General features: G+C 33.3%; 215 protein-coding genes, 18 pseudogenes, 1 riboswitch and 1 other annotated feature (1 of these 235 cut by a window edge). Of the genes and pseudogenes, 198 read left to right on the top strand and 35 right to left on the bottom strand.

Annotated elements, in window-relative coordinates:
- The 21 genes from mraY (at position 1) to recD2 (ending at position 20948) form a co-directional block, all read left to right on the top strand.
- Positions 1-960 (top strand): phospho-N-acetylmuramoyl-pentapeptide-transferase, encoded by a 960-nt coding sequence (gene mraY / locus H1A07_RS05795; RefSeq protein ID WP_057719422.1) that lies wholly within the window; start codon positions 1-3, stop codon positions 958-960.
- A 7-nt stretch (positions 961-967) separates the two neighbouring features.
- On the top strand, positions 968-2350 hold the full coding sequence (gene murD, locus H1A07_RS05790) for a UDP-N-acetylmuramoyl-L-alanine--D-glutamate ligase (RefSeq protein WP_210144670.1): 1383 nt from the start codon (positions 968-970) through the stop codon (positions 2348-2350).
- Position 2351: 1 nt separating this feature from the next.
- A complete protein-coding gene (gene murG, locus H1A07_RS05785; protein WP_210144669.1) occupies positions 2352-3467 on the top strand; it encodes an undecaprenyldiphospho-muramoylpentapeptide beta-N-acetylglucosaminyltransferase in 1116 nt (371 codons plus the stop codon).
- Positions 3468-3485: 18 nt separating this feature from the next.
- On the top strand, positions 3486-4334 hold the full coding sequence (locus H1A07_RS05780) for a cell division protein FtsQ/DivIB (protein ID WP_057719419.1): 849 nt from the start codon (positions 3486-3488) through the stop codon (positions 4332-4334).
- A 64-nt stretch (positions 4335-4398) separates the two neighbouring features.
- Complete coding sequence (ftsA, locus tag H1A07_RS05775) at positions 4399-5772, top strand: cell division protein FtsA (protein WP_210144668.1); 1374 nt, start codon at positions 4399-4401, stop codon at positions 5770-5772.
- A gap of 19 nt (positions 5773-5791) precedes the next feature.
- A complete protein-coding gene (ftsZ, locus tag H1A07_RS05770; RefSeq protein ID WP_057719417.1) occupies positions 5792-7165 on the top strand; it encodes a cell division protein FtsZ in 1374 nt (457 codons plus the stop codon).
- An 18-nt stretch (positions 7166-7183) separates the two neighbouring features.
- Positions 7184-7618 carry a cell division protein SepF gene (locus H1A07_RS05765; protein ID WP_057719416.1) on the top strand — a complete coding sequence of 145 codons (435 nt, stop codon included), beginning with the start codon at positions 7184-7186 and terminating at the stop codon, positions 7616-7618.
- Positions 7618-7914 carry a YggT family protein gene (locus H1A07_RS05760; RefSeq protein WP_057719415.1) on the top strand — a complete coding sequence of 99 codons (297 nt, stop codon included), beginning with the start codon at positions 7618-7620 and terminating at the stop codon, positions 7912-7914. Before H1A07_RS05765 ends, H1A07_RS05760 begins: the two co-directional genes overlap by 1 nt.
- Position 7915: 1 nt before the next feature.
- Positions 7916-8713, top strand: a complete 798-nt coding sequence (locus tag H1A07_RS05755) for a YlmH family RNA-binding protein (protein ID WP_210144667.1) — start codon at positions 7916-7918, stop codon at positions 8711-8713.
- Between the two features lie 4 nt (positions 8714-8717).
- Positions 8718-9509, top strand: a complete 792-nt coding sequence (locus H1A07_RS05750; RefSeq protein ID WP_210144666.1) for a DivIVA domain-containing protein — start codon at positions 8718-8720, stop codon at positions 9507-9509.
- Positions 9510-9733: 224 nt separating this feature from the next.
- The gene (gene ileS, locus H1A07_RS05745; protein ID WP_210144665.1) at positions 9734-12535 is read left to right on the top strand and encodes an isoleucine--tRNA ligase; all 2802 of its coding nucleotides are present in this window, start codon (positions 9734-9736) and stop codon (positions 12533-12535) included.
- Complete coding sequence (locus H1A07_RS05740; RefSeq protein WP_057719411.1) at positions 12535-12744, top strand: cold-shock protein; 210 nt, start codon at positions 12535-12537, stop codon at positions 12742-12744. Before ileS ends, H1A07_RS05740 begins: the two co-directional genes overlap by 1 nt.
- Positions 12745-12757: 13 nt before the next feature.
- Positions 12758-13321: an NUDIX hydrolase gene (locus H1A07_RS05735; protein WP_057719410.1), complete on the top strand. Its 564-nt coding sequence runs from the start codon at positions 12758-12760 to the stop codon at positions 13319-13321.
- A complete protein-coding gene (locus H1A07_RS05730; protein WP_210144664.1) occupies positions 13314-13595 on the top strand; it encodes a hypothetical protein in 282 nt (93 codons plus the stop codon). The genes H1A07_RS05735 and H1A07_RS05730 overlap by 8 nt, the downstream gene beginning before the upstream one ends.
- Positions 13596-13617: 22 nt before the next feature.
- Positions 13618-14319: a 5'-methylthioadenosine/adenosylhomocysteine nucleosidase gene (locus H1A07_RS05725; protein WP_210144663.1), complete on the top strand. Its 702-nt coding sequence runs from the start codon at positions 13618-13620 to the stop codon at positions 14317-14319.
- Positions 14320-14415: 96 nt separating this feature from the next.
- Positions 14416-15570 carry a cysteine desulfurase family protein gene (locus H1A07_RS05720; RefSeq protein ID WP_210144662.1) on the top strand — a complete coding sequence of 385 codons (1155 nt, stop codon included), beginning with the start codon at positions 14416-14418 and terminating at the stop codon, positions 15568-15570.
- A gap of 115 nt (positions 15571-15685) precedes the next feature.
- Positions 15686-16021, top strand: a complete 336-nt coding sequence (locus H1A07_RS05715) for a DUF1831 domain-containing protein (RefSeq protein ID WP_210144661.1) — start codon at positions 15686-15688, stop codon at positions 16019-16021.
- Between the two features lie 15 nt (positions 16022-16036).
- Positions 16037-17164, top strand: coding sequence for a tRNA 2-thiouridine(34) synthase MnmA (mnmA, locus tag H1A07_RS05710; protein ID WP_057719405.1), 1128 nt, complete (start codon positions 16037-16039; stop codon positions 17162-17164).
- 103 nt (positions 17165-17267) lie between these two features.
- Positions 17268-17927, top strand: a complete 660-nt coding sequence (locus H1A07_RS05705) for a histidine phosphatase family protein (RefSeq protein ID WP_057719404.1) — start codon at positions 17268-17270, stop codon at positions 17925-17927.
- A 2-nt stretch (positions 17928-17929) separates the two neighbouring features.
- Entirely contained in the window at positions 17930-18574 is a 645-nt protein-coding gene (locus tag H1A07_RS05700) for a tetratricopeptide repeat protein (protein ID WP_057719403.1), read from the top strand.
- Complete coding sequence (gene recD2 / locus H1A07_RS05695) at positions 18561-20948, top strand: SF1B family DNA helicase RecD2 (protein WP_210144660.1); 2388 nt, start codon at positions 18561-18563, stop codon at positions 20946-20948. Before H1A07_RS05700 ends, recD2 begins: the two co-directional genes overlap by 14 nt.
- A gap of 143 nt (positions 20949-21091) precedes the next feature.
- Here the strand turns inward: recD2 and H1A07_RS05690 are convergent.
- The 5 genes and pseudogenes from H1A07_RS05690 to def all read right to left on the bottom strand — a co-directional run.
- Positions 21092-21451, bottom strand: a pseudogene (locus tag H1A07_RS05690) (diacylglycerol/lipid kinase family protein); the annotation flags it as partial.
- Positions 21432-21542, bottom strand: coding sequence for an acylglycerol kinase family protein (locus tag H1A07_RS10260; RefSeq protein WP_244974099.1), 111 nt, complete (start codon positions 21540-21542; stop codon positions 21432-21434). The gene H1A07_RS10260 and the pseudogene H1A07_RS05690, both read right to left, overlap by 20 nt.
- 45 nt (positions 21543-21587) lie before the next feature.
- Complete coding sequence (rnjA, locus tag H1A07_RS05685) at positions 21588-23267, bottom strand: ribonuclease J1 (protein WP_057719401.1); 1680 nt, start codon at positions 23265-23267, stop codon at positions 21588-21590.
- 5 nt (positions 23268-23272) lie between these two features.
- Positions 23273-23500, bottom strand: a complete 228-nt coding sequence (locus tag H1A07_RS05680) for a DNA-dependent RNA polymerase subunit epsilon (protein WP_003647122.1) — start codon at positions 23498-23500, stop codon at positions 23273-23275.
- A 189-nt stretch (positions 23501-23689) separates the two neighbouring features.
- Entirely contained in the window at positions 23690-24244 is a 555-nt protein-coding gene (gene def, locus H1A07_RS05675; RefSeq protein WP_057719400.1) for a peptide deformylase, read from the bottom strand.
- A 245-nt stretch (positions 24245-24489) separates the two neighbouring features.
- On the opposite strand from def, the gene typA reads away from it, so the two are divergent.
- From typA to holA, 9 genes are all read left to right on the top strand, one after another.
- Positions 24490-26346 (top strand): translational GTPase TypA, encoded by a 1857-nt coding sequence (gene typA, locus H1A07_RS05670; protein WP_057719399.1) that lies wholly within the window; start codon positions 24490-24492, stop codon positions 26344-26346.
- A gap of 112 nt (positions 26347-26458) precedes the next feature.
- Complete coding sequence (locus H1A07_RS05665) at positions 26459-27643, top strand: FtsW/RodA/SpoVE family cell cycle protein (RefSeq protein WP_094498482.1); 1185 nt, start codon at positions 26459-26461, stop codon at positions 27641-27643.
- Positions 27640-27975: a YlbG family protein gene (locus tag H1A07_RS05660; RefSeq protein WP_057719397.1), complete on the top strand. Its 336-nt coding sequence runs from the start codon at positions 27640-27642 to the stop codon at positions 27973-27975. The genes H1A07_RS05665 and H1A07_RS05660 overlap by 4 nt, the downstream gene beginning before the upstream one ends.
- Positions 27972-28520: a 16S rRNA (guanine(966)-N(2))-methyltransferase RsmD gene (gene rsmD / locus H1A07_RS05655; RefSeq protein WP_210144659.1), complete on the top strand. Its 549-nt coding sequence runs from the start codon at positions 27972-27974 to the stop codon at positions 28518-28520. The genes H1A07_RS05660 and rsmD overlap by 4 nt, the downstream gene beginning before the upstream one ends.
- 1 nt (position 28521) lies before the next feature.
- The gene (gene coaD / locus H1A07_RS05650; protein WP_210144658.1) at positions 28522-29019 is read left to right on the top strand and encodes a pantetheine-phosphate adenylyltransferase; all 498 of its coding nucleotides are present in this window, start codon (positions 28522-28524) and stop codon (positions 29017-29019) included.
- Entirely contained in the window at positions 29006-30019 is a 1014-nt protein-coding gene (locus tag H1A07_RS05645; RefSeq protein WP_210144657.1) for a SepM family pheromone-processing serine protease, read from the top strand. Before coaD ends, H1A07_RS05645 begins: the two co-directional genes overlap by 14 nt.
- Before the next feature lie 56 nt (positions 30020-30075).
- Complete coding sequence (locus tag H1A07_RS05640; RefSeq protein WP_210144656.1) at positions 30076-30768, top strand: helix-hairpin-helix domain-containing protein; 693 nt, start codon at positions 30076-30078, stop codon at positions 30766-30768.
- Positions 30722-33007, top strand: coding sequence for a DNA internalization-related competence protein ComEC/Rec2 (locus H1A07_RS05635; RefSeq protein WP_210144655.1), 2286 nt, complete (start codon positions 30722-30724; stop codon positions 33005-33007). Before H1A07_RS05640 ends, H1A07_RS05635 begins: the two co-directional genes overlap by 47 nt.
- A complete protein-coding gene (gene holA / locus H1A07_RS05630; RefSeq protein ID WP_210144654.1) occupies positions 33004-33993 on the top strand; it encodes a DNA polymerase III subunit delta in 990 nt (329 codons plus the stop codon). Before H1A07_RS05635 ends, holA begins: the two co-directional genes overlap by 4 nt.
- A 69-nt stretch (positions 33994-34062) precedes the next feature.
- On the opposite strand, the gene rpsT is transcribed toward holA, so the two are convergent.
- The gene (gene rpsT, locus H1A07_RS05625; protein WP_011161866.1) at positions 34063-34320 is read right to left on the bottom strand and encodes a 30S ribosomal protein S20; all 258 of its coding nucleotides are present in this window, start codon (positions 34318-34320) and stop codon (positions 34063-34065) included.
- A 194-nt stretch (positions 34321-34514) separates the two neighbouring features.
- Between rpsT and rpsO the strand changes: the two genes are divergently transcribed.
- The 30 genes from rpsO (at position 34515) to H1A07_RS05475 (ending at position 63559) form a co-directional block, all read left to right on the top strand.
- Positions 34515-34784 carry a 30S ribosomal protein S15 gene (gene rpsO, locus H1A07_RS05620; RefSeq protein WP_004894315.1) on the top strand — a complete coding sequence of 90 codons (270 nt, stop codon included), beginning with the start codon at positions 34515-34517 and terminating at the stop codon, positions 34782-34784.
- Between the two features lie 164 nt (positions 34785-34948).
- Positions 34949-36733 (top strand): ribonuclease J, encoded by a 1785-nt coding sequence (locus H1A07_RS05615; protein ID WP_210144653.1) that lies wholly within the window; start codon positions 34949-34951, stop codon positions 36731-36733.
- Positions 36733-37590 (top strand): hypothetical protein, encoded by an 858-nt coding sequence (locus tag H1A07_RS05610; protein ID WP_210144652.1) that lies wholly within the window; start codon positions 36733-36735, stop codon positions 37588-37590. Before H1A07_RS05615 ends, H1A07_RS05610 begins: the two co-directional genes overlap by 1 nt.
- A 177-nt stretch (positions 37591-37767) precedes the next feature.
- Complete coding sequence (tuf, locus tag H1A07_RS05605; RefSeq protein ID WP_057719388.1) at positions 37768-38958, top strand: elongation factor Tu; 1191 nt, start codon at positions 37768-37770, stop codon at positions 38956-38958.
- 158 nt (positions 38959-39116) lie between these two features.
- Entirely contained in the window at positions 39117-40466 is a 1350-nt protein-coding gene (gene tig / locus H1A07_RS05600; protein ID WP_210144651.1) for a trigger factor, read from the top strand.
- A 146-nt stretch (positions 40467-40612) separates the two neighbouring features.
- Positions 40613-41878 (top strand): ATP-dependent Clp protease ATP-binding subunit ClpX, encoded by a 1266-nt coding sequence (gene clpX / locus H1A07_RS05595; protein WP_210144650.1) that lies wholly within the window; start codon positions 40613-40615, stop codon positions 41876-41878.
- Entirely contained in the window at positions 41878-42462 is a 585-nt protein-coding gene (yihA, locus tag H1A07_RS05590) for a ribosome biogenesis GTP-binding protein YihA/YsxC (RefSeq protein WP_210144649.1), read from the top strand. Before clpX ends, yihA begins: the two co-directional genes overlap by 1 nt.
- Positions 42463-42673: 211 nt before the next feature.
- Positions 42674-43150 carry a low molecular weight protein-tyrosine-phosphatase gene (locus H1A07_RS05585; protein ID WP_057719384.1) on the top strand — a complete coding sequence of 159 codons (477 nt, stop codon included), beginning with the start codon at positions 42674-42676 and terminating at the stop codon, positions 43148-43150.
- Positions 43150-43665 (top strand): SA1002 family membrane protein, encoded by a 516-nt coding sequence (locus H1A07_RS05580; RefSeq protein WP_094496464.1) that lies wholly within the window; start codon positions 43150-43152, stop codon positions 43663-43665. Before H1A07_RS05585 ends, H1A07_RS05580 begins: the two co-directional genes overlap by 1 nt.
- Before the next feature lie 122 nt (positions 43666-43787).
- The gene (locus tag H1A07_RS05575; protein WP_164477441.1) at positions 43788-43958 is read left to right on the top strand and encodes a hypothetical protein; all 171 of its coding nucleotides are present in this window, start codon (positions 43788-43790) and stop codon (positions 43956-43958) included.
- An 18-nt stretch (positions 43959-43976) separates the two neighbouring features.
- The gene (locus H1A07_RS05570; RefSeq protein WP_210144648.1) at positions 43977-44627 is read left to right on the top strand and encodes a DsbA family oxidoreductase; all 651 of its coding nucleotides are present in this window, start codon (positions 43977-43979) and stop codon (positions 44625-44627) included.
- 141 nt (positions 44628-44768) lie between these two features.
- Positions 44769-45302, top strand: a complete 534-nt coding sequence (locus H1A07_RS05565; protein WP_210144647.1) for a DUF4767 domain-containing protein — start codon at positions 44769-44771, stop codon at positions 45300-45302.
- A 95-nt stretch (positions 45303-45397) separates the two neighbouring features.
- Positions 45398-46666, top strand: coding sequence for a hypothetical protein (locus H1A07_RS05560; RefSeq protein ID WP_210144646.1), 1269 nt, complete (start codon positions 45398-45400; stop codon positions 46664-46666).
- 66 nt (positions 46667-46732) lie between these two features.
- Positions 46733-47398: a DsbA family oxidoreductase gene (locus H1A07_RS05555; protein WP_210144645.1), complete on the top strand. Its 666-nt coding sequence runs from the start codon at positions 46733-46735 to the stop codon at positions 47396-47398.
- Between the two features lie 118 nt (positions 47399-47516).
- On the top strand, positions 47517-48371 hold the full coding sequence (locus H1A07_RS05550) for a hypothetical protein (RefSeq protein ID WP_210144644.1): 855 nt from the start codon (positions 47517-47519) through the stop codon (positions 48369-48371).
- 210 nt (positions 48372-48581) lie between these two features.
- Positions 48582-49064, top strand: a complete 483-nt coding sequence (locus H1A07_RS05545) for a sigma-70 family RNA polymerase sigma factor (RefSeq protein ID WP_210144643.1) — start codon at positions 48582-48584, stop codon at positions 49062-49064.
- Between the two features lie 229 nt (positions 49065-49293).
- The gene (locus H1A07_RS05540; RefSeq protein ID WP_210144642.1) at positions 49294-50298 is read left to right on the top strand and encodes an LCP family protein; all 1005 of its coding nucleotides are present in this window, start codon (positions 49294-49296) and stop codon (positions 50296-50298) included.
- Positions 50299-50304: 6 nt separating this feature from the next.
- A complete protein-coding gene (locus H1A07_RS05535) occupies positions 50305-51168 on the top strand; it encodes a YveK family protein (protein WP_210144641.1) in 864 nt (287 codons plus the stop codon).
- Positions 51169-51178: 10 nt separating this feature from the next.
- A complete protein-coding gene (locus tag H1A07_RS05530; protein ID WP_210144640.1) occupies positions 51179-51940 on the top strand; it encodes a CpsD/CapB family tyrosine-protein kinase in 762 nt (253 codons plus the stop codon).
- Between the two features lie 5 nt (positions 51941-51945).
- A complete protein-coding gene (locus tag H1A07_RS05525; RefSeq protein ID WP_210144639.1) occupies positions 51946-52716 on the top strand; it encodes a tyrosine-protein phosphatase in 771 nt (256 codons plus the stop codon).
- 27 nt (positions 52717-52743) lie between these two features.
- Positions 52744-53403 carry a sugar transferase gene (locus H1A07_RS05520; RefSeq protein ID WP_210144638.1) on the top strand — a complete coding sequence of 220 codons (660 nt, stop codon included), beginning with the start codon at positions 52744-52746 and terminating at the stop codon, positions 53401-53403.
- Between the two features lie 10 nt (positions 53404-53413).
- Positions 53414-54190: a DUF4422 domain-containing protein gene (locus tag H1A07_RS05515; protein ID WP_210144637.1), complete on the top strand. Its 777-nt coding sequence runs from the start codon at positions 53414-53416 to the stop codon at positions 54188-54190.
- A gap of 26 nt (positions 54191-54216) precedes the next feature.
- A complete protein-coding gene (locus tag H1A07_RS05510) occupies positions 54217-55317 on the top strand; it encodes a glycosyltransferase family 1 protein (protein ID WP_210144636.1) in 1101 nt (366 codons plus the stop codon).
- On the top strand, positions 55314-56435 hold the full coding sequence (locus H1A07_RS05505) for a glycosyltransferase (RefSeq protein ID WP_210144635.1): 1122 nt from the start codon (positions 55314-55316) through the stop codon (positions 56433-56435). The genes H1A07_RS05510 and H1A07_RS05505 overlap by 4 nt, the downstream gene beginning before the upstream one ends.
- Before the next feature lie 6 nt (positions 56436-56441).
- Positions 56442-57536, top strand: a complete 1095-nt coding sequence (locus tag H1A07_RS05500; RefSeq protein WP_210144633.1) for a glycosyltransferase — start codon at positions 56442-56444, stop codon at positions 57534-57536.
- Positions 57537-57553: 17 nt separating this feature from the next.
- Positions 57554-58462, top strand: coding sequence for a glycosyltransferase family 2 protein (locus H1A07_RS05495; protein WP_210144631.1), 909 nt, complete (start codon positions 57554-57556; stop codon positions 58460-58462).
- Positions 58462-59754 carry an O-antigen polymerase gene (locus H1A07_RS05490; protein ID WP_210144629.1) on the top strand — a complete coding sequence of 431 codons (1293 nt, stop codon included), beginning with the start codon at positions 58462-58464 and terminating at the stop codon, positions 59752-59754. Before H1A07_RS05495 ends, H1A07_RS05490 begins: the two co-directional genes overlap by 1 nt.
- Positions 59751-60863: a UDP-galactopyranose mutase gene (glf, locus tag H1A07_RS05485; RefSeq protein ID WP_210144628.1), complete on the top strand. Its 1113-nt coding sequence runs from the start codon at positions 59751-59753 to the stop codon at positions 60861-60863. The genes H1A07_RS05490 and glf overlap by 4 nt, the downstream gene beginning before the upstream one ends.
- A 5-nt stretch (positions 60864-60868) precedes the next feature.
- Positions 60869-62302 carry a flippase gene (locus H1A07_RS05480; protein ID WP_210144626.1) on the top strand — a complete coding sequence of 478 codons (1434 nt, stop codon included), beginning with the start codon at positions 60869-60871 and terminating at the stop codon, positions 62300-62302.
- A 153-nt stretch (positions 62303-62455) separates the two neighbouring features.
- A complete protein-coding gene (locus tag H1A07_RS05475; RefSeq protein ID WP_210144624.1) occupies positions 62456-63559 on the top strand; it encodes a hypothetical protein in 1104 nt (367 codons plus the stop codon).
- Positions 63560-63815: 256 nt separating this feature from the next.
- Here the strand turns inward: H1A07_RS05475 and H1A07_RS05470 are convergent.
- Positions 63816-64494: pseudogene (locus H1A07_RS05470) on the bottom strand (transposase); the annotation flags it as partial.
- A 544-nt stretch (positions 64495-65038) separates the two neighbouring features.
- Here H1A07_RS05470 and H1A07_RS05465 point away from each other — a divergent pair.
- The 9 genes from H1A07_RS05465 (at position 65039) to H1A07_RS05425 (ending at position 75787) form a co-directional block, all read left to right on the top strand.
- Positions 65039-65818, top strand: a complete 780-nt coding sequence (locus H1A07_RS05465; protein WP_210144622.1) for a hypothetical protein — start codon at positions 65039-65041, stop codon at positions 65816-65818.
- 21 nt (positions 65819-65839) lie between these two features.
- On the top strand, positions 65840-66541 hold the full coding sequence (locus H1A07_RS05460; RefSeq protein WP_210144620.1) for a hypothetical protein: 702 nt from the start codon (positions 65840-65842) through the stop codon (positions 66539-66541).
- Between the two features lie 29 nt (positions 66542-66570).
- Positions 66571-66900 (top strand): hypothetical protein, encoded by a 330-nt coding sequence (locus tag H1A07_RS05455; protein WP_210144618.1) that lies wholly within the window; start codon positions 66571-66573, stop codon positions 66898-66900.
- Positions 66901-67120: 220 nt separating this feature from the next.
- Complete coding sequence (locus H1A07_RS05450) at positions 67121-67978, top strand: DNA/RNA non-specific endonuclease (protein ID WP_210144616.1); 858 nt, start codon at positions 67121-67123, stop codon at positions 67976-67978.
- 367 nt (positions 67979-68345) lie between these two features.
- Positions 68346-71363, top strand: coding sequence for an AAA domain-containing protein (locus H1A07_RS05445; RefSeq protein ID WP_210144614.1), 3018 nt, complete (start codon positions 68346-68348; stop codon positions 71361-71363).
- 687 nt (positions 71364-72050) lie between these two features.
- Complete coding sequence (locus H1A07_RS10390; RefSeq protein ID WP_210144613.1) at positions 72051-72197, top strand: transposase; 147 nt, start codon at positions 72051-72053, stop codon at positions 72195-72197.
- A gap of 596 nt (positions 72198-72793) precedes the next feature.
- A complete protein-coding gene (locus H1A07_RS05435) occupies positions 72794-73915 on the top strand; it encodes a hypothetical protein (protein WP_210144611.1) in 1122 nt (373 codons plus the stop codon).
- A 166-nt stretch (positions 73916-74081) separates the two neighbouring features.
- Positions 74082-74918, top strand: a complete 837-nt coding sequence (locus tag H1A07_RS05430; protein WP_210144609.1) for a HipA family kinase — start codon at positions 74082-74084, stop codon at positions 74916-74918.
- Positions 74919-74923: 5 nt separating this feature from the next.
- Complete coding sequence (locus H1A07_RS05425; RefSeq protein WP_210144608.1) at positions 74924-75787, top strand: DUF3037 domain-containing protein; 864 nt, start codon at positions 74924-74926, stop codon at positions 75785-75787.
- Between the two features lie 95 nt (positions 75788-75882).
- Here the strand turns inward: H1A07_RS05425 and H1A07_RS05420 are convergent.
- A pseudogene (locus tag H1A07_RS05420) lies at positions 75883-77139 on the bottom strand (ISL3 family transposase).
- 512 nt (positions 77140-77651) lie between these two features.
- On the opposite strand from H1A07_RS05420, the gene H1A07_RS05415 reads away from it, so the two are divergent.
- From H1A07_RS05415 to H1A07_RS05365, 11 genes are all read left to right on the top strand, one after another.
- On the top strand, positions 77652-78656 hold the full coding sequence (locus H1A07_RS05415) for a hypothetical protein (protein ID WP_210144606.1): 1005 nt from the start codon (positions 77652-77654) through the stop codon (positions 78654-78656).
- Positions 78657-79407: 751 nt separating this feature from the next.
- Complete coding sequence (locus H1A07_RS10600; protein ID WP_210144604.1) at positions 79408-81930, top strand: KAP family P-loop NTPase fold protein; 2523 nt, start codon at positions 79408-79410, stop codon at positions 81928-81930.
- Between the two features lie 51 nt (positions 81931-81981).
- The gene (locus H1A07_RS05405; protein WP_210144602.1) at positions 81982-83154 is read left to right on the top strand and encodes a MerR family transcriptional regulator; all 1173 of its coding nucleotides are present in this window, start codon (positions 81982-81984) and stop codon (positions 83152-83154) included.
- Positions 83155-83298: 144 nt separating this feature from the next.
- Complete coding sequence (gene rfbB / locus H1A07_RS05400) at positions 83299-84336, top strand: dTDP-glucose 4,6-dehydratase (RefSeq protein WP_210144600.1); 1038 nt, start codon at positions 83299-83301, stop codon at positions 84334-84336.
- A 6-nt stretch (positions 84337-84342) separates the two neighbouring features.
- A complete protein-coding gene (gene rfbA, locus H1A07_RS05395; RefSeq protein WP_210144598.1) occupies positions 84343-85227 on the top strand; it encodes a glucose-1-phosphate thymidylyltransferase RfbA in 885 nt (294 codons plus the stop codon).
- Positions 85228-85256: 29 nt separating this feature from the next.
- The gene (gene rfbC / locus H1A07_RS05390) at positions 85257-85865 is read left to right on the top strand and encodes a dTDP-4-dehydrorhamnose 3,5-epimerase (protein ID WP_210144596.1); all 609 of its coding nucleotides are present in this window, start codon (positions 85257-85259) and stop codon (positions 85863-85865) included.
- Between the two features lie 16 nt (positions 85866-85881).
- Complete coding sequence (gene rfbD / locus H1A07_RS05385) at positions 85882-86868, top strand: dTDP-4-dehydrorhamnose reductase (protein ID WP_210144594.1); 987 nt, start codon at positions 85882-85884, stop codon at positions 86866-86868.
- Between the two features lie 166 nt (positions 86869-87034).
- A complete protein-coding gene (locus H1A07_RS05380; RefSeq protein ID WP_210144592.1) occupies positions 87035-88774 on the top strand; it encodes an ATP-dependent nuclease in 1740 nt (579 codons plus the stop codon).
- Positions 88764-90359, top strand: a complete 1596-nt coding sequence (locus H1A07_RS05375; protein ID WP_210144590.1) for a UvrD-helicase domain-containing protein — start codon at positions 88764-88766, stop codon at positions 90357-90359. The genes H1A07_RS05380 and H1A07_RS05375 overlap by 11 nt, the downstream gene beginning before the upstream one ends.
- Positions 90346-90525, top strand: a complete 180-nt coding sequence (locus H1A07_RS05370) for a hypothetical protein (protein ID WP_210144588.1) — start codon at positions 90346-90348, stop codon at positions 90523-90525. Before H1A07_RS05375 ends, H1A07_RS05370 begins: the two co-directional genes overlap by 14 nt.
- Positions 90526-91060: 535 nt before the next feature.
- A complete protein-coding gene (locus H1A07_RS05365) occupies positions 91061-91318 on the top strand; it encodes a hypothetical protein (protein ID WP_210144586.1) in 258 nt (85 codons plus the stop codon).
- Between the two features lie 98 nt (positions 91319-91416).
- Here the strand turns inward: H1A07_RS05365 and H1A07_RS05360 are convergent, their stop codons facing one another.
- Both H1A07_RS05360 and H1A07_RS05355 read right to left on the bottom strand, forming a co-directional pair.
- Positions 91417-91647: a hypothetical protein gene (locus tag H1A07_RS05360; RefSeq protein ID WP_094502926.1), complete on the bottom strand. Its 231-nt coding sequence runs from the start codon at positions 91645-91647 to the stop codon at positions 91417-91419.
- 2 nt (positions 91648-91649) lie between these two features.
- Complete coding sequence (locus H1A07_RS05355) at positions 91650-91835, bottom strand: hypothetical protein (RefSeq protein WP_210144584.1); 186 nt, start codon at positions 91833-91835, stop codon at positions 91650-91652.
- A 436-nt stretch (positions 91836-92271) separates the two neighbouring features.
- On the opposite strand from H1A07_RS05355, the gene H1A07_RS05350 reads away from it, so the two are divergent.
- The 3 genes from H1A07_RS05350 to H1A07_RS05340 all read left to right on the top strand — a co-directional run bounded on the left by H1A07_RS05350 (position 92272) and on the right by H1A07_RS05340 (position 95370).
- On the top strand, positions 92272-92697 hold the full coding sequence (locus H1A07_RS05350) for an HIRAN domain-containing protein (protein ID WP_210144583.1): 426 nt from the start codon (positions 92272-92274) through the stop codon (positions 92695-92697).
- A gap of 213 nt (positions 92698-92910) precedes the next feature.
- Positions 92911-93828, top strand: coding sequence for a M48 family metallopeptidase (locus H1A07_RS05345; protein WP_210144581.1), 918 nt, complete (start codon positions 92911-92913; stop codon positions 93826-93828).
- 774 nt (positions 93829-94602) lie between these two features.
- Positions 94603-95370, top strand: coding sequence for a hypothetical protein (locus H1A07_RS05340; protein WP_210144579.1), 768 nt, complete (start codon positions 94603-94605; stop codon positions 95368-95370).
- 66 nt (positions 95371-95436) lie between these two features.
- Here the strand turns inward: H1A07_RS05340 and H1A07_RS05335 are convergent, their stop codons facing one another.
- A complete protein-coding gene (locus H1A07_RS05335) occupies positions 95437-96282 on the bottom strand; it encodes a hypothetical protein (protein WP_210144577.1) in 846 nt (281 codons plus the stop codon).
- 151 nt (positions 96283-96433) lie between these two features.
- Here H1A07_RS05335 and H1A07_RS05330 point away from each other — a divergent pair, with 151 nt between their 5' ends.
- Positions 96434-96874, top strand: coding sequence for an 8-oxo-dGTP diphosphatase (locus tag H1A07_RS05330; protein WP_210144576.1), 441 nt, complete (start codon positions 96434-96436; stop codon positions 96872-96874).
- Positions 96875-96905: 31 nt separating this feature from the next.
- Here the strand turns inward: H1A07_RS05330 and H1A07_RS05325 are convergent, their stop codons facing one another.
- Positions 96906-97565: a hypothetical protein gene (locus H1A07_RS05325; protein WP_210144574.1), complete on the bottom strand. Its 660-nt coding sequence runs from the start codon at positions 97563-97565 to the stop codon at positions 96906-96908.
- Positions 97566-97767: 202 nt separating this feature from the next.
- On the opposite strand from H1A07_RS05325, the gene H1A07_RS05320 reads away from it, so the two are divergent.
- The 3 genes from H1A07_RS05320 (at position 97768) to H1A07_RS05310 (ending at position 99707) form a co-directional block, all read left to right on the top strand.
- Positions 97768-98169: a hypothetical protein gene (locus tag H1A07_RS05320; protein ID WP_094498427.1), complete on the top strand. Its 402-nt coding sequence runs from the start codon at positions 97768-97770 to the stop codon at positions 98167-98169.
- An 87-nt stretch (positions 98170-98256) separates the two neighbouring features.
- Positions 98257-98637 carry a DUF1828 domain-containing protein gene (locus H1A07_RS05315; RefSeq protein WP_210144572.1) on the top strand — a complete coding sequence of 127 codons (381 nt, stop codon included), beginning with the start codon at positions 98257-98259 and terminating at the stop codon, positions 98635-98637.
- A gap of 221 nt (positions 98638-98858) precedes the next feature.
- Entirely contained in the window at positions 98859-99707 is an 849-nt protein-coding gene (locus tag H1A07_RS05310; RefSeq protein ID WP_210144570.1) for a Rib/alpha-like domain-containing protein, read from the top strand.
- A 46-nt stretch (positions 99708-99753) separates the two neighbouring features.
- On the opposite strand, the gene H1A07_RS10385 is transcribed toward H1A07_RS05310, so the two are convergent.
- On the bottom strand, positions 99754-99882 hold the full coding sequence (locus H1A07_RS10385) for an SPJ_0845 family protein (RefSeq protein WP_253938993.1): 129 nt from the start codon (positions 99880-99882) through the stop codon (positions 99754-99756).
- Between the two features lie 90 nt (positions 99883-99972).
- On the bottom strand, positions 99973-101325 hold the full coding sequence (locus tag H1A07_RS05305) for an APC family permease (protein WP_057719337.1): 1353 nt from the start codon (positions 101323-101325) through the stop codon (positions 99973-99975).
- A 268-nt stretch (positions 101326-101593) separates the two neighbouring features.
- Here H1A07_RS05305 and H1A07_RS10490 point away from each other — a divergent pair.
- Positions 101594-101967, top strand: a pseudogene (locus H1A07_RS10490) (Rossmann-fold NAD(P)-binding domain-containing protein).
- Between the two features lie 29 nt (positions 101968-101996).
- Here H1A07_RS10490 and H1A07_RS05295 read toward each other — a convergent pair.
- The 3 genes from H1A07_RS05295 to H1A07_RS05285 form a co-directional block, all read right to left on the bottom strand.
- Complete coding sequence (locus H1A07_RS05295; protein WP_210144568.1) at positions 101997-102794, bottom strand: site-specific integrase; 798 nt, start codon at positions 102792-102794, stop codon at positions 101997-101999.
- Between the two features lie 106 nt (positions 102795-102900).
- Positions 102901-103512 carry a DedA family protein gene (locus tag H1A07_RS05290; protein ID WP_210144566.1) on the bottom strand — a complete coding sequence of 204 codons (612 nt, stop codon included), beginning with the start codon at positions 103510-103512 and terminating at the stop codon, positions 102901-102903.
- Between the two features lie 8 nt (positions 103513-103520).
- Positions 103521-104447 (bottom strand): nucleoside hydrolase, encoded by a 927-nt coding sequence (locus tag H1A07_RS05285; protein ID WP_210144564.1) that lies wholly within the window; start codon positions 104445-104447, stop codon positions 103521-103523.
- 141 nt (positions 104448-104588) lie between these two features.
- Here H1A07_RS05285 and uvrC point away from each other — a divergent pair, with 141 nt between their 5' ends.
- The 8 genes from uvrC (at position 104589) to H1A07_RS05245 (ending at position 113749) form a co-directional block, all read left to right on the top strand.
- Positions 104589-106391: an excinuclease ABC subunit UvrC gene (gene uvrC / locus H1A07_RS05280; protein ID WP_210144562.1), complete on the top strand. Its 1803-nt coding sequence runs from the start codon at positions 104589-104591 to the stop codon at positions 106389-106391.
- Positions 106392-106495: 104 nt separating this feature from the next.
- On the top strand, positions 106496-107782 hold the full coding sequence (gene obgE, locus H1A07_RS05275; protein ID WP_210144561.1) for a GTPase ObgE: 1287 nt from the start codon (positions 106496-106498) through the stop codon (positions 107780-107782).
- A gap of 30 nt (positions 107783-107812) precedes the next feature.
- Entirely contained in the window at positions 107813-109738 is a 1926-nt protein-coding gene (locus tag H1A07_RS05270) for an acyltransferase family protein (RefSeq protein WP_210144559.1), read from the top strand.
- 13 nt (positions 109739-109751) lie between these two features.
- Positions 109752-110681 carry a ribonuclease Z gene (rnz, locus tag H1A07_RS05265; protein WP_057719330.1) on the top strand — a complete coding sequence of 310 codons (930 nt, stop codon included), beginning with the start codon at positions 109752-109754 and terminating at the stop codon, positions 110679-110681.
- 4 nt (positions 110682-110685) lie between these two features.
- Entirely contained in the window at positions 110686-111480 is a 795-nt protein-coding gene (locus H1A07_RS05260) for an SDR family NAD(P)-dependent oxidoreductase (protein WP_210144557.1), read from the top strand.
- A 9-nt stretch (positions 111481-111489) separates the two neighbouring features.
- A complete protein-coding gene (locus tag H1A07_RS05255; protein WP_094496711.1) occupies positions 111490-111816 on the top strand; it encodes a lipopolysaccharide assembly protein LapA domain-containing protein in 327 nt (108 codons plus the stop codon).
- 116 nt (positions 111817-111932) lie between these two features.
- Positions 111933-112124, top strand: coding sequence for a 50S ribosomal protein L32 (gene rpmF / locus H1A07_RS05250; protein ID WP_004894461.1), 192 nt, complete (start codon positions 111933-111935; stop codon positions 112122-112124).
- Positions 112125-112183: 59 nt separating this feature from the next.
- The gene (locus H1A07_RS05245; protein WP_094498417.1) at positions 112184-113749 is read left to right on the top strand and encodes a bifunctional metallophosphatase/5'-nucleotidase; all 1566 of its coding nucleotides are present in this window, start codon (positions 112184-112186) and stop codon (positions 113747-113749) included.
- A gap of 61 nt (positions 113750-113810) precedes the next feature.
- Here H1A07_RS05245 and H1A07_RS05240 read toward each other — a convergent pair whose 3' ends face one another.
- Positions 113811-114011 carry a YjzD family protein gene (locus H1A07_RS05240; protein ID WP_057719326.1) on the bottom strand — a complete coding sequence of 67 codons (201 nt, stop codon included), beginning with the start codon at positions 114009-114011 and terminating at the stop codon, positions 113811-113813.
- A gap of 102 nt (positions 114012-114113) precedes the next feature.
- On the opposite strand from H1A07_RS05240, the gene H1A07_RS05235 reads away from it, so the two are divergent.
- The 29 genes and pseudogenes from H1A07_RS05235 to H1A07_RS05100 all read left to right on the top strand — a co-directional run bounded on the left by H1A07_RS05235 (position 114114) and on the right by H1A07_RS05100 (position 142776).
- Complete coding sequence (locus H1A07_RS05235) at positions 114114-117230, top strand: DNA polymerase III subunit alpha (protein ID WP_210144555.1); 3117 nt, start codon at positions 114114-114116, stop codon at positions 117228-117230.
- A 173-nt stretch (positions 117231-117403) separates the two neighbouring features.
- Positions 117404-118363: a 6-phosphofructokinase gene (pfkA, locus tag H1A07_RS05230; protein WP_057719324.1), complete on the top strand. Its 960-nt coding sequence runs from the start codon at positions 117404-117406 to the stop codon at positions 118361-118363.
- 34 nt (positions 118364-118397) lie between these two features.
- Positions 118398-120167: a pyruvate kinase gene (gene pyk, locus H1A07_RS05225; RefSeq protein ID WP_057719323.1), complete on the top strand. Its 1770-nt coding sequence runs from the start codon at positions 118398-118400 to the stop codon at positions 120165-120167.
- Between the two features lie 112 nt (positions 120168-120279).
- Positions 120280-121173 carry a CvfB family protein gene (locus tag H1A07_RS05220; RefSeq protein WP_210144554.1) on the top strand — a complete coding sequence of 298 codons (894 nt, stop codon included), beginning with the start codon at positions 120280-120282 and terminating at the stop codon, positions 121171-121173.
- On the top strand, positions 121163-122053 hold the full coding sequence (xerD, locus tag H1A07_RS05215) for a site-specific tyrosine recombinase XerD (RefSeq protein ID WP_057719321.1): 891 nt from the start codon (positions 121163-121165) through the stop codon (positions 122051-122053). Before H1A07_RS05220 ends, xerD begins: the two co-directional genes overlap by 11 nt.
- 5 nt (positions 122054-122058) lie before the next feature.
- The gene (locus tag H1A07_RS05210) at positions 122059-122421 is read left to right on the top strand and encodes a reductase (RefSeq protein WP_210144552.1); all 363 of its coding nucleotides are present in this window, start codon (positions 122059-122061) and stop codon (positions 122419-122421) included.
- Positions 122414-123157 (top strand): segregation and condensation protein A, encoded by a 744-nt coding sequence (locus H1A07_RS05205; RefSeq protein WP_210144550.1) that lies wholly within the window; start codon positions 122414-122416, stop codon positions 123155-123157. Before H1A07_RS05210 ends, H1A07_RS05205 begins: the two co-directional genes overlap by 8 nt.
- Positions 123147-123737 (top strand): SMC-Scp complex subunit ScpB, encoded by a 591-nt coding sequence (gene scpB, locus H1A07_RS05200; protein ID WP_210144548.1) that lies wholly within the window; start codon positions 123147-123149, stop codon positions 123735-123737. Before H1A07_RS05205 ends, scpB begins: the two co-directional genes overlap by 11 nt.
- A gap of 2 nt (positions 123738-123739) precedes the next feature.
- On the top strand, positions 123740-124459 hold the full coding sequence (locus tag H1A07_RS05195; RefSeq protein WP_210144547.1) for a pseudouridine synthase: 720 nt from the start codon (positions 123740-123742) through the stop codon (positions 124457-124459).
- 60 nt (positions 124460-124519) lie between these two features.
- The gene (locus tag H1A07_RS05190) at positions 124520-125275 is read left to right on the top strand and encodes a LysM peptidoglycan-binding domain-containing protein (protein WP_210144545.1); all 756 of its coding nucleotides are present in this window, start codon (positions 124520-124522) and stop codon (positions 125273-125275) included.
- A gap of 70 nt (positions 125276-125345) precedes the next feature.
- A riboswitch (FMN riboswitch) is annotated at positions 125346-125457 on the top strand.
- An 80-nt stretch (positions 125458-125537) separates the two neighbouring features.
- Complete coding sequence (locus H1A07_RS05185) at positions 125538-126131, top strand: ECF transporter S component (RefSeq protein WP_210144543.1); 594 nt, start codon at positions 125538-125540, stop codon at positions 126129-126131.
- A 99-nt stretch (positions 126132-126230) separates the two neighbouring features.
- Positions 126231-126896, top strand: coding sequence for a (d)CMP kinase (cmk, locus tag H1A07_RS05180; protein ID WP_210144541.1), 666 nt, complete (start codon positions 126231-126233; stop codon positions 126894-126896).
- A 62-nt stretch (positions 126897-126958) separates the two neighbouring features.
- The gene (rpsA, locus tag H1A07_RS05175) at positions 126959-128161 is read left to right on the top strand and encodes a 30S ribosomal protein S1 (RefSeq protein WP_094496508.1); all 1203 of its coding nucleotides are present in this window, start codon (positions 126959-126961) and stop codon (positions 128159-128161) included.
- Between the two features lie 79 nt (positions 128162-128240).
- Positions 128241-129548: a ribosome biogenesis GTPase Der gene (gene der / locus H1A07_RS05170; RefSeq protein ID WP_210144540.1), complete on the top strand. Its 1308-nt coding sequence runs from the start codon at positions 128241-128243 to the stop codon at positions 129546-129548.
- A 163-nt stretch (positions 129549-129711) separates the two neighbouring features.
- Positions 129712-129987: an HU family DNA-binding protein gene (locus H1A07_RS05165; RefSeq protein WP_004894504.1), complete on the top strand. Its 276-nt coding sequence runs from the start codon at positions 129712-129714 to the stop codon at positions 129985-129987.
- 102 nt (positions 129988-130089) lie between these two features.
- Positions 130090-131352 carry a tetratricopeptide repeat protein gene (locus tag H1A07_RS05160; protein ID WP_210144538.1) on the top strand — a complete coding sequence of 421 codons (1263 nt, stop codon included), beginning with the start codon at positions 130090-130092 and terminating at the stop codon, positions 131350-131352.
- A 153-nt stretch (positions 131353-131505) separates the two neighbouring features.
- Positions 131506-135936 carry an Eco57I restriction-modification methylase domain-containing protein gene (locus H1A07_RS05155; protein WP_210144537.1) on the top strand — a complete coding sequence of 1477 codons (4431 nt, stop codon included), beginning with the start codon at positions 131506-131508 and terminating at the stop codon, positions 135934-135936.
- A 4-nt stretch (positions 135937-135940) separates the two neighbouring features.
- The gene (locus tag H1A07_RS05150) at positions 135941-137131 is read left to right on the top strand and encodes a HEPN domain-containing protein (RefSeq protein WP_210144535.1); all 1191 of its coding nucleotides are present in this window, start codon (positions 135941-135943) and stop codon (positions 137129-137131) included.
- A 35-nt stretch (positions 137132-137166) separates the two neighbouring features.
- Positions 137167-137850 carry a DNA methyltransferase family protein gene (locus H1A07_RS05145; protein WP_210144534.1) on the top strand — a complete coding sequence of 228 codons (684 nt, stop codon included), beginning with the start codon at positions 137167-137169 and terminating at the stop codon, positions 137848-137850.
- Positions 137851-137884: 34 nt separating this feature from the next.
- Complete coding sequence (locus tag H1A07_RS05140; protein WP_210144532.1) at positions 137885-138718, top strand: hypothetical protein; 834 nt, start codon at positions 137885-137887, stop codon at positions 138716-138718.
- Positions 138711-139607, top strand: coding sequence for a restriction endonuclease (locus tag H1A07_RS05135; RefSeq protein ID WP_244974096.1), 897 nt, complete (start codon positions 138711-138713; stop codon positions 139605-139607). Before H1A07_RS05140 ends, H1A07_RS05135 begins: the two co-directional genes overlap by 8 nt.
- A gap of 84 nt (positions 139608-139691) precedes the next feature.
- Positions 139692-140036: a hypothetical protein gene (locus tag H1A07_RS05130; RefSeq protein WP_210144528.1), complete on the top strand. Its 345-nt coding sequence runs from the start codon at positions 139692-139694 to the stop codon at positions 140034-140036.
- A 233-nt stretch (positions 140037-140269) separates the two neighbouring features.
- Positions 140270-140455, top strand: a complete 186-nt coding sequence (locus H1A07_RS05125) for a hypothetical protein (protein ID WP_244974095.1) — start codon at positions 140270-140272, stop codon at positions 140453-140455.
- Between the two features lie 251 nt (positions 140456-140706).
- A pseudogene (locus tag H1A07_RS10555) lies at positions 140707-140856 on the top strand (hypothetical protein); the annotation flags it as partial.
- Positions 140857-140859: 3 nt separating this feature from the next.
- Positions 140860-141057 (top strand): hypothetical protein, encoded by a 198-nt coding sequence (locus H1A07_RS10550; protein ID WP_244974094.1) that lies wholly within the window; start codon positions 140860-140862, stop codon positions 141055-141057.
- A pseudogene (locus H1A07_RS05115) lies at positions 141053-141458 on the top strand (restriction endonuclease); the annotation flags it as partial. The gene H1A07_RS10550 and the pseudogene H1A07_RS05115, both read left to right, overlap by 5 nt.
- Positions 141459-141484: 26 nt before the next feature.
- Positions 141485-141637 (top strand): hypothetical protein, encoded by a 153-nt coding sequence (locus H1A07_RS05110; RefSeq protein ID WP_210144526.1) that lies wholly within the window; start codon positions 141485-141487, stop codon positions 141635-141637.
- Between the two features lie 39 nt (positions 141638-141676).
- Positions 141677-142042: a hypothetical protein gene (locus H1A07_RS05105; protein ID WP_210144524.1), complete on the top strand. Its 366-nt coding sequence runs from the start codon at positions 141677-141679 to the stop codon at positions 142040-142042.
- A 26-nt stretch (positions 142043-142068) separates the two neighbouring features.
- Positions 142069-142776, top strand: a complete 708-nt coding sequence (locus tag H1A07_RS05100) for a sigma factor-like helix-turn-helix DNA-binding protein (RefSeq protein WP_094502984.1) — start codon at positions 142069-142071, stop codon at positions 142774-142776.
- A 255-nt stretch (positions 142777-143031) separates the two neighbouring features.
- Here H1A07_RS05100 and H1A07_RS10545 read toward each other — a convergent pair.
- A pseudogene (locus H1A07_RS10545) lies at positions 143032-144197 on the bottom strand (YitT family protein).
- Positions 144198-144301: 104 nt separating this feature from the next.
- Here H1A07_RS10545 and H1A07_RS05085 point away from each other — a divergent pair.
- Positions 144302-145498 carry a CCA tRNA nucleotidyltransferase gene (locus H1A07_RS05085; protein ID WP_210144522.1) on the top strand — a complete coding sequence of 399 codons (1197 nt, stop codon included), beginning with the start codon at positions 144302-144304 and terminating at the stop codon, positions 145496-145498.
- A gap of 40 nt (positions 145499-145538) precedes the next feature.
- On the opposite strand, the gene trhA is transcribed toward H1A07_RS05085, so the two are convergent.
- Positions 145539-146204 carry a PAQR family membrane homeostasis protein TrhA gene (trhA, locus tag H1A07_RS05080; protein WP_094496264.1) on the bottom strand — a complete coding sequence of 222 codons (666 nt, stop codon included), beginning with the start codon at positions 146202-146204 and terminating at the stop codon, positions 145539-145541.
- A 142-nt stretch (positions 146205-146346) separates the two neighbouring features.
- Here trhA and H1A07_RS05075 point away from each other — a divergent pair, with 142 nt between their 5' ends.
- The 16 genes from H1A07_RS05075 to H1A07_RS05000 all read left to right on the top strand — a co-directional run bounded on the left by H1A07_RS05075 (position 146347) and on the right by H1A07_RS05000 (position 162048).
- Complete coding sequence (locus H1A07_RS05075) at positions 146347-147204, top strand: DegV family protein (protein ID WP_210144521.1); 858 nt, start codon at positions 146347-146349, stop codon at positions 147202-147204.
- The gene (locus H1A07_RS05070; protein ID WP_094523323.1) at positions 147204-147431 is read left to right on the top strand and encodes a YozE family protein; all 228 of its coding nucleotides are present in this window, start codon (positions 147204-147206) and stop codon (positions 147429-147431) included. The genes H1A07_RS05075 and H1A07_RS05070 overlap by 1 nt, the downstream gene beginning before the upstream one ends.
- A gap of 7 nt (positions 147432-147438) precedes the next feature.
- The gene (locus H1A07_RS05065; RefSeq protein WP_210144520.1) at positions 147439-148890 is read left to right on the top strand and encodes a S41 family peptidase; all 1452 of its coding nucleotides are present in this window, start codon (positions 147439-147441) and stop codon (positions 148888-148890) included.
- A 1-nt stretch (position 148891) separates the two neighbouring features.
- Entirely contained in the window at positions 148892-149731 is an 840-nt protein-coding gene (gene ylqF / locus H1A07_RS05060; RefSeq protein ID WP_210144518.1) for a ribosome biogenesis GTPase YlqF, read from the top strand.
- Positions 149728-150480, top strand: a complete 753-nt coding sequence (locus tag H1A07_RS05055; RefSeq protein ID WP_094498389.1) for a ribonuclease HII — start codon at positions 149728-149730, stop codon at positions 150478-150480. The genes ylqF and H1A07_RS05055 overlap by 4 nt, the downstream gene beginning before the upstream one ends.
- A 52-nt stretch (positions 150481-150532) precedes the next feature.
- Positions 150533-151378: a DNA-processing protein DprA gene (gene dprA, locus H1A07_RS05050; protein WP_210144516.1), complete on the top strand. Its 846-nt coding sequence runs from the start codon at positions 150533-150535 to the stop codon at positions 151376-151378.
- 65 nt (positions 151379-151443) lie between these two features.
- Positions 151444-153525 (top strand): type I DNA topoisomerase, encoded by a 2082-nt coding sequence (topA, locus tag H1A07_RS05045; RefSeq protein WP_057719291.1) that lies wholly within the window; start codon positions 151444-151446, stop codon positions 153523-153525.
- Positions 153526-153622: 97 nt separating this feature from the next.
- A complete protein-coding gene (gene trmFO, locus H1A07_RS05040; protein ID WP_210144515.1) occupies positions 153623-154939 on the top strand; it encodes a methylenetetrahydrofolate--tRNA-(uracil(54)-C(5))-methyltransferase (FADH(2)-oxidizing) TrmFO in 1317 nt (438 codons plus the stop codon).
- Between the two features lie 2 nt (positions 154940-154941).
- Entirely contained in the window at positions 154942-155865 is a 924-nt protein-coding gene (gene xerC / locus H1A07_RS05035; protein ID WP_094498385.1) for a tyrosine recombinase XerC, read from the top strand.
- 4 nt (positions 155866-155869) lie between these two features.
- Positions 155870-156394 carry an ATP-dependent protease subunit HslV gene (gene hslV, locus H1A07_RS05030; protein WP_094498384.1) on the top strand — a complete coding sequence of 175 codons (525 nt, stop codon included), beginning with the start codon at positions 155870-155872 and terminating at the stop codon, positions 156392-156394.
- Between the two features lie 10 nt (positions 156395-156404).
- A complete protein-coding gene (gene hslU / locus H1A07_RS05025) occupies positions 156405-157799 on the top strand; it encodes an ATP-dependent protease ATPase subunit HslU (protein WP_210144513.1) in 1395 nt (464 codons plus the stop codon).
- Between the two features lie 27 nt (positions 157800-157826).
- Complete coding sequence (locus H1A07_RS05020; RefSeq protein WP_210144511.1) at positions 157827-158714, top strand: aldose 1-epimerase family protein; 888 nt, start codon at positions 157827-157829, stop codon at positions 158712-158714.
- Between the two features lie 60 nt (positions 158715-158774).
- On the top strand, positions 158775-159377 hold the full coding sequence (locus H1A07_RS05015) for a LysR substrate-binding domain-containing protein (RefSeq protein ID WP_210144509.1): 603 nt from the start codon (positions 158775-158777) through the stop codon (positions 159375-159377).
- A gap of 151 nt (positions 159378-159528) precedes the next feature.
- A complete protein-coding gene (locus H1A07_RS05010) occupies positions 159529-160092 on the top strand; it encodes a metal-dependent hydrolase (protein ID WP_094495927.1) in 564 nt (187 codons plus the stop codon).
- Positions 160093-160358: 266 nt separating this feature from the next.
- Positions 160359-160820, top strand: coding sequence for a hypothetical protein (locus H1A07_RS05005; RefSeq protein WP_210144507.1), 462 nt, complete (start codon positions 160359-160361; stop codon positions 160818-160820).
- 196 nt (positions 160821-161016) lie between these two features.
- Positions 161017-162048 carry a YeiH family protein gene (locus H1A07_RS05000; RefSeq protein ID WP_210144506.1) on the top strand — a complete coding sequence of 344 codons (1032 nt, stop codon included), beginning with the start codon at positions 161017-161019 and terminating at the stop codon, positions 162046-162048.
- 118 nt (positions 162049-162166) lie between these two features.
- On the opposite strand, the gene H1A07_RS04995 is transcribed toward H1A07_RS05000, so the two are convergent.
- The 4 genes from H1A07_RS04995 to H1A07_RS10225 all read right to left on the bottom strand — a co-directional run bounded on the left by H1A07_RS04995 (position 162167) and on the right by H1A07_RS10225 (position 164096).
- On the bottom strand, positions 162167-162580 hold the full coding sequence (locus tag H1A07_RS04995; protein WP_094502975.1) for a DUF3021 domain-containing protein: 414 nt from the start codon (positions 162578-162580) through the stop codon (positions 162167-162169).
- A gap of 1 nt (position 162581) precedes the next feature.
- Positions 162582-163019, bottom strand: a complete 438-nt coding sequence (locus tag H1A07_RS04990; protein ID WP_210144504.1) for a LytTR family DNA-binding domain-containing protein — start codon at positions 163017-163019, stop codon at positions 162582-162584.
- A gap of 208 nt (positions 163020-163227) precedes the next feature.
- Entirely contained in the window at positions 163228-163626 is a 399-nt protein-coding gene (locus tag H1A07_RS10230) for a transcriptional regulator (RefSeq protein ID WP_244974093.1), read from the bottom strand.
- 11 nt (positions 163627-163637) lie between these two features.
- Positions 163638-164096, bottom strand: a complete 459-nt coding sequence (locus tag H1A07_RS10225; protein WP_244974092.1) for a LysR family transcriptional regulator — start codon at positions 164094-164096, stop codon at positions 163638-163640.
- A gap of 120 nt (positions 164097-164216) precedes the next feature.
- On the opposite strand from H1A07_RS10225, the gene H1A07_RS04980 reads away from it, so the two are divergent.
- The 5 genes from H1A07_RS04980 (at position 164217) to abc-f (ending at position 169231) form a co-directional block, all read left to right on the top strand.
- Positions 164217-164753 (top strand): flavodoxin family protein, encoded by a 537-nt coding sequence (locus H1A07_RS04980; RefSeq protein ID WP_210144502.1) that lies wholly within the window; start codon positions 164217-164219, stop codon positions 164751-164753.
- Between the two features lie 12 nt (positions 164754-164765).
- Positions 164766-165806 (top strand): alcohol dehydrogenase catalytic domain-containing protein, encoded by a 1041-nt coding sequence (locus H1A07_RS04975; protein WP_210144501.1) that lies wholly within the window; start codon positions 164766-164768, stop codon positions 165804-165806.
- An 11-nt stretch (positions 165807-165817) separates the two neighbouring features.
- The gene (locus H1A07_RS04970; RefSeq protein WP_210144500.1) at positions 165818-166192 is read left to right on the top strand and encodes a DUF2255 family protein; all 375 of its coding nucleotides are present in this window, start codon (positions 165818-165820) and stop codon (positions 166190-166192) included.
- A gap of 4 nt (positions 166193-166196) precedes the next feature.
- The gene (locus tag H1A07_RS04965) at positions 166197-167048 is read left to right on the top strand and encodes an alpha/beta hydrolase (protein ID WP_210144498.1); all 852 of its coding nucleotides are present in this window, start codon (positions 166197-166199) and stop codon (positions 167046-167048) included.
- Between the two features lie 677 nt (positions 167049-167725).
- Positions 167726-169231, top strand: coding sequence for a ribosomal protection-like ABC-F family protein (abc-f, locus tag H1A07_RS04960; protein WP_210144496.1), 1506 nt, complete (start codon positions 167726-167728; stop codon positions 169229-169231).
- A gap of 80 nt (positions 169232-169311) precedes the next feature.
- Here the strand turns inward: abc-f and H1A07_RS04955 are convergent, their stop codons facing one another.
- Positions 169312-169770: a pyridoxamine 5'-phosphate oxidase family protein gene (locus H1A07_RS04955; protein WP_057719274.1), complete on the bottom strand. Its 459-nt coding sequence runs from the start codon at positions 169768-169770 to the stop codon at positions 169312-169314.
- Between the two features lie 83 nt (positions 169771-169853).
- On the opposite strand from H1A07_RS04955, the gene H1A07_RS04950 reads away from it, so the two are divergent.
- From H1A07_RS04950 to H1A07_RS04925, 6 genes are all read left to right on the top strand, one after another.
- Positions 169854-170303 (top strand): acetolactate decarboxylase, encoded by a 450-nt coding sequence (locus H1A07_RS04950; RefSeq protein WP_244974091.1) that lies wholly within the window; start codon positions 169854-169856, stop codon positions 170301-170303.
- A gap of 555 nt (positions 170304-170858) precedes the next feature.
- On the top strand, positions 170859-185462 hold the full coding sequence (locus tag H1A07_RS04945) for a DUF1542 domain-containing protein (protein ID WP_210144494.1): 14604 nt from the start codon (positions 170859-170861) through the stop codon (positions 185460-185462).
- A 186-nt stretch (positions 185463-185648) separates the two neighbouring features.
- Positions 185649-185801, top strand: coding sequence for a hypothetical protein (locus tag H1A07_RS04940; RefSeq protein ID WP_244974090.1), 153 nt, complete (start codon positions 185649-185651; stop codon positions 185799-185801).
- Positions 185798-185980: a transposase gene (tnpB, locus tag H1A07_RS04935; RefSeq protein WP_244974089.1), complete on the top strand. Its 183-nt coding sequence runs from the start codon at positions 185798-185800 to the stop codon at positions 185978-185980. The genes H1A07_RS04940 and tnpB overlap by 4 nt, the downstream gene beginning before the upstream one ends.
- Positions 185967-186482, top strand: coding sequence for an alpha-galactosidase (locus H1A07_RS04930; protein WP_244974088.1), 516 nt, complete (start codon positions 185967-185969; stop codon positions 186480-186482). Before tnpB ends, H1A07_RS04930 begins: the two co-directional genes overlap by 14 nt.
- Before the next feature lie 134 nt (positions 186483-186616).
- Complete coding sequence (locus H1A07_RS04925; protein WP_210144492.1) at positions 186617-187357, top strand: class I SAM-dependent DNA methyltransferase; 741 nt, start codon at positions 186617-186619, stop codon at positions 187355-187357.
- A 34-nt stretch (positions 187358-187391) separates the two neighbouring features.
- Here H1A07_RS04925 and H1A07_RS04920 read toward each other — a convergent pair whose 3' ends face one another.
- Entirely contained in the window at positions 187392-188441 is a 1050-nt protein-coding gene (locus H1A07_RS04920; protein ID WP_011161461.1) for an IS30-like element ISLjo1 family transposase, read from the bottom strand.
- 171 nt (positions 188442-188612) lie between these two features.
- Positions 188613-189071, bottom strand: coding sequence for a hypothetical protein (locus H1A07_RS04915; RefSeq protein ID WP_210144490.1), 459 nt, complete (start codon positions 189069-189071; stop codon positions 188613-188615).
- Positions 189072-189155: 84 nt separating this feature from the next.
- Here H1A07_RS04915 and H1A07_RS10220 point away from each other — a divergent pair, with 84 nt between their 5' ends.
- Both H1A07_RS10220 and H1A07_RS10215 read left to right on the top strand, forming a co-directional pair.
- Positions 189156-189611 carry a helix-turn-helix transcriptional regulator gene (locus H1A07_RS10220; protein ID WP_244974087.1) on the top strand — a complete coding sequence of 152 codons (456 nt, stop codon included), beginning with the start codon at positions 189156-189158 and terminating at the stop codon, positions 189609-189611.
- 6 nt (positions 189612-189617) lie between these two features.
- Complete coding sequence (locus H1A07_RS10215; RefSeq protein ID WP_244974086.1) at positions 189618-189848, top strand: WYL domain-containing protein; 231 nt, start codon at positions 189618-189620, stop codon at positions 189846-189848.
- Between the two features lie 342 nt (positions 189849-190190).
- On the opposite strand, the gene H1A07_RS04905 is transcribed toward H1A07_RS10215, so the two are convergent.
- A complete protein-coding gene (locus H1A07_RS04905) occupies positions 190191-190874 on the bottom strand; it encodes a TMEM175 family protein (protein ID WP_057719270.1) in 684 nt (227 codons plus the stop codon).
- 213 nt (positions 190875-191087) lie between these two features.
- On the opposite strand from H1A07_RS04905, the pseudogene H1A07_RS04900 reads away from it, so the two are divergent.
- From H1A07_RS04900 to H1A07_RS04855, 12 genes and pseudogenes are all read left to right on the top strand, one after another.
- A pseudogene (locus tag H1A07_RS04900) lies at positions 191088-191686 on the top strand (HAD family hydrolase).
- 30 nt (positions 191687-191716) lie between these two features.
- Complete coding sequence (locus H1A07_RS04895) at positions 191717-192340, top strand: NUDIX hydrolase N-terminal domain-containing protein (RefSeq protein WP_210144488.1); 624 nt, start codon at positions 191717-191719, stop codon at positions 192338-192340.
- A gap of 76 nt (positions 192341-192416) precedes the next feature.
- Positions 192417-193028 (top strand): annotated as a pseudogene (locus H1A07_RS04890) (NUDIX hydrolase N-terminal domain-containing protein).
- Between the two features lie 15 nt (positions 193029-193043).
- Complete coding sequence (locus tag H1A07_RS10210; RefSeq protein WP_094496907.1) at positions 193044-193184, top strand: helix-turn-helix domain-containing protein; 141 nt, start codon at positions 193044-193046, stop codon at positions 193182-193184.
- 21 nt (positions 193185-193205) lie between these two features.
- Positions 193206-193778, top strand: coding sequence for a LysR substrate-binding domain-containing protein (locus tag H1A07_RS10205; RefSeq protein WP_244974085.1), 573 nt, complete (start codon positions 193206-193208; stop codon positions 193776-193778).
- Positions 193775-193936 (top strand): hypothetical protein, encoded by a 162-nt coding sequence (locus H1A07_RS10200; RefSeq protein ID WP_244974084.1) that lies wholly within the window; start codon positions 193775-193777, stop codon positions 193934-193936. The genes H1A07_RS10205 and H1A07_RS10200 overlap by 4 nt, the downstream gene beginning before the upstream one ends.
- Positions 193937-193959: 23 nt before the next feature.
- Positions 193960-194655, top strand: a complete 696-nt coding sequence (locus tag H1A07_RS04880; RefSeq protein ID WP_210144486.1) for a response regulator transcription factor — start codon at positions 193960-193962, stop codon at positions 194653-194655.
- Positions 194648-195997: a sensor histidine kinase gene (locus tag H1A07_RS04875; RefSeq protein WP_210144484.1), complete on the top strand. Its 1350-nt coding sequence runs from the start codon at positions 194648-194650 to the stop codon at positions 195995-195997. Before H1A07_RS04880 ends, H1A07_RS04875 begins: the two co-directional genes overlap by 8 nt.
- A gap of 130 nt (positions 195998-196127) precedes the next feature.
- Positions 196128-196796 carry a PepSY domain-containing protein gene (locus H1A07_RS04870; RefSeq protein ID WP_210144482.1) on the top strand — a complete coding sequence of 223 codons (669 nt, stop codon included), beginning with the start codon at positions 196128-196130 and terminating at the stop codon, positions 196794-196796.
- A 173-nt stretch (positions 196797-196969) separates the two neighbouring features.
- Positions 196970-197563 (top strand): annotated as a pseudogene (locus tag H1A07_RS04865) (NAD(P)H-binding protein).
- A gap of 277 nt (positions 197564-197840) precedes the next feature.
- A pseudogene (locus H1A07_RS04860) lies at positions 197841-198873 on the top strand (zinc-binding dehydrogenase).
- 162 nt (positions 198874-199035) lie between these two features.
- The gene (locus tag H1A07_RS04855; protein WP_210144480.1) at positions 199036-199782 is read left to right on the top strand and encodes a DUF4097 family beta strand repeat-containing protein; all 747 of its coding nucleotides are present in this window, start codon (positions 199036-199038) and stop codon (positions 199780-199782) included.
- A 100-nt stretch (positions 199783-199882) separates the two neighbouring features.
- Here the strand turns inward: H1A07_RS04855 and H1A07_RS04850 are convergent, their stop codons facing one another.
- Positions 199883-200932: an IS30 family transposase gene (locus tag H1A07_RS04850; RefSeq protein WP_023599436.1), complete on the bottom strand. Its 1050-nt coding sequence runs from the start codon at positions 200930-200932 to the stop codon at positions 199883-199885.
- Positions 200933-201153: 221 nt separating this feature from the next.
- On the opposite strand from H1A07_RS04850, the gene H1A07_RS04845 reads away from it, so the two are divergent.
- The 9 genes and pseudogenes from H1A07_RS04845 (at position 201154) to H1A07_RS04805 (ending at position 208072) form a co-directional block, all read left to right on the top strand.
- Positions 201154-201516 carry a Fic family protein gene (locus H1A07_RS04845; RefSeq protein ID WP_210144478.1) on the top strand — a complete coding sequence of 121 codons (363 nt, stop codon included), beginning with the start codon at positions 201154-201156 and terminating at the stop codon, positions 201514-201516.
- A 58-nt stretch (positions 201517-201574) separates the two neighbouring features.
- Positions 201575-201820: a binding site (T-box leader), on the top strand.
- A gap of 60 nt (positions 201821-201880) precedes the next feature.
- Positions 201881-203257 carry a branched-chain amino acid transport system II carrier protein gene (gene brnQ, locus H1A07_RS04840; RefSeq protein ID WP_172972223.1) on the top strand — a complete coding sequence of 459 codons (1377 nt, stop codon included), beginning with the start codon at positions 201881-201883 and terminating at the stop codon, positions 203255-203257.
- A gap of 210 nt (positions 203258-203467) precedes the next feature.
- Positions 203468-203840, top strand: a pseudogene (locus tag H1A07_RS10480) (ABC transporter ATP-binding protein); the annotation flags it as partial.
- Positions 203829-204269, top strand: a pseudogene (locus H1A07_RS10475) (NAD(P)-dependent oxidoreductase); the annotation flags it as partial. The pseudogenes H1A07_RS10480 and H1A07_RS10475, both read left to right, overlap by 12 nt.
- Positions 204269-204833 (top strand): annotated as a pseudogene (locus tag H1A07_RS04825) (AAA family ATPase); the annotation flags it as partial. The pseudogenes H1A07_RS10475 and H1A07_RS04825, both read left to right, overlap by 1 nt.
- 40 nt (positions 204834-204873) lie before the next feature.
- Positions 204874-205146, top strand: a complete 273-nt coding sequence (locus tag H1A07_RS04820) for a hypothetical protein (RefSeq protein WP_210144476.1) — start codon at positions 204874-204876, stop codon at positions 205144-205146.
- Between the two features lie 152 nt (positions 205147-205298).
- Positions 205299-206486, top strand: a complete 1188-nt coding sequence (locus H1A07_RS04815) for an amidohydrolase (protein WP_210144474.1) — start codon at positions 205299-205301, stop codon at positions 206484-206486.
- 160 nt (positions 206487-206646) lie between these two features.
- Positions 206647-207456 carry a Fic family protein gene (locus tag H1A07_RS04810; RefSeq protein WP_210144472.1) on the top strand — a complete coding sequence of 270 codons (810 nt, stop codon included), beginning with the start codon at positions 206647-206649 and terminating at the stop codon, positions 207454-207456.
- Positions 207457-207619: 163 nt separating this feature from the next.
- Positions 207620-208072 (top strand): hypothetical protein, encoded by a 453-nt coding sequence (locus H1A07_RS04805; RefSeq protein ID WP_094498358.1) that lies wholly within the window; start codon positions 207620-207622, stop codon positions 208070-208072.
- Between the two features lie 67 nt (positions 208073-208139).
- Here H1A07_RS04805 and H1A07_RS04800 read toward each other — a convergent pair whose 3' ends face one another.
- Positions 208140-208472: a putative quinol monooxygenase gene (locus tag H1A07_RS04800; RefSeq protein ID WP_210144470.1), complete on the bottom strand. Its 333-nt coding sequence runs from the start codon at positions 208470-208472 to the stop codon at positions 208140-208142.
- Positions 208473-208610: 138 nt separating this feature from the next.
- A complete protein-coding gene (gene tpx / locus H1A07_RS04795) occupies positions 208611-209105 on the bottom strand; it encodes a thiol peroxidase (protein WP_210144468.1) in 495 nt (164 codons plus the stop codon).
- Positions 209106-209313: 208 nt separating this feature from the next.
- Between tpx and H1A07_RS04790 the strand changes: the two genes are divergently transcribed.
- The 7 genes and pseudogenes from H1A07_RS04790 to H1A07_RS04760 all read left to right on the top strand — a co-directional run bounded on the left by H1A07_RS04790 (position 209314) and on the right by H1A07_RS04760 (position 214338).
- Positions 209314-210165, top strand: coding sequence for an ABC transporter ATP-binding protein (locus tag H1A07_RS04790; RefSeq protein ID WP_094497264.1), 852 nt, complete (start codon positions 209314-209316; stop codon positions 210163-210165).
- Positions 210165-211019 carry an ABC transporter permease gene (locus H1A07_RS04785; RefSeq protein ID WP_210144466.1) on the top strand — a complete coding sequence of 285 codons (855 nt, stop codon included), beginning with the start codon at positions 210165-210167 and terminating at the stop codon, positions 211017-211019. The genes H1A07_RS04790 and H1A07_RS04785 overlap by 1 nt, the downstream gene beginning before the upstream one ends.
- Positions 211020-211022: 3 nt before the next feature.
- Positions 211023-211475, top strand: coding sequence for a LytTR family DNA-binding domain-containing protein (locus tag H1A07_RS04780; protein WP_094497268.1), 453 nt, complete (start codon positions 211023-211025; stop codon positions 211473-211475).
- Between the two features lies 1 nt (position 211476).
- A complete protein-coding gene (locus tag H1A07_RS04775) occupies positions 211477-211872 on the top strand; it encodes a DUF3021 domain-containing protein (protein ID WP_057719251.1) in 396 nt (131 codons plus the stop codon).
- A gap of 46 nt (positions 211873-211918) precedes the next feature.
- A complete protein-coding gene (locus H1A07_RS04770; RefSeq protein WP_210144464.1) occupies positions 211919-212650 on the top strand; it encodes a Fic family protein in 732 nt (243 codons plus the stop codon).
- Between the two features lie 110 nt (positions 212651-212760).
- Positions 212761-213026 (top strand): annotated as a pseudogene (locus tag H1A07_RS10190) (cupin domain-containing protein); the annotation flags it as partial.
- 262 nt (positions 213027-213288) lie between these two features.
- Positions 213289-214338, top strand: a complete 1050-nt coding sequence (locus tag H1A07_RS04760) for an IS30-like element ISLjo1 family transposase (RefSeq protein ID WP_023599651.1) — start codon at positions 213289-213291, stop codon at positions 214336-214338.
- A gap of 165 nt (positions 214339-214503) precedes the next feature.
- Here H1A07_RS04760 and uidA read toward each other — a convergent pair whose 3' ends face one another.
- A complete protein-coding gene (gene uidA / locus H1A07_RS04755) occupies positions 214504-216300 on the bottom strand; it encodes a beta-glucuronidase (protein WP_210144460.1) in 1797 nt (598 codons plus the stop codon).
- 506 nt (positions 216301-216806) lie between these two features.
- On the opposite strand from uidA, the gene H1A07_RS04750 reads away from it, so the two are divergent.
- Complete coding sequence (locus H1A07_RS04750; protein ID WP_210145513.1) at positions 216807-217061, top strand: hypothetical protein; 255 nt, start codon at positions 216807-216809, stop codon at positions 217059-217061.
- A 60-nt stretch (positions 217062-217121) separates the two neighbouring features.
- Positions 217122-217943: pseudogene (locus H1A07_RS04745) on the top strand (alpha/beta hydrolase).
- A 52-nt stretch (positions 217944-217995) separates the two neighbouring features.
- On the opposite strand, the gene H1A07_RS04740 reads toward H1A07_RS04745, so the two are convergent.
- Together H1A07_RS04740 and H1A07_RS04735 are read right to left on the bottom strand one after the other, a co-directional pair.
- Complete coding sequence (locus H1A07_RS04740) at positions 217996-218355, bottom strand: type II toxin-antitoxin system mRNA interferase toxin, RelE/StbE family (protein ID WP_210144458.1); 360 nt, start codon at positions 218353-218355, stop codon at positions 217996-217998.
- 2 nt (positions 218356-218357) lie between these two features.
- Complete coding sequence (locus tag H1A07_RS04735) at positions 218358-218648, bottom strand: type II toxin-antitoxin system Phd/YefM family antitoxin (protein ID WP_244974083.1); 291 nt, start codon at positions 218646-218648, stop codon at positions 218358-218360.
- 322 nt (positions 218649-218970) lie between these two features.
- On the opposite strand from H1A07_RS04735, the pseudogene H1A07_RS04730 reads away from it, so the two are divergent.
- The 13 genes and pseudogenes from H1A07_RS04730 to H1A07_RS04670 all read left to right on the top strand — a co-directional run.
- A pseudogene (locus H1A07_RS04730) lies at positions 218971-219093 on the top strand (ATPase); the annotation flags it as partial.
- Positions 219063-220093: pseudogene (locus tag H1A07_RS04725) on the top strand (LLM class flavin-dependent oxidoreductase). The pseudogenes H1A07_RS04730 and H1A07_RS04725, both read left to right, overlap by 31 nt.
- 91 nt (positions 220094-220184) lie before the next feature.
- Complete coding sequence (locus tag H1A07_RS04720; RefSeq protein ID WP_210144457.1) at positions 220185-220676, top strand: GNAT family N-acetyltransferase; 492 nt, start codon at positions 220185-220187, stop codon at positions 220674-220676.
- A gap of 1 nt (position 220677) precedes the next feature.
- Positions 220678-221334: an HI_0552 family protein gene (locus H1A07_RS04715; protein ID WP_210144455.1), complete on the top strand. Its 657-nt coding sequence runs from the start codon at positions 220678-220680 to the stop codon at positions 221332-221334.
- Positions 221335-221412: 78 nt separating this feature from the next.
- Positions 221413-222675 carry a replication-associated recombination protein A gene (locus H1A07_RS04710; RefSeq protein ID WP_210144453.1) on the top strand — a complete coding sequence of 421 codons (1263 nt, stop codon included), beginning with the start codon at positions 221413-221415 and terminating at the stop codon, positions 222673-222675.
- A gap of 54 nt (positions 222676-222729) precedes the next feature.
- Complete coding sequence (locus H1A07_RS04705; protein WP_210145496.1) at positions 222730-223641, top strand: amidohydrolase family protein; 912 nt, start codon at positions 222730-222732, stop codon at positions 223639-223641.
- Between the two features lie 15 nt (positions 223642-223656).
- Positions 223657-223887, top strand: coding sequence for a hypothetical protein (locus tag H1A07_RS04700; RefSeq protein WP_210144451.1), 231 nt, complete (start codon positions 223657-223659; stop codon positions 223885-223887).
- Between the two features lie 131 nt (positions 223888-224018).
- Positions 224019-224735 (top strand): Bax inhibitor-1/YccA family protein, encoded by a 717-nt coding sequence (locus H1A07_RS04695; RefSeq protein ID WP_210144449.1) that lies wholly within the window; start codon positions 224019-224021, stop codon positions 224733-224735.
- A gap of 296 nt (positions 224736-225031) precedes the next feature.
- Positions 225032-226141 (top strand): ABC transporter permease, encoded by a 1110-nt coding sequence (locus H1A07_RS04690; RefSeq protein ID WP_210144447.1) that lies wholly within the window; start codon positions 225032-225034, stop codon positions 226139-226141.
- Complete coding sequence (locus tag H1A07_RS04685) at positions 226138-227391, top strand: tellurium resistance protein TerC (RefSeq protein WP_210144445.1); 1254 nt, start codon at positions 226138-226140, stop codon at positions 227389-227391. The genes H1A07_RS04690 and H1A07_RS04685 overlap by 4 nt, the downstream gene beginning before the upstream one ends.
- A 6-nt stretch (positions 227392-227397) precedes the next feature.
- Positions 227398-228267: an ABC transporter ATP-binding protein gene (locus H1A07_RS04680; RefSeq protein ID WP_210144443.1), complete on the top strand. Its 870-nt coding sequence runs from the start codon at positions 227398-227400 to the stop codon at positions 228265-228267.
- Between the two features lie 117 nt (positions 228268-228384).
- Positions 228385-229260, top strand: a complete 876-nt coding sequence (locus H1A07_RS04675; RefSeq protein ID WP_061400597.1) for an aldo/keto reductase — start codon at positions 228385-228387, stop codon at positions 229258-229260.
- A 133-nt stretch (positions 229261-229393) separates the two neighbouring features.
- Entirely contained in the window at positions 229394-230008 is a 615-nt protein-coding gene (locus H1A07_RS04670) for a sugar O-acetyltransferase (protein WP_210144441.1), read from the top strand.
- 102 nt (positions 230009-230110) lie between these two features.
- Here H1A07_RS04670 and plsY read toward each other — a convergent pair whose 3' ends face one another.
- Positions 230111-230686, bottom strand: partial view of a glycerol-3-phosphate 1-O-acyltransferase PlsY gene (gene plsY, locus H1A07_RS04665; RefSeq protein ID WP_094498341.1) — the 3' portion only. Its footprint extends 81 nt past the window's final position; the window shows 576 of its 657 coding nt (coding positions 82-657); the start codon falls outside the window, past its right edge — the gene reads right to left on this strand; the stop codon is at positions 230111-230113.

Below are 230686 nucleotides of genomic sequence, written 5' to 3'. Positions count from 1 at the left end.
ATGCAGTTTTCTTTGATACCGTTTATAAGCAGTTTCGCTCTTACGGTTATCTTCTTACCGTTGTTTATTGGCTTCATGCGAATGAAGCATGAAGGACAAGTTATTAGAGATGAAGGTCCGAAATGGCATGAAAAAAAATCTGGAACACCAACAATGGGTGGAGTTGTTTTTATGCTTGCTGGTGTTATTTCAACTCTATGGGTATTAATTTGGCAAAAAGATTTGAATAAAACTGCTTGGATCTTAATAATCGCTTTCCTAGGTTATGGCATTATCGGCTTTTTGGATGATGGAATTAAGTTATATTTCAAACGTAATTTAGGTTTAAAGGCATGGCAAAAATTATTAGGTCAGATTATTATTGCAGCTTTGATTATTGCATTAGCTTTTAGTGATCACTTTGCATTTGAGTTATATATTCCTTTTGCAGGAATGGTGCGAAATTCATTCCTATTTAGTTTATTTGTGCTTTTCTGGTTGGTTGGCTTTTCTAACGCTGTGAACTTATCTGATGGTTTGGATGGTTTAGCAACTGGACTTTCTATCATTGCATACGCCACATATGCTTGGATAGCTTACCAAGAAAAAAATTGGGTTATTGTTGTGTTTACCTTAAGTGTAATAGGTGGACTGGTTGGTTTCTTTATCTTTAATCATAAGCCAGCTAAAATCTTCATGGGAGACGCGGGTTCGTTAGCTCTTGGTGGTGGATTAGCTACTGTATCAATTTTCCTTCATCGTCCATGGTCATTGCTTTTAATTGGTATTGTTTTCGTATTAGAGACTTTGAGTGTTATCTTGCAAGTTATTTCTTTCCAAACTACAGGGAAGAGAATTTTCAAGATGACACCAATTCATCATCACTTCGAAATGCTTGGTTGGTCCGAGTGGAAGGTTGACATTGTATTTTGGATTGTTGGTTTAATTGGAAGTATTGTTTATTTAATTATCTGGGGTTAATTTTAAAATGAAACAAATAAAAACATATGAAAATAAAAACATTTTGATTTTGGGATTAGGAAAAAGTGGTTTTTCAGTAGCTAAACTCCTTTTGAAGCTTGGCGCTAAGCTCACTTTAAATGATAAAAAGGATTTATCTAATGATGATCGAGCTGCTGAATTAGATAAATTAGGAGTTAGAGTTATTTCTGGTTATCATCCAGTTGAGATTTTTGATGAGGAAAAATTTGATTATCTTGTTAAAAACCCCGGCATACCCTATGAAAATCCAATGGTTGAAAAAGCATTGAAGATGAATATTCCAGTTATAACTGAACCTGAAATCGCACTTAACGTAAGTGAAGCACCATATGTTTGTGTTACTGGTTCAAATGGTAAGACGACCACTGTCATGCTTACCCAAAGAATTATGGATCATCACTTATCTAAAAATGGCGGTCATGCTTATGCAGTAGGTAATATTGGCGTTCCTATTTCAGAAGTAGTTGAAAGGGCTACAAAAAAAGATTTACTTGTAGTAGAAATGTCTAGTTTTCAATTACTTGGAGTAACAGATATTAAGCCCAAAGTAGCTGCAATTGTTGATATTTACAATAATGTACACCTTGACTATCACAAGACTTTTGATAACTATGTTGAAGCCAAACTTAGAATTACTCAATCTCAAGATCAAAATGATTATTTCATTGCTAACCTTGATCAAAAGGGCATTTTAGAAAAAGAATTAAAGAAAACAAAAGCAAAAGTTCAAACATTTTCAGAAGTAGATAAGACGGCCGATTATTTTATTGGTGATGAATATCTTGAAAGTAAAGACGATCATCAAATTATGAAAATCAGTGAGATTAAGATCCCAGGTATTCATAACCAACAAAATTGTTTAGTGGCAATTGCAATTTCTAAATTAATGGGTGCAGATGATAGTGATATTCAATATGCTTTAAGTACTTTTACTGGAGCTACTCATCGTTTGCAGTATGTAATGACTTATAATGACCGTAAAATCTACAACGATTCAAAATCCACTAACATTGAAGCTGCTACTGTGGCTATTCCTTCATTTAAAGAACCTGAGGTTTTAATTGCTGGTGGATTAGATCGTGGTTTTATGTTTGATTCACTTGTTCCATTGTTTAAAAAGCATGTAAAATCAATTGTGCTTTATGGTGAAACTAAATATCTTTTAGCAGATGCAGCTCGTAAGGCTCGTATTAAAGATATTGTAATTGTAAATACCTTACAAGAAGCTGTTCCGCGAGCATATGAATTGAGTGAGGCAGGGGATGTTATCTTGTTTTCACCAGCATGCGCTTCTTGGGATCAATTTAATACTTTTGAAGAACGTGGAGATTTTTTTGTAAAATTTATTAAGGAATTAAAGACTAAGTAAAATGAGAGTAATTTTTTCTGGTGGCGGAACTGGCGGCCACATTTATCCAATTATGGCGTTAATTGAGCGTTTGAAAGAACGTAAATTAGTTACAAATGATGAAATTCTATTTGTTGGAACAGATCGAGGATTAGAATCTAAAATTGTTCCAGCAGCTGGCGTACCATTTAAGACTTTAAAGATTAAGGGTTTTGACCGTAAACATCCTTTAAAGAATTTCGAAACAATTGAGCTTTTCATTAAGGCTACAAAAGAAGCAAAACAAATTATCAAGGATTTTAAACCTGATGTTGTAGTAGGAACTGGTGGCTATGTATCAGGTGCTATTGTTTATGAAGCAGCTAAGCTGCATATTCCAACTATTATTCATGAGTCTAATTCGGTTGTTGGATTAGCTAATAAATTCTTAGCACACTATGTTGATAAAATTTGTTATACCTTCGATGATGCGGCTAAGCAATTTTCAGAAAAGAAAAAATTAGTTAAAACTGGTAATCCTCGTTCACAACAAGTTTTAGACTTAAATAAAGAAAATGTTGATATTTCTAAAAAATGGGGACTAAATCCAAATATGCCTACTGTTTTGATTTTTGGCGGTTCTCGTGGGGCTCTAGCAATTAATCAAATTGTAGAAAAATCCCTTTCAGAATTAGAAACTAAGCCTTATCAAGTTATTTGGGCTACTGGTCAACTATATTACGGAAGCGTTAAGGAAAAATTAGCTGGTAAAGAAATTAACTCAAATATAAAGATTGTACCTTATATTGATAATATGCCAGGGTTGTTACCTCAAATGACATGTGTTGTAGCACGTTCTGGAGCAACCAGTTTAGCTGAATTTACTGCTCTTGGCGTTCCAGTAATTTTAATTCCTAGTCCAAATGTCACTCATAATCATCAAATGAAAAATGCCATGGATATGGAGAAAGCTGGAGCAGCCTTAGTTATTCCAGAAGATGATTTAAATCCAAATAATTTTGTCTCATCGATTGATCATATTTTGTTAGATACAAATTATGCAAAGAAAATGAGTGATGCATCTAAGAGATTAGGAGTTCCTGATGCATCAGATCAAGTGATTTCTGTAATGGAGAACTTAATTAAGAATAAAAAATAATGGAAGGAAGTGAGGCACATGGCTAAGAAAAAAATAACCAAAAAAGATCCTAAACAAGAGTTATCAGGCTGGATTGATTATAAAAATAAAACCAATAATAATGAAAAAAGAAGAGTCTCTGCCTCACTAACTAAATTACAAGCTGAAAGACGACATGCTTTACTGACTAGATTAGGATTTATAATCTTTTTTTCGCTTTGCTGTATTTTAGCTTTAGGATATTATGTTTCGCCTAAAGCAAATGTAGCAAGTGTACAAGTTAAAGGAGTGCCTGAATTAAATAGTAAACAACTAGTCAAAACAGCAGGTATTTCTCCAGAAAATAAAGTGGTATTCTGCTTATTAAAAGGAAAGAAATATACTGAGAAATTATCAGCTGCTTTTCCTGAGATTGAAAAGGTTCAGGTAGGTGTGCAAAAAACAAATCATTTGGTTTTAAATATCAAAGAACGACCAGTGATTGGGTATATTCATGAAGGTGAAGGTTACCGAAAGATATTAGCCACAGGGAAAGTAGGTAGCCAAGTTATTGCTAGCGACAAGATTGATAAAAGTAAGCCTTTATTTACAGGATATAATCAGAAGGTTTCTTTGAGCGAAGATATCAAGGTATATGCCAGTCTACCACAGCATATACGTGACCAAGTAAAAATGCTAAGTGGTGAAACACGGAGGCCGAGTCAAATTGTTTTAGTGATGAAAGATAACAATATTGTTATTGGAAATCTATCAACTATTAAGAGTAAGATACGATATTATGACAAAATAAAAAGTCAGCTAAAAGAACCATCAGTAATTGATTTTGAAATTGGTGCTTATAGTCGACCGCTAACACAAGCGGAAAAGGTTAAATTAGGACTAACTTGATATTAGTGAGAACTTAAACCATATGTTAAAATTTATTGTATAGTTATGTTTTGGGGGCATTACCTTGGATAAAACTGATTTACTAGTAGGCTTGGATATAGGAACAACAAGCGTTAAAGCAGTTGTCGCTGACACTGCGTCTAATGAAATGCAAATTATTGGTGCTGCAAATGGTCCCACAAAGGGGATGCGCCATGGAAAAATTGTTGATATTGATCAAACTGCTGATAGTATAAGTGCTGTTTTGAAGAAAGTAGCGCAAAAGACTAATTCTAAAATTTATCGAGTAGTCACTGGAATTCCCGTTGGTTTACTTCAGCTAGAAAATGCAGTTGGCTTAATTAACATTGAAGAGAATGGTCGAGAAGTTACAGATAACGATGTTAAGCGCGTTTTATTAACTGCAATCGATACTGCATTGAAGGATGGTCGAGAAGCTATTGCTTTCTTGCCTAACAAGTTCTTAATTGATGGAAAAACTGATGTAGACGATCCTAGAAAAATGATCGCTCATTCTCTTGAAGTACATGGGATTTTATTAACTGCTCCTAGTGCTGATTTACATAATATTCGTAAGGCGATCGAACGAGCTGGCTATCAAAATAATTTCTTTGTACCAATACCTTTGGCAATTGCGAGTGTAGCACTTGATGAAGGTGAGCGAACATTCGGTACGATTATTCTTGATTTAGGTGGAGGGTCGACTACTGCCACTGTAATTCATGAGAATAAAATCAAATATGCAACTATTGATTTAGAGGGCGGTATCGATATTACTAATGATATTTCGGTGGTTTTAAATACTTCGAAAAAGGAAGCTGAAAAAATTAAGTTACAGTTTGGATATGCAGATCCGTGCCTGACTTCAAGTGATAATCAATTTCCTGTTAATGTCGTAGGTGAAAATGGACCTAAGATGATTGACGAGGAGTACTTAAGTGAAATAATTAATGCTCGTCTTAATCAAACCTTTAGTCGTATCGGTAAAGGATTAAAATCACATGAGGCATTTAATTTGCCAGGTGGTGTTGTAATTACTGGTGGGACTAGCGCTTTGCAAGGAATTGATGATATTGTGAAGGAAGATTTTGGTGTTAAAGCTCGAATTTTCCAACCAGATCAGATGGGATTAAGAAATCCAATGTATGCAGCAGGTTACGGAGTAGTAAATTATGCCTATAATTTAGCTGATATTGATTACTTAGTTAATAGTGTTATTTATGAAAATCAGGTTACTTTGCCTGTTTCTAATCAATCTTCAGCACAAGAAAATATGAAATTTTTCAAAAGACGTGTAACTCCTAGTGAAATGGAGCAAAAAGAAGATTATAATAAGACTAGTGCTACATCAACGATCTCTACGTCTGAAGAGAATGATGATAAGAAGAATAATAATAAAAAAGGAATCAAGGAATTCTTTAAGAAGTTCTTTGATTAGTAATAAGGTGGTTTAGTAAATGGATTTTACTTTCGATTCTGATGACAACAAGAATGCAGTCATTAAAGTAATCGGTGTTGGTGGTGCCGGTGGTAATGCCGTTAATCGAATGATTGATGAAGGAGTACAAGGCGTTTCCTTTATTGCTGCTAATACTGATGTGCAAGCTCTTAATAGTAATAAAGCTGAAAACAAGATTCAACTTGGACCAAAACTTACTCGTGGATTAGGGGCAGGCTCTCATCCTGAAGTTGGTCAAAAGGCGGCTGAAGAGAGTCAACAAACAATTGAAGACTCATTAAAAGGCGCAGATATGATCTTTATCACTGCAGGAATGGGTGGTGGTACTGGTACTGGTGCTGCTCCTGTAATTGCTAAAATTGCTCGTGAAACTGGTGCATTAACCGTTGGAGTAGTTACTCGTCCTTTTACTTTTGAAGGTCCGAAACGTTCAAAGAATGCAGCAGAAGGAATTGCTCAATTAAAGCAATACGTTGATACTTTAGTTATTATTGCCAATAACCGTTTGTTAGAGATGGTTGATAAGAAGACTCCAATGATGGATGCCTTTAAGGAAGCTGATAATGTACTTCGTCAAGGTGTTCAAGGTATTTCTGATTTGATCACTTCAACTGACTATGTGAATCTTGACTTTGCGGACGTTAAGACAGTTATGGAAAATCAAGGCGCAGCTTTAATGGGAATTGGTCGTGCAAGTGGTGAAAATAGAACTGTTGAAGCTACAAAACTAGCTATTTCTTCCCCATTGCTTGAAGTATCAATTGATGGAGCAAAGCAAGTATTACTTAACATTACTGGTGGACCAGATTTAACTTTATTTGAAGCTCAAGATGCTTCTGATATTGTTTCAAAAGCTGCTGGTGACGGAGTAAACATTATCTTTGGTACATCAATTAATGCTAATTTAGGCGATGAAGTGGTTGTTACTGTTATTGCAACTGGAATTGATTCAAAGGCTGAAGAAGAAGCTTCAAGACAACCTATGCGTCGTCCAACACGTCAAGAAGTTACTACTCCTGAACCTGTTAAGAAAGAAGCAGATGTGGTAGCTAACGAACCCACTTCAGTCTCAGAATCTTCAGAAGTCGAGACTGAGGATAGTGCTGTAAAGGAATCTCCTGTACAACCAACTCCTGAAGTAAAATCAGAAAAGAAAGATTCTCAAGATACTTTACTTGACCCAACAAGCGTTTGGAAGCAAGATAGAAAAGAGAACAAGCGTCCACAGCCTGTAGAGAATGAAAAAAAAGATGACGACGAATTTGATTCATTTAATTCAGACGACTCCACTAGTATCTCTCAAATTGAAACTAGTGTAGATGATGAGTCAGATAATGATATTCCATTCTTCAAACATCGTCGTCAGGATTAGTATTTTGGAGGAAAAGTTATGGCTTTTGATAAATTAGGCAGATTTTTTGGTATTGCTGAAGATGATGAAATGAATGAAGCACCATATACTGAAGTAGATGAACAACAAGAAGAAGTTCCTCAGCCTCAAAAGAATGAAAGAAGAGCAAATGTTGTTTCTATTAATTCCGGTGTTGGCGCTACTAGTAAAATTGTTTTATATGAACCTCGTGTATATTCCGATGCAAAAGAAGTAGCTCAAAATCTTCTAAATAACAAAGCTGTTATTATTAATTTTGCTCGTATGGATGATGAACAAGCACGGAGAATTGTTGATTTCATTACTGGTACAGTGTATGCTTTAAACGGTGAAATTCAACGTGTAGGTGACAAAATTTTCTTAGCAACTCCACCAAAATTTGAAACTGACGGTAAAATTGCCGAATTAGTTGAAAAGAAAGATAAAATGGATTAATGATATTTTCAATTGTAGGCTGGATATTACGTATTATTTCTGATTTGCTGAATATCTATAGCTTTCTGATTGTAATTTATACTTTGCTAACTTGGATTCCAAGGTTGCTTGTAACTAAAGTGGGACAGATATTAAGGAAAATTGTTGAACCATATTTAGAAATATTTGAGCGTTTTATTCCGCCAATTGCGGGAATTTCTTTTGCCCCTGTGGTAGCCTTATTAGTAATTTATTTTGTAAATAATTATGTCCTTTATTGGATAGCAAATATAATTAGGTACGCATTTATTAGGTAAAATGGAAAAAAGACAAGCTAGTAGTTTTTATCAACATTTTGATGAAAGTGAAAGACCGACGGTAGATTATTTCGTCGGTCTTTTTAATCAGTTTTTATTTAAAAATGAATCTATCTTAACAGATTTCTTAAATCCTAGAGAACAATATATTTTTCAAGAAATTGTTGGTGGCTATGCGCAGTTGTACAGTTTTGGAGGATATCCTAATGCCGAGAAAAAGAGAATGTTGCTTTGTGATTGGGATAAGGGATACGAACAAGCTAATTTTAAGATCTCACTTTTAGAAGTTGAATATCCGAAAAAATGGTCAAAACTTACACATAGTCAGATTCTAGGTGTTTTGACACATTTAGGAATTGAATTAGATACTTTTGGTGATATTATCAATGATGAAAATGAAAATTGGCAATTTTTAGTTAAGGGTGAATTAGTCGATTACTTTATTGAACAGATTGATCGCGTTGGTAGAACAAAAATAAAATTGAAGGAATTACCTTTATCAAAAGTATTAGTTCAAGAAGATGATAGTACGGAAATGAGTGCTGTATCTATTTCACTTCGTTTAGATGCAATTGTGAGTTCAATTACCAATCTAAGTAGGAGTCAAGTTAAGAAAATTATTGAAGATGGAGAAGTTAAATTAAATTGGCATATTGTAGCGCAATCTAATATAATTGTTTCTGTACAGGATATGCTAAGTATTCGCCATTACGGTAGATATGAAATTCTCAATCTTACCACTACGAAGAAAGGTAAGAAACGACTTGAAATAAAGGTATGGCAAGCAAAGAAAAGGTGATAATATGACATTAACGCCAATGGATATCCATAACAAGGAGTTTTCAACAAAACTTCGGGGGTATGATTCCAAACAGGTAGATAGTTTTTTAGATCGAATTGTTGATGCATATGGGGATGCATTAGATCAAATTGTCGATTTAAAAAATGAAAATGTTGAATTAAAGAAAAAAGTAGAAAAATACGAAAAGGTTAAGGATTCAATTAATGAATCTCTAATTTCAGCACAAGAGAATGCTGAAGAAATTAAAAAGAGAACTAATAAAGAGTCTAAAGAAATTATTCAAAAGGCTAATCAAGATGCTGCTGAGATAATTCAAAAGGCTCAAGATAAAGGCGAAAATAAGAAAGCTGAACTTCAAAAGCAATATGATATTTTAAACAAAGATTATGATTTGCTTAAGGCTAAAGTTGAAGACTTCCGAGAAGCTATTCAAGGAATGCTCAAGGATCAAATAAAGGAATTGAGTGATTCTGATTGGCAATACTACTTAGATAAGTATTATGGTCGCTCACGTTTGTATCCAGCCGATGGTTCACAGCCTTTAGAAGATGAACCAATTCCTGATGGTCCGATGACTAATGAAGTACCAACTGAAGAAAATGATAAGCTATCTAATACAGAGGTTGACAATAATGCAATAAATGAAGTAAACTCTGTTCAAGAAACGGAAGATAATCCTGAGGTTTTAGCTGGAGATAGTCCCGTTAAAGAAAGCATGCAGGCTACAGAAGAAAATACTGAGCGGCGTGATGGACCAGTGATTATTTTCCCGGATGATTTAAAAGATAATTAAATTTAAGTCGACAGTACCAACAAGTAGACGATTTAGCGAGTTAGTGATGGTGAAAGACTAACAACTGTCAAAAGTTAATCAGCTGCCAATTGACTTAAACGTTTATCTGTACGATACACAGGAAACAAGTGGAATGGAATAGTTGTATTCTGTTCAATTTAGGTGGTACCACGATAAGCTTCGTCCTATTAGGATGAGGCTTTTTTATTAAGAAAGGATTTTTTATGAGAGTTAAAGATACATTAAATTTGGGCAAGACTAAATTTAAAATGCGCGGTAATCTTCCAGTGCGTGAAGCTCAATGGCAAAAAGAATGGGAAGAAAATAAATTATACGAACAAAGATTAAAGCTTAATGAGGGTAAACCTCATTTTGATCTTCATGATGGTCCTCCATTTGCTAATGGTAATATTCATATGGGGCATTCATTAAATAAGATCTCTAAGGACATCATTGTTCGTTTTAAGAATATGAATGGTTATTATGCTCCTTATGTTCCTGGTTGGGATACACACGGACTTCCTGTTGAACAACAATTAGCTAAAAAGGGTGTTGACCGTAAGACAATGGATCGTGCAAAGTATAGAGAGCTTTGCCGTCAATTTGCAGAAGAGCAAGTTCAAAAACAAATGGCCGACTTTAAGCGCTTGGGTGTAATGGCAGATTGGGATCACCCATACGTTACTTTACAACCTAAATTTGAAGCTGAAGAAATTAGAGTCTTTGGTGAAATGTTTAAAAAGGGTTACATTTATAAGGGTAAGAAACCAGTTTACTGGTCATGGTCTAGTGAATCAACTTTAGCAGAAGCCGAAGTTGAATATCACGACATTAAATCTCCAAGAATTTATGTTGCTTTCCCAATTAAAGATGGAAAAGGAATTTTAGATTCAGATACCTCATTAGTAATTTGGACTACTACTCCTTGGACTATTCCAAGTAACGTAGGTATTACTGTTAACCCTAAATTTGACTATTCAGTAGTTGAAGTTAATGGTAAAAAGTATGTAATCGGTAGTGACCGGTTGTCAGCTGTCGCAGAGGATTTGGGCTGGGAAGACTATAAAGTTCTTAAGACTCTTAAAGGTACTGATTTTGATCGTATGACTTATCTGCATCCTCTTTATGGTAAAAATGGCTTAGGTGAATATGGTCTAGTTATGAACGACACTTACGTAACTGATGATGATGGTACTGGTTTAGTTCATAACGCTACTGGTTTTGGTGAGGATGACTACAATGTTGGTCGTCGTTATGGAGTGCCAGTATTTAGTCCAATGGATGCTCAAGGTAGATTTACTAAAGAAGTTCCAGATCCAGAATTAGTTGGTATATTCTATGATGATGCTAATAAAGTAGTTGCTGAAAAGCTTGAAAAAGCAGGTGCACTCTTGAAGCTTGACTTCTTTACTCACTCATATCCACATGATTGGCGTACTAAGAAGCCAGTAATTTACCGTGCAACTACTCAATGGTTTGCTTCGATTGATAAGTTTAGAGATCAAATTTTAGCAGAAATTGAGAAAGCAGATTTCATTCCTTCATGGGGTAAAACTCGTCTTTACAACATGATTAGAGATCGTGGCGACTGGGTAATTTCTCGTCAACGTGCCTGGGGAGTACCACTTCCAATTTTCTATGCTGAAGATGATACGCCAATTGTTACTCCGGAAACGATTGAACATGTTGCTCAAATCTTTGAAAAAGAAGGATCTAATGCTTGGTATACTCATACTGCTGAAGAATTACTTCCTGAAGGCTTTAAGTCAGAACACTCACCAAACGGTAAATTTAGAAAAGAAACTGATATTCTAGATGTTTGGTTTGACTCTGGTTCTTCATGGGCTGGTGTTATGCAAGAACGTGATGGCCTAGGTTTCCCAGCTGATTTATATCTTGAAGGTAGTGATCAGTATCGTGGTTGGTTCAACTCAAGTTTAATTACTTCTGTTGCGGTTACTGGAAAAGCTCCTTATAAACAAGTTTTATCACAGGGATTTGTGTTAGATGATAAGGGACATAAAATGTCTAAGTCATTAGGTAATGTAATTTCACCTAATGATGTCATCAAGCAAATGGGTGCAGAGATTATTCGTTTATGGGTTGCTGGAGCAGATACTACTTCTGATGTAGCTGTTTCTCAAGATATTTTACGTCAATCTGCTGAAAGTTACCGTAAGATCAGAAATACTATGCGCTTTATGCTTGCTAATACTTCTGATTTTGATCCTAAACAAAATTCAATTGCTTATCCCGATATGTCTGGTGTAGATCAATACATGGAAATTAAGTTGAATCGCTTGATTAAAGAAGCAATTGAAGCATACAATAAATTTGATTTCACTAGTGTTTATAAGAAAGTATTCAGCTTCATTTCTAATGACTTATCTGCCTTCTATTTAGATTTTGCTAAGGATGTTCTTTATATTGATCCAGAAGACAGTGAAAGCCGTCGCTCAATGCAAACAGTAATTTATGATGTCTTGGTTAAGTTAACTAAGTTAATGACACCAATTCTTCCACATACTATGGAAGAAGTTTGGGGTTACCTAAAAGAACCAGAAGACTATGTTCAACTTGCCAATATGCCTGAAGTAGATCATTTTGCTAATGAAGAAGAAGTTTTGGCAAACTGGGGTGCTTTCATGAAAGTTCGTTCAGATGTTTTGAAGGCTCTTGAAGAAGCACGTAATGCTAAAGTAATTGGTAAGTCATTTGAAGCACATGTTACTCTTTACCCAACTGAAGAAACAAAAGCTTTGCTTGATAAATTAAATGCCAATATCAGACAAATCTTAATTGTTTCTGATTTGACAGTTAGTGATGATGAAGCACCTGAAAATGCTGAAAAACTACCAACTGCTTCAATCGTGGTAGAACATGCTGATGGAGAAGTTTGTCCAAGATGTCGTCGTACTACCACTGATGTTGGCAGTGACTCACGCTTCCCAGAATTATGTGCGCGTTGTGCCGCTATCGTTGCTGAAAACTTCCCTGAAGTAGAAAAAGAAGGCTTAGAGAAATAATGCGTAAAGGTACTGTAAAGCAATTTGATCCAAATTCTGCGTATGGATTTATTGAAGATGATCTAACTCACTCAGCTTACTTTGTTTTTTATAAGTCTATTAAAGAAGAAGGCTATAAAAAATTAAATGTAGGCCAAAGAGTTCATTATCAATTAGCACAAGGAAAAAAAGGTCTACAATGTATCAATGTTTATGTTGATCATGACTAAAAGGAGAAATTAAGTGAATCTAAGAGAAACTGAAATCTCAAATAAGCCTATTTTTGAAGGTAAGCTAATCGACTTAAATGTTGAAACAATAAGCTTACCCAATGGAAAAACAGCTACTCGTGAGATCGTTAAGCATCCTGATGCTAGTGCAGCAATTGCAATTAATAATGATAAAAAGATGCTGCTTGTAAAGCAATGGCGCGAACCTATTAAGCAATTAACTTTGGAAATTCCTGCGGGATTAATTGATGAAACAGATGCGTCTGCTCTTGATGCGATGAAAAGAGAGCTAAATGAAGAAGGCGGCTACAAGGCAGACTATTGGGAAAAGATAAGTGAATTTTATACTTCCGTTGGTTTTTGTGATGAGAAAATTCATTTATTCTATTGTGATACTTTGTCAAAGATTGAAAATAAACGTCCCCTTGACGAAGATGAATTTCTAACTCAAGAATGGTACAGTCTACCTGAATTGAAACAGTTAATTGCTTCAGGAGAAATTATGGATGCCAAAACTGTAATGGCAATTACATTTTGGGAAAATATGATTTTAACAGGAAACCAAAGTAATGACTGAGAAACGAGCAGATTATCGTAAAAAACAACAAAAAGAAAAATTAAAAAAGGTTTTTGATAGATTTAAACGTCAGAAAAAGATTGACCCGTCGATTGATACAGCTGATCAAAAAACAGAAACTCAAGATTCTCAAAAATTTGAATCAAGAGAAAATTTTTCTTTAAAAGAAGAGCGTGAAAGCAAAATCAATCGTTTAAAAAAACGATTGAATTATGCAATTTTAATTGTTGTTGTTTTTTTAATTATAGTTTTGTTCGCTTTATTTAAACTGTAGATTTGAGGTTTTGAGGTAAAGAATGAAAATTGCAATTATTGTCCCAATGTTTGAAGAAGCAGAATTTTACAAAAAGCACTTTAAGTCCGAAACTAAGGAAAGATTTGGCACAACCGAATTTGATCACTTTTCAGTAAATGGAAATGATATTTATCTTGGTTTAAGTGGAATTGGTAAGGTTAATGCAGCTATGAATTTGACTAGCTTGTTGACTAAAGAAAAAATTGATGTAATTTTTATGACTGGCTCTGCTGGTTCATTGCAAGAAGATGTAAAAAGAAAAGATCTAATTTTACCGGATAAATTTATGTATTATGATGCTCATAATACTAGTGCTGGTAATTATGTTGAAGGTCAAATTCCACAGGAGCCTGCGGGATATTTACTAAATAATGCATTTCGTAGTAAATTTGCATCGTATTTAAAAGAACATAATATTCCTTTTAAAGAAGGTTTAATTGTAACTGGTGATAGCTTTGTAGCTTCTGAAGCACAAAAAGATGATATCAAAAAGAACTTTTCTGATGCACTTGGAGTAGAAATGGAAGGTGCAGCCTTTGCGCAAGTTGCTAGACACTTTAATACTCCTTTAGTTGCGATTCGTGCTATTTCAGACAATGGTGATTCTAATGCTGACAATGACTTTGATAAATTTGTCAAAGAAGTTGGCGCTAAAGCAGCTACTGTAATTTCATCTTATCTTGAAGAAAAAGTTTTAGATTAAAAGTGAGGATAGACTAGGTTCAGATGAACTTAGTCTATTTTTTATGTTAGAATATAGTGGTCACTTCCAAAATGTAAGAAAGGTAAAAGATATAAGATGACTAGAAAAAATATATATTTAGATAATGCGGCTACTACTCCGATGGATCCCAAGGTTATTGAAACTATTAGTAGCGAAATGGCTAATGATTTTGGAAATGCTTCTAGTCAACATGTATTTGGACGTAAAGCACGCCAAGTAGTTGAGACAGCACGTCATGAATTAGCGGAGACAATTAATGCTCAAGATAAAGAAATAATTTTTACTAGTGGTGGTTCGGAAAGTAATAATACTGCTATTTTTGGAACAGCACGTGCTAGAAAAAATATTGGAAAGAAGATTATTACAACTAAGATTGAGCATCCCTCCGTTTTAAATCCAATGAAGCGATTAGCTAAAGAAGGCTATGAAATTGTATATCTTGATGTAGACAAGACTGGTCATATTAATTTAGATGACTTAAAGAAAGAATTAACACCGGATGCAATTTTAGTTTCAATTATGGCGGTCAATAATGAAGTGGGTTCTATTATGCCTCTAAAGGAAATTGGCGAATTAGTAAAAGACTCTAACGCTTATTTTCATGTTGATGATGTGCAAGGGTTTGGAAATATTGAAATCGATGTGAAAGAAATGAATATCGATTTACTGTCTACATCAGCTCACAAGGTTAATGGACCAAAATTTTTAGGTTTCCTTTATGAAAAAGATGGATTGAAAGTAAGTAATTTACTTTTAGGCGGAGAACAAGAAGTAAAGCGGCGTCCTGGAACTGAAAACGTACCAGGAATTGCTGGTTTCGGTGTAGCTGCCCATGAATTAAATGAGATAGATAAGAAGCAGCTTCAAGAAAAGTATCAAAAATTTCAAAAAATAATTTTAGATGCACTTGATCAAAAGCAAATTGATTATGAGGTAAATGGTTCTCTTGAAGGGAAAGTATCACATCATGTTTTGAACCTATGGTTAAAAGGTGTAAATACTTATTCTGCTTTGACTAATTTAGATTTAAATGGTTATGCAGTTTCTGGAGGATCCGCATGTACAGCTGGTTCTCTTACTCCTTCTCATGTTTTAGAAGCAATGTATGGGGAAGATTCTCCTCGGATTGCTGAATCAATTCGAGTTAGTTTTGGAAGATTTAATACGGAGAATGAAATTAAGAGCTTTGCCGAAAATTTAGTTAACATGTGTCAACGATTAAGTAAGTAATTAACAAGTTCTAACCGATTTTTGGCTAGGACTTGTTTTAATGTATAATGATAATGAAAATCATATACTTGACACTTACAAAAAATAAGATAATAATATTGAGAGTGATATTTTTATGGCAAATACAGTAATTATTAATGGCGATAATCGTAAGTTTACGATTAATTCAGAAATTAAACGTTATGCTTTAATTGATGCAGGATTTACGAAGACTAAAAGAGGAAATTTCATGTATAAGCATCCCTTATACAATGAATCTCCATATAATGCGACCTGTCAATTGAAGTTGACAATTAATGAAGAATTAGATCATTTAACAATGGTAGTCACTGATACCAATGGCCTGCAAAAGGTTAATATTTTTAAGAATAAACAATTAGCACCAATGGTTGAACTGCTTGACTTCATTTTAAAAGATCTTGAAGATCGTCAAATTATTGCGCCCTGCTAAAAGGAGAAAGATAAAATGGTAGATAACAGCAAAATTAGAGTCGTTGTTGGTATGAGTGGTGGAGTTGATTCTTCGGTTTCTGCACTTTTACTTAAACAACAAGGCTTTGATGTTGTCGGCGTCTTCATGAAAAATTGGGATGATACTGATGATGCCGGGGTTTGTACGGCAACTGAAGATTACGAAGATGTAAAAAAAGTTGCAGATGAAATCGGTATTCCATATTATTCTATTAACTTTGAAAAGGATTATTGGGAGCGTGTATTTCAGTATTTCTTAGATGAATACAAAAAGGGTAGAACTCCTAATCCCGATGTGATGTGTAATAAAGAAATAAAGTTTAAGTCTTTCTTAGATTTTGCAATGGATTTAGATGCAGATTATATTGCAATGGGTCACTATGCTGCTACAAAAGTTGATGAGAATGGAGTAGTCCATATGATGCGTCCAAAGGATGGTAATAAGGATCAAACTTATTTCTTAAGTCAACTTTCACAAGATCAATTAAAGAAAGTTATTTTTCCACTTGCTAACCTTACTAAGCCACAAGTACGTGAAATCGCAATTGCTGCTGGTCTTGCAACTGCTAAGAAGAAAGATTCAACAGGAATTTGTTTCATTGGTGAACGTAACTTTAGAAAATTCTTGAGTGAATTCTTGCCAGCTCAATCTGGTAAAATGGTAACCCCTGATGGCAAGGTTGTTGGTGAGCATGCAGGTTTAATGTATTATACTATCGGACAAAGATCTGGTCTTGGCTTAGGTTCAACTAAGGAATCAACTGATCCTTGGTTTGTAGTTGGAAAAGACCTAGAGAAAAATGAATTGATTGTTGAGCAAGGATACGACAGTAAGCTTTTGTATGCAACTAGCTTAGATGCCAGCGGCGTTTCCTTCTTTACCGGACAACCAGATCATGATGTTGATTTAAAGTGCACTGCTAAGTTTAGATATCGTCAACCTGATGTAGGTGTAACAATGCATTATCATGCAAAAGATAATACAGTTCATGTTGAGTTTGATGAGCCGGCACGTGCTGTTACTCCAGGTCAAGCTATTGTTTTCTATAACGGTGAAGAATGTCTTGGGGGAGCAACAATCGATCGTGCTTACCAAAATGAAAAGCAATTACAATTAGTGTAATTAACAAAGAAGTCTCTTTTAGGGACTTCTTTTTATTTTTAGAAACTGTTATTTTCTTTCTCGAAAACTTATAATAGTAATAAAAGTGGAGGAAAAACGAATTATGCAATTATATTTTGTAAGACATGGAAAAACAAAATGGAATTTAGAAGGACGTTATCAAGGTGGTAGTGGTAATTCACCACTTTTACCTGAAAGTTATGCAGACATTAAAAAATTGGCAAATTACCTAAAGGGAACAAACTTTAGAGCCTTTTATTCTAGTCCTTTGCAACGTGCCTTAACGACTGCTGTAATGCTTAGAAATGATATGGGAATTACTGTACCCATAATTGTTGATCAACGCTTAAAAGAGTTTAATTTGGGAGATCTGGAAGGAATGAAATTTGTTGATGCTGAGAGTCAATATCCAGACCAAATTAAGGCATTTCGTTACTTCCCAGATCGCTACGATCCATCGACTTTTCATGGTGAAGATTTTGAACACATGATAGAGCGTGGCAAGAAATTAATTGCTGATATTGTAAAAAGATATCCAAATAAAGATGATAAAGTTCTTTTAGTGAGTCATGGGGCTGCCTTATGTGCTCTAATTAGAACTTTAGAAGGTTATGACATTGCGGATATTAGAAAACGTGGTGGTTTAACTAATACAAGTCTTACGATTCTTGATACTGAAGATAAAGGTAAGACCTTTAATGAAATTGCATGGAATGAAACAAGCTACCTAGATCGAAAAATTACTAGTAGGGACACGATTTAAAAATGGATAAAAAAATAGCCAACTTATATGATGCTGGCGAAGTAGATAAGGCAATACATTTACTAGTCGAGCGTATAAATAGGGATCCGAAAGATATTGAAAACTATTTGCAACTTTCGACATATTTAATTGAGCAAAATGCTGCTGACCAAGCCTTAGAACTATTAGAAAAAGCACGCGGTCTTGTTAACCATCCTGAAGAACTGACATATAATATTGCTGTTTGCTATTATCTGCAAGGAGAATTTCAAAAATCTCTCGCTTTGCTTAATTCCATTAAAGATGATGAAGAAACGATGTATCAAAAAGCGTTGATTTTTATGAAGTTAGGACAATATCAAAAAGCTTTAGCTTATGCCCTAACTTTAAAAAATCAAGATGAGAGAACCTTAGAGTTACTTGGTGATATTTGGCTTAGTTTAGGAGATTTAAAAACTGCAAATCAAACTTATAGTCAAATTTTAAAAGATCAAAGAAATTCTAAGGTTAATTTTTTGCTAGGCTTAACTCTGTTTGATACTAATCCTAATGAAGCGGAAAAGTATTTTAAACTGTCTAAAAATCAAGATCCTAAGTATTTTGCGCAAGCCCAGAAGCAATATAATGCAGTTGCAAAACTAATTAGAGGTAAAAATGACAAAAACTAGTTTTACTGGACGAATAAATGGAATTGTTTTTGAAAATAATCAAGATCTTTTCAAGATTATTGACGTAGATTTGATCAGTAGATTAGCTGATTTTGACCGTGATAATATTCGTGTAACCGGGAATTTCGGTGATATTCAGATTGGCTCAACTTATAAATTTACTGGACAAATTGTTGTGCATGAAAAATTTGGTAAACAATTTCGTGTAAGTTCATATGAACCAGTTTTACCTCATGAAGAAGGAAGTTTAACTAAGTATTTAAGTTCCGATAAATTTCCAGGAATTGGTAAAAAAGCAGCTGAAAAAATTATTGATAGCTTAGGAACTGATGCGCTTGATTTGATTAAAGCTAATCCAACTGAAATTGAAACATTAGATTTAACTCAAAAACAAAAAGATAGTTTATTATCTGGAATTAATCAAATGGATTCTTTTTCAGAAATTGTTATCAAGCTGGCTAAATATGGAATTAATAAAAAAATTGCGGGTAATATCTACAAGGCCTATCATGGAGAATCTCTAAAAAAATTAGAAGATGATCCTTATCAAGCAGTTGGTGAAATTCGTGGATTCGGTTTTAAAACGGCTGATAATATTGGGCGTGCACTTAATATCGGAGCTAATGATCCAAGAAGAATTAGGGGTGCTATCTTAAGTGTATTGCAAACTGCTCTAAGTACTCTTGGAGATACTTACGTTCCCCTTGATGAGTTATTGACGCAAGCTTATGATTTAATTCAGGCTAGTTCTTATGATGATCTAGCAAATAGCGTTAATGAATTGCAGAGACAAGGGAAAGTTGTTGTTTCTGGTGATAAGGCTGCACTTCAAGGCATTTTTCAGACTGAACTTGATATTGCAAATGAATTAAAGCGTGTGGTCAAAAATCAAGTTGAAAAAGAAGTATTTAGCGATAAAGAAATTGATCATGCAATTTCTCACGCTGAAGATGAACTTGAGATTAAATACGATGAAACACAGAAGAATGCAATACGGAATGCTCTGAATAATCCACTTTCAATATTAACTGGTGGTCCCGGTACAGGTAAGACAACTATTATTAACGGAATTCTGATGTGCTTAAAAGAGCTTGCCGGTATTCCAAGCGGTGCTTTATATAGTGAAGATCCACCATTTTTATTAGCTGCTCCTACGGGTAGAGCGGCCAAAAGAATGAGTGAAATTACTGATATTTCAGCTAAAACTATTCACCGTTTATTAGGTTTAGGAATTGGAGAAAATGATGCAACTGATGTTAATGAACTAAATGGAGAAATACTAATCATTGATGAGATGTCAATGGTAGATATGTTTTTGTTTAAGCAATTATTATCAGGTATTAATTCGACTAAGCGTATTGTGTTTGTAGGAGATCAAGACCAACTTCCTTCAGTGGGTGCAGGTAACATATTTAGTGATTTAATCAAGTCCGATGCTTTTCCAACTACACGTTTGCAAGTTATTCATAGACAGGGAGAGGATTCATCTATTATTAAGCTAGCTCACGCAATTAATGAAGAAGCTGCTGAGCAAGTGATATTTGATAAGACTAAAAATTATTCTTTTATCCCTTGTCAGCCAAGCTTGGTGGGAGATGCGATTGATCAAATTGTTAATTTGGCAATTAAGCGTGGTTTTAAAAAGGATGATGTTCAAGTACTTGGAGCTATGTATAATGGTCAGGGCGGAATTACGCACTTAAATGATATTCTGCAAGATGTCATGAATCCAATGTCTTCAAAAACTAAAGTAATTGAAGCTCATAATGAGAGTTTTAGAATTGGAGATCGAATTTTACAATTACAAAATAATCCAGAAAAAGATATCTACAATGGTCAAATTGGTAAAATTATCGGTTTAAATCCTGATGATAAGGCAAAAATTCTGATTGCCGATTTTGATGGAAGAGAAATTGAATTTGGAGTTAAAGATCTAAACGATATTACACGTGCATATGCGATTACTATTCATAAATCACAAGGTTCTGAATTTCCACTAGTTATTTTGAACCTGACTATGCAAAATTATATGATGTTGAGACGTAATTTGCTTTATACAGCCATTACTCGTGCTGAAAAAAATCTTGTAATGGTAGGCGAGAAAAAAGCGTATATTATGGCTTTGCGTACACCAGGAAATGATCGAAAAACAGACTTAGCTTTCAAAATTAGGCATGAATTAGGTTTAAAAGAGGTTAAAACTGAAGTTAAAAGTGACGAAAGTACTTCACAACAAGTACTAGGGAATAATTCTGATAGACAAACAAAGGCTGAAGAACCTAAGGATTATATTTTAACGCCGGATCTAATTTATTCTGGAAAGATTGATCCGATGATTGGTATGGAAGACATAAAATTAAAATCTAGAAATTAATAAGTGTTTTGGAAAAAAGTCTATTTTAGTTAATTTTATACTTTTACTCAAAAGAAAAATCCTATTAAATCAAGGTTTATTAATACCAAGATTTAGTAGGATTTCTTAATTTCTGAATTTTTTTCAGACACTTATTATTTGTTTTATTGTAAAAGATTAAAGTTATCGACTTTAAATTTTAAATGAAATTTTCTTTTATTTAATTCTTCTCCATCAAGTTGACCGTATTCAGTTTTTTGAGTTTTCACTTCGATTTCAGAGGATTCAAAGTAGTGAAATTGTTTACTCTGCATATGCGATCCATCAATTAAGAGTTTAGAAAATAAGTAAAGAAATTTAATTAAATTATGCTTTTCAATAATGACGATATCTAAATGATGATTATGGATATCGGCAATTGGTAAAATTGGAATGCCATTACCAAAGTAGGGATGGTTAGTTGCAATTGGTACTAGTTGACTGGGATAGGTTGAAATCTGAATATTATAAGGTATCTTTTTTCTCTTGTAGAATAGATTCTAACTCTTTAAAAGCTACTTCACCTTTATTGCTCCCTGATTTTAAATTAACAAGTAGATAAACTTTTTTCATCATTTATTTAGCCTAACTTGTATAAAAATAAGCCCCGAAGGGCTTATTTTATTTCTTTTCAATTAGCATTGGCAGGATCATTGGTCTTCGTTCAGTCTTTGAATATAAGAAATCTTGAAGATTTTCAATGATTGCCTTTCTAATTTCATTTTCTTTTGGTTGTGGATCTTTTGCCATTTCTGTCTTAAGAATATGGTAAACGTGTTTTTGAGCTTGGCTAATCAGCTCTGTTGACTCACGCATATAAACGAATCCACGACTCAAAATATCTGGTCCTGCAAGAACGCGTTGGTGTTTGTAGTCTACAGTTGCTACAACTACAACTAAACCTTCTTCAGCCAAGATCTGACGATCGCGAACAACGATATTACCAACATCGTCGCTACCAGAAGTGTCAACAAAGACATCTGGTATATTAATGTGACCAGCAATTCTTGATGAGTCTTTAGTTAAAGCAAGTACGTCACCATTTTTTAGAACAAAAGTATGATCTTTAGGCATCCCAGTAGATTGGGCTGTTTCTGTATGAACAACTTGCATACGATATTCACCGTGAACTGGAATAAAATATTCTGGTTTAGTTAATTCAATCATCATCTTTTGTTCTTCTTGTCCAGCATGTCCAGAAGTGTGAACATTATGAATTTTACCATGAACAACATTAGCGCCAGCTTCAGTTAACTTATTAATTAAGTGGTTCACGCTAGTAGTGTTACCTGGAATTGGATTAGATGAAAAGATGACTGTATCTCCTGGTTGTAAGGAAATTTGACGGTGAGTACCATCTGCAATTCTTGACAGAGCAGCAAGTGGTTCACCTTGAGAACCAGTACATAAGATCATTGCCTTTTCAGGTGGAGTATGGTTAATTTCGTTAGCATCTACTAAAGTTCCTTCAGGAATATCTAGATAGCCAAGATCAATACCATTTTGAACACCATTTTCCATTGAACGACCAAAAATTGCTACTTTTCTACCGGTATCAACAGCAGCCTTAATGGCAGTTGATACACGGTAAAGGTTAGAAGCGAAGGTAGCAAAAATAATTCTACCTTTGATTCCAGTAATGATGTCGTGCAATGAATGAGCAACAAATCTTTCTGATTTTGTAAACGTAGGAACTTCTGCATTAGTAGAATCAGATAAGAGGGCTAAGACACCTTCTTTTCCTAGTTTAGCCATTTCCTGAAAGTCAGGAGCTGGTTGATTCATAACTGGAGTTAAGTCAAACTTGAAGTCCCCAGTGAAAAGAACAGCCCCTTCAGGAGTATGAACTGCAATTCCTAAGGTATCAGGAATTGAGTGAGTTGTCCTAAAGAAAGTAACTGATAATTTATCGAACTTTAAAACAGTATCTTCGTGTTCTTCATGAAGTTCACTAGAATTTAAAATACCGTGTTCATCAAGCTTTCCACGAATTAAAGCTAAAGCAAATGGAGTAGCATAGACTGGAATTTCCGGAATCTTCTTTAAAAGATAAGGAATTCCTCCAATATGGTCTTCGTGTCCGTGAGTGACTACTAATGCTTTAATTTTTTTTCTGTTCTTAACTAAATAAGAATAGTCTGAGATAACATAGTTAATTCCCATCATATCGTCTTCTGGGAATTTGATACCGCAGTCCATGATGATAATTTCATCTTGGTACTCAACGCAGTACATATTACGGCCGATTTCGCCTAGACCCCCTATAGCGTAAACGCCGACTTCGTTATTTTTTAATTTCAAGGTCGCTATTTATCCTCAGATTTAAAAGTTGTCAGCTTAAAATCTGGATTTTGCTTTTCGTAAGCAAGAGAGTTTCCAGTTAATTCTTGGATGAGTTCAATGTTGTAGGGGGTATTATCCTCAACCATAGTTCTTGCTGCAACTACGTTATCTGCTTCTAAAAAAAGAGTTTTTGTAGTTTCTCTTCTTGGATTAACGATCTGGTCTTTTTGGTATAAAACTTTGTAGATCATTTCTTATAATCTCCTTATATTTAAAACGTTCAAAAAAACTTCTACATGAAATCATGCAGAAATTCATAGCTATTAAAATTTTATCATAAACTTGCTTTGAAGTATACCAATTACCTCATATATAGGTACATAAAAAGACGATAGAACTATCTTAGATCTATCGTCTAATATAAAAAATAAAGATTTCTTTTAGGAAATCACAATAGTATCTTCTGCTAAACTAAAAGGATTTTCTTTGTTAATGCGGTCGTAGAATAAGTGACCATTTAAGTGGTCAATTTCGTGAGAAGCAACAATTGCTGGGTAGTCCTTTAAACGAATTGTTTTTTCTTCTCCATCTACTGTGTAGTAGCGAATCTTTAATTTATCAGGACGAGGAACATAACCTTCAATATCCTTATCTACACTAAGACAACCTTCACCTTCAGCAAGGCAAGCTTTTCTAACTGATTCAGAAAGAATTTTTGGATTAACAAAAACTTCTTTAAAGATGATCTCGCCTTTGTCATTTGGAACTAAAAGAGCGGCCATTTGAATACTTTTACCTACTTGAGGTGCAGCTAAACCAACACCGGCTCTTAATTGATGCTTTTCAGCAATCTTAGGATCTTGAGAATCGATTAAGTATTGCATCATTTCATCTGCTAATTTTTTATATTCATCAGATAATGGAAAAGTTAATGGCTTAGCAACTTGTCTTAAAACAGGATTGCCATCACGTGTAATATCATGCATTAAAATCAAAATTAAAATCTCCTTATTTCTTTATTTGCTATAAATATGATAACAATTGAAAGAAAAGACGGCAATGATCGAAGTTTTTGGTATAATATTTTTGTTAAAAAATAAACAGTTCACAGCTTGTACTTTCGTTGACGATATTATATTTTTAGAGTAGAATTGTAAAACGAAACTATAGAGATATAAAGCTTCAATAACTGCATTATTATTTTGCGTAAGAGAGCTGTGACTGGAGTCACAGTTTTTTTATGAAGTTCGGGGAGGAATTTCTTTTGCAAAGAAGAGACGATATTAGAAATATTGCCATTATCGCACACGTTGACCACGGTAAGACTACTTTGGTTAACCAATTGTTAAAACAATCAGATACATTACCAGAACACATGAATCTAGAAGACCGTGCAATGGACTCTAATGCTATCGAACGTGAACGTGGTATCACTATTTTATCTAAGAACACTGCTGTTAAGTATGGTGATACTACAATTAATATCTTGGATACGCCAGGACACGCCGACTTTGGTGGTGAAGTAGAACGTATCATGCACATGGTTGATGGATGTTTATTGCTTGTTGATGCTTACGAAGGTACTATGCCACAAACTCGTTTTGTGCTTAAGAAGGCTTTAGAAGCTGGTGTTAAGCCAATCGTAGTTATTAACAAGATTGACCGTCCAGGTGCTCGTCCAAAGGAAGTATTGGATGAAGTTCTTGAATTATTCATTGAATTAGGTGCTAGCGATGAACAACTTGATTTCCCAGTTGTTTACGCATCTGCTTTGAATGGTACTTCTTCATATGAATCAGACCCAGCTAAGCAAGAAGAAACAATGGATCCTATTTTTGATACTATTGTTAAGAACATTCCTGCTCCAGTGGATAATTCTGACGAACCATTACAATTCCAAATCACTATGCTTGATTGGGATGACTATGTAGGTCGTATTGGTGTAGGTCGTATTTACCGTGGAAAAGTTAAAGTTGGTGATAACATCACTGTTATGAAGCGTGATGGCTCAACTCAAAACTTCCGTGTTACTAAGTTATTTGGTTACTTTGGTTTGAAGCGTAATGAAATTCAAGAAGCAAAGGCCGGCGATATCATTGCTATTTCTGGTATTAATGATATTTACGTTGGTGAAACTATTGCTTCTGCTGATAAACCTGAGGCTTTACCACTTCTTAAGATTGATCCACCAACTCTTCAAATGGACTTCGTTGCAAACGATTCACCATTTGCTGGCCGTGAAGGTGATCAAGTTACACCTAAGAAACTTGAAGATCGTTTGATTCGTCAAACTCGTACTGATGTTTCTTTAAAGGTTGAACCAACTGATCAATTAAATGCCTGGACTGTTTCTGGTCGTGGTGAATTACACTTATCAATTTTGGTTGAAGAACTTCGTCGTGAAGGATTCGAATTACAACTTTCACGTCCTAAGGTTATCTACCGTGAAATTGATGGTCAAATGTGTGAACCATTTGAAGCAGTTCAAGTTGATACTCCAGATGCTTACGTAGGTTCAGTTATTGATTCACTTTCACAAAGAAAAGGTGAAATGAAGAACATGGAATCTACTGGTAATGGTCAAACTAGACTTGAATTCTTAGTACCATCACGTGGTTTGATTGGTTACAACAACGAATTTATGTCTCAAACTGCTGGTTACGGAATTATGAACCATACTTTTGATTCATACAAGCCTGTAGTTAAAAATTGGGAACCAGGTCGTCGTAATGGTGCTTTAGTTTCAATTAACCAAGGCCAATCAACTACTTACTCACTTCAATCAGTTGAACAACGTGGTGAATTATTCATCGGTGCTGGTGTTGAAGTTTATGAAGGTATGATTGTTGGTCAATCATCACGTGAACGTGATATTGCTGTTAACGTAACTAAGGGTAAGAACTTAACTAACACTCGTGCAGCTGGTAAAGATCACTCAGCTTCTATTAAAACTCCTAAGACTATGACTTTGGAAGAAGCTATCGAATTCTTGAACGATGATGAATACTGTGAAGTAACTCCAGAAAGTATTCGTTTACGTAAGAAGATTTTGAACACTAACGAAAGAAAAAAGGCAGATAAGAAGCGTAACAAATAGTTAGATTCTTATTTAATTTTTAAAAGTGGCTCAATTATTGAGCTACTTTTTTTGTTGGACAAAGGTAGTGATATAATAAAAAAGATTATTTAACTAAAGGGGCAGATATATCGTGCGACAGAAATTAAGATACTTAGACTATAGCATCTTGATCCCATATTTAGTTTTGTCAACTATTGGGATTATTATGGTCTATTCAGCAAGCTCGGATATTTTATTGGTGAATGGATTTTCACCGAGTGTATACATGAAAAGACAAATTATATATTTTCTTGCAGCATTTTTATTTTTTGGAATTCCATGTTTTGCATTAAAATTGAAGGTATTTAAAAATCGAAAATTTGTCTTATCTTACTTAGGTATTTCAGGTTTGATGTTGCTATTTTTAATTTTTCTTAAAATAGTTAGCCATGGAAAAGCTGCTGTTAATGGGGCAGTTGGATGGATTAATTTAGGGTTTATTAATATTCAGCCTGTTGAAGTAGCTAAATTATCTTTAGTTCTTTATTTGGCATTTGTTTTATCAAGAAGAGATGGAAAATTTGTTCCTGGACAAATTTGGCATAATTTATTTGGCCCAACTGTCATTTCTTTTATCATGATTGTAATGGTTATTTTAGAACCAGACTTTGGTGGGTCAGCTATTCTTTTCATGATTGTCTTTGTAATGTATAGCGTTTCAGGTATTCCAACTAAATTAGCAGTTTATTGGTTAATTGGATTATTTGCTGGAATTGTGTTATTAATGTTGTTTTTGCTAGTTTGGACTCCAGGCTTTATTAAAGATTCATATCAATTCCAGCGTTTACTTGCTTTTGTTCATCCCTTTAAGCTAGAAAAAACTGGCGGTGCACAGTTAGTAAACTCATATTATGCAATTCATAATGGGGGCTTATTTGGTGTCGGTCTAGGAAATAGTATGCAAAAAAGAGGCTACTTGCCAGAACCGTACACTGACTTTATTTTGTCAATCACTGCAGAAGAACTTGGTGTAATTGGTGCAATTGTGGTTATTACACTTCTTTTCTTTTTGATGTGGCGCATTATGGAAGTGGGAATTCATGCCGAATCTCAATTTAATGCCTTAGTTTGTTTTGGTGTAGTAACGATGATTTTTACTGAAACACTCTTTAATGTAGGAGCAGTTTTAGGATTATTGCCAATTACTGGGGTAACGCTACCGTTTATTTCTTATGGTGGGTCTTCTATGATTGTTCTGACTGCCGCTTTAGGACTAGTTTTGAATATTTCAGCCGCAGAGAAGAAAGCCTTAGTAGAAAGTAGGAGTGTACTTTGAGTCTAGTGTTTAAAGATGGATCAAGCAAAAAGATGACTGCACGCACGCAGATAATTGTCTGGCTTTATCAAATTAGTGATCAATATAAGTTACGTAGATTTGGTAATATTATTTATTTTTCACGTAAAAACAAGTATGTAATTCTATATGTAAGTTCCGAATATGCATCTAAAGTAATTACTGAACTAAAAAGCAAGAATTATGTGCAGGCTGTAGAAACATCTAAAACAGATGAACTTGACTTCTCAGCTGAACACGAAGAAGAAATGATGCGTGAATTAAAAGAAGAAGCAGAAAAATTACGAGAAGAAAACGAGGATTTACGGGTTTGAGAATTATTGCAGGAAAATATGCTAAACGTAATTTACATACATTGAAAAGAAATGCTACAAGACCAACAAGCGATAAAGTAAAAGGCTCTTTATTTAATTCTTTAGGACAGTTTTTTGATGGTGGCCAAGTACTGGATCTTTATGCAGGCAGTGGTGCTTTGGGAATTGAAGCAGTTTCTCGTGGCTACGATAACGCGGTTTTAGTAGACATTAGTGGACAGGCTTGCCAAATTATTAAGAAAAATGTTGAGCTAACTAAAGAGGAAGATCGTTTTAAAGTTCTAAAGTGCAGTGATAACCGTGCAATTAAGATTTTGCATGATGAGGGCAAAAAGTTTGATTTAATTTTTCTTGATCCACCTTATGCAAAACAAAAAATTGTTAAGATTATGACTAAGTTATTAAGTAATGATTTGCTTAGAGAAAATGCACTTATTGTTGCTGAAACAGATGAGCATGATGAATTACCAGAAGTTGATGGTTTTTCAATCATTAAAGATCATCAATTAGGGAGAACGAAGGTAAAGGTGTACAAGAGGAAGTAAAATGACGAAGGCGATTTTTCCTGGAAGTTTTGATCCGATAACCAATGGACATGTAGAAGTTATTGAAGCTGCTGCTAAGATGTTTGAAAAGTTGTATGTGGTAATTATGACTAATACTAGTAAGAATTATCTTTTCAATGAAAAAGAGCGGTTAGATTTAGCCAAGAAAGTTTTTGAAAATGATAATAATGTTGAAGTAATTGCTCGTCCAGCGGAATTAACTGTTGAAGTTGCACATGAGCTAAATGCAGGAGTAATTGTACGCGGGTTGCGAAATACAGTTGATTTTAATTATGAACGAGATATTGCGGGAATTAATAAAACTTTAGATCCAGATTTGAATACAGTTTTATTGTTTACGCGTCCAGAAGATAGTTTCATTTCCTCAAGTATGATTAAAGAAACAGTATTTTTCGGTGGAGATGTTTCTAAGCTGGTGCCAAAGCCAGTGGCAGCTGCTTTAGAAGAAAAATTGAGGAATAGAAATGAAGAAAAATAAAAAGATAAAGTTTTGGCTGCTAGGAATAGCAGCATTTTTAATAGCTATTGTTTTTTGTTTATGGCCAACGCAGTACTATATTGAGTCTCCTGGAGAGGCTTTTCAAATAAGTAAATATATCAAAAGTGATAGAAAGGCTAATCCCAACTTCTATTTAGTAACGGTTAGTGAACGACCGGCAGTGATGATTGATTATTTGACTAGTTTTTTCAGGTCAGCAGATACCCGTTACTCAAGAAATGAATTGATGGGGACTTCAACTAGCGCTGAATATAACAAAATGCAGCAATACTATATGGAAACTAGTCAAAATAATGCTATTTACTACGCTGCTAAAAAGGCTAATGTACCACACCGACAAGAATTTTTAGGCGTTTATGTGATGGAAATAATGAAGAATTCAACTTTTAAAAATAAATTGAAAGTTGGAGACATTTTAATTAGTGTAAACGATAAAAAATTTGCTTCTAGTCAAGAGTTAATTAAATACGTTTCAACGCTAAAAAAGAAAAACGTCAAAATAGAAGTTATCCGAGGAAATAAGCATTTGAGTTTTTCTGGAAAAACAGTTAAATTGGCCGGAACAGATCGCTATGGCATTGGTATTCAATTAGTGGATCATACGCGCGTAGTTACAAAACCAGAAGTTAAGATTAATTCTGGAGATATTGGCGGACCGTCTGCCGGGCTAATGTTTACTCTTGAATGCTATCAATTATTTACAAGAAAAAATCTTAGTCCTAATCAAAAGATTGCTGGGACTGGAACAATTGATAGTAATGGTAAAGTAGGTATGATTGGTGGAGTTGATAAAAAAGTAATTGCTGCTAGTCGGCAGGGAATGAAAGTGTTTTTTGCGCCAACTGATCGTCCATCAGGAGTTAAAAAGGGTGAGACAAATTATGCAGAAGCAGTCAGGACTGCTAAAAAAATTCATACTAGAATGAAGATTGTTCCTGTAGCTCGATTTGAAGATGCACTAAATTATTTAGAAAAATAAATTAAAAGCAGCAAAAAATGCTGCTTTTTTTCGTAATAAATAATGAGGTGATAAAAGTGGATTTTGAAAAACTTAAAGAATTCATAATTGAAAGGAAATTTTATGTAGTTGGAATTATTATTTTACTTTTTGTTGGAGGATATATCATGCAGAAAAATAATCAGCCTGTAGTGAATAACCAACAAGTTTTAAGTGAAAATAAAACGCAATCTACCTCTTTTCCTAAAAGTGATAGTAAGAGCATGCAGTCGAGTACAGGTTTCAAGGGCTCATCTAAGCAGGATACAGTGACGGTTGATATTACAGGGGCAGTTAAGCATAGTGGTGTGTATACCTTAAAAAATGGTGCACGCCTGAATGATTTGTTAAAGCTATGTGGTGGATTGACTGATAAAGCAGAAACGCGTGCAATTAATCGAGCAGCACTGTTGAAAGATCAAGATCAAATTTATGTTCCTCATATTGGAGAAAAGATAGAAGATATTCCTGCTACCAAGTCTGCAACTAGTAGTTCTTCTGATTCATCTAGTTCAAATTCGACTTCAAGCTCAAATACAGAACAGGTTCATCTGAATTCGGCAACCGTTCAAGACTTACAAAAGTTAAATGGCGTTGGTCGGAAAAAGGCAGAACAAATTATTGAGTATCGTGATCAAAATGGTGGTTTCAAACAAATTGAAGATCTGACCAAAGTAACAGGAATTGGTGAAAAGACTTTTGAAAAACTCAAAGATCAATTGGCGCTCTAGCTTTTATGCATCTAGTTTTTATTTGTTACTTAGTTTGGGATGCATTTCAGTTACATTTATAATTTTACAAACGACCACATTTTCTCAAGTAATCGTTGGAATAATATTTTTAAGCTTTTTCTTTCTATTGTTAATCTATAAGTTTTCTGAATATCGACCATTAATATTTCTATTTTTGGGACTAGTGGGAATTGTAAGTTTTGTTTATCAAAAACCTAAAGAATTAAATTTAGAAGGTCCAATTCAGATTTATAGTGATCAAATTCAAATTAAAGATAATTTCTTTTATGGTGAAGGAAAATTAGGTAGAAATAAGGTTTTAATTAGTGGAAGCATAGATAATTCTTTTGAAAAGAAACTGAACAAGTACCATACTTGCTACTTGGTGGACTATCGGGCAAAGGTAGAGCAAATTATGCCTGCAACTAATCCAGGTGAATTTGACTATCAAAAATATTGTCGGAGCAAAAAAATAAGAGAAAGAGTAAAACTTGAAAACTATCAAATTTATCCTAAAAAAATAACTATTTTTGATTACATTCATGTTTTGCGAAAAAATTTAATGAATTATTTTGAAAAGATGCCATCTTTAACGAAATTTTTTGCTAGTGAAATGGTTTTAGCGCAAAATCCTAGTCCTGATAATAAGGTTTTACTAAACAGTTATCGAGACTTAGGAATTATTCATTTGCTAAGTATTTCTGGATTACATGTAAGTCTTTATATTTTAGGGATTATGTGGCTTGGAACGATCTTAAAGCGAACTGAAGAAGAGGTAACAATCTTTTGTATTGCATTTTTAACTATTGAAATTTTATTGGCCAACTTTCAAGCGGGCTTTGTACGTGCTAGCTTAAGCTATTTTTGGAGTATTTTCTTTAAAAGAAAAAAGATGATGGTTAGTAGCGGAGATAAGTTAGGAATTGTTGTATTAACACATCTGCTCTTTAACCCTTTATTATTTCTAAATAGTGGGGCTATTTTAAGTTATTTGTTAGTATTTGGGTTAGAAATTACGCAGAATTTTAAAAATATTAAACAAAATTTAGCTCTTAATTTATTAATCACACCAATTTTGCTACATAGTTTTTATAGAATTAATATTTTAACAATTATCTATAACTTTTTAATTGTGCCCATTTTTAACTTTGTTTTATTGCCATTGACCTTTATTGTGATTTTTTTATTTTGGCTTTTACCAGCAATTGGTAAAGTAAGTGAACCAATTTTTAAAGTAGTAGCCGATATAACGAATTTTATTGCTGACAAACAATTAGGCTTAGTGACTTTTGGTCAAATAAATTGGTTTCAGACGATATTTTTGCTAGTGATAACTATAACTTTAATTATTTTGCCAAAAATTAAAATTAAGAAGTTAAAGTTGAAGTTTTTCTTAGTTGGGACCTATGTTAGTCTTTTTTGCTTAATTCATTTTCCGCTTAAAGGACAAGTCTCTTTTATTGATGTGGGGCAAGGAGATAGTATTTTAATTACTACACCTTTCAATAGAAAGACGTATTTAATTGATACGGGCGGAAAACTAAATTTTGGCAAAAGAAAAAGTCAACCACAGTTAAACAGAATTACTATTCCATATTTATATTCGCAAGGAATTAATCATTTAGATGGAGTTTTTCTAAGCCATCAGGATGCAGACCATATTGGTGATTTAAAAGCATTGCTGGATCAAATTCCAGTAGATAAGCTATATTTTGCAAAGGGATTAACTAAAAACCAATCTTTTATGAAGAGGATTAATAACCATGTAAATGATGTTCAACTAGTACCGTTGCTTGCAGGTGATGAGGTTAAAACAAAGAATATAAATTTTGAAGTGGTTTATCCTTTTGAGCCAGGGCTAGGTAAAAATGAAGATTCATTGTCTTTGACTTTTAAATTAGCTAATAAGCGCTGGCTTTTCACTGGAGATTTGGGAAGGGATGGAGAAAAAGAAATCCTTAGTCACTATAATCTTCATGTAGACTATTTTAAGTTAGGGCATCATGGTAGTAAGACATCGAGTGATCCAGAGTTTTTAAAACAACTGGATCCGCATCTTGTTTTTATATCTTCTGGAAGAAATAATCGTTTTGGTCATCCTCATCAAGAAACCTTAAAAACCTTGAAAGACTTAAGCATCCCATACTTAAATACACAAGATAGTGGTACAATTACTTGGACTTATTCACCATTTCAAAGTGAAGCAATTACGACTTTTTATAAAGGAAATGCAAAATGACATTAATATCTCTTTTTAAACAAACTAATCCTAAAAATGCCAACTTACTGATTCAAGGACCAGATTCTTTCTTTAATGATTATTTAGTTCGTGATTATCTTAATCAAAAAAAATTTGCTGACTTTGATCAAGTAATTGTCGACTGTCTTGAAGATGGTCTTGATGAATTAATGGCTACTTTGACAGAATCGTCGCTTTTTACAGCTCAAAAAATTGTCGTAGTTAAGAATCCTTTCTTTTTAATGGCTAAAGTTCCACAAAAATTTAAAAAGCAAATTGAAAAATTAACAAAAATAATTGAGCATTTGGGTGATTTAGAAGATATTGTGGTCTTTGTAGCTAACTATGAAAAAATTGATCGTCGAAAAAAGATCAGTAAATTTTTGCTTGAACATGTCAATGTAGTTGAAACTTCGCTCAAACCTTATGAAGTGAGTGGGGTAATTAAAGCAATTAGTAAAGAAGAAGGCTATCAAATTACAAATGTGGCTCTTCAAGTTTTGATGCAGAGAAGTGATCAAGTTCTTGATGTTTCTTTGAGTAATTACTTAAAGCTTAAAAATATAGTTGGTGAAGATAAAAAAATTACTGAAAGCCTGATTAATGAAAATATTGATCGATCTTTATCAGAAAATATCTTTGAAATCTTAACAGCTGCTTTTAATAAAAATTATCAAGAAGCAACTCAACGTTTAGAGGATCATTTAAGAGAAGGAGCAAATGCTATTCAGCTTCTGGCGATTTTTGAATCACAAATAGAGTTTTTAACTTGTGTTAAAGTATTGCAAAATAGACGCTGGAGTAAAGATCAAATTACCAAAGAGCTAAAAGTAAATCTATATCGAGTTAAATTAGCACTCGAAAATAAAGTTTCACTTGCTAAATTAACGACTTTGCTAAAACAAGCAATCGAGCTGGATTATGGCTACAAGAATGGAACTTACCACGGAGATGAGTTCTTAAAACTTTTCTTATTAAAAATTTAGACGACAAAAAAGCCCGGAGAAAAATCTCCGAGCTTTTATTTTGCCTAATATCAGGTGTCAAGTAAATAATTACTTGTTAGCAGCCTTCTTAGATAAGCGTGACTTATCACGGTTAGCTTTGTTCTTAGAAATAAGACCTTTAGAAGCAGCCTTATCTAAAGCACGTGCAGCTTTAACTTCTAAATCGAGGACATCTTTTGCGTCATTTTCAACAGCTTCGTTGAATTTTCTTACAGCAGTTCTCAATTTACTTAATTCAGCAGCGTTGCGCTTGTTAGCAGTAGCATTAGTCTTAACACGTTTAATTGCTGATTTAATTTGTGGCATCAAAATCACCTCGATAAAATAGATTTACTCGTTAATTATACTTAATACGAGCACTTGGTGCAAGGTAATTTGGACTTGCTTTTTTAAAAACTTCCATGTAATATTAATATTTGTTGGAACCATTGACGCTGTTTTCCCGCCGCCGACGGTTAACGTTGTTAATGGCAATTATTTAAAAGAGAGGTATTTTTCTAATGGCTATTTCAAAAGAAAAGAAAGATGAATTAATTAAAGAATACGCACGTCACGATGGCGATACTGGTTCTCCAGAAGTTCAAATTGCACTTTTAACTAGTGATATTAACAACTTGAACGACCACTTAAAGGCTAACAAGCAAGACCACCACTCATACGTTGGTTTGCTTAAAAAGATTGGTCACCGTCGTAACTTACTTCGTTACTTGAAGAACAAGGATATTCAACGTTACCGTGAATTAATTAACAAGTTAGGTTTACGTCGTTAATCTTAAAATTTATCAGCCTCAGCTACTCTTCGTCATGAAGGGTAGCTTTTTTTGTTTCTTTCAAATTCACACTATTATATGGTAAAATTAATTAGATTAACTTCGTTTTGATCATCAAGATCCATAAAATTAATTAAATTTAATAAATAGAAAGAAGCAAAAATATGTCACAAAAGATTAAGATAATGATCTTGGGTGGCGCACGTGAAAATGGTAAAAACATGTACGCTGTTCAAGTTGAAGATGAAATTTTTATTATGGATGCAGGTTTAAAGTATCCTGATTCATCTTTATTAGGAATTGATGTAGTTATCCCTGATTTACAATTTTTCCGTGACTACGGAGATAAGATTGCGGGTATCTTTTTAACTCACGGTCATGCAGATTCAATTGGTGCATTGCCATACATTTTGAGAGATTATGATATTCCAGTCTTTGGTTCAAAATTGACAATTGAATTAGCTAAGATTGCGGTTCAACGCGAAAATAGACATCGTAAGAATGATCTTTTTCATGTAATTGACGCTGATACTGAAATTGAATTTAAAAATGCAAATGTCTCTTTCTTTAAGACTACTCACTCAATTCCAGATTCTCTAGGTATTGATATCTCTACTAAAGAAGGCGAAATTGTCTATACTGGTGACTTTAAGTTTGATCCATCAGCTAAAAAGGGCTATCGAACTGACTTTATTCGCTTATCTGAGATTGCCCAAAAGGGCGTACTCGCACTTCTGAGTGATTCAACTAATGCTGAAGCAAATTTCCCAAATGATCGTCAAACTAATATTGAAAAATATATTTATAACATTTTTGAAAACTATGATGGTCGCATCATTGCTGCAGCAAAAGCATCAAATATCGTCCGTGTTCAAGAAATTTTCCAAGCAGCGGCTGCAACTGGAAGACATGTTTTCTTGACAGGTAGAGATGCTGGTAAAATTGTCTATACAGCAATGAAATTAGGTTACTTAAATGTGCCTAAGGGATTACTTGTTCACAGTAAGGACTTAAAGAAGATTCCTGATAATGAATTAGTAATTTTAGAAACTGGTCGTATGGGTGAACCACTTAAGTCCCTTCAAAAGATGGCAACTAACCGTCACCGAATGATTAAGATTAAGAATGGCGATTTAGTCTTCATTGCTACTACCCCTTCACATTCAGTTGAAACAATGGTAGCTCAAACTAGCGATATGATTTACCGTGCTGGTGGAACTGTTAAGGAACTTGGAAGAGACAGACACACTAGTGGTCACGCAACTGGTCGGGATTTACAATTGTTGGTCGATACGCTTAAACCTAAGTTTTTAATTCCTGTAATTGGTGAATATCGTTTACTGGAAATTCATAAAGATTTAGCTGTTGAAGCGGGTATGAATAAGAAGGATATCTTCTTACCACATAATGGGGATGCTTTTGCACTAGAAAAGGGACGTTTCTACCGTACAGATGCTGTACCAGGCGAAGATATTATGATTGATGGTTCAGGTGTAGGTGACGTTGGTAACATTGTTTTAAGAGATCGTGAAGTTTTATCTGATGATGGTGTCTTCATTGCCGCTGTAACTATTGATAGAAAGAAAAAGAAAATCATCTCTGAACCACGTGTTTCAACTAGAGGTTTTGTTTACATTAAGGCAAATCATGCTTTGATGAATGGTGCAGCTGATATAATTAAAGAGGCTGTAAACAACAACTTTGAACATAAGAAATTTGATTGGACTGAATTAAAGCAAGATGTTCGAAATGATGTTGAAAAATATCTTTATAAGCAAACTGGTCGTCGCCCAGTTGTTTTACCAGTTGTGATGGAAGTTAACCAAAATAGACATCGTGCAATGGCTAGAAGAAATAATCAAAACAACCAAGAAAACAACTCGGAAAAGCGTCCAAATAGAAGAAACTATCATAAAAAAGATTCAGAACAAAAGAAGGCAAAAGCTTAATGACACATGCGAGTCAAGATAATTTGCTTCTGTTAGCTGAAGAAGCAAAAGATCATAATGACTTGCCGCAAGCTAAGCAGTACTTGCTAGAAGCTTTGCGGTTAGGTCACGATTCAAATATTGTTTGTGAGTTATGTGAAATTTACTTAAGCCAAGAAAAGGGGGATCAGGCATATTCTTTGATTAAAGAGGAGCCTGACCTTTTTTCTAATAAAAGGGTATTTGACACTTATCTCAAAATTTTGGCTTTTCAGCATTATGCAATTGAAGCAAGCCAATTGGAATATTTATTAGATGAAAAATTACCACTGAAGATTGAACCAGTTAGTCAAATTAAGCAATTAGAAATAATGCGGAATTTTAAAAAATTAAAATATATTCAAGAAAGAGATTACTTACTCTTATATTGCTTAAGTACAGAAAATTTCATTAATTTAGCGAAGAGTATTTTGATAGATCCATCTCCTAATTTTGCCTTACGACTATCATTGTGTGAGGATTTAGTAAAACTAGGTTATAGCGAGAAAATTCAAGTTTATATTTTGGGAGAATTAAAGGACTTTATTCCTAAAGAAACAGACTTACTTGAAAAAAATCCTATTTATCGAGAAGTTTGTGTTAGTTTAGCTGATTATTTTAGACAGGATCCAAGTAAATTACCTTTAATGATTGGTGAAATGAATGTTTGTTTAGGGATGCTTTATCCGCGCTTAAGAGATTATATTAGAGATCCAGATCAATTTGCTCATGATTTTAGAAAATACCTTGAAAAAAAGGAAGGCGGAGCAAATCAGAAGCTTTTAAACAAGATATATGAATATTTGGCATATGAAAAAGCAACAAATTCTGATTTTTAATTCCGATATTGAGCAAAAAAGGTTTACATTTTCTGTGGATCTAGTATAATCAATAGAGGATATTTTCAAAGGGGTACGAGCTAGGCTTTTACCTTTGAAAGTAGTATAATAATCAACAGAGAATTATCCGTTACTTACTCAACGGACTTCTTGCAAATTTACAGGAGGGTCATATTAATGGCAGAAAAAGAACATTACGAAAGAACTAAGCCGCACGTTAACATTGGTACTATCGGCCACGTTGACCATGGTAAGACCACTTTAACTGCAGCTATTACTACTGTTTTGGCAGAAGACGGTTTAGCACAAGCTGAAGATTACTCACAAATCGATGCTGCTCCAGAAGAAAAGGAACGTGGTATTACTATTAATACCGCTCACGTAGAATACGAAACTAAGAATCGTCACTACGCTCACATGGATGCTCCAGGTCACGCTGACTACATCAAGAACATGATTACTGGTGCTGCACAAATGGATGGTGCTATCTTGGTTGTTGCTGCAACTGATGGTCCTATGCCACAAACTCGTGAACACATCTTACTTGCTCGTCAAGTTGGTGTTAAGTACATCGTTGTATTCTTAAACAAGGTTGACTTAGTTGACGATCCAGAATTGATTGACTTAGTTGAAATGGAAGTACGTGACTTGTTAAGTGAATACGATTACCCTGGTGACGATGTTCCTGTTATCCGTGGTTCAGCTTTGAAGGCACTTCAAGGTGACCCAGAACAACAAGACGTTATCAGAAAATTAATGGAAACTGTTGACGAATACATCCCAACTCCAGAACGTGATACTGACAAGCCATTCTTAATGCCAGTTGAAGACGTATTTACTATCACTGGTCGTGGTACTGTTGCTTCTGGTCGTATTGATCGTGGTACTGTTAAGGTCGGCGATGAAGTTGAAATCGTTGGTTTAACTGACAAGGTTGAAAAATCAACTGTTACTGGTTTGGAAATGTTCCACAAGACTCTTGATCTTGGTGAAGCCGGCGATAACGTTGGTGTATTGCTTCGTGGTATTGACCGTGACCAAGTTGAACGTGGTCAAGTTTTAGCTGCACCTGGCTCAATCCAAACCCACAAGAACTTCAAAGGTCAAGTTTATATCTTGAACAAAGATGAAGGTGGTCGTCACACTCCATTCTTCTCAGATTACCGTCCACAATTCTACTTCCACACTACTGATGTAACTGGTAAGATTGAATTACCAGAAGGTACTGAAATGGTTATGCCTGGTGATAACGTTGAATTCACTGTTGAATTGATCAAGCCAGTTGCCATTGAAAAGGGTACTAAATTTACTATCCGTGAAGGTGGTAAGACTGTTGGTGCTGGTCAAGTTACTGAAATTCTTGACTAATTCCAATCTATCTAAAAAAAGATGTATCTTCGGATGCATCTTTTTTTTATCCAAAATTTTAAAATCTTCTCCCTATATTTGTGTTTTATCAGCGTTTAGGGTAAGATAGTTAAGTGTGCAATAGCAAACCCAAATTTGACATCGGAGGTATTTAATTAATGTCTGTAAAATGGGAAAAGACCGGTAAAACATCCGGTGAATTAACTTTTGAAATCTCACAAGAAGAAGTAAAAAAAGGCTTGGATCAAGCTTTCAAGCGTATTAAGAAGAACTTACGTGTACCAGGTTTCCGTAAAGGCCACGTATCACGTGTTGTTTTCGATCAATTCTACGGTGAAGAAGCTCTTTATGAAGATGCTTTGAACATCGTTTTACCAGAAGCTTACACTGCTGCAGTTAAGGAAGCTGGTATTGATCCAGTTGGTCAACCACAAATTACTCCTGTTTCAATGGATAAGAACAAGTCTTGGGAAATGAAGGCTACTGTTTCTGTTAAGCCAGAAGTTAAGTTAGGTGACTACAAGGGTATCGAAGTTCCTAAGCAAAGCACTCGCGTTTTAGTTAAAGACGTAGACGCAGAATTAAACAAGCGCCGTGAACAAAATGCTGAATTAGTATTAAAGGACGGTAAGGCTGCTAAGGGCGATACTGTTACTATCGACTACACTGGTACTATTGATGGTAAGCCATTTGATGGTGGTAGTGCTCAAAACTACTCATTAGAATTAGGTTCAGGTACTTTTATTCCTGGTTTTGAAGATCAACTTATCGGTCACAAGGCTGGCGATGATGTAGATGTTGTTGTAACCTTCCCAGAAGATTACGGTGCAAAAGACTTAGCTGGTAAAGAAGCACACTTTGCTACTAAGATTCATGAAGTGAAATCTAAAGAATTACCTAAGTTAGATGACGAGTTTGCTAAAGACGTTGATGATTCAGTAGAATCACTTGATGAATTAAAAGATAAGATCAAGAAAGACTTGAAGAAGCACAAAGAAGACGACGCAAAGGACGCTATCCAAGATGCAGCAATCAAGGGTGCAGTTGAAAATGCAACTATTGATGAAATTCCTCAAGCAATGATCGATGAAGATGTTCAAAACCAATTGAACCAATACTTAGGCAACATGCAACGTCAAGGTATTGACCCACAAACTTACTTCAAGTTAACTGGTACAACTGAAGCTCAATTGCGTGAACAATTAGCTAAAGGTGCTGCAGAACGTGTTAAGACTAATCTTGTTTTGGAAGCAATCGTTGCAGAAGAAAAACTTGATGCAACTGCTGACGAAATCAAGCAAGAAATTAAGGACTTAGCACACGACTACAACATGGATGAAAAAGTTGTTCGTCGTAGCTTGAGTGATGATATGCTTAAGCATGATATTGCTATTAGAAAAGCTATTGATTTAGTAGCTGACAAGGCAAAGCAAGTTGCTAAGAAAGCTACTAAGAAATCAACTGCTAAGAAGTCAACCAAAGATGACGAAGAAAAGGCTGATAAATAATAGTTGATAACTAGTTTAAGAAAAGGGCGACTATGACAGTCGCTTTTTTCTTTACTATTAATTAATAAGACAATTTTCTTTACTCTGTCAAAGTGAACTGCTAAGCTTATTTTTGACATAAAGTAAGTGAAAAGGAGGATGGGCTCATGGCTAACGAAATTACTGAACAAGAAGAAGTAAAATGTTCTTTTTGTGGTAAACCACAGTCACAAGTTAAAAAAATTGTGGCTGGAAATGGAGTCTACATTTGTAATGAATGTATTGATCTTTCCAAGAAAATTATAGATGATGAATTAAAAGCAGATTCCATCAAAGGAACAAAAGACTTGCCTAAGCCAATGGAAATTAAAAAGCAATTGGACGAATACGTAATTGGCCAAGACCGGGCTAAAAAGGTTCTTTCAGTTGCCGTTTATAACCACTATAAGCGTATTAGTCAAATGGATATTGATAGTACTGGAACTGAGTTGCAAAAATCAAACATTGCTTTGATTGGACCAACTGGTTCAGGTAAGACTTATTTGGCTCAAACTTTGGCTAGAATTTTAAATGTTCCATTCGCTATTGCTGATGCTACTACATTAACTGAAGCTGGTTATGTTGGTGAAGATGTAGAAAACATCTTACTTAAGTTATTACAAAATGCTGACTATGACTTAGAGCGCGCACAACGAGGCATTATTTATATCGATGAAATTGATAAGATTTCTAAGAAAGCAGAAAATGTATCAATTACGCGTGATGTTTCTGGTGAAGGTGTTCAACAATCACTTCTTAAGATTTTAGAGGGTACTGTTGCTTCTGTTCCACCTCAGGGTGGACGTAAGCATCCGCAACAACAGATGATTAAGATTGATACTACTAATATTCTGTTTATCGTTGGTGGTGCTTTTGACGGCATTGAAAACATCGTTAAGAACCGTTTAGGTAAAAAGACAATTGGTTTTGGTGCCGAAAACGGACTGAACCAAGTAGATGCAGATGACTGGCAAAAGAATCTTACTACTGGTGACTTAGTTAAGTTTGGTTTGATTCCTGAATTTATTGGACGTATTCCAATTATCACGACTCTTGATAAGTTGAGTACTGATGATTTAATTAGAATCTTGACTGAACCAAAGAACGCTCTTGTAAAACAATACAAGAAATTACTTTCTCTTGACGATGTTGATCTTGAATTTACCGATGGTGCTCTTAAGGCGATTGCAGATATGGCAATTAGCCGTCATATGGGAGCACGTGGCTTACGTTCAATCGTTGAAAATTCATTGATGGACGTTATGTACCGCACACCTAGTGAAGATAACATTAAGAAAGTCGAAATCACTAAGGATGTAATTACTAAGCATGCTGAACCAAAGATCACTTATAAGGATGAAAAAGCTAAAGAGACGAGTGAGGCGACTAAATAATGAAAGTCGTAGATGCAGAGTTCGTAATTAGTGCTGTTTCTGAAAAACAATATCCTAAAGATGATTTGCCAGAATTTGCATTAGCTGGACGTTCAAATGTTGGAAAATCTAGCTTGATTAATACGATTGTTAACCGTCGTAAGCTTGCTCGTACATCGCAGCAACCAGGTAAAACTCAAACCCTTAATTTTTATAAGGTAAATAATGAACTATATCTAGTTGATGTTCCTGGCTATGGTTACGCTAAGGTTTCTAAGAGGCAGAGAGCTGCTTTTGGAGAAATGATTCAAGACTACCTTGAGACACGTGCAGATCTAGAGGGATTAGTCCTATTAGTTGATGCACGTCATAATCCGACTTCGGATGACATTAATATGTTTAATTATGCTCTTTATCTTGATGTGCCAATTTTAGTAGTTGCAACTAAGATGGATAAACTTAAAAAGATGGAAGCTAGTCAAATTAGGCAAAAGATTGGTAAGAGCTTAGACTTAACTCAAAAGAATGTTTCTTTCTTACCATTTTCTAGCGTTACTAAATTAAACGTTGATAAGTTTTGGGATTGGATTGAAGATAAGATGTAATTTAAAAAATTGCATAATTTACTGATTAAATCCGCTTAACTTTGCTATAATAAAATACGTTGAATTCATTGAATTAATGATATTTCAACAACCTTTGAAAAAGAGAAATACCGATTGGAGCTGATAAGCTTTAGTCGGTATTTTTTCTTGCTTAAATAAATGACTTAGCTTTAGAATTAAATTATATATTTTAAAGAAATAAGGGATAAAAATGACTAAGAAAATCTTATTTGTTTGCCATGGTAATATTTGTCGATCTCCAATGGCTGAATTTGTTACTAAAAAGATTGTTAAGAACCTTGGAAAAGAAAGCGAGTATGAAATTGCATCTGCAGCTACTACTGAGGATGCAATTATTGGCGGGATTGGACGAGATATTGACGTTCGTTCACAAAGAGTTATGAATGAACATGGAATTCCTTTTACTCATCGCCAGGCTAAAAAGATGGTTAAGAGCGACTACGCGAAATATGATTATATTGTGGGAATGGATGAAGAGAATTTCTTTGATATGAATCATATTTCGGCAGGAGACCCAGAGAGGAAAGAATACAAGTTGCTATCTTTTACTGGTTCAATGATGGATGTTGATGATCCATGGTATACTGGTGACTTTGAAGCTGCTTATCAAGACATTTGTCGTGGCTGTGAGGCTTTAATTAATAAGATTGAGAAGTCTGAAGCATAATGCAAGTTCTACCAATCTTCCTAATTGTTTTAGCCGTAGTTGTTACTGGCTATATCTTTACTTCTAAGAATCGCTTTTATTTTTTGAAAGCAATTATTCTCTTCTTGGTATTGTTAGTTTTAAGCACGATTAACTTTCTCATCTTCTTTGGAACTGCAGCTTTATTTATTAATAAAGTGCATGATATGAAGCTAGGTAACCTGTTCTTACTATTAGCTGCTCTAGTAGTCTTATCTGGTCTCTTCTTATATGAAGGGCTTAAGAAGGTTAACAAGTATCATCAGATTTCAGAAATAACTTTAACTCTGATTGAATACTGCATTCAGTGGTCTTTGATCTATGTAACTGTTTATCAATCAATCTTCAATAATATTGCGAAGATTCATACGATTACTAAAATGATAAAAACAGTTCACATTCTTAATCCAGATTTATTAGTAGTAATTATTTTACCTTCATTTATTTCAATTTGGATTGCAGTTGTTCTCTTGAAAAAGTATCAACATGATTTATAAAAGGTAGTCTTATAGATGGACTACCTTTTTATTATGCCAAGATCAAATTTTTGTCATTAGTGTCCTAAGCTCATACAATTAAGAATGAAAGCGGATGATATATTTGAAAGAAGGTTATAAATATGACAGTTCCAACATTTGATCGTGAAAGAGAAGAAATTATTAAAGATGTACGTGAAATGATCCATCGTGATCGTAACAATGGCTTCATTTTGGAAGAATTACAAAGTAAATATGGTAAAGATTTTTCTGATGCTGATTTGAGAGCTTTAATTAAAAAGGCTAGTGAATAGCAAGGAAGTAGGCATACAATGAGAATTAATTTTTGGATGGATTATGCATCTCCATTTTGTTATATTGCTTTTCATAGGTTAAATGAAGCGATAAAGACAGTAGGTATTGATCAAAATAAGTTAGAGTATAACTTTTGCACTTTTCAAATTGCTCCAACTGCTACTGAAAATCCACGCCTAACACGTGGGGAGATGTTAACGCAAAAATATGGTTTAACCAAACAGCAACTTTATGAAAGATTTCAAAATATTACTGAACAAGCTAGGGATGCAGGTTTAACTATTGATTATGCAGATACGCTTCCAATTAATACGATGAAGGCTTTGCGTTTAACTAAATGGTCTAATGATACGCAAGTAAACCAAAAAACAGCTAAGTTAATTGATGAGATTTTTGTAGCTTATTTTGTTGAAAGCCAAAATATCGCTAGTGATAATGTTTTATTAAAAATAGTCAACGACGCTGGATTGGATGCTTCATCTGCTAAAAAGATTCTTACTAGTGAAGAATATAGAGATGTAGTTATTGAAGATGAAAATAACTTAGCTAACCGAAATGTGGATGCTGTACCATACTTCGAAATTGGTCGTTATCATTATGAAGGTGTGCCTACGAAAGAAGATTTAATTGAAGCAATCAATAATTTGATATATCAGAAGGCAAACTAGCCTCTTAATACTAATTTTCTTTTATTTAAAGTGTAATTTTGCTCAAAAAGTGAAATTACACTTTTTTATGCGAGATTAAATTGCGCCGAAAGTGTAAATTTAATGGTAGGATAAGAATAAAAGAAAAGAGGAATTATACAAATGAAGAAGATATTACTAATTAGCGCGGTAGTGCTTAGCTTAGTAGGAGCTAGCGGCTGTTCTACCAATTCTGCTTCGACTAGCGATAATAGTACTAAGAGTTCTAAGACAGTGCAAAAGAAGCAGTGGAATAAGAAAAAAGACCAAAAACTTGCCCAAGAAATGAAAGACTACGGCAAAAAGAATAACCAAACCTATACTAAGTATGATGGTAAGACTAAACTTACTAATTCAGCTAACCGAATTTACCCAGATGCGTTTAAGAAAGATACTTTTAAGCTAAATGGTAAAAAGATTAGTATTGGTTGGAGTCCTCAAGGCGAACACCATTATGACTACGATGTCTTAGCTATTTATAACCATGACTTAACTAAAGATGGTCAACACAAGACTTTCCTATTTTGCTGGCACAAACAAAAGCCAATTGTCTTAGTCGATGAGGCTGGCAAAGGCAATGTAGTTGACTTACATGTAAGCAACGATAAGTCATTAAATGGTAGTTTTTCAAATATTATGTACGGCGAAAACATTTAACTTAAAGTCTGCTATGCTAGCAGACTTTTTGTCTATCGAGGGGAAGATCCGTATAATGGTAGCAAGTGAGATGATTTGAATAGGCAGGGATAGAAATGTTAAGTAAGAGAATGCGAGAATTACTGGATAAGGTATACGAGACACCAAATACTTTTGATGTAGCAATTATTGTACAAACGCCAGATTTTGAAGAAACTTATATTAGTGATAACTTACGGCGTTCTTATCAACCAGCTAGGGCTGAAGGTTTAATTTTTAGGTTAATTGCTAGCTTTGTACAACGGCTTGATTTAGACTATCAGGAATTTATTGATGTCTTAAAAGGCGATTTAGAAGATGAGTTGTTTAATGTAAAAGCAATGCGAAAAATAAAGCGTCCTCGTCATGATCTGCCTGAAGAAAAGTTAAGCAAAGCTGAGCAGCGAGTAGGAGAAATAGTAGATTTTGCTGAAGACTTAGTCAAAGAAGGCGCAATTGGGGATTACGTCTTAGTAGCTAACTATACGGATAAGTTAGGAGAGGTCTACTTTCAAGATAGTAGCGATCAGAATATGTCGACCTACCATGATATTCAAGTAATGCTGATGGAATATGCTAACCGTAATATTCTTAATCCTCAGGCAGTTTTAAAGGATTTAGAAAATAAAAAGCCGGATCCAGCTAAATTGCTTAATAAGGAAGCTTTTGAAGATCGAGCAATTAATGGCTTTAAAGTCGAAGACTTTTGGCAGGTTTATCGAGTTCCTTATCAGGGCGGCCAGTTTGAAATTCAGACTCCTGAAGGCGATCGCCTAGAGCAAGAGATAATTGGTTTTAGTAAAAAGTTGCAGCAGCTAGACTTAACCTATTACATTTTATTTATTAGGACTGAACGCTATATTTATGTGCTAACACCTTCATTTAAGACTGAAGATGACCTAGTTAATGCGTTACCCGGTTATTTAACAGGTTTAGAAGCTAATATGGATTTCACTGATGAAAAATTTAAAGAAATTAGCGATATGATGCTTGAAGAAAAGTCATACTTAAGTTTAGTTCATGGTGGCGACTCTGCATATGCAATTGATTTACCAGTTAAAAAGGAAATTACAGATGAGCAGGAAATACGGTTAGATATTCATGACATCTATAGTGAGCTTTTGACTTATCAAAAAATGAGATTAGTGCGTGATTTCTACTTATTTTCAAATATGAAAGATAATACTTTTACTGGTGGAAAGATGGAAAGCGAAGACTTAACGAATTATCTGTTGAATTTCGTTGAATTATTAGGTTACTTAACGCATATGTATCCTAATTTATCGTCGCAAAAGATTATTGACTTAGTAGCTACTAAGGATGAGTTAAAGCGCAAGCGAAAATAGTTGCTTTCTGTTCATAAAGTTCCTATTGTAGAGGTGAGAGTGTAATAACAGAAAGAAGAGTTGAAAATGAAAATTTCAATTTGGGGCGATTATGCATGTCCTTACTGCTACATTGGTGAAACTAACTTACAAAAAGCAATTAAAGAATTAGGCGTTCAGGATAAGATAGACTATGACTTAAATGCCTTTCAAATTGACTTAGATGCTCCTAAGTCAACTAAGCAAACTAATGCAGTCCTCTTAGCCTATGAGAAGGCAATTCCGTTAGCTAAAGCAAACGCAGCCTATGATCATGCTAAGGCAATGGGTAAGGCAGTTGGTTTAACAATTAATGAAGCAACTGCTTATAATACAAATACCATGGATGCTCACCGGATGGTTCAATGGGCTAAGGTAACTTATCACGATTCTAAGCTAATTGAAAATCTAGCTGATGATTTATTCTATGTTTACTTTACTGAAAATAAGGAGTTAGCAGACCATAAAGTATTATTAGATGTGGCAAAAAAGAATAAGTTAGATCCTAGCGAAGTTAAAAAGATTTTGGATTCAAATGCATATCAAGATGTAGTTATGCAAGAAGAAGCTGACTTAGAAAGTCGCGGCATTGAATCAGTACCTTACTTTATTATTAATGGTCAACAATTTGACGGTGTTCAAGATGTTTCAACCTTCAAAACTGTCATTGGAGCAGGTTTTGGGATGAAACCAGATGAATTTTTAAACTTTTAAAAGTTATTTAATTAGGCTTCTACACATTTTGTATAGGGGCCTTTTTTATATGCTTGTTTTTTGATATGATTATATTCCTTAATAAAATGTGTTATTTTATAGAAGAAAAGGAGTGAATATGAACAGAGAACTTAATAAGTTTAGCGTTAATCTGCCAGCAGGTAGGGACTTAAATACTTGGTCCAAAGAATTAGTTAAGACTAGAGTAACAGACTCAATCTGTACTTCTGCATTTAGACCATTTGTCCACGAGAATAATCTATATCAATTAAATGAAAATATGATTGCCTTATATGATTTTCATAAAAATCCGCTTGAAGGAAAATACCAGTCAGTTATCCTAGATAAAAAAGAGGGTATTATTTTATGTCAAAAAAATAGTCGACAATTAGTTAATTATTTTTTGAAGCATCGTTTAATTTTAGGAGCAGTATTGCAAAAGAAATTACAGAAAGAACTAGGCTTTTATTATCGCCATGCGATTTCTTTAGGAGAGATTGCCTATTTTTCGTTAAGAGCTCATTCAGAAAGACATACTTGCTGGATTGGCCTACATCATATGCAAACAGTACAACAAGTAGAAGATAAAGTAGTCTTCTCTCATCGAGATAATGGCTGCACTTATAATTTTGAATTCGATGATTATGCACCGAACCTATATAAGCGTTTAGCAGAGGCAATTACGCATAACCATGTTTTTGGTCAAATGTTAGTTAAATATGCGAATTCTCATGGCTTTCATTTGAAATTGTGTAAGTGCAGAAAGAAAACCTTAGTAGCAGATCAAGAATACTTTTATTTAACTAAGATTCAGAATGCCTTAAATTTAAAGGATCTTGCGGAAGCTGCAATTGAAGAATTTCATCGAAATTATGGTCGACAATGCGCTGAATTTTTTGACATTAAAGATTGGAAAATTCATGATCATAATTTGTTTTATCGACTGTCTAGAAGAATTAAATCAATTTTATAAACACGCTTGAAAAAGCGTGTTTTTTATTTACCAAAAAGGATAGCGATTAAAGACGAGTAAAAAGGAAAAGCCGAACAAATGTAAAAATAAAAAGTGCGTAGTAGCAAGCTTTTGAAGATACTAGGTCTTGGATTTGAGTAAGATTTTGCTTCTGATAATCTATTTTCTGCACAAGCGCTTGTGACATTTTGATTAAGGAATGATCACAATATGATTACAGAAAGAAATTTTATTAAAGCCTGGGAAAATCGGCGTTTAGTTGCTGGAGCAATTAAGGCAGCTGGGGTTAGGGCAGATTATCAAGATTATGCAGACTTATTGCAGGATGGGGTCTTGATTTATGCGGGGATGCTAGAAGAAAGTTCAGGAGAGGATATTGATAAGCTAGCCTTTAAGAAGATTCTTTGGCATACCTTAGATGAACTGAGAAAGATTCAACGCAGAAGCGAAAGAAATGAAGAGATAAATAATGGGACGGAATTAGGAACGACAGAAGTTGATTGGGATAACTTAGTAGTTTTGAAAGATGAAGTTAAGAAGTTAAAAGAGATTGAGCGGTTATTATTTTTTGAGCATTTATTGGGGCAGAGGGAGGTTACAGCTTTGGTTGAGCAGGCGGGATGCTCGCGTAGAACCTTGCAGCGAGTGAAGAAAGATTTACTTTTAAAATTAAGAAAAGCGCTAGAAAAATAAGCAAAATCGTCGAAAAAATAAATAACATTTAATGGGTTCATATTGACTTTATGGGGGGGGTGACAGTACACTTATATGCGTGAAGGTGGTTAGATTGCTATTTAGAGCATATTTTAATTCAATAAATGCGTTTTTTTATGCTAATTGTGAATTTTCTATTAATTTTCAAATATTTTTTGTATAATGATTTTTAGTGTTACTAAAAAACGAAAAATAAAAGAGGAATAAAATGGATCATAATAATAGTGATAATGAATTAAGACATCGCTCACATCATCACCGTCATCATCGACGTAAAAAGTTTTGGCGTATCTTTTGGATTGTATTAGGTGTCTTCTTTGTGGTAGATATCATTGCGGTTATTATCGCTTGGCACAATATCCATGTTGCCACTAACAATATGTATAATCCGATGAGTAACGAAATTAGTGATCGAAAGGTTAGCGACACCCTTAAAGACAAAAAGCCAATGAGCTTGCTTTTATTAGGAACAGATACAGGTGAATTTGGTCGTTCTTATAAGGGTAGAACTGATACCATCATGATGATGGTTATTAATCCTAAGACTAATAAGACTACAGTTGTTAGCTTGCCTCGAGACATGAAAGTTAACTTACCGGGCTATCCAGATTATTCACCAGCCAAGATTAATTCAGCTTATACTTATGGTGGTGTAGACGAAACTGTCAAAACGATCAAGAAGTACTTCAATATTCCAACTGACGCTTACGTAATGGTAAATATGGGAGGATTAGAGAAGGCAATTGATCAAGTTGGAGGAGTGACAGTTAAGTCACCATTAACCTTTGATTATGAAGGTTACCATTTTACTAAGGGTGTAACTTATCACATGAATGGGAAGAAAGCTTTGGCATTCAGTAGAATGAGATATGACGATCCTAAAGGAGATTATGGGCGTCAAGAGAGACAAAGACTTGTAATTATGGCATTACTAAAGAGTTCCATTTCTTATAAGACAGTCGTAAACCAAGCATTCTTGAATTCAATCTCTAAGCAAACTATGACTAATTTAAGTTTTGATAATATGGTTGCGTTAGCTCAGAACTATCGCCATGCTACGGATAATATCACAACTGATCATGCTCAGGGACAAGGCGACTGGGAAAATGGTGTTGCTTATGAGTCAGTTAGTCAAGCAGAATGTCAAAGAATTAGTAATAAGTTACGTGCTGCCTTAGGGCTTAAGCCGGAAACCTTAAAGACAGGAGAATAGGAAAAAGTGGAAAACAGTACAAAGACTGAAAATACAATCGATTTACGTAGATTATGGATGCTTCTTAGAGCACATATTTGGTCCATTATCTTATGGGTAATTGGATTAGGAGCGGTAGGATTTGTTTTAGCTGCTTTTGTAATTGAACCAAAGTATACTTCAACAACTCAAATTTTGGTTAATCAAAAGAGAAATACTACTGATGCTGGACAAGCTTTCAATGCTCAACAAGCAGATATACAATTAATCAATACTTATAAAGATATTGTTACTAGTCCAGTTATCTTAAAAGATGCTTCTAAATGGCTAAAGAACCCTACTGAAGTTGTAAAGGAAGCTAAGCCAGCTAAGTACCGTACTTTAGCTGATGGAACTAAGAAATTAGTTAAACCAGCTGAACCAGCAGTAGTTAGAAGAGCGGGACGGGGATATAACGTTAGTGCTAAAGAAATGCAAAAAGCAGTTTCTGTAACTACGCAACAACAATCCCAGGTTTTCACGATTAGTGCTAAGAGTAATGATCCAGAAAAGGCACAAGCCATCGCAAACGCAGTTGCTCAAACATTTAAGAATAAAATCAAGAATATTATGAATGTGAACAATGTTACTATTGTTTCTCCTGCTTCTGTTGGAACTAAGACATTCCCTAAGACGACTCTCTTTACTTTAGCTGGGGTTGTTCTAGGTTTAATTATTAGCGTTGCTTTAATTATTTTACGTGATTCATTTAATACTACCGTTAGAGATGATGATTACTTGACTAAAGAATTAGGGTTAACTAACTTAGGTCATGTATCTCACTTCCACTTGTCTAATAAGTTTAGTATTAATAATAATGACAATAATTCTGGTAAGAAGAAGCGCGTATAGGAGAGTATAAATGGGATTGTTTAATAGACGTAAAAAACGTGGTACTGATGAAACCATGCAATATGGTGCTAAGTTAATTACTGTAGCAAAACCACAAAATCCAGTAAGTGAGCAGTTTAGAACTGTTAAGACTAATATTGATTTTACAAGTGTTGATCATCAGATTAAGGCCTTAGCCTTTACTTCTGCCAATATTAGTGAAGGTAAGTCGACGGTGACAGTTAATACAGCTGTAACTATGGCTCAATCAGGGAAAAAAGTCTTATTAATTGATGCGGACTTACACAGACCTACACTACATCAAACCTTTAATATTTCTAACCGAGTAGGATTGACAACAATTTTAACTTCACATTCTAATGAAGTAGACATGGCAGATATTGTGAGAGAAGATATCATTCCGAATCTTTCAGTTATGTCTGCTGGTCCTATTCCACCTAACCCAGCACAATTATTGGGTTCTAATAGAATGCGGGCATTTTTAAACATGGTTAAAGAACATTATGATTTAGTTGTCTTAGACCTTGCTCCTGTTCTTGAAGTTTCTGATACTCAAATCCTTGCTAGCGAAATGGACGGGGTAGTATTAGTTGTTCGTCAAGGTGTTACTCAAAAGGCCGGTATTGAACGTGCAATTGAAATGCTTAACTTAACTAAGACGCACGTTTTAGGGTATGTAATGAATGACGTAAGAACTGGTCCAGATGGTTATGGATATGGCTACGGGTATGGTTATGGCTATGGTCAACAAAAAGATGGAGAATCGAAATAAGAAAAATGGTATTAGTTGATATTCACTCACATATATTGCCAGGTATTGATGATGGATCTCCTGATTTAGATTCATCGTTAGGATTAGCAGAGGCAGCAGTAACAGATGGAATTACTCATGCGTTAATGACGCCTCATACTTTAAATGGAAAATACCTAAATCATAAAAAGGACATTATTAAGGAAACTACTACGTTTCAATCTGAATTAAAGAAACATAATATTCCGTTAACAGTATTTCCGAGTCAAGAAGTTCGTCTAAATGGTAATTTACCTCAAGCTTTAGATGATGATGATATCTTGTTCTGTGATGAAGATGGCAGATATATGTTATTAGAATTTCCCAGTGAAGATGTACCAACTTATGCTAAGGATATGACTTTTAAGTTGTTAGGACGGGGGATTACCCCGATTATTGTTCATCCAGAAAGAAATTCGGGGATCTTAGCTCATCCAGAAAGATTACAAGAATTTATTGAACAAGGTTGTTTAACACAGATAACTGCTAGCTCGTATGTGGGAGTATTCGGTAAAGAAATTGAAAAGTTAGCTGATCGATTTGTGGAAGCTGGTCAAGTAGCTACCTTTGCTTCAGATGCCCATACATTGTCAAAACGTGAAAGTCGAATGCATGACGCTTATGAAAAGTTAGAAAAGACGCAAGGATTGGATGTTGCTAATAGCTTTAAGCAGAATGCAAGAAACATTATCAATTCTGATAATGTTAATTTAAATTGGAAACCTTTAAAGAAAAAGAAACGTTTCTGGTTATTTTAATTTTATTATTGGGGGATAGAGTTTTAAATGATGGCACAAGACGTTAAAAAAGTAGAACTAGATCCGTCAAAAGTTAATGGACGTTTAGTATATCATACTGTAAAACGTGGATTTGATATCTTAGCTAGCGGAGTTGCTTTGGTTTTATTATCACCATTATTTGGAGTTTTGACTGTAAAAATAAAAAAAGAAGATGGTGGCCCAGCATTTTATTCACAAACAAGAATCGGAAAAAATGGAAAACCATTTAAAATGTGGAAGTTTCGTTCAATGATTGTGAATGCCGATAAAATGGTAAAACAATTAGAAGAACAAAATGAAATTGACGGGGCAATGTTTAAGATCAAAGATGATCCTCGAGTAACTAAGATTGGTCATGTAATTAGAAAATATAGTCTTGATGAATTACCTCAGCTTTGGAATGTGTTAAAAGGCGATATGTCTTTAGTAGGTCCACGTCCACCTTTACCAATGGAGGTAGCTGATTATACTGATTATGATAAATTACGCCTGACTGTTACACCTGGTTGTACCGGTTTATGGCAAGTAACTAAGCGTAATGATGCAGACTTTGATGAAATGGTCGAATTAGACCTTGAATATATTAATAACAGTAGTTTATGGTTTGATTTTAAGATTTTACTAAAGACTGTCGGTGTTGTTGTTCATCCGAATAGTGCGTATTAATGGAGTTAGAATGAAGATAAAAATTTTAATTGCTGCTCATAAAAAATTTCCAATGCCAGCTGTTCCTGGATACTTACCAGTATTAGTAGGCGCCAAGAAAAATTATAAACCAGATATTCCTTATCAAAGAGATGATGAAGGAGATAATATATCGGAAAAAAATCCTAATTATAATGAGTTAACAGCTATTTATTGGGCTTGGAAAAATTTAAAAGATGTCGATGCTGTAGGCTTAGTTCACTATCGACGTCTTTTTTTCGATAAAAAACCATATAATTTAGAGAACGTTATAAATATTGAAAAGGTAGAACAACTCTTACAAAAATATGATGTACTTTTACCTAAAAAGAGAAATTACTATATTGAGACAAACTATTCTCATTACATTCATGCACATCATAAAGAACCTTTAGATAAAACACGCGAAATAATTGAAAAGTCATATCCAGCATATTTAACAGCTTTTGATAAAGTGATGAAAAGCCGAAAAGCACACATGTTTAATATGTTTATTATGAAAGCTGATGCATTTGATTCATACTGCAATTTTATGTTTGGGGTTCTAGAGAAGCTTGAAAATGAAATTGATATTTCAGATTATTCTGTTCAAGAAGCGAGAGTATTTGGATATATTTCAGAGCTTTTAATGGATGTTTGGTTATATACCACTAATGAAAGCTATAAAGAAATTCCATGGGGACAAATTGGCCCTAAACAATTAGTGAAAAAGGCTATTAGTTTTATCAATAGAAAATTTGGAATTGGTAAAAAACAAACTCATTTTTAGCATGATTTATACAGTAGGTGGAAAATTTGAAAAAAATTCTTCAAATTGGAATGACGTCTAACTATGGTGGAATTGAATCTTTTATTATGAATGTATATAGAAATATTGATCGTAATAAATTTCAATTTGATTTTGTAAACATGGAAACTGGTGGAAAAGCTCTAGCTTATTCGGACGAAATAAAAAGTCTAGGTGGAAAGATTTATAACATACCAGGAAGACGAGAAAATTTAAAAGCAAATAGAAATCAATTAAAGAAGATAATCGAAGAAAATAATTATGACTTTGTCCATAATAACGTTTTAACGTGGAGTTATTCTGATGGTATTACATTGCCATTAAAGTATTCTAACTCTAAAGTAATTGTGCATTCTCATAATTCATATATGAATCCAGGAATGTATGCACGCAGAGTTTTAAACTTTGTCAATAGAAGACTTAATTATAGAAATGATATAATCCGCCTTTCTTGTAGTGAGGGTGCTACTAGATGGCTATTTAGAAATCGGTCTGCGGTAGTAATTCCTAATGGGATTAAGACGAAAGACTATAGTTTTAACCCTCTAATTAGAGATGAATATAGAAGAAAGTTCAATGTAGAGAATGAAAACGTTTTTTTACATGTAGGAAGATTATCTCATCAAAAAAATCATGACTTTTTATTTAGATGGTTCAAAGAAATTCTAAAAAAAGATTCGAATTCAATTTTATTTTTGGTAGGAGATGGTGAACTAAGAGAAAAGCTACAGCAAAAAGCAAAAGAATTAGATATTTCATCACATGTTAAATTCTTAGGAATAAGAAATGACGTTAAAAATTTAATGTTTATGAGTGATGCATTTCTATTTCCATCGCATTATGAGGGGTTGGGAATTGTTCTTATTGAAGCTCAAGCAACGGGTTTACAATGTATAGCAAGTAATAATATTGAGCCAGAGGCAAAAGTAACTAGTCAAATTAAAATCATTGATATTACTGCTTCACCTGAGAAATATGTTGATTTAGCGTTAAAAAGTGTTGAAGAATCACGTGAATCTAACCGTATAAAGTCATATAAGGAAGTTCAAAAGGCTGGCTATGACATTAGTAATACTGTAGAAATATTAGAGGGGATTTATTCAAAGTGACCGCGAAGAAACTATTAATTGTTGGGGACTTTATTAGTGGAAGTGGCTTGACTCAGTTTATATTCAATATGTTTCCCCATTTTGATGTTAATAAATATAATATTCAATGTGTAGGATATGGAATTGATTCAAAACAAGAAACAAATAAAACATGTGATGACTTAGGGTGGCGATTAGAAAGGGTAGTACCTATAACAAAACGGCCATTGGCACATGTGAAATGGTGGAAAAACTTTCTAAAAAATAATGATTTTGACATTATATATTTTAATTATTCGTCTTCTTGGAATTATTTTCCTGTAAAATATGCAAAACGCTATACAAATGCACAAATAGTTTGTCATTCTCATAATGCATATTATAGTCATGTTTTTAAAAATAAAATTTTAATGTATTTTCTGAATGTAATGAATAATAGAGGGAAAAAAATTCTTAATAATATGACCGATGTGAAATTAGCTACTTCTAAAGATTCTGCATTATGGATGTTTAATACATTAAAAGATGTAACTGTTATAGATAATGGAATTGAATTAGATAATTTTAAATTTGATGCGAAAGCATGTAAAGAACTTAGAGCTGAATTAAATATATCTTTAAATGAAAGATTAATTGGATTTGCCGGTGTTTTACAAGAAAGAAAGAATCCTATTTTTGCTTTACAAGTTTTTTCAGAATATCTTAAGAGCAATCCTAATAGTACATTCTTAATGATCGGTAATGGCCCGATGAAGAGTGAAATTGTGAGAATAGCCGATGAATTAGGAATTAAGAAAAAAGTTAAATTTATAACTTACACTAATAGATTAAATAAATGGTATTCGGCCATGGACATACTTTTATTTCCAAGTTTATATGAAGGATTTGGTCTTGTTCCATTAGAGGCACAGGTAAGTGCTTTGCCTGTCCTTGCTTCTAGTAATGTAGCACCACAAGTGTTTGTAACACAAAATATTAAACGAATTACTGGGTATGACAAAGATAATTGGGTTAAGAAGTTAAGTACTATAAAGTTTAAAACAAATGAGGAAAGATCATCACTTGATTCGTCTTTAAATAAATTTGATGTGAAGAAACAAGCAAATCAAATATCTAGTTTGCTAGAAAGTGAAAAGTGATAATTAATGAAAGTTATGCATTTTACGGCTGGTTTTGTTAATGGTGGAGTAGAGCAAGTTTTATTAAATTATACTGGTAAGTTAAATAAAGATTATGATGTAAAGGAATCAATAGTTTATCTACATACTGCAGATTCAGCAAAAAAGAAAATGTCGGAACAATTAGGAAATAAAATGTATCAAATTCCGGCTCGAAGAGAAAGTCTGTGGGGAAATATAAAATCAACTTACCAACTTATAAAAAAAGAAAAACCTGACGTTGTACATAGTCATATGAGCCTGATGAATTTCTTTCCACTAACTATTGCAAAAATTTTGGGTGTTCCAGTTCGTGTGTCCCATTCTCATTTAGCCCTAAATGATAGTGATTCTGTTAAAGATAGGATCTATAAGAAATTAACTAGTTGGTCAGCCAACGAATTAGTAGCGTGTGGTGAAGAGGCTGGAAAATATCTCTACGGAAATCAAAAATTTAATATCTTGTTTAATGCAATTGATCAGAGTAAATATCAATTTAATCAATCTGCAAGAGAAGAAATAAGAAAAAAGTATCATATTCCAGAGAAATCATTTTTAATTGGAAACATTGGACGAGTGGTTGAACAAAAAAATCAAAAATTTCTTGTTGAAATATTTGATAAATTTTATGATGAGTATCCCGAGAGTTACTTAATGATTATTGGAAAGGGCGAGAAGAATCAGCCTGATGAACAAGAATTAGAAAAGTACATTAAATCAAAGAAAAGTGCCGCTCATATCATTAGAGTACGTGGTGTAAAAAGTACTGAAAAGTTTTATTCTGCATTTGATGTATTTGCTATGCCTTCTCTTTATGAAGGCTTGCCAGTAGTAGCAATAGAAGCTCAAGCATCTGGTATACCAACAATACTATCTAAAAACATAGATCCTTCAGTTATATATTCTGATAAAGTAAAACTTCTCTCAATAGATGAGGGAGTAAATCCATGGATTAATGAATTTCAATCTTGGAAAAAACAGGATTTTGATCGTAGTTTTAGAGGAAACGATAATTATAATATTAATGTTCAAAATAAAAAACTATATGACTGGTATTATTCATGGATAAACAAATATAAGTAAAGATGAGTAGGAGTAATATGAAAAATAAAAAAAGCGTTGATTGTGTAGTTGTAACCTTTAATAGATTAGATTTATTAAAGGAATGTGTTGAAGCCATTGAGAGTCAAACCTATCCAATAGAACATTTTTTTATTATAGATAATTGTTCTACTGATAATACTTGGGAATATTTACAATCTATTAAAAGTGAAAAAATAGTTCCTATACATCTAGAAAAAAATCTAGGAGGAGCTGGTGGTTTTAACGCCGGTTTAAAAACTTTTATTAATAAAAGTAACGCAGACTATGTTTGGATTATGGATGATGATACTATTCCAACCTCAACTGCTTTAGAAAAATTAATTGATAAATTAAATATTTCTTCTCATCTTGGATTTTTATGTAGTAATGTACGTTGGCAAGACAATAGTGTAGCTGTCATGAATATTCCAAGTCCAGATAAAGAATGGAATAAATATAGTGATCAAGGTGTAACGAAAGTTAAATCAGCATCTTTTGTATCCATTATGTTTCCTAGAAATGTAGTAAAAAAGGTAGGATATCCAATTACTGATTTCTTTATTTGGGGCGATGATGTTGAATATACTCTTAGAATTACGCATGATTATCATTTAGATGGATTTATGGTTAATGACTCTTTAGTAGAGCATAAAATAAAGCAAAATATTGCTACGGATTTAGTTAAAGAAGAGAGCTTGGGTCGTGTAAAACGTTACTATTTGGCACAGCGTAATACAATTTTTTATCTTAAGAAACATAGTACAAAAAAAGAAGTATTTAAAGCAATCGTACGTCAAGGTGTAAAGATACCAATTAAAGCTTTAATCAAGTCTAAAGACCATAGATTTTATAGAGCTTGGGTATCAGTAAAAGGTACAGCAGTGGGATTATTTTTTAATCCAAAAATAGAAAAGGTAGAAAAATAATGATATTTTTAACTTTATCGTTAGTATTATTAACTTTATTAGCCTACTATTTAAATAATCGATCATTAGTTTCACCATCAATTCTTTTTTGTGGTGGCATGACTATAGCATCTTTTATTGCTTGGATTAATCAAATAACTTGGAACCTTGAGTTAGATGTAAGAACATTCTTAGTTATTACTTTAGGTGCGGTAGAATTTATAATAGTAGGATATGTTATAAATTTTGTTTTCAACACTATATCTAGTGGGACTCGAACACAAAAAAAAGTTCCTTATAAAGTAATTCCAGAATTTGTTGATAAAAGGTTTACAAGTATTCTTTTTATACAATTAGTAATAATATGTTTAGCAATATTTACAATTAGGCGAGCTACAGGTATCTCAAATTTAATGAGTGCTATCAATTATATTAACTATGTTCAGAATGGATTCATAAAAGGACAAATAAATTTACCAGGTTATTTTGGGCTTATTCTTCTTTTTAATAGTTCAGCTGGAATGATGGCTGGATATGTTTTTCTAGAAAATATAATAGTAAAGCGAAAATTTAATTTAGTTTTGTTTTTTAATTTGCTTTTGGGTCTCGCAACTCCACTATTAACAGGAGCTCGAGGCGATAGTATTGTATTTTTAATTGCCTTGACTATTTTAGGATACTTTATAGTTAAAGAACAACATAACTGGAATTCATCAAATACGAAATATGTTGTCTTAGGTATTATAGGAGCAATTTTGTTTGTTTTTGTCTTTGAATGGTCCGCTAGCATAGTGGGAAGAAATATGGAGAATAGTAATCTAGGAGAATATATTTCTACCTATATGGGAGCAGAAATTGCTAATTTAAATGAATTTATAAAAAGTCGTTCATTTCCAATAAAGGGGGAAATTTTTGGACAACAGACTTTTGTAACAATTTTGCCAACTTTATCACGAGTATTTCGATTTGCTTTGCCAGATTATAAATTAGATATACCATTTCAAATTTTAAATGGTCATAATACTGGTAACGTAGCAACTATGTTTTATTCTTGGCTATATGATTTTGGATATATGGGAATAGGAATTCTAACTATTGTAGTTAGTGGTGTTGGGGAAGTATGTTATAAGTTTGCAAAGCAAAGCAATGGTTTTGGAATTATGAAATTAGTTTATAGTTATATAGGTGCCTTAATTGCTTTATCTTTCTTCTCTAATAGATTTTTTGAAAACCTAAATATAAATTTTTTGTATATGATAATCTCATGGATAATATTAAAATATATTTTATTTAGACGGGGGAAAAACGCATGAATTATTTAGTAGTTGGATCAGGCTTATTTGGAGCAGTATTTGCTCATGAAGCAGCAAAACGTGGTAATAAAGTTACTGTAATTGAACAAAGAGATCATTTAGCAGGCAATATTTATACTAAAGAAGTTGATGGCATTCAAGTTCATCAATATGGAGCACATATTTTCCATACATCAAATAAAGAAGTTTGGGAATATGTACAACAATTTGCTGAATTTAATCGCTATACCAACAGCCCTGTAGCAAATTATTATGGTAAGATGTACAATTTGCCATTTAATATGAATACTTTTAGTGAAATGTGGGGAGTAAGAACTCCACAAGAAGCTATGGATAAGATTAATGAGCAACGTCAAGAAATGGCTGGTAAAGAACCACAAAATCTTGAAGAACAAGCAATTTCCCTAATTGGGCGTGATATTTACGAAAAACTAATTAAGGGATATACAGAAAAGCAATGGGGCAGAAAAGCTACAGAATTGCCAGCATTTATTATTAAAAGACTTCCAGTTCGTTTAACTTATGATAATAATTACTTTAATGATGATTATCAGGGAATTCCTAAAGGTGGTTATACCCAAATAGTAGAAAAAATGCTTGATAATGAAAACATTGAAGTTAAGTTAAATACTGATTTCTTTGATAAAAAGGATGAGTATTTAAAGAATTTTGATAAGATTGTCTATACTGGCATGATTGATAAGTTCTTTGATTATAAGTTAGGCGAACTTGAATATCGTTCTCTTCGTTTTGAAACTGAAGAAAAAGATGTAGATAATTATCAAGGTAATGCAGTAATTAACTATACTGATGCAGAAACCCCTTATACTCGTGTAATTGAACACAAACATTTTGAGTTTGGTAAAGGTGATAAGGATAAAACAATTATCACACGTGAATATCCAGCTGATTGGAAACGTGGAGATGAACCATATTATCCAGTTAACAATGAAAGAAATAATACTTTGTATAAACAATACAGAGATTTAGCTGAAAAAGAAGATGACAAAGTTATTTTTGGTGGCCGTTTAGGTCAATACAAGTACTATAATATGGATCAAGTAATTGCAGCTGCTTTAGAATCTGTGGAAAATGAATTTGGTGAATAGTTTTTATGAAGGTCATTAAAAATTACCTTTACAATGTTGGATATCAAGTATTAGCAATAATTGTACCGCTAATCACATCAGCCTATGTCAGTCGTGTTTTGCGTCCAGAAGGTGTTGGTGCAAATTCTTTTACTAATTCCATAATTCAATATTTTATTTTATTTGCAAATATGGGAATTGGATATTATGGGAATAGACAAATTGCTTATGTTAGAGAAAATAAGGATCAAATGTCAAAAACTTTTTGGGAAATCCAAATAGTCAAGACAATTATGACTCTTTATGCTTTTGTAGCATTTGAAATTTTTATGATCTTTTATACTCGTCAGCCAGAGTATATGTGGGCTCAATCACTCAATTTGATTGCAATTGCTTTTGATATTTCATGGTTTTATGAAGGTATAGAAGATTTCAAAGTTACGGTTTTGAAAAATTCATTGGTAAAAGTGTTATCAATGATTGCCATTTTTATCTTCATAAAAGGACCTAATGACGTAACTCTGTATATCATTGTACTTGCATTATCAACATTAATTGGTAATTTAACATTGTGGCCAAATATAAGACGTGATCTTAATAAATTTTCCTTTAAGTTTTTAAATCCGTGGCAGCATTTTTTACCAATGGCAGAATTGTTCATTCCACAAATTGCGACACAAGTATATGTGCAACTTAACAAGACCATGTTAGGGGTCATGGCTAATGAAACGGCATCTGGGTATTACCAATATTCAGATAATTTAGTTAAGTTGATTTTGGCGTTGGTTACAGCAACGGGAACAGTTATGTTGCCACATGTTGCTAACGCAGTTGCGCATGGTGATATGAATAAAGTTAATCAGATGCTATATAAATCATTTGACTTTGTTTCTGCTGTTTCTTATCCCATGATGTTTGGATTAGCAGCTATTTCTTTGACTTTAGCGCCAAAATATTATGGTCCGGGATACGGACCAGTTGGACCAGCAATGATGATTGAATCTATTGTTATTTTAATCATTGCTTGGAGTAATGTATTAGGAGTCCAGTATTTATTGCCAACGCATCATCAAAAGCAATTTACTATTTCTGTTACTTTAGGAGCAATTGTAAATTTGATTTTAAATATTCCATTGATTAAAATATCGGGACTAACCGGTGCAATGTGGTCAACTGTTTTATCTGAAATATCAGTTACTGCATACCAAATGTGGGCAGTTCGCCATATGCTTAATTTTAAGGAATTATTTGCTGACTCTTGGAAATACCTCGCTGCCGGCTTAGTAATGTTTATCCCTGTTTTTTGGATGAATACTCATTTAAAGGATTCTTGGTTGATGATGGGCTTGGAAGTGTTAGTGGGAATAGTAATTTACGCTGGGGTATTATTTATACTACGTGCTAAGATACTTCAGGATGCCAAAGGGCTAATTGGGGATAGATTAAAAAATAATTTATAGTTGTATAAAAGAATCATGCAGCAAAAAGTTGTGTGGTTCTTTTTAGTTAAATAAGAGAAAATATAAATTGCTAGTGTATAAAGGATAGACAAAGGATTGAAAAAATAAAATTATGAAAATATTAAAAAACTAGGTTCTTCCATACTTATTGGAATGATATTAAATTTAATTGTATCTGACTGTTATAAGTATATTTTAAATGATAATTATAAAAAATATATAGAGACATTGTATATAAAGTATTGGCCATATGGAATATGGGGATGGATAATAGTGGGAATAATATTATTTTTCTTTATTGTCGAAACTATGCTTCAATTTAAAAAATATGAACCAAATAAAAAAAGCTTTTTAAACATATTGGGCAAAATAATATTAGACGAATTAATATTATTTGTGATACTTATAATTAAATGGAAAGATTCCTCTAATATATGGTGGATGTATTTAAATGTAGGATACTGGAGCACGATTGTTTTTTTACTATTAATGATTTTTTATAAAACAAATAATATTAAGAAAATTAGATGCAAGTCACACAGAAAAGAAAAAGTAATAAAAATTAGTATGATTAAAGATAAAATTATTTCTAATTTAAAAACGATTTGGAAAAAATATACTAATAAGATTGTATTGTTTGGGAAGAGAATTTCTATTTTTGTTGCTAATAATGAGTATATTTTAAAAAGATTGATGTATGCCTTAATAACTAGTTTAGTGGCAGCTATAGTTGTTTCATTATGGCATAGTATTAATTTTGATGATATCCAAAAATCTATTAATAATTTTTTGAGCTTAAATACTAAACTAAGTACTCGTGCAAGTCAAATGTCATCATTTGTCTTTGCATGTATTTTAGATTTTTTACCTCTAGTTCTTAGTACTATTATTTGGAGTAGAATTAAAAAACTAAAATATAAAAAAAGTTTATTAAGAGAATATGAATATAAGAAATATGGGGATATTAACATAAGAATCGAAAAAGCCTATTTTCAAATAATTAGTTTAATAATATGTTTTTTAGGGTTAACTTGTATTTTATTTTCTCTTTCAAGTTGGGGAAAGGCACGAGTGTTAACTCTTACAATGGTAGTTAAATTATGGTTTGTATTATTTGGAATAGCGATTTTCGGAATTTTCTTATTATCTCTACTATTCGATTGGCTAAAAAAAGATTCATATCAAAATAATAATTTACTGCGTACGACTATTTTTCTAGGTTTTGTTGCTACTATGATGGCTGCCTTTTTTAAGTAAAAAAGGCACATGATAATTTTTTTATATGATAATAACTATGAGAAATTTTTTTCTTCAGGAAATAGTAGAAAGAGATTATAAGGGATAAATATAAAAATTTGTGTTAGAATTTTTTTTTTCAAAATAAGAGTATGAGAATCTGTCTAAGATAGATCAATTTGTTAGTATTAACGTTATGTGTAAAGAAAATATGGTTAATTATTTATAGTAGCAAAAATTAAGTAAGAAAAGCATTTTTAAGTCATATCTAGATCATTTAAAGAGAAAGGCTGTTTGTCAAATCCTGTTGATGAATAGTTTGTAAAGAGAGGTAAGCAACTAGAAAATAGTTGTTTGGCTCTTTTTCTTTGACCAAATTTTCTTCCAGTCTAATTCTAATTAATAGATGTCTAAAATTATTGTATCCGTAGGCAGTACGCTCAATCTGCTTAATTTTGCGATTGACATCTTCAAGACAACCATTAGAGTAGTTGGAAGATATACCGCTTAAGACACCAGTATAATTATGCTTAAAGGTCAGTAATGTTTGATGCATCTTCTCGCCCTGAATTAAGTAAGTGAATAATCTGTTTTTCATCTTTATTTTGAATAGCAGCCATACAGTCCTGCCTAATCCAATATGTATTTTCGAGATCTTTATTGCAGTCTAAGTCGTCTAAGACAACATGTTTCTGAGTGAGATAGTCTTTAAAGTGCCAATCGTAGTAGAGAGTGGTCTTATTAAGCTTGTCATACAGCTTCCAAGGAGACTTTAAAAGCCTATATTCACGGCTTCTTTTATTAAATTGCTTCATGATTTGAACTCTGAAAATACTAAAAGATCTGTGAAACATTTAGCAAAAGTTCTCTCACAACTAGTGGATAATAGTCATAAGATCAATGGTCAATTTTTTCTCTTGCCCGAGCTTGGGCATGAATTTATAAAAATAATCAAGGTTAGAAGAAGGACAAAAGGACAAGAGGGCACACGATAAGGTCATTTATAATTCTTATTATCAAATTTTTTATTTAAATAATTAGAAAAGATGATGCTAGAAAAATATCAAGGGTAAATTTAATATAATCATCAAAAGAGGGTCTCCCGATTTCTTATGTAAATTATGATAATTAATTATTAACTTTATAGACCAATGATATAAAGTAGGAGAGATTTAATTTAGTAGTTAAAATATACTTTGAGTTTTGAAAATTTACGCATATACTAAATTTACTAAAAGATATTTTGGAATAAGAGAGAGACTATGCAGATTTAGAATTTTATATTGAATAATTTTAGAAGAGACATCTTCTAGTGTTTTTACTACTTTTATATTGAAATGAATTAGAAAGAATAAAGAGATATTAAAGTAAAAGAATATAAAAATCTATAAATGATAAAATAATTGGTTTAAAAAATGTAAAGGTGTGTTTAAGGAGGAAACTTGTATGTTCAGCAGGCTATTAGCACATATAGAAAATTTCTGGAGATCCAAGAGTAATATGATTACAACTAGTATAGCTTTAGTATTGACATTTGGTATAGTGAATTTAATATTAATAGGTGAATGGAAGTTCAACGCTAATATTATAAGTTCATTTTCGTTAATGACGATAATAATTTTAGTATTTTCTCTTAGTGTAATAGCTTTATCTGTGACATCTATTTTTAATCGTTTGCGTGTTCTTTCAAATGATTTTCCCTTAGAAATGCTACAAATAGTTAATGTTTTATTGATTATCATAGCTCTATCTTATGTAGTACTTGTTTTTAATTCTCCGTCTACTGTAATTAATAAACTCGCTAGGGAATTATTTTCGATAATTGGAATAAGTTTTACATTATTTAGTGTTTGGGTAGGTTTAATAAAAAAAGTACAATTATTAAATATTTTAATTGTTGGGAAAAATATTCAATATTGTAGTAATGAATATAAGTTAAATGGAGAAAAATGCTTTAAAGTGAGCGCACAATGTAAAGGTGATAATGAAGATATTATTGTATTTGCTGGATTCTGTTTAAAAAAAGACATTGATACAATTTATCAAAAAGAATCTGAATATAGAAAGCTAATATATAAGCCTTTTATTAATGATATAGATATAATTACTATGCCGGAAAAGATAGAACCCCATAAATTGAGTTCTTATATTGAAATATCAGTTAAATCAATACAAGACAAATGCAAGGAAGAAGGTATTACTTTAGAAGAGAACAAAGTTTACATATTGTATAAGGATTCAAAAGAAAATTACTTCGGAGCTGGAGTTATTTTAAATTAATAAAATGGAAGTAAGTATATAATGAATGTTATTAGTACGATTATAGCCGGAATAAGCTTAGTCTGGACAATATTTAATAGTGTAAATCAATCAAAATCATCCAAGAAAATTTTGGAGTATAAAAAAGAAGTAGATAAAAGTAATGTGACTTTAAAGAATATTGAACTAAAATATGAAAAGGCTCAAAATGTAATTAGCGAGATGGCAACTAAATGTATGGTATTACCATATTTAAATTTGGATATAAATAAAAGTAGAATTTACTTAATGGGAGAAACAGCTAATATTGAAGGTAAAGAATATCCACAATTTTTTATTAAGCTTAAATTTAAAAATGTTGGAACCGCAACAGCTGCTAATATAAATTTAATGCCCCTAAAAAAAGAACCAAATTTGAATGAATACATTGATACAGAATATAGTAGTAATTTTCATGTTGTTTATCAGTTTATGGAGCCCAATTCACTATTTGTGAACGATACAGCTTCATGTATAATAACTATCGATTTTGACAAGTATTCTAAAGATGTATCAAGAAAAAGATCTACTAAATACAACAATTCGATATCTTTTAAAGTTCGATACACTGATATTACAGGAAGAAAATATTACCAAGCCTACACTCTTGTGTATGATGTTGAAATACATAATGGAAAAATAAGTAATAAATATCCCCTTACTCAAAATTATACTGTTTATCCACCTAAGGAAATTAAAGATTAGAAAGGCTTTTTTGAAGGCATCGTATAAAAATGGATTACTTAGAATATAAAAAGATACCAAATGATTTAATTAAGGATTGGGAACGAGAAAAAATTAATTATTTGAGAAAGGGAGAGTTTGATGTATCAAGTGAGGAATATAAAAACAAATTACGTATAGATAGTGCTCTCCTATTATGGAACATTTTTGAGTCTCCGCCACTTCCAGATAATATTATCGTATATAGGATGGTACCAAAATTTGTTATAGAAAAAATTGTTTTAAGTAAAATTCCTTGGGAGGAAAAAGGCTTTATGAGCGTATCCCTTGCTCATCTATTAAGTATAGCGACATTTATAAAGAAGGCTTTGACATGCTGAAAATTTATGTTCCTAAGGGAACTCGGGTGTTATGTGCTGATATTCTCTCTAGTGGAGAAAACGAGTTGATTTTCACACCTAATTGTTTTTTTAAATATCTGCATCACACGTATAGAGATGAAGAAACGAAAAGTAATGTTTTTCTTTGTAAACTTATTCAATAAGAAAAATGGAAAGCATATAGGAAAATTTATTTTTTAACATAACTTAGGAAAGGTGTTTGAAAAGAAGATTTATGATACGAGAAGCTGATATCTATATTAGATTAGGTTTGAAAAATAAAGCTAATCTGCTAAGTTCGCTATCGATAAACGATAAATATAATCTTGAATGGAACAAATGTGGGATAAAATTAGATGATAGATTTGATCTAGAAAATAAAAAAATAATCAGGGGATATTTTTTTGACATTCATCCTTTAAAAAATATCAATCTTAAGAAAAAAATATTCCAAACATTTCATCAAATAAATCGTTTAAAAGTAAGAAAAGGGTGGTCTATAAGCTTACCTAATGGGATAGTAAATGTTCCCCCAAATAGCACAAAAGCCCAGTATAGTAATAAAGAATATTATTTAGATAATGGACATTTATTAGCATGTGAATTTATAGATTATATAACGGTAAAGAAAAAGACTAATTTTTTTAATCAATCATATAAAAATCCTGGAATATATAATATTATTCCGGAATTTGATACTACTAATCGATCTTATTGTAAAATTGATGGACAAGCTAGATTTGAAAAATATATTATTGATATCGTAAAAGATATATCTAATAGTGATTTGCGGTACGATGAAAAAGTATATTATGAGGCTGAGGCCATATATCATAGGCAAACAGATACTATTCCGATTGGTGTCAGGTTATTTGCTTGCACATATAAAATTTATGATAAAAAAAACATAGGTCAAATCAAGAAATTATTTCATGTATTTCTTCCCAATATTCATGTTGAAAAGGACGAAGCTAGTTTGCCATTTATAATAAGAAAGAAGCATCCCGAGTTTATTGAATTAAATAATAGAGAATTGTATCGAAAATTTTTTATGAGTACTTTTTATCAAGATAAATAAAATATTCTTGGAAAATGGCGGACTAATTATCCGAGAAGATAGTTGATTTACTATTTTTTTGTTTTAGACATAGAATCAAAATAATGTAAACGTCAAAAACTGAAGTATATTTAAAAAACGGCCTAGCCTTGATATGTGGGGTATCTGCTAGGCCGCTTTCATTTGCTTCTCTTTTGCTTTACATACTTTCTGAACGTAAAGCCGACAGTTTTTTATCTGTCGGAGTCTATTCATTTGGTAAATGACCCAGTTAGCTGTTTCAATTAAACTCAAAATTATAACGGCCGCTTATCATTGTTTTATTGAAACAGAGTTTATAATATTTATTGTTTAGGTATAAAGAAAATAGATAAACGGTAAAAAAGATATGAATACAAAAGAGAATATATTAAATTCATGGATTTTAATGGAACAATTATCTGAAGGAAATATAAACACTAAGCATAGCGACAAAAATGCAGCTAGGCGATTTGATCCAACAAAGTCTGTAGCACACGGCTATTATGAATATTTTCGTTGGATGATTAATCACAAATTTAAAGATAGTTTGACTAAGAAGAGCGCTAACCCAGGAATAATTTTTTATATCGATACTTTTAAATTTCAACAAGTTATAAACATAATCGTTAAAAAATATCATTTAAATAATTTACAAGATGAGGTTAATAATAGACAAACTAAGTTTGGATTTTCAATTGCGTTTGATAAAAATCTACATTTGCTACAAGATCAGATTTTTGTCACAATGAGTGACTATATACTTAATAAAAGAGAGCTAATTAATGATTCTGATAAATTCAAAAATTTTGAAAAGCAGATAAAAGATGATTTATATGAACTTTTTGACTTTCAAGAAGATAGTTTAAGAGAAAAAGACTTTGAATCTAAATTTAATGATACTTTTAATATGTTAGTAAATCGATATCAAATTAGTAAAGAAACTTGCTATTGGTTAATTGTTAAAAGAATTGATTCAGATGAAGTTAATTTACATTCATTTTTTATTGATGACTTGAATTGGGCCAAAAGAGAAAATTCTACGCATATTGATCGTTATTTGAATGGCTTAAATTCAGATCAAAGGATTAATCTTGATCCAACAGAAAATATTGCTGCCTTTGATAAAATTTTACAGCCAAAGAATTATCCTATGGGGCACTTCTTATCAAAATTTCCAGCATCTTTAATGCAACAAGTAGCAATTAATTTAGCTTTGAATGATAAGAACGATATTAGGACAGTTAATGGACCTCCAGGTACAGGAAAGACTACTATGTTAAAAGATATTTTTGCAGAATTACTGGTTAGGCAAGCAAAAGAGATTTGTGATCTTAATAAAAAGAATGTTTATTCACCTAGAGACAGTAAAATTGGGCAAACAAAACTACCGGATCAAATTGCTGATAAAAATATTGTTGTAGCTTCTTCTAATAATGCCGCTGTTAAGAATATTGTAGATGAATTCTCACAAATTCCTGATAAAGATAAATCCGATAAAGATGAAAAGGATAATTTTGAAGAAGTTGTTGAAGAGTTGATGAATATTCATTATTTTGATGATATTGCTAATGCTAATTTGAAAGAGCCAAAATATTGGGGGCTCTTTTCGCTTGAGGGTGGCCGTAAAGAAAATATGAATAATATCATCAATAAGATAAAGCAGATGATTGAATATTTGCAAGATGAAGATTTTAAATCGGATCCGGATGCTTATGACGATTTTATAAAGCAGTATAATTTAGTTAAAAATAAAAGAGATCAATTACAAGATTATGCAGATTCTTTAAGTAAATTGCAAAAATGGTCTGAAAAAGTTAAAGAATATCAGATAACGACTGAAGCAAATGGAGAAATTGTCTCTTCAAAACTAACTTCTGCTCTTCAGAAAATAACAAACGAGATTAACTGCAAGCAGGCAGAATATCAAGAAATACAGTCATCGCTCACAGTTATTAGATTAAGAGATCGATTATTTAATAAAGAAAAGATAATTGAGAACGAAAGAAAAAATGAAAGATTATCACAATTAAAACATGAGCTAGAAAAAGAAAATCTTAAAAAACAACGGTTAGAAAATGAAATAGCAAAATTACAAGAAGAGTCATATGATTATGTTCGGTTGCTAAATACTGAAAAGTTAAAGAAAATTACAGTTCCAAATTATCAACGTGATTTTTCAAATAGAGATGTTTATGATCAGTTTGAAGAAGAAGCTTATTGGTATAATTCAGATGATTTACGAAAAGAATCAAAATTATTTATTCTTGCACTACGAGTAAGGAAACAATTTCTTTATGAAAATAGTAAATCATTGAAAATGGCGGTATTTAATTGGGTTAATCAAGATAAAAAAGTAAAAGAAAATCAACAAGAATTAACTTTAGCCTCTTGGCAATGGATTAATTTTGCAATTCCAATCATTAGTACTACGTTTGCTAGTTTTCATCGAATGTTTAAAAATTTGTCTGCTGATTCTGTAGCTAATTTGTTTATTGATGAAGCTGGTCAAGCAGTTCCGCAAGCTGTAATAGGACCACTTCTTCGTAGTAAAAAAGTTATGGCACTAGGAGATCCCGCTCAAATTAAACCTGTTAATACTTTGGATTCAAAAGTAATTTCACTTATTGGCGATCGTATTTTTAAAGTAAGTGAAAAATATGTTTCTGAGGATGCCTCAGTTCAAACAATTATGGATCAAGCCAGTCAATACGGTTATTACACCGATAAAGAGCATGAGAATTGGATTGGCATTCCGCTTTGGGTAAATCGACGTTGTTTAAATCCTATGTTTAATATTTCTAATGCGCTTTCTTATAACAATAAAATGGTTTTGCCAAGTAATGTTAAGGGAAAAGAAGCTAACGGTGATAATTCCGAAAAGAAGCAAGGAAAAATTGGTGCAGGGAACTGGATTGATGTCGCAGGTGTATCGAAAGATAAATTTGTAGAAAAACAGGCGGAAGAATTAAAGAACTCAATTCAAAAAATCGTAAAAGGGACTGCTAATCCTTTTAAGATGGATGATATTTTTGTCATTACTCCTTTTAATAATGTTGCTTATCAATTAAGTAAGAAACTAAAAGATATTGGCTTCACTAAATATGAAAATGGCAAGCCATCAAATATTGGAACAGTTCACACTTTTCAAGGTAAAGAGAATAAAGTTGTTTTCCTTGTGTTAGGTGCTTCTGATAAAGAAAAGAGTGCTGCAAGTTGGGCAGTAAGTGAACCTAATATTATTAATGTGGCTGCTACTAGAGCAAAAATTTGGTTCTTTATTATTGGTGATAAAAAACTGTACCAATCCATTGGTTCAAAGACGATTAATAAGACAATTACGGCTATTGATAATTATAATCGAAAAATAGATTCAAAAAGTAAATGATTCTACAACTAAGATGGGTTGAAAATTGTTTAGGATATTGATTAATTACATTTAGAATATTTTGATTGTTATGTATTAAATTATTTAGATATGACTCAAGAGCTATATTCCCAATATCGTTACGTGAGATTTCACTCTAACAAAGATTATTTTATTGAACTATTGCGATTAATTAATATAGTTATATCGGCAATGCTCTTAATACAATCATTGTAAATATTGTGACTCTACACTTAAGTTGATTATTTGATTTCAGCTAAAGTTTTTTAGTTTCCGTGGTTACGATGTAATCATATAAGAGATTATGTTTAATAAGTGCAAACAATGTATGTATCAGTTTATGGACTGATACAATGGCGATCCTCTTCTAGTCTTGGCTATTTAAAAATCGTTTTTTCTTAATCATGGTATGACAAGAGTGCGTAGTAAGCGTCAAAAACTGAAGTATCTACCGATACTTGTCTTGTTAAGTTTGAGGAGGTAAATTCTATAAATGATAAACGTGATATTGTACCTTTAACAGATAAGCCAAGTTTCCAAAACGAAATAGACGTAATACTCTACTTTTAAATCTTAAAAATGTAGAACTGAATTTTTATTATTCTCTAAATTCTGAAATAATGACAAAAATCTTCGAGAAAGTCTTACCATGACTAATCTGTAGGATCTAGGCCAAGTATATATTGTTTGTGGAAAGTTTCTAAGCAAATACCTAGTGCAACGCTAGTTGGTTGCTGGACACATGTTAGAAGAAAGTTCAAAGAAGCAATGCCGCTTACTACTAAAGGCAAGTCTCTATTAAAAACGGTAAAAAGAACTGAAAACACTATTTGAAGAATTCGAATTCTTCGACTGGTGCAAGAAATAATTAATCAACTTTAATTAGTAGAATATAAACTTGATAAAGCGATTGCTTATTCACTTAATCATAAAGCTACGTTCAAGAATGTCTTGTTTGATGGGCAAGCCAGTTTTATCCAATAGTTATGTAGAACGAGTACTCAAAACGTTGTTGATTGGACGAAATAACAGGTTATTTTCATAAAGATTTGATGGACGCAAGCGTCATCTCTTATCCCAAACCTAATTGAAAACGTTAAAAGAAATGTTCTTGATCTAGAAAAATATATTAGATACTTACGGACCGCTTATAGAACTAAAAGACTCTGACAGGTCAAGAACGTTTATTAATTTACTGGCTATTAATAAAAGAAGTGTAGAGAGTATGTGAAAAATGAGAAAACGTACTGATTCAATACTATGTTTTATATATTGCTGAAGATTTCTTGTTTGAGCCTTTTGGTTGAACCTAATACATCGCTCTTATTTCGTTAGTGGTAAAATTTATTATATTAAAAGCAGTTTTATTTTTTAGTTGTTTACGGGACTTTTAGTTTAGAATAATGGATAAATTTGGAATAAAAGAAAAAATGAAAGATTGGTTTAATTGTAAAATTGAGCCGTTCACTGAATTACCAATTTATAATAAAAATCATCTAAATCATAAGATTAATAGTAAAAATTATTTTTGGTTCAGTATGAGTACTCTTCTTATTTATCCGCTAGTATTGGCGGGATTGTTGTGGGAAATTGCCGAACAAAAAAGTATATTTCAAATTTTAAAAAATCAATTAGGTTTGTGGATTAAAAATTCGAATATGGGAATGGTACACTATCTTCAATTATTTAAGATAATATATGGAAGCTGTATATTAATATATCTTATAGTGACTATATTGTGGATAGAAGTAATAATTGCGAGTGGGACAGATGTAAGTAAAGTCATTAAAATAATTTGTATAATTATATTATTTGCTAGTCTTATGATAACTTGGGGACAATTAAATTTTGTAAAAAGAGTTATTGATTTTGTCAGCCGTAATAATAATTTATATGGTTTAAACATAAGTGATAAAGATATATGGTGTATAGCGTATTTATTTAAACTAGGTAATTTAATTGAAATTCCCCTTTTATTTTGTATTAAGTTAATCTATAATTTTATATTTATTGTAACGTATTGGTTTGTTTGTTATAGGTTTAAAGTTACACTCTTATTTAGTATATTGGTAATAATTTTCGAATTAATTTCCTACGGGATTATTTGGATGATATCAGATGGATCCTTACAAAATATAAGGTCTTTACTGCCTTTTATGGGTTTAAGTTTTATAAGTATATTGATTGCAAACGAAGAGAAAATACTTTGGATTAGCTTTATTATTACTATTTATTGTTTTTATAATGCAATTAAAAATAATTTTGATAGGCTTCTGTTAACAAATAGCTTTATTCTTTTTATTGGAAATTTAATTTCTAATTTGTTTAAAGATAATGTATCTAATCAAACAGTGTGTTATCTCTTTTACTTATTTATGTCTATGAGCATAGCAATGTATATTTGTGAATGGTTTGTTTTGACAGTAAGAAAAATTAAATATTTAGGTGAAAAAGAAAAAAAGACTATTGAAAATGTAATAAAAAATTTGTTTGGAGGCTTGGCTGGTAGCAGTATAATGTTGATTATAATTATTTTAGAACATTTTCTATAAGTTGTAGGGTAATAGAACAAATGAAAAGGAGATTGTATATTCTTGTTCTGTAACTAGTTCAATATGTGATAAATTCAATTTTCCAAAAAGAATAATCTTAAGGTATGATATAATTAACTGTAATTTTAACTACTAATGATCTTTAACGGGAGGAGCCAGTAATGTTGTGCTAAAGGTTATTGATATTTATGAAATGATGAATATTGGTTCAACAAGACCTTTGCTTGTTATTTGTTCCGATAGTAAGCGTTATATTTTAAAGGGCATCAATGATTATACTTCAACTGGGAAGGTTTTATTTAATGAAGTCGTTGGAAATCGATTTGCAAATTTAATTAATTTGGAAACGCCACGTATGGCTATAGGTGAATTGTCTCAAAATGTAATAACTAATAGTCCTATCCCTAATTTAAAAGATTGTAATTTTCGAGGCGGAAAATGTTTTTTATCTGAATATAAGGAAGGGACGTCATTGCCTATATTTCCTCCAACATTAAAATATATTTCGAATATCGAAATGGTTCCTAAGCTTATCTTATTTGATGCAATTTTAATGAATTCTGATAGAGATAGTAATAGTGGAAATTGGTTTAGATTAAAGCACGAAAATAAATTAATTGCTATAGATCATAGTAATATATTTCGATTAGCTCAAATTTGGGATGAAACATCGTTAAAACATGATATGCAGCATCCACCGTTAATTATTGATGAAATCAAAAATGGACAAGATTATCATCTTTTACTCCACGAATATCAAAAACGAAGACAACAAAAAAATCAACATGCTAATTTGCATAATCATCCATTTTCTGCTGTTGAAAGAAGTATTAAAAAATTATCATCTAGAGATTTAGAACAATGTTTTGTTGGTATTCCACCTGAATGGGGTGTAACGGCTGAAGAAATAGAAATTGCAAAAGATTTTTTGTGTTTTCAAATCTCTCATGTAAGTGATATAATTCTGGAACTAGAGAAATATTTGATTAGAGATGGGAGGTAAAACAAATGAATTCAAAACTATATTTTTCAATTTTAAAGTATATTCCGAGTATAGTTAGAATGGAATCTATAAATGTTGGCATTGTGGTTCATTCTCCAGCACAACACTATTCTCAATTCTTTAAAACTAAAAATTTAAACCGTGTAAAAGCTTTTGATGATGAATATAATAAAGATTTTTTTAAAATGGTCATGGAATCATTGGAATATGAATTCAATTATGGAAAGTTATCAAATGAGTCTGTTTTAGATTTGAAGTTTAAAAATGATAAAAAGCGATTTAGTGATATATCACAAGATACTTTTTTAGAATATCATATCTCTTATCTCGTGAATGAATTCAAATTTACTCCTCCTCAATATATAGAAACAAATAAAAAAGAAATAGAGGAAGATATCGAAAATTTGAAAAATATGTATCTTTATTATGATAAACCTAAAGATAAAAGAATTAGTAGGGAGATAGTAAAGAGATTATTGGGTAAAAAGATAAGAACATATAAACTACGTTCTGTTCAAAGTAATCCAATATATAAAGATAATCTGGGGATGAAAATTAAATATGATTATAAAATTAATGATAATACTTTACTAAAGGCTATGACTTTTGATTATAAAAGAGTAAATGATTTAGAAAAGGAGTTAAAGGTTCTTTTGTATGATTTAACAGAAGTTACATATAATGATATAGCCAATATATTTTTAGTAAAAAATGATGGTATTAATGGAAAAGACTATATAGAGATATATGATAATTTCATTAAACAGATTAATAAAGTCAATAAAGAAAAAAAAAGTGAGATCTCTGTATTATCCTATTCAGAATTAGAGAATGCACTAAATAGAAGCGTAGTTTTTAATATAAAGTAATTATATAAATATTGAATTAAGTCCTTGTTTATGATAACATGAGCTATAGCTCATGATTTTAGATAATATTTTTGATGAATAATTTGTAAAGAGAGCTAAGCAACTAGAAAATAGTTGTTTGGCTCTTTTTCTTTTACAATATTTTCTTCAAGTCTAATTCTAATTAAAAGATGACTAAAATTTCTATAGCCATAAGCAGTCCGCTCAATTTGCTTAATCTTCCGATTGACACCTTCAAGACACCCATTAGAGTAGTTAGAAGATATACCGTTTAGGACACCGGTATAATTATGCTTAAAGGTCAGTAGTGTTTGATGCATCTGCTTGCCTACAGTGTGTTTTGAGTTAAGTAAGTGAATAATCTGTTTTTCATCTTTATTTTGAATAGCAGTCATAAAGTCCTGCATAATCCAATATGTATTTTCGAGATCTTTGTTGCACTCTAAGCCGTCTAAAACAACATGTTCCTGAGTGAGATAGTCTTTAAAGTGCCAATCGTAGTAGGGAGTAGTCTTATTAAGTTTGTCATATTTCATGAGATAAAGCTTCCAAGGAGACTTTAAAAGCTTATATTCATGGCTTTAAATTGCTTCATAATTTGAACACGCAAACTATTGAAAGATCTAGTAAGCATTTGAACCATATGAAAACGATCAATAACAATCTGAGCATTTGAAAATAATTCTCTAGCAACTAGTGGATAATAGCAGTTAAGATCCATGGTCACTGTCTTAACCATTGGGCGAGCCTTAGGGGTAAACTTGTAAAAATAGCGTAGAATATCAGGCTTAAAACGAGTTCTAAGAATTTGAACAACTTTGTGAGTATCACGATCTAGACAAATAAAGTGAAGCTTCTTGCATACACCTTTGAATTCATCAAAGGCTAAGTGTTCAGGCAGATGATCAAAATCATCATAGAACTTAGAAGAGCAGGATTCTAATACTCTTTGAACCGTGTTGACAGATACATTATGTTCTCTAGCAATGCTGATCATTGAGCGCTCTTTAGTAAGAGTAGACAATACTTATTAACAAGAGTAGATGAGGTCATTGATCTTTTAAAGCCGTTGTTACATAAGATGCGCTGCTTACTAATAACTGGATGGTTATATCAGTAGTGATAAAGCACACGTTAGAAGTGTAATGACCGCTATACTTAAGATTAGAAGAATGATAAAAGGGACAAGTCGCTTGAATAAGTTTAGCCACATAGACCTTATCGAATTTACCATTAATATTCTTTTTAGTAATATTAGGGGATTTAGTATCAAGTTGAAATTTAATACTCTCATAAAGAAAGGAACATAAGTAATCACCTTTATTCTTTAGAGGAGTATCAGAAGATTTAATGAAGTGAGGCTTACCCCCCCTCCTTTTTTGCACAAAAAAACTGTTGATAGAATAACACAGATATTCATCAACAGGAAAAAGCATATAGCCGATAAAAATTAAGATAGACATAAATTTACTTCGAAGTAAAAGACTTGTGTTATTGTTTTCTTATTTTATGGCGATAATTTATTGTTAATAATATCAGTATAATCAGTGGTAGAGGTATAATAACTGAAATTTAGAAGAATAGTAGAAAATAACTAGAAAGTACACGTAGATATATTTTGTATTTCTTATCGTTAATATATTTATATGAATAATCAGAAAAATTAGGGTCTTTAATATTAATTTAAATTTTAATACAATTATTAAGAGAATATAGAGATAATTAGCTTTAATTTTTAAAGTCAGTCGTATTGTGCTTTTGAATACAAGGAAGTATATGACCTTTCGGTATTAACAAATTTCGTCGACAGAACATCATAAATATTTATTAGCAGAAAAATATAATAGTCGAAAGTTAAGACGGAGTGATTAAAGGAATGAAAAATTTTATTAAAAAATCACCATTAATGGTACAGAAAAATGGGGATGTGTCATTAAATCAAGTTCAGTATAAGTGGGCATCTTTTGATTGCTTATGTATTTTCCCAATCGTTATGGCGTTTTTACTAATTCCTTTAGCCTATAATAAAAGCGCATGGACATTTTTAAAAAGTATTTTTTTTAAAAGTCTTGATAACGGTTTTGCATGGAAAGATTATCTTCCAATAGTATTTTCTCTATATTATTGTTGTATATTAATTCATATTATAATAACTGTGTTTTTTATAGAAAATATACATCTGAATATAGATTTAGTCAAAAAGATATTAACATTAATTTTACCTGTGTACTTAATTATAGGATGGGGAACCCCATTGTCGAATGATTTAATTGTAAATTTTAAAAAATTTTTTGGTTTTAGCATTAAAAGTAAACCAGCTTTTTTTATTTTAATTGTACTAATTTTGATTGTCAGTTACCTGTTTTCAGAATTTTTTGAATATATAAATATGCGAGCTGAAGGAAAATGGTATGTGACCAAGCCTTTGTGGTGGGGACTAGATTTTACAAATTGGAAATATTATTTAATATATGGAATTGTTACATTTAGTACATTAATAATTGAATATTTATATGATCAATTTTCTCCAATAGTAACAGTGCTATGCGCTTTCCTATTGCTAGGAGTAGCGATATTACTTGGATGGGAAAGAAAAGGGGTAAACAATTTAATAGCATGTGAGATGGCCGTTGTTACAGCTAATATGTCTGGTCATAAATTAATATATTTAGAAATGTATTTTTGTGTAATATTAGCATTATATTTTACAGAACAATTACAGATATGGATTAAAAGATTTATAAAAAAAACAACGGTGCAAGAGCAACAAAAGTATATGAATGATATCGGAAGACAAATTCTGTCTGGTTATGGAATTATAGGGATAATGATATTAGTTATAGTTACATTATTAAAACGTGGATTATGATATAAACAATACCTTATATTTAGTTTTTTAAGTCTTAATTAGTCTTGTGAGTTGATAAAACTAATTTCCTATTACCAAGTTCGTTAGATGTATATCCAGGATTTAGTATTTGGCAATAATTAGTGCCTATACTTTTGAAACTAGAAATAAGATTGTCCTACGGCTTAGATACTCTTCAAATAAATTTTTTCATAAAGTAGTACGAGTTTTTTATGATTTCTGCTGGTTTCTTATTGATGATTTTCTTTCTAATATCGTTCTAGAATGAACGTAAACATCTATTTTTTATACAAAGAATTGCTTTTAGTTATGTGATGCTTTGTTGATATTGAAGAAATTATATTGACTTAATATTAACTAGATTAGATTTAAACCTATATTTTCTCGGATAGTAATTGTAGAGAATTCTTTATTTTTCTAGTTTAGTCGTAACATTTGTAACGATGAAGCAAACCTGCGGGATGTAGCGGCCGTTATGTTGAGATTAGCAGAATGATAAGAATAGCGAGTAAATTTGGATACATAGGCCTTGTGGTATTTTCCATTAATATCACAGTGGGATGCAATATTTTCATGCTGAGATGATATAGGTAATCATTACCTTTATTATTCTTTAAAGTAGAATCATAAAATGTAATATGGCTCATATCCTGATAATAGATAGTACTTCAATTATGTCCTTAAAAAATAAAATCACTCGAATATATTAGCGAAATTTTAGACATGGTTTATATGATATTTAAGGAGAAACATGGGAAAAGGAAAAAGTATTTTTAGAGAGTTATTTACTGAATTACAACAAACAAATATTGTATACATATCTTTAATTTCCATATTTTTGCTGATAATAATTGATTACTTGAATCCAACAGGAAGAGTAACGGTAGAGTTATGGGTAAGTACCGTAGTCATTGGGATATTGATATTATTTTGGTTCGTAATAAATAATAAAATTCTGCTTTTGTTTAAAGTAAATAGCATAAATGCATTAGATGATATTGATCTGTATGTTGTTATAAGCGATCTAGGATATGGGGTATATCTCTTAATTACCAAACAATATTTCTCATGGAAGTTTGTAGTAGTGCTTCTTCTTGCTTTGTTTTCTTTATCGATAGGTATTTATAGAGTAATGTGTTTGCAACAAGTAGCTTTAAAGATACTTAAAAATGATGAGGAATGCCATTTAGTAGAATTGAGTGACTTATATAAAAATAATTTAAATGTAAGTTTGCCAATATTTGTTAAGGATAGAGCAGTAAAAGACGATTTGTTAGGAAGAGACAGTATAATTGCGCTCCTATATAAATCAATCTGTCAGAACTTTTCAAAACAAGATTCTTTCATTATCGGATTATCAGGTCCTTGGGGTTCAGGAAAAACTACTATTACAAATGTTGTTCGTAAACAGCTAGAAGAGCAAAATTCAGATATTAAGATAATTAAGGGACTCAATCCATGGATCTCCGGCTCAGAAGCAGTCTTATTAAATTCATTTTATGATGCACTGTTAAATGCTTTAGGGATTAATTACAGTTCGCGAAAAATCAGAAAACAAGTACAGGATGTTTCAAGATATGTGGTTGAAATTCCAACTGTAGGAAAGTCGTTGAGCAAAGTACTTGAGAATGATATTAATCAAGAAAACATAGAAAAATGGCAAGCTAATCTAAAAAATTTGATTTTAAGTAGTAATAAAAAATATGTCCTGTTTATTGATGATTTGGATAGAGCAACAAGCACACAAATTAGATTCCTTCTAAAAATGTTAGGATCTTTGTTTGATTTACCTAATTTGATATTTATATTGCTTTATGATAGGAATAGATTAGAAAAAATATTACAAGACGATAATAAATTAAATACTTCTTTTGCAGAAAAAGTAATTAATTTAGAATTACAGGTACCTAAAGTATCAGAAAATAGTGTACAAAAAATTTATAGAAGCTGTTTGATTAATTTAGCTAGAATATATAATGTTTCAGATAAAGAAATTAATAATTTAGATCTCGCTTTTCAGTTGATCATAAAGAGTATTGATAATCCTAGAGAATTTATACGTTTTTTGAATTCAATATGTTATATTGCCTTTTCTCCTGATATTAATTTAAATAGAAATGATTTATTATTGATTGAGTATATATCGTTTAAACAACCTGATTTATTTCAATTAATTAAAGAAAATCCAAAGTTATTTGTTTCGGAGAATAGTAGGTTAGATATTTCTGATGTATTTAATTCAAAACAATTGATAAGTAAAATATATGATCTTTATTCTAATGTTTTAAAAGATAAGTATTCAAGTTGGCTACCGATTTTAGAAATGTTATTTCCTTTTGTTAAACAATGTCAAATTGGAAATGGACATTTGCGGGTAAATAATAATTCTAATGAGGGTAGAATGAATAATAGAATTTACGATGGATATAATTTTGATTTGTATTTTTCGTTAAGAAAAGACTTTGTAGTAGGTAAAAACAAAAAAATAAAAGTTATTGTAGATAAATTAAAAGAAAAAACGAATAGAAAACAAATTGAAAATTTGGAAAAAGAAATATTTGAAGATAGTGAAGTAAATGTTTCTGAAAGTATTCGTTTATTTTCTATATATGAAAATGAATTTAATAGTAAAACAGGATTAGCTCTATGTAAAGTAATATTAGATAATATGGAGAAAGTGCCTGAGAATGTGGAAGCGTTTGGATTATCACCACGCAATATCGCAGCTTCAATATGTATTAGTTTATTAAGGGATACACCAAAAGAAAAAATTTCTAAATTATTGGAAAAATATCATAATAATTATGAATTAATTGATGTATTTGATGATTTACACACTTTTAGTAAAGACATTAAGAAAATACATAAAATTTCATATTCAATATGGAAAAGAATGTGTATAGATGCTATTAAAGATTCCATTAATTTGTATAATGATAAGTATTATAAACCAAGATTAATACGGAAATTATATGGAGGAATAGAAGGAGATAAAAAAGAAATAATCGCGAACTATCTTAAAGCTATAGCTAAAAAAGATAATATATATAGAATATTTTATGATTTTATAAGTATCTCCGGTAATGATAAAGGAATTGGATATATTTTTAAACAAAAAGATTATGAATTGTTAGAATCAGCACAATTGAAAAATAGTTTGCCGATTCCAGTAAACATAAGTCAAAAAGTGATTTACGATATTTACTCAAAAGGACCACGTAAAGGGTATGATTATAGGTATAAAGATATTGAGATAAATATTGAAGAATTATAGAAATACGATATATTAGATTGACTATTAGATATGGAAGAACAAAATTAAAAAATGTTACCATACTACACAAGTGGTGAATTTGCGAAGAAGGCGCATGTTTCAATTCGTACAATTCGCTATTATGATCAAAAAAATTTATTAAAGCCATCAACACACACGGCAAGTGGTGCAAGACGCTACACTGATGCTGATTTTGCAAAATTGCAGCAAATCCTCCTATTAAAGTATCTTGGATTTTCTTTAACAGATATTCGAGAAATGACTTTAGGATCAGGAGATAGACAACTTTTACTCGATTCTCTGCAGATCCAAAAAAGACTAGTGGAAGAACGTCTTAAAGAAATGCAAAATGTAGCTACTGCCATTGATTCAACTAGTAGCACTTTAAAGGCAGGGCAAGAAGTAGACTGGAGCAAGATGCTGGACTTAATTCATTTGACATCAATGAATCAGTCCTTAAGTACTCAATACCAAAATGCTTCTAATATTTCTGCGCGAATCAAACTTCACCGGGATTATTCTCTTAATAAAGAGGGATGGTTTCACTGGTTGTTTAAACAACTAGACTTAAAGGCGGGGATAAAGATTCTAGAACTAGGTGCGGGTAATGGTACTCTCTGGTCACAAAATTTAGATAGAATTCCAAAGGGCTTAACCATTGTTTTATCTGATATTTCTGAAGGTATCTTAGCTGATGCGAAGAATGAAATTGGGGACAGAACAGAATTTCAATATGCTGTTTTTGATGCACAAAAAACACCTTTTGCGGATAATACATTTGATTTGGTAATTGCTAACCATATGCTTTTCTACTGTGACAATATTCCTAAGACCTTGAAGGAAGTAAAGAGAGTAATGAAAAAGGGTGCTTCTTTTGCTTGTTCTACTTATTCTAAGAGGCATATGCATGAAATTACTGATTTAGTTCAAGAATTTAATCCAGAAATTGTTTTGTCTTCAACTAATTTGTATGATCGCTTTGGCTTAGACAATGGGGCAGAAATTTTATCTCATGATTTTACTGATGTTACTTGTCATAAGTATGAAGATGCAATTGAATTGTCTGAATCTACACCGGTGATTTCTTACATCTTATCTTGTCATGGCAATCAAAATTCGATTTTACTCGATCACTATAATGAATTTAAAAATTATGTTGATGATAAAATAAGTGATAGCTTCTACATTACTAAAGATGCAGGTTGCTTTATTTGTAAGAAATAAACTTACGATCAAGCACTATAAAGCAAAGTGTTTGGTCTTTTTTGTGCAGAATAAAAAAACGGCATTTTTTTATTTTATCCTCTTGAGGGTGACGTAACGTAATGTTATATGATAAGTAATAAATAAAGAAAGGCATATCTAATTATGAAAGTCATTGTTACTGGTGGTGCCGGTTTTATCGGTTCAAACTTCGTTTTTTACATGTTAAAGAAACATCTTGATTACGAAATTATCTGTTTGGATAGTTTAACTTATGCAGGTAACTTATCTAGTTTGAAGGATGTCATGGATAATCCTAACTTCAAGTTCGTTAAGTTAGACATTCGTGACCGTGAAGGTGTTTACAAGTTATTCGAAGAAGAAAAGCCTGATGTAGTAGTTAACTTTGCTGCTGAAAGTCACGTTGATCGTTCTATTGAAAATCCAGAAATTTTCTTAGAAACTAACATTATCGGTACTTCTGTCTTAATGGATGCTTGCCGTAAATACGGTATCAAGCGTTTCCACCAAGTTTCAACTGACGAAGTTTACGGTGATTTACCATTAGATCGTCCAGATCTTTTCTTCCACGAAGATACTCCACTTCATACTTCAAGCCCTTACTCATCAAGTAAGGCTAGTGCGGACTTGTTAGTTGGTGCATACGGCAGAACTTTCAACTTACCAGTAACCATCTCACGCTGCTCTAACAACTATGGTCCATATCAATTCCCAGAAAAATTGATTCCATTGATGATCCAAAGAGCATTAAACAATGAAAAATTACCAGTTTACGGTGATGGTAAGAACGTTCGTGACTGGCTCTATGTTGAAGATCACTGCAAGGCAATTGATCTTATCTTAGAAAATGGTAAGCCTGGTGAAGTTTACAACATTGGTGGTCACAACGAAATGGCTAACATTGATATTGTTAAACTTATCTGTGATTACTTAGACAAGCCATACTCATTAATTGAACACGTTACTGACCGTAAGGGTCATGACCGTCGTTACGCTATTGATCCAGAAAAGATTCACAACGAATTAGGTTGGCTTCCAGAAACTATGTTTAAAGATGGTATTAAGAAGACTATTCAATGGTACCTTGACAACAAAGACTGGTGGGAAAACATCATTTCTGGTGACTACCAAAACTATTACGACGAAATGTACGGTAAGAAGCAAGTTTTAGATAAGGACTAATTCAGCATGAAGGGAATTATTTTAGCAGGCGGTTCAGGTACTCGTTTATACCCATTGACTTTAGTAACTAGTAAGCAATTATTGCCAGTTTACGACAAACCAATGATTTATTACCCATTATCTACTTTAATGTTAGCTGGTATTAAAGATATTTTAGTTATTTCTACTCCAGCTGATACTCCACGTTTTAAGGAACTATTAGGTGATGGTTCACAATTTGGTGTTAACCTTTCTTACAAGGTTCAACCAAGTCCAGATGGTTTGGCTCAAGCATTTACATTAGGTGAAGATTTCATTAATGGTGAAGCATGTGCCATGGTTTTAGGTGATAACATTTTCTACGGTAATGGTTTTACTGATTTACTTAAGAATGCTGCAGAAGATGCTCAAAAGGGTAAGGCCACTGTTTTTGGTTACTACGTAAATGATCCAGAACGTTTTGGTGTTATTGGTTTTGATGAAAATGATAATGTTGTCTCTATCGAAGAAAAGCCAGAACAACCAAAGAGTAATTACGCTGTAACGGGACTTTACTTCTACCCAGCTGGGGTAAGTGAAAAGGCTGCTCAAGTTAAGCCAAGTGCACGTGGTGAAGTAGAAATTACTAGCTTAAACGATATGTACTTACAAGATGATAACTTAGGAGTACAACTTTTAGGTCGTGGTTATGCATGGCTTGATACTGGTACAATGCAAAGCTTAGTTGATGCTTCTAACTACGTTAAGATGATTGAAGAACGTCAAGGCGTTTCTGTTTCAGCTCCAGAAGAAATTGCATATGTTCATGGCTGGATTAATAAGGATCAATTACTTGAAGCAGCTAAGCACTATGGCAAGAGCCCATATGGTAAACACTTAAAGTCTGTTGCTGAAGGTAAAGTTCGTTACTAAAATTTTTAATTAAGAAAGAAGCTTTTTAAATGGGACAAATTAAAGTTGAAAAAAACGTTGGTGGAATTGAAGGTTTAGCAGTTATCACTCCAACTGTTCACGGTGATGACCGTGGTTACTTCATGGAAACTTTTAACCAAAGAGATATGATGGATGCTGGCTTCAGCATTAACTTCGTTCAAGATAACCAATCAAGCTCAACTAAGGGTGTACTTCGTGGTTTACACTTCCAAAAGAAATACCCACAAATTAAGTTGGTTCGTGCTGTTCGTGGTAGCGTATTTGATGTTGCTGTTGACCTTCGTAGCAATTCTAAGACTTACGGTAAGTGGTATGGTGTTGAATTAACTGCTGAAAACAAGAAACAATTCTTGATCCCACAAGGTTTTGCTCATGGTTTCCTTGTTTTAAGTGATGAAGCAGAATTCTGCTACAAGGTTAACGATTTCTGGCACCCAAACGATGAAGGTGGTATGGCTTGGAACGATCCTGAAATTGGTATCGAATGGCCACATCTTAAGGGTGATTACCCAGGCAGTCCAGATGCTAGTGGTTACACTCTTGATGATGGTACTAAGCTTACTTTATCTGACCGCGATCAAGAATGGAAAGGCTTAAAGGATACTTTTAAGTTTTAATTAGTGAGGTAAATTAATGAAAGTTTTTGTAACTGGCGTTAATGGTCAACTTGGTCATGACGTAATGAATGAACTTGCTAAACGTGGCTATGAAGGTGTTGGATCAGACCTAGCACCTGAATATGCTGGTGTAGCTGATGGCACAGCTGTAACTAAGGCTCCATACGTTTCTTTAGATATTACCGATGCAGCTGCAGTAGACAAAGTTATTTCTGAAGTAAAGCCAGATGTTATTGTTCACTGTGCTGCTTGGACTGCAGTTGACATGGCTGAAGATGATGACAAGGTAGCTGCTGTTCGTAAAGTTAACGTGGATGGAACTCAAAACATCGCTAATGTTACTAAAAAGCTAGATGCCCCAATGGTTTACTTATCAACTGACTATGTTTTCGATGGTCAAGGAACTACTCCGTGGGAACCTGACTTTAAGGGTTACCAGCCATTAAATGTTTACGGTGAAACTAAGCTTGGCGGAGAAGAAGCTGTTGCTAATACCTTGGACAAGTACTTCATCGTTCGTATTGCTTGGGTATTTGGTGTAAACGGTTCTAACTTCATTAAGACAATGCTTAAAGTTGGTTCAAACCATGATGAAGTTAAAGTGGTTAACGATCAAGTAGGTACACCAACTTATACTTTTGACTTAGCTCGTTTATTGGTAGACATGATTGAAACTGATAAGTACGGTTACTACCATGCAACTAACGCTGAGTTGCCTGAATCTGAAGGCGACCATGACGAAAATGGTACTAAGACTGGCTATATTTCTTGGTACGATTTCACTAAAGAAATCTACCGCCAAGCAGGCTACAAGACTAAGGTAACTCCTGTAACTACTGAAGAATATGGTTTATCAAAGGCTGTTCGTCCATTTAACTCTCGCTTAGACAAGAGTAAGTTAGAAGAAAACGGCTTTAAGCCACTTCCAACTTGGCCAGACGCTATCAGTCGCTACTTAGATATTTTAAAAGAGGATGGCTTCTTTGATGAGTTGGGGAAGTAAAGTTTTTAATTAAATAATACTGAATGAAAGATCAAGCAATTTTTGCTTGGTCTTTTTACTATGATTGTAAAGATTAACGAGAGTAGAAAAACTTCTATTTAACATTTCTAATACCTTTTATAAAGTGTAAAATGTATCTAATTAATTATGTAAAGGAATTGGCAGTATGCTCATATATAAAGTACGTATTAAAGGGTTTCGTAATTATAAAGATGTAGAGATATCTTTAAATAATAGTTCATTAATAATTGGCTCAAATAATGTTGGAAAAACTAATTTTATCTATGCATTACGATTATTATTTGATCGAAGTCTAAGTGAAAATGATTTGGATTTATTAGATAGTGATTTTAATGCATATTCACATTCAGATAAGGTAGAAATTACTGCATATTTAAGAGATATTAAGGAAGATTGCCTTTTAAGTGAATTTAAGGGCAATATAAGTGAAGGAAAATTAATTTTAAAATATATCAAAGAAAGAAATAAAGATTATATTTTGCAGGCTGGTTTTTCAGAGAGAACAATGCAAGAGTTACAATCCAGAAGCTATTTAAGAAGATTAAATATGCAATATGTAGATACAAATAGGAACTTATATAAATACTTAAGAAAAGAAAGACAAAATTTATTATTAAGTTCGCAGGAATTATTATCAGAAAACGAAAAAAATGACGATAAAACGAAAACAATAGAAATACAGAAGAACTTAGATAGTATAAATGATCAAATTAGTTCTTTAAATTACATCAAGAGAGCTCTTGAAAATGTAAATGACCAATTATCTTCTTTGTCAGTTGAAAACGAAGACCAGAGGGTTCAATTTGTTGCAGGCCATAATGACGCTGAAAAAATGCTCTCAGATGTTGCTTTATCATATTCAAGTGAGGAAGGCCCGCTCACATTAGGTGGAGATGGACGAAACAATCAAATTTATTTAGCTACGTGGATAGCTAAACAACAATTAAAAAAAGCCCCTGATCATGTAACGTTTTATGCGATTGAAGAACCAGAATCACATTTGCATCCTCATCAACAAAGAAAATTAGCTCAGTATTTGACTAGTAATTTAAATGGGCAAGTGATCGTAACGTCTCATTCTCCACAAATTGCAGAGATATTCAAGGCAAAAAATATTATAAGATTGTATTTTAAAAATAAGTATACTAAGGCTGCCTCTGGACCTAGTGATACAAATATTAAAGATTCTTTTGATGCATTTAATTATCGCCTTAATACAATGGCTGCTGAGGTATTTTTTTCGTATGGTGTTTTCCTCGTTGAGGGAGTTTCAGAAGTGATATTTTATAAAGCATTAGCAAAGGAAAATAATATTGATCTTAATAGATTAAATATTTCCATATTAGCTGTAGAAGGGGTAGGATTTAAACCTTACATCAATATATGTAAGGCTTTAAACATACCTTGGGTATTAAGGACAGATAATGACGTATTTAGAGATAACAAGCAACGCTGTTATTATGCCGGAATTAATCGAGTAATAGGCATCATTAGCGATTGTAAATTGAATTATACTGTACCATCAGAATGTGATAAGGAATGTAAAAAATGGAATAGTGAAACTGTACCAAGTGATATCCAACAGAATAATGAGAAAATGCGAGAATCGTTTAAAAAAGTAGGAATTTATATGTCAAAGGTAGATTTGGAGAACGATTTAGCTAATAGTAATTTAAATAAATCGTTGTATGAGAATTATGAGATTCATCCTGGAAATATAAGAAAATTGATTTCTAAGATGCAAAGAAGGAAAGGAGAAAATATGTTTAAGTTTATAGAAAGAGAGCATCAGAAGTTAAAGGTATTAAATAATGATGAATTAATTGAGCCAGTTTTCGATATTGTATGTAAAGTAAATAGGCAGGTGCAATTTGATGGAAAGTAGTGAGGAACAAAAAAGAATAATTCAAGATAAAAATAATATAGTTGTCACTGCAAGACCAGGTTCGGGTAAAACTTACACGATTGTTGAAAAAATACAACTAATTTTAGAGGAATTGTATAATTATCAGGGGATTATTGCAATATCTTTTACAAATAAAGCAAGTGAAGAGTTAAGAAAAAGATGCAGTAGTAGAGGATTATTACTGAATAAATCATTTTTTGGTACCATTGATAAGTTCTGTTTTTCTGAGATAATAGCGCCTTTTTGTAGCCATTTAAGTGACAGAACTCAAGAGCTTAAAATTAAAAAATACAAAAAAACTGACGGACTAGAAAATTTAGATAAGAAGAATGATGATGAAATAAGAAAGATTATAGAAGAATATCTGCGGCAAGATATTGTCTTTCTCGAATTGTTGGGTGAAACAGCACTGTATATACTCGAAAAAGTACCAGATGCTACCCGATACTTATGTGCAAAATACAAAGAAATATTTATAGATGAGTATCAAGATTGTGATAGGAGTCAGAATGCAATATTTTTATATCTTGTAGATCAAGGAATTAAAGGTATGGCAGTAGGTGATAGTCATCAAGCAATTTATGGGTTTACTAAAAAAAACTCTGTGTATTTAGAGCAATTGACAAAAGCTCCTAATTTTGTTCATTATAATCTTTCAAAAAATTTCAGATGTCATCCAAGTATATATCAATATGCGTTAAGTTTATACGGAAAAGCTGAAGGCGCACCTGAGGACGAAAAAAGAGTTTTTAGAGTAAAAGTTGATGGAAATGAAAAAAATATTGCTCAAAAAATCGAAAAGAATATCCCCAATATAAAACGTCAATATGATCTAAAGGCAACCAGTGGATTTGCTATTTTATGTCGAAATAACTCAACAGTTGATATATTAAATAAAAGTTTAACAATTCCGCATAAAATATATACGAAGACAAAATTAGATGCTGATAATTCAGACATAGCTCGCTTATTTTTGCAATTGATTAGAGGATATTTTGATGAAAATATATATGCACTTGATATTACTGAACATTATTTTTTAGAAAGAAATAAAAGTAATAAATACCGGAGTTTATTGAACACAACACAAAAATTATTTGCATGTCCAATTAACGAATTAACTGAAAACATCGCTTTGTTCTCTCAGATTGCTCAAATTATTTATCCAAATATAGATATTGAAGACATGTCAGAAACGTTAAGTAGACTTAAAGATGTACTTAATGATAAACATAATTATCAAAACTATATACCACCAAAAGAAGATGAAATTAGTGTAATGACCATTCATAAATCTAAAGGATTAGAATTTAACGTGATTTTTCAGATGGATATGTATGATTATATATTTCCTAAAGAGAGCTGGCAGCAGGGAGGATCACCAGAATCGTGGGAACAAGATTTAAACTTGCATTATGTAGCAATTACCAGAGCAAAAGTTGCATGTTACTTGATGGAAGGTTCACAAAGATATAATGGTAAAGGAATCCTAAAATTGGCTAAGCCATCTCCATTTTACGATCTACCAGGCGTAAAAAAGAGGAGATGTGATGTTGAGTGGTAATGGAGTATATATTGTAATTGCATTAGCAATTGACCCAAATAATAAACAATTGTTTAGAGAAGTATTTGATGAATTATCAGAGATTGTCACTGAAATATGTCTATTTTTTAGCATGATTTTATATTTTGAAACCCTGTATCTAGGATTAAAAGTTAATTTAAACTAGATATTTGTGGTCATACCTCTTGCAGATGCAGGGTTTAAAATCATTGCTTATAAACTATATTTAATGGATCAAGTTTAGAGGCCCTAGGAGTTAGGTTCTAAACTAAAGAAAAGTCTTGGTATAATTTTTATATCAAGACTTTTCTTTTTATACTGATTATAATTTGACAAATATTTGTTTGGGGTACGCAATTATTGTATAATGGTGAAATAATCATGTGAATAAATCATTTGATTATTACAACTTATTGCATTAAAGTTATTACAAAAAGATCAATCTCTTCGCTTAATGGATACGTCCTATCGCGAAGGTTTTTTTATCTAAAAAGTATTATAAAATAGACACTTCGCTTCGATATATTAGTTAACTATTTAATATCAACTCCAGAAGTGGAAAACATCCCTGTTTTTAATACAGGGATGTTTTTTGTATAGTGGGCTCTAAGTATAAGACCAATTTTATTAAATTTTTTATCCATAATTTAACTATTATTAATTAAAATTTCTGGTTTTAAAAGGACAATAGAGCAGAAAAAATGAGAAATCTAAGATTTAAAAAGGATGATTTTCTATTCATTAGAATAACATATCCTAGTTTATTTATTAAATTTAAGAATAGTTATGAAGAAAATGGAATTGTTAATGTTCCTATGCAAAATGAAACAGATTATGATTATTACTTTGATATAGGTGGGGATTACATAGCTAGCTCATTGAATGAAGCGGGGGAATTAAATGAGGACGGTCTAAGACTCGAGGCTGCGTGGGATTATGCAGACTGGTCGAAGGAGTAAATGGGTTCAGGTTTATTCAGATAAAAACATGGATGAAGAAGCGGTATAAAGAATGCCATATAATCTCGTGAAAGATTAAAAACTATAGAAATAGAATTTTAGCTCCAACCTTTTGATGCTATTGGAGGATATTTATTTAGTTGAATACATTGCTTAACTAATCTATACGCTTGGGTTTCATATGAGTTAGTAAATTTTTTCTTATTTTTTAATTTATAAGATAAATCAGCCTTATTGACGGTTATTTGTCCCTTATAATTATTATTACCATCTAAAAATTTATAGATAACTTCTTTATTTGAATTTGATACTAATATAATTGTTACCATACTTAGCCTTTATGTGGTTGAAAAAAATCATCTTCATATCTGCAATATGTTTTATCAGATAGGAATGCAGTTATGAAATCGGCATAGATTATTTTTTGCGTGTTATTTGCGCCTTTCTTCAATATTGGTACTGGTTTATCTTTAGGAAAAGTTAGCATATTATTTAACTCTTTAGGTATTGCTATCATATTGATCACCTCACACTATATTTTATCTATAATCCTACATTGAATGTACTTAAATTAATAATTATCCTAATAAACTTTAATATAAAACTGATCCCTTTAAGAGTACTGATATGAGAATTGGGCGGACTGGAAACATGCATAATTGATAATTTAAAGTGTTGTTCATATGAAATAGTAGGGCGTGGAATACTTTCTCTCTTTTAGATAGTTATGAGGTTAGCTAAGCTATGTATTTTCATCTTGTTGGATGAGCCATATTTTTGCTTACTCTATTGATCATGTAGAAAAGATAATAAGGGTAAAACCCAATGATATTATTAAAATCATAGAATTTAGGCATACCCTTTTTGTAGAATATAAGTATAGAAAAAATAAACAGTATTTCAAAGAACCGGCAAACTAAACCTAAAATTATTCAATAGAAAGAGTAAATGCAATGAGTATGTACAGGAATGATGATGTTTTAATTACAGATTTGATGGATCGAATTAGTAATTTAGAAAATCAAATAACTGAATTAAAAAAGATATACTATAAACAATCTGGAGAAAGTCATAGTACATTTCTATATGGATGTGAGGTACGTGGTTCGGACTATTTGCATTTGGAAGATAAGATAGTTCCTCGCTTAAAGGAAAATGATCCAGTTTTACTAATACGTGAAGCAGATAATAAATACGATAAGAATGCAATTTCTGTTACTACACCTTCTGGCCTGAAACTAGGCTATGTTCCACACGAACATAATTTGATATTTAGTCGCTTAATTGATGCAGGAAATCTTTTATTTGGTCGTGTAAAAACTTTTCATTGGGATGGTAAAAATTTAGAATTAGTAATTAAGGTTTATTTGGCAGGTTAATATTTGTAGATAAAAAGATAGTCCTTTTGTTCAGTGGACTATCTTTTTAATATGAATAATTATGAAGAATTGTTAATGTACTTAGTTGGGATTTTATTATTTCCTCATCTGCGGGAGTGTAGACTAAAAAACAAAATAATAAGAATAAATGAGTCTGTTAACTTGTTTTTAAAAGGGGTAAAATTATTTTGAATAGTACTTGGAGTGAATATAATGCTTTATAAACAAATTGAACAGAATAAACGAAATACTTGGATTATTTTAGGTCTATACACCTTGTTGATACTAATAATAAGTATTTTCCTTGGGGTGCTTTTTACAGTTTATGTTGGAGGAGCTTTCTTTATTATAGGTTTAATGTACATTGCACATGTATACTTTGATGCAACTCGCCATCTTATGAAAGTAACAAATGCTGTTGAAATTACTAAAGAAACAGAGCCCCAAATTTATGAATTAGTTGAAGAACTCTGTTTAGCAGGTGGTTTGCCAGTCCCAAAGTTATATATTACTCCTGATCAGGCGCCGAATGCTTTTGCTACCGGACGGGATCCACAACATGCAAGTTTAGCTTTAACGCAAGGACTATTGAATATGATGAATAAAAAAGAAGTTCAAGGTGTCATTGGCCATGAACTTTCTCATATTCGAAACTATGATACTCGTATTACAGTTTTAGCGAGTGCGCTAACCAGTTTAATTACAATGACTGGCGTAGGAATCGTTGTATTTGGATGGGGCGTATTAACTAGTGAGAATAAAGGTTTGTTAGGTCTTCTCATCAAATTTTTTGCCTTATTTTTGATTATTGTAGGTGGAATTATTTCTATTATTGGAATCCCTATAGCAAAGTTACTGTTTTTACTAGTATCACGTCAGAGAGAATATTTAGGGGATATTGGCTCAGTTGATTTGACACGTGAACCAAGCGGCTTAATTTCAGCTCTATCTAAACTTGAAAAGTTAGAAGAAGGGGAGGCTACTCCACAAATTGGCTCACAAGATTTAGCCCTACAACATTTGTATTTTAATCTTCCGAGTGCTCATAATTGGATTAGCCGTCTTTTCTCCGATCATCCACCTTTGGATAAAAGAATCGAGCGTTTAGAAAATAGTAATCAGATAAAATAGGATAAACACGACCGAATATCATGAGATGATATTCGGTTTTTTGTTGGGTTAAAATGTAAGTTAAGCACTCTATTTTTTGTTGATAGAAACTAATTAAAAATGATATTATTTGAATTAGATAATGGCATCATATCAAGGATCTTTTAGTGTATTCTCGACGTATGTGGAGGTGATCCTATGAACTCATATAGGAATCGTATGCATGAAGTGTATTCTCCACGTATGTGGAGGGGATCCTAAGAATGAAAGTCTCTCTATTGGTGCCGTTAAGTGTTCTCTACATATGTGGAGGTAACCTATAGATCCAGTGAATCAGATCATTAGTTACAGGGAAAATTTAGAGAGAAGAACAATGGCGCTATGCTAAAAAATCGATTTACGAGTCTACTATGAAAGTAGGAGATAGTTAGATGGGCGCGCATAGAAGTCAGATAGGTGCGGGTGCAAATTTCGCCTTGCTTGTCTTAAAGAAAACGATACTCAATTGAGTGTCGTTTTTATTTTGGTATTTTTTCTCGATGATAGGATTTAAATATTTAATAAAGATAATTCAAATTATCATTCCATAACTAAATACACTAACTCTACTTGTTATGAAATCAGGTTGTTTATACTTGTTTTACAGCGGCGAAATCATCACACAAAGAAGGTTTGTGGCTTATTCCCGAAGTGGGATAGTCCGTAATTTAAAAACTCAATTCGTTATATAATCTGCATAATTTTTTAACTAAAAATGCTAAAATTGTTGATGTATTCAAATAGGGAGGTTTTTTGATGAAAAAAAGATATCTTTTAGGAGCATTAAGCTTGGTACTTTTGGGATTGGGAACAAGTGCTTGCTCTAGTCAAACAAATAATAGTAGCAAACAAACAACTACTAGTAAGTCAAAGAAGTCTGTCGAAAAGACTGATGAAAATAGTAGTGAAAGTACAAGCAAACGATCTAGAAAAGATTTAAGTACAGGAACTAATCAAGCTAATAATAGCAATAGTAACGATGGAAAAGCTTATGGCGTAAATTTCCAAGATAGTAAGGGATACATAGCTATCGATAATGTAACCAACGTCACTGTTAAGGGTTCTGATGGCGGCGATCATTATGCTTTAGTACAGGGAACTTTCAGTAATAATGATAAAGAAAGCGTTGATCCAACCTCTTTCTTTAGTAACCACTTAAAAGTAATGGAGAAAGTTGGCAAAGCTACTCATGATCTTGTTTTGGTCACCACAGACATTGAAAATGAATTAACACCTTGGGGAAATCAGATTAAGGAAGGTCGTAAGAAGGTTGAGCCTAATATGACTGGTAATTTTGTTATAGTATATAAATTAGATCCTGCAAATGGAGCTAAAACTAATGCAACCCATTATGTATTCGACCCTTACGATTCTAAATTTGGTAAATCATTAACTGTAAAAGTTTATGAGTCTAAGACTATTAAGAAATCTAGCGATAATGCAGGCAGCAATTCACATTCTGACGAAAGTACAGACACAAATTCAAGTGCCGATACAAGCAGCGATGCTGATACAGATGACTAATTAAATATTAAAAAACTGAGAACTATGAGGGTATTTCATAATTCTCAGTTTTTTTATTAGGTAGTATTATTGTCCAAGTAGTTGCTGAAAATCGCTAACTAGTTTTTGAAAAGTTGCATTTAAATTCTGCATAAATTCATTTTGATTATTTTTCATTTGATCTAATAATGAATCGGCCTGATTTGGATTTTGTTTGATTTGGTCGATAGTAGACCCCAATTGATCAATTTGATTTTGTAAGGCTTGATTATTAGCAGCATTATTTTTCAATTGTTCATTTTCAGTTTTGATTTGGTTTAATTGGTTTTGTAATTCTTCTTTATTTTGATCCTGCTTATAAGTATTTATAGCACTTTGCAGCTCTTTATTTTGTTGCATTAATTGCTTGTTTTGTTCAGACAGATTATCTAATTTACTATTAGTATTATTGAGGGCATTACTTTGAGCTTGTTCATTTTGAACTGTATCATTATGCGCCTGACAAGCTGAAATACCAAAGATAATTGCAATTAGTAAAACAAGTACTCCAAGAACCATATATACTATCTTCATCTTGCTTTTCTTTTTAGGATTAGCAGTTTTATTAGAAGAAGAATTATATTGTAATGGTTTTGCTGGAGCTGGTTGGGGAGTAGGGGAAGAATCAACTACCTTATTTTTATCAGTTACCCAGGCTTGAATTTTCTTGGTCGCATATTCATTATTAGTACCAATTGCTGTGATAATTACTGGATATACTCCTGCTTCAGACCGGTTAACAGCCTTTTTATTTATGCTAAGATTATCATTTGAAATAAGATGGCCATTTTCTGTAACTGTAAGTTCCAATTGTGAGATTATTTCTTGATTGGTCAAATTTTGATTAAGAGGCCAGGTAATTGAGTTTACTCTGGTATTGATTTGTAGTGTCATATCTGAATTCCTTTGAAAAATTTTAGTCTATTTAGTTTAATTATACTAATAAAAATTACTTAGAGAAATTAATTAATAGCAGTAAAATAAAACTTAAGCAATTATAAACTATAGAAATAATATAATTAAAATTATGTAAAATGGAGAAGAAATGAAAAGATCAGAAGCTGTAACTTTAACTAATATGTGTATGATAAAAGATAAAGATAAAATTTTAGTTCTAAATAGAACGGATCCAGTTTGGCCCGGTTTAACTTTTCCAGGTGGCCACGTCGAATCTCATGAGGCTTTTCATGATTCAGTCGTTAGAGAAATAAAAGAAGAAACTGGATTAGAAATTGAAGATCCGTGTTTAGTTGGAGTAAAGCAATTTTTTGATCATAATGATGATCGCTATCTTGTATTTTTTTACGTAGCTACTAAGTTTACTGGTACATTAAAGGCTTCTGATGAAGGAGATTTAACTTGGATGACAAGGGAAGAAATAGAAAAAGCAAAATTAGCATATAACTTTGATCATGATTTACCAATCTTTTTCGATGAAAAGTTAAGTGAACATATCTTAGATGGAGATAGAGATCAGACTTATTAAAAAAAGACATCCGATTTGAATGTCTTTTCTATTAGTCTTGAATATTTTCAGTTGAGCTAGTTGATTCAGAGTCATTATTTTGACTAGCTGGCGTTTCACTTTCCTTGCTTGAACTTGAAGAAGATTCAGATGAAGCAGTAGAAGATGATGAAGTGTGTGAATTTTCAGAGTTTGAACTACTTGTAGCAGAACTTTGAGTACCTGTACTTGCGTTACTGTTAGTAGTCCAGCTGTTATCAAAGTAATAGTTAGGTTGAGGATTATAATAACTATAATTGCGACGTGGAACAGTATAGAAAGAAGTACCAAAGTTAGATTTTGGTAGGGTACTGCTTGCCTTATGTTCACTGCGTTGAATAGGTAAACTAGTACTTGATGAACTAGAACTTTGGTTTTCAGAACTAGATTGATTTTCTTTATTTTGGAGATTATCTAATTGATCATCCATCTTAGTGTCTTCATCTTTTTTCTGATCAGTTTTGTCTGCTTTTTCCTTTTTAGTGTCTTTATTTTTGGATTTCTCTTTTTTAACTTTTTTATGAGATTGCTTATGAGAAGACTGAATAATGGCATAGTCTGCTGCAGAAGATTTATGTTTTGGCTCAACCAAATTGTTACGACAACCCGCAAGTAATAAAAGACTACAACTTAAAGCACCAACGATTAACTTTTTCAAATTAACTTCCTCCATTTAAAGCTCCTTTTATTATAACTAAATTTTTTGATATAAAACAGTGAATTTAAGTAATAGATAAGCTATTAAGAAATTGATGTATTATTTTTGCTGTTTAGGAGCTTAAAGAACATATTTTTTCTAGAAAAGATATAATAGATATGTAGTGAATTAATTTGTTAAATTTATTTTTAAATAAAGATGCTGGAGGTCAGTTTCTATGTATGATCTTGAAGACGTTTTAATGAAATCTTTTAGAGAAGATAATGGCATTAGTTCGGCATTTTCAATTGAACCAGTTGATGATAATGAATATTGTGTTTCAACTAATGTTATTGATGGCTTGAACGATACTATTCACTTTTATTTAGTTGTTTATCCTAACGGAACCTATGCCTTGAATGATCACGTATTTACGGCACAAATGATTGATGATAATATCGGCAGTTTTGCAAGTATTGCCCGTGATGTGGCACGTTTAGCGAGCGAATTTGGTGTATTATTAGATGACCGCGGAGAACTAACACGTGACTATATCAATGCTCGTGACCTTAGAAATGAAGTAAACAACTTTACTCAATTATTAAATCGAGTAGTTGAATTTGCTCAAACCCATAGATAATTTAATTGACAGAGAAGAAGCTGAAATCAGAAGCTTCTTTTTTTTTGCCTAATTAAGTTATAATTTGAATAAAATAAGGAGAGAACTATGAAAAATTCTGAAATAGAGTTAATTGAGCAAAATGCTATGAATTGGTTAAAAGAAAATATTCATTTTATAAAAGCCGGCTCAGATGTTGAGGTAGCAACACCTTTAATTGGTGCATATGGGAACTTAGTATATTGTTGGATTGAAAAAGAAGACGATTATTACCGAATTACTGATGACGGGGGAACTTTATTTAAACTTGATCCTGGTCAAGAAAATATGGATTTACTTGAAGAAGCAATGGATATTGTAATTGGAGCTGGTTTTGAATTTGATGAAGAAAGTTTAGAGATTTACCAAGTGGTAGATCAAGATGATATCCCAGCTGCACTTAATGATCTGACTCAGTTACAGGTTGCTTTGACTTATTCAGCCGGCTGATAACTTTCCCATCATAATTAAGCTTTGAAGCATATGTTTTTTGTTTTTAAAATGCCTATGATATAAATAATGTGAAAGCGCTAATAACGCGTATTTCTTAAAATATTACAAAGAATGTAAAAAATGTCTTAATTTGTAACATTTTTGTAAAACTACGGTATAATAAAAGTAAATAAAACAGCAAGCTGAAGTATAGCTTACCTTGCTGAGGAAGCGTGATTATGATGAGAAAAATTAAAAAGAGAAGTATCATTACAAGTTTGGGTGCAGCTGCAATGTTGGCATCTTTGAGTGTAGGTGGAACTGCTTTTGCAGCAAGTACTACAAATACTGATAGTAGCACCGCAACCACTGATCAAGCCAAGACTTATCAAACTCAACTTGAAGAACATAAGAATTTACAAGCTTATACTAATCCATTAACTGTACGAGCTTTAACTACTACTAAGGGTGTTTTACCTGATGCAACAAGTGGCATTTCTAATTGGAGTCAGGTTCCAGCTGGAACAGTAGCTGCTTGGGATAATAAGCCTGAAGTTAATAAGGCCGGAACTAGTTACGGAACAGTTTATGTTACTTTCCCAGATGGTTCTAGATCAAGATTAGCAGTTTACGTAACAGTTAAAGATAGTGCAGCTAGTCAAAGTAGCGAGAAGACAAATACTACTTCTTCAAATAAAAACTCTTCAGCTGCGGTAGCATCAAAATCAATTGCTAAGAGCTCACAAGTAGAAAGTGAAGCTAAGACTTCTGCCAAAGACACTGATACTGAAAAGTCAACTACTGTAGATAATAAAGCTGATAAAGATCAAGCATCACAATCCAGTTCTAAATCTAACCAAGATGTAGTTGTAAAAGATCTAGGATCAACTACTGTTACTGAAAAAAATGTTAGTGTTGTAAGTAACTCAAAAGATAAGGACAAGAGTTCAAATCCAATTTCTGTTGCTACTCGCCTACCAGAAACTGTGGCTAAGGCTACTAATCCATTTGTAATAATTTGCGGTGCATTAATTGCAGCCGTAAGTGGTGCAGTAATTTGGAGTAAAAAATTAAAGAAGAGAAATTAATAGATAAAAAAAGAGGTCGAAAAACTGATTGTTTCGACCTCTTTTTTTATTTCTCTTTATTTTTTTCCTTATCTTTGCTATTTTGAGCTTTTTTCTTTTTAGGATCATCTGGCAAGATAGCAAATTTATCAAGCATTTTATCTAATTGATTATTTTTTTCAAAAGTTAAACCCATCTCTTTAGCTCCTTTGAATTAAGATAAGTGAATTATACCCCATAACTTTAACTAAAAAAAGTAAGCTGCATCTTATAAGCAGCTTACTTTTTAGTTTTTACGTCTTAATTTAGCTAAAAAGTCCTCATGTTCTTTTTCTAACTTTTCATCCTTATCAATAAAGAAGTAGCAGGCAGCTGCAATTACTGCAACAACTGCTCCTAAGAGTAAGGTCTTAGGAGTAAAGTTAGTAACCATATAGCAAGAAATAATTAAAGCGATAATTGGAATAGTATATTTTCCAGGTAGTGAAAATCCATGTGGTGGATATTCATTACTATGTTTAAATTTAATAACTGCTAGAATTGATGGTACATATTGAACAAAGGATGCTAAAACTGTACATGAAACAAGGAATAGGTAACTTTGAGTAGCTAAGGCTCCTGAAAGAACAGCAGTAAAAATAATACCAACCCAAGGCGCATCATGTTTATTTTTCTTACCAATCCATTTAGGAAGCATTCCGTGTTCGGTAGCAAGGGATGCAATAAGTGAAGGGGTATTAAATGAAGCACTAAAGGCAACTCCAAAGATTGAGATTAACATTCCGACAATCATAAAAGCAAACCCCCATTGGCCAACGCCAGTCTTTAGAGCACTAGCTAATGGATTAGAATAACTTCCTAGTTTTTGCCCACTTAAACCAATGGCAACTAAAAGCATCAAGCAGTCTAGAATTGTTACACTTGTCATTACTGCAATTAAAACCCGTGGAATATTCTTTTCTGGATTATTCATTTGCTTTGCAGCAATTGGAATAAAGGAAAAGCCAGTAAATAAGTAAAAAATTGGTGTGAAGGCATCTCCAAAATGTTTAAAGAATGGTCCAACACCGGTTAAAGCTGCATGTGGAATTACCGGAGTAAAGTGAGCTTTCTTAATAAAGAAGGCCCCCACAATAATGAAGACAAGTAATGTAATAATCTTAGCTGCAGCTGAAATGTTATTAACAACTTTTACCCAAGATCTACCAAAGAAATTAATAATTGAAAACAGTAAAATTAAGAAGATAACTCCACTAATGTAGACAGCATTGTTTTTAAAAATAGGTAGAAAACTCTTTAGAATGGTTAATAAAGCAACTACTTCAGCGGAAAGAGTTGTACATCCCAAAAACCAAGTAAAAATACCTAATTCATAACCCGAAAAACGTCCAAAAGCATTATACGAATAAAGCCAAGCGGCTCCGGATTGTGTGAAACGGCTGGATAGGTCAGCATAGCATAAAGCAATCATGCTGACAGTGATAGCAGTACAGAGAAGAACAAGAATAGCTGTTAGGTTCATGTAACGATAAATTACAGAAGGTAGCAGGAATGTCCCTGATCCAATGACTGCATTAATACCTAAAAAATAGATGGATATAAAGGAAAGTTTCTTAGGTACGGAACTTTTATTAGTCATATTTTTACCTCTCTATCTAATAATATTCTCCTTTATCTATTGTAATGCTTTTGAATAGTAAATCTATACTAAATATTCAAAAAAGATAATGAAATTAATCTCAAGTAGTTGATCTATTAATAACTAAGTAATACTATGAAATTGTAAATTAGAATAGCTAGGTAAGGAGAAAAGTATGACTGAGATTATTTAAATTTGCACTGTAGTCAAATAAATATGTGGAACTTTTCATTAAAATTATTGATTTTGTGATGCGAGAAAAATAAGAATGACAAAGATTGCTATTTTATGGGCCGCTGGTCAAATTGCTCAATTAGTTGAACCAATGCTATTTAAAGAAGACGGATGTAGAGTTGATGGAAGTCGAGAAGAAATAATCAAGGGGAGGAGGCCAGTAACTTTAATGAATTAAAACCAGTTTTAGCAGGTGTTGATCTAGTTTAGGCAAACTTAGCTGCGTCAAATGTTGAAGATCAAGCCAAAACTGTTGGTACTCAAACTCCATTTAAGGGAACCGAAGTATCCAGTTTGAGCGTAGCAGACTATATAGTTAATATAATTAAAAATCCCGAAGAGGATCTTAAGGCCAATGTTGGTTTAGATAAGCCCGGAACTGACGGAGATAAGCCAGCCTGGTATTAAATTTAATGAATAAGAAAAAAGAACGGTTTTTAAACCGTTCTTTTTGGTGTAAAAGGGGCAAGTTTAAGCTTATCTAGTTGATTGCGATAATAAGTCAAACTCTTACGATTACAGTGTAGGATTTCCATTAATTTCAAGTCAGAGAGGCTTGGGTCATTTACTTTATAGTAAATGTAAGAAAGGCGAAGTTTTCCTGGGGTAAGATCAAAATTTAAAATATCTTTATCTGGAGCAATTCTTCTAGTTAAAGAGGTTAGGGCAGAGATTTGTTTGCCTGTCTTTGTTTGAAAGATAAGAGGATTTTCTTCAGTATTAGTCAGGAGAATAGAGCAATAATGTGAATTTTTAATTCTTGAAATATTAGCCTTACTTAAATTAAGAAATTGTTTTGGATCAAAACCATGAGCAATTAAAATCAGAACCTTTTTGCAATCAAGACTAATTTCAGGCCAAGTTATAATTTCATTAAGCTGATCAAGCCAGTCAATGCAAATATGAGGGGTTCGATCAAAAGTATAGCCGTGTAAATCGGTAAAAAGATAATTTTTAATTAGTTGATGGTCATAGAGAAAAGAAAAATATTTCTTTAAATGGGTGACATACTTATTAATCGTACTAATTGTTTTATTTTGATCTTGTTCTAAGTGGTCAATAAAGGCGCGGATATCTTGAGAGGAGACATTACTAATTTTAGGTTCTGAATTTGAATTTTGTAAAAAATAGTTCCAAAAATAATAGATCGATTGATTAATTGAAGTAAGTGTTCGCGGTGCTAGATTTTGACTAGTGCACCATTGATTAAAATTCTTTTCGTAGGGAAACAACATTTTTATACCTCATTAACAAAAATGTAATTGTTACTTTAATATAGACATAATTATAACAAAAAAGGTTGGCGAACTTCCAGTCCGCCAACCAGTATACAGCAAAATTTTACTTCTTAATTCGAGTTTTGTACCACTTAATTCCAAAGTAAATAAATAGAATTAATAAAAGGGCAATAATTACGAGTGTGTAATCATCAAAGATTCTAACTACAACTTGCCAATTTTTTCCCATATAATGTCCTAAGCCAACTAATATACTATTCCAAACTAAACTACCTAAAGTAGTCAAGATGAGGAATTTAGTCCAGCCAACATGGGCAATACCTGCGGGAATTGAGATTAAACTTCTAACAACAGGGATACAACGCCCGTAAAAAATGGCGCCAATTCCATGTTTGTCGAACCAATCGATGGCTTTTTGAGCGTCGTCTTTTTTAAATCCTAAAAGTTTAAATAATTTAGTTTCAAGTAATTTTTCAAGTCGTGGTAGCGTTAGGTTACGACTTATTGAAAATAAAATAATCGCGCCAATGATTGATCCTAAAGTTGAAGCTAGGATAACCCCGATTAGAGTTAATTTAGTTCCACTAACTAAGAATCCTCCAAGGGTCAAAATCACCTCTGAAGGAATAGGTGGGAAAATATTTTCAACGGCAATTAAAAGAATAATGGCAATATAGCCGAAATTTTCGATAAAGTGTGTTAACCAAATTGTCATTTATATATTTATTGTCTTTCTAAAATTTTATCCATTTTTTTAAAGAATAAGTCTTTGTTTGCTTCAGTTACTTCTGTAAGTTCTTTTCCGTTAGGATTTTGGAACATTCTTCCGCTTGCTAATCCTGAAGTAATAACGTCTACCTTTACTTGACGTGTTTTTACAATTTCAGGATATAAGGCGGACATAGTTGTTAGAACGTCCCATAGATATAATTCTGCATTAGGAACAGAAATAATTAAGCTGTAGCCCAGGCCAACTAAGTCAATAGCAGGATATTTTCTCAAGCTTGCCCAATGTTGACGAAGTTCATCAGTTAAAGGTAATTCTTCAGTACTTTCTAAGCCAACCATTTGAATTTCAAGGTCTGAGTTTAAGACGCGTTTAACTGCATCGGGATCCCAAAAAGCATTCCATTCTTGAGTGCCGTCAGCGTCAACGCTGACTACGTTTCCATGTCCGTCTAGAGAACCACCCATCCAGTAGACTTTTTCAATTTTTGATTGAATTGAAGAATCTTCGTCTAATGCTCGTGCTAAGTCAGTTATTGGACCAGTCATGACTAAAGTAACTGGACCATCTGCTTTTTTGATTTTATCAATCATATCTAAATGAGCTGGGAGCGGAGCTTCAGGAGTTTTGATTTCTCCAGTTTCATTTAGGATTGGAAAATAATTGAATGAGTAAGGTGCCATCCGCCATTCTTTTGGAAATTGATGAATTGCACGTGAATTTGAACGAGCAACTTCTAATTTATCACCGCGTAAATTGAATTTATCGACCATTTTCCGACAAGCTTCTACTGAAGGATCAATATATCCATCACCATTAATGGCACTAATACCAATTAATTTGATGTCAGGTGCCTGCAATAGTAAAAGAAGTGAAACTAAATCATCAATGTTTCCATCGTGATTAAAATAAATATTTTTCATTTATTTGCGACCTTTCTTTTTGGTTTAATTCCTATTTTATAGGAAGATGAGCGATAACGTAAATAAAAAAAGACATCTTACTTGGTTTTAACAAGGAACGTGATAAAATACTATGGGAATTTTAATGGGAAGGAAAAATTAATGGCAACGGAATATATTGAAAATAAATTAAAGCTTTTGCCTGATAAACCAGGTTGCTACTTGATGAAAGATGTTAATGGCAATGTGATTTATGTAGGGAAATCTAAAAACTTAAAGAACCGCGTTCGTTCCTATTTTAAGAGTAAACAAGTGGATAGACGTGCCGAACTTGTGCGTGAAATACGTGATTTTGATATCATAACTGTTTCTTCTGATAAAGAGTCTTTTTTATTAGAGATTACATTAATAAAAAAATACCAGCCTTATTACAATGTACAACTAAAACAAGGAACAGGTTATCCTTACATTGAAATTACGAATGAACGTGATCCACAAACACGCTTGACGTCAATCGTTCATAAAGACAAAGGATATTATTTTGGGCCTTATCCAAATGTTTATGCGGCTCAAGCAACCTTGAAATTTATTCAAAAAGTTTGGCCACTGAGAAGATGTTCCGGACATCAAGGTCGACCTTGTCTTTATTATCATATGGGACAGTGCCTTGGAGCATGTTTTAAAGAGGTGCCTAAAAGTGCTTATGATGCACAAATTAGAAAAATAAAGCGTTTCTTGAATGGAGATATTTCTCAAGTTAAACAAGATTTAACTGAAAAAATGACAAAGGCGTCAATGGATCTTGAATTTGAACGCGCTGCTGAAATAAGAGATCAATTGAAATATATTGAACAAACAGTTGAAAAGCAAAAAATCATTTCTAATGATCATACCCAAAGAGATATCTTTAATTTCTACGTTGATAAGTCTTGGATTTCAATTCAGATTTTCTTTTTAAGACAGGCTAAATTATTGCGCCGTGAAACAAGATTGTTTCCTTTGATAGACACTAGGGATCCAGAAGATGCATTTGTTTCATTTATTGCTCAATTTTATGGGCAACGAAACCGTGTTTTACCTAAAGAAGTGTTAGTTCCGGCTGGAATTGATAATGAATCTTTGTCTGAAGTGTTAAAGGTTCCTGTGCGAACTCCTCAGCGTGGTCAAAAGCGTGCGCTTTTAGAAATGGCTCATGATAATGCCAAGCTAAAACTTGATGAAAAATTCCGTTTGCTTGAATTAGGAAATCGAAAGACTAAAGGAGCGCAAAAAGAAATTTTTGATGCTTTAGGGCTGCCATATGGACATCGAATCGAAAGTTTCGACCACTCGCATATTCAGGGGGCTGATCCAGTATCTGCACTAGTTGTATTTACTGATGGTGAACCGGATAAACATGAATATCGTAAGTATAAATTAAAGGGCGAAGTTGAACATCAAAATGCAGCTGACGAAGTTGGTAATACTCGTGAAGTAGTTAGAAGACGTTATAGTCGTCTTTTGAAAGAACACAAAAAAATGCCAGATTTGATTTTGATGGATGGTGGTCAAATTCAGGTTGATGCGTGTTTAGATGTTTTGAGAAATGAATTGAATGTGAATATTCCTGTCGCTGGAATGGTTAAGGATGATCATCACCGCACTAATCATTTGATTTTTGGAGACCCAACACAAGGCGAAGAATTAAAATTAATCCCGCTCAATCCTAAGTCTGAAGGCTTTTACTTGATGACTAGAATTCAAGATGAAGTTCACCGCTTTGCAATTACTTTTCATAGAAGAACGCATGCTAAAAATGCTCTTTCAAGTAAGTTGGATGAAATTAAGGGTATTGGACCAAAATCTCGTAATAAGTTACTGAGAAAGTTCGGATCCTTGAAGAAAATTAAAGAGGCATCGGTAGACGAATTAAGAGATGCAGGTCTAACTCTTCCTCAAGCACAAACTGTAAAATTGAGTTTATAAATTAACCACAAAAGACCTGATTTAATAGGGCTTGATATGGTATCATAGTTAAGAAACTTTAAGAATAAATTTAATGATAATTTGATAAATAAAGGAGGCAAATTATGTTTGTCGACCAAACAAAAATAGATGTACAGGCAGGAAAAGGTGGCGATGGAGCGGTTGCCTTTCGTCATGAAAAATACGTACCGCTTGGCGGACCAGCTGGTGGAGACGGTGGACGCGGCGGAAGTATTATCTTAGTTGCAGATTCCGGCTTAAGAACTTTAATGGATTTTCGTTTTAGACGTAAGTTTAAGGCAGATAATGGTGAAAATGGACGAATTAAATCTCAATACGGACGTGGGGCTAAGGACGTGCGTCTAAAAGTCCCAATGGGAACAACAGTCTATGACTTCAATACTGGTGAGCTTTTAGGTGACTTAGTTGAAAATGGTCAAGAATTAGTTGTAGCTCATGGTGGAAAAGGCGGTAGAGGAAATATTCACTTTGCGACTCCAACTAGAACTGCTCCTGAAATTGCTGAAAATGGTGAACCAGGAGAGTTTCGGACTTTGCGTTTAGAGTTAAAAGTTTTAGCAGATGTTGGTTTAGTAGGTTTCCCATCTGTAGGGAAATCAACTTTACTGTCTGTTGTAACTAAGGCTAAACCAAAGATTGCAGCTTATGAATTTACGACCTTAACTCCTAACTTGGGAATGGTTGTTCTTCCAGATGGACGGGATTTTTCAATGGCAGACTTGCCCGGTTTAATTGAGGGTGCATCTAAGGGTGTAGGACTCGGAATTCAATTTTTACGTCATGTTGAACGTACAAAAGTAATTTTACATCTGGTATCAATGGATCCAAATAATGGACGTGATGCATATGAAGATTACGAAACAATTCGGAAAGAATTAGCAGGTTATACTAAAGATTTAACTACTAAAAAAGAATTAATTATTGCTACTCAAATGGATATTCCAGGTAGTGAGGAAAAACTAGCCGAGTTCAAAAAGAAATTAGGAGATAAGACTGTATATCCTATTTCTAGTGTGACTCATAAAGGTGTTAGTGAATTGATGGGCAAAACGGCAGATCTTGTTGAAGAAGTTGCTCGTCAAGAAGCTGAAAAGCCAGCAGAAATCAAAGTTGCCGAAAAAGAATATATTTACAAAAAGCCTGAAGATGAAGGATTTAAAGTTGAACGAACAGGAGAGCATAGCTTTATTGTTACGGGCAATAAGTTAGAGCGTCTTGTTCAAAGAACTAACCTTGATCACACCGACGGTATAATGCTTCTTGCTCGTAAATTAAAGCGTTTGGGTGTAGACGAAGCCTTAAGAGAAAATGGCGCAGTAAATGGTGACGATATTACAATAGCTGACTTTACTTTTGAATTTGTTGATTAATAAAAGTTGAAGAAGTAGGGAGTAAGACTTTTGAAAAGAAAGAACCGCTTTATTACAGGGTATGCGGGCTTACGTGCTTTAGCCGTTATTGGAGTTATTTTGTATCACCTTAATCCAAATAGTTTTATGGGTGGATATTTAGGTGTACCAATATTTTTAGTGCTATCTGGATACTTAGTTACAGATCATATGTTTCATGCCTATGAAGAGCGGGGAAAGTATGACTTTAAGTCTTTCTATTTGAGGAGGATCAAAAAGTTATATCCTCAAATGATTGCACTTTTATGGGGATGTAGTGCATATATTCTGCTTTTCCAGCAAAACCTTTTAGCAAAATTAAATCAGATAGTGATTACTAATCTGTTGAATGTTTATAATTTTTGGCAGATAAAAAATGGACAGAGCTATTTTGAACGTTTTGCTTCAAATGAATCGCCATTTATTCATTTATGGACAATGTCAATTGAAGGACAATTCTATATTGTGTGGCCGTTGGTAATTTTCCTTTTAGTTAGATATGCTAAAAAGAAAAAAATCATTTTTTGGACAATTACTGCTTTGACATTAATTTCTGCTTTAGAAATGGCTATTTTATTTAAACCCGGTGTTGATACAAGTAGAATCTATTATGGAACAGATACTAGATTTTTCTCCTTAGGCTTGGGTGCAATGCTAGCTGTATTTTGGCCAACTTGGAAGTTAAACGAACATCTTGATAAGGGAGATAGACGTTTATTAAATATTATTGGTGGGGTAGCATTGATTGGTATCTTGTTGATGGTAACTAATCCTATCTTTAATCCACAAAAAGCTTTTGCTTATCGTGGTGGAATGTTCTTATTCTCTTTTGTTACGATGATTTTAGTTGGAGTAATTGCTCACCCTGGCAGTAGCTGGAATAGGTGGTTAACTAACCCAGTTTTTAATTGGATTGGTTCACGTTCATACGGAATTTACTTGTATCAGTTTCCAGTAATGATTTTCTTTGAAGATAAAGTTAAGGACATTGCTGATCATGTAGTGCTTTATCATACTATTGAAGTGATTTTGATTTTAATTATTGCTGAGCTAAGTTATCGTTTTATTGAAAAGCCATTTGGTCGAATTGACTGGGAGAAGGTGCATCAATTTTTAACTAAGGCTTTGAATTTTAAGGCTAAACATTATCAAGCTAAGGCCTTATTAGCTACGGGTATTATTGTTTTTATTTTGGGTAGTTTTGGTATCATAAAAGCTCCTACTGTAAAAGCGGAAAATCCAAATCACTCGGAATTAGCAACACAAATTAAATCTAATCGAAATCGGCAGTTAAAGAAGAATAAGAAATTAATCAAAGAAGCTCAATCTAGGAAGAAAGCTGCTCCAACTTCAAAATCGACACTATTAAAGCAAGCTAAACAATTGGCAGCCACTAAGCTAGTAAATAAGGATTTCGAAAAATATGGAATTTCTCAAGTAGACCTACAATTAGCGCAAAAGATTCAAGTGACTGCTATTGGAGATTCGGTAATGGCTGGTTCAAGTCAGAATATGCAAAAGCTAATGCCGCATTTAATTGTAGACGCTGCTGTATCACGGCAATTGGGTAATACTATTCCATTATTTGAACAGTATAAAAACAAGGGTGCCTTAAATGATAATGTTTTGATCGGATTAGGGACAAATGGCCCCTTTACTCCTAAGGAGCTTGATCAATTAATGAAAATTATTGGGCCGAAACGACACGTTTTCTGGATTAATGTTCATGTTCCGACACGTGATTGGCAAGATCAAGTCAATAATGAGCTAAATGCGGCAACGAAAAAATATCCAAATTTAACGATTATAAAATGGCATGAAGTTGCTGCTAGTCATCCCGATTGGTTCTACGATGATCATACACACCCAACTACGGAGGGATCTAAGTTTTATAGTGCCTATGTAACTAAAGAATTAGTTACTAAGGGAAAATATTAGAAATAGGGTTTTCATGGAAATACAATTTTTAGGAACAAGTGCAGGACAGCCTTCAAAAAGCAGAAATGTTTCTTGTACTGCACTTAAATTATTAGATGAATTAAATGAAATATGGCTTTTTGATGTAGGAGAAGCAACGCAACATCAAATTTTAGATACTAATATTAGGCCTAGAAAAGTAACACGAATTTTCATTTCACATACTCATGGTGACCATATTTTTGGGTTACCTGGTTTTCTTTCATCTCGATCTTTTCAAGGGGATGGGGGACCATTAACAATCTATGGACCTGCAGGTATTGAGCAATTTGTTCAGACTTCTTTAAGAGTTTCAAAAACTCATGTTTCTTACCCAATTAAATATGTAGTTTTAAAAGAAGATGGTCTAATTTTTGAAAATGATATTTTTGCAGTTTATACTGCTCGTCTTGACCACCGTGTACCTAGTTTTGGCTTTCGTGTAGTTGAAAAGCCACGTTCTGGTGAACTATTGATGGATAAGGTAGCAGAATATAACGTGCCAAATGGTCCACTTTTAGGTCAATTAAAAGCTGGTAAGATAATTACATTAAGCAATGGTCAAAAATTAGATGGACACGATTTTTTGGGTAAGGAACGTCCAGGTCGAATTGTTACAATTATTTATGACACGCGCCCAACGAAAAATATTGGAGAATTAGTAGAAAATGCAGATGTTTTAGTACATGAAGCGACATTTAGTGGCGAGGAAGAAAAGATGGCTCATCGCTATTTCCATTCTACTTGCGTTGATGCAGCTCGTGTGGCACGTGATCACAATGTAGGTCAGCTTTATTTAACACATATTTCTGCTCGCTATACTGGAAAAGCCGGGAGACAACTAGAACACGAAGCAAAAAAAATATTTAAGCATACTAAATTAGCGAATGATTTAGATAGTTTTGAAATTACGTTGAGGGGATAATAAGATGAGTAATTCATTAAGGGATAAGGTAGTAATAGTTACTGGTGCTTCAAGTGGTATTGGACGTTCAATCGTTTTGGAGAGTGCAAGCCGAGGTGCAACTGTTATTTTGATGGCACGTCATCAAGACAAGCTAGAAGAAATTGCGAATGAAGCACGTCAGTTGTCAGGAAATGATGCATTTGTTTTTCCGACTGATATGAGCAAAGCTGATCAAATTGATCGCGCCTTTAATGAAATTGTTAGTCATGTAGATCATATTGATTATCTAGTTAATGCTGCAGGTTTTGGAGTATTTAAAGAGTTTTTAGAAACTTCACCTCAAGTTGTAACTGAAATGTTCCAAACTAATGTCTTGGGACTAATGTACTTTACTCGGCTAATAGCGCGAGTAATGATTGATCAAAAAGAAGGACAAATTGTTAATTTTGGCTCAATTGCTGGTATTGTTCCAACTACTAAGACGGCAGCTTACAGTGCTACTAAGGCAGCAATTATTCAATTTTCAAATGTTTTACGTCTAGAATTAAAGCCGTTTAGCGTTAAGGTTATGACAGTAAATCCTGGTCCGGTTTACACAAATTTCTTTAATATTGCTGATGAGACTGGTTCTTATGTTAACAATGTTCAACGCTTTATGCTTGATCCAGATGATGTAGCTTGGCAGGTAGTACACTTCTTTGGCTCTAAACGTCGTGAACTCAATTTACCACTTAGTCTAGCTACTTTGGCTAAGTTTTATCAAATATTCCCAACTATTGGTGACTGGGCAAGTTTAAAATTTGCTAGCAGAAAGTAGGTATGAACAGTGAATAAACAACGAAATTTAGTAATTGGATTAATAATTGTTTTAGTACTTGTAATCTTTGCATGCTTAAATACTGAGCTTGTAGCAATTAATTTTGGTTTTTTCCAGCCTAAAATGCCCCTAATTATCGTTTTAGTAATTATGTTATTACTTGGTGCTTTAGTTTCACTTTTATTAGGAAGAGGAGAGAAATTTTCTCCAGATGTTAAAAAAGCACTAGCAAAACAGAAGAAAGAATTAGATAATAAGTATCGGAGTGAAATTGAATCAAGAGATAAGCAAATAGCTGAATTAAAAAAAGTTAACAATTCTGAAGCTACAAAATAAGATTGGACTTGATTTATCAGCTCTTAGATTGTATCATTGAAATACGTGAGTATTTAGTGAATTTGTTTATTTAAAGGTTCGCAAGTCTCAATTCTATAAAAAAGGAGATCTAACTAATGGCAGTTCCTGCAAGAAAAACTTCTAAGCAAAAGAAACGTTCACGTCGTGGTCATATTAAATTAACCACACCAGCAATGCATTATGATGCAACTACTGGTGAATACCGTTTAAGCCACCGCGTTTCACCAAAGGGCTTTTACAAAGGCCGTCAAGTTGCTAACGAAAACAAGCAACAAAATAACGATTAATTAAAGACACCGTGGGGTGTCTTTTTTTATATAATTTTTGATTAAAGGAATAAGTATTAATGAAACTAGTTATATTACACTCAAGTGATACGCATGGATTTTTAATGCCGACTGATTATCAAGATAAAGATAATTACGATGCTCCAATTTCTCTTAGCCGAGTAAGTAGTGTGGTTAAGAGCGAAAAAGAAAAATATGGTGCTGATAATGTTTTGGTAACAGATAGTGGTGATTGCTTACAAGGCTCTCCGTTAGCTAGCTATACGCAAAAGCTCCCTGAAAAAGAAGGATTGCGTAAGTTTACTGAAGCATATAACGAAGTTGGTTATGATGCACGTGCTTTAGGTAATCATGATTTTAATTATGGTTTAGATTATTTATCTTACTATGTTGATAATAATAAGGCCCCATTTATTAATGACAATGTTTTAGATGCTGAAACTAATGTACCTTTCTTTGGTAAGGAATATTCAATTATAGAAAAAGCTGGCTTAAAGATTGGTATTATGGGTATTACTACTCAATATATTTCTCATTGGGAATCAGAGGAGCATATTAAGGGATTAAAATTTGTTTCAGGTTATGATGTGCTTTCTAAATTAGCTAAGAAATTACGTCCTCAAGTAGATATTCTTTGTGCTATGTATCATGGTGGGTTTGAAAGTGATCCATTAACTGGAGAAGAAACTGAGCCTCATACAGGTGAGAATGAAGGATATAAGATTTTAACCCAGATTCCAGAGATTGATGTCTTTTTAACTGGGCATCAACACCGTCGCTTAAATTTAGTTACGCGTAATACTGCAATTGTTCAACCAGGTTATCGCGGAGAAGCAGTAGGTAAGGTAGTAATTGACTTTGATAAAGATGAGAATGGCAAAGTTAAAATTAATGATATGACTACTGAACTCATTGATAGTAAAGATTACGCTCCAGATCCTGCAATTGAAAAGATTGTAAAGAGTCTTGATGAAGAAACTCAAAAATGGTTAGATCAACCGATCGCTCATTTATCTGAACCTGCTCCAATTGAGGATACAATTAAGGGCAGAATTGAAGGAGCACCGTTTATTAATCTTATTCAACAAATGCAACTTTGGTTTACTGGAGCAGATATTTCAGCTACAGCAATTATGTCCGAATCGGCTCATGGATTTTCAAAGAACGTTACAATGAGAGAAGTTTTGCTTAACTATCCATATGCTAACCAACTTTGCATTGTTAACTTAACTGGAAAAGAGTTAAAAGAGATTATTGAATATTCAGCTGGATTTTTAGAAAAGGACGAGGATGGTAAAATTAAATTTATCGATCGTTGGATTACGCCTAAGCCAATGCTATATCATTTTGATCTTTTCTATCCTGTTAAATATGAAGCCGATCTTTCTAAACCAGTGGGACAAAGATTAACCAAGATGACTTTGAATGGTAAAGATCTTGAAGATGATAAAGTTTATAAATTGGCTGTAAACAATTATCGCGCCTTAGGTGGAGGATTCTATCCAGCTTATAGTATGGACAAGATTGAAAAGATTTTTGATCAAGATTATGTTCAAATGTTTAGCGAATATTTGACCCATGGAGATATCAAAGTAGATACAAATAAAAATTATAAATTTTACTAATATGACAAAAAAGCTGTTTCACTTAAGAAACAGCTTTTTATAATATTCAAATTTAGTTAAATTATAGTTTGTTATACTTACTTTTATCTTTGTAGCTTTTAGCAGTAATGGCGGGAATAATAATTGCGAATAGCAAGCCAAAGACTGCGCCAATAATCAAAGATTGCATTGGATTAAATTGCATCTGAGTTAAAGAGGCAGCAATAAAACCGATAATTTCGCAAAAAATGCATGACCAAATCATTGTAATAATGTAGCGCATAATCTCTCCTTCTTTCGCTAGGTATCTTAGCAAAAATAAGAGGTTTTCGCAAGCGAAGTTAATAGAATTTGCTATACTTAAACTATTAGAAAGGGTGAGCTTATGGGAGCAGTTAGTTTGCAAAATCTTAGCAGCTTTACTTTACTTGAAAGTCCAACTAAAGTTAAAAATTTAGCTGAAAATGCTAAGAAAAAAGGTTATTCTGCACTTGCCTTAACCGATATTAATATTACTTATGGCTTAGTAAATTTCTATAAAGCTGCTAACGAGGTTGGGATTAAGCCCTTATTAGGAATGCAGCTTAGGATTAATGGCTTAATTGATGAAGCCAATAAGTATGATTTGATTGTAATTGCAAAAGATGATCAAGGATATAAAAATATTTTACGTTTATCTAGCGCGGTCAATTTATTAACTGAAAATGGTGAAAAAGAAAATGTCTTAACACTAGAAGAGTTAAAAAAATATCTTGGACATCTAGTATTAATTACTCCAAGTAATTTACATAGCGAGTTGAAGATGATTCAGACTAATAATCCGAAGATGGGAGCAAATATAGTTCGAAAATTACTTGATTACTTACCAACTTCTTCTTCACTATATTTAGGTGTTTATGCGGCCCAAGAACAGGGTGAATATATAAGCTATATTCGATCCTTAGCAACACAATTTAACTTGTCGCTAACTGCTGTAGAAGATGGCGAGTATCTTAATCGTAATGAGCAATTTTTAAGACGAACTTTGCAGGCAATTAAAAGCAATGTTCATTTAGAAAATGTTGAACAGTTAGCAAAACAAGCTGGGTCACATTATTTAAAAACTAGCGAAGAACTGCAAGTTAATTATCGCAAATTTGACGTTGAAGATGCCTTAAAGAATGCGGAAAAAATTGGAGAAATTTGTAATGCTAAAATTACTTTCCAAGATCCGCAATTACCGAAGTTTAAGCAAAATAACTTTCCTACTTCAAAAGAATATTTACATTTTTTAGCGCAGGATGGTCTTGCTAAACGATTCAATAATCAAATTCCAGCAAAATATCAGGAAAGACTAGACTATGAGCTAAAAGTAATTAATGAAATGGGCTTTGATGATTATTTCCTCATTGTATGGGATGTAATGAATTTTGCTCATAGTGTCCATATTACAACTGGTCCTGGACGTGGATCAGCAGCGGGCTCGCTTGTGTCCTATGCTCTTAGAATTACAGAAGTTGATCCAATTGAATATAATTTGCTTTTTGAACGTTTCTTAAATCCGGCTCGTCAGCAAATGCCTGATATTGATTTGGATATTCCTGACAATCGACGGGATGAAGTAATCAAGTATATGTTTGAAAAGTATGGCATGAACCATGCAGCGCAAATTTTAACTTTTGGTACTTTAGCTGCAAAACAGGTTTTAAAAGATGTATGTCGCGTTTTTGGATTAAACAAGGTTGAAACATATCGCTGGCTAGATGCAATACCACGTTCTAAAGGTAAGATCACTTTGGATGAGGCTTATCGACAATCAAAGGAATTGCAGCTTTTAGTTAATACAAATGTTCTTAGCAAGATCTTATTTGCGACTGCAAAGCATTTAGAAAATTTACCAAGACATTATTCAATTCATGCTGCAGGACTTGTAATTACTGATGATTCATTAGCAGAAATTGTAGGATTGCAGGCTGGCCCTCTAGGAATTCCTGTAACTCAACAGACTAAGTTAAATGTTGAATCTTTGGGTTTATTGAAGATCGATTTTCTAGGCCTAAGAAATTTAACTATTTTAGGAAGTATCATAGCGGCTTTGAAAGCTGATGGAATTGAAATTGATCCTAACCAAATTCCATTAGACGATCAGGAAACGCTAGCCTTGTTTCAACGCGGAGAAACAGATGCTGTCTTTCAATTTGAGTCCGATGGTATCAAGCACGTTTTAGAACAACTACATCCAGATAGTTTTGAAGATATTGTGGCTGTGAATGCTTTATATCGTCCAGGCCCAATGAATAATATTGATCACTTTATTAACAGAAAACATGGGAAAGAAAGAGTTCAATATCCTGATCCTAGTTTGAAAAAGATTCTAGGTCCAACGTATGGAATTTTGGTTTATCAGGAACAGGTTATGCAAACTGCTCAGATCCTAGCCGGATTTTCTTTAGGAGAAGCTGATCTTTTAAGACGAGCAATGTCTAAAAAGAATGCAGATGTAATTCAAAAGGAACGTAATAAGTTTATTCAAGGTGCCATTAAGTTAGGCCGAAGGAAAGAAACAGCAGAACAAGTCTATAACTATATTGCTGAATTTGCTAATTATGGTTTTAATAGGTCTCATGCTGTAGCTTATAGCAAAATTGCTTTTTGGCTCGCTTACTTTAAAGTACATTATCCAGGAGCTTTTTATCTTGCTTTGTTAAACAGTAATCTTGGAAATCGTCATAAGATTGCAGAGTATTTAATGCAGGCACAAGAAGCGGGTATTAAAATATTGCCGCCAGATATTGAGAATAGTAAGGCTAATTTTTCTCTAGCAAATGGGAAAATTTTAGTTGGTTTAAGAGCAGTTCGAGGGCTAAGGAGCGATTTATTAAAACAAATTTTAGCAATTAAACGTCCAATTAAGTCAATGACTGATTTTTTATGGAAAATTGATAATAAATTATTGAGTACAGACGCCATTGGGAATTTAATTAAGGCAGGAGCTTTTGATCGTCTATCTCCTAACAGAAATGAACTTTTGACAATTAATAAGGATTTAGTTGAAAGCGTAAAAATGGCAGGATCTAACTTATCTCTATTTGAGACGCTTGAGCCAAAAGTTGCAGAGCAAAAGCAACCTACTACTGCTGAAAAGTCGGCAATGGAAGTTGAAGCAATGGGCTTTAGTACAGGTATTAACCCAATTATGGCTGTTCAAAAGTATGCCAGAAAATACAATGCAAAAAGACTACAAACTTTTGAAAACAATGAGCAAGGAATTGCTGTTGGAAAACTAATGAAAGTTAAGCAAATCACCACCAAAAAGGGTGATAACATGGCTTTTGCTATATTTAGCGATAGCAGCGGTGAAAAAGATTTTACTATTTTTCCTCAAGTCTGGGAAAAAGTGGAAGAAAATCTGAAGATAGGCGAAATATATCTTCTTCAAGTGAGAACTCAAAGTGATAGATTTAACCCTAATAAGATTCAATTTTTGCTTTCTAATGCTCGTCAGGTTAATTTTAAAAATTAGCTAAATTTTCTTGAAATTGTAAAAATTGAGCTTAGCAGTATTGAAAGCGAAATCATTTATTTGATAGGGATGATTAGTGAAAAAAATAAGCTTTTTTTTGAAGACATTGAGTAAAAAAAATGGTACGATAAAACCGATGTGAGTAAAACACAGAAAATCGTAGAGGTGAATTCATGAAACGGATTGGTATTTTAACTAGTGGTGGAGATGCCCCTGGTATGAACGCTGCCATTAGAGCTGTTACTCGTACAGCTTTGGCAAACGGTATCGAAGTTTGTGGAATTCGTTATGGATATGCTGGCTTAGTTGCTGGTGATATTTTCCAAATGACTTCTGAAACAGTTGCGGACAAGATTAGCCGCGGCGGTACCTTTCTTTATTCAGCTCGTTTCCCAGAATTTAAGGAAGAAGAAGTTCAACTTAAGGGAATCGAACAATTAAAGAAGCATGGAATCGATGCTTTAGTTGTCATTGGTGGTGACGGTTCTTACCATGGTGCATTGAAGCTTACAAGACATGGATATAATGCCATTGGTCTTCCGGGTTCAATTGACAACGATATTCCTTACACTGATTTTACAATTGGTTTTGATACTGCATGTAATACTGCAATGGAAGCCATTGATAAGATTCGTGACACTGCAACAAGTCACCAACGTGTATTTGTTGTAAATGTTATGGGTCGTGATTGTGGAGATATCGCAATGCATGTTGGTGTTGCTACCGGTGCAGATGCAATTGTTATTCCAGAAGAACCTTATGACATTAAAGAAATTGCTGAAAATTTGAAGCAAGGATTTGCTAATGGTAAGAAGCATGGAATTGTTGTTCTAGCTGAAGGTGTTATGGACGCTGATAAATTTAAGGATGAACTTCTTAAGTATGGCGACTTTGATGCTCGTGCTAACGTATTGGGTCATATGCAACGTGGCGGAAGCCCAACAATGCGTGATCGTGTGTTAGCAAGTGAAATGGGTGCTTATGCTGTTAAGTTATTACTTGAAGGCAAAGGCGGCTTAGCTGTTGGTATGGAAGATAACAAGCTTACCCACCATGATATTCTTGATTTGTTTGATGCAAAACACCACGGTAATTATGCGTTATACTCATTAAACAAAGACTTAGCCAAGTAGTTTTTGATTTTGTATTATAGGAGATTTTTTCAAGATGAAGAAAACTAAAATTGTTAGTACTTTAGGGCCAGCCTCAAACGATGTTGAGACTATTACTAAATTAGCTGAAGCAGGTGCAAACGTATTCCGTTTCAACTTCTCACACGGTGACCACGAAGAACACCGTGAACGTATGAACATGGTTCGTGAGGTTGAAAAGAAGACTGGTAAACTTCTTGGCATTGCTCTTGATACTAAGGGTGCCGAAATTAGAACTACTGAACAAGAAGGCGGCAAGTTCACTATTAACACTGGTGACACTATCCGTATTTCTATGGACGACACTAAGAAGGGTAACAAGGACATGATCCACGTTACCTACGATGGTCTTTACGACGATACTCACGTTGGTGGTCACGTATTAATCGATGATGGTTTAGTTGACCTTTTGATTAAGGAAAAAGATGACGCTAAGAGAGAATTAGTTTGTGAAGCTCAAAACACTGGTTTAATTGGTTCTAAGAAGGGTGTTAACGCTCCTGGTGTTGAAATCCGCCTCCCAGGTATCACTGAAAAAGATACTAACGATATTAAGTTCGGTTTAAAGGAAGGTATCAACTTCATCTTTGCTTCATTTGTTCGTAAAGCACAAGATGTTCTTGACATTCGTCAATTGCTTGAAGAAGCACACTGTGAATACGTAAAGATCTTCCCTAAGATTGAATCACAAGAAGGTATTGATAACATCGACGAAATCTTAAAGGTTTCTGATGGTTTAATGGTTGCTCGTGGTGACATGGGTGTTGAAATTCCATTTATCAATGTTCCATTTGTACAAAAAGAATTAATCAGAAGATGTAACGCATTGGGTAAGCCAGTTATTACTGCTACTCAAATGCTTGACTCAATGCAAGAAAACCCACGTCCAACTCGTGCCGAAGTTACTGACGTTGCAAACGCTGTTCTTGATGGTACTGATGCAACTATGCTTTCAGGTGAATCAGCAAATGGTCTTTACCCAGTTAAGGCTGTTAAGGCTATGGCTGAAATCGATATGCGTACTGAAAAGCAACTTGCTAAGCGTAACAAGTTAGCTCTTCAAAGATTCGAAGAATACAAGGGCTCAAACGTTACTGAAGCTATTGGTGAATCAGTTGTTAGAACTGCTGAAGAATTGGGCGTTAAGACTATTATTGCTGCAACTGAATCTGGCTACACTGCACGTATGATTTCTAAGTACCGTCCAAACGCAGACATTATTGCTATGACTTTCAACGACAAGATTCAACACTCATTAGGTGTTGTTTGGGGTGTAAAGCCAATGTTGACTGAAAAGCCTAAGTCTACTGAAGAAATGTTTGAAAAGGCAGCTGAACTTGCTAAAGAAACTGGTCTTGCAAAAGACGGTGACTTAGTAATTATCGTTGCTGGTGTTCCTTTGGGCGAAACTGGTACTACTAACTTGATGAAGTTACAATTAATCGGTACCCAACTTGTTAAAGGTTTAGGTGTTGGTGAACAATCAGTTATTGGTAAAGCTGTAGTTGCAACTTCTGCTGAAGAAGCTAACAGCAAAGTTCAAGATGGTGACATCTTAGTTGCTAAGACTACTGATAAGGATTACTTACCAGCAATCAAGAAGGCTTCAGGTATGGTAGTTGAAGCTTCTGGTTTAACTAGTCACGCAGCTGTTGTTGGTCTTTCACTTGGTATCCCAGTTATCGTTGGTGCTACTGATGCAGTAGAAAAGATCAAGGATGGTTCTAAGATTACTGTTGATGCTCGTCGCGGTGCTGTTTACCAAGGCGAAGCAACTAACCTTTAATCTGAATTAAATAGCTTATTAAAATAGTCAGCGAAAGCTGGCTATTTTATTTTTGTCTTTTTTTCCTTATACTATAAGATGATAGACAAAATAAAAGGATTGAGGCGCTATTATGTTAGGTGAAATAAGAAAAGGAAAAGTTACTGATGAAAATGAATCTGCTTTTTATGTGCAGGTTGAAGGGGTAACTTTTGAATTAAAGAAAATAGAAATTACACAAGATGAACCAATCCACCTAGGTGATGAAGTCCAGGGCTTTATCTATGAAAATAAAGATAAAAAGAAAGAAATGACGCAATTTTATCCATTTGCTCAAAAAGATCAATACGGTTGGGCAACTGTAACAGAAGTGCGCCGTGACTTAGGTGTTTTCTTAGATATTGGTTTAAATGACAAAGATGTTGTTGTATCTTTAGATGATTTACCACTTGAAAAAGATCAATGGCCTAAAAAGGATGACAGGCTCTTGGTTCGCCTTGAAACAGATGAAAAAGAACGTATTTGGGCTAAGATAGCTGAAGAAGATGTTTTTGAACAATTAGCAGCTAATTTCCCAGCACACTTAGAAAATAAGAATATGTCAGGAACGGTCTATCGAAATTATGAAGTTGGTTCTTTTGTAATTACTGATCAATACTACTTAGCCTTTGTCCACAAATCTGAAATGTTCCGTCCATTACGTGTTGGACAAAAGATCAAGGCACGTGTAATTGGTGTTAGTCAGTATGGTAGATTGAATTTGAGTGTTCTTCCTCGTGGATTTGAAGAAATTGATGATGATGCTCAAATGATTTTAGTAAGTTTACGTCGTGAAGCTACTAAGACTTTACCTTTTTACGATAAGAGTGATGCTCAAGAAATTAAGAATCACTTTGGCATTTCAAAGTCAGCTTTCAAACGTGCACTGGGACACTTACTAAAGAATGGGTTAATTACTGAAGATAAAGATGCAGGAACAATTAGCTTGGTAGAAAAAGATGACTCAGACGCAGATAATGAAGGATAATTTAGAGGATTATTTAAGATTCGGTCAGGTAGAACGTGGTTTAAGTCCAAATACTATTGTTTCTTACCGAACGGATTTGGAAGAATATCTAAGTTACTTACAAGATCAAAATGAAACAAGTTGGGAAGTAGATTATCTAGTTGTTGATGCTTTTCTCGCTACTCAAAAAGATAAGGGGAAAGCAACTACCTCAATTAGTCGTATGATTTCTAGTTTGCGTAAATTTTATCAATGGCTTTTAAGGCAAGATATAATTGAGCGTGATCCATTAGTTAAGATTGATTCACCAAAAAGTGAACGCCGATTGCCAACAGCACTCAGCCAAGACGAAGTTGACAAATTGTTGACTGCTCCTGATACGAATACTCGATTGGGAATTAGAGATCGAGCAATGCTTGAAGTTCTTTATGCTACAGGCATGCGTGTTAGTGAATTAATTAATTTACGAACTGGCGATATTCATAATGATTTGAAAATTATTCGAGTTCTTGGTAAAGGATCAAAAGAGCGACTTGTACCAATTACCGAAGTTGCTTTATCATGGTTAGAGAAATATCAAAAAGACGTTAGAGAAGCTCAAGTCCTGAAGAGCGGTCAATTTACTGATGTAATATTTTTGAATAATCACGGTCATCAATTGACTAGACAGGCTGTTTGGCAAAAGATAAAAAAATATTGTCAGCTTGTTGGAATAACTAAGAATGTAACGCCGCATACTCTTAGGCATACTTTTGCGACACATCTGCTTGAAAATGGGGCAGATTTAAGAGTAGTTCAAGAAATTTTGGGACATAGTGATATTACGACTACACAGATTTACACTAATCTGACACAGAAACATATTTTGGAGGTTTATAATCAAGCACATCCACGTGCCTAACTATTATGATCAGCAAATATAAAAAAGATTACGAAAAGACTGTGATGGGATACTTGTCGTATCTTTCAGATTTTAAAAATATTAAGAACTTACAGGAAGAAATGAAGCTATATACTAGCGATTCTAACCAATTTGAGGTTCTTATTTATCAACAAAAGGGCAATGCTAGAGGAATTATCGGTATTCAGGAAGAAAAAGATTTTATCATTATTCGCTATTTATCTCTTGATCCAACAATGCGTGATCAAGAAACCGAGCAGCGAGTAATGAATGATTTAAAGCACCTCTATCCTGATAAGATGATTACGGCTTTACCTGACTGGACCTTTTTATTAAATTATTTAAAGGAAAATAAAACTGATGAATAATGCTGATGAATTGACTTTAGATCTTCCTAATTTTACCGGACCCTTAGATTTACTTTTGCACTTAATTAGGTCGCAGAAGATAGATATCTATGATATTCCGATTGCGAAAATTACGGGACAATATTTAGCTAACTTAGCTCGCTGGCAGACTTTAGATTTACAGATTGCTGGGGAGTATTTTGTGATGGCATCAACTCTTTTAAGAATCAAATCGCAATATTTGTTACCTAAAAATGATTTTATTGAAGAAGATCAGTATCAAGAAGACCCACGTACTGAGCTGGTTGAACAGTTGGTACAATATTCAGTCTTTCAAAGAATCGCAGATTATTTTAAAAAGCGAGATGAAGAAATGCCAATTACAGTGACAAAAGATCCCTCGGTTTCACCTAAAAAGGAAATAGAACCATTGCCTTTAGGTGAAATTACAAGTGATGAGCTTGCAAATACTTTTAAGGTTGTTTTAGAGCGATTTAAATTAAGAAAACCTCAAGTTGGGAAAATCGAAGTTCATGAAACTTCAATTGAAGAAATGACGAGCTTTTTGAAAAATAAGTTACATAAGAAAAGATCAACTAGTTTTTTTGATTGTATTAAAAACTTTCAAGATCTTGATCAAGTAATTGGCTTATTCTTAGCAGTTTTAGAATTATGTCGTGATCATAAAATTTTGGTAAAACAAAGTAGAGATTTTGGTGATCTAGAGTTAGAGAAAGTAGAGACGAATGGCAAGTAAAGAAGCAGAATTAGAAGCCCTACTTTATGCAGCAGGGGATGATGGCTTAGACGCAGATAATTTGCTGCAATTATTAGAAATCTCGCCTTCTGCATTAAGAGAGCTGGCAAATCATCTTAAAGATCGACTGAAAAGTGATGAAAATTCGGGACTACAGTTAATTTGTATTAACCAAACCTATAAGTTAACTACGAGCGCTAAGTGCGGGGATGTGATTTCTAAATTCTTCCAAAAGGATTTATCGAAAAACTTAAGTCAATCAGCTCTTGAGATTTTATCTATCATTGCTTATCGTCAACCGATTACACGTGTTGAAATCGATGACTTAAGAGGGGTTAATTCTTCAGGAGCTTTGCAGACTTTAGTTTGGCGTGGGTTAATTAAAGTAAATGGAAAAAAAGATGTTCCCGGTCATCCGAATTTGTATGTTACAACTGATTATTTCTTACAATATTTCAATTATGAAAGTTTAGCTGATTTACCTGTAATTGAAGAATTTGAAGCAGATGATAATCCAGTAAACTTATTTGATCAGGATGAGGGAAATAATAAAGAAATTAATTTTGACGAAGGTGAATAAAAATGGCTGAAAGACTACAAAAAGTGATTGCTCAAGCAGGTGTGGCATCAAGACGTAAGGCTGAAAAGATGATTACAGCTGGTCAAGTAACTGTTAATGGTAAGAGAGTTACTGAGCTTGGTACTAAAGTAGAGTCTAACGATAAAATTGAAGTAAATGGTGTCCCAATTGAGAAGGAAGCTTTGCATACTTACTTATTCTATAAACCACGTGGAGTAATTTCTTCAGTAAGTGACGACAAAGGTAGAAAAACAGTAGTTGACTTCTTTGAAGATGTACCATATCGTCTTTATCCAGTTGGTCGTCTTGATTACGATACATCCGGCTTATTATTAATGACAAATGATGGGGAATTAGCTAATAAGTTGATGCACCCACGTAATGAAGTACCAAAGGTTTATGTAGCAAAAATTAAGGGAATCTTGTCCCCAGAAGATATTCGTTCACTTACTCATGGGGTCCGAATTGATGGCAGAAAGAGCGCACCAGCTAAATTAAAGATTTTGAAGACGGATGATAAGAAGAACACTCAAATTGTTCAATTAACCATTCACGAAGGTCACTACCACCAAGTTAAGAGAATGTTCGAAGCGGTGCACCATTTTGTAGAAAAACTATCACGTGAAAAGTATGCCTTTTTAACTTTGAAGTCATTAACTTCAGGTGAATATCGCAAATTAACTCACGAAGAAGTATTTCGTTTGAATCACTTGGCTGATTAGCACACACTTTATAAGCTGTGATAAAATAAAACTAATAATCTTTAATTGGAGGATCTTGGAATGAAGGAAAATAAATCTCAGGACAATAAAGAACCAAAGGGCCCATACAAGCACTTTCAACGTCCAACGACGTCTAGAAGCGCAATGCATCATCGCCATGCAGAGTTAGAACCTGAGTCTAAGCAAGCTCCTAAAACTCCTAATGAGTCAGAACAAAATTCTCATGGTATGCATCATAGTCAGTTATGGGCAGGGTTAATTATTGTTGCAATAATTTTGATCGCCTTAATTCCGATTGTTTCATCACGCTTGCGTTCAAACTCTAATACTGATTTGGCTGAAAAGAGTGTTAAAGTTTCAAAAACTAAGTCTTCTAAACCTCATAAGCATAAAAGTAAAAAGAGTAAGAGTAGTTTTTCTAAGAAGAGCAAATCAAAGAGTAGCGTAAAGAAGGAAGAACATTCATCTTCAAGTCAATCGCAAGATATGACTCCAGCAGTAACTAGTCAATCACAAAGTAGTGAAGTTGTTCAAAGTAGTAGTCAATCTTATGACAATAGTGCGAGTCAAACTACTGCGCAAGATCACACTCAACAATCTACGCAAAATTCATCTCACACTAGCCAAAACAATTGGCAAACTAGTGGTAGCAGTTCTAGCGAATATCAAGCTCCACATTCTTACACAGTTCAAGAAGGAGATTCTCTATCAAAAATTGCTCGTGAAAATAACACTTCAGTTCATCATTTAGAGCAACTTAATGGTTTAGAATCAGCTGATAGTATTAGTATTGGTCAATCACTTAAATTGAAGTAATTAAGAACATTTATATTTACAATTTTACTAAGAAGTATTATTATTTACTTGTAAAAAGCAAATAAAAGGATGTTGTCTTCAGGGCAGGGCGAAATTCCCGACCGGCGGTTAGAGTCCGCGAGCTACTTATGTAGTTGAACCTTAGGTACCGATAGTTAAAGTCTAGATGGAAGAAGACAGACTAAAAACTAAACATGATTTAGATTGATAAGGTCTGTTGCTGAAGCAGCAGACCTTTTGTGTGTTATGGAGGAAATATATCATGCAAAGAAAAACAAGTTTAAGTCATGTAAGACTAGCTTATTGGCTCGCTTGGGCAATGATTGGTGCATTGGCATTTTTAATTATGAAGTTTGAAGTACCAATTATTCCAGGTTTTGATTACTTAAAGATGGACTTTTCTGATTCCTTAGTTGCTCTTAGTACTTTGGTTTTTGGTCCATTAGGCGGAACAATGATCGCGCTTTTTAAGTCATTATTGAGTCTATTTATTTCTGGATTTAATCCAATTTCGATGATTGGACAGTTAGCCGCATTTTTAGCAAGTTTAGCTTATATCTTGCCTTTCTACTACATTAGTAAAAAGCATGAAGATAAGGTAAGATATCAAGTTCTTGGTTTAGCGGTTGGAACAATTGCGTTAACAATAGTAATGTCTTTGGCAAATTACTTTGTTTTAACACCAATGTATATCTCCTTAATGGGATTTAAGTTAAATTCATCACTTCTGACTTACATTGTTTCAGCAATTGTGCCATTTAACTTAATTAAGGGATTGATTAACAGTATAGTAGTTTTAATTTTAGCTAAGACCCTGTTACCAGTTTTAGAAAAATTCGTAAAACGCAATTTCTAGATTAAAAAGAATTTTATTTAGTAGGAGTCAACTGACTCCTACTTTTTGTTTTATGGTAGAATTTACTTTGAATGAAAAAGAAAGGAACTCAATTATTTAATGCAAGTAGCTATTGATGGTCCTGCATCAGCGGGGAAGAGTACAGTTGCTAAAATTATCGCACATAATTTGGGCTATATTTATATCGATACTGGTGCAATGTATCGAGCATGTACATTAATTGCACACGATAATAATGTTGATTATGGAGACGAGAAGGCAATTTTAGACCTAATCGACAAGAGTACGATTGCCTTTAAACAAGAAGCAGGCGAGCAGAAAGTTTTTGTAAATGGGAAAGACGTTTCTATTGCAATTAGAACGCCAGAAATCACTGAAAATGTTTCTCAAGTCTCTGCTTTAAAGGCCATTCGTGAAAAGATGGTTGAATTACAACGTGAAATGGCTGGGAAGAACAACGTTATTATGGATGGTCGTGATATTGGGACGACAGTTTTACCAGATGCAGAGGTAAAAATTTTCTTAATCGCTAGTGTTGCATCAAGAGCTAAGAGACGCTTTTTAGATTTTCAAGAAAAAGGTATTCATCAAGACTTAAAAGATATCGAACATGATATTGAAGTTAGAGACTATAAAGATTCTCATCGTGAGATTTCTCCGTTGAAAAAAGCGGATGATGCAATTGAATTAGATACTACAGACTTAACAATTGATGAAGTTGTAGCCAAAATAACCGAGATAATTCAAAAAAAGCAAAAAAATTAAACAAAAGTGTGGAAAAAAGATATCAAGTACTTTAAAATAAAGTATGATATTGGGAGGTAATTATGACAGATAATAGTAATCAATTCTTAGATGCTCTAAAAGAAATGCAGGGAGTTGAAGTCGGCAACATTGTTAACGTTGAAGTTTTAAGTGTTGAAGATGGACAAATCGCTGTTGGTGTTGAAAATGCAGGTGTTGAAGGTGTAATCACTAAGCGTGAATTTACTAACGACCGTAATGCAGATTTGAACCAATTGGTAAAACCTGGTGATAAGTTTGAGGCTTTAGTTCTTAGAAGAGCTGGTGGCGACAAGGAAAACGGCGAATTCTTCTTCTCAGTTACTCGTTTGAAGGAAAGAGAAGCTTACAAGGAATTAGAAAAGGTCTTCGAAGAAGGCAAGACTGTTGAAGGTACTGTAACTGGTGCTGTTCGCGGTGGTTTATTAGTTGATGTTGGTACACGTGGATTTTTACCAGCTTCATTAATTTCTAACCGTTACGTTTCTGACTTGAAGCCTTACATTGGCAAGAAGATGAACTTGAAGATCACTGAAATTGATCCTAACAAGAACAGATTAATTCTTTCAAGAAAAGACTTAATCGAACAAGAACGTGAAGAAGCTTTCGAAAACGTTGCTTCACAATTAGTTGTAGGTGACACTGTTGAAGGTAAAGTATCACGTTTAACTGGTTTTGGTGCCTTTGTTGACGTTGGTGGTGTGGACGGTTTAGTTCACATTTCAGAAATTTCTTACAAGCATGTTGACAAGCCTAGCGATGTTTTGAAGGCTGGTCAAGATGTTAAGGTTAAGGTTATCGGTATTGATGACGACAGACACAGAATCTCCCTGTCAATTAAGCAAACTTTACCATCCCCATTTGAAGAAGCTACTGAAGGTTTACATGAAGGCGACATCATTGAAGGCGAAGTTAAGTCTTTAACTTCATTCGGTGCATTCGTTGAAGTAGCTGATGGAATTCAAGGCTTAGTACACGTTTCAGAAATTGCTAACAAGCACGTTGATAAGCCAAGTGATGTTTTAAAGGTTGGTCAAACTGTTAAAGTTAAAGTTTTAAGCGTTGACCCAAGTGACAGAAGAATCTCATTGTCAATCAAACAAGCTGATCCTAATGCTGCTAAGAGTGAAAACAACTCACGCCCACGTCGTCGTCAAGATTCTGTAACTGATAAGTACATGAATGACAATGACAACGGCTTTGCTTTAGGTGACATTATTGGTGATCAACTTAAAGATAAGGATTAATCGTCATTACTCTAAAAAAGCTGACTCCGGTCAGCTTTTTTTATTTCTTAAGTAGAAAATAGAAAGGGGTAGAAATAATATGTCATTACCCATCGTTGCATTAGTTGGACGACCAAATGTTGGTAAATCAACTATTTTTAACAGAATTATTAATTCTCGCGTAGCTATTGTTGAAGATAAGGCTGGCGTTACTAGGGATAGAATTTATGCCCGAGCTGAATGGATGGGCCATGAATTTATCCTAATTGATACGGGTGGTATTACCTTAGACTCTGGTGAAATTGAAGAACAAATTAAGGCACAGGCTGAAATTGCGATTGATGAAGCTGATGTAATTGTTATGTTGGGGGATGTTACTCAACACATGACCAACATGGATGAAACGATTGCTAAGATGCTTTACAGAACTAAGAAGCCAGTTATTTTGGCAGTAAATAAGGCGGATAATCCTGAACAAAGAACAGATATTTATGACTTTTATAGTTTAGGGTTAGGCGACCCAATTCCCGTTTCTGGTAGTCATGGAACTGGAATGGGTGACTTGCTTGATGCTATTGTTGGTGAATTTGGCGATAAGGCTAACCAACATGAAGATGATTCAATTCGTTTTAGTGTAATTGGACGACCAAATGTTGGTAAATCCTCATTAGTAAATGCTATTTTAGGTGAACAACGTGTAATTGTTTCTAATATCGAAGGAACGACGAGAGATGCTATTGATACGACTTTTACTAATAATGGACAAAAGTATACTATTGTCGATACAGCTGGTATCAGACGCCGTGGTAAGGTCTATGAGAAGACTGAAAAATATTCAGTATTAAGAGCGATTAGTGCTATTGAAGAAAGTGACATTACACTCTTGGTTTTAGATGCAAGTACTGGAATTCGTGAACAAGATAAACATGTTGCTGGTTATGCTCACGACGCAGGCCGCGGTGTAATTATTGTAGTTAACAAGTGGGATTTACCTAAAAAAGATAGTAGAAGTATGAAGGACTTTGAAGATACAATCAGAAGAGAGTTCCAATACTTAGACTATGCTCCAATTATTTTTGTGTCTGCTAAGACGGGGCAAAGAGTTCCAGATATCTTGAAACTAGTTAAAGAAGTTCATGAAAACCAAACTCGTCGTATTAAGTCTAGCATTTTAAACGATCTTCTTCTTGAAGCAACTAGAATTACACCAACTCCATTGGTAAATGGAAAGAGATTGAGAATCTACTACATGACGCAAGTGGCAGCAACTCCGCCGACATTTGTAGTTTTCGTGAATGATCCAGAATTATTGCACTTCTCATATCAAAGATTCTTAATTAACCAACTGAGACAAAACTTTGATTTTGTAGGAACACCAATCAAAATCTTAGCTAGAAAACGCAAATAAACCTTAAATTTCAAAAATATTTGATATATCCTACGAAAAAGCTTGCAACTAAGCGTCCTAGTATGCTAATTTTATTTCAGGGAATAAATGAAGAATTCATTTTTCTTATTTTCAAAGGTTTGTTTTTAAAACATCATTAATTCATTTCGGGAGGTGAAGTGGAATGGCAAACAAGGCAGAATTAGTTTCTGAAGTTGCTGCTAAAACTGACTTAACCAAGAAAGAGGTTGCTGCTGCAGTTGATGCAATCTTTAACTCTATTCAAGAAGATCTTGCTAAGGGTGAAAAAGTTCAATTGATCGGTTTCGGTACTTTTGAAGTACGTCACCGTGCAGCTCGTAAAGGTCGTAACCCACAAACTGGGGCTGAAATCGAAATCCCAGCTTCTAAGGTTCCTGCATTCAAGCCAGGTAAGGCTCTTAAGGATGCTGTTAAGTAATTGTTTAGTTACTAGCAAAATAAAAACGTGCTAAGTTGTATAGCTTAGCACGTTTTTTGTGTACAATTATTGTGATAGCACAAATGAAAAGAGTGAAAATATATGACGACTTATTCTGAACAATTACTAGATGCAATTCAAAATCATGATTTTTCTAATAATCATATTTTATTAAAAAAGGCTCTAGACAATGATGATCCAGAAGTACTTGCTTCTCTAGCTGAAAATTTAACTGATCTTGGTTTCACTGATCTTGCTAAAGAAGTTTATCGTTTTTTGATTGGACAATTCCCTAAGGAAGACTTGTTTAAAGTATATTTAGCCGAAATTTTATTAAATGATGGCGATGAAGATGACGGTTTACAGCTTTTATATGATGTGAAGCCAGATAGTGATGCCTATGTTGAAAGCTTGCTTGATTTAGCTGATTATTATCAAAGTAATGGGTTAATTGAAACGGCGCGTCAAAAGCTCCTTGAAGCCCATAAAATGGCGCCTGATGAAGATGCAATTAACTTTGGTTTGGCTGAATTAGATTACTTAAGTGGCGACTACGCTGAAGCATTAGATTTATACCGTAAGCTTGCAGAAAATAACAAGACTTTTGGCGAAGTTGTCTTAAGTCAAAGAATTGCAGCCTGTTTGGCTAAATTAGGTGATTATGAAGAAGCTGCAAATGAAATTAAGAGCCATGAGAATGATATCTTAAGTATTGATGCTCTTTATGAAGCAGGCTTGATTATGCTTTCAGCTAATGATGATAAGGCAGCAATCAAATATCTAGATCAAGTAATTGAAACTCAGCCTGACTACGTTAATGCATACCCATTGCTTGCTCAAGCTTATGCGGCAGAAGATAACAATGAAGAAGTCTTGAGAACTGCTCAAACAGGACTTTCTTATAATGAACTAGATGAAGTTCTTTATAGTTTGGGTGCAAAAGCAGCCGCTAACTTAAATCAATTAGATGAAGCAGAACGTTTGCTTAAGAAGGGATTAGAAGTAGCACCGGATAATAGTGATTTACGTTTGCAGTTGTCTAATTTGTACTTACATGAACATAAAGATGAAGCTAATATCGACTTGTTCAAGTCACTTGATGATGAAGAATTAGAACCACAAGCACACTGGAATATGGCAATTTCATATCAAAGACTTGAAAACTATGATAAGGCTAAGAGTGAATTCTTGCTTGCTTATCCTGCCTTTCAACAAAATGCAAGCTTCTTGAGACAAATGATTAGCTTGTTCTATGAATTGCGTGAGATTCCAACAACTAAAGAATTAATTAAGAAGTATCTGCAAGTTCAACCTGACGATATTGACATGCAAGATATGCTAGATGAATTAAATAGTGAAGAGTAGAAGAAAAGCTGGCTGTGAGGTTAGCTTTTTTTGTTTGGTTCATATTTTTTATTATGTGAAGTTAATCGAACGCATTTTCTTAATAATCTTGTTGTTAAATGGCTATTCAGGGTAAAATAGAGAGCAGAGAATATGAAGAATGAGGATTGTAGGATGTCTAATTTTGACTTTTTAGATAAAGATGTATTAACAAAACAATACTATAAAAGAGCCGCAGAAGCAGAAATGAGTTATGCTATGGGCCTATATTCGAATGTTTTAGTTTCTGCGAGAGCTGTTGCAGAAAATATAGCTAAAGAGATAGCTGATTCAAATTATTTAGTAGTAGATGAAAGAGAGACATTCGATAGTGTTTTAAAACGCCTAAAATCAGGTCAATACATAGATAAATATGCTTTACAATTTTTTTATGATGTAAAAAATATAGGTAACGTAGCTGCTCATACTTTATCAGATAATAGTCAAGAAGATGCTTTAACAGCTTTAAGACGCTTGTATTCGTTATGTGTATGGTTCGTTGATAGTTATTATGATGAAAACATAGATGCTACAGATTTTCAAGAACCTAAAAAAGAAGATGTTTTATATCAAACGACTACCCAACCACTCTCAAATGCAGAAAAGAACTTGATCTATATTCAGACCGCAGATAATTCATCTGGTAAATTTTCTGTATATGAAGGAAATCAGAAAGTTGGGAAAACCACTATTACTGACTTAGCAGAAAATAATTCTGATAATAGTCCTTATCTACGGAATTGGGCTAAGAAAAGAATTAATCAATATATGAAAACATCTGGAATACCAGTAAATTTAGAATGGGCAGAACTCGCATATCGTAAGTCAGATGGATTATGGTTTACCGATCATGATGTACACCGTGTTTTAGAAAGGTCTGGTATTAAACATAGTCGCAACTTGTCAGGAAATGAGTGGTTTGAAACTGACTTAGAGACTGCTAAAAAAGCTATTAAAGCAGTTAAAGAAGGGAAAGATACTCTTGATAAGGTCGAGGAAGATTTAGAAGAGCAAATTGTATTACGTCCAGAGCAGCAAAGAGCGGTAGATAAAACTAAGGAAGGTTTTAAATCCGGTAAAAAGATGCTTTGGAACGCTAAAATGCGTTTTGGTAAAACTTTAACTGCCTTAGAACTTATTAAAGAACAAAAATATAAAAAAGTTCTAATTATGACTCATCGGCCGGTTGTAGATGGTGGCTGGTTTAAGGATTTTAAAAAGATAGGGATGCCAGATGCTGGTTATGTTTATGGATCAAAAAATCGAGGTCATGAAAATGTTAATGAACTAGAAAAGCTCACCCAACCTTATGTATACTTTGCAAGTATTCAAGATTTAGGAGGATCGGAAGTAGTTGGAGGCAAGGTTTCAGATAAAAATAGAGAATTATTTGCTGTCGATTGGGATTTAGTAATTGTTGATGAGGCACATGAAGGAACTCAAACCGAATTGACACAAAATATTTTAAATTTAGTAGTTAAAAAGCATACTAAAGAATTAGATCTTTCAGGGACACCGTTTAATATCTTATCTGATTATGATGAAGATCACGTCTTTACTTGGGATTATACAATGGAGCAAGAAGCTAAAGAAAATTGGGATAAAGATCATCCTAATGAAGCTAATCCTTACGCTCCACTTCCTAAAGTATCAATGTTTACTTTTGAAATGAATAAGCACTTCAAGGACCCTCGTTTTAATAGAGAGGGATTAGGAAAGTATACCTTTAATTTCAAAGAGTTTTTTAGAACAGATAAAGATGGCAAATTTGTATACGAAAGTGATGTTAAGAAATTTTTAGATAATATCACTAACCCAGGAACAGCAAATTATCCATTTTCAACTAGAGAATTTAGAAATAGATTACGACATACCTTATGGGTTTTACCTGGAATTAAGGAAGCAAATGCTTTAGAAAAATTGTTAAAGAAGCATTCAGTTTTTGGTACAGAATACAACGTTATTAATGTAGTTAGAAATGATCGATCAGATAGTGAATTAGGAACTGATAATGATGTTGATGCTGAAAGAAAAGAGATTGCAAAAGCGGATAAAGTAGGAAAGAAAACTATTACCCTTACTGTAAGAAAATTGACAACAGGGGCAACCGTTCCGGAATGGACTGGTGTATTATTCTTATCTAACACTAACAGTGCTATGCAATATTTGCAGGCTGCGTTTAGAGCCCAGACACCATATTCGTCTCCCGAGTTTGGTAAGAAAGAAAATTGTTATATTTTTGATTTTGCACCTGATCGTGCCCTTACAGTAATGGCAGAATCAACTAGCTTAGCAACAGGTGTTGGGAAGATTCAAACTAAAGAACAAAAGGCTAGAATGGCTAAACTGATGAACTTCTTACCAATCCTTGGTGAAAGTAATCAGCAAATGAAGCCATATAAAGTCGATAAACTTCTTGTTCAGCTAAAAAGAGCGTATGCTGAAAAAGCAGTACGAACTGGTTTTGATGATGATTCGATTTATAGTGATGAATTGTTATTGATTAAAGATGCTGATTTAAATGATTTTAATAACCTTAAGGGTATTATTGGTACAACCAAAAAAGAAAAAGCGCCAACAAAAATTGATGTAAATCATCAGGGATTAGATGAAGAAGAGTATGATAAGGCTGAAAGAGCTAGAAAAAAGAAACCTAAAGAGAGATCAAAAGAAGAACAAGAAGCTATTAACAAAGTAAAAGAACTTAAGAAGCAACGTAAAACAATGATTTCTATTCTTCGTGGAATTTCTATTAGAATTCCAATGATGATTTATGGAATGGATATTAAGTTTGATGAAGATGTTTCAATTAAAAAATTTGTCAATAATGTTGATGATGTGTCTTGGGCTGAGTTTATGCCTAAAGGCATTACAAAGGAATTATTTAATAAATTTGTTAAGTATTATGATGCCGATGTTTTTATTGAAGCAGGGAAAATTATTAGAAGACAAGTAAAAGAATTAGATAAAGCTGATCCTCTTGAAAGAGTAGAAAAAATTGCTGATATTTTTGGTACTTTTAGAAATCCTGATAAAGAAACTGTGTTAACTCCTTGGCGTGTTGTTAATATGCATTTAGGTAAAACAATTGGTGGATTGTCATTCTTTGACAAAGATTATCAATATTCTTATGAAGACGGCAATATTGTTAGACGCTGGATTGATACTGAGTATACAAACAAAATTTTTAGTGAAAATGCCCATATTCTAGAAATTAATTCTAAGACTGGTTTGTATCCGTTGTATGTAGCTACTTCCCTTTATTGGAAAGAATTTAATAAGTTAAATGATCAAACTGCTGGTAAGTTTGGTTTTGAAGATGAATTGATGATATGGCAAAAAATATTAAGAGAAAATATCTTCTTAGTTGCTAAAACACCAATGGCTAAAGAAATTGCTAAACGAACTTTAACTGGTTACCGTAAGGACTGGGATATTAATGCTGAGTATGTAGAGAATATTGTTGAAGATTCTAAATTAAATGTTGACAAAGAAGCTAAGCAAATTGAAGGGATGTTTGGAAATATGAAATTTGATGTTGTGATTGGTAATCCGCCATATCAAGAAAATAATGAAAATACAAGTGATACTCCGATTTATCCCCAGTTTATCGATTTATCTTTTAGATTAGCAGATATAGCAACTTTAATTACTCCGGGAAGATTTCTATTTAATGCAGGAAAAACACCAAAAGCTTGGAATAATCAAATATTAAATAATAATCATGTAAAAGTGGTTCAATATTTTCAAAAAAGTAATGAAGTTTTTCCACATACCGATATTAAAGGCGGAGTAACTATAACTCTCTATGACGCAAACAAACAAATAGGACCTATAGGATTATTTACTCCATTTGAAGAACTAAGAAAAATTAGAGATAAAATAAAGAACTCATGTGCAACTTCTTCACTAACTGATATTATTTATTTACAAAATAAGTTTGATTTAAGGGAACTTTATAAAGATCATCCAGAATTTAAGAAGATAATAAGTAGCAATGGTAAAGAAAAAAGAATTGTTACTAGTTCTTTAGATAATTTAAATATTTTTACAGATAAGAAAGAATCCTCAGAAGATGTAAAAGTGTTAGGCATAATAAAAGGTAATAAAAGAATCTTTAAATATATAAATAGAAAATATATAGATGAGAATGAAAGCAAAAATTTCTTAAAGTATAAAATCCTAGTTCCGAAATCTAATGGCTCAGGAGCTTTAGGAGAAGTATTAAGTACACCCCTAATCGGGGAACCCCTAATCGGGGAACCCCTAATCGGGTATACCCAATCTTTTATTGGCTTTGGTGCATTCGATACTAGGGCTGAGTCAGAAAATTTACTTAAATATATTAAGACTAAATTTTGTCGCGCATTATTAGGAATTTTAAAGATTACACAAGATAATCCACCAGAAAAATGGCGTTTGGTCCCAATGCAAGACTTCACACATAACTCTGATATTAATTGGACTGCATCTATTAAAGATATTGATAAACAATTGTATAAAAAATACAATTTATCCAAAGATGAAATTAAATTTATTGAAACTAGAGTGCAAGCAATGGAGTAAAATTTTGAAAAAAGATATTTCTTCCAATGATTTATGGAATTTATTAAAAAGTAATGCTGTAGAAGATACAAAGAGAGCGAACAGTAATGAATTTGCTGAAGATGACAGGGCAATATCAATTTTTGATCCGATAAATAATAAATATATTTTATTTTTAAGTAAAGAAACTTATAAAATAGAACAGAAACTTATTGGAAAATTACCGAAAAATAGAATTAAATTAACAGATAAACAAAAGATTAATGAAATAAATAACGTACTATGTAATTTAGATTTAAAAAAATTGACTTATCAAAAGTTGCTAGAACTCTTACATCAAAAATCGTCAAATAAAGTTACTTATTTATTCGGACTCACGAATATTATGCTTGATATTGATCAAGATTTTAAAATAAATGATGAGTTTTGCATTGGAAGCTTTGCCTATAGTCATAGTACTTCTTATTTTAGCGATTTTATTTTACAAAACGATTTTGCAAAAAAGGAAAATTCTTATCTATTAGTTACAGTGACTGGTCCTGACGATATGGAAACTGTTCGTAAGGCTGAAAAAAAAGCAAATACACTAGTAAATGTTTTAAATAGTCTATGTTGCAATCAAGCTGAGCCAATTAAAATAATGACTCAAGCGGATGAAAAAGTCAGTATGAGTGCTTTCTTCTATTTTAAGAAAGTTCAACATTGGAGTGAGTCTAACACCCTAAGACCAGGAAAACTATTAAATTATACAGTTGTAAATAAAGACGATCTTAATATTATCAAAACTATTTATATAAATCGAACTAAACATAACAAATTCAATAAGCTAATTTTTTCTATGAATTGGCTAGGAAATTCAATAAAAGAAACTGATTATGGATCTGCCTTTCTTGAAGTAGTAATTGGATTAGAATGTATTGCTGAGAAACAATCAAAAGGACTGGTTTCTCCATCAATTAACTATCAAATTTCTAATTTTGTTGCTATGATTTTGGGAGAAAACATTGAAGATAGAAAATTACTAATAACAAAAATGAAAAAAATTTATGAGAAAAGATCTCAGATCGTGCATGATGGACAAAGTAATGTTACTTATGAAGATTATGTAGAAGTTTTTGATCTAGTAAGAAATCTAATAACTAGATTAATTTATGATGTAAATTTCAAAAATATATCTGATTTAAATGTATGGGTAGATGATAAGCTTTTGTCTTAAGCAAAGTAGCTATTATGATAAAAATGAAAAATAATATGACAATGGAAAAAATAATAAAATCTTCTGATCGAGTAAAAGATATAGGAGAAGTTTTTACTCCGAAGAAAACTGTAAATTTTATGCTTGATCAACCTGAAATTAAAGAAAAAGTAAATTCATTGACTGCAACTTTTTTAGAACCGTCAGCCGGTGAAGGTGCATTCCTTGTTGAAATTTTAAGACGAAAGCTAGAATATGCAAAAACACAAAGCATAACCCAAAAAGAAATGCAAAACAATTTTTTATTAGTTCTTTCTACTCTTTATGGAATTGAATTAATGGAAGATAACATTGAAATGTTGGTAATGAATATGAATAATGTCTTTCGAGATGTGTATTTTAATACATTTGATCCAAAGGAGCAGAGTCCAAAAGTGTTGAAGAGTGCCCAAACTATTATTTCGGCAAATATGTCTCAAGGAAATGCACTTACTAGCAAGACTGCAACAGGTGAGCCTATTATTTTTAGTGAATGGATTCCTGTAGGAAAGAATAAAGTTCAAAGGAAAGAATATACATTTGATTCTATTATTGAAGGCGGTGGGCCAATGGGCTCTGTGCAGAAAAAGTATGAACAATTGGATTTATTTGCTGAAGATGATGCTTTACAGAATGAGGAAAATATCTGTCATTATGTGCCTGTTAAATGGGAAGATGTATATAAAAAGATAGTTAAATGAGAGATGATTAATTTGGTATTAGGTATAGGAATTTATGTTTGATTTACGTCAATATTATTTAAATAATATTAAGGAAGAGGATTATTATTATCGGTTTTATGCAATAGTAAAAGATGTTGATATAATTTCTTCTTCTGGACTTCCAGTTCCGAAAGTAAAAAGAGAAAAAATTCAGTATCTTGTATATGATAAACAAGATACAATTGATAAATTCAAAGAATTATGTCAACCTGGACAAAAATTTGATGATAATGAAAAGAAATGTTGGTTCTATATTGTTTGTTATTATCTTAATCGATGTGAAGTTTATATAGAACAATTCCCTAATATTCTAAAAAGGCCGCCTGAAAATCCATCAACATTTACCTACAATGAGATAAGGAACTGGGCAATTGCTCATAAGTTAGATAACAATGGAACCGTTCAATATATAACACGACGGAAAATAGTAAGTGAATTTAAATTTCTTAATACCCAGAGTTACATTGAACCAGGTGAAGACATAGAAAGTCTTTTTAATAAAATATCTACAAATAGTATTGATTTTCAAAATTTAAGTATTGAAAGTAAACTTAGAGAGATTGCCAATCTGATAGAGCATTTACTGAAGATAAATGGAAAATTTGAAGTTCTGAATTATGAAAGAATTACATTTGGCTATATTACCAATGAGAATATTAAGGATTTTAGAAAGCAAATACAGTGTTTTCGACATGCAACAGAAAAGGCTTTAGCTGAAAGAAAGCAATTTACCGAGAGCCAAAAGTCTTTTTTGGTCGATTATGGTCTTACCCTCTCAAAAGTAATATTTAATCTAAGAAAATATAAGGAAAGAGAGAATAATGACGAACTTCACAAATATGACTAGACAAGACCAAGAAGCTTATCTAATGAAGCCCATAATTGATGAGTTAAAACAAGTTGGCGGTCAAGCAACCACAAGAGATTTAAAGCGGACAGTTGTTGAAAGAGAAGAGAATATCCCAGAAAATATCTTAACGATGTATAAAACATCAAGAAATGGGAGAAAGTATCTCCCATTTAATTATGCATTTAACTTTGCAATCTCTAACTTAATTATGGCTGGGATGCTTAAAAGACCTAAACAAGGGATAGTAGTTCTAACGGAAAAGGGAAGAGAATACAAAGGAAGTAGAACTAAACTTAGTGATGCAGTTTATAAAATCTCCCTTCCGCAGTGGCAGAAGAAAATTGAACACAATAAAACGAGAAAGAACTCTACTATTGAGATAAACGAAGAAGAGTCATTAAGTAACTTTGAAGAAGACTGGAAAGGTCCTCTATTGAATGCTCTGCTTAATTTAAGTCCAGGAAAATTTGAACTTTTTTGTCGTGCTTTAGTGGCAAAAATGAATGTCGACATTGATGAGACTATTGGAACTAGTCTTACTGGTGATGGCGGAGTAGATGGTTATGGCTACATCAAGACAGATGATTTTAGAACTGCACGTGTAGCGATTCAAGCTAAAAGATGGAATCCTAACAATTCAGTTTCATCTCCTGAAATTGATAAATTTCGTGGTGCAATGGATAAATTCAGAGCTGAATATGGAATTTTTATTACTACTTCAACTTTTACTAGAGACGCGATTAAAGCATCTCGTGCAGGAACAAGAGTAATTACCTTAATCGATGGTGACCATTTGCTAGACTTAATTGCTAAATATGAGCTCTATGTGACTAAAAAAGTGATTACTACTTATGAACTAGATGATTTTTTTGAAGATGAAAACTAGTTAATAAATTAAAGCCGTCGGTATTGAAGTTTATCAAAGTCACTAATTATATGAGATAGCTGATAATTTTTATAGGTATTAATAATGATAAAACTTATAATTTATAATTTGAGTGGGAAAATAATAGAAAAGCAATTGATTGAACCACAATCAATTGAAGAAAAAACTCTAGGACAGAGGGTTAGGATTACTCTCGATGATGAAAAAACTTATGAGGGATTAACCGATAATACATTTGATTCAAAAACTGAGAAGAAATTAGTACTCTTTCTTTATGATATTGATGAAGAACATAATAAATTAAGAAGTGACAAAGGTATTAGTATTTTTATTCCACTAAAAAAAGTTGCACAAGTAGAAGCAATACGGTTCAGTAATCCTCGTTGGGGAAGTCCATTAACTAACAAATTTGAAACTGTGGAAGAGTGAAGAGAAAGAATGAAAAAGTATATTGATAATAGGGGGCAAGGTGAATAAAATAACGCCAGAAGATAAAGTAACTCGTAACGAAAGCAATAAAACCGTATCCTTAAATCAACACACTTTTCACGAAACACAATATTTATTATCTACTTCAGCAAATTGAAAGGCATTGCAAAGAGGAATGTGACAATCGCATATTGATAAAATCTTATGTAGGAAAAATAATAGCTCTAGTGTTAATGCTAGTCGGAATTGGTGTAATTGGTATGTTAACAAGTTCGATTACAACATATTTTGTGAGAGAAGATAATAAATCTAACGATAAAGACGTGCAACTAGAAAAGATCATGCAAAAGTTGGATGAAATTGAAAAACAAAATTATGATTTAAAAGAAGAAATTCAGAAATTGAAACAGAAATATTAATAACTCAAGCTACCTGCCAGTACTACAGCAGGTAGCTTCTTTTTATCCTAAATTAAATAACACAAGCATAACTTAACGCTGCTAATTATTATACAAAGTTATTATCAAAGCCTATAATATTTCTTGTAAGCGATAACAAAAAAGACGAGGGAATAAACATGGAACAAGAAACAAAGGCTCCAGTTATTGACTGAAAAGCAAATTATGATGTTGTTGTTTTAGGTTTTGGTGGAGCAGGTGCTACGGCTGCTAGATTTGCAGCTGATAATGGCGCAAAAGTATTAATTGTTGATGTTGCTCCTTATGGTCATGAAGGCGGCAACACTAGATATTCTGTCCAGCTTCTTGGCACCGGGACCGATTATGACAAGTTAAAGGAATACTATCGTGGCTTAACGTAGCCGATGGATTTGCCAGAAGATATGGTTGAAACCTATGTACGCGGAATGTGCAACATGCGGGAATATGTAAAGAAGTACTTAGGCGTTGAACCAGTTAGTTTTATCAATGACTTTAGTAAGATACCAAAGGAATACCGTGCTGGAGTTGCTCAAGAATATCCTGAACTAAAGGGACATGAAGCACATGGCTATACATTTTGAACATATGATGGTTAAGCTTTTAAAGATATAAAGGAACTAATGGACAATCCGTCGTAACTCAGAAATCTAATGACGGTGGCATTGACGGAATCATTAATCAAGATCCACTAGGATTACGTACAGTATATGTGCAAGTTAAAAGATATTCAGAAAAGAATGTTGTGGGCAGTCCTGAAATTAATAGTTTCTTTGGTGCACTTAGACGTAAGCAAGCAGATCGTGGAGTATTTATTACTACTTCTTCTTTTACTAATGACGCAAGGGATGCAGCTAAACAATTAAATATTGCCTTAGTTGATGGTGAAATGCTTACTAATTTAATGATTCAATATAAGGTCGGCGTACAGGTCAGTCAAACTTATGAATTGTATGATATTGATGATGATTTTTTTGAAGAATAAAGATTAGCAGATTATTGTATAATCACATGAGAACAGCGCAAGAAGTCTTAAGAAATATAGATGAAAATAAACTTATAGAACATTCTTTCTATAAGCATCCCTTAATGGTTAACAAGCTTGATGATGATATGATTATCGGTCAAATTAAGTCGAATTTTAAATTAATATTTCGGTTATAATCATTAACAAATATAAAAATAGGAATTGAATCTGAAGATATGGAAATAAGAATTGATAAAAACTTTGTAATTAAAGTTCCTAGATTTACGGATGATCTGGAAGATTTGCATGAATTGTATCAAATCAATTTTGGAATGTTTAAATTTAATAGCGATGATTATGAATCTTTAAATACCAAGATCATTTTGTCTAAGAATGATTGGTGGAACAAGGCAATTGCATTATTAATTTTAAATGCTAATTTGATCACTAAGAAAATATACGACAAGGTACATAAAGAAGAATATCCGTACTATGCTTATCCTTATATTCAATTTAAAAACAAAATAACATTTATAGTTGAATCTTTAGCCATAAATACTATTGATAGATTGATTCAAGATCTAAAAAAAATCAAAATCTAAAAATCTCTACCTATGTTATAAATGCAATGACGTACGCTTTTAATAAAGATGGCGACCAATTGCACGGAACTAGATCGCAAATTATACGTATTCCCTTGCTTAAGAAAAAACAGCAGCAAGCTGAAAAGTGGGTGGATAAAAAAATAAAGTATGATAGCTTATATGGAAGGCCTAAAAGAAGCTATAAAGATGAGCTTGCAAAAGTTCGTAAGCAGATTGGCAAGGTCGATATAAATGCAAATAAATTTGCTAAATTAAAAAAGCAAGAAAGACAGCTAGTCGTTCTTAATGAAAATGAACCTTCAAAAAATCTTCCGTATTTTGTAGTAATAGATGAGATTACTTTACTACCGCCAAAAGAGTTAAATAATACAATTGATCAAAACACTTATTGTTTTAATAATCGATGGGGTTCAAAACCCTATTCGACGTTGCAAGATAAATTAGATATAGTTTTAGATACATTAACTGATCGGGAAGATAGCGTTCTACGATTGCGTTACTACATTGATAGTTTTGATGATGAAGAAGAACAGGTAGGAAAAGTTAGAAGTGTAAGCGATATTGCAAGAATTTTTGGCGTAAATGAGTATCGAATTAGACAAATTATAAATAAGGCAATAAAAAAATTAAAAACTCCAGAGCGTAGTGAACAAATACAAGAATTTCTGAATATGAATTATGAAGTATTTGAAATTAAAGACGAACATAATCAATTACCTTATAGTTGGTAATTAGCAAAAGAAATATTATAGTTAAAGTCTAAATGGGTAACAATTTTACGCGCGCAATAAAAACGGTCGAAAAGCTTTTCGACCGTTTTTTTAACCGCAAATAGATTGAAAAATAAACTTTCGCTTTCTAAAATGCTAAAAAATGTTGATATTATAGGATTCTTATTTCAACTTTTGTATTACGCGCGAAAATTTGCGAGAGTTAAGGAATATAAAAAGTTGCAATAGATCTCACATGATCTATTGGCATGTTAATTAGCTTAATAGCCAATCAATTAAATTAAGTTTTTGGATACCGTTGTAATTTGCTGTGCGATTGATAGTGTCTAAAGTTAATAGATATTTAGGGTAGGAATCGCGAATTTGCTCTAGTGATCTTAATTCACGTTTTAGTACTTTTTCATCCATGGTAGTTAAAGCAACTTGATAATAGGAGAGCTCCTTCATATCGCTAATCCCGACAAAATCAACCTCGTATTTACTGCTTTCTCCAACGTAAACTGCTTTATTGCGTCTAAGTAACTCCAAGTAAACAATATTTTCAATAATATGTCCGAAGTCTTCTTGATGATCAGGTAGGAGAATATTTCTAATTCCCATATCAACGCCATAATATTTGCTCTGACTGTTTAGGAGTTGACGATCGCGAATATCATATCTTTTTGCTTCATACATTAATAGACTGTTTAGAATACCGCCTAAGTGTCGATCAACCGTTTTGTTGCTAGAGGAATACCCAGTACTTTTGAGAGTATTAGTTATCTTATTAATAGAAACCTGACTATCTATTGAAGAGTAGAGGCTTTGAATAACTCGCTCCAAAACTGGTGTGTCTTTAATATTTAAATCTGAAATAATGAAAAGTCCCCGTGCAGCATAAGACCCAGCTTGAATTGAATCAATAATTCTAGCTAAAACAAAGCTAGCAAGTAAAGTATAAATCATATGTTTAATATCGAGGTAGGAAAGTGAAATAGTCAATACAAGGGCGTATAAAGCAAGAAGTGATTTTCCAACAGGAATACCTAATTTTAAGTCGAGTATTCTAGCAATAATATCAGTTCCGTCATACTTGAACACAATTCCAATACCAAATTCTGAAAATAATCCAGCTAGCACACCTGCGATAAAAAGATCATGCTCCAAATTCAATTGGTTTATAATAGGGATGTGCAACCAAAAGATAAAAAGAAGGATAGGCAAAGTGTGCCCCAAATGGTTAAAGCAACGGGCCGTTTGCCCATAAATCGATATCCGATTATAATTAGAGGGATATTTAGAAGTAACGTGGACAAGCTAGGATTGATGTGGAACCAATATCTAAGTAAAAGGGCGATCCCACTCATCCGGCCGTCAGCAAGTTTGTTAGGGATGCTGATGGCATCTAAGCTGAAAGCATAAATGCTGCAGCCTAGAGTAATGAAGAAGACTTGTTTAAGTAGTTATTTATTAAAAATTTTATTCATGTTACTTCCTTCTTTCTATAATGAAGAACAACAGAATTTTAAGGGGAATAGGAAAATATATGAAGATTGATAATTTACCGGAAGTTTTTACTGCTGCGCTTCCAGTTTTGAAAAAAATCAATGAAGCAGGCTATGAGGCCTATTTTGTTGGAGGCAGTGTTCGAGATTTACTCTTGAAGCGTCATATTCATGATGTTGATATTGCAACTAGCGCTTATCCAGCAGAAATTAAGCAGATTTTTGAGAAAACAATTGATACGGGAATTAAGCATGGAACAGTAACTGTTCTTTATGGGGGCGAAAGTTACGAAATAACAACTTTTAGAACTGAATCAGGCTATCAAGATTTTCGTAGACCAGATCATGTAACTTTTGTACAAAATTTGTCAGAAGATTTAAAGAGACGAGATTTTACTATTAATGCTTTAGCAATGAACGTTGATGGTAACATAGTTGATCACTTCGATGGTTTAGGCGACTTAGACAAGCGACTTATTCGTGCGGTAGGGAAGGCTGAAAATCGTTTCCACGAAGATGCCCTTAGAATGATGCGTGCCGTTCGCTTTATGAGTCAATTACAATTTACTCTTGAACCAGAAACAGAACAGGCAATTAGCGACAATCATGAATTGCTCAGTAAGATTTCAGTTGAGCGTATTCGCGATGAATTTGTAAAAATGGGCATTGCACCCGGTAGTCAAAAGGCCTTTCAAATCTTTTTGGATACAGGTTTATCTGAAGAAGTCCCAGGTTTTAAAGGTAAAAAAGAAAATCTTGCTCTTTATCCTCAACTTAATTTTAGTCCTACTACGGAAGCTAATCTATGGGCTTTAATGATTATTTTGTTGAAATTACCTAATGAAAAAATTGCTCACTTTATGCGTATCTGGAAGAACTCTAATGCAATGGAGCGTCAGGTAGCTGATATTGTAAGTTTCTTTGACCTAATTAGTTCACGTGCACCAAATAATTATGATCTATATAAAGCAGGTTTAAGAACGATTGTTTCAACTATTGATATTGCTAATATTTTAGGGCAGCCGATTAATGGTAGAGCTTTAGTAGATAGATATGAAGCGTTGCCAATTAAGGATAGTCACGACTTGGTAGTAGATGGGCACTTTTTATTAAAGAATGGTATTCCAGCAGGACCAAGAGTTGGTCTTTTACTAGAAGAAATTAAAAAGGCAGTGCTTGAAGGCATTGTAAGCAATAATGAAGAAGCGATTACTGAATATATAGCTTTAAATAATTAGCAAAATAGACTAGTGAAGAAGAAAATCACTAGCCTATTTTTTAAACGTAAAGTAAAATTGAAAAATACATCAAAATTGATCCAAGTAAAACGAACATGTGCCAAATAACGTGAATATAAGGAACACCGCACATTGAGAACAGGACTGCTCCGACCGTATAAGCAACTCCGCCCCAGACTAAAAGCCAAAATCCAGTAGGCCCTAATACGGGATAGAGTGTGCTTGAAGCAATAATTACGATCCATCCCATTAAGACATACAAAATTGTATCTAAAACCACATGTTTTCCTTGGTTGAAAATATAAAATAAAATGCCAAAGATTGCGAGCGCTAGGATAATACCGAACATAATCCATCCCTTAACACCGCCAATTGCGACTAAGGTATAAGGAGTGTAGGTTCCAGTAATTAAAATAAAAATTGAAGAGTGATCGAATATTTGAAACACTCGCCTAGCTCGGGTAAAAATCAAACTATGATAGAGTGTTGAAAAAAGATAGAGGATAACCAAACTAGAGCCATAAAGAGTAAAAGCTGTCACCCTTAAGGCACTTCCTGTATGAGCTGCTCTAACAATCAAAATTACTAAGCCTGCCACAGCTAGTCCAAAGCCGATACCATGAGTGATGGCACTAAAAATGTTGTTCAAAATGTTATAGGTTTTAGATTGATTCTTTGGTTCTTGCCACAATTGTTTAAAAGACATTCATTTATTCCGCCTTATAATAACTTTATAATCTATTTAATAAATTTTAACTCATTTTTGTATTTTTGATATACTTGAGGTTGTACTTAATAAATTCTAACATAGAATAATAATTAAAGAAGAATAGGGGATAGGAGCTAGAATGGCTAAGATTAAAGTAGTAACTGATTCCTCAGTTCAATTAACTCCTGAAGAAATTGATAAATATAATATTACAGTAGTTCCATTAACTATTACTATTGATGGTCAGACTTACACAGATGGCGTCGACATTAGCCGCGAAGAATTTGTAAAAAAGATGGATGAATCAAAAGAATTGCCTAAGACTAGTCAACCGTCTATTGGAGTTTTTGAAAAAGTATTCAGAGAATTAACCGAAGATGGCAGTCAAGTTGTCGGAATTTTTCTTGCCCGTTCTTTAAGTGGAACTATTGAAGCTGCTAGACAGGCAGCCGATTTGATTGGTAAGGGTGATCAGATTGACTTGGTGGATTCTGAGCTTACTGATCGTGCAGAAGCATATCAAGTTTTAGCTGCGGCTAAGGATGCACAGGAAGGCAAGGGTCTCGAAGAAATCCTTGCTCATATTGAAAAGCTTAAGCAAAATCAAAAATTAAGAATGATTGTCGTAAATCTTGATAATTTGATTAAAGGTGGTCGTCTGGGGCCAGTAGCTGGTAAGATTGCCACTTTATTAAATATTAGAATTGAATTGCACATGCCTAATGGTAATCTAGATGTTGCTAAAAAGGGACGTGGCAAGAAATTCTCTAAGAATTTTGATAAACGAATTTTAAAATACGTAGAAGAGCATAAGCATGAACTTAAAGAAGTATCCATTTCTTACGTTGATACTTTAGAAGATATGCAAGCATTAGGTGAAAAGATTAAAGAAATTAATCCTGATATTAAGGTGTTAATTCGTGTTACTAGTCCAATTATTGCAACTCACGCTGGTAGCGGAGCTTATGCAGTTTTCTATACAACGGAGGACTATTAATGGCATATCGTGAAAGCTTTTATCGCTTTTTAATGACGCAAAGAAATCCAGGATCTTTAGATGATATTGCTCAATTTGCTAATAATGCTCAACATGACAGTTCTTTTCCAAAACAAGAAGAAGACTATGAAAAGTTATCAGAATATTTAGAATTAAATGCTGGTTATTTACCAAGCATGAGCATTTTTGACAAGGCATATCAATTATATTTAGATAATATGAACTGAGGCTAATATGGCAGAAGTAGAACCAAATAATTCTCATCAAAGTAAAGAAATTTCAAATAATAAAAAGAAGCATCTTCCCAAATATGCTCAATTTTTGTTAACCGGTATAGCTGGTGCAGCAATTGGTGCAGGTTTGACCTTTGGAATTATGGAAGTTAAGGAACTAAAGTCACCTTTTTATCAAGTTGAAAAAGTGTATGAGCAATTACAAGGTTCATATTATAAAAAAGTCTCACCGCAAACATTGCGCCAAGGGGCAATTAACGGGATGCTTAATAGTCTTAATGATCCTTTTTCTGAGGGATTAAGTGGAGCAAATCAAGAACAAGTTAATAATATTTTAGAGGGTTCGAGCTTTGGCGGAGTAGGTATTCAGATGGCGGTACGCAACAATAAAGTTGTTGTGGACTCTATTGTTGCTGATTCTCCAGCTTCGAAAAGTACTATTAAGCCTGGCGACGAGATTGTTGCCGTTGACAATAAAAAAGTCAGCGCAGCCCAATTTACAAAAGTAGCAACTTTAGTTAGAGGGAAAATTGGTACTAAAGTAACATTAAAGCTTAAGCGAGGTAATTCTACCTTTAATGTTACTTTAAAGCGTGCTAAAATTTCTCAATCTAGCTTAACTAAGCGTACTGAAGACAATGCTACGATTATTACAATTACGCAATTTGATGTTAATACTGCTAAAGATTTGAAGAGTGCTTTAAAGTCAATAAATACTAAAAAATATCCTAAGCTAATTATTGATTTACAAGATAATCCAGGTGGAGAAATGAATGCGGCTTTGAAGTCTGCATCGTATTTCTTACCCAATAACAAGATAATTATGCAGTACAAGGATCGTACCCAAAAAGAAGTGATTCGTTCTGATAAAAAATTATCAGGTGGCTTCCATACTTCATTAAGACCAATTATTTTAATTAATGGCAATACCGCTAGTGCCAGTGAGATTTTTACGGCTGCTTTAGTAGAAAATCACCGTGCAGTTTCTGTTGGTCAGACTAGTTATGGTAAGGGTACTGTTCAAGAAGTCGGACAAACAGCAGATGCAGAGTATAAATATACGATTGCTAAGTGGCTGACACCAAATGGTACTTGGATCAATCAAAAGGGATTAAAGCCTACTTATCCGGTTCCAGAATCTGCTTTAGCAAAACTACCCCAATTCCAAAGTATGAGTATTTTAAAGAAGTCGATGACTGGTGTTGATGTAGCTACTTTGCAGCAATATTTAACTGCTTTAGGTTATATGCCAAAGCACGTTACTGGTGTTTTTGATGATGAAACTAAAAATGCGGTAGTCGAGTTCCAAAAAGCACATAATTTGACATCAGATGGTATAGTAAATGGGCAAGTGCAGGCTCAACTTTACTTGGCAGTAGCGCAAAAATTGCAAGATGATAATCCTGCTTTAAAGAAAGCTCTGAGTTTAAATCTAAAGGATGTGGAGGATTAAAATGGCAACTATTCAATGGTATCCAGGACATATGAATAAGGCTAAAAATCAACTTGAAGATAATTTAGACTTAATTGATGTTCTAATTGAAGTATTGGACGCACGCTTACCAGTTTCTTCCCGTAATCCAATGATTGGACAATTAACGATGAAGAAACCGCATATCATTATCTTAAATAAGGCTGATTTAGCTGATCCAATTCAAACTAAAAAGTGGACTAGATATTATCAAGACGAGGGCAATTTTGTTATCTCAATGGATGCTCAGCACAACACTAATATGACTAGCTTATATAAGATAATTAAATTAGCTGGTAAGGAGAAAACTGATAAGTTAATTGCTAAAGGTGCATCAAATCCAATGATTCGTGTGGCAATTGCGGGAATTCCTAACTGCGGAAAATCAACAATTATTAACCGAATGGTTGGTAGAAATGCAGCAATTGTTGGTGATAAACCGGGCGTAACTCGCGGACAAAGTTGGCTTAAAACTAAAACTAACGTTCAAATTTTAGATACACCGGGTATTTTGTGGCCAAAATTTTCTGATCAAGAAGTAGGCTATAAATTAGCTGCTTGTGGTGCAATTAAGGCTGATATTTTCCATCCTGATGATGTTGCCTTATTTGTGATTGAATTTTTAAAGCAAAATTATGAAAAAGATCTTGTTAAATTTGCGCAAGCAACAAGTGAAGAAATAAATAATATGTCTAATCCAGATTTGTTATTGGCAATGACTAATAAGTATGGCATGAGAGACGATTATGATAAATTCTCGCTTTTCATGCTTCAACGCTTGCGTAAAGGAAAATTGGGAAGGATTACATTCGATCTTAGATGACCATTACTGAAATCAAAAGCTTGCTTCAAGGAGAAGTAAGTATCGAACAATTAAATGAGTTAAAAGCTGACGAACGAAAAGGGGTTCAGAAGCTGTTAATTAGTTATGAGAAACGCCAAGCAAAATTTGCTCAAGCTAAGGCTCAATTTCAGGCTCGCTTTTCTTATGAAAAAAGGTTCTGGCTAAAAGATCAGCTAGTTGCTGGGGTTGACGAAGTAGGACGTGGTCCATTAGCTGGACCAGTAGTTACTGCAGCGGTTATTTTGCCGCATGATTTTGATTTAATTGATGTTAACGATTCAAAAAAATTATCTCCCAAAAAACGCCAGGCTCTTTTTCCAAAAATCTTAGAAAAAGCTATTAGCGTAAGTGTCGGGTTAGCTAATAATGATGTTATTGACCGAATTAATATTTATGAAGCTGACCGTGTTGCAATGGCACATGCAGTCCAAGGATTGAAGGTAAAGCCAAATGCTTTATTAGTCGATGCTATGAATGTGCCTTTAAGCATTCCACAGGTTAAATTAATTCATGGGGATGCAAAATCTAATTCAATTGCGGCAGCTAGCATTGTTGCTAAAGTTTTTCGAGATAATTTAATGGATGCATATGGCGAATTATATCCTGAATATGATTTTAAACATAATGCAGGATATGGTACACGTGAACATATGGAAGCACTAAAAAAATATGGTCCAACGCCGATACATCGCCGTTCTTTTGCTCCAGTTAGCGAATACGAAAAATAAATAAAAAATAAACCTTCACTTTTGCGTACTTGATAGTGGAGGTTTTATTTATATGAATTTAAAAGAATTTTGTTTAAGATTAAAATTGCAACAAGGCATTGGGATTACCACTTTAGGGAAAATTGCAGAAAATTTTACTTCAGAGGAAGAAGTAACAGTTGACAAAATAGAGACTTTATCATTAAAATCAAATATCCAAAATCTTGTTTTTGCTGCGATGAAAAATGATAAGTTTAATTCTTGGATTGAGAAAATTGAGTTGCAGTGTAATGTTGTAACAATTTTTGATTCAATCTATCCTGATCGACTTCGCGAGATGTATAATCCACCGACGCTACTTTTTACACGAGGAGATTTATCCTTGCTGCAAAAAGAAATTACAGTTGTTGTTGGCGCTAGGCAGCCAACAAGTTATAGTCGCTTTGTATTAAAGCAATTAATTCCGCAGTTAATTGAGCAGGATTTTGTGATTGCAAGTGGATTAGCGCGTGGAGTTGATGGAATTGCTCATCGAGAAACGTTAAATAACCATGGCAAGACAATTGCCGTAGTTGGAAATGGCCTTAACCATTTTTATCCGCAAGAAAATAAGGCGCTTCAAGAAGAAATTGTGGCTAAGGGATTACTAATTAGTGAGTATCTACCCGACACGCCACCGCGCCCTTATAGGTTTCCTGAACGCAATCGGATATTAGCGGGTTTAAGTAAAAATATTATTGTCACTGAAGCGAGGAAGAGATCAGGATCTTTAATTACTGCAAATATTGCTTTAGAAGAAAATAGAAATATTTTTGCAGTTCCTGGCCCTGTTTCTAGTCCCTTATCTGAAGGGCCTAATGAGTTGATTGCAGCGGGTGCTTATCCATTAGTTAATGCTGATTTTAAAAACTTACTTTAGTTGACAAGAGTGAAATTTTTGGTATTTTAGAATTTGGTAGAAATTGTGCAAGGAAGGGGCATTTTATGCCTACTAAACGAAAAAATAAAAAGAATTTAGTTATTGTCGAGTCTCCTCATAAGGCTAAGACAATTGAAAAATATTTAGGTAGAAATTATCATGTTATCGCTTCAAAAGGTCATATCCGTGATTTACCCAAGTCCCAAATGGGAGTTGATGTAGACCATGATTATCAACCAAAATATATTTCCATTCGTGGAAAAGGCGATACGATTAAAGAATTAAAAAGTGAAGCTAAAAAGGCTAAATACGTTTATCTTGCTTCCGACCCCGATCGTGAAGGAGAAGCTATTGCTTGGCACGTTGCGCATGCCTTGAACTTAGATCCTAAAGAGCATAACCGAGTTGCCTTTAATGAAATTACTAAAGACGCTGTTAAAAATGCCTTTAAAAATCCACGAACAATTGATATGGATATCGTTGATGCTCAGCAAGCACGTCGTGTTCTTGACCGCTTGGTTGGTTATTCAATCAGCCCTATTTTGTGGCAAAAGGTTAAGAAGGGGTTGTCTGCTGGACGTGTTCAGTCAATTGCCTTGAAGCTTGTAATTGATCGTGAAAACGAAATTAAGAACTTTAAGCCAGAAGAATACTGGACAATTGATGCTGATTTTGAAAAAGGCAAAGAAAAATTTAAGGGTGCTTTTTATGGTATCAAAGGTAAAAAGCAAGAATTGCCAAATAATGAAGCAGTTCAGGATGTTTTAAAACGCATTGATAAGCGGAAGAACTTTGAAGTTACAAAGGTAGTCAAAAAGGAAAGAAAACGTCAGCCTGCTGCTCCATTTACTACTTCAACTATGCAGCAAGAAGCAAACAAACGCTTAGGCTACCGTACTCGTAGAACAATGAGAATTGCTCAATCTCTTTATGAAGGAGTTAACTTAGGTAAAGGTTCAGTAGGGTTAATTACTTATATGCGTACTGACTCTAAACGAATTGCTAATGTTGCAAAACATGAAGCTTCAAAATTTATTCACGAAGAATATGGTGAAAATTATGCAGCAGTTAAGCCACAGCATTTTAAAAACGATGCGGATGCTCAAGATGCTCACGAAGCAATTCGTCCAACCTCAGCCTTTAGAACTCCAGCTTCAGTTAAAGAATATTTAACTACTGAAGAATATCGTCTGTATACTTTAATTTGGTCAAGATTTATTGCTAGTCAAATGACGCCAGCTGTTTATGATACAGTCAGAGCTGATATTGAGCAAAATGACGTAACTTTTAGAACAACTGGTTCAAAACTTAAGTTTGCTGGTTTTACCAAGGTTTACGACAATCAAAAAGAAAAGAACAATGAGTTACCTGAGTTAAATGAGGGTGATAAGGTTAAGCTTAAGAAGACTGATGATCGTCAGCACTTTACTCAACCACCAGCACGTTATACTGAAGCTAGTTTAGTTCGTGCTCTTGAAGAAAATGGCGTAGGTCGTCCATCAACTTATGCACCAACAATTGATACTATTCAAAAGCGTTATTACGTGAAACTTGAAGGTCGATCTATTGTACCGACTGAATTAGGTGAAATCGTTGATAAGTTGATCGAAGAATTTTTCCCAGATATCGTTAACGTAGACTTTACTGCACAACTTGAAAACGATCTTGATGGTGTTGAAGTAGGGAAGAAGAATTGGATCAAAGTAGTTGATGAATACTACAAACCATTTTCTAAAGAATTAGATAAGGCTGATCAACAAATTGAAAAGGTTCAAATCAAAGATGAACCAGCAGGCTTTAACTGCGACATTTGTGGAGCACCAATGGTAATTAAGATGGGACGCTATGGTAAGTTTTATGCTTGTTCACGCTTTCCAGATTGTCGCAACACTAAACCGATTGTTAAAAAGGTTGGCGTAACTTGCCCTAAGTGTGGCAAAGGCGAAGTTATTGAAAAGAAGTCTAAGCGTAATCGTAAATTCTACGGTTGTTCTCGTTATCCAGATTGTGACTTTGTTTCATGGGATCAACCAATTGGGCGTAATTGTCCAAACGATGGTCATTTCTTAGTTCAAAAGAAGAACAAGAAAGGCCTAGTAATTCTATGTCCAAATGGCGATTATCGTGAAGAGCCAGAAGAAAATTAAATTATTAAAAATTTCAATGATATCATTAAAACGAAAGCGGTTTAATGATATCATTTTTATATAGACTTAAAAAAGTCGAGCAGAAAGGAAAGATTACATGGTAAAGAATGTAACCGTAATTGGCGGAGGTCTTGCAGGAAGTGAAGCTGCATGGCAATTAGCTAAGCGTGGCATTGAAGTAGATTTATATGAAATGCGACCTAAGAAAAATACGCCTGCTCATGAAACTGCAAATTTTGCAGAACTAGTATGTACTAATTCAATGAGATCTAATCAACTCTCTAACGCTGTTGGTTTGTTAAAAGAAGAAATGCGTCAGCTTGATTCGTTGATTATGAAGGCTGCAGATGAAACAGCCGTTCCTGCCGGTGGAGCATTAGCAGTAGATAGGGATAAGTTTAGCTCAGTAGTTACTCAAACTTTAAAGGACTTGCCAAATGTGCATGTTCACGAAGAAGAAATTACTGAGATTCCCAAAAATGGTATTACTATCATTGCAACTGGTCCGTTAACATCTGATACTTTGGCTGAACAAATCAAAGAATTTTGTGGTACTGATTCATTACACTTTTTTGATGCGGCAGCTCCAATTGTCGCAGCAAGCTCAATTGATCGTGATATTGTTTATAAAAAGTCTCGTTATGATAAAGGTGAGGCTGCGTATTTGAATTGCCCAATGACCAAGGAAGAATTTTTCAACTTCTATAAAAACCTGATTAGCGCAGAAACGGCAACTTTACATGGTTTTGAAGATAAAAATGTCTTTGAAGGTTGTATGCCAATTGAAGTAATGGCTAAAAGAGGAGAAAAAACTATGCTCTTTGGTCCGCTTAAACCAGTTGGCTTAGAAGATCCTAAGACTGGAAAAACTCCTTATGCGGTTGTGCAATTGCGTCAAGATAATGCAGCAAGTACAATGTACAACATTGTTGGTTTCCAGACTCATTTAAAATATGGTGAACAAAAAAGAGTATTTTCAATGATTCCAGGTCTTGAAAATGCAAAATTTGTTCGCTATGGTAAGATGCACCGCAATACTTATATTGCTAGTCCAGAAGTTTTAAATGCAAACTATGAAGCTAGAAAACAAGCTGGTCTATTTTTTGCAGGACAAATGACAGGGGTAGAAGGTTATGTTGAAAGTGCAGGTTCTGGTTTAGTTGCCGGAATTAATGCGGCTAGAGAAGCTTTAGGAGAAGAAACGCTAGTCTTTCCTAAATCAACTGCTCTTGGCTCAATGGCACATTACATTACTACAACTAGTGCTAAGCACTTCCAACCAATGAATGCTTCATATGCACTCTTGCCAAAATTAGACTACAAGGTAAGAAACAAGCAAGAAAGACACTTAGAAATTTCTAAGCGGGCACTAAAAGATCTTGAGGCATTTAAAGAAGAAAAGAAGCTTGATTAATAATGTCTAAAGAAAATGATAAATTAATCAAACAATTTCAAGATTACTTGAACTATGAACGTAATTATAGTAAAAATACTGTAAGCTCTTACTTAAATGATCTAAAAGAAGCTAAAGACTTTTTTAAAGAAAATGGAGGCTTTAACGGCTGGGATAAAGTCAAAAGCCGTGATGTTGAAATTTTTCTACAAAGTTTAGCTGCTCAAAATAGATCTAGAACAACCCAGGCGCGTAAGATGTCGAGCTTAAGATCCTTTTATCGTTTCCTTGTTAAAAGAGAAATTTTAGAAAATGATCCTATGCAGACAATTAGCTTAAGATTGGGTGAGAAGAAATTGCCGCAATTCTTCTACGAAAAAGAAATGAGGCAAGTCTTTGAAAGCTTGACTGGCCACGATCAGCTCACAGTAAGAAATCGCGCAATGTTTGAGCTTTTTTACGCAACTGGGATGCGTTTAAGTGAGATGGCATCTTTAAAGCTAGATCAGATTGATTTTGATTTAAAGATTATCTTAGTTCATGGGAAAGGTAATAAAGATCGCTATGTTCCTTTTGGAAAAGATGCAGCGAATGCACTAAAAGAGTATCGCGATGATGTTCGACCTGTGCTACTTGGCCAAAATGACGATTGCGGTTATGTATTTTTAAATAATCGTGGTCAGAAATTAAGTGGTCGCGGGATTGAATACATCATGCAGCAAGTGTTCATTAAGGCTGGAGTAGGTGGGAAAGTTCATCCCCATATGCTTAGACACTCCTTTGCAACTGAAATGTTAAATAATGGTGCAGATTTACGAAGTGTCCAGGAATTGTTAGGACATGAATCTTTGTCGACAACGCAGATTTATACGCATGTCACGATGAAACATTTACAAGCAGATTATCAAAAATTTTTCCCGAGAAAAGATAAGAAAGACGAGGCATAATAATATGACAACAATTTGTTCTGTTAGATATAACAATAAAACTGCTATTGCAGGTGACGGACAAGTTACCTTAGGTGAAAAAGTTATTGCTAAGGCAACTGCTAAAAAAATTAGAAGAATTTATCATGATCAAGTAGTAATTGGTTTTGCAGGTGGTGTAGCTGATGCTGTTAGCTTGCAAGATATGCTTGAAGGAAAGCTTGAGACTTATTCAGGTGATTTACGTAGGGCAGCTGTTGAAATGGCACAAAGTTGGAGAAAAGATCCAACTTTAGCTAAATTACAAGCTATGGTTATTGCTTTTAATGATAAGGATTTGCTTTTAATTTCTGGTAATGGTGAAGTTCTTGAACCCGACGAAGATGTGGTAGCAATTGGTTCGGGTGGTAACTTTGCTCAAGCAGCTGCAATTGCAATGACTCGTCACAGTGAAGGTATGAGTGCAAGTGAAATTGCAAAAGAAGCAGTTAAGATTGCTTCTGGAATTGATGTATTTACAGATGACCACATTACTACTGATGAAATCTAGGTGAAATATTTTGACTGAAGAAAAAACTCCAAAACAAATTGTAGAATTACTTGATAAATATATTATTGGCCAAAACGAAGCTAAAAAATCTGTTGCCGTAGCTTTATATAATCGCTACCGTCGTTTGCAACTACCTAAGCAAATGCAACAAGACATTACGCCAAAAAACATGTTGATGGCTGGTCCTACTGGTGTAGGTAAGACAGAAATTGCTCGTCGACTTGCTAAAATTGTTGATGCACCTTTTGTTAAAGTTGAAGCAACTAAGTTTACTGAAGTTGGTTATGTTGGACGTGATGTTGAATCAATGGTTCGTGACTTAGTTGAAGAAGCTGTTCGCATGGAAGAAAAAGATCAATTCGAACGTGTTAAGCTTCAAGCAACTAAGAAGGCAAATAATCGTTTAGTTAAATTGATTGTACCAGGCATTAAGCGTGAAAATCGTGAAAACTCAATGCAACAAATGATGCAAATGCTTTCTGGTAACTTCAATACGAATCAACCACAAGATAATGAAGAAGTAACTGATGATATTCGCAATGAACGTCTTAGCGTAGCTGATCAACTTAACAAAGGCTTGCTTGAAAATCGTGAAGTTACGATTGAAGTTGAACAAGCTCCAAAAGTTAACCCAATGGGCGACATGATGGGACAAATGGGAATCGATATGTCTAGCTTAATGGGAGACTTAATGCCTAAGAAGACAGTTAAGCGTACTTTGAAGGTTTCAGATGCACGTGAAGTTTTAATTCAAGAAGAATCAAAGAAGTTAATTAACTATGATTCTCTCTACCAACGAGCAATTGAACGTACCCAACAAAACGGAATTATCTTTATCGACGAAATTGATAAAATTACTGCCGGTAACAAAAAGACTTCTGGTGAAGTATCTCGTGAAGGTGTCCAAAGAGACATCTTGCCAATTGTTGAAGGGTCAACTGTTTCAACTAAATATGGTCCGGTATCTACTGACCACATCCTATTTATTGCAGCTGGTGCTTTTGCCGAAAGTAAGCCAAGCGATTTAATTCCAGAATTGCAGGGACGTTTCCCAATTCGTGTTGAATTAAATGCCTTGACCCAAGAAGACTTCGTTAAGATCTTAAAAGATCCTCAAAACTCACTTTTGAAGCAATACATCGCATTGCTTAAAGCTGATGGTATTAAATTAGTCTTTACTCAAGAAGCAATTGACCGAATTGCTCAAATAGCTTTTGAAGTAAATCAGGGAACTGATAACATTGGTGCCCGTCGTTTAGCAACTATTTTAGAAAAATTACTTGAAGATGTTCTTTACGAAGGTCCAGACATGAATATGGGCGAAATTACAATTACTCAAAAGTATGTTGACCAAAAATTGAGTGATATAATTGTTAATAAAGACTTAACAAAGTTTATTTTGTAATTTTAGTAGATAAAGAGAAATTAAATTATGGATTATCAATTAAAAAATAATTTTTTAACAGTAACGCTTTCTGATAAGGGTGCTGAAATCCAAAGTGTTAAAGATGTAAACAGTGGTCGAGAATACATGTGGCAGGCGGATCCCGAAATTTGGGGACGGCATGCTCCGGTTTTGTTCCCAGTAGTTGGACGTTTAAAAGACGATCAATATACTTATGATGGTAAAATTTACCATATGGGACAACATGGTTTTGCTCGGGATGCGCAATTTACTGTTGAAGAACAAGATGATAAGCACATTGTTTTTCTTCTAACTTCTAATGAAGATACTAAAAAAATGTATCCATTTGATTTTGAATTAAGAGTAACTTACACCCTAATTAATAACTTGCTTTCAGAGCACTTTACTGTCACCAATACTGATACTAAGGAAATGATTTTTGGTATTGGGGGTCATCCAGGTTTCAACTTGCCAACTGATAATGGCTTGACTAAGAACGATTATTACTTTAAGTTTGATCCTTCAATGGATCATGTTAAGATCCCACTAAAAGCACCATACCTTGACTGGGATAATCGGTCATTACTTGCAACTGATTCAATGTTTGAAATTAGTGATGAATTGTTTAAAGATGATGCGTGGGTCTTTGAATTAAAGCAACCTAATAAGATTTCGATTAGAACTGATAAGAGTGATTACCACATCAATGTTAAGATGGAGAATGCACCATTTGTTGGTTTATGGTCACAATATCCTAAGTCAGGTAATTATATTTGTGTTGAACCATGGTGGGGTATTGCAGATACTTTAGATAGTGATGGTCAATTGGAACATAAGCGTGGAATGAGTCATATCGCTCCAAAAGAAGTTTGGGAGAATGGTTTTACTATTGCGTTTCATGACAAAGCTAAGTAATTAAGATAAATAAGACTTTGGTTGAAAGATCAAAGTCTTATTTTGTATGCAGGTGAGAAAATGAAGATTGGATATTTAAAAAATTTAGGCAGACATGAGCTTGAAAAAGGAGCAAGTAGATGGCGAGCTTTACATAAAAATGAAAAAGTAATTTTAGAGTCTGTCTCATATGATGAGCTTGAAAAGAAGATTCAAAATAATGAGCTAGATGCAGTATTAGTTAATTCAAGACAGACTATCTACCGGCAACTAGCTACTTATCCGGTTGATGAGGTGTCTCTAGTAGCCCTAGTGCAAGCGGGTAATTTTAATAAATATCAACAAACTGTTGAAATGAGTGATTTAAAGAATTTACCTTGCATTATGGTAGCGGGAGTAGAGGAAGAAAAAAGCGAATACCATTATTTAAAAAGTGTTCTTCAAGTTGATAGTGATTTACTTGCAGTTGAAACTTTAGGAGAGGCAGTTTTAATGGTTGAATCTGGATCGGGCTACTTAATTATGAATGAAAAAACAGCAGCCCACATTGATGATGATCAAGTACAAAAGTTATTCTTATTGAGAGAGGGAAAACAATGCACTGAAGAATATGCTTTTATTGCTAAACCAGAAGATCAGCGAATAGAAGAATTGACCAAGATATTAAAAGAAGCTATCAATTAAAAGTAGAATAATTATGTAAAGCTATAAAAGCATATTATTTGAAAACTCTAGTGCAAAACTAGAGTTTTTTTATACCTTGGCGTATACAAGTTCCCATTCTGGTGGGAATTTTGTTAAAATAGAATATATGTTCTAGAGAGGGTGAAAAGAAGTGCTGACTAGGTCACATAGAATTTGTAGTATTGCAATCGTGGAACTAAGCTTATTATTAACTAATCGTCTATTGATCGATCCAGTTAACAACATTATTATTCTGGCTGCGACTGCCATTGGCGCTTCTTTACCTGATATTGATGAATATAACAGTTCTGCAAGCAAGAAATCAGTGATCAATTTTAGTCTTTTTCTTAAACATCGAGGAATTACTCATTCTTTCCTCGGCTGGGTCATTTTTTCTGGTGGTCTATATTATTTAATGAATAGATTTATTCCTATTCATATCAACAATCTAACTTCTCAGAATTATTGGAGTGCACTTTGGTTTGGGCTGGTAATTGGCTATTTTTTGCATTTAGTTGAAGATAGTTTCAGTAAGCAAGGAGTAGAGTGGCTAGCGCCATTCTATAAGAAAAAACGAAAGTCACCAATTCATTATAAAGTTGGAGGTTGCTTTGAGAACTTTTTAACTATGATGTCTTATTTAGCAGTAATTATGATGACTTTTTATTGGATTTGGCTTTCTTTGACACCTGCAACACAAGTCTTTTTGTTTTGAAAAGTAGACTTAAGCCTGTAAGATAGGTACTGGGGGAAGATTCCAAGAGAGGAGTCCTGACTATGTCCCAATTATTAATAATAGCCGGTTTAATCGGTATGCTGTATGGTGCAGTTGGGCTTAAAGCCCAGCCAATTCCAGTTGAAAATGATACAGTTCATAAAGGACGTTAATTGACCTAGATGACCAAGAGCTAAAATTGCTCTTGGTCATTTTTAGTTTAACCAGTATACTGGTAGAAAGAAGAATATTAAAGGATATGAAGTATGGATTCGAATGAATTAATTTTTACTAAATTAGAAAATAAACGTTTACGTTACAATTTGCTTGCGGACATCTTGCTAATTCTTGGAGGTATTTTAATGTTTAGGCAGCCTCCAATGAGCCTATTATTTCAATTACTTGGAGCCAGTTTAATTATTATCGGAACCGTATTTACTTTTTTATCATTTCGAGTAAGAACTAGTAAACAATATCATGACCTATCTTTATTAGTTAAAAATGAGCCAAGTAGTTTTAAGGAAGTCGTTAATTTATTTGGAGCAAAGTTAGCTGCCTTAGCTTTGTTTGTGGGAATAGGGCTTATCGCATTAGCAATTTGCTTTTTCTTTTTACTTAGTCGCTCTTGGATTAAAGCTTTATTGTTTTTCTTAACATTTGAGACTGTAATTGATTTGAAAGATTTTATGAATAATATCACAAAATTAAAGGATGAAAGTACAATTTAAGCTATCATCCTTTTTATATCAATAAAAATATTTGTGATTTTGTGAGCATATTATTTTACTTTAATTATTGGATTGGATATTATAGTATCATAATAATTTTGCTTTCGAGAAAGAATCACTTTAAAACACTATATGATTGCTTATTCTGTAAATTTTCCTGGGTAGGAGTAAGTAATTAAACTGGAGGTATTTTTTATTGATAAGTATTGTTAAGAGTAAATCATTTGGTCTTGCAGCTGTAATGACTTTAATTTGTTCCGTGGCAGGTATTTTTCTAGCAAAATTACCCTATGTTAACTTGATTGGTGCGTTGGTAATGGCCCTTTTATTAGGAATTTCACTGCAGGTTTTACCGGTTGGGGTAAGAGAAGAAGCAGCCCCAGGGATTGGTTTTATTTCTAATAAGTTTTTGAGATTAGGAATTATTTTACTGGGTTTTAGACTTAATCTTACTAAGTTAGCTGATGCTGGTATTAAAACAATTTTAGTTGCAATGCTAGGGGTAAGTGGAACGATTATTTTGACCTACTGGCTTAGTAAAAAATTTGGGGCGGAAGATGAATTAGCTGTGTTATCAGCTTGTGGCTGTGGAATTTGCGGAGCAGCTGCTGTAATGGGCGTTTCCCCTCAAATTGAGAGTAGAGATGAAGAACGTAAAAGAGAAAACGAGGTCCTTGCTGTTGCCGTAGTGTGTGTGATGGGAACAGTATTTACACTCTTAGAAATTGTGATTAAACCAATGCTAGGGTTAACAGATTCACAATTTGGTATTGTTGCTGGCGGATCTCTTCATGAAATTGCTCATGCTATCGCAGCCGGCAGTGCTTTTGGTGAAGCAAGTTTAGATAGTGCATTAATTATGAAATTATCACGTGTTTTACTTTTAGCACCAGTAGCTTTAATAATTGGATACTGGTACCAAAGAAGACTGGTAAAAGAAAGTGCGCAAGATCATACACAAGCACCTAAGAAATTACCAATTCCTTGGTTCTTAGGCGGATTTATTTTAACCAGTATTTTAGGTACTTTCTTACCATTCCCACCAGTAGTTTTAGATGGCTTGGTTCAAGCAGCATATGTATTTTTGGGGATGGCAATGGCCGCTTTAGGTATTTCCGTTAACTTCAGTGTTATCTTCAAACGTGGTGGTACCGTCTTTGGGGCTGCTGCAATTAGTTCTACTTGCTTGATGATCTTCATGATTATTATGAGTAAGTTATTCTTTTAAATAAATAAAAGCTGGATAGTAGGGATGATGAGCTACTATTCAGCTTTTTACTTAAAATTAAGTTATTAGTAATTAAATTGTTTTATGAATAGTGCTCCTAAATTAGGGCCAACTATTCCTATAACTTCTGATTTAGTTTTTGAATTTGGATCTTGACTTGATGATAAATACATAACCAAATGATGATGTAACCAAATATATAACAAATTGTAAAAATAATTAATGGCGTAAAACTCATTTCGACCCAGTTATTAAATAAGTAGAAGAAAAGGTAATCTAAGTAAATTACGATTGCATTGATTAAAGTGGCGATACCAAGCGATAATTTTTCTACTTTAAAGATTGCGCTAATCCCTCCAGCAATAAAAGCTAACAGCAAACTAGAGAGAATATTTTTATTAACTTCTAAAGTGGAAGTTGGATTATAATGAATCGCTAAGTAATATCCGTAATAGAAAATAGTTAAAATCAATGGTCCAAAGCCGGCAGCAATTAGACCTCTTTTGATAAAATTTAAGATAAATTTTTTCATTTTAATACAGCCTCTTTCTTATTTTGCTAAAGCAACGTCTAGAAACATAATCAGTGAGTCCATTTTTCATGATAATATTTACACCAGCTGTCTTCGTTTCTTCGAAGCGATCAATATAGATTTGATTAACGATAGAAGATTTGTTAATTCTCCAAAAGTTCTTTGGTAAGATATTTGTTAATTGATAAATACGTTTACGAAGATGATATTTTTTATTATTTACGCAAATTGCGGTGATTTTATTATTAAGTATTGTGATCATGATAATATCTTCTAGTTGTAAGATAATCAAGTCCTTGTCCTCATAGGCAATGATTGAATTTGAATTACCATTAGTTAAAACAAACTTTTCTAAATTATCAGTAAAAATGCTTTTTTGATGTACTTGTGCTTGAATTATTTCCTCTTTGTCAGGATTAATTAGCAATTTAAATTTCATCTTTTTAGCTCCTTTCAAGAAAAATTATATTTGATAAACATGAGAATATCTTACTATTGCAATTATCGGTAAATTTTAAAAATTAATCGGTTTAAAAGTTGAATGTTGAATATACAAAAAGCTAGTGTATGTTAATTGATGCACTAGCTTTTACTTTAAAGATGTATCTAAAAGAAATTATTATAGAGTGATCTGTTTGATTAGAGGTTTACTTTTGATCGTATTTACTCCACTGGTCTTGCAACTTTTCAATTAAAGGTTGAACTCGATCCTTAGTGTGTTTTAAGTAACAAGCGTAGAATTTCTGATGTGCTACTTCGTCTTTTAAGGGACGCACGCTACGGTTATCAGGCAAATTATGTCCCCACTTAGAATCTAAACTCGTCAAGTTTGTTGTAAAGAAAGGCAAAATAGAGTATTGAAGAATCTCACTGTATTCACTTGATTCATTTTGAAAAATAATTTTGCTATCTGGAATTTTCTCTTGATAAATTTTAGACCAAAATCCAATTGGCGATGGACTTAAGATTGTCTTCCCCTTGAGCATCTTAAATGACAGTTGCTCATGTTGATTGAGATTACAATTAGCTGGCAAGTTAACAGACATGGATTCTGTCCCTAAGTAAGTTGAACCAATATCCCGATCGTTAATAGAAAGTTAAGCAAAAGACAGGTCACTTGGTGCTCAGCTAATAAATTTTCAAAATTTGATTCAACTAACTCACCTATAATTTGAATATTTTTATCATGTAAAGATCGTAAAACAATACCAGGACCAGGTGCATTGACACCGACAATTAACGTAGTTTGGTCTTTTTCAAATTGCTTGACCCGTTTAGTAAAATCAAGATTATCGTCGATTAACTTTTTTGCTTCACGTGCTGTGTATTTGCCGGTCTCACTTAAGTAGAGTCTGTTTGGCTTTCTAATGAATAAAATAACGCCCAAATCTTCCTCAAGCTTTTTCATAGAATGAGTAACGGCTGGTTGAGTTAATCCAAGAACTTCTGCTGTCTTGGCAACCGTTCCGTACTTTGCGAAGGTTACTAGTTCTTCTAATAAGTAATTTTCGATCATCTATATGTACCTCATTACGATAAATTCAATTTATACTAGCATTAAAAACTGTGATTTTTCAAGTATTAGACGACTAACTATAATTAATTATGAAAATTGAATATAAAAGAAGGAGGCTTTATGACGAAAGTAGTAATTTTAACTGGAAGTCCGAACTTTAATGGTGCTTCTAATAAATTAGCTGATAAATTTGAAAAAGGAATAAGAGAAACTGAAAATAAAGTTTATCGCTATGATGCGGGTTTGCAAGGCGAAAGTGCACCTCATTTTTTGCAGTTAGAACACGCACCAGGTATGGAAGTTGGCATTCCAGATAATGACATAGTAGAAAAAGAAGTAATTCCTAAGCTGCTAGAAGCTGATATTGTTGTTTTAGTTTCATCCCTTTATTATTTTGGTCTTAATGCCCAACTTAAGGCAGTTATTGATCGGTTTTATGATTATAATCATGAACTTAAAGATAAAAAGATGGTCTTTATGATGGCTGGGTATGGTACGCAAGAAGATACGGATGCTGTGAAATTACATATACATAAGTTAAGTGATGATATGCGCGGGCAAATAATTGACGAAATTTATGCGGATGATTCATGGAACGATCAAAAATTAGAAAAGTTTGCTCAAAAGGCTTATGAATTAGGTAGGAGTATTAAATAAGGAGATCTATTTATGAAATATGCAGAATTTGTTAAGGCTGGCGAAATGAAAGTTGTTGATAAGTCAATGCCAAAGATTGAAAAGGATGACGATGTAATCATCAAGGTCCTTCGTACCTGTGTTTGTGGTTCTGACTTATGGGCATATCGTGGTTTAGAAGAACAAGGCCATGAAAATGCTGGTCATGAAATCATCGGTGTGATTGAAGAAGTGGGCAAAGATATTACTACTGTTAAAAAAGGCGATTTTGTAATTGCACCATTTACTCATGGATGTGGACACTGCCGAGCATGTTTAGCTGGCTTTGACGGTGTATGTATGAATCATGACTTGGGTGACAATTTCTCCAGTGGTTATCAAGCTGAATATGTGCGTTTCCAACATGCACAATGGTCATTAGTTAAGGTTCCTGGTAAGCCCGAAGACTACAGTGAAGGGATGCTTAAGTCGTTTTTAGCATTAGCAGATGTAATGGCAACAGGTTATCATGCGGCTCGAGTTGCTAATGTTCAACCAGGTGATTCCGTAATCGTCTTAGGCGATGGTGCTGTAGGTTTATCAGCAATTATTGCGGCTAAGTTGCGTGGAGCAAAACAAATTGTTTCAACTAGTCGTCACCCTGACCGTGAAGCATTGGCTCGTGAATTTGGAGCTACAGATAATGTAGTGCAGCGTGATGAAGAAGGAATTCAAAACTTGCTTGCTATTACACATGGCGGAGCTGATGCAATATTAGAATGTGTTGGTAGTAAGTTATCAAATGAAGAAGCTATTCAAGTAGGTCGACCTGGCTCATTGGTTGGTCGTGTTGGGTTACCACACGGAGCAGAATTAAATCCAGGTTTAATTTTCTTTAAGAATATGAGTGTTGCTGGTGGACCTGCATCAGTTACAACTTATGATAAAGAAGTATTACTTAAGGCAGTCTTAGATGGCAAAATTAATCCCGGTAAAGTATTTACTAAGACTTATTCTTTAGATCAAATTAATGAAGCCTACCAAGATATGGCAGATAGAAAAGTAATTAAATCCTATATTAAAGTTAGTGATTAAAGATGATATTAATGGCACAATGGACTGATGAAGAAATAGCAGCTTTTAAGAATGCGCAAACCTTGCAGAATCGTCCTTATAACGATGACCAATCAAGTTTTGCGGAAGATAATCCAGTTTGGGAAGTAGTTGTAGATAAGCAAGTTTTTATTCGTGGTGCTAAAGGAATTAAGGATACTAAGTGGTATCAAGCAGGCACTAAAAATGGTGGCCAAGTAGAAATTAATGGTCGAAAATTTGAAGTTGAATATCAACCAGTTAATAATGCAGATTTGATTCAAGATATTACCGATGCTTTTAATAATAAATATCATGGTCAATATCCAATTGATTTGATGGTATCAGATCCAGTTGCTAAGGCAACGATTGCAATTGTGAAAAAGTAGAAAAATGAAGAAGAAAAATTTATTTATTTTATTGATGGCCAGCATCCTTTTAATTTTGGCAGGATGTTCAAGCCAAGATAATACTAGTAGTAAAAAGGTGCAAATTACCTCAACGCCGACATTGTTTTTTCATGGTGGAGGTTCATCTTACCATGCTGAAGAGCATATGGTTGATGCCGCCAAGAAAGCTGGCGTAACTAAGTCGGTTATTCGAGCAGAAGTTTCAAAAACTGGGAAAGTTACTTTAGTTGGCACTTGGCCTAAAAATGCTAAAAATCCAATCTGTGAAGTAAACTATGAAAATAATCGTCAACTTGATTTTAATAAACATGGAGATTATGCGACTAATGTAGTGAAGGCACTTCAAAAGAAGTATGGAATTAAGAAAATCAATATGGTGGGTCATTCATTAGGTAATATTTCAATCATTTATTACATGCTTCAGAATGGAAATAAGAAGAATATGCCTCAAATTCAAAAGCAAGTTGATATTGCTGGTCATTTTGCTGGCTTAGATTTTGATGGAATTCCTAATTCAATTAAGCAGCCAAAAGGGATGAAGGTGAATAGTAATGGTAAGCCAAATAAAATGAATTCAACTTATAAACAAATGACTGAAGTTAGGAGTATTTATGCTAAAAAGCATGTGAAAGTGCTGAACATCATTGGTGATATTGGCAACAGTACTGATGGTAGGGTTGATAATAAGTCATCCCTTTCATTGCAGTATCTTGTTAGGGATGGTAACACTACTTATCGTGTGTTGAAGATTAATGGTAAAAATGCGCAGCATTCAAAGCTCCATGAAAATTCGCAAGTTGATAGAGCTCTCATTAAGTTTTTGTGGAATAAGTGATGTACGTTTGATTGAAGGAATAAAGGACTGATTTGGATTAAAATTTCTAGATTGGTATAATATCAAACCGAATTTGTATATTTATGTAATATAAAAAATAATACTAATATACTAAACTCTATGAAGTATTGGTTAATGTTTCATAGAATTTTATTTATACTGTATATTACGTTTTGATAAAGAATGGAGGGTTGAATTTGCTTCCAGATAAGAAAAAACAAATAAGATCTATAGTTGGAATGTTGGTTTTACTCATATTTTTAATCCTGGTGAATGTATATCATCAGAGATTAGATGTATATTGGACTAGTTTCTTGATCATCGGCGGAAGCCTGTTGTTGATTGGAGGTATTTATAGGATTATAAAAATTATCAAGGAATAGTTGGATAATAGATGAACTTATTGAGATATAAATTAACTATTTGTGATTGATTTTGATCATATTTCATGATATCTTAATTTTATCAATTGAAATTCACCTTTAGAAAGAAGGGTCGCTGTTGCGTCTTTAATCTTGCAAATCTAAGCATAGTTGAAATTATTCGTTTTTTATTAAAGGGATGAACTGTGCACTTTTGACAAGATTATTAGACGGACATGATCTTCTTTTAATACGTAAAGACATGAAGAGTCTGTACTTGTCAGAAGTGCAGGCTCTTTTTTCGAGGTGATTTAAATGAGTAGTATTAAAATTTTGAATGTATCATTTAGATATGAAGATAGCAGCAACAATATTTTTAATAATTTAAATTTAGACTTAGATAGCTCTTGGAAGCTAGGACTAGTAGGTAGAAATGGACGAGGAAAAACGACTTTTCTTAATCTTTTACAGGGAAAATTAGTTGGAAGAGGTGAAATTCAAACTAAATTGAATTTTTCTTATTATCCAATTAGGATTAAGAATCCAGCTAATATCACTTTATATGAATTACAAGATCAAATTATGTTTGAACAATGGAAACTAGAGCGTGAGCTAAATTTAATGCACGTTGACTCAAATTTAATCTGGCAGCCATTCAATACTTTAAGCGGTGGAGAACAAACTAAAATTTTATTAGCTTTATCATTTATTGATCAAAATTCTTTTCCTCTCATTGATGAACCTACAAATCATTTAGATAAAGAAAGTCGTCAGGCAATCTGTAAATATTTAACTAAGCATCATAGAGGATATATTGTTGTAAGTCATGATCGTAATTTTTTAAATCAAGTAACTGATCATGTACTAGCAATCGAAAATACTGAAATTCATTTATATCAAGGGAATTATGCAACATATGAACAAATCAAAGAAGGACGTGATGAATTCAATCGTGAAAAAAATGAAAAACTAGCTGGCGAAATTAAAACTTTACATAATCAGAAAGAACAATTTTATCATTGGGCACAAAAAATAGAAGCTAGAAAAAATTTGGGACAAAAAACACAATATATTCTTAACCGTAGAGCTAGAATAAATAAAGCGGCGGTTGGACATGCAGCAGCTAAAATGATGAAGAAATCTATTACAAGTAGAAATAGAATGGATAAAAAGATTGAAGAAAAAGAAGGATTAATGGTTAATATTGAAGATATACCAAAATTAACGATGAACTTTCAATCTAATTATCATTCCACTCTTCTTGAAACTAGAGGTTTAGGTCTGAAAGTAGGGAATAAACACCTATTTTCTAATTTGAATTTGATAGTGAAAAATCATGGCATTGTTGCACTTGAAGGTAAAAATGGCTCTGGAAAATCTACTTTTTTAAAATTTTTATTGAATAAAGCCCTAATAAACAGTAGCGGAAAATATCAGCTAGCTAATGGATTAAGAATTTCGTATTTACCGCAAGATTTCACAATATATCAAGGGAGTTTAAAGAATTTTGCGTTTCATCAAAAATTGTCTTATGAGGATTTGCTTAATATTTTGAAGAAGATGGGCTTTCCTCGTACTAACTTTAATGTGCCAATTGAAGCGATGAGTATGGGACAACAGAAAAGAATCGCTTTGGCAAAATCACTACTTGAGCCGGCAGATTTGTATTTATGGGATGAACCAGCAAACTATTTAGATGTCTTTAATCAAGATCAATTGATTAATTTACTACAAGAAGTAAAACCAGCAATGCTTTTAATTGACCATGATCAGTATTTTATTGAACAAGTTGCCGATGAAAGAATTAAATTAGCTAACTAAACCATATTAAAAAATGGATAGGTGAAAAGAAACCTATCCATTTTTATTTACTTATTTAGTTATGTAGGAAAAATGATTAATTAAAATTCAAATTTTCTTGTAAAAATAGGATGAGTACGATGATCTAAGTAGGCTGCTTCTTTTGGTGTAATTTCTAAAACCCGTAGATCTTCTTTTGCACCTTCAATATCATCTGCATATATTTCATTTAAATAATCATTTTTTTCAAAAATTTCGTCAATATATTTATGTTCGACATTTTTTATTGTTCCCCGAATTGAAAAACCACATGAATCCATCGTGCCATCTCCTTTGTACCCATTAATAATCACCTTAGGTTGATGGATCAAATCTTGAAAGAAGGGATTTTGGCTAGAGGTAACAATGTAGAGCTTACCATTTTTATTTAAAACTAGATCACAAACCTGAGCAGAAGGTGCACCATGATGCGTTGTAGCAACATCAACATTGTGAACTTCATTAGTTGCAAATTTTAAGAATTCTTCATTACTAGTTTGATTATTTAAGATGCTAACCATGTCTATTCCTCGCTTAAATTTATTTTTATTCAAGTTCTATTATAGAATGGATTTGTGATATATCTATATTAGAAGCAGTTGATTTGAAGTTTTCTATTCATTTTGAAGAGATAAAAGATAGTTTTAAGGTCAAGAATTTAACTCAAAAAGAATTAGAAGATAGGATTTTAGCTGACTATCCTTATAAAAATGTCTTTTTTACAGTTAAAATTGTAGAAACTTTTTCAATTGTTAAAACAAGAGTAGTTGAAAAGCAGTCAAGACCTTACAAGACTTTATTGCAAGTAGCAGATGAACAAGCCGTTTTTGAATCTACTGATGTTTCCAGTACAGCTATAGGTTACTTTGCACTGAAGATGTTCCAAGGAATGGCAGCTGCTGGATATCATTTACATTTTTTAGCAGATAATAAATCAATTGGTGGGGAGAATGTCTCCGATTTGGTAGAGTCTTTTTCTGATGCGGTATTGCTTATTATTGTAGATAGCAAAAATCTTATTTTCAATAATTGTAAATATTATAGTACTGTCTAAGTTAAGCATAATTAAGTCTTTATCATCATAGGCAGGTATTATATTTGAATTATCGCTTGATAAAACGAATTGCTTTAATTGAGTAGAAAAATCACTTTTTCGATGAACAGTAGCCTCGACAATTTCTTGACTGTTTGGATTAATAAACAACTTGAATTTCATTTCTTACTCCTTTCAAGTTAAATTATATCGATATGAGATATTTTTACTTTATTTTGTCAGTCATCGGTCGAAAATGACTTTTAATCGGTAATGAGAAATTAATAAATAATACTATACCTAATAAACACTGAATAGAAAAAAGTTATTTAATAGAGAAAGAAATTTATTAAAGAAAATATTAGAAATAATCCGATATTGTAGAATGAAATGGAGACACATGTTACTATATAATTATTAATAATTGAATTGTGTGTATTTGTATAATTTTTTTATTATATTTAATTTTAAATAACAGTAAGGGAATGATAAAATCAATAGGTTTAAATTTAAGCCAAATTGAATAGACAACAATTTTTAATTGAATCGACTTAAATTTGTCATTGGAGGAAAAATATGGTTTCAAAGAATAATATTGAAATGAAAAATAAAAAAATGAGAGACGAAAAACAACGTTTCTCTATTCGTAAATTTAGTGTAGGTGCTGCATCCGTTTTAATCGGCTTAAGTTTTAGCTTGTATAACGGACAACAAGCATCTGCTGATACGGTTGATAATGGCAATAAGTCTGTGGTAACAAGTTCACAAGATAAAGAACAGACAGACAATAATCAAAGTGCTGATACTAATACTCAAAATAAGAGTGAAGAAAAATCAAATACTAATCAAGCTAAAAGTACAGTAACTGATGATCTTGATCACAGTACAGTTGTTTCTAGTTACAAGGCTCATACTCCTAATAATGCTAGCGAATTTAACAAGAGTAGTGAAAATACTGAAAGTAAGTCAGATGAAAAGCAGACTGCAGCTACTGAAACTGTTAAAACTGAAGAAACTGCTACTAAGGAAGTAGAAACAAAGAATACTGCAACTAATGATGTAGCTAAGAAAAATGATGAAGCAGCCGCTAAGACAAATACTGCTACTGATGTTAATAAAAAAGTAGTAAAAAATGTAAAGACTGAAGCTGCTACTCCTAATGTAGAGACTAAGAACACTGAAACTCAAACTGCAAAGACTGACGAAGAAAAAGTAAAAACAGCAACTATTGATAATGCATCTACTGATTTGAACAATTCAGTAGATGATGCAACTACTGAGGTTTCAACTAATACGTTTAATGTAAATGAAGCAGTTAAGAATGCATCATTCCTTAGTGCGCGAGCTGCTACTGAAAGTAAAGTGACAACTAGAGCACTTGCAGCTGAAGCAGAGGATCCTAATGCAGTAACAGTTACGGATGCTCGAGGATTAATCAATGCAATTCAAAAAGGATCTGCTACAACTATTAATGTGGCTAATGATATTAATCTTGCGACAGTTACTGATTCTAACTATACATATGTTTCAAGAATTAATACCAGAGACTTTACAATTAAATCTGCAACAAATGGTGTAAAACATACTATTGATTTTTCTGGCTATGTTTTTAACATGAGTACCCCAAACACAGTAACTTTCAAGGACTTGGATATCTATGCACGTAGTTACTGGGGAGTAATTTATAATGCTGGTGGGTATGTATATGATAATGTAGACTTCACTGGATCACAGCTTATTTATACGGCTTCTAATACTAATGCAACCGTTACATTTAAGAACAAAGTTACAGCTACTACAGTAGGATCATACACTAGTCCAATTGATGGTAAATCACGTTCCAGTCAAGGTGGGGACACCCAACAAATTCTTCAATTTGAGGGTGGAAGAAATCATATTATTTTTGATGGAAACAGTAATGTGACCTTAGGGACAACCAACTCAAATGTACTTGAAATTGATGGTGGTACAGCTACAATTGACGTTAAAAATGGTGCTAATGTAACTATTAACCCACATTCTAAGGGAAATCCAGAAAATAGTAATGGTATTAGAACTGGAAGAATTGCCCGGGCGATTGCTTCAAACGCCAATACTACAATTAACGTTGATAAAGGTGCTAACTTAACTATTAATACTGAAAAAGCTAGCGGTGATAGCGATGTAGCTGGTGCTTTATATTTAAATTCTGATGCCACTCTTAATGTAAATGGTGATTTGAATATCAATTCAACTGGTACTCCAAGTACTAGAGATAATGGTTACCCAGTATACATTGCAGGTAATGCAGCAATTAATGTTGGTAATGGTGGTAAGTTTAATTTAAGTGCTACTAATACTGGAAGTTACAACGATAATTTGATGTCAATTTCGGGTAAGGGAACAGTTAAACTTGCGCCTCACTCTAACTTTAAGATTAGTGCTGACGGTACAGGTGCTTTAACTGCTATTAATTTATCATCTGGTAGTACATTCACTTCAGATCAACCAGATTCATTTGCTATCGATCTTTCCGCAAATACCAGTACTGGTAAGTCACTAATTAAAAATGGTACTATCAATTTCACCCGTGTTAAGACGGTTACTGATGGAAACGAATCACAGCCTTTGGGCAAAATTGATGTAACTTATGATAGAAATGGTAATGCTACTTCTTACACTATTACGTCACAAGATGAAAATACTGTTAAGCAAGTTGGAGAAGGTCTTGCTAACAAGAACTTGATTGATCTTGTTAAGGCTGGTGAAGACGTTACTCTATCTAACCTTCATTTAAGTAAGAATAATATATTGACTGGTACTGTTGCTTCAAGTGGTAGCAACAACCCAATTTATGTAACTGTTACTGTTGGTGGAGTAAGCACTAATGTGCCAGTAGTCGGAAATTATACTGTGTACACCAACACTAACGGTACAGTAACTTCAGACAATGTTGATTACGCTGCACAAACTGCTTCAACTGGTGGTAACTTCTCTATTGATTTATCAAAACTTGCAAGTAGCTTGACTGATGATGCACAAGTTGCAGTTACTGCTACAAAAGATTTCGTTGAATCCTCTCAAACTGAAAGTGTGGCAGCATTACGTGCACTTAATACCACTACTCTTCAAGAATTAGTAGATGCTGCTCCAGAAGAAGAAAAGAAAGCAAGTTACTACAATGCTACTGAAGAAGCTCAAAAGGCATATACTGATGCAATTTCAACTGGTAAAGACATTCTTGCCAATCCAAATAATTACGATCAAGTTGACGTTGATGATGCCGTAACCGCCATTCAAAATGCTCAGAAGGCTTTAACTGGTAAAGAAACCAATAAGACTGAACTTCAAGATGCTATTGACCAAGCATCAACAGTAGAATCAAGCAATAATTATACCAATGCTGATGCTAATTTACAAAGAGCCTACACTGATGCAATCAGTGCCGGTCAAACAGTTTTAAGTAATGCTAATGCTACTCAAACTGAAGTAGATAATGCATTGACCACCATTAATAACGCAAAAGATGCTTTAAATGGTGATGCTAAGAAAGCAGCAAGTAAGGAAGCTCTTCAAAAAGCAGTTGATGAAGCACCTACTGTAAAATCAGATGATGCTGCATACTACAATGGCTCTGATGAAGCTAAAACTGCTTATGATAAGGCAGTCAGTGCTGGTCAAACAGTTTTAGCTGATCCAAACGCAACTGCTACTCAAATTACAGATGCTTTAAATGCCATTAATACTGCTAAGGGTAATCTTAAGGGTGAAGCAACTGATAAGTCAGTGCTTCAAAAAGTAGTTGACAATTCTGCAACTGTAAAAGAAAGCAATAACTATACTAATGCAGACGAAACTCAAAAGACTGCATATGATAATGCAGTTACAGCTGCACAAACAGTTTTAGATAAAACTAATGCAACTCAAGCAGAAGTAAACCAAGCTCTTCAAGATCTTGAAACTGCAAATAATAACCTAAATGGGGATGCTAAGACTGAAGCTGCAAACAAGGCTGCCTTAGAAGCTGCTGTTAAGGATGCGCCAAATGTAAGAATTACGCCTGCATACTACAACGGTAGTGAAGAAGCCCAAACAGCATATAATAGTGCAATTACTGCTGGGCAAGCAGTTTTGAATGAAACAAATCCATCGGCAAGTGACGTTAAGAATGCTTTAGATGCAATTAATGCAGCAAAAGATAACCTTAAAGGCGAGGCTACTAATACTGAAGCCTTGGAAACAGCTTTAACCAATGCTAATAATACTAAGGAAACTGGTAACTATACTAACGCCGACCAAGCAAATCAAGAAGCTCTTAACAATGCAATTACTGCTGGTCAAGAGATTTTAAAGAATACTAATGCAACTCAGGCAGAAGTAAACAATGCAGCCAAGGCTATTACTGATGCAATCAATGGCTTGAATGGTGATAGTAACCTTGCAAATGCTAAGATTGCTGCTACTGAAGATATTCAAAAGGCTTTAGATACTAAGACTACCGAAATCACTGACGCTACTAATATTGATCAAGTTACTAAGGATCAATTAATTGCGGACGCTAAGAAAGCCGCAGAGGATGCTAATACTGCTATTAATCAAGCAACCGATGCAAATGCAGTTAACACTGCTAAAACTGAAGGAATTACTAAGATTAACAAGGTAAAAATTCCAAGTTTAGATGATGCTAAAACTAACGCAGCCAAAGAAATTGATCAAGCATTAGCTGATAAGACCAAGGAAATCAATAACGTTAACAATATTGACCAAGCAACAAAAGATCAGTTAATTCAAGAAGCAACTGATGCAGCAACTACCGCAAAGGCTGCTATTGAAAAAGCTACAACTAATGATGCAGCAACTAAAGCGGGCCAAGATGGTGTTGATGCAATTAACAATGTAAAGATACCAAGCGTTACTGATAGTCAAAATGCTGCAAAAGAAGCAATTGATGATGCCCTTAACGCTAAGACTAAGGAAATCAACGATGCTAACAATATTGATCAAACAACTAAAGATCAATTAATCAAAGAAGCAACTGATGCAGCTAATAATGCTAAAGAAGCCATTGATCAAGCAACTACAGCTGATGCAATTAAAACTGCACAAGATGAAGGAACAACTAATATTAATAATGTTACTGTTCCAAGCTTGGAGGATGCCAAAAAGACAGCCAATAAAGCAGTAGATGATGCTCTTACTGCTCAAACTGAGGTAATTAACAAAGCTGATAATCTTAGTGATGCAGAAAAGAAAGATCTAATTGATCAAGCAACTGCTGAAGCCAATAAGGCTAAAGAAAATATTGAAACAGCTACGACAAACAACGAAGCAGCTCAAGCAGGCCAAGCTGGTGTTGATGCAATTAAGAAGATTGGTCCAACAAGCTTAGATACTGTGAAGTCGGATGCAAATAAAGCAATTGACAATGCTTTAACTAAGAAATTAGAAGAAATTAATTCAGCTAGTGATCTAACTACTGATGAAAAGACTGCGTTAATAAAAGAAGCTAATACGGCTGCAGATAAGGCAAAAGAGGAAATTACTAAGGCAACGACTAATGATGCTGTAATTGAAGCACAAACAAATGGAGTTACTGCAATTGATGGCATTAAAGTTCCAACTGAATCAGCAGTCAAAGAAGTAGCTAAGAAAGCAGTAGCTGACGCAGCAACTGCAAAGAACAATGCAATTGATGCTTCAAACTTAACAGATGAAGAAAAAGCTACATTGAAGCAAGAAGTAACTGAAGCACAAAACGCTGCAGATCAAGCAATTGACAATGCAACAACAAATGCAGCAGTGACCGAAGCTCAGACCAATGGCGTGAATGCAATTAATGGCATTAAAGTACCAACTGAATCAGCAGACAAAGAAGCAGCTAAGAAAGCAGTAGCTGACGCAGCAACTGCAAAGAACAATGCAATTGATGCTTCAAACTTAACAGATGAAGAAAAAGCTGCGTTGAAGCAAGCAGTAACTGAAGCTCAAAATGTTGCAGATCAAGCCATTGATAATGCAACAACAAACGCAGCAGTGACCGAAGCTCAGACCAATGGCGTGAATGCAATTAATGGCATTAAAGTACCAACTGAATCAGCAGACAAAGAAGCAGCTAAGAAAGCAGTAGCTGACGCAGCAACTGCAAAGAATACTGCAATTGATTCTTCAAACTTAACAGATGAAGAAAAAGCTACTTTGAAACAAAAAGTAACTGAAGCACAAAACGCTGCAGATCAAGCCATTGATAAAGCAACTACCAACGCTGCAGTTACTAAAGCTCAAACTAATGGCGTGAATGCAATTAATGGCATTAAAGTACCAACTGAATCAGCAGACAAAGAAGCAGCTAAGAAAGCAGTAGCTGACGCAGCAACTGCAAAGAATACTGCAATTGATTCTTCAAACTTAACAGATGAAGAAAAAGCTGCGTTGAAGCAAGCAGTAACTGAAGCTCAAAATGTTGCAGATCAAGCCATTGATAATGCAACAACAAACGCAGCAGTAACTGAAGCTCAAACTAATGGCGTGAATGCAATTAATGGCATTAAAGTACCAACTGAATCAGCAGACAAAGAAGCAGCTAAGAAAGCAGTAGCTGACGCAGCAACTGCAAAGAATACTGCAATTGATTCTTCAAACTTAACAGATGAAGAAAAAGCTACTTTGAAACAAAAAGTAACTGAAGCTCAAAATGTTGCAGATCAAGCCATTGATAATGCAACAACAAACGCAGCAGTAACTGAAGCTCAGACCAATGGCGTGAATGCAATTAATGGCATTAAAGTACCAACTGAATCAGCAGACAAAGAAGCAGCTAAGAAAGCAGTAGCTGACGCAGCAACTGCAAAGAATACTGCAATTGATTCTTCAAACTTAACAGATGAAGAAAAAGCTGCGTTGAAGCAAGCAGTAACTGAAGCTCAAAATGTTGCAGATCAAGCCATTGATAATGCAACAACAAACGCAGCAGTAACTGAAGCTCAAACTAATGGCGTGAATGCAATTAATGGCATTAAAGTACCAACTGAATCAGCAGACAAAGAAGCAGCTAAGAAAGCAGTAGCTGACGCAGCAACTGCAAAGAATACTGCAATTGATTCTTCAAACTTAACAGATGAAGAAAAAGCTACTTTGAAACAAAAAGTAACTGAAGCACAAAACGCTGCAGATCAAGCCATTGATAAAGCAACTACCAACGCTGCAGTTACTAAAGCTCAAACTAATGGCGTGAATGCAATTAATGGCATTAAAGTACCAACTGAATCAGCAGACAAAGAAGCAGCTAAGAAAGCAGTAGCTGACGCAGCAACTGCAAAGAATACTGCAATTGATTCTTCAAACTTAACAGATGAAGAAAAAGCTGCGTTGAAGCAAGCAGTAACTGAAGCACAAAACGCTGCAGATCAAGCCATTGATAATGCAACAACAAACGCAGCAGTAACTGAAGCTCAAACCAATGGCATGAATGCAATTAATGGCATTAAAGTATCAACTGAATCAACAGCTAAAGAAGCAGCTAAGAAGGCAGTAGCCGAAGCTGCAGACGCAAAGAACAATGCAATTGATTCTTCAAACTTAACAGATGAAGAAAAAGCAGCATTGAAGCAAGAAGTAACTGAAGCTCAAAACGCTGCAAATACTGCAATTGATAATGCAACGACAAATGCAGCAGTGACTGAAGCAGAAGACAAAGGTATTAAGGCAATTAATGGTATTGATGTACCAGCTAAATCAGCTACTAAGGAACAAGCCATAACTGATCTTAATACTGCAGTTGATGAAGCTAAGAAAGCAATTGATCAAGACAGTAACTTGACTGATGAACAAAAACAAGCAGCTAAAGATCAAATTAATTCTGATGCTAAGAGTGCTCAAGATGCTATTAACAATGCAAAGACTAATGATGATGTTAAGAATGCAGCTGCTGATGGTACATTAGCAATTGATAAGGATGTTGCTAATGCAGCCATTGATAATGCAGTCGCTGGTAAGAAATCAGAAATTTCTAACTTACCATTAACAGACGAAGAAAAGACTGCTTTGAATAATGAAGTAGATCAAAAGGCAAATACTGCTAAAGAAGCAATTAACACTTCAACTACTCCAGAAGCTGTAGCTACTGCGCAAGAAAATGGTATTAAGAATATCAATGATATTGACGTACCAACTGAATCAGCAGCAAAACAAGCAGCCAAGGAAGCCGTAGCTAATGCAGCTAATGAAAAGAATGCTGCAATTGATTCTTCAAACTTAACAGCTGAAGAAAAAGCTGCTTTGAAACAAAAAGTTACTGAGGTACAAAACGCTGCAAATACTGCAATTGACAATGCAACAACAAACGCAGCCGTAACTGAAGCTAAAGACAATGGTATTAGTGCAATTGACGGCATTAAAGTTCCAACAACATCAGCAAATAAGGAAAAGGCAATTACTGATCTTAACAACGAAGTTGAAAATGCTAAGAAAGCAATTGATCAAGATAGCAATTTGACTGATGAACAAAAACAAGCAGCTAAAGATCAAATTGACTCCGATGCTAAGACTGCTCAAGATGCCATCAACAATGCCAAGACTGATACTGAGGTAAACAATGCAGTTAACAGTGGTAAGGTTGCAATTGATAAAGAAGTTGCTAATGCAGCAATCGATAATGCAGTTGCTGGTAAGCTTAAGGAAATTCAAGATCCACTAACTACTGACGAAAAACAAGCTTACACTGATTTAATTAATTCTGAAGCAAATAATGCAAAACAAAATATTGCTAACGCAACTACTGTTGAAGAAGTAACTACTGCACAAACAAACGGTGTAAATGAAATTAATAATACCGAAATTCCAACCACTTCTTCAGCCAAAGATAATGCAATTGCTGCCATCAATGATGCTCTTCAAAAGAAGACCGATGAAATCAACAATGCATCTAATATCAACGCTCAAGAAAAGACTGACTTAATCAATCAAGCAACTGAAGCAGCCAATGCTGCTAAGAACAATATCAACAATGCTACTACTAATGTCGATGTTGATACTGCCCAAACAAATGGTGAAAAAGCAATTGCTGATGTAACAGTTCCAAACTTGTCTGATATTAAGAAGGAAAGTATTGATCTAATTAACAAGGCCTTAGATGCCAAGACTGAGGAAATCAACAATGCTTCTAACCTTTCTCAAGATGAAAAGCAAGGTTTGATCAATGCTGCAACTAATGCCGCAACTGAAGCAATTAACAGCGTCAACCAATCTCAAACAAATGATGATGCTAAGGCAGCAGCAAATACTGGTGTTCAAAATATCGAAAATGTTACTATTCCAAGTCTTGATGAGGCTAAGAAGAATGCTAACCAAGCAATTGAAGACGCATTGAACACTAAAGTAAATGAGATTAACAATGCTTCTAACTTGAATGATACTGAAAAGCAAAAATTAGTTGATCAGGCAACTGAAGCAGCAACTACTGCTAAGAATAATGTTGAAAAGGCCACTACCAACGATGATGCTCGCGATGCAGCTAATGCTGGCATTGATAACATTAAAGGTATTACCTTTACTTCACTAGAAGATGCTAAAAATGCAGCAAACACTGCAATTGACAATGCTTTGCAAGTTAAAACAAATGAAATTAATAATGCATCTAACTTAAGTACTGAAGAAAAGCAAGACTTAATCAATCAAGCAAGTGAAGTAGCTAAAAATGCAAAAGATAATATCAACAATGCAACTACCAATGATGCTGTGACTGACGCACAGAATAAGGGTATTGCAGATATTGCTAATGTGACTGTTCCAAGCTTAGCTCAAGCTAAACAAGATGCAATTAATGCAATTAAACAAGTTCAAGATGCTAAGAATAAGCAAATCTCTGCTGCATCTAACTTAAGTGCTGAAGAACAAAAAGAATTAAGTGATCAAGTAGATAAAATTGCTAACGATGCAATTGATAAGATTAATGAGTCATCTACTACTACTAATGATGCAGTTACTGCAACACGTGATGACGCAATCAAGCAAATTACTGATCTATTTATTCCAACTCTAGAGGGAGCACAAACAGATGCTCTCAATGCAATTGAAAGTGCTAAGAATGCTAAGCTTACTGACATTAACAACGCTACTCACTTAACTGATCAAGAAAAGCAGGCTTTGGTTGATCAAACAAATAAAGCTGCCGATGATGCAACTAAGGAAATTAAGGGCGCTCAAACTAATGATGCAGTCAAGAGTGCAGAAACAGCCGGTTTAGATAATATTAATAACATTACTATTCCAACCTTAGTTCAGAAGCAACAAGAAGCTATTGAAGAATTGAATGTAGCACGTGATGCTAAGAATAAGGCAATTGATGATGCTAGTGATTTAACTACTGATGAAAAGAACAGCTTGAAAGATAAAGTTCAAGCAGAATACAGTAACGCAGTATCAAATATTACCAGTGCAACAACTGATGAAGCAGTAACAACTGCTAAAGAAGACGGCATCGCAGCAATTAAAGATATTCAAATTCCAACTAAGTCACCTGCTAAGGAACAAGCAACAATTGATCTTAATACTGCAGTTGATGAAGCTAAGAACGCAATCGATCAAGACAACAACTTGACTGATGAAGAGAAGCAAGCAGCTAAAGATCAAATTGATTCTGATGCTAAGAAAGCGCAAGAAGCAATTGATAATGCTACTACTGATGATGAGGTTAATACGGCTGTTGATAATGGTAAGCTTGCCATTGATAAAGATGTTGCTAATGCGGCCATCGATAACGCAGTTTCTGGTAAGAAGAACGAAATTTCTAAATCACTATTAACTGATGAAGAAAAGGCGGCTTTAAACGATGAAGTAGATGAAAAGGCACAAGCTGCTAAAGACGCAATCAATAATGTCACTACTCCAGAAGCTGTAAGTACTGCACAAGAAAATGGTATTAAGAAGATCAATGATACTGAAGTACCAACCGAATCAGCAGCCAAAGAAGCAGCTAAGAAGGCAGTAGCCGAAGCTGCAGACGCAAAGAACAATGCAATTGATTCTTCAAACTTAACAGCTGAAGAAAAAGCTGCATTGAAGCAAGAAGTTACTGAAGCACAAAACGCAGCAGATAGAGCAATAGATGCTGCAACTACAAACACGGCAGTAACTGAAGCTCAGGACAAGGGTGTTAAGGCAATTGATAATGTTACTGTACCAACCGAATCAGCAGCCAAAGAAGCAGCTAAGAAGGCAGTAGCCGAAGCTGCAGACGCAAAGAACAATGCAATTGATTCTTCAAACTTAACAGCTGAAGAAAAAGCTGCATTGAAGCAAGAAGTAGCTGAAGCACAAAATGCTGCTAATACTGCGATTGATAATGCAACTACCAACGCTGGAGTTACTGAGGCAGAAGACAATGGTGTTAAGACAATTAATGGTATTGAAGTACCAACTAAATCAACTACTAAAGAACAAGCAACAAGTGACCTTAATACTGCAGTTGATGAAGCTAAGAATGCAATCGATCAAGACAACAACTTGACTGATGAAGAGAAGCAAACAGCTAAGGATCAAATTGATTCTGACGCTAAGAAGGCACAAGAAGCAATCGATAATGCTAAGACTAACGACGATGTTAAGAAAGCAACCGATGACGGTACATTAGCAATTGATAAAGATGTTGCTAATGCGGCCATCGATAACGCAGTTGCTGGCAAGAAGGCTGAAATTTCTAAATCACTATTAACTGATGAAGAAAAGGCGGCTTTAAACGATGAAGTAGATGAAGAGGCACAAGCTGCTAAAGACGCAATCAATAATGCCACTACTCCAGAAGCTGTAAGTACTGCACAAGAAAATGGTATTAAGAAGATCAATGATACTGAAGTACCAACCGAATCAGCAGCCAAAGAAGCAGCTAAGAAGGTAGTAGCCGAAGCTGCAGACGCAAAGAACAATGCAATCGATTCTTCAAACTTAACAGCTGAAGAAAAAGCTGCATTGAAGCAAGAAGTAGCTGAAGCACAAAATGCTGCTAATACTGCGATTGATAATGCAACTACCAATGCGGGAGTTACTGAAGCAGAAGAAAATGGTGTTAAGACAATTAATGGTATTGAAGTACCAACTAAATCAGCTACTAAAGATCAAGCAACAACTGATCTTAACAACGAAGTTGATGAAGCTAAGAAGGCAATTGACCAAGATAACAACTTAACTGACGAAGAGAAGCAAGCAGCTAAAGATCAAATTGACTCTGATGCTAAGACTGCTCAAGATGCCATCAACAATGCTAAGACTAATGAGGACGTTAAGAAGGCTGTTGACGATGGTAGGTTAGCAATTGATAAAGATGTTGCTAATGCAGCAATCGACAATGCAGTTGCTGGTAAGAAGGCTGAAATTTCTAAATCACCATTAACTGATGAAGAAAAGGCTGCTTTAAATAATGAAGTTGATCAAAAGGCTCAAGATGCTAAAGAAGCAGTTAATAATGCAACTACTCCAGAAGCTGTAAGTATTGCACAAGAAAGTGGCATTAAGAATATTAATAATACTGAAGTGCCAACTGAATCGGTAGCTAAAGAAGCTGCTAAGAAGGCAGTAGCAGAAGCTGCTGAAGCTAAGAACAATGCAATCGATTCTTCAAACTTAACAGCTGAAGAAAAAGCTGCATTGAAGCAAGAAGTAGCTGAAGCACAAAATGCTGCTAATACTGCAATTGATAACGCAACTACCAACGCTGCAGTAGCAGAAGCTCAAAACAACGGTATTGACAAGATCAATAGTATTGAAATCTCAGCTAAATCAGCAGCTAAGGAACAAGCAACTACTGATCTTAACAACGAAGTTGATGAAGCTAAGAAGGCAATTGATCAAGATAACAACTTGACTGATGAGCAAAAACAAGCAGCTAAAGATCAAATTGACTCTGCTGCTAAGAAAGCACAAGAAGCAATTGATAATGCTAAGAGTAACGACGACGTTAAGAAGGCAGTCGATGATGGAAAATTAGCAATTGATCAAGATGTTGCTAATGCAGCTATCGACGATGCAGCTGCTGGTAAGCTTAAGGAAATCAGCGATTCATTAACTGATGAAGAAAAACAAGCTTACACTGATCTAATCAATAATGAAGCAGATAATGCAAAACAAAAGATTGCAGAAGCAACTACTCCTGAAGAAGTAACTCGTGCTCAAGAAGAAGGAGTTAAGAACATTAATAATATTAACGTTCCAACTACTTCTCCAGCTAAGGACGCAGCGAATGCTGCAATTGATCAGGCTTTGAAGAACAAGAAGGATGAAATCAATAATGCAACTAACATTTCTTCTGAAGAAAAGACTGCTTTAATCAATCAAGCAACTGAAGCTGCAACTACTGCTAAAGATAATATCAACAATGCAACTACTAATTCAGAAGTTGAAACTGCTCAAGTTGATGGTGAAAAAGCTATTGCAGACATTACTGTTCCAGGTTTATCCGACATCAAGAAGGAAAGTATTGATCTTATCAACAAAGCCTTAAATGAAAAGCAAGAGGAGATCAATAACGCATCTAACTTAAGTCAAGACGAAAAGCAAGAGCTTATTGATCAAGCAAAGAAGGTTGCTACTGAAGCAATTAATGAAATCAATAATGCTCAAACTAATGATGAAGCTAAGGAAGCTGCAGATACTGGAGTTAAGAACATTGAAAATGTTTCAATTCCAAGTATTGAAGATGCTAAGAGGAATGCAAATCAAGCAATTGATGATGCTTTGAATTCTAAGAAGAATGAAATTAACAACGCATCTAACTTAACTGATTCAGAAAAGACTGATTTAATCAATCAAGCAGCTGAGATTGCCAATGCTGCTAAGGCTGCTATCAACAGTGCAACTACTAATACTGCAGTTGAAGCCGCCGAAGATAAGGGTGTTGCTGATATTAACAATATTCACTTCACTAACTTAGAAGATTCTAAGAAGGCAGCAAATAATGCGATTGAAGATGCTTTGAACACTAAGAAGGATGAAATTAATCATGCATCTAACTTAAGTAATTTAGAAAAAGCTAATTTAATCAATCAAGCAACTGAAATTGCCAATGCTGCTAAGGCTGCTATTAACAATGCAACTACTAATGCGGCTGTTACTGCGGCAGAAAACAAGGGAATTGAAAATATTGCAAATGTTAACGTTCCAAGTTTAACTGAAACTAAACAGGCAGCAATTGACGCAATTAAGCAAGTTCAAAAAGCTAAGAACAGTCAAATTGAAGAAGCTAAGAATCTAAGTACAGATGAACAAAAGAACTTAATTGATCAAGTGAATAAGATTGCTCAAGACGCAATTAATAAGCTTAACGATCCAGCAACAACTACAAATGAAGTTATTACTGACACTCGTGATAAAGCAATTGATCAAATTACTAACTTGTTCATTCCAACCTTAGATAGTGTCCAAAAAGATGCTCAGGAAGCAATTAACTCTGCTAAGGAAGCTAAGATTGACGAAATCAATAAGGCTGATAATTTAACTGATCAAATGAAGCAAAACTTAATTGACCAAGTAAACCAAGTGGCTGATAATGCTACTAAGGCCATTAATAATGCTCAAACAAATGATGATGTTAAAGAAGCAGAGACTGAGGGCTTAGAAGACATTAATAGCATTCAAGTTCCAAGCTTAGTTGAAAGTAAGGATGATGCTATTAAGGAAATCGATGATGCTTTGGAGAAAAAGACTGATGAAATCATGCAAGCTGATCTTGATCAAAAGCAAAAAGACGAATTAATCAGTCAAATTACTGATATTGCTACTGAGACTAAGACAAAGGTATTCAATGCTACAACTAATGCAGAAGTTGATGCTGAAGCCGAAGCTGGTATTAAAGCCATCGAAGCTGTGAAGATTCCAGCTCGTGCTGCTGACAACAGCAATACTGAAAGTCATGATTCTTCAACTAATGTAACTCCAGATCACAATAATGAAGAAAACAATACTGCTCAGAACACTAACCAAGTAAGCACTAATACTGAGAGTGAAAGTAAGGAACAAACTGTAATTACAAATTCAGTTCAACCTAAGAGAAATGCTGTTCGTCATAAGAATGGCACTCCAGTAAACAAGAAGGCTACTTTACCACAAACAGGTAAGAAGAATTCTAGCTTAACTCTTGCTGGTGCAGCACTACTTGGATTAACTGGTGTACTTTCATTATTTGGATTGGGAGACAAGAGAAAAAAGAATAACTAATCATAAATAGTTGATACGAAAAGAGCGATATTTCTGGGAAGGAATATCGCCTTTTTCTATATATTTATTAAGTAGAATAGTAAGCGTCATATAACCGAGTATCTTTTTTAATCCTTATTTTTCAGGTATTCTAATCTCATCAAATTGATGGAGGTTAAGAATACGATTGAAAAACAATAGCCAATTGTGGCATTAAACCATCCAGTGAGACCGAAAAAGATTCGTCCACCACGTAATAATCTGTTGCTTAGCTTGAAGAAAAATGACTTAGAACTAAGATTCTATAGTAGTTTAGATCCTGAAATTATGAATAAGTTTTTAGAAAAGATTTTGTCATGATTAAGCTTAGTGACTTGGGCCAAGTCTATATCGTTTGTGGTAAGACTGACTTGCGTAAAGGCATTGATGGCCTAGCAATCTTAATCAAAGAACAGTTTGAGCTTGACCCCTTAGTGGTAAAGTTTTTCTCTTCTGCGGTGGCAGAAAAGATCGTTTCAAAGCCCTTTGTCGACGTTTAGTAATCATGTATCAGTAGTTCCAAATGATCAGATAAAACGAGTAACTAGTTTGAAATTCAGACAAGACTTTAATTCTTTTGGCCCATTAGGATATGAATTAGATTTAGCTCAGCTGGATGATGAAGAAAAAGATGCAATTAAGCAACATATCAGTTGGTACAAGCAAAGAAGAGATCTTTTAGTAAATGGTAGATTTAGTCAGTTATTACTAATCGGAGATAATAAGAACATCTACGCGTGGAGTATGAGAAAAGGTCCTGAACAAGTAGTGGGCTTTTATAGAAAATTAGCCCGGCCAAATGAAACCTTAGATCATTATTTAAAGTTGCCAGGTTTATCTAACAAAGTTGAATATTCAGTCAACGCAGAAGTAAGACTTCAAGGACAAGTGTTAACAGAGTTAGGTTTACGTTTACCATATCAATTAAATGGCTGGAACCAGAAGATGGCACAAGTGTCAGGAGATTTTCAATCCTTTATTTGTGATGTGAAGAAAATTTAATTTTTATACTAAAATTTTTGATTTTAAAATGAGCAAGAATATAAAATTTAGATAATAAAGTCCAAATTTTATCGCCAAGTTCACAAATTAATGAGAGAATTATAGATAACTTCTGTAAAGATTGGATTTATAAAATGATATATCAAACTTTCGCTCAATTATATGATCAGTTATTTGATTCAGATATGTATAAAAATTGGGAAAAATTCACTTTGGCTAATATTAAAAAGGTAGATTGTAATTTGCTTGATTTGGCTGGTGGTAGTGGACGATTAGCTATTTTATTAGCAAATGATGGTTTAAATGTCACCGTGGCAGACTTTTCTGATGAAATGCTCAGTTTAGCTAATCAACATAGCATTGAAAACAATGTTTCTATGCAGTTAATTGAAACTGATATGCGAGATTTGAGTGGCCTTGAAAAGTATGATGTAATTACGTGTTATGCAGATTCACTGTGTTATTTGGATGATGAAAATGATTTGCTTCAGGTATTTTCAGAAGTTGCTAATCATTTAGAGAAGGACGGTGTCTTTCTTTTTGATGTAATTACGCCACATCAGACTGATGATGTGTATCCGGGCTTTATGTATAACTATCAAGATGATGACTATTCAAGAGCCTTTATGTGGCAAAGTTATGCGGATGATGATGTTGAACATGGGGTAATTCACGATCTGACTTTCTTTAATAGAATGGAAGAGGGGAAGTACAATCGTTTGTCTGAAACTCATTATGAAAGATCTTATGAATTGCCAGTTATTAAATCGATGCTAACGCAAGCAGGTTTTACTTCTATTGAAGTAGGTTCTGATTTTAGCTTAGAAATGAAAGATAAAAATGCAACTCGTTGGTTTTTTAAGTGCCAAAAATAATCGCAAATTGCAATAATAAATTGAACACTTTTAGTTAAGCTGCTTGATAGATTAGATCTAATTCTCTTTCAAAGATTTCATCTGGTGTATGATAGGCCAGTATCTTTCTTGGCAAAGAATTGCACCAGGTTTCAATATTAATGATGTCTTGTAAAGAATAGTTAGCTATTGCTTCTCCCTTAGGAATGAATCTGCGAATAAGACCATTGTGTCTTTCAACTGTTCCCTTATCACAAGAAGTGTAAGGATGGGCATAGTAAACCAGTGTATTGGATACTTTTTCTAGGTTGGAAAGATCTGCAAACTCTGAGCCATTATCAGTGGTAATGGTTTTAAAAATATCATTCCAATGTTCGCTGTATTGCCTTTGGAGTTCTTTAAAGGCCTGCATGACACTGACAGAAGTCTTGTCAGGAATACGAAGAATTAAAAACTCACGACTCATACGCTCAGATAAGGTTAGCAGTACCTCATCATCTTTGCTCTTATGTCCGAGAACTAAATCGCATTCCCAATGACCGAATTCATTACGTTTATTGATCTCTTTAGGACGTTCTTCAATGCTTCTGCCAAGTTTTTTCTTATTTTTGCGAATACGATGAAGCTTAGTATTGCGTTTAAGCTTCTCTGGCAAGTCGTAATTATAAATTCCTAATAAGCCTTGATCAACGTAATTATAAAGAGTTTTGGTGCAGACAACATCGCTGCTAGCGAATTCGCCAACAGCAGTAGCACGATTACTGCACACATCAAGCGACCAGCCATCTTTAAAAAAATGCTTGTGGACATAGCGCATGAATTGAGCTTTCCTGAGAAAGTCTGATTTGCGCCCACAATTTTTACGATGAGCTTTATATGCATCATGCCCTTGAGTAGCCTTATATTTTTTGACTTTACCATGATACAGTTTTACAGTGCCACGCTTAACCTCATAGCTGATAGTAGAAGGAGAACAGTTAAGTTCACGGGCAATTGCACGCAAAGAATAGCCATCTTTCAAACGCAATTGAATAATAACTCGCTCTTCAAATGATAAATGCTTGCCTTTAACGTGCTGGTTCATGGTAGAATGTAAAGAGTCCATTTTGACCTCCAATAGAAAGTTTTTGTGGTTATTAACATTCTATCAAACAGGTCCGAATGGACTTTTTATTTTTTATCAAGTGTTCAATTTAATTTTACAATCAGCGTGCCAAAAATAATTAAAAAATGTCGGTAGATTCATATAGTGGTCTATCGACATTTTTTGATATTTTTAGAATTCAAATTTCCTCATAAAAATAGGAGTAGTGCGGTGATCAAGATAATCTGCGCTTTGTGGTGTGATTTCTAAAACTCTTAAATCTTCTTTAGCAGCTTCAATATCATCTGCATAAATTTCGTTAAGATAGGTATTCTTTTCGAAAATTTCGTCTATGTATTGGTGATTAATATTTTTAATTGTCCCTCTAATTGAAAAGCCACAAGAATCCATCGTGCCGTTTCCCTTATAACCATTGATGATGACTTTTGGCTGATTAATTAAATCTTGAAAGAATGGATTTTGGCTAGAAGTAGCAATATATAATTTGCCGTTTTTATTAAGCAATAAATCACATACTTGTGCACTTGGTTCGCCCTGATGAGTTTTTACTATATCAACGTTATGGATTTGATTTACTGCAAAATCTAAAAACTCCTGATTACTTGTATGATTATTTAAAATGTCTACCATAATTAAATCCTTTCTTGTCGTTTTTATCCAGTAGAATTTTTATATAAGAAAATACTGACATTTTTGACGGAATAAATTGAAATTATGAAAAAATCAGAAAGACTAAATCAAGAATTAATTTATTTGAGTGACAAGAAAATATTTCATTTAAAGGAGTTAGAAGATCACTTTTCAATTTCAGAAAGAACAGCATTGCATGATATTACAGATTTAGAGCAATTGGGGTTGTCATTTTATACGCAAGCAGGTCGTCAAGGCGGTTATCACTTAACTAATAATAAACTTCTAACGCCAATTGGATTTAATACGCAAGAAATAAATGCAATTTTCTTTGCCTTAGAAGCAATTAAAAAGATTTCTACTACGCCTTACAGTAATGAATATGATCAAATTAAGCAGAAATTACTTAAAAGTTTATCGTATAGACTACAAGAACAGATTAAACTTCAAGATAAAGTAGTTCATTTTAATGGTCAACCTAGTTTGAATAAGGTAAAGTACTTTGAAACTTTAATTGATGCTTGTATTAATATTAGGTGAATTAATGTGCAAAGTGCGCAAAATTCAAATAAAGAGCAAAATTTCCAATTATTGGATCTATTTTTTCAAGCAGGAAATTGGTTCTGTCATGCTTATAATGAAAAATCAGCAACTTGGAAGATTTTAAGACTAGATAAATTTCAAAAAGTTGAAATAGCTATTGATCAAGATAGTTTAATTAATAGAAAAGAGTTAGTAGCTAGTTTTAAGCAATATGAAGCATGGGTAGTAATGTAAAAATTATTTATCCTGGTGAATTAAAAGAAAGCTATCTTAAACAATTAAAAGAGATAGTGAAGCAATATGATTAGTTATTCTTAGTATAGAAAATTTGCTAAAGTAGGATATTGCGAACATAATATATTGTAGAGGCGATGAAAATGAAAAATGAATATTGTCACAAAGGAATGAAATGTCAGAAAGGTTGTCCTTGCGCTGGAAAAGATGGTATTTGTCATTGCAAAATGGTGAATGACAAGGAATGCGTATGCAAGAGCCACTGCAAGGAACAAGATAAGAATAGATAGAAAAAGCACTAGTAGATTTTTTACAGAGATGAGTCTACTAGTGCCTTTTTGATTACATTATTTTAGTGCGTTTGACTGGAAATAGGAATGAAATAACTGGAATAACTAGATATAATATCATTGCTAATTTAGCATTAAACAATGATAAGACAATTAGTATAATATTCAAGAATAAAGTTATGAACATTTTTCTAATTAAGGATCGACTTATAATAATGTTCATTATTTGCGAATACTTAGCTGTTTTTCTAGCTCCAAAATATTGAATTAAATATTCTAAAATCTTAGCAATTAAAAATACAATTCCAAAATTTGCTACAGCAAAAGTAGAAGTTTCTGCCATAATCCATTTTGTCATGACTGGTAAAAGCGACAAGTCAGCTAAGAAAAAGAAGTCTAAAATAGCAATTGTTTTTGATGGCTTAAAAATGTAGTAAGAAAATGCTAAGTGCAGATCATACCAAAAGTCTGCCACAATAAAAAAAGTGATTAGAAAGACGATAATATTATTGATGAACTGTTGATAATGAACTTCATGCAGTGCAGGCTGAATTTCTAAAACAATAATTGTAATGATGATTGCCATTACACCATCATTAAAAGCTTGCAAGTGTTCCCGTAGACTTTCAGGCTCATTTTTTTGAGCTTCAATTAATTCTTTTTTAACGTTGTTTAATTTTTCTTTTTCTTGATCTGAAAATTGATCGAAATTGTGTTTTCTGGGATTTCTTAGCATGAGTTACTCCTCTAATAAATAAGCTAGCTTTAATAATTATAACAAAACTTTATCTGCATCAATTTATTAATAGCCAATCATCATTAATGGGATAATAATTATAGTAAAAGTAAAGTGCTGAAATACTATATACAAGTTAGGCATTTTCTTGCAAGTTTTTTATTAAAAGCGCATATTTTAGTTATAGATTATGAAATGATGGAGGATAGTCGAATGCTAAAAAATATTGTCTTTGATTTTGGCAACGTAATTATGAATTATAATCCTGATGAGATTTTGAATCATTATGAATTAAATCGCCAAGAGCATAACTTATTAAGAAAAACTATTTTTGAATCAAAAGAATGGTCAGAGATTGACGCTGATAAGATCGATGAAAAAAAAGCTACAAATATTTTTATTAATCGGGTTCCGGATAATTTAAAGAAAAAGTTAATCAAATTATGGAAACTTGGCCAGAAAATATAGATTTTTATGAACCAGTTTTTAATTATATTGAGCAATTGCGTAAAGATGGCTACAAGATTTATGGTTTGTCTAATACAGGGATGAAGTTTGCCAATTTTGTCAAAGATTCTGAAATGGGTAATTATTTTGACGGTTATGTTTTTTCAGCGCAAGAAAAGTTAATGAAGCCAGATAGAAGAATCTATGAAAAATTGCTTGCTCGTTATATGTTAAAGCCAGAAGAAAGTTTATATATTGATGATTTAAAGGCAAACACTAATGCAGCAAAGAAATTAGGCATGCAAGTTTTTACTTTTAAAATCGATAAGCTAGGCGAATTACAAGACTATATTGCCAGTCATTAGTTTAACTATAAAATTTTAGGTGATTAAAGAATGAAGACAAATGATCAAATTGCAAATTGGGCGATGGATTTACAAAGTTTAGCTCAAGCAGGTTTACACTATGGTCACGATGTGTTTGATCGTGAACGTTATGAAGAGATTCGTCGAATCGCTGGTGAAATGATGTCGGCTAGAACTGGAATTCCGAAAGAAAAACTTAAGACACTTTTCTTAGGAGATGAGGGTTATCAAACTCCAAAAATTGATACACGAGCTGCAATTTTTAAAGATAATAGAATATTACTTGTTCGTGAAAAAAAGACACAGGAGTGGTCATTGCCTGGTGGCTGGAATGATTATGATCAAACGACTGCCCAGAATTGTGTTAAAGAAGCTCGTGAAGAAGCGGGAAGAATAGTAGAACCGATTAAGATTATTGCAGTGCAAGATCGAAATCATCATAATAAGCCTGTTATTGCGACTAATATTACGAAAATATTTTATTTATGTAAGGAAATTAGTGGAAAGTTTACGCCAAATGATGAAACGGATACATGTGATTATTTTAATTTAGATAATTTACCTAAACTTTCACTTGGACGAAATACTAAAGAACAAATTGCAATGTGTTTTGATGCAAATAATGATCCTAACTGGGATACTAGATTTGAATAATGATTGGAGGAGCAATATTTCTGTGAGGAAATTTTTGCTTTTTTAAGATTGTAAGGATTCATCAAAGAGAAAAATAATGAAGCCAATTACTCAGATTAAAGATCGGGCACTTAAGTTACAGAAACTTGCTCAAACTGGCTTAAAAGAGAGTTCGGATATCTTTGATATAGAGCGCTATGAATAAGTATCTAGAAATACTGTCTTTTGACAAAAAGATGCCAAAGGAGCAATTAAAGAATATATTTTTGGGTAATGAAGATTATCAAACGCCTAAACTTGATACTAGAGCAGCTATTTTTTAAAATAATAAAATCTTACTTGTTCGAGAAAAATGACACAAGAATGGTCTTTGCTAGGCGACTGGAATGATTATGATCAAACTGCTGGCGAAAATTGTATTAAAGAAGCAAAAGAAGAAGCGGGGCGACTAGTTAAGCCAATTAAAATTATTGCTGTACAGGATCGAAATCATCATAATCAACCGATTAGAAAAGTCAATATAACTAAGATATTCTGCTTGTGTAAGGAAATTGAAGGTAATTTTATGCCAAATGATGAAACAGATGCTTGTAATTATTTTTCTTTAAATAACTTGCCACATCTTTCGCTTGGTAGAAATACTAAAGAACAAATTACAATGTGCTTTGATGCAAATAATGATCCAGAATGGCAACCTAAATTCGAATAATTAGGGGAGACAAATTTGAATCAAATTATTTATTTTATCTCTGTCGTTAAAAATGAAAATTTTACTAAAGCAGCTGAAGAATATCATATCTCGCAGTCGGCAATTTCACAGCAGATTAAAGAGTTAGAAAGTAATCTCGGAGTAAAATTTCTATAAAGAAAGGGTAGAAGTTTTATTGTGACACCAGCAGGTCAATATTTTTATCAACATGGCCAGGATTTATTGGCTAATTATAATCTTTTAATTGACCAGACTAAGCAAATTGGTGAACGAGAGAAAGACAATTATACTTTGAAACTAGGATATTTACGAGATTTTGATACTAGCGAGTTTTTACAAGCAGTAACCGAGTTTTCTAAAAAGTATCCTGAAGTATCTAAAAAGTATCCTGAAGTAAAGGTACGTATTCATTCTGGAAATCGTGAAGAATTATTCAGATTGCTTCGAGATGATCGGATTGATTTGAATTTCAGTGATTTACGACGTGCGTCATCCAATAAATATGTTAATGAATACTTAACCAGTTCTAGTTTTGAAATAGTAATAAATAAACGTTTGGTTCGTGGCAGTAAGAAAATAACTAGTCATGAATTAGCTGAATTTCCATACATTTTAATTGTTGGAAATAGTGAAAAAGATAGTGAGCTTGAATATTGCCGTACAGTTCTTGGAATCGAAAGTAACTTTAAACTAGTTGGAACTTACGATGAAGCGCTTATGCAGGTGATTTCGGGGGCAGATATTTTTTGACTAATGAAAGAACTGGAAAAAGCATCAGAAATGCCCAAATAAAGAAAATATTTTTATTAAATGGAAATCAACAAATGATTCAACAATATTATGCTTTTTGGAAAGTAGATAATTCCGGCTTTTACACTGAAGAATTTGCAGATATTTTGAAGAAGTAATTTATGTAGTTTTAGGAGTTAAAATGAAGGATATAAAAATTTTATTAGTTGAAGATGAAGAAAGCCTAGCAAGCTTTATTCAACCTGAACTTGAATTAGAAGGCTACAGTGTATTTTGGGCACAAAATGGCAAAGATGGACTAGAACTTTTTAAAAAGGAAAAGCCAACTTTAATTCTGTTAGATTGGATGTTACCGATTTATGATGGAATTACCGTGTTAAGAAGAATTAGAAAGGTCAGCGATGTTCCAATAATAATGCTGACTGCTCGAAATCAAGCTTCCGATATTAGTAATGCTTTAGATCAAGGGTTAGACGATTACATGACTAAACCTTTCGAAATAGAAGAGCTTTTTGCTCGAATTAGAGTGATACTTAGAAGACTAGAGCATGAAAAGAAGCAGACTATTAGTTCTAATTTAGAATTTAGTGCTCTAAAAATTGACTTAATTTCTCATAAATTTTGGTGTGATGGAAAAGAAATCTATCTCACTCCAAAAGAATATGCATTAATGTGTGAGTTAATGAATGATCCCGAGAAAGTTAAAAGTAGGGATGAGTTATTAGATATTGTTTGGGGCTATGATTTTGTAGGTCAAACTAATACAGTTGATGTTTATGTTAGAGCTTTGCGGACTAAGTTAGGGAAGTATCGTAATTTAATTAAAACCGTGCGTGGTTATGGTTATTGTCTGAGAAAGCCGGATGATAATGAGTAAAAAAATAAAAACTACTTCGCAGCAATTAACGCGTCTTTTTTTGAGTTTATTTATTATTCTTCTTTTGTTAGTAAATTTAACTTTTGCCGCAATTTCGATAACATTTATTTATAATAATGCCCACCAACAAGCAGAAGAGGTTATTGATACAGTTAGGGACAATATTAGCGATCACGATGATCATAAAAATAAAAAAGAGTGGAAATTATTTCTTAATGCATATCTTGCTCGACAAAGTAACGATGCTATCGCTGTGAAGACACCTAAGGGAAAGACAGTTTATTCTGAAGATGGTGAAGAATTATTTAAAAAAACGCGAGGTAGAGGAAATTTTAATCATGTTGTTTTTCTAAACAATAGCGCGTACTATTTTCAAACTGAACAAGAAGATAAATATCAGATTTCTGTAATTTTAAATGTTAATGATTTATTTACTCTAATTACGCATTTACTGTTAGCAATTATTATTTTAAATTTACTAGCCATTATATTTTCAATTCCTTTAATAAAGCGTTTTTCAAAAAAATGGAGCCAGCCATTAGAAAAAATTGATCAAGATATTGCTGCAATTGAAAACCAAAGAATTTCAAAAAAAGAAGTTTTTGTTCCTCAAGAACCAGCCGAAATTCGGCATCTGGCACAGTCTTTTAATGATCTATTAGAATATCAAGAGCAAGCAATAAAACGCGAGCAACAATTTGTTACTGATGCATCTCACGAATTGAAAACGCCAATTGCAGCTATTCGTGGTCACATTAATTTGATTAAACGACGAGGGAAAGATCATCCAGAGATTATTGCTAAGTCATTAAAATATATTGATTCTGAATCTGGTCGCATGGAAGTATTAGTAAATGAACTGTTAGAGCTAGGAAGAGCAAAAAAGCAACATCAAACCATTGAATCTATTGATCTTGTTTCAGTTATTTATAAAGAAAGTCAAATAATTGACCAGGAATATCATTGTTCGATTGATCTTTTATGTCCTGTTAAACTTTTTTATCCAATTGAGCTGAAAGATTTTCGATTAATTATTCATAATCTATTAGATAATGCTGCAAAATATTCCAAAGATAACATAAAAGTAACTGTAGAATTGGAAAAAGATGATAAAAATTTAGTATTAATAGTTAAAGACCAAGGAATTGGTATTAAGAAAGAAAATCATGATAAAATTTTTGATCGTTTTTACCGAGAAGACCAAGCACACTCAAGTAAAATCAAGGGTACCGGTATTGGTTTAGCAATTGTAAAAGAAATTATTGAAAAATATCATGGAAAAATCATTGTTACTGCTAATCTTCCGAAGGGGATAATTTTTAAAGTTGAATTGCCACTTTAAGTGAAAAATGAAAAAATCTTCATTTAATTTATATGTATCCTTAGTTTTTTGAACCTCATTTTTTCGTAAACTAAATATACAAAGTTAAGTAATAAGAAAAATTAAAAAGAAAAAAGTGAGGACATTATTTATGAAAACAAATATTAAAAGATTATCTTTGGCAGCTGCAGTTTTAGGTTTGGTAATGGGTGGAACAAGTTTAACCTTAATTAATCAAGTTCATGCTTCAACAGGAGCACAAACTACTCAGCAAACTAAAAATGCAACTATCAATATTTCTCAAAGTGATGCAATTAATAAATTCAATGAAAAGTTTGGCTCTAAATCAATTAAAGAAATTGAAGTAAAAAATAAAAAAGATAAATATATTTATGAAGTAGAGGGCTTTGATTCAGAAAAAGAATATAAAGTTAAAATCGATGCTAATACTGGTAAGATTTTAAAAGCTAAGTCAGAGAAACTTGATGATGATGAAAAGAAACAAGAAGCATTAGATCTTAGCAATCTTATGAGTCGTGGTGAGGCTACAAAGTTAGCCCAAACAAAAGCTTCTGGTCAGGCTGTTAAGTGGTCTTTAGAAATGGATAATAATAAGCCAGTTTGGAAAGTTGAATTTAAAGACGGCAATAAGGAAATTGAAGTCAAAATCGACGCTAAAGATCAAAAGATCCTAAAAGTAGAAACTGATGATAAAAAAGATAGCAAGGATAAGCACGCTAAAGATCATAGTGAGTCAAAAAATAAAGATCGTGATCATGACAAGAACAAAAAGAGTGAACGCAATGATACTAACGATTAAGATGACTCAAAATCTGATGACAATTAAATAAGCAGTAGAAAAAGAGATTAGTGGGTAAAGCTGATCTCTTTTTCTATAAGTAAAACTTATTAATTGGACAGTCAATTTGCGATTGGTTGAAAGAACGTTAGTCTGTATTATTAACTATGAAATCAAAAAAAGGTGACTTGTTAATAAAGAATGTATTGATTATTGGAGCTCCTGGTACTGTTGGGCGCAGCTGTTAGAAAAACATTATTGGGTGAAACTGATGACTTTTTGACTCCCTTTTCAAGAAATGCCGAGAGATTAAATATAAATCCAGATAGAGAGAGGATAATTTCTGGTTCACTAACAAATAGTTTAGCTTTAGATAAAGCAATGAAGGGACAAGAGGTAGTATTTGCTGCTTTGTCTGGTAATTTGGCTGAATTTGCACGTGATATTGTAGTAGCAATGAAGCGTAACGATGTGCAAAGACTTATTTTTATTACGTCTATGGGTATCTATGGAGAAGTTCCACTATCAATGGGTGGAACGTTTGAAAAGGTAAGTCCAGTTCTTTGTCCATATCGAGAAGCTGCTGACGTAATTGAAGCATCCGACTTAAATTACACCATTATTCGTCCTGGCTGGGTCCAGTTGATTATAGAATTACGCATAAGGGCGAAGAATTTGGCGGATATGACGTTTCAGTCGCTTCAATTGCCGATTTAGTTAAAAAATTAGTTGAAGATCCTAATTTAGATTCACGAGATAGTGTTAGAATCAATACGCCAGAAAATTAAGAAATGTAGAGGACAAAAATATGGAGAAGCAAGTTGTAGTTTTATTTGGTAATGGAGCAATCGAGAAAGCAATAGTTCGTCGAAATTATCAGAATTGGGTGAAAAAGCTAATAAAAAGTTAGCTATGACACCTGCTGAAGATTTATTAGATTTAGATATTTTACAAGAAGATGTTATTACTGATTTTTGAATAGTAGCATGTTTTTTCAGTAATTTTGTTGAGAAGATTTTTCATTTAACCTAATTATGTGAGTTGATGAAATGAAAGGATATAGATATGAAAGCAGCAGTTTTTGTAGAACCTGGTAAAGTAAAAGTAAAAGAAGTTGAGAAGCCCCAGATTGATGGAGAAAATCAAGCTATTATTCTTGTAATTCGTGCCAGTGTTTGTGGTTCAGATTTATGGTGGTTTAGAGGAGTTGCTGATCGTGAAAGTGGCTCATTAATTGGTCACGAAGCAATTGGTGTTGTTGAAGAGTTCAGCAATGATGTAAAAGATATTAAGCCAAATGACTTTGTCATTGTTTCATTTACTCATGGATGGGGACACTGTGTCGCATGCACTAACGGTTTTGAAGATAATTGTTTAAATCAAAAGCCAGAAACTAATGGTGGCTCTCAAACTGAGCACATGAAATATGAACCAGCTAATTCTGGTTTAGTAAAGATTTATAGTAAGTCAGAAGATTATACTGATGATCAATTGGCATCCCTTCAAACTTTGTCTGACGTAATGGCAACTGGTTATAAACGGTGAAGTAAAACCAGGCTACACTATAGCAGTGATTGGGGACGGTGCAGTTGGTCTTGCTGGAGTAATTGGTGCTAAGCTATTAGGTGCTGAAAAGATCATTCTTTTATCTCACCATGATGATCGTGCACAATTAGATAAAGAATTCGGTGCAATCGATGTTGTATCTAGTCGGGATGAACAAGCTGTTAAAGATATACTTGCTTTAACAAAAGAGAATGCTGGTGCGGATGCAGTCTTAGAATGTGTTGGTGCAGAAAGTGTAATTGAACAAGCTGGTCAAATTGCTCGCCCAGGTGCTGTTATTGGTAGAGTAGGTGTACCACATGCAGAACCTAAGTCAAACCAATTGTTTTGGAAGAACTTGGGTCTTCGCGGAGCTATTGCATCAGTAACTAAGCCTAATAAGGAAGTATTATTGCAAGCAGTTCTTGATGGTAAGATTAACCCAGGTAAGGTCTTTACTAAGAGTTTTGATTTGGATCATATCCAAGAAGCTTACGAAGCTATGAGCAATCGTGAAGCTATTAAGTCATTGATTATTGTTAATAATAAGTAATTTTCTTAAATAGGATTAATAAAAAGGTAGCTCAGCTGCCTTTTTTTGCATGTTAGATGTAATTTTTTACCACTTAGTTAAATTTCGTTGAAAATTATCTCTCTGATAGTAAAATTAAATTCAAATAAGATTAATGAACGAATAATAAAAGAGGTATATAAAATGTTTTTCAGTAAAAATGAAGAAGATAAAGCTAAGTTAGTTAATGAAGTTTTAAGCAAAGACAGTTTTGATAAGTTAAATATTGAATTGATTGATATTGATCTTAAGATTGAATTTGGTAATAGCTTTGAAATTCATTATCGTGGTCCTTTGGATGAAAAGCCAAGCGTAGAATTTAAGAATGATGTTCTTGAGGTTAAAGAACCAAAGGTAGATCGTAACCATGGTAAATTTTGGAAAAAAGGTTTTATTGAAGTAAATGTAGTTAGTCATAATGACAGTGGCAACTTGGTTGTTACAGTTCCTGATGGTCATCATTTAAGTGAGATAAAAACGACTACAGTAAGTGGTGATACAGATATTAAGAATTTGATTGTTGATTCTTTAGCTGTTTTTGCAGTAAGTGGCGATATAAATTTGAATAAAGTTAAGTCTGATGAAGTAAAATTAACTACAACTTCAGGAGACATTGATCTAAAAAAAGTAGCAGTAAGACAAGGAAAAGTGAAATTAACAAGCGGTGACTTTAAAATAGAAGATAGTACGGTTTTTGATGAACTTAAAGTTTCAACAACTTCAGGAGATAATTTAGTTAAAGACGTAAAAGCTGCTCAGTATCGACTGAGTACTTTAAGTGGGGATAATTCACTCTTTGGGAAAAATAGATCAACTGAAAAAGTAAATAGTGGAAATAGTGAAGGCACTATTGTTTTAAGTACTTTATCGGGAGATAATACGGTCAAGTAACTTAGTTGAAAAGAAACAAGGCTGATTATAAAAATAGAATATGAAAAAACGCCATAATTTAAAAAATCGCAAATTGCAATAATAAATTGAACACTTTTAGTTAAGCTGCTTGATAGATTAGATCTAATTCTCTTTCAAAGATTTCATCTGGTGTATGATAGGCCAGTATCTTTCTTGGCAAAGAATTGCACCAGGTTTCAATATTAATGATGTCTTGTAAAGAATAGTTAGCTATTGCTTCTCCCTTAGGAATGAATCTGCGAATAAGACCATTGTGTCTTTCAACTGTTCCCTTATCACAAGAAGTGTAAGGATGGGCATAGTAAACCAGTGTATTGGATACTTTTTCTAGGTTGGAAAGATCTGCAAACTCTGAGCCATTATCAGTGGTAATGGTTTTAAAAATATCATTCCAATGTTCGCTGTATTGCCTTTGGAGTTCTTTAAAGGCCTGCATGACACTGACAGAAGTCTTGTCAGGAATACGAAGAATTAAAAACTCACGACTCATACGCTCAGATAAGGTTAGCAGTACCTCATCATCTTTGCTCTTATGTCCGAGAACTAAATCGCATTCCCAATGACCGAATTCATTACGTTTATTGATCTCTTTAGGACGTTCTTCAATGCTTCTGCCAAGTTTTTTCTTATTTTTGCGAATACGATGAAGCTTAGTATTGCGTTTAAGCTTCTCTGGCAAGTCGTAATTATGTATATCTAATAGACCTTGGTCGACATAATTGTAAAGAGTCTTAGTACAGACAACATCTCTGCTGCTAAATGCGCCAACAGCAGTAGCACGATTACTGCACACATCAAGCGACCAGCCATCTTTAAAAAAATGCTTGTGGACATAGCGCATGAATTGAGTTTTCCTGAGAAAGTCTGATTTGCGCCCACAATTTTTACGATGAGCTTGATATGCATCATGCCCTTGAGTAGCCTTATATCTTTTGACTTTGCCATGATACAGTTCTACAGTACCACGCTTAACCTCATAGCTGATAGTAGAAGGAGAACAGTTTAATTCACGGGCGATGGCACGCAAAGAATAGCCATCTTTCAAACGCAATTGAATAATAACTCTTTCCTCGAATGATAAATGCTTGCCTTTAATGTGCTGATTCATGGTAGAATGTAAAGAGTCCATTTTGACCTCCAATAGAAAGTTTTTGTGGTTATTAACATTCTATCAAACAGGTCCGAATGGACTTTTTATTTTTTATCAAGTGTTCAATTTAATTTTACAATCAGCGTAATTTAAAAAATGGCGTTTTTTTTAATTATGAAGATTAATAATAAGGGTATATTCTGAAAAATAAAAGAGATTATTTAAGGATAAAATTATGAATACAAAAAATTAAACCAGCAATGGGAGATTTGGTTGACTGGGCAAATAATAAAGACAAAATCTATCCAGTAAAATATGCTACGGATTTATATTTTAAATTTGTGTCAATTCATTCATTTGGAAATGGTAATGGTAGGACAGCTAGATTATTGATGAATTTAGCATTAATAGAAGCAGGGTATCCAGCAGTGAACGTGTTTCCAGACAAAAAATCTAGAAACAAATACATAGATGTTTTAGCAAATAGGAGATTAGAGAATGCCTCTGAAATTTTTGAGAATTTAATTGGAGAATATACGGAAAAAGCGTTAAAAAATCGTATAAAAATACTTGAATTAAACGAACATAATATCGAACAAGCAAGAAAAGAAATAAATTTATAAAAAAAATATTGACATTTATGATGTTTATATTAAAATAGTTTATAACAATTTAATTAATCTGAAAACAAAGAGAAAGAAGAGTAATTTAGTTTTAGTTTACAGCGAGTCTCGTTAGGTGTGAGGAGATAATTTCTAAGATTAAATGAAAATCACTTTCGAGTTCTAATTCTTAATTTTAAGTAAGAAAAAGTGGGAGCACCCATTATAGTGCCTGCGTATCGTTAAGTTATTGACTGCACGTGAAAGGTGTTGCTAGTGATAGCAATATAAACAAAGGGTGGTACCACGCTAAAGCGTCCCTCAACTAAATAGTTTAGTTGGGGGATTTTTTTGTATTCAGAGATATTTTTTGGAGGGAAAGAATATGATGACAGATACATCACGTAAATTAACATGGAAGGATTATCTAGTAGTCGCTTCCTTGCTATTTGGTTTATTCTTTGGGGCAGGTAACCTAATTTTCCCATTGCATTTGGGACAACTGGCTGGATCGAATTGGGGAACAGCTGCTGTTGGATTTTTAATCACTGGTGTATTACTGCCTTTATTATCAGTTTTAGCTGTTGCAATTACACATGCTGATGGTGTGTATGACATCGGAAAACCATTAGGTGCAGCTTTCGCAGTAGTATTTATGGTTTTAATCCATGCTACAATTGGTCCTTTATTTGGTACACCAAGAACAGCAACTGTTTCGTTCACAGTAGGAATTGCGCCATTTGTTCCTAAGAGTATGCAAGGACCTGCTTTATTAATTTTTTCTGCTTTGTTCTTTTTAGCGGCTTTTGGCTTTTCTTACCATCAAAATAATATTTTATCTAATGTTGGTAAAGTATTAAATCCACTATTTTTATCTCTATTATTTTTGGTATTTGTTGTAGCTTTTGCTCGTCCTTTAGGAAACCCTCAAACCGCTGCTGTTACTGCTGCTTACAAGCATGGTGCTTTAGTTAACGGGTTCTTAGAAGGATATAATACAATGGATGCTTTAGCAGGATTAGCCTTTGGTGTGACTGTTGTTACAGCAGTACGTGGCATGGGACAAAAGAATGCGAGAAGTGTTTCAAAAGTTGTTGCTAAGTCTGGTTTCTTAGCTGTTTTAGCTATCGGATTTATCTACTTATTGTTAATCTTAATGGGTGCAATGTCCTTAGGTCGTTTCAAAGTTTCTGATAACGGTGGTGTTGCATTTAACCAAATTGTTAATGTTTATGGTGGTGTCTTTGGTCAAGCATTACTTGCTTTCTTATTGACTATTACTTGTTTGACTACAGCCGTTGGTTTGGTTGCTGCTTTTGCTCAAGACTTCCACAAGCATTTCCCACAAGTTAGCTACCACGCTTGGTTAGCACTTAGCTGCTTGGCATCATTTTCAGCTGCTAACTTTGGTTTAGATACAATCATCGCTTGGTCAACCCCAATGCTAATGTTCCTATATCCTTTATCAATGGTATTAATTTTATTATCTGTCTGCTCACCATTGTTTAAGACGGACGGCGTTGTTTACTTCTTTGTAATCGTATTTACAGTTGTTCCAGCATTAGGAGATATGGTAGTAGCATTTCCAAGTGTTGTAAGTCAAAGCTCATTTGGTTTGGCAGTGGCTTCTGTAAGAAATCATTTACCATTGGCTAATATGGGACTTTCATGGCTTGTACCAGCTTTGGTTGGTTTAGCAATTGGACTAGTTGTTCATTTTGTTAAAAATAAGAAAGTTACTTCTACACTAGAGGAAGATTAAAGGAAAACTCTGCTAAATTAATTTTGGCAGAGTTTTTTCTTTGCAAAAAATAAATAACGATTGAGTGCCCTTATAGCAAGACTTAAAAATAATTAGTAAAAGTCAAGCCTAACATTATATTTCTAATAGGTTTATATCATCTATATGTTGTGTGCCTACAAAAAGTAAAAACACTAAATATAAAGCAACGAATAAAAAGTGAGGATTCAGATGGCTACTTTGAAAATAAAAGATGTAAATGTTGAAGTCGAAGATAAAGATAAAAAGACTAGATAAAAGATTTTAAAAGGTGTAAATCTTATTCTTAAAACTGGTGAAATTCATGCAATTATGGGAAATCCACGTTATCACATTACTGAAGGAGATATTTTATTAAATGATGAAAGTATCATTAATATGCCAGTTGATGAGCGTGCTAGAAAAGGACTGTTTTTAGCTATGCAGTATCCAGCAGAAGTTCCTGGTGTAACTAATGCGGAATTTTTACGTGCTGCAATTAATGCGCGTCGTCCAAAGAACAATCTCGATTATGGACTTTTTAAAAGAACTAGATAAAAATCTTGATTTATTAGACATGAAGGATATTTTTATGACTTTTTCCAGTAAACTAAATTATTTTGATTCCTACGGAAGTGGCCAGCATGCTAAGATGGCTAACCAAATTATGATTGCCGGTACAATGACAGGAATGCTGGTATATGCCAAAGCTGCTGGGCTTAATTTAAAGCAAATTTGTCAAACTTTGCAATCAGGTGCTGCAGAAAACTTTAGCTTAGGCACATATGGCCCTCGAATTTAAAAAGGTGACTATACACCTGGATTTTTTGCAAAGCACATTTTAAAAGATTTACGAATTGCACTTGAAGAGGCAGAAAAGATGAATTTAGATTTGCCTGCAACTAGGGAAGCTAAACGCTTATGTGAAATCTTAGTTGATGATCAAAAGCTTGGTGATGATCAAAAGCTTGGTGATGATGGTACGCAAGCTTTAATTAAGTTGTGGTGGAAATAATGAGATTTAAAACGCCACTAGCAGATCGAATGAGACCGCAGATACTGGATGAATTAGTTGGTCAGCATGAATTTGTTAGATGAAGGGATGCCGTTGCGCCGGATTATTGATCAAAAAGTGGCAATTTCAGTTATTCTTTGGGGTCCTCCAGGAACTGGAAAATCGAGTTTCGCACAAATTATTGCTAAAAAGTTTGATTATCCTTTAGTTCAATTTAATGCTTCAATCGATAATAAAGTAAAGTTAGAGCAGTTTATTAAAACATATCCTTATCAGCCATTCGTTTTACTGAGTGATGAAATTCATTGGATGACTAAAAATTTACAAGATTTTCTTTTACCGTATTTAGAAAACGGCCATATTTTATTAGTTGGAGCCACAACTGAAAATCCGATTATGTCGATCGTGCCAGCTGTTAGATCGCGGTGTCAAATTTTTGAATTTAATGCTTTAAGTGATTCCGATATTGAAAATGTTCTCCAAAGAGCGGCAACAGAAAATTTTAAGTTAACATCCAAGCAAGTAGAAGAAAATAGTCTTTCTCTGATTGCTCAACCAGCAGAAATTAAACTAGCAGCAACGACATTTAGAATTAATAATTAATTTGCTATTTAATCAAATTGCACCAATTAGTGATACTGTTTTACCGGCTGAGTACCATGCATACTTTACTGATGAAGATGGTAAATTAATTTCAAATAACGTAGTAATCGAAGCCAATCGCACTGGGTCAGCAGCAGATCGTACGATTGCCATCACAATCACGATGCAAAATATGCAATATAATCTTGATAAGAAATACTATTTAGTAATTGAACGTGAAGGTAGTACGGAAGAGCCAAAACGATTTGAATATAGTATGGATTTGATTAACTAAATAGTTTTGCAAACCCAAAAGCATCTCAACAATAAGGTTGAGATGTTTTTATTTTAGATGCGTTTAATATGCTCTCTTCAGTGTCAAATTTTATCTTTCGAATGGTCTTCAGATTATAATTTAATTGTTAAGCCACATAATGGAGGGTTATTATGGATGCAAATTTTGAATCAGAATTAATGCAACTTTTAGATGAACATAAAGATGAAATGATTAAGATTCGTCGGTATCTACATGAACATCCCGAACCATCTTTTCATGAAAAGCACACCGCAGAGTTTATTAAGAACTACTATCGGGATTTAGATTGTAAAGTACATGATTGTGGTGACGGGTATGGCATTGTAGTAGATATTAATGCAGATAAACCAGGTAAAAAATTAGCCTGGCGTGCTGATTTTGATGCACTGCAGATACAAGAGGATAATGATTTACCCTTTAAATCACAGAATCCTGGTGTAATGCATGCTTGTGGGCATGATGGACATACTGCATATTTATTAGTTTTAGGGAAATGTCTAATTCAATTAAAAGACAAAATTAATGGTAGCATTCGCTTAATTCATCAACCGGCTGAAGAAGTGGCACCTGGTGGTGCTTTATCAATGATTAAAGACGGTGCCTTAGATGACGTTGATGATATTTGTGGTATTCACGTGATGAGCACGATGCCTACGGAAACAGTTCAGCTTCATGCAGGACCAACGCAAACTGGACGAGCAAACTTTGATCTTACTTTTACTGGTAAGGGTGGACATGCTTCAATGCCACAACTAAGCAATGACGCAATTGTAGCTGGTTCGTATTTTGTTACTCAATTACAGACAATTGTCTCAAGAAGATTAAATCCATTTGAAGTGGGAAGTATAACTATCGGTTCCTTTGATGGAGTAGGTAGTTACAACGCAATTAAAGGTCAAGTTAAACTCAAAGGTGACGTGCGAGTAATGAGCAAAGAAACTCGTAAAGTAATTAAAGAAAATATTGAGCAGATTGTTAAAGGAACTGACGTAACTTTTGGTGTGAAGTCAAAACTTGATTATGACGATAATTATCCTGTTTTAATTAATAATCGTGACCTAACTAGGGAAGTAGAAACTTGGATTAAGGAAAGCGATATTCCAGAAGTAAGGGCCGTTAAAGATAGCGGTGTAGTAAATGCCTCAGAAGATTTTGCTTATTTTGCTCAAAAAAAGCCAGCTTGCTTCTTTTATGTAGGTTGCCAGCCTAAAGATGGTGGAATTTATCCGCATCACAGTCCTAAGTTCATGATGAATGAAGATTGTCTAATTATTTGTGCAAAATCTGCAGCAAGTGTGATTTGTCATTATTTTGCCTAAATAATAAAAACCTCCAAGACGGTATAAATCATAGTTAATCGATTAACTCTGAATTTTGTATCAATTTTTTGTTATAACAAAATTCAGAGTATTTCATCATATCTTATTCAGCGAGTATGCTTTAAAATATAGCTATAACATTGAGTTGGAGTGAACTAAGATGACATTTTCACAATTAACTGATTTGAAACAAAAAATGGATCGATTCAGACCTTTGACTAAAGACGAGATCAAATCAATTGAAAAGGAAAAGAAATTTGATCATGTGTGGTCTTCTAACGCTATAGAAGGCAGTTCTTTAACTAAATATGAAACTGCTGCATTGTTAGAAACTGGATTAACCGTTCATGGTAAACCATTAGCTGATCATTTGGCTGCTATAGATTTGAGTCGTGCATACGATTACGTTCAAGAATTAGCTACTGGTAAATTACCTCTGGATGAAATTGCAATTCGAGATATTAATCGTTTGGTTACATATTCTGATGATCCTACTAAACGACAAGCAGCAGGACAGTACAGACAAATTGAAGTATGGCCCAATGGAGTGCCTGAAGTGCATTATGCAAAAACGACTGAAATACCGAATAAGATGCATGAACTTCTTGAATGGTATCACTCTATAGAAGATAAAGAACATCCCGTTAAAATAGCTGCCTTACTTCATTTGAAATTTGTGACCATTCATCTTTTTAGAGATGGCAATGGCAGAACTGCAAGACTGTTAATGAATTTTGAATTAGTCAAGCATGGCTATTTGATTATTAATATTCAACCAGATAAGGATAGTCGTACTGCTTATATGAAAGCATTACGGGTAGCACAAGTTAAGAAACAAAATGATGAATTTTTAAATCTAGTTGCTGATTATGAAGAGTTTGAGTTGAATGATCGTATTCAATTGCTAACTAGAATTGAAAAGGAAAGAAAGATTGCAGCAAAACAGACTAGGTTAGATGATTTTAAGTAAAAATAAAAGGTGAAGACTCAATCTATGAAGTGCCTCATAATTGTTAGACATAAATCTAATGATTGTGAGGCACTTTTCATCCTTGTTAATTAGTTAAAATTGTTAAATAATTTTGTATAATAAAGTGGCAATTCAGTAAAGTTTGAGAGGATAGAAGCATAGTATGGAAAAGATAAAAGCAATTCAATTTAATTTTGAAAATTGTGAGTCTGAGCAAATTCCAATTGAGTATATTCCTTATTTCAATTTTAAAAATGTATATACTAACTTAAGCCATCGCTGGGACCATGAAGAAGAAGATAGTGATGTCCTTAAAACAGGTCTTGAATGTGATGGGTTTACTATGATTGCTGACTGGGATAGAGTAAATACCATTGAAACTTCGGAAGAATATAATTTAGCTGACCGGATTTCTAAATTCCATGATTTAGTTGATGTAGATTTGATTTTTAAATCTGGAAAAACTAAAAATATTTATATGCCTTGGGAAGATGCTAACTACGGTGAATCTAACGCTTTAATGATCGTCCTAAAATCTGATTCTAGTTCCTACGTTATTAATAGAAAGTTCAGCAATAGTACATTTTTAGAGGTTTATATAGAGAAAAAAGCGTAAGCCAATATCTTTTTTAGATGTTAGGCATACGCCTTTTTGTTAGTCTTTGAATATAGTTAAAACTCTATTATTTTCTAATAAATTTTTGATCACTACTTGGAACACTATTTTTATCAGAAATGTAACGCTCTACACGCATATGAAGATCATACTTATTACGTAGATCGGCTAATTCTTGCATCATTGGTGAAGCGTGGTGAGCATCAAGAGATTCTTGGTTTTTCCAGCTATCAATTAGAAGAATAGTTTCAGGATCATCTAATGGTATAAAGTACTTATATTTTTCATTTCCTGGTTCTTTTCGAATACGATCGGCTACACCACTACTTTCCATTTCTTCAGCAAATTTCCGTGCACTTCCATTTTTACCGGTATAGTAAAGATTAACCGTTAATGACATATCTAATCCTCCTTAATCATCCATCGTAGTTCCTTAGCACTTTTATATTAAAATTTAATCAAGAAAAAAAGAAGTGTTTATCGTTAAGATTTGAAAAAATCTGATAAGCACTTCTTTTATAAACTAATTTTGTTAATCTTAATGTAATTGTTTTAATTCATTTAATACTGCATCATAATTAGGTTCATGTGTAATTTCATCAACTAATTCACGGTATAAGATTTTACCATTCGGATCAAGGACCCAAACCGAGCGAGCAAGAATGCCAGATTCTGGAATTAATAATCCAGTGGCCTTACCAAATGACAAATTTTTATCCGACATCAATTGCATATTTTTAACATCTTCAGCTGCACACCAATTTTGTTGATCTTGGATAGTATTAGTTGAAATAGCTAAAAAATTAACATTTGGAAATTGATCCATTGTTTGGTTAAAAGTTTTAGTTTGAATGCTGCAGACAGGTGTGTTGATATCCGGTACAACACTGATTAAACTAACTTTACCTAATAAATTATCTTTAGTAACTTTATGCTTATCTTTATTTGAAACTGTAAAGTTTGGCATACTATCGCCAACTTCAGGTGGGATGCCGATTAATTTGACTTCTTTACCTTTAAAAGTAACTTTCATAAGATCACACTTTCTTTAATAGTTAATTCAAATATAGCAAATTAACTGTATTAACTTAAATATTATGCTTACTGATATTGATTTTAAAAAAATTTTGATTTTAAATTTATGCATCTTGTATTTTAAATTTAACCACTCATTTAAATAATGAATTATTTAAGTCTTTCTTTCTATATTCTAATAGTGAATTCAGAAAGGAAGACTTTTTATGTTAATTGAAACTTATAATTTAACTAAGAAATATGGTAAGAAATTGGCTTTGAATAAAGTTGATTTGAAAGTTGATCGTGGTCAATTAGTGGCTTATCTGGGGACTAACGGAGCAGGAAAATCAACGACGATTAATATTTTAACTGGCTTGTTAAAACCAACTAGTGGCACGATAACTTATGCTAAGGATTTGAAAATTGGCGTTGTTTTTCAAAATAGTGTTCTTGATGATGTCTTAAGCGTAAAAGATAATCTAAATTTGAGAGCACAGATGTATCATGATATTTCTAAAAATTGGCTTGAGCAATTAATTGATTTAATTGGAATTCGAAAATTCCTTAATCAAAAGTATGGCACTCTCTCAGGCGGTCAAAAGAGAAGAGTAGATATTGCACGAGCTTTAATTGATCGTCCTGATATTTTGTTTTTAGATGAGCCAACTACTGGGTTGGATTTACAGACTAGAATTGTAATCTGGAATCTCCTACAGAAACTTCAAAAAGAGCAGGGATTAACGATTTTTCTAACAACGCACTATTTAGAAGAAGCCGAAAATGCAGATCAAATGTATATTTTAGAAAATGGACAAGTGTTAGCTAATGGATCAGCTCATGAAATTAAGAATAAATATGCTCCAAGCAAATTAGTAATAAAACTAAATGAAAATCAACAGTTAACGACTGCTTATCCTGTTATTGCCAAAGATAAGCACATTGAACTTAATGGACTTGATAAAGATGAAGCGATTACGCTTCTTCATCAAAATCAAGCTAAGATAAAGTCTTTTGAATATCGGCAGGGTTCAATTGATGACGCCTTTATTAATATTGCTGGAAAGGAGCTACAATAATGTTTGCTTTAATTAAAAGAAATACTAAAATTTACTTTGCTAATAAACCGGGAGTAATTATGTCATGCTTTGGAGCATTGATTTCATTTGTAATTTATATTGGTTTTTTACAGCAAAATCTTGTTAGCTCCTGGCAAAATGTTCATCATGCAAAACAGTTGTTAGATCTTTGGATGCTAGGTGGAATTGTATCAATTGCAGGCATTACCACGTCTTTTCAAGCACTAGGTCAAATGGTGAGAGATAAAGAAAGTCATGCAATTGATGATATGAAACTTACTTCTTTAACGCCGGTTAGTGAAAGTATGGCCTATGTTGTATCAGCTACTATTGTTAGCTTTTTAATGCAAATCATTACATTTGCTGTTATGGCAGTATATTTTTCAGTAGTTGATAAAGCAGATGTAGTGCACAGTGCATATTTACCTTGTTTAGGATTCATGCTTTTGGGAGCACTTAGCGCAACATTATTAAATTTGATCATTGTAATGTTTATTAATTCTTCGACTACTTTTAGCCGTTTATCAGCTGTGATTGGTGCAGCAGCAGGATTTATGGTGGCAACTTATATGCCATATGGAACTTTATCAAAAACTGCTCAAAATATAGTAAAATTATTTCCAAGTAGTTATGAGGCAGCAAGTTTTAGAAGCTTGTTTTTGAATAAACTAAGTCAGCAAGATGTGCCAGCTAGAATGCGAGATCAATTAATTGAATATTTAGGAATTCATTTTAAATTTGGATCTTATCAACTAAATAATTTTGATAATGCTTTAGTGATTTTAGGGATGATTGTTATCTTAGCAATTGTTGGATCAATCTTGGCACTTTTGCTTAATAGAAAGAAGAAATAATACGTGGATGTTGAATTTCAGCTGAATCCTAATTTAGAAGATGATCAAATTGAGGTTAAAGTGGTTTCTGCAAGGCAAACGTCTAAGGTGAATAATCTTTTAGCATATATCAAAAACTTTGATAAAAAAGTAGATTCACTTTTACCTGTAAAAACTGAAGATCGAATTTTAACTATTAAGATAGAAGAGATTATCAAAGTAGAAGTTGAAAAGACAGAATTAAGTTTTTATACGACTAATGCTGTAATTAAGACTAATGGTCGTTTGTATCAGGTTTTAGAAAAGCTAAATAACGATTTTGTTCAAGTATCAAAGCATGGAATTATTAATTTGAATTATCTTGAATCGCTTGAAGCGGGTTTTACTGGTAATATGATTGCAAAGCTAGCTTGTAAACAGAAGACAGATGTTTCAAGAAGATACTTACCTAAGTTAGAAAAGAAGTTGGGATTATAAGATGAAAACATGGCAAAAAGCTTTAGATTATTTTGTGACAGGCATGGGATTTGGTGCAATTATCTATTTAGTAATTTTGGGAGTAACTTATGAAAATATCGGGGATCTAAGAGTCCCCTTAAACAGTGTATTCATAGTATTTGTATGTAGCGGATTAATTGGAGAATTGAGTTTCTTATTTGAAACAACTTTATCATATTTCTGGGCATTGATTTTACATCTGATAGGAACTTTTGTATTGTTTTCAATAATGATGCTTTTAAATCATTGGTTAATTAACTGGCAAACTTTACTTATTTTTGTTATTACATATGCGATTATTTGGCTAATAATTAGATTAATTCAAGAAAAAGACATTCGCCGGATTAATCGCCAAATTAAGAAGCGTAATGGTTGAGTGATAAAATATTATTAAATAATAGCTGATAGAAAGTGGCGTAGCAATGTATCCTGATAAATTTCATTTAACTCAAGAACAAAATCGACGTTTTACAAAGAAAAATTTAGTAAGATTAGTTTTTACTACTTCACGTTTTGAAGGCTTAAATACTACATTACCACAGACTCAAACTATTATTGACGGTATGAGTGCAGCAGGAGTTTCAATTGACGATACTAACGTGATTGTTCAATTAAAACGTGGCTGGCAATATGTAATTAGGGAAGATAAGCCTTTGTCTTTAAATATTGAGCAAAATATTAATTTGCTAGTAGCACGCTATGATTCATTAGATCCTGGTAGTTTTCGTACTGGAAATGTAATAGTAGAATTAGGAAATGATATAGGAAATGATAATGGAGAATGGCAGCCATCAGAAATTAATTTTGAACAAGAAAAGAAGTACTTTAATGAACTGATGCAAAAAGATACTTCTACTACTGATAAAGCTATGACTTTGATGTATCACAATATGAGAAATCAACTTTTTTGGGATGGAAATAAGAGAACTGCTACTTTAGCAGCTAATAAGTTAATGATTGACAATGGCGCTGGATTAATTAATGTGCCATTAAATAAATGGGATAAGTGGAATGAATTAATTAGTGAATTTTACTTAACTGGAAAAATGGATAAGTTAAAAGATTGGACTTATGAAAACGGAATTCAGGGAATTGGGTTTTCATTTGATCCTGGCTTACCTAGGCCAACTATTAATCCAGAAGATTATGAATAATCTGCATTCATGCCTTTAACGTATAATACAATATTACAAATAAATATTTTGCATGACATCATTTCTACTCTAAAATAAAAGTAAAGTTAGAAATGAAATAATAACATGTCAAAAATGAAGAAGAAGTAAAAAATAGTGTTTTTGGTTTTGGCGATTCAAATAAAGCTTTTGCCAAATTCTTTAAGGGTACAAGTACCTCAAGGCCTTAGCAGAGGGAAAGGCTGCACAAAAGATGCTTCTAGGCGATGTAGTAATTGCAAATCCTAATACTAAGTATTGGCATGGAGCTACTAAAGATCCATGGTTTGCTCATGTTGCTGTGAGGGTAGGCGATAGTAAGAATACATGGCTTGAACCTGTTTCTGATGAAGAATAGGATAAATTAGACTGATTAACCAGAAAATCCAGTATATAAATTATAATTAAACAGAAAAAATCCTACTAAAGTAGGACTATATCATAGAGTTTTGTCTTCTTTAAGAGAATTTTTTTATTTTAATTAGTTTTATAAATTAATGGAACATTTTTTAGTCGCTGATTGTAAAATTAAATTGAACACTTGATAAAAAATAAAAAGTCCATTCGGACCTGTTTGATAGAATGTTAATAACCACAAAAACTTTCTATTGGAGGTCAAAATGGACTCTTTACATTCTACCATGAACCAGCACGTTAAAGGCAAGCATTTATCATTTGAAGAGCGAGTTATTATTCAATTGCGTTTGAAAGATGGCTATTCTTTGCGTGCAATTGCCCGTGAACTTAACTGTTCTCCTTCTACTATCAGCTATGAGGTTAAGCGTGGCACTGTAAAACTGTATCATGGTAAAGTCAAAAAATATAAGGCTACTCAAGGGCATGATGCATATAAAGCTCATCGTAAAAATTGTGGGCGCAAATCAGACTTTCTCAGGAAAACTCAATTCATGCGCTATGTCCACAAGCATTTTTTTAAAGATGGCTGGTCGCTTGATGTGTGCAGTAATCGTGCTACTGCTGTTGGCGAATTCGCTAGCAGCGATGTTGTCTGCACCAAAACTCTTTATAATTACGTTGATCAAGGCTTATTAGGAATTTATAATTACGACTTGCCAGAGAAGCTTAAACGCAATACTAAGCTTCATCGTATTCGCAAAAATAAGAAAAAACTTGGCAGAAGCATTGAAGAACGTCCTAAAGAGATCAATAAACGTAATGAATTCGGTCATTGGGAATGCGATTTAGTTCTCGGACATAAGAGCAAAGATGATGAGGTACTGCTAACCTTATCTGAGCGTATGAGTCGTGAGTTTTTAATTCTTCGTATTCCTGACAAGACTTCTGTCAGTGTCATGCAGGCCTTTAAAGAACTCCAAAGGCAATACAGCGAACATTGGAATGATATTTTTAAAACCATTACCACTGATAATGGCTCAGAGTTTGCAGATCTTTCCAACCTAGAAAAAGTATCCAATACACTGGTTTACTATGCCCATCCTTACACTTCTTGTGATAAGGGAACAGTTGAAAGACACAATGGTCTTATTCGCAGATTCATTCCTAAGGGAGAAGCAATAGCTAACTATTCTTTACAAGACATCATTAATATTGAAACCTGGTGCAATTCTTTGCCAAGAAAGATACTGGCCTATCATACACCAGATGAAATCTTTGAAAGAGAATTAGATCTAATCTATCAAGCAGCTTAACTAAAAGTGTTCAATTTATTATTGCAATTTGCGAACATTTTTTAGTTAGAAATTATCATTAAAATCAATAAAAAATCGTGCTCATAATTAAATAATCGATATCAACTGTACTAAAATGATATCGATTGTTTTGATTGAGCACGATTATTTGTAACAACTAAAATATTAATTTAGTTGTTGCCATCTCTTTTTCAATGTAAAGGCAGTATCTTTAGGTTCACGATCACGAGTAAAAATTCCTTTATCGTTACCACCAACGCGCATGATTCCTTCACTCGTCTTAAAGTCAGCAAAGTTCCAAACTAATTCGCCGCAAATAAATGGATATTTTTTAAATATATCAAAATACATTTGATAATATTCATTTTGATATTCTTGGCTCCACATTTCGTCTGGAAGACGATGAGACGAAGATAAAGTGTCAGCACCAAACTCTGTAAATACAAATGGTTTATTTAGCTTTAAGTTTTGCCAGCCGTCTAGTTCATCTTCTAGCATCTTTTTAGCATTAACGATTTCAGGACCACCAGCAACGTACCAACCATAATAACGGTTTAAGCAGACAAAGTCACAAAGTGAGTGAAGCTTATCCACTTTTGGCCCACTACCCATAACTAAAGTTCCAGTATATGGGCGATTTTGCGGATCTAATTTTCTGGCAAAAGCAAAAATGTCTTTGAAATAGTCATAAGATTCTTGAGTAGTTGATTCTGGTTCGTTGAATAAGCTCCAGGCAATCACTGAAGGATGACGTTGATCACGATCAATCATTTCCTTTATTTCTTGTTCATGAACCTTTTTTAATTCAGGCACAGTTTTCGAAGCAAAAAAATGCGATTGATTAGAATTAGTAACATTAAGAAAGTTGGTTATTGAGCGATTAAGACCAACGGCAGGAACCTCATCAATAATCAAAAAGCCATATTTATCTGCATATTGATACCATTCTTCAGCATAAGGATAGTGACTGCTTCTAAAACAGTTAGCGCCAATCCATTTCATGCATTCGTAGTCGCGTTTGATGATGCTTTCGTTAACTGCTTTGCCTAAAACATTAAAGTCTTCGTGCTTGCCAAAGCCTTTTAAATAAATTGGGTGATTATTGAGCAAGATTTTATCATTCACAATTTTAATTGTACGGATGCCGATTCTATCAGCATATTCATCAACGACTTTATCATTTTGAAGCATTTCAATTTTTATTTTATATAAATAAGGATCGTCTAGACTCCAAAGGTGCGGACTTTTAATTGTTAAACTACCAGTATTTTTAGAAGTAACACGTGCGACTTCTTTTTTATTGTCTAAAAGCGTAACTTTAAATTCAGCATTATTATTTGCTTCGATATTGTACGTAATGGCTGCCTTATTATTTGCTAATTGATAATTTAGTTTAAAATTAATGATTTGATTTTGTGGAAGTGCCAATAACCAGACATTACGCATAATGCCAGAATAATTGAAGAAATCAAAGTATGGTTGAGCAAGTTTTTGTCCATTATCTAAAATTTCTTCGGTCCCACAAGGAATAGCTTTTTCTGATAATTCATTATTGACTAAAACAGTAATTCGATTTGCTTGATCATATTGAATATAGTCAGAAATTTTTACTTGAAATGGCAAAAATCCACCTTCATGCTGCCCAACTTCTTGCCCATTAATAAATACTTTTGCGCGATGGGTGACAGACCCAAAGCGAATGTAGAGATCTTTTTCTTTTAAAAAGCTAGGAATAAAGAAGTCTTTTTGATACCAAAAATCTCCAGTATAGTATTTACGGTCTCGCTTAGTAGTTAATTCTGCAAACGTACCTGGTACAGGCATTTCTTCAGGATCAGGCAACTCTTTATTCCATCTCTCGTCAAGACCAACAGAATTAGGATCAGTTTCAAATTTCCAAGTGCCATTCATTAAAGTGTTAAATCGATATTTATTTTGAATTGGATATAGTGCAGATTCCATAGATGAGTTCCCTTTCTAATAAAATTTTTCTCTTATCTATATTGTACGCTTGGAGAGAGTAAATAGATTTGAAAATGGTTTAATAAAGTAAAATTCCTCGACTGTAACCTTGCGTTACAGTTTATTCTATATTATAGGAAATAATTAAGAAAGAGATGTTGAGAGTGGCAGACGATAAATTATTATCGATTTCTGAATTTGCTAAACTACCAGACGAACTTTGATTTTTTATGATCAAAAAGATATTTTTAAGCCATTGGAGACCAGGGAAAAGGATTATCGCTATTATAGCAATGAACAACTATATCAAATTGGTTTATCTTAGGATTACGCGATTTAGGTCTTTCAGTAGAAGAAGTCAAGGATTATTTGAGTGATTCGAGCAGTGATGCTTTAAATAAGAAATTAATTCCCTTGAAAGGTGTTCGGATTTTAAAGTTGATTGTTCGGAAGCAGAAATTGCCTCGGCATATAGTCAGTTTTATCAAGAATTAGGTGCAGGGGTTATGACCACCAAGAATTTATCTGGTTTCATTACAAACTTACCTCAAGCAAAAGCTAATACCTATGTAAATTCCGGTTTTAGAATTATTAAAGAAAAATCATACAATCAAAAAGCCAACATCCCGATTATTAGTCAAAATGATGACAATTACTTGATTGTTAAGATTGAAAACACTAATGAAGGAATTGAAACAGGTTTAGCAGCAATTAGAAAATATGCTCAAGACAACAATTTAAAAATTGGCAATGACTTGTGACAGTTCAATATTGGCTTAAGTATTGAAAAACTTGGTTTAACAAAAAGCGAGTGAAAAATAATGAAATTCATAAAAAGATATTGGGGTTGGATTTTAGGAATAGCATTATTTTTCATTCTTTTATTTCCATCATTAAGTTGGACTAGAAATAATGTTAGGGTCTTAGAAAAACAACATAATTCACAATTATCATCCCTAATTATGATCCCAGGCAGTTCTGCTACTGAAAATCGTTTTGATCGCTTGGTAGCAAAATTAAATCAAAATAATTCTCGTCCTCATAGTTTATTAAAAGTAAAAGTGATGAATGATGATTCTTTGCACTTTACTCGACAAATACGGCGAGGAGATAATGAACCAATTATTGTTGTAGGATTTGAAAATAACAAAGATGGCTATAGCAATATTAAACAGCAAGCTCGTAGATTTAATATTGCTTTTAAGAAGCTGACTGAAATGTATAATTTTAATAATTTCAAGAAGATTGGGCATTCAAATGGTGGCTTGATTTATACGACATTTTTGGAAAATTATTATTTTGAATATTCTTAAGATATGCGAATTAAGCGTTTAATGACTATTGGATCGCCATATAACTTTAACCAGGATTCAACGAGATATCGGAGTGAAATGTTATCTGATTTTATTAGAAATCGAAACAAACTCCCTAAGAACTTAGTTGTTTATTTTGTGGTGGGAACTAAAACTTATAACTCTGATGGGTTGGTGCCAGCAGGGAGTGTTTTTGCTGGTAGATATATTTATCAAGGCGTTGTTAAACCATTTACAACGATTTCGGTTTCTAGTTCAAATGCTCAGCATTCAAGTTTGCCGCAGAATGAGCAGATTGTAGATTTGATTAAACGATATATTTTAGATTGATAATAAAAAATGGAGCTTCACTTTGATATGAAGCTCCATTTTTAACTAGACATTATTTATTTTTTTGATGACGTAATTTGTATTCATCATGAAAAAGTTTTTTGTGTGAACCAATTCTAATTCCAATAACTACTAATGAATTAGTTCTTTTTTTGTATATAACTACTACATCATTTTTATCAGTTGGTTTGAAACTTTTAGGTGTATCCCTTAAATGAAATTCTGAAGTCCCCGCATAATATCCACGTAAGCTATGATCATTAAATTCAGAGGGTAATTCGGAATTTTCTCTTAAAATCGAAATAGCATCTTTAACCTCAGGTATTATAGCAGGGGCTAATTTGCTTAAGTAGTTTAAGTCCTGTACAAATTCTGGTCTGGGAATGAAGTCTAATTTCTTCTTATTTTCCATTTTTATTTAAACTGCTCCCAAAATTTATCGTATTCTTCGTCAGTAGAGATTTTTTCACCTTGTTCAGGAATAATTCCTAATTCCATTAAATGTTCTGCTGCTATAGAGTGCTTGAGAGTGCCAGGCTCAGTTTTAGCATATTTCTCTAGCCAATCAAGCCGATCTTGTGAAATTAGGGCAACACCTTTTTGTTTGGGGCGAGGAATATAGATTGTTTCTTGTTCTTCGGTAACTTTATCCATATAAGCTTTGAAATTTTGTCTAAAATCTGTTTGAGTTGCTGCTAATGACATAGTTAAGCCCCCTTTAATGATTATTGTAATATACACCACATTATAATGTACGTTATAATGTTAATCAATTTTAAAATTTCACTTATATTGAATAATCTTGTTACAAATAAAAGATGCTTAATTTCTAGAAGTGAGTTTAATCCCAATAATAGCAGTAATTAACAAAATCACAAATATCCAAGTGATGGGATTCATTAAATGAAGCAGATCATTTAATAGGTGTATCCTGATTTTTGTTGCCAAAAGATTTTAATTAACTTAATTTATTTACTAAAATGAGACTGAACTTTAATTAATTGAATTCTTTTAGTGGGTGACGACAATGATTCTTAGACAGACTTATATCGATAAACTAAATCAATTACGTGATAAGCAAATAGTTAAGGTTTTAACTGGTGTGCGTAGATCAGGTAAATTAACGATTTTGCAACTATACTTGAAACAACAGGAAAAGCAATTAATCATGATCAAGGAATCAGAGATTTATTAGAAGAAATCATTCTTGCAGATAAATTGAATATTGATGCTTTTGCAATCGGGGAACACCATCGCAAGGACTTTGCTGTTTCAGCACCAGAAATTGTTTTAGCTGCTGCAGCTTCAAAAACTAAACAGATTCATTTGTCAACGATTAATCCAATTAGAGTTTACGAGCAATATGCAACAATAGATGCGATTGCACCGGGAAGAGTTGAAATTATGACTGGTCGTGGATCATTCACTGAAGCCTTTGATTTATTTGGCTATGATTTAGAAAATTACGATGAATTATTTATCGAAAAACTTGAAATGCTACTTAAAATGAATAAGGAAGGAATTCTTGATTGGAAGAAAGGTAAGTTCACGCCTGAAGTTGATCATAAAGAAATTTATCCGCGCACTAAAAAGCCAATCCCTATTTCTGTCGCTACAAGTGGAAGTATAGAATCGACTATCCGAACTGCAAAGTTAGGTTTGCTGATTGTTTATGCAATTATTGGTGGCGACCCGCTACATTTTAAACCACTAATTAGATTATATAAAAGGGTAACAGAGAAAATAGGTAATGATTTAACTACGATGCCAATTGCAGCACATTCTTGGGGCTGGCTGAATCAAGATAAATAAAAGGCTATTAAAGATTATTTTTATCCTACAAAATTGTTAGTTGATCAAATTAGTACGGAAAGACCACAATGGAACGGGATGAGATATGGACAATATCTTGAAGCAGTCGGAGAAAATGGAACAATTTTTGTTGGTGATAGTGAAACTGTTGCTAATAAGATCATTAAAGTTATAGAAGAACTTGGATTGACACGTTTCTACCTCCACTTGCCTCAATGCCGCATGAAGATATCATGAATGCAATTAGAATTTATGGATAAGAAGTTGTGTCGAAGGTAAAGGTATATTTTCAAAAAAAGACTAAGCAAGATCGTCTTAAATTAAAGTGGAAGAATTAAATAGAGAGTAATAATATAGGTTTCAAGAGTCTAGATGACTTTTGAAACCTTTTTTACTTTTAGAGATAAACATAAGGAGGAATGATCTATTATGATTATTCGCACCGTAACAATGGAAGATTTAAACGACATAGTAGAACTAGAATCTGACGCATTTAAGATGACTAAAAAGCGAACTGAACAAGATATGATTGCTAGAATTGAGAATTATCCTGATACTTTTTTAGTTGCGCAAGAGGAGGGAAAAGTGATTGGTCATATTTTTGGTCCCGCTTTTAATAAACGCTATATTGAAGATGAATTATATTTTAAAAATCATCCTAATCAAAAAACTGATCACTATCAAATGGTCTTAAGTTTGGCAGTTTTGCCTGAATACCGCAAACAAGGCGTAGCAACAAAATTAATTGAAGCATTAGCGCAAGAGGCCATAAAGCAAAATCGTCAAGCTATATCTTTAACTTGTTTACCGAAATTGATTAAATTTTATGAAAAACGTGGTTTTCATAATAAAGGCGAAACTAATGACGATATTCCAGATCCAACTGGTGTTACTAGTGTAAATATGGTAAGGACTTTATAAAATGACAGAGTTAACTGAAGAAATGTATGCAATTTTTGATCGGAATGAATTTTCTTTTAAAAAATTGAAGCAGCAATATTCTGAAGATGAATTAGCGCAAGTAAAAACAGATTTTAAAGAAGTTTGGCAGACCTGGAAAGAGGTAAACTTAAATGTTTATCAAAAATTACCACAAGATAAATTTGCTAAAGTTCATGTCGAAAGCTGGACAAATGGTTGGAACTTACGCGATCATTATTGGGCAGCTTTTCGCTTAAATACTATGGCTGATAAAAGTCCATGCATCGGCGTGATGCTTGATAAAAAACAATTACAAGTTTATTTAATGTTTCAGCATTATAAGAGTGAAAAGCGTGGCGATAATCCGGAACAATATAATGAATTACTCGCGGATATTCCAACTTGGGCCAAGAATCACAAAATTAATAATTGGTACTTATGGGATAAAAATGAGATGGAATTTGCTGATCATTTATCTTTGAGTGAATATTTAGCAGATACAAAAAAGCAAACTCTATTTAATGAAGAAGCCGTTAAAACTAGTTTCTTGCTTGGAAAGTTTGCTTTTAGAAATCAAGATCAAGTTAAGGATATGGAAGAGTTTATTTTGAAGGGGATTGAGCAGTTATTGCCACTATATGGAAAGTTAGAATGCTAGATAAGTTTGTCTAAAACAAGCAACTGTGCTAATAATTAGGTAAGATTATAATTTACTATAAGTAAGCGAGTGAATTTTATGCCAATAAGAAAGCCATTAGCAGATTTAATTAGACCCAAGGATTTATCACAGTTTGTAGGACAAAAAGATTTAATTAAAGAAGGCCAACCTCTTTATCAAATTATTAAAAAACATGTGCCAATCTCACTGCTTCTCTGGGGACCACCAGGAACGGGAAAAACTAGTTTAGCTCAAATTATTGCTCGTGAATTTAACTATCCATTGGCAAATTTTAATGCTTCAATTGATAATAAAGCTAAGCTGACCCGGATCATTAATACGTATCCTTATCAATCTTTTGTTTTATTAATTGATGAGATTCATCGCATGACATCTACTTTGCAAGATTTTCTTTTACCTTACTTAGAAAGTGGCCAAATTCTTTTAATTGGTGCAACTACCGAAAATCCAATTATGTCAATTGCCCCAGCTGTGCGATCACGATGTCAGATTTTTGAATTTAAGGCTTTAAGCGACCATGATATTGAGCAAGTTTTGATACGGGCATTAAAAGAAGTCTTTAATTTTAAAGATGAAAATATTGATCAAGAAGCAATTAAGATTATTGCAATTTCTGCTGATGGCGATTTACGTGTGGCATTAAATCTTCTAGAAACTATTCATGCAGTTAATGGCGAGGACCTTTCTGTTGAAAATGTTAAGCAATTTGTTAAAGGCCAACGTTTTGCCTATGACCGAAAGGCGACTAAACATTATGATTATTTAGCTGCTTATTCTGATTCGATGGCCGGTTCTGACACTGACGCTGCTTTGTATTATTTAGCAGTTTTACTTAAAAATGGCGATCTTCCTTCAGTAGTCAGACGTCTGCGTGAAATTCCTTATACATATATTGGCTTAGCTAATCCTGAGCAAGCCACACAAATTGTAATTGCAACTAATCAAGCAGAAAAAATTGGGATGCCTAAGGCAAAATATCCTTTGATGTTTGCCACCATGCTGATGTGTTTATCGCCAAAATCAGGTGCTTTTGATGAAATTTGGCAAAAAATAGATGAAGACAGTGAGTATCCAAGTAAGCATCCCATGCCGCGAGGACTTCGCGATATGCATTATAAGCATTCAGAAGAAATAACTGGTGGCGGACTAATAGATAATCCATTTGCGCAGCCCTTTCAGATTGCAAAGCAAAACTATATGCCTAAGGGACTTGAAGGTAAAAGATATTATTTTGCTAAAGATAATGTTAATGAGAAAAAGCTAGAGCAACAATATTTGAAACTTCATAAATATATTTATGGTAAGGAATATGGAAAGTAGGTCATTTTAATAATTATGCTAAAATGAAGGTGAAAGAGAAAAGAAGGTAATATGATGAAAATAGATGCATTTGCACATATTTTAACACCTGATTTTTATCAGACTATGTTAAAAATTGATGCTACAATTCCACAAAAATATCCTTTTATAAAGATAGAGACTCTAGTTGATTTAAATCAAAGAATAGCTAATTGGCTGGATAAAAATACTAAGCAGGTAATTTCATTTGCTAATATCAATCCAGAAGACTTTGTAGATGGAAAGAAAGCTAGTCAAATTGCACAAGAAGCAAATCAAGAACTGTCTACTATTGTAGCTTCTTATCCTGATTATTTTGAAGCGGGAGTAGGGATGCTAGCGTTAAATAATGTTCCTGCTTCGCTCGAAATCTTAGAGAATATTAAGGCCGATAAAAACTTAGTTGGCGCACAGATTTTTACTCGTCATTTTGGTAAAAGCATTGCTGATCCTGAATTTGAACCAATTTTATTGAAAGCAGCTGAACTGCATCTTCCTTTATGGCTACATCCCGTTTTTGATAATCGAAAGCCAGATAATAATCTAGTATTTTCTTGGGAATATGAACTATCGCAAGCGATGCTGCAATTAGTACAAAATGATATCTTTAAAAAAGCACCTAACTTGAAAATTTTAGTTCACCATGCAGGTGCTATGGTTCCCTTCTTTAGTGGTAGAATTAATCACATTTTAGATCCAGAGCATGCTGAGATGTTTAAGAATTTTTATGTTGATACGGCTATTCTAGGTAATACGCCAGCTTTACAATTAACAATAGATTATTTTGGCATTAATCATGTCTTGTTTGGAACTGATGCTCCGTTTGCAGTAATGCCATCGGGAGCTGATGAGATTGTATCTAATGCAATTGAAAATCTAGATATCTCGGATTTATATGATAAGAAAATATTTGAAACTAATTATTATCATATGCTTGAGAGACAATAAGAGAGAGTGAGTATTATGACTGCAAATGAAAAAATTATCGCACTAGTTAAGCCAGAATATTTAAGTAAAATACCTAAGATTTTTCGTAAGCACGCAACTGAAAATACTTGTAAATTAATTGCGAGGGAGCATTCCGATTTATATAAAGCTTTTGAAGAAGAAGCTAGTGCGGAAGAAAAAGAAAAAATGAAAAAAATAGTAAACGGTATTTTCGAAGAACGAATGAAAAAACATAAAATGTTGTAAAAGCAATCTTTAGCAATTCTTACTGATGATTACTTTTTATTATTCATAAAATAATAGCTCATATTTTTATTTGAATACACTAAGTGCTACATTAAAGATAAAAGAATAATAGGACAATTGGAGGAATGGTTATGTATAATTTTGACCAAGAACCAGAACGTCGCCACTTAGTTGACGAATCTGGATTAAATAGCTTTTTAAGTAAAATTTACGGTTATATGGCTCTTGCAGTTTTTGTATCTGTTCTGAGTGCTTACTTAACGATGACTGTATTTGCTAGACAAATGGTTTCTTTAATGATTCATCATCCATGGACGATGTGGCTTTTATTATTAATTCCGATTGTTCTAACATTTGCAATTAACTTTCAAGCTACGAGAAATCCAGTAGCAAGTTTTATTTTATTGATGATTACAGCGATTATTTATGGAGTAACTTTTGCTTTTATTGCAGGCACATATACCGGACAAGATATTGCTTCTGCTTTTGTTGCATCTGCAACCGTCTTCGTTGTAATGGCCATTTTAGGTACGGTTACTAAAAAAGATTTGAGTAGGTGGGGCTCCTATGCGTCAGCAGCATTAATTGGTTTAATTGTTGCTATGTTAATCAACTTGTTTTTAAAGAGTTCAGCAGCTAATTACATCTTTTCATTCATTGCAGTTATTATCTTCACTGTTTTAACTGCTTGGGATGCACAAAGAATGAAGAATATCTATTTACAATTTGGTGGTGAGCTTCCTACTAATGGATTAGCTATTGTGGGAGCACTTCAGTTATATCTAGACTTTGTTAACCTATTTTTGCAATTTTTAACTATTTTTGGTTCAAATGATAATAATAATTAAAAATCTTTGTTTATAGTATTTACGATATTAGCGATATATTAATTCATCTATTTTTAATAGACTAGAATTATCCTTTGAGTAGGATAACTGAAAGCTTATTGAGAGATTTATCAGTAAATAAAAGCCCATGTTTTACACGGGCTTTTTTGTTGATCAATAATTGTCTGATTGGTCTGATTTAACTAAAAATAATACGAAAAGATAAAAAGGAATATGAAATGTTAATTTTATTTCTTAATATTTTTATTATTTAGTGCTAATATTATACTAAAACAAATTTTAAGGAAGTTGCACCAATGAATCTAACATATCTTAAATCCAACTTATTAATTGTCTTAAAATCAAAGAAAAACCAACTTCTTATTGTTATTCTTGTCCTATTTTCCACCTTTTCTTTATTTATAGTCGAAAATCAAAAAATAGGAGATGGAACTAAAAGCTGGGAAACTTATAGCGAATCCTTGCAGGCTAATTCTAATTATTTTGATAGTGAAATGCTAAAAAAATCTACTTATAAGAATACCTATGACAATTTAAATAAACAAGCTCAAGAATTAGCTAGTTTACAAAATAGTCAAGTATTTACCGATCCTGTGCAATATTTAAACAGCTATCGCAATTTGCTAACTACTATGCAAGCAGGCTATACGAACCACTATGCTGGAGCTAATACATTAAATGTACCATCGCAATTTTTTATTAGTAAAGAATTGAATCGGATTAATTATTTAATTAAGCATAAGATTCCGATTGTAATGAATAATGAAAGTTCAGCAACATATTTAATTTATGTTTTATCATTTTTAGGTACTATTATCTTCTTTTATATTTCTTTCATCTCGTCTGATAGTTGGATTATTAACTTGAAGCATCAATCAGTCTTAAAAAATATTCCTTATTTCTTTAAAGACGAGATAATTGGAAAGATTGGCATTAATTTTATCTTAGTTTTCTCATCAGTATTACTCTCTATAATTGGAGCTTATATATTTGCTGGTATAAAACATAATTTTGTTACTTTAAACTATCCAGTTAATTTTTATTTTACTCATGCACTTACTATTCCTTTGTGGAGTTATTGCCTTGTCTTTTTAGCATATCTTTCCGGATTAGTTATTTTTGTTACAAGTTTAAGTATGTTTTTAAATCAGATAACTAAGAACATTTATTTAACTATCTTCATCGAAGGCAGTATTTATGCTTTATTATTTTTACCAAAAGATATTTTGAAGTGGCTTATATTTTTACCGTCACCATATTTAGATTTAACTAATCTATTTAATGGAGACCTTGCAAATAATTTGCACTTAACCAATATTAATTTTCTTACTGGCTACTTAGTACTTTTGATCTGGTCATTGATTTTGATTTATGCATTTAAGTATCTAGGAGAAAGGAAGGGATGAAAATGAAGAAACAATATTTTATTTTTCAACTAAAATGCTTTTTCACTAATCCTAAAAATATTGGTCTATTCGTTTTAACTTTTATTCTTTCCTTATATTTTGGCTTAGTTAGCGTACCTAATCGGCAAATAATTGAAAAGGTCGATCCTTATGCAATTAAGGGAGAATATCAACGATATAATTTATTCTTGAAAAAAGCAGTAACAAAAATAAATGAAATGCAGAAATCAAAAAATGCACATGAGGTGCCGAATGAAGGATATGTTAATGCTCTAAAAACTTATCCTGCTATTCTAAAATTTGATAAACATCGTCTTCATGGAATTAAGACAAATAATTGGAGAGAATATGCTATTTACTCAAGCAGGTGGTATAAAGATATTGATCATTTGATTTTTGTAGATGAGAATGAACAATTTCTATATCCCGTTCAGTATTATCAAAATAATAATTATAGGGAGGATGGGCACTTTGGTTATCAAAGAACAGCCCATCTATATGACGCTCTAGTAAAAAGTAAACAGCCACTTACTAGGAATACTATCGAGGAAAGAACTACTTTACAAATATTGCAAAACTCTATATCAGGTTGGACAGCTCTAATATTAATTATTATTGTGATATTTTTTGCAGCGGATATTGTGCCTAACGATCGTAAGAATAAATCGGTCTTAAAAAATATTCCCTTAAGTAAAAGTTCTATCCTTTGGATTAAAACACTGGTAGTTGAAATAGGCGTAGGGATAAATTTTTTACTAGCTTTAGTGATAATTACTTTATGTACAGCTCCAAAATACGGCTTTGGCTCATTTAATTTGAGAACGACTTTTTATATGGGAAGATTGTATTTTTTACAGCCTTTTAAATATCCAACTTTAGGAGAATATTTTGGGCAGTTTGAGATTTTTGCCATTTTAATTGTTTTTTTGTTTATTAGGCTTACGATTTTATTTTCTGTAATTTTTAGAAATGAATATATTGCTGAAATATTAGCAACTATGTTTGCAGTTAGTGGAAAAATTTTCTATTTTTCTTTAGGAATGGGATATGTATATCCATTTTTACAAAATTTACCAATGACATATTTCTCTATTGGAGAAAGTTTAACTGGAAATTTAGCATATTTAATGGATTCTCCAGGATGGGGATTTGTAGCAGGACTTTATCCTCTTATTTTTGCTATTTTAATAGTTGAAATTTGTATGATAATTATTAGTCACTCAAATAGAGTTTCATTAGTAAAGGGATGAAATTAAATGCTTAAATTAAAAGATATTACCTTATCTTTTGGTAATCATATTGTCTTAGATGATTTTAATTATAATTTTCAAAATGGAACAATTTATGGCTTAGTTGCACCAAATGGTACAGGAAAATCGACTTTGATCAATGTTATATTGAACAATCTGAAACCTCAAAAGGGATACGTAGAATATAATGAATTACAGTATAATAACGAAAAGACAACAGTTAAATTGCATCAAGAAATTTGTGCTTTTCCCGACCAAAGTGAACTTTTTTCTTTTATGACTGGGAGAGATCATTTAAAACTTTATGCTAACTTATGGCATAATGATCCGCAAAAAGTGAAAGATATTATTTCAACCTTAAAAATGGAAACTTATATTGATCGTAAAGTAGAAACCTATTCACTAGGGATGAAACAACGTTTATGTTTTGCAATGGTGGTAGCTACCAATACGTCAGTCATGCTTTTAGATGAAGTAATGAATGGATTAGATCCCCAAAACGTCCAGTTAATTTCGCATGTATTGTTAAATTTACGGGCACAAGGTAAGTTAATAATTATGGCCTCACATTTGTTGCAAAATTTACAGCAATATGCAGATCAAGTTTTATTTTTAAAGAATGGTAAAATAATTGAAAATCTAAACAATAAAGCTGAAACAAAAAAATATCTAGAATTTCATGATTCAAGTTTGATTAATGATATTCTCGAAGAAAGTAATTATCAAATTCTACCCAATCAAACGATTCTTTTACTAATTGATGAATTAAGTCAAGATAAATTTGACTCAATAATTCATATACTACTTGAAAATAACGTTTCATTTACTGTTGGGAAAATTTCACTAGAAGACTTATTTAACAAGTTTTATGGGTAACTTAACCATTATTTCACTGACCAAATCAAAGATAATGAAAAATAAGCTCTATTAGTTTATTTATTGCATTTTTAGACTTAGAATGAAGGAGAATGAGTAGAAAAGGGAGGACTTAAAATGACAGAAGTTCCAACAATTACATTAAATGATGGCAATAAAATGCCTTTACTTGGTTTAGGCGTCTTCCAAATACCAGATCATGAAAAAGCAAGACAAACAGTTGAGATGGCGTTAGCTAATGGTTATCGGATGATTGATACTGCAGAAGTATATGAAAATCAAATTGCTGTAGGTGAAGCAATTGCAGAAAGTGCAGTTAATAGAGATGATATCTTCTTAACTACAAAAATTTGGGTTTCAAACATGTCATTTGAAAAAGCTACTAAAGCAATTGATCATGACTTAAAAGAATTAGGAACGGATTATTTAGACTTAGTATTACTCCACCAACCATATGGCGATACATTCGGTGCTTGGAACGCTTTAGCTGCTGCTAAGCGCGCTGGTAAAGTTCGTTCAATTGGTTTATCGAACTTTTATCCTGATCAATACATGAACTTAGAGCTTGCTCATGAAGATAAGCCAGCAATTAATCAAATTGAAATTAATCCATGGTTCCAACAAACTAACGATGTTAAATTCTTCCAAGGAAGAGATGTAGCTGTAGAAGCTTGGGCTCAATTTGCAGAAGGAAAACATGATATTTTCAATAACAAGACATTGAAAGAAATTGCTGAAGCTCACCACAAGACTACTGCTCAAGTTATTTTGCGTTGGCTTACCCAACAAGATATTGTTGTTATTCCAAAATCTGTTCATGAAAAACGTCAAAAAGAAAATCTTGATATTTTTGACTTTGAATTAACTAAGGATGAAATGGATAAGATTAAAGGATTAGATAAGGGCGTAAGTCAATTCTTTGACCACCGTGACCCAGCAGTAATTGATGATATTTTCGGCGAAAGTCTAAAGCAATTACGTGATTCAGAATAGCCAGTAATATTAATCTAATAGAAATAGATAGAAGCATTATTTATGTTTCTATCTATTTTTTATTCACTATAATTCCAATACCAAATATGATATTTTAAAGATATTAAAAAGCATAAGAAAGTAAGGTGTAAAAATGGAAGAAAATACTAAAAATATGCTAGCAGGATTACCTTATCGTCCAGACACAGAAGAATTAAGAGAAATCTCAACAAAAGCGCATCGTTTATGTCGTGATTATAATCAAACAGCAGATGAAGATAGAGAAGTAAGAAAAGCAATTATTGATAATTTATTTCCAGACCATGGAGAAGGAGTTTACCTTCAAGGACCAATTGAAGTAGACTACGGTAAATTTACAAAATTAGGTAAAAATTTTTATGCTAATTTTAATCTTACTATTTTAGATACTTGTCCAGTTACTATTGGAGATAATGTAATGTGTGGACCTAATACGTCACTGGTTACGCCTTTGCATCCCTTATTGTCTGAGCAAAGAAATGCTCGTCTGCAAGCAGATGGTAAGATAGCAGATATCGAATATGGCGCACCAATTACAATTGGCGATAATTGCTGGTTAGCTAGTAATGTAACTGTTTGTCCAGGAGTAACGATTGGAAACAACTGCGTTATTGGAGCTGGCAGTGTAGTTACTAAAGATATTCCAGATAATTCTTTAGTTCTAGGTGTTCCTGGAAGAGTAGTAAGAAAAATAACCGATAAAGATCGTTTAGATAATTATCCATATTAATAATTTGCTATAATTTTACCTTGCGAACATTTGTTTGAATAAAGTATAATGATTATGAAAAAAGACTGTTCAAGGATTAACCTTAACAGTCTTTTGTTCTGATTATTTATTTTTAGCATTCTTTTTTAGTAAGCCATGAGACTTCTTGTACCAATACCATAGTCCAAAAGGAACAATGTTTTCTTGATGGTTAATCAAACGCTTAATGTTAGAACGGTGTCTTACAAAAAGTAAAATCATCATAATCCCAGTAATGGTCGTGAGGAAAATATCATGAAACCAAAAAGAACAGATAAAAATTATTACTATTGAGATTAAGCTAGATAAGCTTACATAAGAAGTAATAAACAGCATTGGTAAAAATACTACAGCACAAAGTCCAAAGAATTTTAAACTATAGCCTAGAAATACTCCTGCACTGGTAGCTACCGCTTTTCCTCCCTTAAACTTTAGGAAGATTGAGAATGTATGACCTAAAATAGCACAGGCTCCGGCAACTAATAATAAATATTTTGGACCCTTTAAATGGAAAATTAATGGCAAGTCAGTAGCAAGTGTTCCTTTTAATACGTCAATAATTAAAACTACACTACCAGCTACTGGTCCCATTACTCTAAATGAATTAGTAGTTCCAATGTTTCCTGATCCGAAATTTCTTATATCTTCATGAAAAAATAT

Origin of the sequence: Lactobacillus taiwanensis, assembly GCF_017894345.1 — a bacterium.
In the GTDB taxonomy this organism is placed as follows: Bacteria; Bacillota; Bacilli; order Lactobacillales; family Lactobacillaceae; genus Lactobacillus; species Lactobacillus taiwanensis.
This window is presented reverse-complemented; position numbering and strand designations above follow the sequence as displayed.

Coding starts and splice junctions, on each gene's coding strand:
- mraY (WP_057719422.1), top strand. CDS start 1: ATGCAGTTTTCTTTGATACCGTTTATAAGCAGTTTCGCTCTTACGGTT.
- murD (WP_210144670.1), top strand. CDS start 968: ATGAAACAAATAAAAACATATGAAAATAAAAACATTTTGATTTTGGGA.
- murG (WP_210144669.1), top strand. CDS start 2,352: ATGAGAGTAATTTTTTCTGGTGGCGGAACTGGCGGCCACATTTATCCA.
- H1A07_RS05780 (WP_057719419.1), top strand. CDS start 3,486: ATGGCTAAGAAAAAAATAACCAAAAAAGATCCTAAACAAGAGTTATCA.
- ftsZ (WP_057719417.1), top strand. CDS start 5,792: ATGGATTTTACTTTCGATTCTGATGACAACAAGAATGCAGTCATTAAA.
- H1A07_RS05765 (WP_057719416.1), top strand. CDS start 7,184: ATGGCTTTTGATAAATTAGGCAGATTTTTTGGTATTGCTGAAGATGAT.
- H1A07_RS05760 (WP_057719415.1), top strand. CDS start 7,618: ATGATATTTTCAATTGTAGGCTGGATATTACGTATTATTTCTGATTTG.
- H1A07_RS05755 (WP_210144667.1), top strand. CDS start 7,916: ATGGAAAAAAGACAAGCTAGTAGTTTTTATCAACATTTTGATGAAAGT.
- H1A07_RS05750 (WP_210144666.1), top strand. CDS start 8,718: ATGACATTAACGCCAATGGATATCCATAACAAGGAGTTTTCAACAAAA.
- ileS (WP_210144665.1), top strand. CDS start 9,734: ATGAGAGTTAAAGATACATTAAATTTGGGCAAGACTAAATTTAAAATG.
- H1A07_RS05740 (WP_057719411.1), top strand. CDS start 12,535: ATGCGTAAAGGTACTGTAAAGCAATTTGATCCAAATTCTGCGTATGGA.
- H1A07_RS05730 (WP_210144664.1), top strand. CDS start 13,314: ATGACTGAGAAACGAGCAGATTATCGTAAAAAACAACAAAAAGAAAAA.
- H1A07_RS05725 (WP_210144663.1), top strand. CDS start 13,618: ATGAAAATTGCAATTATTGTCCCAATGTTTGAAGAAGCAGAATTTTAC.
- H1A07_RS05720 (WP_210144662.1), top strand. CDS start 14,416: ATGACTAGAAAAAATATATATTTAGATAATGCGGCTACTACTCCGATG.
- H1A07_RS05715 (WP_210144661.1), top strand. CDS start 15,686: ATGGCAAATACAGTAATTATTAATGGCGATAATCGTAAGTTTACGATT.
- mnmA (WP_057719405.1), top strand. CDS start 16,037: ATGGTAGATAACAGCAAAATTAGAGTCGTTGTTGGTATGAGTGGTGGA.
- H1A07_RS05705 (WP_057719404.1), top strand. CDS start 17,268: ATGCAATTATATTTTGTAAGACATGGAAAAACAAAATGGAATTTAGAA.
- H1A07_RS05700 (WP_057719403.1), top strand. CDS start 17,930: ATGGATAAAAAAATAGCCAACTTATATGATGCTGGCGAAGTAGATAAG.
- recD2 (WP_210144660.1), top strand. CDS start 18,561: ATGACAAAAACTAGTTTTACTGGACGAATAAATGGAATTGTTTTTGAA.
- H1A07_RS10260 (WP_244974099.1), bottom strand. CDS start 21,542: ATGATGAAAAAAGTTTATCTACTTGTTAATTTAAAATCAGGGAGCAAT.
- H1A07_RS05680 (WP_003647122.1), bottom strand. CDS start 23,500: ATGATCTACAAAGTTTTATACCAAAAAGACCAGATCGTTAATCCAAGA.
- typA (WP_057719399.1), top strand. CDS start 24,490: ATGAAGTTCGGGGAGGAATTTCTTTTGCAAAGAAGAGACGATATTAGA.
- coaD (WP_210144658.1), top strand. CDS start 28,522: ATGACGAAGGCGATTTTTCCTGGAAGTTTTGATCCGATAACCAATGGA.
- H1A07_RS05645 (WP_210144657.1), top strand. CDS start 29,006: ATGAAGAAAAATAAAAAGATAAAGTTTTGGCTGCTAGGAATAGCAGCA.
- holA (WP_210144654.1), top strand. CDS start 33,004: ATGACATTAATATCTCTTTTTAAACAAACTAATCCTAAAAATGCCAAC.
- rpsT (WP_011161866.1), bottom strand. CDS start 34,320: ATGCCACAAATTAAATCAGCAATTAAACGTGTTAAGACTAATGCTACT.
- rpsO (WP_004894315.1), top strand. CDS start 34,515: ATGGCTATTTCAAAAGAAAAGAAAGATGAATTAATTAAAGAATACGCA.
- H1A07_RS05615 (WP_210144653.1), top strand. CDS start 34,949: ATGTCACAAAAGATTAAGATAATGATCTTGGGTGGCGCACGTGAAAAT.
- H1A07_RS05610 (WP_210144652.1), top strand. CDS start 36,733: ATGACACATGCGAGTCAAGATAATTTGCTTCTGTTAGCTGAAGAAGCA.
- tuf (WP_057719388.1), top strand. CDS start 37,768: ATGGCAGAAAAAGAACATTACGAAAGAACTAAGCCGCACGTTAACATT.
- tig (WP_210144651.1), top strand. CDS start 39,117: ATGTCTGTAAAATGGGAAAAGACCGGTAAAACATCCGGTGAATTAACT.
- clpX (WP_210144650.1), top strand. CDS start 40,613: ATGGCTAACGAAATTACTGAACAAGAAGAAGTAAAATGTTCTTTTTGT.
- yihA (WP_210144649.1), top strand. CDS start 41,878: ATGAAAGTCGTAGATGCAGAGTTCGTAATTAGTGCTGTTTCTGAAAAA.
- H1A07_RS05585 (WP_057719384.1), top strand. CDS start 42,674: ATGACTAAGAAAATCTTATTTGTTTGCCATGGTAATATTTGTCGATCT.
- H1A07_RS05580 (WP_094496464.1), top strand. CDS start 43,150: ATGCAAGTTCTACCAATCTTCCTAATTGTTTTAGCCGTAGTTGTTACT.
- H1A07_RS05575 (WP_164477441.1), top strand. CDS start 43,788: ATGACAGTTCCAACATTTGATCGTGAAAGAGAAGAAATTATTAAAGAT.
- H1A07_RS05570 (WP_210144648.1), top strand. CDS start 43,977: ATGAGAATTAATTTTTGGATGGATTATGCATCTCCATTTTGTTATATT.
- H1A07_RS05565 (WP_210144647.1), top strand. CDS start 44,769: ATGAAGAAGATATTACTAATTAGCGCGGTAGTGCTTAGCTTAGTAGGA.
- H1A07_RS05560 (WP_210144646.1), top strand. CDS start 45,398: ATGTTAAGTAAGAGAATGCGAGAATTACTGGATAAGGTATACGAGACA.
- H1A07_RS05555 (WP_210144645.1), top strand. CDS start 46,733: ATGAAAATTTCAATTTGGGGCGATTATGCATGTCCTTACTGCTACATT.
- H1A07_RS05550 (WP_210144644.1), top strand. CDS start 47,517: ATGAACAGAGAACTTAATAAGTTTAGCGTTAATCTGCCAGCAGGTAGG.
- H1A07_RS05545 (WP_210144643.1), top strand. CDS start 48,582: ATGATTACAGAAAGAAATTTTATTAAAGCCTGGGAAAATCGGCGTTTA.
- H1A07_RS05540 (WP_210144642.1), top strand. CDS start 49,294: ATGGATCATAATAATAGTGATAATGAATTAAGACATCGCTCACATCAT.
- H1A07_RS05530 (WP_210144640.1), top strand. CDS start 51,179: ATGGGATTGTTTAATAGACGTAAAAAACGTGGTACTGATGAAACCATG.
- H1A07_RS05525 (WP_210144639.1), top strand. CDS start 51,946: ATGGTATTAGTTGATATTCACTCACATATATTGCCAGGTATTGATGAT.
- H1A07_RS05520 (WP_210144638.1), top strand. CDS start 52,744: ATGATGGCACAAGACGTTAAAAAAGTAGAACTAGATCCGTCAAAAGTT.
- H1A07_RS05515 (WP_210144637.1), top strand. CDS start 53,414: ATGAAGATAAAAATTTTAATTGCTGCTCATAAAAAATTTCCAATGCCA.
- H1A07_RS05500 (WP_210144633.1), top strand. CDS start 56,442: ATGAAAGTTATGCATTTTACGGCTGGTTTTGTTAATGGTGGAGTAGAG.
- H1A07_RS05495 (WP_210144631.1), top strand. CDS start 57,554: ATGAAAAATAAAAAAAGCGTTGATTGTGTAGTTGTAACCTTTAATAGA.
- H1A07_RS05490 (WP_210144629.1), top strand. CDS start 58,462: ATGATATTTTTAACTTTATCGTTAGTATTATTAACTTTATTAGCCTAC.
- glf (WP_210144628.1), top strand. CDS start 59,751: ATGAATTATTTAGTAGTTGGATCAGGCTTATTTGGAGCAGTATTTGCT.
- H1A07_RS05480 (WP_210144626.1), top strand. CDS start 60,869: ATGAAGGTCATTAAAAATTACCTTTACAATGTTGGATATCAAGTATTA.
- H1A07_RS05475 (WP_210144624.1), top strand. CDS start 62,456: ATGATATTAAATTTAATTGTATCTGACTGTTATAAGTATATTTTAAAT.
- H1A07_RS05465 (WP_210144622.1), top strand. CDS start 65,039: ATGATTACAACTAGTATAGCTTTAGTATTGACATTTGGTATAGTGAAT.
- H1A07_RS05460 (WP_210144620.1), top strand. CDS start 65,840: ATGAATGTTATTAGTACGATTATAGCCGGAATAAGCTTAGTCTGGACA.
- H1A07_RS05455 (WP_210144618.1), top strand. CDS start 66,571: ATGGATTACTTAGAATATAAAAAGATACCAAATGATTTAATTAAGGAT.
- H1A07_RS05445 (WP_210144614.1), top strand. CDS start 68,346: ATGAATACAAAAGAGAATATATTAAATTCATGGATTTTAATGGAACAA.
- H1A07_RS05435 (WP_210144611.1), top strand. CDS start 72,794: ATGAAAGATTGGTTTAATTGTAAAATTGAGCCGTTCACTGAATTACCA.
- H1A07_RS05425 (WP_210144608.1), top strand. CDS start 74,924: ATGAATTCAAAACTATATTTTTCAATTTTAAAGTATATTCCGAGTATA.
- H1A07_RS10600 (WP_210144604.1), top strand. CDS start 79,408: ATGGGAAAAGGAAAAAGTATTTTTAGAGAGTTATTTACTGAATTACAA.
- H1A07_RS05405 (WP_210144602.1), top strand. CDS start 81,982: ATGTTACCATACTACACAAGTGGTGAATTTGCGAAGAAGGCGCATGTT.
- rfbB (WP_210144600.1), top strand. CDS start 83,299: ATGAAAGTCATTGTTACTGGTGGTGCCGGTTTTATCGGTTCAAACTTC.
- rfbA (WP_210144598.1), top strand. CDS start 84,343: ATGAAGGGAATTATTTTAGCAGGCGGTTCAGGTACTCGTTTATACCCA.
- rfbC (WP_210144596.1), top strand. CDS start 85,257: ATGGGACAAATTAAAGTTGAAAAAAACGTTGGTGGAATTGAAGGTTTA.
- rfbD (WP_210144594.1), top strand. CDS start 85,882: ATGAAAGTTTTTGTAACTGGCGTTAATGGTCAACTTGGTCATGACGTA.
- H1A07_RS05380 (WP_210144592.1), top strand. CDS start 87,035: ATGCTCATATATAAAGTACGTATTAAAGGGTTTCGTAATTATAAAGAT.
- H1A07_RS05375 (WP_210144590.1), top strand. CDS start 88,764: ATGGAAAGTAGTGAGGAACAAAAAAGAATAATTCAAGATAAAAATAAT.
- H1A07_RS05370 (WP_210144588.1), top strand. CDS start 90,346: ATGTTGAGTGGTAATGGAGTATATATTGTAATTGCATTAGCAATTGAC.
- H1A07_RS05365 (WP_210144586.1), top strand. CDS start 91,061: ATGAGAAATCTAAGATTTAAAAAGGATGATTTTCTATTCATTAGAATA.
- H1A07_RS05360 (WP_094502926.1), bottom strand. CDS start 91,647: ATGGTAACAATTATATTAGTATCAAATTCAAATAAAGAAGTTATCTAT.
- H1A07_RS05355 (WP_210144584.1), bottom strand. CDS start 91,835: ATGATAGCAATACCTAAAGAGTTAAATAATATGCTAACTTTTCCTAAA.
- H1A07_RS05350 (WP_210144583.1), top strand. CDS start 92,272: ATGAGTATGTACAGGAATGATGATGTTTTAATTACAGATTTGATGGAT.
- H1A07_RS05345 (WP_210144581.1), top strand. CDS start 92,911: ATGCTTTATAAACAAATTGAACAGAATAAACGAAATACTTGGATTATT.
- H1A07_RS05340 (WP_210144579.1), top strand. CDS start 94,603: ATGAAAAAAAGATATCTTTTAGGAGCATTAAGCTTGGTACTTTTGGGA.
- H1A07_RS05335 (WP_210144577.1), bottom strand. CDS start 96,282: ATGACACTACAAATCAATACCAGAGTAAACTCAATTACCTGGCCTCTT.
- H1A07_RS05330 (WP_210144576.1), top strand. CDS start 96,434: ATGAAAAGATCAGAAGCTGTAACTTTAACTAATATGTGTATGATAAAA.
- H1A07_RS05325 (WP_210144574.1), bottom strand. CDS start 97,565: ATGGAGGAAGTTAATTTGAAAAAGTTAATCGTTGGTGCTTTAAGTTGT.
- H1A07_RS05320 (WP_094498427.1), top strand. CDS start 97,768: ATGTATGATCTTGAAGACGTTTTAATGAAATCTTTTAGAGAAGATAAT.
- H1A07_RS05315 (WP_210144572.1), top strand. CDS start 98,257: ATGAAAAATTCTGAAATAGAGTTAATTGAGCAAAATGCTATGAATTGG.
- H1A07_RS05310 (WP_210144570.1), top strand. CDS start 98,859: ATGATGAGAAAAATTAAAAAGAGAAGTATCATTACAAGTTTGGGTGCA.
- H1A07_RS10385 (WP_253938993.1), bottom strand. CDS start 99,882: ATGGGTTTAACTTTTGAAAAAAATAATCAATTAGATAAAATGCTTGAT.
- H1A07_RS05305 (WP_057719337.1), bottom strand. CDS start 101,325: ATGACTAATAAAAGTTCCGTACCTAAGAAACTTTCCTTTATATCCATC.
- H1A07_RS05295 (WP_210144568.1), bottom strand. CDS start 102,794: ATGTTGTTTCCCTACGAAAAGAATTTTAATCAATGGTGCACTAGTCAA.
- H1A07_RS05290 (WP_210144566.1), bottom strand. CDS start 103,512: ATGACAATTTGGTTAACACACTTTATCGAAAATTTCGGCTATATTGCC.
- H1A07_RS05285 (WP_210144564.1), bottom strand. CDS start 104,447: ATGAAAAATATTTATTTTAATCACGATGGAAACATTGATGATTTAGTT.
- uvrC (WP_210144562.1), top strand. CDS start 104,589: ATGGCAACGGAATATATTGAAAATAAATTAAAGCTTTTGCCTGATAAA.
- obgE (WP_210144561.1), top strand. CDS start 106,496: ATGTTTGTCGACCAAACAAAAATAGATGTACAGGCAGGAAAAGGTGGC.
- rnz (WP_057719330.1), top strand. CDS start 109,752: ATGGAAATACAATTTTTAGGAACAAGTGCAGGACAGCCTTCAAAAAGC.
- H1A07_RS05260 (WP_210144557.1), top strand. CDS start 110,686: ATGAGTAATTCATTAAGGGATAAGGTAGTAATAGTTACTGGTGCTTCA.
- rpmF (WP_004894461.1), top strand. CDS start 111,933: ATGGCAGTTCCTGCAAGAAAAACTTCTAAGCAAAAGAAACGTTCACGT.
- H1A07_RS05245 (WP_094498417.1), top strand. CDS start 112,184: ATGAAACTAGTTATATTACACTCAAGTGATACGCATGGATTTTTAATG.
- H1A07_RS05240 (WP_057719326.1), bottom strand. CDS start 114,011: ATGCGCTACATTATTACAATGATTTGGTCATGCATTTTTTGCGAAATT.
- H1A07_RS05235 (WP_210144555.1), top strand. CDS start 114,114: ATGGGAGCAGTTAGTTTGCAAAATCTTAGCAGCTTTACTTTACTTGAA.
- pfkA (WP_057719324.1), top strand. CDS start 117,404: ATGAAACGGATTGGTATTTTAACTAGTGGTGGAGATGCCCCTGGTATG.
- pyk (WP_057719323.1), top strand. CDS start 118,398: ATGAAGAAAACTAAAATTGTTAGTACTTTAGGGCCAGCCTCAAACGAT.
- H1A07_RS05220 (WP_210144554.1), top strand. CDS start 120,280: ATGTTAGGTGAAATAAGAAAAGGAAAAGTTACTGATGAAAATGAATCT.
- xerD (WP_057719321.1), top strand. CDS start 121,163: ATGAAGGATAATTTAGAGGATTATTTAAGATTCGGTCAGGTAGAACGT.
- H1A07_RS05210 (WP_210144552.1), top strand. CDS start 122,059: ATGATCAGCAAATATAAAAAAGATTACGAAAAGACTGTGATGGGATAC.
- H1A07_RS05205 (WP_210144550.1), top strand. CDS start 122,414: ATGAATAATGCTGATGAATTGACTTTAGATCTTCCTAATTTTACCGGA.
- scpB (WP_210144548.1), top strand. CDS start 123,147: ATGGCAAGTAAAGAAGCAGAATTAGAAGCCCTACTTTATGCAGCAGGG.
- H1A07_RS05195 (WP_210144547.1), top strand. CDS start 123,740: ATGGCTGAAAGACTACAAAAAGTGATTGCTCAAGCAGGTGTGGCATCA.
- H1A07_RS05190 (WP_210144545.1), top strand. CDS start 124,520: ATGAAGGAAAATAAATCTCAGGACAATAAAGAACCAAAGGGCCCATAC.
- H1A07_RS05185 (WP_210144543.1), top strand. CDS start 125,538: ATGCAAAGAAAAACAAGTTTAAGTCATGTAAGACTAGCTTATTGGCTC.
- cmk (WP_210144541.1), top strand. CDS start 126,231: ATGCAAGTAGCTATTGATGGTCCTGCATCAGCGGGGAAGAGTACAGTT.
- rpsA (WP_094496508.1), top strand. CDS start 126,959: ATGACAGATAATAGTAATCAATTCTTAGATGCTCTAAAAGAAATGCAG.
- der (WP_210144540.1), top strand. CDS start 128,241: ATGTCATTACCCATCGTTGCATTAGTTGGACGACCAAATGTTGGTAAA.
- H1A07_RS05165 (WP_004894504.1), top strand. CDS start 129,712: ATGGCAAACAAGGCAGAATTAGTTTCTGAAGTTGCTGCTAAAACTGAC.
- H1A07_RS05160 (WP_210144538.1), top strand. CDS start 130,090: ATGACGACTTATTCTGAACAATTACTAGATGCAATTCAAAATCATGAT.
- H1A07_RS05155 (WP_210144537.1), top strand. CDS start 131,506: ATGTCTAATTTTGACTTTTTAGATAAAGATGTATTAACAAAACAATAC.
- H1A07_RS05145 (WP_210144534.1), top strand. CDS start 137,167: ATGACAATGGAAAAAATAATAAAATCTTCTGATCGAGTAAAAGATATA.
- H1A07_RS05140 (WP_210144532.1), top strand. CDS start 137,885: ATGTTTGATTTACGTCAATATTATTTAAATAATATTAAGGAAGAGGAT.
- H1A07_RS05135 (WP_244974096.1), top strand. CDS start 138,711: ATGACTAGACAAGACCAAGAAGCTTATCTAATGAAGCCCATAATTGAT.
- H1A07_RS05130 (WP_210144528.1), top strand. CDS start 139,692: ATGATAAAACTTATAATTTATAATTTGAGTGGGAAAATAATAGAAAAG.
- H1A07_RS05125 (WP_244974095.1), top strand. CDS start 140,270: ATGCTAGTCGGAATTGGTGTAATTGGTATGTTAACAAGTTCGATTACA.
- H1A07_RS10550 (WP_244974094.1), top strand. CDS start 140,860: ATGGATTTGCCAGAAGATATGGTTGAAACCTATGTACGCGGAATGTGC.
- H1A07_RS05110 (WP_210144526.1), top strand. CDS start 141,485: ATGAGAACAGCGCAAGAAGTCTTAAGAAATATAGATGAAAATAAACTT.
- H1A07_RS05105 (WP_210144524.1), top strand. CDS start 141,677: ATGGAAATAAGAATTGATAAAAACTTTGTAATTAAAGTTCCTAGATTT.
- H1A07_RS05100 (WP_094502984.1), top strand. CDS start 142,069: ATGACGTACGCTTTTAATAAAGATGGCGACCAATTGCACGGAACTAGA.
- H1A07_RS05085 (WP_210144522.1), top strand. CDS start 144,302: ATGAAGATTGATAATTTACCGGAAGTTTTTACTGCTGCGCTTCCAGTT.
- trhA (WP_094496264.1), bottom strand. CDS start 146,204: ATGTCTTTTAAACAATTGTGGCAAGAACCAAAGAATCAATCTAAAACC.
- H1A07_RS05075 (WP_210144521.1), top strand. CDS start 146,347: ATGGCTAAGATTAAAGTAGTAACTGATTCCTCAGTTCAATTAACTCCT.
- H1A07_RS05070 (WP_094523323.1), top strand. CDS start 147,204: ATGGCATATCGTGAAAGCTTTTATCGCTTTTTAATGACGCAAAGAAAT.
- H1A07_RS05065 (WP_210144520.1), top strand. CDS start 147,439: ATGGCAGAAGTAGAACCAAATAATTCTCATCAAAGTAAAGAAATTTCA.
- ylqF (WP_210144518.1), top strand. CDS start 148,892: ATGGCAACTATTCAATGGTATCCAGGACATATGAATAAGGCTAAAAAT.
- H1A07_RS05055 (WP_094498389.1), top strand. CDS start 149,728: ATGACCATTACTGAAATCAAAAGCTTGCTTCAAGGAGAAGTAAGTATC.
- dprA (WP_210144516.1), top strand. CDS start 150,533: ATGAATTTAAAAGAATTTTGTTTAAGATTAAAATTGCAACAAGGCATT.
- topA (WP_057719291.1), top strand. CDS start 151,444: ATGCCTACTAAACGAAAAAATAAAAAGAATTTAGTTATTGTCGAGTCT.
- trmFO (WP_210144515.1), top strand. CDS start 153,623: ATGGTAAAGAATGTAACCGTAATTGGCGGAGGTCTTGCAGGAAGTGAA.
- xerC (WP_094498385.1), top strand. CDS start 154,942: ATGTCTAAAGAAAATGATAAATTAATCAAACAATTTCAAGATTACTTG.
- hslV (WP_094498384.1), top strand. CDS start 155,870: ATGACAACAATTTGTTCTGTTAGATATAACAATAAAACTGCTATTGCA.
- H1A07_RS05020 (WP_210144511.1), top strand. CDS start 157,827: ATGGATTATCAATTAAAAAATAATTTTTTAACAGTAACGCTTTCTGAT.
- H1A07_RS05015 (WP_210144509.1), top strand. CDS start 158,775: ATGAAGATTGGATATTTAAAAAATTTAGGCAGACATGAGCTTGAAAAA.
- H1A07_RS05005 (WP_210144507.1), top strand. CDS start 160,359: ATGGATTCGAATGAATTAATTTTTACTAAATTAGAAAATAAACGTTTA.
- H1A07_RS04995 (WP_094502975.1), bottom strand. CDS start 162,580: ATGAAAAAATTTATCTTAAATTTTATCAAAAGAGGTCTAATTGCTGCC.
- H1A07_RS04990 (WP_210144504.1), bottom strand. CDS start 163,019: ATGAAATTTAAATTGCTAATTAATCCTGACAAAGAGGAAATAATTCAA.
- H1A07_RS10230 (WP_244974093.1), bottom strand. CDS start 163,626: ATGTCTGTTAACTTGCCAGCTAATTGTAATCTCAATCAACATGAGCAA.
- H1A07_RS10225 (WP_244974092.1), bottom strand. CDS start 164,096: ATGATCGAAAATTACTTATTAGAAGAACTAGTAACCTTCGCAAAGTAC.
- H1A07_RS04980 (WP_210144502.1), top strand. CDS start 164,217: ATGACGAAAGTAGTAATTTTAACTGGAAGTCCGAACTTTAATGGTGCT.
- H1A07_RS04975 (WP_210144501.1), top strand. CDS start 164,766: ATGAAATATGCAGAATTTGTTAAGGCTGGCGAAATGAAAGTTGTTGAT.
- H1A07_RS04970 (WP_210144500.1), top strand. CDS start 165,818: ATGGCACAATGGACTGATGAAGAAATAGCAGCTTTTAAGAATGCGCAA.
- H1A07_RS04965 (WP_210144498.1), top strand. CDS start 166,197: ATGAAGAAGAAAAATTTATTTATTTTATTGATGGCCAGCATCCTTTTA.
- abc-f (WP_210144496.1), top strand. CDS start 167,726: ATGAGTAGTATTAAAATTTTGAATGTATCATTTAGATATGAAGATAGC.
- H1A07_RS04955 (WP_057719274.1), bottom strand. CDS start 169,770: ATGGTTAGCATCTTAAATAATCAAACTAGTAATGAAGAATTCTTAAAA.
- H1A07_RS04945 (WP_210144494.1), top strand. CDS start 170,859: ATGGTTTCAAAGAATAATATTGAAATGAAAAATAAAAAAATGAGAGAC.
- tnpB (WP_244974089.1), top strand. CDS start 185,798: ATGATTAAGCTTAGTGACTTGGGCCAAGTCTATATCGTTTGTGGTAAG.
- H1A07_RS04925 (WP_210144492.1), top strand. CDS start 186,617: ATGATATATCAAACTTTCGCTCAATTATATGATCAGTTATTTGATTCA.
- H1A07_RS04920 (WP_011161461.1), bottom strand. CDS start 188,441: ATGGACTCTTTACATTCTACCATGAACCAGCACGTTAAAGGCAAGCAT.
- H1A07_RS04915 (WP_210144490.1), bottom strand. CDS start 189,071: ATGGTAGACATTTTAAATAATCATACAAGTAATCAGGAGTTTTTAGAT.
- H1A07_RS10220 (WP_244974087.1), top strand. CDS start 189,156: ATGAAAAAATCAGAAAGACTAAATCAAGAATTAATTTATTTGAGTGAC.
- H1A07_RS04905 (WP_057719270.1), bottom strand. CDS start 190,874: ATGCTAAGAAATCCCAGAAAACACAATTTCGATCAATTTTCAGATCAA.
- H1A07_RS04895 (WP_210144488.1), top strand. CDS start 191,717: ATGAAGACAAATGATCAAATTGCAAATTGGGCGATGGATTTACAAAGT.
- H1A07_RS04880 (WP_210144486.1), top strand. CDS start 193,960: ATGAAGGATATAAAAATTTTATTAGTTGAAGATGAAGAAAGCCTAGCA.
- H1A07_RS04875 (WP_210144484.1), top strand. CDS start 194,648: ATGAGTAAAAAAATAAAAACTACTTCGCAGCAATTAACGCGTCTTTTT.
- H1A07_RS04870 (WP_210144482.1), top strand. CDS start 196,128: ATGAAAACAAATATTAAAAGATTATCTTTGGCAGCTGCAGTTTTAGGT.
- H1A07_RS04855 (WP_210144480.1), top strand. CDS start 199,036: ATGTTTTTCAGTAAAAATGAAGAAGATAAAGCTAAGTTAGTTAATGAA.
- H1A07_RS04850 (WP_023599436.1), bottom strand. CDS start 200,932: ATGGACTCTTTACATTCTACCATGAATCAGCACATTAAAGGCAAGCAT.
- H1A07_RS04845 (WP_210144478.1), top strand. CDS start 201,154: ATGGGAGATTTGGTTGACTGGGCAAATAATAAAGACAAAATCTATCCA.
- brnQ (WP_172972223.1), top strand. CDS start 201,881: ATGATGACAGATACATCACGTAAATTAACATGGAAGGATTATCTAGTA.
- H1A07_RS04815 (WP_210144474.1), top strand. CDS start 205,299: ATGGATGCAAATTTTGAATCAGAATTAATGCAACTTTTAGATGAACAT.
- H1A07_RS04810 (WP_210144472.1), top strand. CDS start 206,647: ATGACATTTTCACAATTAACTGATTTGAAACAAAAAATGGATCGATTC.
- H1A07_RS04805 (WP_094498358.1), top strand. CDS start 207,620: ATGGAAAAGATAAAAGCAATTCAATTTAATTTTGAAAATTGTGAGTCT.
- H1A07_RS04800 (WP_210144470.1), bottom strand. CDS start 208,472: ATGTCATTAACGGTTAATCTTTACTATACCGGTAAAAATGGAAGTGCA.
- tpx (WP_210144468.1), bottom strand. CDS start 209,105: ATGAAAGTTACTTTTAAAGGTAAAGAAGTCAAATTAATCGGCATCCCA.
- H1A07_RS04790 (WP_094497264.1), top strand. CDS start 209,314: ATGTTAATTGAAACTTATAATTTAACTAAGAAATATGGTAAGAAATTG.
- H1A07_RS04785 (WP_210144466.1), top strand. CDS start 210,165: ATGTTTGCTTTAATTAAAAGAAATACTAAAATTTACTTTGCTAATAAA.
- H1A07_RS04775 (WP_057719251.1), top strand. CDS start 211,477: ATGAAAACATGGCAAAAAGCTTTAGATTATTTTGTGACAGGCATGGGA.
- H1A07_RS04770 (WP_210144464.1), top strand. CDS start 211,919: ATGTATCCTGATAAATTTCATTTAACTCAAGAACAAAATCGACGTTTT.
- H1A07_RS04760 (WP_023599651.1), top strand. CDS start 213,289: ATGGACTCTTTACATTCTACCATGAACCAGCACGTTAAAGGCAAGCAT.
- uidA (WP_210144460.1), bottom strand. CDS start 216,300: ATGGAATCTGCACTATATCCAATTCAAAATAAATATCGATTTAACACT.
- H1A07_RS04750 (WP_210145513.1), top strand. CDS start 216,807: ATGACCACCAAGAATTTATCTGGTTTCATTACAAACTTACCTCAAGCA.
- H1A07_RS04740 (WP_210144458.1), bottom strand. CDS start 218,355: ATGGAAAATAAGAAGAAATTAGACTTCATTCCCAGACCAGAATTTGTA.
- H1A07_RS04735 (WP_244974083.1), bottom strand. CDS start 218,648: ATGTCATTAGCAGCAACTCAAACAGATTTTAGACAAAATTTCAAAGCT.
- H1A07_RS04720 (WP_210144457.1), top strand. CDS start 220,185: ATGATTATTCGCACCGTAACAATGGAAGATTTAAACGACATAGTAGAA.
- H1A07_RS04715 (WP_210144455.1), top strand. CDS start 220,678: ATGACAGAGTTAACTGAAGAAATGTATGCAATTTTTGATCGGAATGAA.
- H1A07_RS04710 (WP_210144453.1), top strand. CDS start 221,413: ATGCCAATAAGAAAGCCATTAGCAGATTTAATTAGACCCAAGGATTTA.
- H1A07_RS04705 (WP_210145496.1), top strand. CDS start 222,730: ATGAAAATAGATGCATTTGCACATATTTTAACACCTGATTTTTATCAG.
- H1A07_RS04700 (WP_210144451.1), top strand. CDS start 223,657: ATGACTGCAAATGAAAAAATTATCGCACTAGTTAAGCCAGAATATTTA.
- H1A07_RS04695 (WP_210144449.1), top strand. CDS start 224,019: ATGTATAATTTTGACCAAGAACCAGAACGTCGCCACTTAGTTGACGAA.
- H1A07_RS04690 (WP_210144447.1), top strand. CDS start 225,032: ATGAATCTAACATATCTTAAATCCAACTTATTAATTGTCTTAAAATCA.
- H1A07_RS04685 (WP_210144445.1), top strand. CDS start 226,138: ATGAAAATGAAGAAACAATATTTTATTTTTCAACTAAAATGCTTTTTC.
- H1A07_RS04680 (WP_210144443.1), top strand. CDS start 227,398: ATGCTTAAATTAAAAGATATTACCTTATCTTTTGGTAATCATATTGTC.
- H1A07_RS04675 (WP_061400597.1), top strand. CDS start 228,385: ATGACAGAAGTTCCAACAATTACATTAAATGATGGCAATAAAATGCCT.
- H1A07_RS04670 (WP_210144441.1), top strand. CDS start 229,394: ATGGAAGAAAATACTAAAAATATGCTAGCAGGATTACCTTATCGTCCA.